The 175,361-nt window shown below is 40.8% G+C and carries 157 protein-coding genes, 1 tRNA gene and 1 riboswitch (1 of these 159 cut by a window edge); of the genes, 82 read left to right on the top strand and 76 right to left on the bottom strand.

Annotation, left to right across the window (positions count from 1 at the left end):
• From purH to rsmD, 9 genes are all read right to left on the bottom strand, one after another.
• Nucleotides 1-1,521: the 5' portion of a bifunctional phosphoribosylaminoimidazolecarboxamide formyltransferase/IMP cyclohydrolase gene (purH, locus tag N523_RS0100520; protein ID WP_028835592.1), read on the bottom strand. It extends 66 nt beyond the left edge of the window; the window shows 1,521 of its 1,587 coding nt (coding positions 1-1,521); it begins with the start codon at nucleotides 1,519-1,521; the stop codon falls past the left edge of the window.
• A gap of 332 nt (nucleotides 1,522-1,853) precedes the next feature.
• Nucleotides 1,854-2,144 carry a DNA-binding transcriptional regulator Fis gene (fis, locus tag N523_RS0100525; RefSeq protein WP_002957804.1) on the bottom strand — a complete coding sequence of 97 codons (291 nt, stop codon included), beginning with the start codon at nucleotides 2,142-2,144 and terminating at the stop codon, nucleotides 1,854-1,856.
• 19 nt (nucleotides 2,145-2,163) lie between these two features.
• On the bottom strand, nucleotides 2,164-3,135 hold the full coding sequence (gene dusB, locus N523_RS0100530) for a tRNA dihydrouridine synthase DusB (protein ID WP_028835593.1): 972 nt from the start codon (nucleotides 3,133-3,135) through the stop codon (nucleotides 2,164-2,166).
• A 282-nt stretch (nucleotides 3,136-3,417) separates the two neighbouring features.
• Complete coding sequence (prmA, locus tag N523_RS0100540; RefSeq protein ID WP_008114871.1) at nucleotides 3,418-4,299, bottom strand: 50S ribosomal protein L11 methyltransferase; 882 nt, start codon at nucleotides 4,297-4,299, stop codon at nucleotides 3,418-3,420.
• Between the two features lie 71 nt (nucleotides 4,300-4,370).
• A complete protein-coding gene (gene rpoD / locus N523_RS0100545; protein ID WP_028835594.1) occupies nucleotides 4,371-6,215 on the bottom strand; it encodes an RNA polymerase sigma factor RpoD in 1,845 nt (614 codons plus the stop codon).
• 124 nt (nucleotides 6,216-6,339) lie between these two features.
• Nucleotides 6,340-8,091 carry a DNA primase gene (dnaG, locus tag N523_RS0100550; protein ID WP_028835595.1) on the bottom strand — a complete coding sequence of 584 codons (1,752 nt, stop codon included), beginning with the start codon at nucleotides 8,089-8,091 and terminating at the stop codon, nucleotides 6,340-6,342.
• Nucleotides 8,092-8,257: 166 nt separating this feature from the next.
• Nucleotides 8,258-8,704 carry a GatB/YqeY domain-containing protein gene (locus N523_RS0100555; RefSeq protein ID WP_016899740.1) on the bottom strand — a complete coding sequence of 149 codons (447 nt, stop codon included), beginning with the start codon at nucleotides 8,702-8,704 and terminating at the stop codon, nucleotides 8,258-8,260.
• 19 nt (nucleotides 8,705-8,723) lie between these two features.
• Complete coding sequence (rpsU, locus tag N523_RS0100560; protein WP_002957797.1) at nucleotides 8,724-8,939, bottom strand: 30S ribosomal protein S21; 216 nt, start codon at nucleotides 8,937-8,939, stop codon at nucleotides 8,724-8,726.
• A 145-nt stretch (nucleotides 8,940-9,084) separates the two neighbouring features.
• Nucleotides 9,085-9,690: a 16S rRNA (guanine(966)-N(2))-methyltransferase RsmD gene (rsmD, locus tag N523_RS0100565; protein ID WP_013465959.1), complete on the bottom strand. Its 606-nt coding sequence runs from the start codon at nucleotides 9,688-9,690 to the stop codon at nucleotides 9,085-9,087.
• 204 nt (nucleotides 9,691-9,894) lie between these two features.
• Between rsmD and ftsY the strand changes: the two genes are divergently transcribed.
• The 5 genes from ftsY to N523_RS0100590 all read left to right on the top strand — a co-directional run bounded on the left by ftsY (nucleotide 9,895) and on the right by N523_RS0100590 (nucleotide 16,866).
• The gene (ftsY, locus tag N523_RS0100570; protein WP_028835956.1) at nucleotides 9,895-11,814 is read left to right on the top strand and encodes a signal recognition particle-docking protein FtsY; all 1,920 of its coding nucleotides are present in this window, start codon (nucleotides 9,895-9,897) and stop codon (nucleotides 11,812-11,814) included.
• A gap of 85 nt (nucleotides 11,815-11,899) precedes the next feature.
• Nucleotides 11,900-12,577, top strand: a complete 678-nt coding sequence (ftsE, locus tag N523_RS0100575; RefSeq protein ID WP_013465956.1) for a cell division ATP-binding protein FtsE — start codon at nucleotides 11,900-11,902, stop codon at nucleotides 12,575-12,577.
• Nucleotides 12,574-13,560 carry a permease-like cell division protein FtsX gene (gene ftsX, locus N523_RS0100580; protein WP_028835596.1) on the top strand — a complete coding sequence of 329 codons (987 nt, stop codon included), beginning with the start codon at nucleotides 12,574-12,576 and terminating at the stop codon, nucleotides 13,558-13,560. The genes ftsE and ftsX overlap by 4 nt, the downstream gene beginning before the upstream one ends.
• A 242-nt stretch (nucleotides 13,561-13,802) precedes the next feature.
• Nucleotides 13,803-14,666 (top strand): RNA polymerase sigma factor RpoH, encoded by an 864-nt coding sequence (gene rpoH, locus N523_RS0100585; protein ID WP_013465954.1) that lies wholly within the window; start codon nucleotides 13,803-13,805, stop codon nucleotides 14,664-14,666.
• A gap of 328 nt (nucleotides 14,667-14,994) precedes the next feature.
• Nucleotides 14,995-16,866 (top strand): methyl-accepting chemotaxis protein, encoded by a 1,872-nt coding sequence (locus N523_RS0100590; protein WP_028835597.1) that lies wholly within the window; start codon nucleotides 14,995-14,997, stop codon nucleotides 16,864-16,866.
• Between the two features lie 58 nt (nucleotides 16,867-16,924).
• Here the strand turns inward: N523_RS0100590 and N523_RS0100595 are convergent, their stop codons facing one another.
• The 4 genes from N523_RS0100595 to gpmM all read right to left on the bottom strand — a co-directional run bounded on the left by N523_RS0100595 (nucleotide 16,925) and on the right by gpmM (nucleotide 21,731).
• On the bottom strand, nucleotides 16,925-17,677 hold the full coding sequence (locus N523_RS0100595; RefSeq protein WP_013465952.1) for a divergent polysaccharide deacetylase family protein: 753 nt from the start codon (nucleotides 17,675-17,677) through the stop codon (nucleotides 16,925-16,927).
• 67 nt (nucleotides 17,678-17,744) lie between these two features.
• Nucleotides 17,745-19,010 carry a S41 family peptidase gene (locus N523_RS0100600; protein ID WP_028835599.1) on the bottom strand — a complete coding sequence of 422 codons (1,266 nt, stop codon included), beginning with the start codon at nucleotides 19,008-19,010 and terminating at the stop codon, nucleotides 17,745-17,747.
• 33 nt (nucleotides 19,011-19,043) lie between these two features.
• Nucleotides 19,044-20,183, bottom strand: a complete 1,140-nt coding sequence (locus N523_RS0100605; RefSeq protein ID WP_028835600.1) for a murein hydrolase activator EnvC family protein — start codon at nucleotides 20,181-20,183, stop codon at nucleotides 19,044-19,046.
• 3 nt (nucleotides 20,184-20,186) lie between these two features.
• Nucleotides 20,187-21,731, bottom strand: coding sequence for a 2,3-bisphosphoglycerate-independent phosphoglycerate mutase (gene gpmM / locus N523_RS0100610; protein WP_028835601.1), 1,545 nt, complete (start codon nucleotides 21,729-21,731; stop codon nucleotides 20,187-20,189).
• Nucleotides 21,732-22,178: 447 nt separating this feature from the next.
• On the opposite strand from gpmM, the gene N523_RS0100615 reads away from it, so the two are divergent.
• The 4 genes from N523_RS0100615 to gpsA are packed head-to-tail and all read left to right on the top strand — an operon-like array spanning nucleotide 22,179 to nucleotide 24,437.
• The gene (locus tag N523_RS0100615; protein WP_013465947.1) at nucleotides 22,179-22,610 is read left to right on the top strand and encodes a rhodanese-like domain-containing protein; all 432 of its coding nucleotides are present in this window, start codon (nucleotides 22,179-22,181) and stop codon (nucleotides 22,608-22,610) included.
• Between the two features lie 32 nt (nucleotides 22,611-22,642).
• Nucleotides 22,643-22,900, top strand: coding sequence for a glutaredoxin 3 (grxC, locus tag N523_RS0100620; RefSeq protein ID WP_016899746.1), 258 nt, complete (start codon nucleotides 22,643-22,645; stop codon nucleotides 22,898-22,900).
• Nucleotides 22,901-22,937: 37 nt separating this feature from the next.
• Entirely contained in the window at nucleotides 22,938-23,426 is a 489-nt protein-coding gene (gene secB / locus N523_RS0100625; protein ID WP_013465945.1) for a protein-export chaperone SecB, read from the top strand.
• Between the two features lie 3 nt (nucleotides 23,427-23,429).
• Nucleotides 23,430-24,437 carry an NAD(P)H-dependent glycerol-3-phosphate dehydrogenase gene (gene gpsA, locus N523_RS0100630; protein WP_013465944.1) on the top strand — a complete coding sequence of 336 codons (1,008 nt, stop codon included), beginning with the start codon at nucleotides 23,430-23,432 and terminating at the stop codon, nucleotides 24,435-24,437.
• Between the two features lie 65 nt (nucleotides 24,438-24,502).
• Here the strand turns inward: gpsA and trmL are convergent, their stop codons facing one another.
• Nucleotides 24,503-24,967, bottom strand: a complete 465-nt coding sequence (trmL, locus tag N523_RS0100635) for a tRNA (uridine(34)/cytosine(34)/5-carboxymethylaminomethyluridine(34)-2'-O)-methyltransferase TrmL (RefSeq protein ID WP_013465943.1) — start codon at nucleotides 24,965-24,967, stop codon at nucleotides 24,503-24,505.
• Between the two features lie 157 nt (nucleotides 24,968-25,124).
• Between trmL and N523_RS0100640 the strand changes: the two genes are divergently transcribed.
• A complete protein-coding gene (locus tag N523_RS0100640) occupies nucleotides 25,125-25,955 on the top strand; it encodes a cation diffusion facilitator family transporter (protein ID WP_076916062.1) in 831 nt (276 codons plus the stop codon).
• Here N523_RS0100640 and N523_RS0100645 read toward each other — a convergent pair.
• From N523_RS0100645 to N523_RS0100655, 3 genes are read right to left on the bottom strand one after another with little or no spacing between them, the layout of a single operon-like run.
• Nucleotides 25,952-26,896, bottom strand: a complete 945-nt coding sequence (locus tag N523_RS0100645; protein WP_028835602.1) for an alpha/beta fold hydrolase — start codon at nucleotides 26,894-26,896, stop codon at nucleotides 25,952-25,954. The genes N523_RS0100640 and N523_RS0100645 overlap by 4 nt on opposite strands.
• Entirely contained in the window at nucleotides 26,886-28,313 is a 1,428-nt protein-coding gene (locus N523_RS0100650) for an ATP-binding protein (protein ID WP_028835603.1), read from the bottom strand. The genes N523_RS0100645 and N523_RS0100650 overlap by 11 nt, the downstream gene beginning before the upstream one ends.
• Nucleotides 28,291-28,980, bottom strand: a complete 690-nt coding sequence (locus tag N523_RS0100655; RefSeq protein WP_016899750.1) for a response regulator transcription factor — start codon at nucleotides 28,978-28,980, stop codon at nucleotides 28,291-28,293. Before N523_RS0100655 ends, N523_RS0100650 begins: the two co-directional genes overlap by 23 nt.
• A gap of 167 nt (nucleotides 28,981-29,147) precedes the next feature.
• Here N523_RS0100655 and N523_RS0100660 point away from each other — a divergent pair, with 167 nt between their 5' ends.
• Nucleotides 29,148-29,636: a Spy/CpxP family protein refolding chaperone gene (locus N523_RS0100660; RefSeq protein ID WP_016899751.1), complete on the top strand. Its 489-nt coding sequence runs from the start codon at nucleotides 29,148-29,150 to the stop codon at nucleotides 29,634-29,636.
• A 59-nt stretch (nucleotides 29,637-29,695) separates the two neighbouring features.
• Here N523_RS0100660 and yacG read toward each other — a convergent pair whose 3' ends face one another.
• The 7 genes from yacG to nadC form a co-directional block, all read right to left on the bottom strand.
• Complete coding sequence (yacG, locus tag N523_RS0100665) at nucleotides 29,696-29,926, bottom strand: DNA gyrase inhibitor YacG (RefSeq protein ID WP_008114915.1); 231 nt, start codon at nucleotides 29,924-29,926, stop codon at nucleotides 29,696-29,698.
• A gap of 64 nt (nucleotides 29,927-29,990) precedes the next feature.
• Entirely contained in the window at nucleotides 29,991-31,667 is a 1,677-nt protein-coding gene (gene pilB / locus N523_RS0100670) for a type IV-A pilus assembly ATPase PilB (RefSeq protein WP_024601729.1), read from the bottom strand.
• A gap of 134 nt (nucleotides 31,668-31,801) precedes the next feature.
• A complete protein-coding gene (coaE, locus tag N523_RS0100675; protein ID WP_028835604.1) occupies nucleotides 31,802-32,431 on the bottom strand; it encodes a dephospho-CoA kinase in 630 nt (209 codons plus the stop codon).
• Between the two features lie 2 nt (nucleotides 32,432-32,433).
• Nucleotides 32,434-33,345 carry a prepilin peptidase gene (locus tag N523_RS0100680; protein WP_028835605.1) on the bottom strand — a complete coding sequence of 304 codons (912 nt, stop codon included), beginning with the start codon at nucleotides 33,343-33,345 and terminating at the stop codon, nucleotides 32,434-32,436.
• Between the two features lie 239 nt (nucleotides 33,346-33,584).
• A complete protein-coding gene (locus N523_RS0100685; RefSeq protein WP_028835606.1) occupies nucleotides 33,585-34,814 on the bottom strand; it encodes a type II secretion system F family protein in 1,230 nt (409 codons plus the stop codon).
• A gap of 107 nt (nucleotides 34,815-34,921) precedes the next feature.
• Nucleotides 34,922-35,371 (bottom strand): pilin, encoded by a 450-nt coding sequence (locus N523_RS0100690; RefSeq protein WP_010391865.1) that lies wholly within the window; start codon nucleotides 35,369-35,371, stop codon nucleotides 34,922-34,924.
• A 510-nt stretch (nucleotides 35,372-35,881) separates the two neighbouring features.
• Nucleotides 35,882-36,727: a carboxylating nicotinate-nucleotide diphosphorylase gene (gene nadC / locus N523_RS0100695; protein WP_028835607.1), complete on the bottom strand. Its 846-nt coding sequence runs from the start codon at nucleotides 36,725-36,727 to the stop codon at nucleotides 35,882-35,884.
• 191 nt (nucleotides 36,728-36,918) lie between these two features.
• Here nadC and ampD point away from each other — a divergent pair, with 191 nt between their 5' ends.
• From ampD to N523_RS0100760, 11 genes are all read left to right on the top strand, one after another.
• On the top strand, nucleotides 36,919-37,464 hold the full coding sequence (ampD, locus tag N523_RS0100700) for a 1,6-anhydro-N-acetylmuramyl-L-alanine amidase AmpD (RefSeq protein WP_028835608.1): 546 nt from the start codon (nucleotides 36,919-36,921) through the stop codon (nucleotides 37,462-37,464).
• Nucleotides 37,465-37,485: 21 nt separating this feature from the next.
• Nucleotides 37,486-38,337 (top strand): beta-lactamase regulator AmpE, encoded by an 852-nt coding sequence (ampE, locus tag N523_RS0100705; protein ID WP_028835609.1) that lies wholly within the window; start codon nucleotides 37,486-37,488, stop codon nucleotides 38,335-38,337.
• A 516-nt stretch (nucleotides 38,338-38,853) separates the two neighbouring features.
• Nucleotides 38,854-39,603, top strand: coding sequence for a pyruvate dehydrogenase complex transcriptional repressor PdhR (pdhR, locus tag N523_RS0100720; RefSeq protein WP_008114937.1), 750 nt, complete (start codon nucleotides 38,854-38,856; stop codon nucleotides 39,601-39,603).
• A gap of 84 nt (nucleotides 39,604-39,687) precedes the next feature.
• Nucleotides 39,688-42,354: a pyruvate dehydrogenase (acetyl-transferring), homodimeric type gene (aceE, locus tag N523_RS0100725; protein ID WP_013465930.1), complete on the top strand. Its 2,667-nt coding sequence runs from the start codon at nucleotides 39,688-39,690 to the stop codon at nucleotides 42,352-42,354.
• Between the two features lie 10 nt (nucleotides 42,355-42,364).
• Nucleotides 42,365-44,290, top strand: a complete 1,926-nt coding sequence (aceF, locus tag N523_RS0100730) for a pyruvate dehydrogenase complex dihydrolipoyllysine-residue acetyltransferase (RefSeq protein ID WP_028835610.1) — start codon at nucleotides 42,365-42,367, stop codon at nucleotides 44,288-44,290.
• A 163-nt stretch (nucleotides 44,291-44,453) separates the two neighbouring features.
• Nucleotides 44,454-45,881, top strand: coding sequence for a dihydrolipoyl dehydrogenase (gene lpdA / locus N523_RS0100735; RefSeq protein ID WP_013465928.1), 1,428 nt, complete (start codon nucleotides 44,454-44,456; stop codon nucleotides 45,879-45,881).
• 267 nt (nucleotides 45,882-46,148) lie between these two features.
• Entirely contained in the window at nucleotides 46,149-46,835 is a 687-nt protein-coding gene (locus N523_RS0100740) for a tRNA-uridine aminocarboxypropyltransferase (protein ID WP_028835611.1), read from the top strand.
• Between the two features lie 919 nt (nucleotides 46,836-47,754).
• Nucleotides 47,755-48,759, top strand: coding sequence for a Fe(3+) ABC transporter substrate-binding protein (locus tag N523_RS0100745; RefSeq protein WP_013465926.1), 1,005 nt, complete (start codon nucleotides 47,755-47,757; stop codon nucleotides 48,757-48,759).
• Complete coding sequence (locus tag N523_RS0100750; protein WP_028835612.1) at nucleotides 48,759-50,390, top strand: ABC transporter permease; 1,632 nt, start codon at nucleotides 48,759-48,761, stop codon at nucleotides 50,388-50,390. The genes N523_RS0100745 and N523_RS0100750 overlap by 1 nt, the downstream gene beginning before the upstream one ends.
• Nucleotides 50,391-51,443 (top strand): ABC transporter ATP-binding protein, encoded by a 1,053-nt coding sequence (locus N523_RS0100755; RefSeq protein ID WP_028835613.1) that lies wholly within the window; start codon nucleotides 50,391-50,393, stop codon nucleotides 51,441-51,443.
• 39 nt (nucleotides 51,444-51,482) lie between these two features.
• Entirely contained in the window at nucleotides 51,483-52,382 is a 900-nt protein-coding gene (locus tag N523_RS0100760) for a Dyp-type peroxidase (protein ID WP_013465923.1), read from the top strand.
• Nucleotides 52,383-52,439: 57 nt separating this feature from the next.
• Here N523_RS0100760 and argR read toward each other — a convergent pair whose 3' ends face one another.
• Nucleotides 52,440-52,907, bottom strand: a complete 468-nt coding sequence (gene argR, locus N523_RS0100765; protein WP_008114955.1) for a transcriptional regulator ArgR — start codon at nucleotides 52,905-52,907, stop codon at nucleotides 52,440-52,442.
• A 215-nt stretch (nucleotides 52,908-53,122) separates the two neighbouring features.
• On the opposite strand from argR, the gene mdh reads away from it, so the two are divergent.
• Nucleotides 53,123-54,055: a malate dehydrogenase gene (gene mdh, locus N523_RS0100770; protein WP_013465922.1), complete on the top strand. Its 933-nt coding sequence runs from the start codon at nucleotides 53,123-53,125 to the stop codon at nucleotides 54,053-54,055.
• A gap of 75 nt (nucleotides 54,056-54,130) precedes the next feature.
• Here the strand turns inward: mdh and ispB are convergent, their stop codons facing one another.
• On the bottom strand, nucleotides 54,131-55,102 hold the full coding sequence (gene ispB / locus N523_RS0100775) for an octaprenyl diphosphate synthase (RefSeq protein ID WP_028835614.1): 972 nt from the start codon (nucleotides 55,100-55,102) through the stop codon (nucleotides 54,131-54,133).
• A gap of 423 nt (nucleotides 55,103-55,525) precedes the next feature.
• On the opposite strand from ispB, the gene rplU reads away from it, so the two are divergent.
• From rplU to N523_RS0100810, 7 genes are all read left to right on the top strand, one after another.
• The gene (rplU, locus tag N523_RS0100780; protein ID WP_004587921.1) at nucleotides 55,526-55,837 is read left to right on the top strand and encodes a 50S ribosomal protein L21; all 312 of its coding nucleotides are present in this window, start codon (nucleotides 55,526-55,528) and stop codon (nucleotides 55,835-55,837) included.
• A 16-nt stretch (nucleotides 55,838-55,853) separates the two neighbouring features.
• A complete protein-coding gene (gene rpmA / locus N523_RS0100785; RefSeq protein ID WP_008114963.1) occupies nucleotides 55,854-56,111 on the top strand; it encodes a 50S ribosomal protein L27 in 258 nt (85 codons plus the stop codon).
• 154 nt (nucleotides 56,112-56,265) lie between these two features.
• Nucleotides 56,266-57,417: an Obg family GTPase CgtA gene (cgtA, locus tag N523_RS0100790; protein WP_013465920.1), complete on the top strand. Its 1,152-nt coding sequence runs from the start codon at nucleotides 56,266-56,268 to the stop codon at nucleotides 57,415-57,417.
• A 71-nt stretch (nucleotides 57,418-57,488) separates the two neighbouring features.
• Complete coding sequence (gene folA, locus N523_RS0100795) at nucleotides 57,489-57,980, top strand: type 3 dihydrofolate reductase (RefSeq protein ID WP_024601745.1); 492 nt, start codon at nucleotides 57,489-57,491, stop codon at nucleotides 57,978-57,980.
• 82 nt (nucleotides 57,981-58,062) lie between these two features.
• Complete coding sequence (locus tag N523_RS0100800) at nucleotides 58,063-58,437, top strand: DUF3718 domain-containing protein (protein WP_013465918.1); 375 nt, start codon at nucleotides 58,063-58,065, stop codon at nucleotides 58,435-58,437.
• Between the two features lie 183 nt (nucleotides 58,438-58,620).
• Nucleotides 58,621-60,561: a methyl-accepting chemotaxis protein gene (locus N523_RS0100805; RefSeq protein WP_028835615.1), complete on the top strand. Its 1,941-nt coding sequence runs from the start codon at nucleotides 58,621-58,623 to the stop codon at nucleotides 60,559-60,561.
• A gap of 74 nt (nucleotides 60,562-60,635) precedes the next feature.
• Entirely contained in the window at nucleotides 60,636-61,109 is a 474-nt protein-coding gene (locus N523_RS0100810) for a peroxiredoxin (RefSeq protein WP_028835616.1), read from the top strand.
• Between the two features lie 73 nt (nucleotides 61,110-61,182).
• On the opposite strand, the gene N523_RS0100815 is transcribed toward N523_RS0100810, so the two are convergent.
• On the bottom strand, nucleotides 61,183-63,312 hold the full coding sequence (locus tag N523_RS0100815) for a S8 family peptidase (RefSeq protein ID WP_028835617.1): 2,130 nt from the start codon (nucleotides 63,310-63,312) through the stop codon (nucleotides 61,183-61,185).
• 407 nt (nucleotides 63,313-63,719) lie between these two features.
• On the opposite strand from N523_RS0100815, the gene N523_RS0100820 reads away from it, so the two are divergent.
• A complete protein-coding gene (locus N523_RS0100820) occupies nucleotides 63,720-64,904 on the top strand; it encodes an NAD(P)/FAD-dependent oxidoreductase (RefSeq protein WP_028835618.1) in 1,185 nt (394 codons plus the stop codon).
• A gap of 102 nt (nucleotides 64,905-65,006) precedes the next feature.
• Here the strand turns inward: N523_RS0100820 and N523_RS0100825 are convergent, their stop codons facing one another.
• The 5 genes from N523_RS0100825 to coaBC all read right to left on the bottom strand — a co-directional run bounded on the left by N523_RS0100825 (nucleotide 65,007) and on the right by coaBC (nucleotide 72,578).
• Nucleotides 65,007-65,897 carry a Fic family protein gene (locus N523_RS0100825; RefSeq protein ID WP_028835619.1) on the bottom strand — a complete coding sequence of 297 codons (891 nt, stop codon included), beginning with the start codon at nucleotides 65,895-65,897 and terminating at the stop codon, nucleotides 65,007-65,009.
• Between the two features lie 196 nt (nucleotides 65,898-66,093).
• Complete coding sequence (locus N523_RS0100830) at nucleotides 66,094-67,182, bottom strand: GGDEF domain-containing protein (RefSeq protein ID WP_024601749.1); 1,089 nt, start codon at nucleotides 67,180-67,182, stop codon at nucleotides 66,094-66,096.
• A 284-nt stretch (nucleotides 67,183-67,466) separates the two neighbouring features.
• Nucleotides 67,467-70,214, bottom strand: coding sequence for a S9 family peptidase (locus tag N523_RS0100835; protein WP_028835620.1), 2,748 nt, complete (start codon nucleotides 70,212-70,214; stop codon nucleotides 67,467-67,469).
• Between the two features lie 358 nt (nucleotides 70,215-70,572).
• On the bottom strand, nucleotides 70,573-71,160 hold the full coding sequence (slmA, locus tag N523_RS0100840) for a nucleoid occlusion factor SlmA (protein ID WP_008113236.1): 588 nt from the start codon (nucleotides 71,158-71,160) through the stop codon (nucleotides 70,573-70,575).
• Between the two features lie 224 nt (nucleotides 71,161-71,384).
• A complete protein-coding gene (coaBC, locus tag N523_RS0100845) occupies nucleotides 71,385-72,578 on the bottom strand; it encodes a bifunctional phosphopantothenoylcysteine decarboxylase/phosphopantothenate--cysteine ligase CoaBC (protein WP_028835621.1) in 1,194 nt (397 codons plus the stop codon).
• 141 nt (nucleotides 72,579-72,719) lie between these two features.
• Here coaBC and radC point away from each other — a divergent pair, with 141 nt between their 5' ends.
• The 3 genes from radC to rpmG all read left to right on the top strand — a co-directional run bounded on the left by radC (nucleotide 72,720) and on the right by rpmG (nucleotide 74,070).
• Nucleotides 72,720-73,394 (top strand): RadC family protein, encoded by a 675-nt coding sequence (radC, locus tag N523_RS0100850; RefSeq protein ID WP_013465906.1) that lies wholly within the window; start codon nucleotides 72,720-72,722, stop codon nucleotides 73,392-73,394.
• 272 nt (nucleotides 73,395-73,666) lie between these two features.
• Nucleotides 73,667-73,903, top strand: coding sequence for a 50S ribosomal protein L28 (gene rpmB / locus N523_RS0100855; RefSeq protein ID WP_008464111.1), 237 nt, complete (start codon nucleotides 73,667-73,669; stop codon nucleotides 73,901-73,903).
• Between the two features lie 11 nt (nucleotides 73,904-73,914).
• Nucleotides 73,915-74,070, top strand: a complete 156-nt coding sequence (gene rpmG, locus N523_RS0100860; protein WP_004587947.1) for a 50S ribosomal protein L33 — start codon at nucleotides 73,915-73,917, stop codon at nucleotides 74,068-74,070.
• A gap of 356 nt (nucleotides 74,071-74,426) precedes the next feature.
• On the opposite strand, the gene N523_RS0100865 is transcribed toward rpmG, so the two are convergent.
• The 7 genes from N523_RS0100865 to lptD all read right to left on the bottom strand — a co-directional run bounded on the left by N523_RS0100865 (nucleotide 74,427) and on the right by lptD (nucleotide 83,390).
• A complete protein-coding gene (locus N523_RS0100865; RefSeq protein WP_013465904.1) occupies nucleotides 74,427-76,442 on the bottom strand; it encodes a methyl-accepting chemotaxis protein in 2,016 nt (671 codons plus the stop codon).
• 304 nt (nucleotides 76,443-76,746) lie between these two features.
• Nucleotides 76,747-77,565 carry a symmetrical bis(5'-nucleosyl)-tetraphosphatase gene (locus N523_RS0100870; RefSeq protein WP_028835622.1) on the bottom strand — a complete coding sequence of 273 codons (819 nt, stop codon included), beginning with the start codon at nucleotides 77,563-77,565 and terminating at the stop codon, nucleotides 76,747-76,749.
• A 15-nt stretch (nucleotides 77,566-77,580) separates the two neighbouring features.
• The gene (gene apaG, locus N523_RS0100875) at nucleotides 77,581-77,970 is read right to left on the bottom strand and encodes a Co2+/Mg2+ efflux protein ApaG (protein ID WP_028835623.1); all 390 of its coding nucleotides are present in this window, start codon (nucleotides 77,968-77,970) and stop codon (nucleotides 77,581-77,583) included.
• Entirely contained in the window at nucleotides 77,954-78,760 is an 807-nt protein-coding gene (gene rsmA, locus N523_RS0100880) for a 16S rRNA (adenine(1518)-N(6)/adenine(1519)-N(6))-dimethyltransferase RsmA (RefSeq protein WP_008113221.1), read from the bottom strand. The genes apaG and rsmA overlap by 17 nt, the downstream gene beginning before the upstream one ends.
• Nucleotides 78,757-79,749, bottom strand: a complete 993-nt coding sequence (gene pdxA, locus N523_RS0100885) for a 4-hydroxythreonine-4-phosphate dehydrogenase PdxA (RefSeq protein WP_028835624.1) — start codon at nucleotides 79,747-79,749, stop codon at nucleotides 78,757-78,759. The genes rsmA and pdxA overlap by 4 nt, the downstream gene beginning before the upstream one ends.
• A gap of 2 nt (nucleotides 79,750-79,751) precedes the next feature.
• Nucleotides 79,752-81,047: a peptidylprolyl isomerase SurA gene (gene surA / locus N523_RS0100890; protein WP_028835625.1), complete on the bottom strand. Its 1,296-nt coding sequence runs from the start codon at nucleotides 81,045-81,047 to the stop codon at nucleotides 79,752-79,754.
• A gap of 96 nt (nucleotides 81,048-81,143) precedes the next feature.
• Entirely contained in the window at nucleotides 81,144-83,390 is a 2,247-nt protein-coding gene (gene lptD / locus N523_RS0100895; RefSeq protein ID WP_008464121.1) for an LPS assembly protein LptD, read from the bottom strand.
• A gap of 94 nt (nucleotides 83,391-83,484) precedes the next feature.
• On the opposite strand from lptD, the gene N523_RS0100900 reads away from it, so the two are divergent.
• From N523_RS0100900 to djlA, 3 genes are read left to right on the top strand one after another with little or no spacing between them, the layout of a single operon-like run.
• The gene (locus N523_RS0100900) at nucleotides 83,485-84,486 is read left to right on the top strand and encodes an aminoglycoside phosphotransferase family protein (RefSeq protein WP_028835626.1); all 1,002 of its coding nucleotides are present in this window, start codon (nucleotides 83,485-83,487) and stop codon (nucleotides 84,484-84,486) included.
• The gene (gene murU, locus N523_RS0100905) at nucleotides 84,483-85,139 is read left to right on the top strand and encodes an N-acetylmuramate alpha-1-phosphate uridylyltransferase MurU (RefSeq protein WP_028835627.1); all 657 of its coding nucleotides are present in this window, start codon (nucleotides 84,483-84,485) and stop codon (nucleotides 85,137-85,139) included. The genes N523_RS0100900 and murU overlap by 4 nt, the downstream gene beginning before the upstream one ends.
• Nucleotides 85,140-85,172: 33 nt before the next feature.
• Nucleotides 85,173-86,030 (top strand): co-chaperone DjlA, encoded by an 858-nt coding sequence (djlA, locus tag N523_RS0100910; RefSeq protein ID WP_008113211.1) that lies wholly within the window; start codon nucleotides 85,173-85,175, stop codon nucleotides 86,028-86,030.
• Here the strand turns inward: djlA and N523_RS0100915 are convergent.
• From N523_RS0100915 to rapA, 3 genes are all read right to left on the bottom strand, one after another.
• Complete coding sequence (locus tag N523_RS0100915; RefSeq protein WP_028835628.1) at nucleotides 86,013-86,942, bottom strand: DUF3530 family protein; 930 nt, start codon at nucleotides 86,940-86,942, stop codon at nucleotides 86,013-86,015. The genes djlA and N523_RS0100915 overlap by 18 nt on opposite strands.
• Before the next feature lie 92 nt (nucleotides 86,943-87,034).
• Nucleotides 87,035-87,688, bottom strand: coding sequence for a bifunctional tRNA pseudouridine(32) synthase/23S rRNA pseudouridine(746) synthase RluA (rluA, locus tag N523_RS0100920; RefSeq protein ID WP_028835629.1), 654 nt, complete (start codon nucleotides 87,686-87,688; stop codon nucleotides 87,035-87,037).
• Nucleotides 87,689-87,829: 141 nt separating this feature from the next.
• On the bottom strand, nucleotides 87,830-90,724 hold the full coding sequence (gene rapA / locus N523_RS0100925) for an RNA polymerase-associated protein RapA (protein ID WP_028835630.1): 2,895 nt from the start codon (nucleotides 90,722-90,724) through the stop codon (nucleotides 87,830-87,832).
• 299 nt (nucleotides 90,725-91,023) lie between these two features.
• Between rapA and N523_RS0100930 the strand changes: the two genes are divergently transcribed.
• The 3 genes from N523_RS0100930 (at nucleotide 91,024) to N523_RS0100940 (ending at nucleotide 97,141) form a co-directional block, all read left to right on the top strand.
• Nucleotides 91,024-92,415, top strand: a complete 1,392-nt coding sequence (locus tag N523_RS0100930) for a PhoH family protein (protein ID WP_028835631.1) — start codon at nucleotides 91,024-91,026, stop codon at nucleotides 92,413-92,415.
• Between the two features lie 66 nt (nucleotides 92,416-92,481).
• Entirely contained in the window at nucleotides 92,482-96,252 is a 3,771-nt protein-coding gene (locus N523_RS0100935; RefSeq protein ID WP_028835632.1) for a PAS domain-containing hybrid sensor histidine kinase/response regulator, read from the top strand.
• Nucleotides 96,242-97,141: a diguanylate cyclase gene (locus tag N523_RS0100940; protein WP_016900589.1), complete on the top strand. Its 900-nt coding sequence runs from the start codon at nucleotides 96,242-96,244 to the stop codon at nucleotides 97,139-97,141. Before N523_RS0100935 ends, N523_RS0100940 begins: the two co-directional genes overlap by 11 nt.
• Nucleotides 97,142-97,154: 13 nt before the next feature.
• Here the strand turns inward: N523_RS0100940 and N523_RS0100945 are convergent, their stop codons facing one another.
• The gene (locus N523_RS0100945) at nucleotides 97,155-97,535 is read right to left on the bottom strand and encodes a DUF3192 domain-containing protein (RefSeq protein WP_013465869.1); all 381 of its coding nucleotides are present in this window, start codon (nucleotides 97,533-97,535) and stop codon (nucleotides 97,155-97,157) included.
• Nucleotides 97,536-97,709: 174 nt separating this feature from the next.
• Nucleotides 97,710-98,654: a D-2-hydroxyacid dehydrogenase gene (locus tag N523_RS0100950; RefSeq protein WP_013465868.1), complete on the bottom strand. Its 945-nt coding sequence runs from the start codon at nucleotides 98,652-98,654 to the stop codon at nucleotides 97,710-97,712.
• Nucleotides 98,655-99,094: 440 nt separating this feature from the next.
• Here N523_RS0100950 and N523_RS0100955 point away from each other — a divergent pair, with 440 nt between their 5' ends.
• Nucleotides 99,095-100,228 (top strand): 1-acyl-sn-glycerol-3-phosphate acyltransferase, encoded by a 1,134-nt coding sequence (locus tag N523_RS0100955; protein WP_028835633.1) that lies wholly within the window; start codon nucleotides 99,095-99,097, stop codon nucleotides 100,226-100,228.
• A 103-nt stretch (nucleotides 100,229-100,331) separates the two neighbouring features.
• The gene (locus N523_RS0100960; protein ID WP_013465866.1) at nucleotides 100,332-100,577 is read left to right on the top strand and encodes a DUF1289 domain-containing protein; all 246 of its coding nucleotides are present in this window, start codon (nucleotides 100,332-100,334) and stop codon (nucleotides 100,575-100,577) included.
• Here N523_RS0100960 and N523_RS0100965 read toward each other — a convergent pair.
• A complete protein-coding gene (locus N523_RS0100965; protein ID WP_051440298.1) occupies nucleotides 100,574-101,218 on the bottom strand; it encodes a transporter substrate-binding domain-containing protein in 645 nt (214 codons plus the stop codon). The two genes, N523_RS0100960 and N523_RS0100965, sit on opposite strands and share 4 nt — an antisense overlap.
• A gap of 424 nt (nucleotides 101,219-101,642) precedes the next feature.
• Here N523_RS0100965 and N523_RS0100970 point away from each other — a divergent pair, with 424 nt between their 5' ends.
• From N523_RS0100970 to N523_RS0100980, 3 genes are read left to right on the top strand one after another with little or no spacing between them, the layout of a single operon-like run.
• Nucleotides 101,643-101,846: a DUF3283 family protein gene (locus N523_RS0100970; protein WP_028835635.1), complete on the top strand. Its 204-nt coding sequence runs from the start codon at nucleotides 101,643-101,645 to the stop codon at nucleotides 101,844-101,846.
• A 12-nt stretch (nucleotides 101,847-101,858) separates the two neighbouring features.
• A complete protein-coding gene (locus N523_RS0100975; RefSeq protein WP_028835636.1) occupies nucleotides 101,859-102,260 on the top strand; it encodes a GNAT family N-acetyltransferase in 402 nt (133 codons plus the stop codon).
• 25 nt (nucleotides 102,261-102,285) lie between these two features.
• Nucleotides 102,286-106,791: an EAL domain-containing protein gene (locus tag N523_RS0100980; protein WP_028835637.1), complete on the top strand. Its 4,506-nt coding sequence runs from the start codon at nucleotides 102,286-102,288 to the stop codon at nucleotides 106,789-106,791.
• Nucleotides 106,792-106,815: 24 nt separating this feature from the next.
• Here N523_RS0100980 and N523_RS0100985 read toward each other — a convergent pair whose 3' ends face one another.
• Together N523_RS0100985 and N523_RS0100990 are read right to left on the bottom strand one after the other, a co-directional pair.
• Complete coding sequence (locus N523_RS0100985; protein WP_013465861.1) at nucleotides 106,816-107,760, bottom strand: ion transporter; 945 nt, start codon at nucleotides 107,758-107,760, stop codon at nucleotides 106,816-106,818.
• Nucleotides 107,761-107,768: 8 nt separating this feature from the next.
• On the bottom strand, nucleotides 107,769-110,435 hold the full coding sequence (locus N523_RS0100990; RefSeq protein WP_028835638.1) for a bifunctional acetate--CoA ligase family protein/GNAT family N-acetyltransferase: 2,667 nt from the start codon (nucleotides 110,433-110,435) through the stop codon (nucleotides 107,769-107,771).
• A 380-nt stretch (nucleotides 110,436-110,815) separates the two neighbouring features.
• On the opposite strand from N523_RS0100990, the gene N523_RS0100995 reads away from it, so the two are divergent.
• Entirely contained in the window at nucleotides 110,816-111,532 is a 717-nt protein-coding gene (locus tag N523_RS0100995; protein ID WP_008467710.1) for an SIMPL domain-containing protein, read from the top strand.
• Here the strand turns inward: N523_RS0100995 and N523_RS0101000 are convergent.
• The 8 genes from N523_RS0101000 to N523_RS0101035 all read right to left on the bottom strand — a co-directional run bounded on the left by N523_RS0101000 (nucleotide 111,524) and on the right by N523_RS0101035 (nucleotide 118,506).
• On the bottom strand, nucleotides 111,524-112,183 hold the full coding sequence (locus N523_RS0101000) for a hypothetical protein (RefSeq protein WP_013465858.1): 660 nt from the start codon (nucleotides 112,181-112,183) through the stop codon (nucleotides 111,524-111,526). The genes N523_RS0100995 and N523_RS0101000 overlap by 9 nt on opposite strands.
• A 104-nt stretch (nucleotides 112,184-112,287) precedes the next feature.
• Nucleotides 112,288-114,120: a DUF885 domain-containing protein gene (locus N523_RS0101005; protein ID WP_028835639.1), complete on the bottom strand. Its 1,833-nt coding sequence runs from the start codon at nucleotides 114,118-114,120 to the stop codon at nucleotides 112,288-112,290.
• A 37-nt stretch (nucleotides 114,121-114,157) separates the two neighbouring features.
• Nucleotides 114,158-115,294, bottom strand: a complete 1,137-nt coding sequence (gene hemW, locus N523_RS0101010; RefSeq protein ID WP_028835640.1) for a radical SAM family heme chaperone HemW — start codon at nucleotides 115,292-115,294, stop codon at nucleotides 114,158-114,160.
• Complete coding sequence (locus N523_RS0101015) at nucleotides 115,291-115,890, bottom strand: XTP/dITP diphosphatase (protein WP_024600825.1); 600 nt, start codon at nucleotides 115,888-115,890, stop codon at nucleotides 115,291-115,293. The genes hemW and N523_RS0101015 overlap by 4 nt, the downstream gene beginning before the upstream one ends.
• A gap of 2 nt (nucleotides 115,891-115,892) precedes the next feature.
• The gene (locus N523_RS0101020) at nucleotides 115,893-116,336 is read right to left on the bottom strand and encodes a DUF4426 domain-containing protein (RefSeq protein WP_013465854.1); all 444 of its coding nucleotides are present in this window, start codon (nucleotides 116,334-116,336) and stop codon (nucleotides 115,893-115,895) included.
• Between the two features lie 57 nt (nucleotides 116,337-116,393).
• Nucleotides 116,394-116,927 carry a YggT family protein gene (locus N523_RS0101025; RefSeq protein ID WP_028835641.1) on the bottom strand — a complete coding sequence of 178 codons (534 nt, stop codon included), beginning with the start codon at nucleotides 116,925-116,927 and terminating at the stop codon, nucleotides 116,394-116,396.
• Between the two features lie 26 nt (nucleotides 116,928-116,953).
• Nucleotides 116,954-117,775, bottom strand: coding sequence for a pyrroline-5-carboxylate reductase (proC, locus tag N523_RS0101030; RefSeq protein ID WP_024600822.1), 822 nt, complete (start codon nucleotides 117,773-117,775; stop codon nucleotides 116,954-116,956).
• A gap of 17 nt (nucleotides 117,776-117,792) precedes the next feature.
• Nucleotides 117,793-118,506 (bottom strand): YggS family pyridoxal phosphate-dependent enzyme, encoded by a 714-nt coding sequence (locus tag N523_RS0101035; RefSeq protein ID WP_028835642.1) that lies wholly within the window; start codon nucleotides 118,504-118,506, stop codon nucleotides 117,793-117,795.
• A gap of 2 nt (nucleotides 118,507-118,508) precedes the next feature.
• Between N523_RS0101035 and N523_RS0101040 the strand changes: the two genes are divergently transcribed.
• Nucleotides 118,509-119,549, top strand: a complete 1,041-nt coding sequence (locus tag N523_RS0101040) for a type IV pilus twitching motility protein PilT (RefSeq protein ID WP_013465851.1) — start codon at nucleotides 118,509-118,511, stop codon at nucleotides 119,547-119,549.
• 9 nt (nucleotides 119,550-119,558) lie between these two features.
• Nucleotides 119,559-120,695, top strand: a complete 1,137-nt coding sequence (locus N523_RS0101045) for a PilT/PilU family type 4a pilus ATPase (protein WP_013465850.1) — start codon at nucleotides 119,559-119,561, stop codon at nucleotides 120,693-120,695.
• A gap of 56 nt (nucleotides 120,696-120,751) precedes the next feature.
• Here the strand turns inward: N523_RS0101045 and ruvX are convergent, their stop codons facing one another.
• The 6 genes from ruvX to N523_RS0101075 form a co-directional block, all read right to left on the bottom strand.
• A complete protein-coding gene (gene ruvX, locus N523_RS0101050; RefSeq protein ID WP_028835643.1) occupies nucleotides 120,752-121,201 on the bottom strand; it encodes a Holliday junction resolvase RuvX in 450 nt (149 codons plus the stop codon).
• Between the two features lie 283 nt (nucleotides 121,202-121,484).
• Nucleotides 121,485-122,042: a YqgE/AlgH family protein gene (locus N523_RS0101055; RefSeq protein WP_013465848.1), complete on the bottom strand. Its 558-nt coding sequence runs from the start codon at nucleotides 122,040-122,042 to the stop codon at nucleotides 121,485-121,487.
• A 135-nt stretch (nucleotides 122,043-122,177) separates the two neighbouring features.
• Nucleotides 122,178-123,128, bottom strand: a complete 951-nt coding sequence (gshB, locus tag N523_RS0101060) for a glutathione synthase (RefSeq protein WP_028835644.1) — start codon at nucleotides 123,126-123,128, stop codon at nucleotides 122,178-122,180.
• Between the two features lie 66 nt (nucleotides 123,129-123,194).
• Entirely contained in the window at nucleotides 123,195-123,929 is a 735-nt protein-coding gene (gene rsmE, locus N523_RS0101065; protein ID WP_028835645.1) for a 16S rRNA (uracil(1498)-N(3))-methyltransferase, read from the bottom strand.
• Between the two features lie 70 nt (nucleotides 123,930-123,999).
• Nucleotides 124,000-124,473 (bottom strand): hypothetical protein, encoded by a 474-nt coding sequence (locus tag N523_RS0101070; protein ID WP_028835646.1) that lies wholly within the window; start codon nucleotides 124,471-124,473, stop codon nucleotides 124,000-124,002.
• Between the two features lie 77 nt (nucleotides 124,474-124,550).
• Entirely contained in the window at nucleotides 124,551-125,444 is an 894-nt protein-coding gene (locus tag N523_RS0101075) for a DUF350 domain-containing protein (protein WP_013465844.1), read from the bottom strand.
• Between the two features lie 78 nt (nucleotides 125,445-125,522).
• Between N523_RS0101075 and glnE the strand changes: the two genes are divergently transcribed.
• Complete coding sequence (glnE, locus tag N523_RS0101080) at nucleotides 125,523-128,318, top strand: bifunctional [glutamate--ammonia ligase]-adenylyl-L-tyrosine phosphorylase/[glutamate--ammonia-ligase] adenylyltransferase (protein WP_028835647.1); 2,796 nt, start codon at nucleotides 125,523-125,525, stop codon at nucleotides 128,316-128,318.
• Nucleotides 128,319-128,382: 64 nt separating this feature from the next.
• On the opposite strand, the gene N523_RS0101085 is transcribed toward glnE, so the two are convergent.
• The 3 genes from N523_RS0101085 to tolC all read right to left on the bottom strand — a co-directional run bounded on the left by N523_RS0101085 (nucleotide 128,383) and on the right by tolC (nucleotide 131,382).
• A complete protein-coding gene (locus N523_RS0101085; RefSeq protein WP_028835648.1) occupies nucleotides 128,383-128,955 on the bottom strand; it encodes a toxin co-regulated pilus biosynthesis Q family protein in 573 nt (190 codons plus the stop codon).
• A 37-nt stretch (nucleotides 128,956-128,992) separates the two neighbouring features.
• The gene (gene lpxL / locus N523_RS0101090; protein ID WP_028835649.1) at nucleotides 128,993-129,916 is read right to left on the bottom strand and encodes an LpxL/LpxP family Kdo(2)-lipid IV(A) lauroyl/palmitoleoyl acyltransferase; all 924 of its coding nucleotides are present in this window, start codon (nucleotides 129,914-129,916) and stop codon (nucleotides 128,993-128,995) included.
• Between the two features lie 107 nt (nucleotides 129,917-130,023).
• Nucleotides 130,024-131,382, bottom strand: a complete 1,359-nt coding sequence (gene tolC, locus N523_RS0101100; RefSeq protein WP_013465840.1) for an outer membrane channel protein TolC — start codon at nucleotides 131,380-131,382, stop codon at nucleotides 130,024-130,026.
• 158 nt (nucleotides 131,383-131,540) lie between these two features.
• On the opposite strand from tolC, the gene N523_RS0101105 reads away from it, so the two are divergent.
• From N523_RS0101105 to rraB, 9 genes are all read left to right on the top strand, one after another.
• Nucleotides 131,541-132,167, top strand: a complete 627-nt coding sequence (locus tag N523_RS0101105) for an NUDIX domain-containing protein (protein WP_013465839.1) — start codon at nucleotides 131,541-131,543, stop codon at nucleotides 132,165-132,167.
• Nucleotides 132,168-132,198: 31 nt separating this feature from the next.
• The gene (locus N523_RS0101110) at nucleotides 132,199-132,657 is read left to right on the top strand and encodes a DUF1249 domain-containing protein (protein WP_013465838.1); all 459 of its coding nucleotides are present in this window, start codon (nucleotides 132,199-132,201) and stop codon (nucleotides 132,655-132,657) included.
• The gene (locus N523_RS0101115; protein WP_013465837.1) at nucleotides 132,644-133,429 is read left to right on the top strand and encodes a metallophosphoesterase; all 786 of its coding nucleotides are present in this window, start codon (nucleotides 132,644-132,646) and stop codon (nucleotides 133,427-133,429) included. The genes N523_RS0101110 and N523_RS0101115 overlap by 14 nt, the downstream gene beginning before the upstream one ends.
• A complete protein-coding gene (locus tag N523_RS0101120) occupies nucleotides 133,414-133,977 on the top strand; it encodes a YqiA/YcfP family alpha/beta fold hydrolase (protein WP_008110593.1) in 564 nt (187 codons plus the stop codon). Before N523_RS0101115 ends, N523_RS0101120 begins: the two co-directional genes overlap by 16 nt.
• Before the next feature lie 20 nt (nucleotides 133,978-133,997).
• A complete protein-coding gene (parE, locus tag N523_RS0101125; RefSeq protein WP_013465836.1) occupies nucleotides 133,998-135,887 on the top strand; it encodes a DNA topoisomerase IV subunit B in 1,890 nt (629 codons plus the stop codon).
• A 27-nt stretch (nucleotides 135,888-135,914) separates the two neighbouring features.
• Nucleotides 135,915-137,009, top strand: coding sequence for a PQQ-dependent sugar dehydrogenase (locus tag N523_RS0101130; protein ID WP_028835650.1), 1,095 nt, complete (start codon nucleotides 135,915-135,917; stop codon nucleotides 137,007-137,009).
• Between the two features lie 10 nt (nucleotides 137,010-137,019).
• Nucleotides 137,020-139,317, top strand: a complete 2,298-nt coding sequence (gene parC / locus N523_RS0101135) for a DNA topoisomerase IV subunit A (protein ID WP_028835651.1) — start codon at nucleotides 137,020-137,022, stop codon at nucleotides 139,315-139,317.
• Between the two features lie 165 nt (nucleotides 139,318-139,482).
• A complete protein-coding gene (locus tag N523_RS0101140) occupies nucleotides 139,483-140,196 on the top strand; it encodes a 1-acylglycerol-3-phosphate O-acyltransferase (RefSeq protein WP_028835652.1) in 714 nt (237 codons plus the stop codon).
• Nucleotides 140,196-140,531: a ribonuclease E inhibitor RraB gene (gene rraB, locus N523_RS0101145; RefSeq protein WP_008110603.1), complete on the top strand. Its 336-nt coding sequence runs from the start codon at nucleotides 140,196-140,198 to the stop codon at nucleotides 140,529-140,531. The genes N523_RS0101140 and rraB overlap by 1 nt, the downstream gene beginning before the upstream one ends.
• 67 nt (nucleotides 140,532-140,598) lie before the next feature.
• Here rraB and zntB read toward each other — a convergent pair whose 3' ends face one another.
• Nucleotides 140,599-141,570 (bottom strand): zinc transporter ZntB, encoded by a 972-nt coding sequence (gene zntB / locus N523_RS0101150; RefSeq protein WP_013465832.1) that lies wholly within the window; start codon nucleotides 141,568-141,570, stop codon nucleotides 140,599-140,601.
• A 532-nt stretch (nucleotides 141,571-142,102) separates the two neighbouring features.
• Here zntB and N523_RS0101155 point away from each other — a divergent pair.
• The 3 genes from N523_RS0101155 to N523_RS0101165 all read left to right on the top strand — a co-directional run bounded on the left by N523_RS0101155 (nucleotide 142,103) and on the right by N523_RS0101165 (nucleotide 144,542).
• Nucleotides 142,103-142,525 carry an ATP-dependent zinc protease family protein gene (locus N523_RS0101155; RefSeq protein WP_008110607.1) on the top strand — a complete coding sequence of 141 codons (423 nt, stop codon included), beginning with the start codon at nucleotides 142,103-142,105 and terminating at the stop codon, nucleotides 142,523-142,525.
• A gap of 66 nt (nucleotides 142,526-142,591) precedes the next feature.
• Complete coding sequence (gene rimK, locus N523_RS0101160; protein ID WP_008110610.1) at nucleotides 142,592-143,497, top strand: 30S ribosomal protein S6--L-glutamate ligase; 906 nt, start codon at nucleotides 142,592-142,594, stop codon at nucleotides 143,495-143,497.
• Complete coding sequence (locus N523_RS0101165; RefSeq protein WP_008110612.1) at nucleotides 143,484-144,542, top strand: succinylglutamate desuccinylase/aspartoacylase family protein; 1,059 nt, start codon at nucleotides 143,484-143,486, stop codon at nucleotides 144,540-144,542. The genes rimK and N523_RS0101165 overlap by 14 nt, the downstream gene beginning before the upstream one ends.
• 99 nt (nucleotides 144,543-144,641) lie before the next feature.
• Here N523_RS0101165 and N523_RS0101170 read toward each other — a convergent pair whose 3' ends face one another.
• The 4 genes from N523_RS0101170 to recQ all read right to left on the bottom strand — a co-directional run bounded on the left by N523_RS0101170 (nucleotide 144,642) and on the right by recQ (nucleotide 149,245).
• Nucleotides 144,642-145,217, bottom strand: coding sequence for a mechanosensitive ion channel domain-containing protein (locus tag N523_RS0101170; protein WP_028835653.1), 576 nt, complete (start codon nucleotides 145,215-145,217; stop codon nucleotides 144,642-144,644).
• 65 nt (nucleotides 145,218-145,282) lie between these two features.
• Nucleotides 145,283-147,001 (bottom strand): hypothetical protein, encoded by a 1,719-nt coding sequence (locus N523_RS0101175; protein WP_028835654.1) that lies wholly within the window; start codon nucleotides 146,999-147,001, stop codon nucleotides 145,283-145,285.
• Between the two features lie 128 nt (nucleotides 147,002-147,129).
• Nucleotides 147,130-147,414 (bottom strand): DUF3630 family protein, encoded by a 285-nt coding sequence (locus N523_RS0101180; protein WP_013465829.1) that lies wholly within the window; start codon nucleotides 147,412-147,414, stop codon nucleotides 147,130-147,132.
• A gap of 7 nt (nucleotides 147,415-147,421) precedes the next feature.
• The gene (recQ, locus tag N523_RS0101185; RefSeq protein ID WP_028835655.1) at nucleotides 147,422-149,245 is read right to left on the bottom strand and encodes a DNA helicase RecQ; all 1,824 of its coding nucleotides are present in this window, start codon (nucleotides 149,243-149,245) and stop codon (nucleotides 147,422-147,424) included.
• 151 nt (nucleotides 149,246-149,396) lie between these two features.
• Between recQ and N523_RS0101190 the strand changes: the two genes are divergently transcribed.
• Nucleotides 149,397-149,852: a thioesterase family protein gene (locus N523_RS0101190; protein WP_028835656.1), complete on the top strand. Its 456-nt coding sequence runs from the start codon at nucleotides 149,397-149,399 to the stop codon at nucleotides 149,850-149,852.
• Nucleotides 149,853-149,903: 51 nt separating this feature from the next.
• Entirely contained in the window at nucleotides 149,904-150,824 is a 921-nt protein-coding gene (gene rarD / locus N523_RS0101195; protein WP_028835657.1) for an EamA family transporter RarD, read from the top strand.
• A 5-nt stretch (nucleotides 150,825-150,829) separates the two neighbouring features.
• Here rarD and N523_RS0101200 read toward each other — a convergent pair whose 3' ends face one another.
• Nucleotides 150,830-152,062, bottom strand: a complete 1,233-nt coding sequence (locus N523_RS0101200) for a response regulator (protein WP_028835658.1) — start codon at nucleotides 152,060-152,062, stop codon at nucleotides 150,830-150,832.
• 86 nt (nucleotides 152,063-152,148) lie between these two features.
• On the bottom strand, nucleotides 152,149-152,523 hold the full coding sequence (locus tag N523_RS0101205) for a DUF413 domain-containing protein (protein ID WP_008110628.1): 375 nt from the start codon (nucleotides 152,521-152,523) through the stop codon (nucleotides 152,149-152,151).
• A gap of 89 nt (nucleotides 152,524-152,612) precedes the next feature.
• Between N523_RS0101205 and N523_RS0101210 the strand changes: the two genes are divergently transcribed.
• From N523_RS0101210 to ung, 8 genes are all read left to right on the top strand, one after another.
• Nucleotides 152,613-153,482, top strand: a complete 870-nt coding sequence (locus tag N523_RS0101210; RefSeq protein WP_013465823.1) for a LysR family transcriptional regulator — start codon at nucleotides 152,613-152,615, stop codon at nucleotides 153,480-153,482.
• Nucleotides 153,483-153,645: 163 nt separating this feature from the next.
• On the top strand, nucleotides 153,646-154,575 hold the full coding sequence (locus N523_RS0101215; RefSeq protein ID WP_028835659.1) for a porin: 930 nt from the start codon (nucleotides 153,646-153,648) through the stop codon (nucleotides 154,573-154,575).
• A 49-nt stretch (nucleotides 154,576-154,624) separates the two neighbouring features.
• Nucleotides 154,625-154,762, top strand: a riboswitch (cobalamin riboswitch).
• Between the two features lie 76 nt (nucleotides 154,763-154,838).
• The gene (locus N523_RS0101220) at nucleotides 154,839-155,651 is read left to right on the top strand and encodes an ABC transporter ATP-binding protein (protein WP_028835660.1); all 813 of its coding nucleotides are present in this window, start codon (nucleotides 154,839-154,841) and stop codon (nucleotides 155,649-155,651) included.
• Nucleotide 155,652: 1 nt separating this feature from the next.
• Nucleotides 155,653-156,663, top strand: a complete 1,011-nt coding sequence (locus tag N523_RS0101225; protein WP_028835661.1) for a FecCD family ABC transporter permease — start codon at nucleotides 155,653-155,655, stop codon at nucleotides 156,661-156,663.
• Nucleotides 156,663-158,144, top strand: coding sequence for a cobyric acid synthase (locus tag N523_RS0101230; protein ID WP_028835662.1), 1,482 nt, complete (start codon nucleotides 156,663-156,665; stop codon nucleotides 158,142-158,144). The genes N523_RS0101225 and N523_RS0101230 overlap by 1 nt, the downstream gene beginning before the upstream one ends.
• Complete coding sequence (gene cobO / locus N523_RS0101235; RefSeq protein WP_028835663.1) at nucleotides 158,137-158,736, top strand: cob(I)yrinic acid a,c-diamide adenosyltransferase; 600 nt, start codon at nucleotides 158,137-158,139, stop codon at nucleotides 158,734-158,736. Before N523_RS0101230 ends, cobO begins: the two co-directional genes overlap by 8 nt.
• Nucleotides 158,736-159,584: a cobalamin-binding protein gene (locus tag N523_RS0101240; protein ID WP_028835664.1), complete on the top strand. Its 849-nt coding sequence runs from the start codon at nucleotides 158,736-158,738 to the stop codon at nucleotides 159,582-159,584. The genes cobO and N523_RS0101240 overlap by 1 nt, the downstream gene beginning before the upstream one ends.
• Entirely contained in the window at nucleotides 159,581-160,243 is a 663-nt protein-coding gene (gene ung / locus N523_RS0101245; protein WP_028835665.1) for a uracil-DNA glycosylase, read from the top strand. Before N523_RS0101240 ends, ung begins: the two co-directional genes overlap by 4 nt.
• Nucleotides 160,244-160,302: 59 nt before the next feature.
• On the opposite strand, the gene N523_RS0101250 is transcribed toward ung, so the two are convergent.
• Together N523_RS0101250 and tal are read right to left on the bottom strand one after the other, a co-directional pair.
• Entirely contained in the window at nucleotides 160,303-160,491 is a 189-nt protein-coding gene (locus tag N523_RS0101250; protein ID WP_008467780.1) for a DUF3545 family protein, read from the bottom strand.
• A 226-nt stretch (nucleotides 160,492-160,717) separates the two neighbouring features.
• A complete protein-coding gene (gene tal / locus N523_RS0101255) occupies nucleotides 160,718-161,668 on the bottom strand; it encodes a transaldolase (protein WP_028835666.1) in 951 nt (316 codons plus the stop codon).
• 218 nt (nucleotides 161,669-161,886) lie between these two features.
• On the opposite strand from tal, the gene yaaA reads away from it, so the two are divergent.
• Complete coding sequence (yaaA, locus tag N523_RS0101260) at nucleotides 161,887-162,666, top strand: peroxide stress protein YaaA (RefSeq protein WP_028835667.1); 780 nt, start codon at nucleotides 161,887-161,889, stop codon at nucleotides 162,664-162,666.
• Nucleotides 162,667-162,771: 105 nt separating this feature from the next.
• Nucleotides 162,772-163,728, top strand: a complete 957-nt coding sequence (locus N523_RS0101265; protein WP_028835668.1) for a mechanosensitive ion channel family protein — start codon at nucleotides 162,772-162,774, stop codon at nucleotides 163,726-163,728.
• A 746-nt stretch (nucleotides 163,729-164,474) separates the two neighbouring features.
• Here N523_RS0101265 and N523_RS0101270 read toward each other — a convergent pair.
• Together N523_RS0101270 and srmB are read right to left on the bottom strand one after the other, a co-directional pair.
• Nucleotides 164,475-164,795, bottom strand: coding sequence for a BON domain-containing protein (locus tag N523_RS0101270; protein WP_008110653.1), 321 nt, complete (start codon nucleotides 164,793-164,795; stop codon nucleotides 164,475-164,477).
• A gap of 239 nt (nucleotides 164,796-165,034) precedes the next feature.
• Nucleotides 165,035-166,261 (bottom strand): ATP-dependent RNA helicase SrmB, encoded by a 1,227-nt coding sequence (gene srmB, locus N523_RS0101275; RefSeq protein WP_013465810.1) that lies wholly within the window; start codon nucleotides 166,259-166,261, stop codon nucleotides 165,035-165,037.
• A gap of 76 nt (nucleotides 166,262-166,337) precedes the next feature.
• On the opposite strand from srmB, the gene N523_RS0101280 reads away from it, so the two are divergent.
• Nucleotides 166,338-167,036 carry a tRNA1(Val) (adenine(37)-N6)-methyltransferase gene (locus tag N523_RS0101280; RefSeq protein ID WP_028835669.1) on the top strand — a complete coding sequence of 233 codons (699 nt, stop codon included), beginning with the start codon at nucleotides 166,338-166,340 and terminating at the stop codon, nucleotides 167,034-167,036.
• A 94-nt stretch (nucleotides 167,037-167,130) separates the two neighbouring features.
• Nucleotides 167,131-167,589 (top strand): DUF2147 domain-containing protein, encoded by a 459-nt coding sequence (locus N523_RS0101285; protein ID WP_016900533.1) that lies wholly within the window; start codon nucleotides 167,131-167,133, stop codon nucleotides 167,587-167,589.
• Between the two features lie 47 nt (nucleotides 167,590-167,636).
• On the opposite strand, the gene fldB is transcribed toward N523_RS0101285, so the two are convergent.
• Nucleotides 167,637-168,158: a flavodoxin FldB gene (fldB, locus tag N523_RS0101290; protein ID WP_008467792.1), complete on the bottom strand. Its 522-nt coding sequence runs from the start codon at nucleotides 168,156-168,158 to the stop codon at nucleotides 167,637-167,639.
• Nucleotides 168,159-168,263: 105 nt separating this feature from the next.
• Here fldB and xerD point away from each other — a divergent pair, with 105 nt between their 5' ends.
• The 7 genes from xerD to N523_RS0101325 all read left to right on the top strand — a co-directional run bounded on the left by xerD (nucleotide 168,264) and on the right by N523_RS0101325 (nucleotide 175,360).
• Nucleotides 168,264-169,190, top strand: coding sequence for a site-specific tyrosine recombinase XerD (gene xerD, locus N523_RS0101295; protein WP_008110662.1), 927 nt, complete (start codon nucleotides 168,264-168,266; stop codon nucleotides 169,188-169,190).
• 72 nt (nucleotides 169,191-169,262) lie between these two features.
• On the top strand, nucleotides 169,263-169,991 hold the full coding sequence (gene dsbC, locus N523_RS0101300; RefSeq protein ID WP_008467797.1) for a bifunctional protein-disulfide isomerase/oxidoreductase DsbC: 729 nt from the start codon (nucleotides 169,263-169,265) through the stop codon (nucleotides 169,989-169,991).
• Nucleotides 169,992-170,074: 83 nt separating this feature from the next.
• Nucleotides 170,075-171,796 carry a single-stranded-DNA-specific exonuclease RecJ gene (gene recJ / locus N523_RS0101305; protein ID WP_028835670.1) on the top strand — a complete coding sequence of 574 codons (1,722 nt, stop codon included), beginning with the start codon at nucleotides 170,075-170,077 and terminating at the stop codon, nucleotides 171,794-171,796.
• A gap of 145 nt (nucleotides 171,797-171,941) precedes the next feature.
• Nucleotides 171,942-173,040, top strand: a protein-coding gene (gene prfB / locus N523_RS0101310; RefSeq protein ID WP_096038752.1) for a peptide chain release factor 2 whose coding sequence is annotated in 2 segments (ribosomal slippage) — nucleotides 171,942-172,016 and nucleotides 172,018-173,040 — 1,098 coding nt in all. Because the reading frame shifts where the segments join, the coding sequence is not laid out codon by codon here.
• 26 nt (nucleotides 173,041-173,066) lie between these two features.
• Complete coding sequence (gene lysS / locus N523_RS0101315; protein WP_008467803.1) at nucleotides 173,067-174,602, top strand: lysine--tRNA ligase; 1,536 nt, start codon at nucleotides 173,067-173,069, stop codon at nucleotides 174,600-174,602.
• 354 nt (nucleotides 174,603-174,956) lie between these two features.
• Entirely contained in the window at nucleotides 174,957-175,139 is a 183-nt protein-coding gene (locus tag N523_RS0101320) for a hypothetical protein (protein ID WP_013465804.1), read from the top strand.
• Nucleotides 175,140-175,267: 128 nt separating this feature from the next.
• A tRNA-Ser gene (locus N523_RS0101325) sits at nucleotides 175,268-175,360 on the top strand.
• Nucleotide 175,361 lies beyond the last annotated feature (1 nt).

Raw genomic sequence — 175,361 nt, forward strand, 5'->3', positions numbered from 1 at the left:
CACTTCTTCATCGCGCATTGAACCACCTGGTTGGATAACAGCAGTAATGCCAGCCTCTGCAGCTGCATCAATACCATCGCGGAATGGGAAGAATGCATCTGATGCCATCACTGAGCCTTTTACTTCAAGGCTTTCATCAGCGGCTTTAATACCGGCAATTTTAGCTGAGTAAACGCGACTCATTTGGCCCGCACCTACACCTATAGTCATACCGTCGCGGGCATAAACAATGGCGTTTGATTTAACAAATTTAGCCACTTTCCAGCAGAATAATAAATCTTTAAGCTCTTGCTCAGAAGGTTGGCGCTTAGAGACAACCGTTAAGTCGCCTTGCGTTACCATGCCTAAATCACGGTCTTGAATAAGTACACCGCCATTTACACGCTTAATGTCGTGACCTGTGCCTTTAGCTGAGAATTCACCACACTCTAATAAACGCACGTTTTGTTTAGCTGATACTATTTGAGCGGCTTCTGCACTTACGCTTGGTGCAATAATAACTTCAACAAATTGACGTTCAACAATCGCTTGTGCAGTCTTAGCATCAAGTTCTTGGTTAAAAGCAATAATGCCGCCAAATGCTGACGTTGGGTCTGTTTTAAAGGCGCGCTCGTACGCTTCTAAGATATTATCACCAATTGAAACACCACATGGGTTAGCGTGTTTTACAATTACGCACGCAGGTACATCAAATTCTTTTACACACTCAAGTGCAGCATCGGTGTCGGCAATATTGTTAAACGATAATGCTTTACCTTGCAGTTGAGTGGCTGTTGCCACTGACGCTTCAGTGATGTCGTTTTCAACATAAAACGCGGCATCTTGATGCGAATTTTCACCGTAGCGCATATCTTGCTTTTTAGTGAATTGCATATTGATAGTACGCGGGAACTTAGTATCGATAGCGGCTTCCTCTGTGTAATCAGGAACCATCTTACCGAAGTAGTTAGCAATCATGCCATCGTACTGCGCTGTATGCTCATACGCTGCAATAGCTAAGTCAAAGCGTGTTTTGTAGGTTGTTGAGCCGTTGTTATTTTGCATTTCGCTAATAACACGGTCGTAGTCGCTTGCGTTAACAACAATCGTCACATCTTTGTGATTTTTAGCTGCCGCACGTACCATGGTTGGGCCACCAATATCGATGTTTTCAATAGCATCTTCAAGGCTGCAGTTTTCTTGAGCGACAGTATTCGCAAAGGGGTATAAGTTAACTACAACGATGTCGATAGCAGAAATATTGTTATCTGCCATTACGTCTTCATCTTGGCCACGACGAGCAAGAATGCCGCCATGAATTTTTGGATGTAGGGTTTTTACGCGACCATCCATGATCTCAGGGTGACCGGTGTGATCTGATACTTCAGTTACTTTAATTGCATTGTCAGCAAGTAGTTTACACGTGCCGCCAGTTGAAAGTATTTCAACACCTTGTGCTTCTAGTGCACGGGCAAATTCAACAATACCGGTTTTGTCTGACACACTCAAAAGTGCGCGACGTATAGGACGATGTGTATCCATTGTAGTTTGATTTCCTCAGTTAATGAGCTAGCTTAGAAGCGCGTATTTTAACTGATTACGACTCAAAAAACGACTTATAACGACCCATAAAGCGTGAGCATTTTGCAATTTCGTTAATAAATTTTACAAATAAAAAAAGCACCCTAAGGTGCTTTTTACTCAAAATACTTTATACCAGCTGTATTGGATTAGTAAGCAATTATAACGACAGAGAAATAAGTCAATAACAAGGCAAAAATTTTGCTGTGTAGTTATTCTACATAAAAAATTTTTAACGCAGTTAGGGGCATATTTAGCTCGTTAGAATGATTACGGTTTCAATATAGCTGGTATTAGTTCATACCGTATTTTTTAAGCTTTTTACGTAAAGTACCACGGTTGATACCTAGTAAAATTGCCGCACGAGTTTGATTGCCACGTGTGTAAGTCATTACTTCTTCAAGCAATGGCGCTTCTAGCTCAGAAAGAACAAGGTCGTAAACGTCTTGCACATCTTGACCGTTAAGCTGCTTTAAGTAGTGGTGAACAGCTTTTTTCACTGCATCACGCAATGGCTGCGGTTTCTCGTGTGACTGAACATGAGGGTTAGTGATAAATGGAGAAGTCACGTTTTGTTCGAACATTATAAAGTCTCTTTCTTTCTTAGTTAGCTGCTAGTGTTTTAAAGTATTGCTCTAATGCGACGACCTGTGCCTCTGAATTGTCGAGCGCATTAAATACTCGCCTAAACTGACCGTCACTGTCATGGGTTTGCAAATACCAAGATACATGTTTGCGAGCGATTCGTGCTCCCATTGGCTCACCGTAAAACACATGGAGGTTGGTTAAATGCTCCATTAAAATACTGCGCACCTCTGCAATAGCAGGTGGCTGCATATGTTCACCAGTTCGCAAATAGTGGTCTATCTCCCTAAATATCCAAGGGCGACCTTGGGCGGCTCGACCAATCATAATGGCATCTGCACCCGTATAGTCCAAAACCTGCTTTGCTTTTTCAGGTGATGTAATATCACCATTAGCAACGACAGGTATCGACACTGAACGTTTTATATCCCTAATTGTGGCGTACTCAGCATCACCTTTATACATACATGCGCGCGTGCGCCCATGTACAGCCAGTGATGCAATGCCATAACGTTCAGCTATTCTTGCAATCTCTACACCATTACGGTTGTCCTGATCCCATCCGGTACGGATTTTAAGTGTCACAGGTATATCAACCGCGTTTACTACGGCATCAATAATCTCTTCCACGAGTTCTGGAAACTGTAATAAGGCTGAGCCTGCAAGTTTCTTGTTCACTTTTTTTGCTGGGCACCCCATATTGATATCTATGATCTGTGCACCGTTTGCAACATTGAATTGTGCGGCCTGTGCCATAAGCTCAGGGTCTGCTCCTGCAATTTGCACCGCACGTATACCCGACTCACCAGAATGATCCATTCGGTTCATCGACTTTTCGGTTTTCCAAACCTCCGGATTAGACGACAGCATTTCAGACACAGCAAGGCCAGCGCCTAAACGACGACATAGCTGTCTAAATGGTCTGTCCGTTATGCCCGCCATAGGCGCGACAATGACATTATTCTCAAGTTGGTATGAACCGATACGCACGATATTCAATAGGCCTCTTTTCAAGGGGCGCTAAGTTTACGGCTTTTTACGCAAAAATCAAAGGCTATAAATTGAACAAAAGTGACTTTTTTTTGCTCTTTTCGTATTGACATTTGATAACCGTATGACGAAGCGGTTTATTTGTGTGAATTTTGAACGGCTGTTACTTTTATAATAAAAAATCTTTATTTTTTATTATGTAAAAAAATAGTAAAGCCTGTTAAATACAGGCTTTAGATACGACTTTTGAGTTAATACTCTAAATTTTTTAATAACGCACTATTACGCTTTTTTAATGCCACTTACTCGGGTCCAATCGCCTTCAATGGCAATTTCATCGAGCTCAATAAAGGGCGCGTATATGTCAGCAACCGATTGTGCTTGTTCTTCTAAAATTCCCGACATCGCAATTTTACCGCCTGGCTTTAATAAGCCTAAAATAACACTATGAAGCTCACGCAGTGGTTGCGCTAAAATATTTGCCACTACAATGTCAGCAGTAAACTCAGGTTGATTTTCTGGCAGGTACACTTCAAGCTTGTCAGCAACACCATTGCGATTAGCGTTATCTAGGCTTGCTTCCAGCGCTTGTGGGTCAATGTCTATCCCTATCATGCGCTCAGCACCCAATTTTATTGCTGCAATGCCTAATATGCCTGAGCCACAGCCAAAATCGACCACGGTTTTACCAGTTAAGTCTTGGCTTTCTAACCATTTTAAACACAGTGCCGTGGTGGCGTGTGTGCCAGTACCAAAAGCAAGACCTGGATCAAGTAGTACATTGACTGCGTCTGGGTCTGGAATGTCGCGCCAGCTAGGACAAATCCAGAGTTTTTCGCCAAATTGAATAGGGTGAAAATTATCCATCCACTCACGTTCCCAGTCTTTATCTTCGAGTTGCTCAATTTTGTAAACTAAATTGTCTTTTAGCTCATCATGGCGTTTTAATAACGCAACCACTGCGTTCATATCGTGATTAGCTTCGAACAAGCCAATTACTGTGGTGTCAGCCCAAAATACAACAGTGCCAATTTTAGGCTCATAGATAGGCGTGTCTTTAGCATCAATAAAAGTAACAGAAGCACTGCCTGCTTCCATTAATAGGTCACTTACTGCATCAGCGGTTGCAGCATTGGCATTGATACGGATTTGGATCCAAGCCATGTTTATTTCCTTGAAATAGAAAAAAGGCCGCTACAGCGGCCTTTTAAATTAACTTATAATGTAACGCTAGATTATTTAGCGTCTAAAAAGCTTTTCAGTAAATCAGAGCGAGAAGGGTGACGTAATTTACGCAGTGCCTTCGCCTCAATTTGACGAATACGTTCACGTGTTACGTCAAACTGTTTACCTACTTCTTCTAACGTGTGGTCGGTATTCATATCAATACCAAAACGCATACGTAGTACTTTCGCTTCACGGGCTGTTAAGCCAGCAAGCACGTCGTTAGTTGCGCCACGAAGAGACTCCATTGTTGCCGAATCGATTGGCGAATCAATAGTGGTATCTTCGATGAAGTCGCCTAAGTGCGAATCTTCATCATCACCAATAGGTGTTTCCATTGAAATTGGCTCTTTTGCAATCTTAAGTACCTTACGGATTTTATCCTCAGGCATCATCATGCGTTCAGCTAATTCTTCTGGATTTGGCTCACGACCCATTTCTTGTAACATTTGACGTGAAATACGGTTCAATTTATTGATCGTTTCAATCATATGTACTGGAATACGGATTGTTCTTGCTTGGTCAGCAATAGAGCGCGTAATTGCTTGACGGATCCACCACGTAGCATAAGTTGAAAACTTATAACCACGACGGTATTCAAACTTATCAACCGCTTTCATCAGACCAATGTTACCTTCTTGGATTAAATCTAAGAACTGTAAACCACGGTTGGTGTATTTTTTAGCGATTGAAATTACAAGACGTAAGTTTGCTTCTACCATCTCTTTTTTAGCACGGCGCGCTTTCGCTTCACCAATACTCATGCGACGGTTTATATCTTTAATACGTTCAATGCTTAAGCCAGTGCTTTCTTCCATTGAAGTAAGTTTGCTAATACAACGAAGTATTTCAGGCTTCACTTCTTCAAGTTTAGCTGAATGCTTTTCGTTTGCTGCAATTTCAATATCAAGCCATGCTGTGTCAGTTTCGTTGTTTGCAAAATGCTTAACAAAGGTTTTCTTTGGCAGCTTTGAAACTTGAACTGCATGCTTCATGATAAGACGTTCTTGAACGCGAACTCTGTCCATCATTTCACGCATGTTATTAACCATGCGATCAAACTGTTTAGGTACGAGTTTAAAGGTTCTGAACAGCTCACCGATTTCTAAAATAGCGGCTTGAGACTCTGGATGAGAGCGACCTTTCTTATCGAATGTTTCACGTGCTTTGGTGTATAAATCACGTAAATTTTCGAAATGGATGCGCGCTTCTTCAGGATCTGGACCTGTATCTACTTCTTCTTCGTCTTCATCATCGCTGTCATCGTCATCATCGTCGCTATCATCAAGCTGTTTTTCACTTAATTCAGAACCAATGTTGGTGGCAGCAATAGGTGGTGCTTCTTCTGCATCAGGATCGAAAAAGCCAGAGATAATATCGCTAAGACGCATCTCTTCTGCTTCAAACTTATCCCACTGTTCAAGTAGGTAAGTGATCGCTTCAGGGTATTCAGCAACCGAAATTTGAACTTGGTTAATGCCTTCTTCAATACGCTTAGCGATAACAATTTCGCCTTCACGGGTAAGAAGTTCAACAGTACCCATTTCACGCATATACATGCGAACAGGGTCAGTTGTACGGCCAATTTCTTTTTCTACAGTAGCAAGGGCTGCAGCGGCAGCTTCCGCTGCGTCTTCGTCTGTCGTGGTTTCTTGCATCATTAATTCATCGGCATCAGGCGCGTTTTCGCTAACCTTGATACCCATGTCATTAATCATGCTAATGATATCTTCTACTTGATCTGAGTCGATAATATCTTGTGGAAGGTGATCATTAACTTCTGCAAAAGTTAAGTAACCTTGCTCTTTACCTTTTTGAATCAGAAGTTTTAATTGTGACTGAGGAGTTGGATCCATAGAGATTGTTTCTTCCACTCTGATAAGTTGATACAACAGGCGCCATCATGGAGTTTGCTCAAAGGCTAACCAGAATAATGTGACGCAGTGAATAGCACAGTATAACAGCCTAAATCAAATCTGACTAGCTGTTCGTTGCTTTTAACGCTGTCATTAGTAAATGACATTCTAGTCGTTCGTCGCTATTTAGGCCCTGTGTCTTGTCTTTTATTAATAGGGTCTCTAGTCGATAATTTAAACACTGATCTTCAATAAATTTGAAAGTATTTTGAAAAACAGTCTCTAAACGCTCTTCATTTATTTGATGTTGCCATGTCGCTAACTTAGTTAATGGCTCGTAGTCATCGGTGCCCCGAAATGATTCAAGAATTTGTGCGGTGGTAATGCCATCTTTTTGTAATGCTTGATGTTGTAGTCGCAATAATAAGCCAATACCCGCAATATTCATTTGAGCTAAATCGGGTAAATAGGGCACACTTTTAGCCAAGTTAGGGTGCTGAATTAAAATCCCTATTGCTTGGCGCATGGGTGTAATTTTAAATTTTCGTTCAATTGCTTGCTGCTGTTTTGGCGTTTTTAAGTGATTATTGAGTTGCTCACGGGTACGGCCAATCAATCGCCCAAGTTGCTCTAGAATATTTTCTTGGTAAAACTCACTTGGGATCTTTTCAATCAGGGGCAGTGCCGCACTGAGTAACTTAGCCTTACCGGAATCTAGTGTTAAATCAATCTCTTTACTTAGTTTATTAAACAGCACTTTAGTGAAGTCATCTGCGTTTTCAAGGCGTTGCTCAAAAGCTGCTTTACCTTCTTGTTGTACGAGTGAATCAGGGTCTTCACCATCGGGTAAAAATACAAAATGCAGTGCTTTGCCATCGTTTAAGTAAGGCAACGCATTTTCGAGTGCGCGCCACGCAGCATCTTTACCTGCACGGTCACCATCGTAACAACAAATAACTTTATCTGTGGTTCTAAATAAAGTGTGCATGTGCTCGCTGGTTGTCGCTGTACCAAGGGCTGCTACGGCATATTCAATACCTTGTTCTGCCAGCGCTACTACGTCCATGTAACCTTCAACAATCAGTACATGGTCAAGCTTCTTGTGTGCTTGTTTAGCTTCATAAAGGCCATAGAGTTCAAAGCCCTTATGAAATATGCGCGTCTCCGGAGAGTTTAAATATTTAGGCCCTTGATCGGCTTGCATTACTCGCCCACCAAAAGCAATAACGCGGCCGCGTTTATCACGAATTGGAAACATTAAGCGATCACGGAAAAAGTCGAACTGTTTGCCTGGGGTTTTCTCAGATGCGAGTTTAAGCTCAACTAATTGTTCTTTTTGTTCTTGGTTTCGCCCAAGTTGTTGGCAGAGCCCTTCCCATTCGCTGGGCGCATAACCTATCATAAACTTTTTAACGGTTGCACCGCTTAAGCCGCGACCTTTAACGTAATCGATTACCGCTTCAGAGTTACTGTGATGTTTTAACTGATGTTGATAAAAGCGTGCTGCATGCAGCATTAGATCATAGTCTGAACGTTTTTGTGCCGCTGTGCGCTCTGGTCCATTACTGCTCCCTTGTTCGCGAGGAACATCAAGGTTAAGTAAACTGGCTAGTTCTTCAATTGCATCAACAAACTCGAGTTTGTCATACTCCATTACAAAAGAAATAGCATTGCCGTTAGCGCCACAGCCAAAGCAATGATAAAACTGTTTATCTTGCGATACAGTAAATGAAGGCGACTTCTCATTATGAAAAGGACAGCAAGCTTGATAGTCTTTGCCCGCTTTTTTCAACCCTACCTTTGAGTCAATCAGGTCGACAATATCGGTTCGTGCCAATAAATCATCGATAAAGTTGCGTGGGATCTTTCCAGCCATTGTTTAAAGTACAGCCCTAAGATAAATAGAAAAGTGATGAAAACGAATTATAATACGCAAAGATTTGAACACAAATGCATAATTTTTTGAAGTACTAAATATCTAAACGAAGAAACCGAGCTCAAGGCTCGGTTTACTTCAATCATACTAAATGTATGTGGGGGTATTAGGCAGTTAATCGTTGCTTAATTAAACCTGAGATTTTGCCCATATCGGCACGACCTTCGGCTTTGCTTTTGATTATACCCATTACTTTACCCATGTCTTGCATACCTGCTGCGTTAGTATCAGCAATAGCCGCGTCAATGAGAGCAATAATTTCTTCTTCACTCAATTGTTGAGGTAAAAAAGCTTCAAGTGCTGTAATTTCATTGGCTTCAATATCAGCTAAATCATCACGCCCAGCATCTTTGTACTGAGTGTAAGAGTCGCGACGTTGTTTAACAAGCTTCACTATAACGGAGGTAATACCTGCGTCGTCTAGTGTTATTTGCTCGTCAATTTCACGTTGCTTGATTGCAGCAAGTACCATACGAATAGGGTTAAGACGTTGTTTGTCTTTGGCTCTCATCGCATCTTTTTGCGCATCTTTTAGCGTTATTAAAAGGCTCATTTATACAAGACCTAATATATTAGTATAATTTAACGCGACGAGCGTTATCACGAGAAAGTTTTTTCATGTGACGTTTAACAGCAGCTGCTTTTTTACGCTTACGCTCAGCTGTTGGTTTTTCATAGTGCTCGCGACGACGAACTTCTGAAAGGATACCTGCTTTTTCACATGAACGCTTGAAGCGACGAAGTGCTACGTCAAACGGTTCGTTCTCTCTTACTTTAATTACTGGCATTAAAAATTCACCTACCTAAATTATGAGCGTTGCTCAAGTTGATCAAACATTGATCAAGTGGTTCAAAAATGGTGCGGTATTGTAATCCGAAGCAACACCACATGTAAAGGATAATATTAACAGAAACACAGCAGCTAAAACAGTGTTAATTTATATGGCGTTGGTACAGCCTACAAAAAACCTGACCTGCCTTTTTCTCTTTAATTAACAACCAGTTATTTGGTGCTTTAAACGAGGTTAGCTCAGTTTCTACTTCAACATATATCAATGCTTCGGGGTCGAGCCATTGATTATTTTCCAATAAATCACAGCATGATTGAGCTAAATTTTTGCGAAATGGCGGGTCAATAAAAACCAAATTAAATGTGTCACTGGTGTTTTTTCTCTCTAAAAACGTCAGTGTATTGGTATTAACGACTTGCGCGTTTTGTGCATCAAGCGTCGCAATGTTTTGCTCTAATTGTTTTGCTGCTTGTGAATCAAGCTCTATGAATGTGGTGTGTTTTGCAAAGCGCGACAATGCTTCAAATCCCAATCCACCGGAACCGGCAAAGCAATCGAGAGTGTGCGCATCGCGGGTATCGTGCATCAACCAATTAAACACCGTTTCTTTAATTCGGTCGGTTGTAGGACGCAGACCTTGAACATCTTTTACTGGCAGTTTTCGACCGCGAAATTGGCCGCTAATGATTCTAATAACCCCATCAGCTGATTTATGAGTGGTGTTATTTTGTGTGGTTTTTTTTCTCATTTAACTCACTAAAAATTGGTATCTATGATCTAGCTCAGATAATATTGCAATCATATCACGGCGTGTCATTTTTCAACTGCGCTAAAAGTGTTACTATTATGCACCCTCGAGGATAACGTGTTGCTAAAAGCAATTATTTAGACTTAAAAGCACGCTATCATTATCGTTAGTTTATCAGATTTTTATAAGTGGTTATTAGCAAGTATGGCAAAAAAAAGTAAATTCATGTCGTGGCTCGGTTTTGGCAAGTCAGATAAAAAACAAGCAGAAGCTGATAAACAACAAGCATTCGCAAAAGAGCAGGCAGAAAAAGCCGAACAAGAGCGTTTAGCTGCAGAGCAAGCTGAGGCAGAGCGCTTACAAGCTGAAGCAGAAGCCGAGCGTATAGAACAAGCCCGAATTGCAGCTGAACAAGCTCGTTTAGCACAAGAGCAAGCAGAAAAAGCCGAGCAAGAACGTTTAGCTGCAGAGCAAGCTGCGGCAGAGCGTTTACAAGCTGAAGTAGAGGCCGAGCGTTTAGAGCAAGAGAAACAGGCGCAAGCACAGCGCGCAGCGGCAGAAGAAAAACAAGCGATTGAACACGCTAATGCAGAGCTATTAGCTAAACAGCAGGCAGATGCAGAGCAACAAAGACAAGAGCAAGCCAAACGTTTAGCAGAACAAGAAGCGCAAATGCAGTTAGAGCAAGAGCGCATTGCAGCAGAAAAAGCTGAGAACGAGCGTTTAGAACAACAGCGTATTGCAGCAGAGCAAGCTGAGAACGAGCGTTTAGAACAACAGCGCATTGCAGCAGAGCAAGCTGAGAACGAGCGTTTAGAACAACAGCGCATTGCAGCAGAACAAGCTGAGAACGAGCGTTTAGAACAACAGCGGATTGCAGCAGAGCAAGCTGAAAATGAGCGTTTAGAACAACATCGCATTGCAGCAGAGCAAGCTGAGAACGAGCGTTTAGAACAACAGCGCATTGCAGCAGAGCAAGCTGAAAATGAGCGTTTAGAACAACAGCGCATTGCAGCAGAACAAGCTGAGAACGAACGTTTAGAACAACAGCGTATTGCAGCAGAGCAAGCTGAGAACGAGCGTTTAGAACAAGAGCGTCTGGCTGCTGAAGAGGAGTCTGAACGCCTAGAGCAAGAGCGACTGACCGCAGAGCTTGCAAAGGAAGAAGCTATAAAAGCGGAAAAACCTAAAAAAGAAGGTTTTTTCTCTCGCCTCAAAAAAGGCTTACTGAAAACACGCGTTAATATTGGTTCTGGCTTTGCCTCAATTTTCAGCGGTAAAAAAATTGACGATGAGTTATTTGAAGAATTAGAGACTCAGTTACTCACTGCCGATCTTGGTGTTGATACCACCATGAAGCTAATCGATAGCCTGACCGACGCCGCTGATCGCAAGCAGCTTAAAGATGGTGATGCGCTTTATGAATTAATGAAGCAAGAAATGGCAACTATGCTGAAAACAGCAGAGCAGCCTTTAGAAATACCAGCAGACAAAAAACCTTTCGTTATCCTTATGGTAGGTGTGAACGGCGTAGGTAAAACCACCACCATTGGTAAAATGGCGAAACAATTTCAAAACCAAGGTAAATCGGTAATGCTTGCTGCCGGTGATACATTTAGAGCCGCAGCAGTAGAGCAGCTTCAAGTTTGGGGTGAGCGTAATAGTATTCCTGTTATAGCTCAGCACACTGGTGCTGATAGCGCCTCAGTGGTATTTGATGCCTTTCAAGCCGCTAAAGCGCGTAATGTTGATGTGTTAATTGCCGATACAGCAGGGCGCTTGCAAAATAAAGATAACTTAATGCAAGAGCTTGAAAAAATAGCCCGTGTGATGAAAAAAGTAGACCCAGATGCACCGCATGAAGTGATGCTGACAATTGATGCTGGCACAGGCCAAAATGCTATTAGCCAAGTAAACTTATTTAACCAATGTGTAGGTCTAACGGGTATCACACTATCAAAGCTTGATGGCACCGCTAAAGGCGGGGTTATTTTTGCCGTTGCTGATAAGTTTAATATTCCTATTCGTTATATTGGTGTAGGTGAGAGTATTGATGATTTACGCACCTTCAAGAGCGATGACTTTATTGACGCGCTATTTAGCCAAGATGAGGACGACGTTTAATTTACCAAAAGGGAGCCTGCTCCCTTTTTAATTGCAAGGAATACCAATTGCGTTAGGACGTTTAATGAGGTTGGCATAATAAAAAATGATAAATTTTCAGCAAGTAAGTAAAACCTATGCCGGTGGGCATCGCGCGCTTGAAAAAGTGAGTTTTCATATAAAACCAGGCGAACTGGCTTTTTTAACGGGCCACAGTGGTGCCGGTAAAAGTACACTTTTAAAGCTTATTAGCTTGATGGAACGCCCCTCTGCGGGCAATGTGTTTATCAATGGCGTGGATTTAAATAAGTTAAATTCACGACAAATTCCGTATGCACGCCGCGACATTGGTATTATTTTTCAAAATCATCGTCTATTAGAACGATACACGGTGTTCGATAACGTTGCTTTGCCCTTAATTATTGAAGGGACTCACCACAAGCAAATTGCCAAGCGTGTGCATGGCGCGCTCGATAAAGTGGGCTTGTTAGATAAAGTACGCTGTCATCCCTCCACACTCTCTGGCGGTGAGCAGCAACGTGTAGGGATTGCACGAGCCATTGTTAATTCTCCTCCTATACTATTAGCTGATGAACCTACCGGTAACCTTGATCCTGAGTTATCGATGGAAATATTACGCCTGTTCGAAGATTTTAATAAGCATGGCACCACGGTTTTAATTGCCACCCATGACTTGGGGTTAGTATCACGAATGAAGTATCGTAGCTTAACGCTTCATGATGGGCGGATGAGTCAAGATCCACTGGCTGAGGGTGTATTATGAGTTTACTGTTCAAAAGCCGTCAAAATAGTAATGATAAACAAAAAAAATCCGTATTCTCTGGCGGTTACTTTTTCATTATTAATATTTTTCGCCAAGGTGTGTACAGTCTTGGAGAAATGTGGCGCACGCCATTAGCCTCTATGATGACCATTGCTGTACTGGGTTTGAGTTTAACCTTGCCCGCAACGTTATACTTAGTGGTTAAAAATGTGCAGCAAGTGAGCAGTGGTTTTGAGCAAGCCAGCGAAATATCCTTGTTTGTAAAAGAGGATATGAGTGAGCAAGAAACGCAAACTTTAGTTAAACGCTTAGCGCTATATCCTGAAATACAAAGTGTGACTTTTATTTCTCGCACTGAGGCTTTGGATGAATTCAAAGAAATGTCTGGGTTTGGTCAGGCTTTAGAATACCTAGATAGTAACCCATTACCGAATGTGGTTTTAGTTACACCAACCCAGCGACATAGCCAACCTAATGCGGCTAAGCTATTGCTTAAAAAACTTGAAGGTGAACGCGAAGTTGATTTTGGTAAGCTTGATATTGCTTGGCTTGAACGTTTAAATGCATTACTCAGTTTGTTAAAAGAGAGTGTAATCACTATTGCGCTACTATTACTTACCTCAGTGACGCTTATTATAGGCAACACAATTCGTTTATCTATTATGGATAAAAAAGAAGAAATACAGGTAATGAAGCTCGTAGGGGCAACTAATACCTTTATTCATGCCCCCTTTTTATGGACTGGCATTTGGTATGGCGTGATTGGCGGATTGTTTGCTTTTATTTGCGTAGCATTAATGATGTGGTGGCTATCTGCTGCGGTAAGCAGTGTTGCAGGGGTATATCAAACCAGCTTTACGCTAATAGGGCTTAGCCTTAATGAATTTGGCGCGTTGGTATTGTTGGCCACTAGCTTAGGCTTTATTGGTTCTTACTTATCGGTTAACCGTTACATCTCAGAAATAGAACCCGATAAGGTTTAGGGCCCTAATATAATTCTTAAAACTGTCATGTTTTAAGTTTAAAATTATAAAAAAGCCAAAGCAAAAAGATTAATCTTTGCTTTGGCTAAACCAATTCATAGGTTATTCAGTCGCCTAGTGTAGACTGACTTAACACTAAAAAAACCACTTGATTTATGATTCAAAAAAGTTTTAAATTCAAGTTAGCACTCTTACTAAAAGAGTGCTAAGATGGTTTCAAATGTTTATCACCGAGGTGAAAAATGAGTAAAGATTTATACGCAATGGCACTTACAGTTGGGCAACAAAGCGCAAGTATGGATGGCTATCTTCAAGCTGTTAGTACTATTCCTATGCTTAAAGTTGAGCAAGAGCAGGAACTTGCAAAAAAACTTCAGGAAGAAGGCGATCTTAGTGCTGCAAAGCAACTCATTATGTCGCATTTGCGCTTTGTAGCGCACATAGCTAAAAGCTACTCGGGTTACGGGTTACCACAAGCTGATTTAATTCAAGAGGGTAACATTGGATTGATGAAGGCAGTAAAACGTTTTGACCCATCAGTGGGTGTACGTTTGGTTTCATTTGCGGTTCATTGGATCAAAGCCGAAATTCATGAGTTTGTGCTTAAAAACTGGCGTATCGTAAAAGTTGCGACAACCAAAGCGCAACGTAAACTGTTTTTTAATCTTCGTAAAAACAAAAAACGTTTAGGCTGGTTTAATCAAGCTGAAGTTAGCACAGTAGCGAGCGAGCTAGGTGTGAGTGAAAAAGAAGTGCGTGAAATGGAATCGCGTATGAGCGGCCAAGACATGGGCTTTGACTTAACAGGCGACGATAACGACGATGCGCCAACCAGTACTTACTCACCAGTGCAATACTTAACGGATGGTTCTGCTGACCTAGCTGACGACATTGAACAGCAACAATGGCAAGAGCAGTCGCATACGCGATTATTTAGCGCTTTGAAAACCCTCGATGAGCGTTCTCAAGATATCGTTAGCGCACGCTGGTTGTCAGATGATAAAGCAACACTGCAAGAGTTGGCTGAAAAATACAGCGTATCAGCAGAGCGTGTTCGCCAGCTGGAAAAAACAGCAATGAAAAAATTACAAAGTGCGATGAGTTAATCGCACTTAAAAAGTTATAAAGCCCTGCATGAAAATGCGGGGCTTTTTTTTAGTTAAAAAAAAGAGGTTAACAAAAAGTATCTTTTTTCTTATTTTGCTTACCTCTAGTCACATCTGTATATCTTTTAATTAAATATACCCTAGTTAAAGTTAATGAATAAGTTTGGTTTTAATTTAAATACATGATTTTAGTTTGTTTTTAATTTGGGTATATGAAAATATTCGCGCACCTGAGCGACTTGTCGTTCAAACCGTAGCCTAAATTAAATTATTAATTGCTGTGCTTATTGCCTTTCAATTTCATTTAACGCGAGTATTTACACTCAATATGAACTCATATTCACTAAAGAAAAAGATCTTGCTATCGGTGGTTCTTGCCCTAGCCGTTATTATTGTATTGCTATCGTGGAATAGCTACACCTCTCAAAAAGCGTTACTGTTAAAAAGCAGTATTGATAATGTAAGTCAGTCTGGTAAGCAACAAGCTGCGAGTATTGAAGATTGGCTAGCTAGTCGTCAGCAGATCATAGAGTCAGTTGCGAGTAAGGTTGAGGGCAATACGCTCAGCGCATTACAGCAAGCTCAAGTGTCTGGTGGTTTTCAATTAACTTACTTTGGAGATAGTATCGGGAAAATGACTGACTCTGATCCAAGTATTGATCGAACCGGCTACGACCCGCGCACTCGTCCATGGTATAAACAAGCACAGCTGAAAAATGGCACCGTAATTACCAAACCTTATTTAGATACTGCGTTTAATCAGTTGGTTGTTTCTATTGCTAAAACCACACAAAGTGGCGTGGTAGCGGGTGATTTATCGATTGAGTCTTTAGTTAATGATGTTAATACTATGTCTTTACCGGCAAATGGCTATGCCATCATGATGCATCAAGATGGCACTGTGATTGCCTATAAAGACACTAAAAAAGTAATGGCAGATATTACGCATATTGACTCGAAAATAAATCACCAATTCATTTTATCTAATAGTCAAAACGGTGAATTCACTCCCCTTTATTTTAAAGATGAAGGCCGAGAGAAGCTTGTTTGGGGTGAAAATATAAATAATACCGATTGGCAGTTGCTATTTGTATTGGATAAAGAAACCTTAGAGGCACCGCTAATTAGTTTATTAGTAACTCAACTCGTATTAGTCAGTGTGGCACTTTTGTTGAGCGTGTTGGCTATTTCATGGTTATTAAGTGTGTTGCTTGCGCCGTTAAGCCGAGTATCACAAGCATTATCAACAATTGCTGATGGTAACGGTGATTTGACCCAGCGTATTAGTGTTGATACACAAGATGAAGTTGGGGTACTGGCTGATAGTTTTAATCGCTTTGTAAGTAGCCAGCATGAGCTTATAAGCCATATTCGCCAGTTAGCTACTGATTTAGATTTTGATGCAGAGAAAAGCTTAATCACTAATCAAAACAGTGTCAGTGAGTTGCAGCGTCAGCAACAAGAAGTGGCGATGGTTGCCACTGCGGTCACAGAGATGGCAAGTGCAACCCATGAGATTGCTGCTAATGCCGAAAATACCGCGACGGCATCACAGCAGTCAGCGCAAAGTAGCCGTGAAGGTAAGCTGTTAGTTGATAAAACCAGAAATACGATTAATTCACTTGCGGGTGAAATAGACCAAACAACCACCGTCATTGGCGAACTAAGCTTACATGCTCAGGCTATATCGAGTATTTTGACTACCATTCAAGAAATTGCTGAGCAAACAAATCTCTTAGCACTCAATGCCGCAATAGAGGCTGCCCGTGCTGGTGAACAAGGGCGTGGCTTTGCAGTGGTTGCCGATGAGGTGCGTGTACTATCAAGAAGAACGCAAAACTCCACAGCAGAAATTTACACCACCATAGAAACCTTACAAAATACGACCAAAAAAGCAGTGAGCTTGATGGACAGCAGTAAGGGGTATGCTAACAATAGTGTGGATGATGTTAATGCAGCAGCTCATGCACTAGAGGAAATCACCTTAGCAGTGAATGAAATTTCTGATATGGCAGGTCAAATAGCGGTTGCAGCAGAAGAGCAAACGCAAGTGACTAATGAAATTACTAGAAATACGGTCGCCATTAAAGATGTAACCGATGAAATTACTACCTCAGCAACTGCGCATTTAAGCCAAGCTGAAGTATTAAAAGACAGAGCTACAGATTTAAATGCTAAAGTAGCAACATTTATTTTATAAATATAATGCGCTTAAGTGAGTTAGATTAACTGATGGGTTAGGGTGTTTACTTACCCCATCAGTTTAATGAAATAGCTTCTTGCTGAGCTATTTGTACATATTTACGTTCGACCAGTTGCGATACTGGCACCAGTTCAAATCCTTGCTCACTTAATTGCGGCAAAGCGTGGCGTAAAAAATCGATGGTTTCGGGATAGGGATGCGCTATTGCAATGGCAAATTGATACTTAGTTGCTTTTGATTTTAGCTCTTCTAATCTTAATTGTAGTTGCTCTGTGGTCGTTATATTGTCTAAAAATACATGTCGGCTAATGTTTTCCACTCCCAAAAAGTTGGCTGCATTCTGAGCTTGGCTTAATTCAGTTGTACGGCTATCAAGAAAATACAGCTGGCGTTTTTTGAGTACTTCCATGGTCCATTTCATTGCTTGGCTTTGTTGAGTCAGCGCAGAGCCCATATGGTTATTAACTCCTTTAACTTGCGGTAAACTGGCCAGCGCATTCCCGAGCGTTTGTTGAAGTTGTGCTTTATCCATATTTAAAGTGAGCGCACCAGGCCCGAGTTTTTTACCATTTAAAGCCTGCATAGGAACATGCAACAGGAGCTCTTTATTTGACTGACTAGCAAGGGTTGCAAATATTTGAGAATAGGGGGTGTGGGGCAATATTGAATAGGACAACTGCCCAGGTAAACTCAGGAATTCTAAATCACGTTGATGATAACCTATGTCATCGATCACTATGGCTATTTGCTTGGCTTTAACAGCACTCGATGTTGCAAATAAGGCTAAAAACAGCCCAGCTAACACCATTAAATTTATAGTTTTCACGTTTTATAATTTTTATTATCTTTGTCGTGTTTAAAATAATTTACCGAATTTAGTGCATGTTGAGTAGCTGTTTTGCCTTGGTTAACTGGATATCGGCTAAATCTTCAGTGCTAAAAACGGTGTTTTGTTCTAATTGTTCATTTTTTATTATAACGGCTTTATTTGTTTGTGGAAGCGTTGTTTGATTAATCGCCACATTCGGGGTCACGCCAATACCTTCAATCGATTCACCTGATGGCGTAAAGTAGCGTGCGGTAGTTAGTTTTAAGGCGGTATCACCATCGCCTAATGGAATGAGTGATTGTACCGACCCTTTGCCAAATGACTGACTCCCCACTATTTTTGCACGCATATTTTCTTTTAGTGCTGCAGCCAGTATTTCTGCTGCAGAGGCTGAGTTTTCGTTAATCAGTACAACAATAGGTGCGCCTTTTAAAATATCGCCGCGTTTAGCGTAAAACGACTGATTAGAATCATAAAAACGTCCTTTGGTTGTTACTATTAGACCATCTTGTAAAAAGAGATCTGCCACAGCAACCGCGCTTTTTAAAGTCCCGCCAGGGTTGTCTCGTAAATCAATAATTAAGCCTTTTAATGCGTGGCCGTAATGGTTTTGCATAGCGGCTATTTGTAAGGCAACTTCATGCAAGGTGTGGTTTGAAAAGGTATTTATAGCAATATAACCGCTACCAGCATCAAGTAGTTGCTTAGTTACACTGGCCAGTTTTATTTGTTTTCTGCTGAGGTTAAATATGAGCGGTTTTAGATTGTTATTTCGGATAATACTTAGTTGTACTTTATTGTTGGGGCTGTCTTTAATTTGCTGCGCGACTATATCAATAGGACTATTTTTAATCTGCTGATTATTAACTGCTGTAATAATATCGCCAGCTCGCAGGCCGACTTGTTTAGCAGGCGAATTATTAATTACTTTAACAATCGTGGTGCTCTGCTCAATATTTTTGACCTCAATGCCTAAGCCAGTATAGCGACCATTGGTATTATCAAATAACGCATTTAGCTCATTTTTATCTAAATATTTAGAGTAGGGATCGAGTTTAGAGTATAAGCGTTCAAATTGAGAGGTGTTGTATTCAATGTATTCACTGTTATGCAGTGCTAAATCATCAACGTAGTAGGTATGAATATTAAACAGTATTTCATTTATTTTTTGGCTTTCTAAATCTTTGACCGAACTGGCATGAGCATTATTTATAAAGCCAAAAAGTGCCAATAAAAAAAATACCTGCAAACAAAACCAAAATATTGGTTTTGTTTGCGATACTTTTTTTTGGCAAATGTGTGTGTTTATCATAACTGCCTCTACTAGGATGCAGTTATTTTAAGATTAAATACGTCTGCACCATTTTATGGGATTAACAGCACGCCCTTTGTGGCGTATTTCAAAGTATAGACCAGAATCGGCTTGTCCACCGCTTTGCCCAACTAAAGCAACGCTTTCACCCTCTCTGACCATATCACCCACATCTTTGAGTAAGGTTTGTGCATGCCCGTATAAGCTCATAAAGCCTTCACCGTGGTCCACAACAATCACCCAGCCGTAACCTTTTAACCAATCTGCAAATACCACCTGACCGTTATGAATGCTATTTACTGAAGTGCCCTCTGCAGCAGAAATTAACACGCCTTTCCAGTTAATTCCGCCGTGCTTACGTTGGCCAAACTTGTGCGTTAGTTTGCCTTTACTCGGCCAGCTTAATCTTCCTTTATTTTTATTTAGGCCCAATAGCTCAATTTTTGTGGTTTTTTCTTCTTCAAGTTCTTTAATAGTTGCGATCAGCGTTTGTTCGTTCTCTTCTAAGTAACTAATTGAATTTTTTGTTTTATTTAACTGCTGTTTTAGATTTTTTAGGCTGGCTTGGCGCTCATTTTTAGCGTCAAGAAGCGCTGCTTGTCGCCTTTTTTGTTCATCAAATAAAGCAACTAGCGTTTCTTTTGTTTTTTCAAGCTCAGCTTGGTTTTTCGCAATTTCTATTTGCAGCGCTTTAAGTTCATCAAGCTGCTTTATGCGGGCTTTATTTAAGTAGTTGTAATAGCTAAGCGTACGTTCAAATTTAGCGGTATCTTCTTGGTTAAGCAGCATTTTTGAATAGTCATCACTACCTGCCATATAAGCACTTTTTAACTGTGCTGCTAACACACGCTTAAATTGGGCTTGTTGTTTTTCAAGCTTTACCGCGCGTTGTTGTTGCTCTGTTTGCTGTTGTTGTGTTTTTTTAACGGATTGCTCAGCCATATTGAGTGCTTTAGCGTTTTTCGCTATAGCGAGTTCATGTGCTTTTAGCTTTTGCTGCTGTTTAGCTATTTCTTTTTGCTGTTGTTGATATTCAGCTTGGCTTTGCTCTAAAGCCACTTGAACTTGGGATAGGTCTTTTTTAGTACGATCTTCATTAGCCACGGCAACGCCAGTGACTAATGAATGAAGTACATAGATACACGCAATGACGCGGTATGCGCTTTTTTTCATAGGTTATTTCAACACCATAATTGGCGACCCTGTCATTTCTGGAGGTTGCTCTAACCCCATTAAATGCAGCATGGTTGGGGCAACATCGCTCAAGGCTTTGCCTGAATAAGCTTGTGCATCGCGACCTACATAAATAAACGGCACGGGCTCACTGGTATGTGCTGTGTGCGCTTGGCCTGTTTTAAGGTTTGCCATTTGCTCTGCATTGCCATGATCGGCGGTAATAAGTGCTTCGCCGCCATATTCTTTCAATGCATCCACTACACGGCCAATACAGTTATCTACTGCCTCACAGGCTTTAACTGCAGCCTCAAATACACCTGAATGACCGACCATGTCGCCATTAGGGTAGTTACAAATAATGGCATCGTATTTTCCACTTTTTATTGCTTCTACTAGCTTATCGGTAAGCATTTTTGAGTTCATTTCTGGCTGCAAATCATAAGTTGCAACCTGAGGTGATGGAATAAGTTCACGGGTTTCGCCGTCAAACTCATCTTCTCGTCCACCACTGAAGAAAAAGGTAACATGAGCATATTTTTCAGTTTCAGAAATACGCAGTTGAGTTTTACCTTGTTTTTCAAACCATTCGCCAAGTACGTTATTAAGCGGCGTGGGGCCAAAAGCAACAGGCGCATCTATATCGGCTGCGTATTCAGTCATCATCACAAAGCCGCTAAGCTCAGGCGATTTTTTCTTATTAAAGCCGTCAAAGTCAGGCTCTACAAAGGCGCGAGTGATTTCGCGTGCGCGGTCTGCTCTAAAGTTTGCAAATATAATGGTGTCGCCATCATTTACTTTTACAGATTCGCTGCCTTTAGGAGTGATCGTGCTGGCTGCTACAAATTCGTCATTTTCATCGCGCTCATAAGCGGCATTTAGTGCACTTACGCCTTCTTCATAATCAAAATCGCCTTCACCTAAGGTGATTAAATTATAGGCTTTTTCAACACGATTCCAGCGGTTGTCTCTGTCCATGGCATAGTAACGGCCAATTAGTGAGGCTAAACGGCCACATTTAAGTTCGCTAAATAAGGCTTCAATACGCTCAATAGACGCTTTAGCACTACGCGGTGGTGTATCGCGTCCATCTAAAAAGGCATGAAAGTACACCTCTTTAGCGCCGCGTTTTGCAGCCAGTTGTATACTGGCAACAATATGATCTTCGTGGCTATGCACGCCACCTGGACTTAACAGTCCCATAATGTGTACAGCTTTGTTGGCATGAACGGCTTTATCAATGTTTTCAACAAGTGCAGGGGTTGTATCAAATTCGCCATCATCAATGGCTTTGGTGATACGGGTAAAATCTTGATACACAATACGGCCTGCGCCTAAATTAACATGGCCCACCTCAGAATTACCCATTTGGCCATCAGGAAGACCGACATCTAAACCCGATGCTGAAATTAATGTATGAGGACGTGTGGCCCAAAGCTCATCTAATACAGGGGTGTTAGCAGCTAAAATAGCATTGCTTTGCTCATCTTCTCTGTATCCCCAGCCATCTAAAATCATTAATACCAGTGGTTTTTTATGCTCTGTCATAGTCACTCCTGAAAAATTAGCGTTGCTAAAATACACGCTAACATTAATGCCAACATGCCAAGTCTTAGCATACCGCGTTTTATAGCTAGGATCAGCAATGAAAAGAAGATATTAAAAATTTTCAATTAGGATTGGCTAAATTGAAAACTTTAAAGGGCTAGGTTATTTTTCAGTTAAAAAGAGCAGGGCATTGTGGCTTTCAAGCGTGCTTAAACTCGCATTTTTAGCTGATTTGGGTATACTTGCGCGGCTAATCTCTATTTTATTCAAGTATTGAATAGGGTTGTGGGGTAAGTTAAGCCTATCTTGTAGGTGAAAATTCAGAGTAGCCTAACAGCGCTCTATTGATTTGCTGATGAGTGACTGCTCATTGTGCAAGTGCAATTGGTAAGAATTTAAAATATCTAAAACATCCGTTTTAGTATGTAACTTTATAGTGGAAGTCGAATGGATCAATATATTGAATTTGTCTCAAACCATCCAATTCTAAGCCTAGCTTGGGTTGCGATTGCGTTTCTTATTATTAGTGGCGCAATAAAAAGTAAATTTTCAGCAATTCGTCAAATCAATCCTCAGCAGTTAACGTTACTTATTAACCGCGAAGACGGCCAGGTTGTTGATATGCGTGGGCAAAAAGAGTTTAAAACCGGCCATATTGCCGGTGCTGTGCACTTAAACCCAGAAAAAGCTAAAGAATCTGATTTCTCAACCCTTGAAAAGTATAAGAGCAAACCCATTATAGTGGTATGTGCTGCAGGCATGACTGCCTCAGGTGTTGCAACCGCAATGCATAAAGCAGGCTATGAACAAGTTTATGTTTTATCTGGCGGTATGGGTGCGTGGCAATCAGCAAGTCTGCCAACAACAAGCGGTCGCTAATATCTCTTAGCTAAACCGATTAAGGATTAATTATGAGTAACGTTGTTTTATACACCAAAGGATATTGTCCTTTTTGTCATCGCGCATTAGCGCTGTTAGACAGTAAAGGTGTAAAATACACAAATATTGATATTGGCGTTCAGCCAGAGCTTCGCGATGAAATGATCGCCAAAGCCGGTGGCGCAAGCACGGTTCCACAAATTTTTATCAACGATGAACACATCGGTGGCTGTGACGACATGATGGCACTAGAAGCGCAAGGTCACCTTGATGCTAAGCTCAGTGCTTAATTTAATTAATTATAATAAATAACAGGTTAGGAATAAAATGAACGAACAAAATCAAAACGCAGCAGCAGAAGCTGATGCAGGTGCACAGTTTACTATTCAACGTATTTACACTAAAGATGTATCGTTTGAAACGCCAAATTCGCCAGCTATTTTTCAAAAAGAGTGGGCTCCAGAAGTAAAATTAGATTTAGATACACGCTCTAACAAACTTGATGAAGGTGTTTACGAAGTAGTGCTTGCACTAACTGTAACGGCATCTATCGGTGAAGAAACTGCGTTTTTATGTGAAATTCAACAAGCAGGTATCTTTACTATTGCTGACGTTGAAGAAATGCAATTAGCGCACATGCTAGGTGCATTTTGCCCTAACGTGTTATTCCCGTATGCACGTGAAGCGGTATCTAACTTAGTAAATCGTGGTACGTTCCCACAACTTAATCTTGCGCCAGTTAACTTTGACGCATTATTTGCACAGTACATGCAGCAACGCACAGCGCAAGCTGAGCAGGCTACAGCAGACGCTTAATTTATGAATACAGCCACATCAGCTGTTACTGTTTTAGGGGCGGGGTCGTATGGCACCGCCCTTGCTATTTGTTTAGCCAGAAATGGTCACAAAGTGACTTTATGGGGACGCAATAGCCAAGACGTTGCGACGCTTGCAGCTGAGCGAAAAAATCAACGTTACTTACCTGATATTCCTTTTCCTGACACCTTAATCCTTGAAGCAGATTTACAGCGTGCAACGCAAAGTAGCGATATTGTTTTGGTTGTTGTGCCAAGCCACGCATTTGCTGACACATTAAAGCAAATCAAACCTGCTTTGCGCCCAAATGCAAAAATAGCATGGGCCACCAAAGGGCTAGAGCCAAATACTGGGCGTTTGTTACAAGAAGTAGCAGTGCAAGAGCTAGGTGAAGAGGTGCCACTAGCGGTGCTTTCTGGGCCAACCTTTGCCAAAGAAATGGCGATGGGATCACCAACTGCAATTTCGGTGTCATCAACATCATCGGCATTTGCTAAACAAATAGCCGATTTATTGCATTGCGGGCGCTCGTTTAGGGTGTATAACAATGATGATTTTATTGGTATACAGCTAGGTGGTGCGGTTAAAAACGTGATTGCCATTGGTGCGGGAATTTCTGATGGAGTGGGGTTTGGTGCAAATGCTCGTACCGCGCTTATTACTCGTGGTTTAGCAGAGTTGTCGCGTTTAGGGTGTGCACTGGGTGCAAAACCTGAAACCTTTATGGGTATGGCCGGGTTAGGTGATTTAATTCTGACCTGTACCGATAACCAATCGCGCAATCGCCGTTTTGGTTTAGCCTTAGGCAAAGGTGAGAGTGTTGATGATGCCATTGCATCAATCGGCCAAGTGGTTGAAGGCTTTAGAAATACCAAAGAAGTGTACTTACTAGCCCAACGCGCTGGTGTTGAAATGCCAATTACCGAGCAAATATACAAAGTACTCTATGAAAATAAAGACATGAAAGCAGCTGCTATGGCGCTATTAGGTCGTGAACAAAAGTCAGAATAAATGCTTCACTATTCTTTAAAAATAAAAAACCGACATAATGTCGGTTTTTTATTATTGGTAAATAATTACTGCGCGTTTACAAAGCCAAGCTGGCGCCAAGATTCATACACAAACACAGCTACTGCATTAGACAGATTCATACTGCGACTATCGGCTTGCATAGGTATACGCACGCGTTGCTCGTTTGGCAGTGCTTGAATCATGTCATCAGGTAAGCCTCGGGTTTCTGGTCCGAATACTAAGCAATCACCCGCTTCATACTGTGCTTGATGATGAAATTGGCTACCTTTAGTGGTGCAAGCATACACTTTTTTAGGTTGGCACTTTTCTAAGTAAGCATCAAATGAGGCATGGCGTTGTACATGGCTAAATTCGTGATAGTCAAGTCCAGCGCGTTTTACACGTTTGTCATCCCACTCAAACCCTAACGGTTCAATTAAATGCAATGAATAGCCAGTATTGGCACATAAACGAATGATATTCCCGGTGTTAGGCGGAATTTCAGGTTGGTATAAAACAATATCCAGCACAATAAGCCCTATAAAATCTTTAATTTGACTGGCTCAGTATACACGAACAATGAATAAAAAATGATATACTACAAACATTAAATACATCTTACACTTGGACAGATACGTGCATAATCGCAGTTATGAATTTTGGGTCAAAGCTTCAAGCATAGTGACCATGGTCATGGTGAGCCTAATGATTGCGACCAAAGCATGGGCTTGGCTGGCGTCGGGTTCGGCGTCGATGCTTGGCTCACTCACTGATTCATTAATGGATATTACCGCGACGCTAATGAGCTTTTTAGTTTTATCGTATGCACTGCGTCCTGCGGATGATGACCACCGGTTTGGTCACGGTAAAGCGGAGGCGCTTGCAGGGTTAGGCCAAGCTGCATTTATTGCGGGCTCGGGCTGTTTATTAATGTTTCACGGTATCGAGCGATTAATAAACCCAGTAGAGCTTTCGCACTCATTATTAGGTGTATGGGTGAGTATTTTTGCCATTGCTTGTACCTTGGTAATTGTATTTGTGCAAAATAAAGTCGTAAAGCACACTGAATCAATCGCCATCAAAGCCGACTCCGTTCACTACAAGGGCGATTTAATTTTAAATGCGGCGGTATTGCTTGCTATTTTACTCGCCTACTATGGCGTACTGTATGCCGACCCATTGTTTGCTATCGGTGTGGCAGGTTATTTGTTGTATAACAGTTGGGATATAGCAACCGAAAGTGCCTCGCATTTAATGGACAAAGAGCTACCCGATGAAGAAAAGCAAAGTATTTTTGAAATAGCGCGTAACCATAATGATGTTTATGGGGTGCACGGTATTCGCACTCGACAGGGCGGTAAAGTTAAGTTTATTCAACTGCATTTAGAGCTTGATGACAATTTACCGCTTATTCGTGCCCATAAAGTGGCAGATGAAGTGGAGCTGATGATCACTCAGCAATTTGAATCTGAAGTTGATATTTTGATTCACCTAGATCCGCTGTCGCTTAGTAGTTAACCTATTGAATCACAAAATTTATAAAGGCTTGTTAGCAATGGTTGGCGAATTTCGTCCCGCTCAAAAAACAGCTCGTGCTTAGCCCCTTTAAACTGCTTTATTAGGGTGTTTTTATGTCGGCTTGCAAGCTTATGCTGAGCTTGGTTATCAACCACTTCGTCATTTTCTGCGCTGGCTATAAATAACGGGGTTGTTATGGATAGTTTATCGAGCGCTTTAATAAATGAAAAAACAGTATGCAGCCAGCCATAGGTAACACCGCCTAATTGTAATAGTGGCGTTTGCTGATAAGTTGCCCTAAATTGATCATAGCGTATTTGGCTACTGGTTAAAGTGTTAAGCGCAAACTCTTCAGGTGTATAATCGCTTTGTCCTAACGCATAACACCCTGAGAACCCTAATAATGACGCACTGGCAGCGATAAACTGTGCTACGGGTTTTGGTATTCCTTTAGTATGAATATCAAACATGGGCGCAGATAAAAACGCCCCACTAAAGTCATGTGAGTAACGTGCTAAGTAATCAAACGCAATAGCGCCGCCCATTGAATGGCTAAGCAGTAGTTTTTTACCTTGCCAATGCTGCTTTACCACCTCAACATTGAATTGATTGAGATCGTGACTGTAATCTTCAAATTGTTTGACATAGCCTTTATGGGGGTTTTTTAATAACCGATAAGAGCGCCCTTGGCCTTGGTGATCAACACTAAAAACAGCAAAATTATTACAATAAAGCTCCCAAAGCAGCTCTTTGTATTTATCGAGTCCTTCAATGCGCCCAGAACTAATAACAATGGCAGTGTGAGCCTGTTTAGGCTTAGCGTAAGCATAAAATAATTTACCGGCAGCCGTGCTTAAATAGGCTTTTTTGAGTGTATTAGTATAAAACTCATTAATGGCAGGTAGGTTATTTTCAAGCTCGCTTTCATTGCTATAAAACATGGTCTCTCTTTTGTATTGGTAAGCTTATCTCAACGCATAACCCGCCAGCGTCCTTATTTGATAAAGCTAAATTTCCGCCGTGGGCAATCACCGCATTTTTTGCAATGGCTAAACCCAGCCCAGTGCCGCCGCTGACTCGGTCGCGGGCGTCTGATTGCCTAAAAAATGGCTCACATAGTTTATCAAGTTGCGCTGCGGGAACGCCAGGGCCGTCATCACATATTTGTATAGTAATGATATCACTGTGTTTTAAGGTGATGCTAATAGTATGTTGTGCGTATTTAATTGCATTACGTAAAATATTTTCTAGAGCACTGGCAATCAGCATTTCGTCGCACTCTATATTTACCTCAGCATCACCTTGAATATGCAGCGTTTTATTGTGCTGTTTTGCTTCAAACTGAGCATCGTTAATCACATGGTCAACAATAACTTGTAACGACTGCGCTTGCAGTGATAAAGGTTGGCTATTGGCTTCTAAGCGCGATACCTGCAATACATCGGCTATCATTTTATCAAGTTGATTTGCTTCTTTTTCAATACGCAATAAATACGATTGGCTGGCCTCACTCGCTTGCATTTGCGCCAGCCCTGTGGCCATTTTTAAGCGTGTTAGTGGGGAGCGCAATTCATGGGATATATCGGCAAGTAAACGCTTTTGAGCGCTAAGTAGTTGCTCTAATTGATCAGCCATACGGTTAAAATCGCGTCCTAAAACTCCAAGCTCATCTTTTCGCTGACTATTTATTGCCGCGCGCGCACTTAAATCGCCATTTGAGAGTCTAATTGCAGCTTGTTTTAAACTATTTATAGGGGCAATTAAGTTACGACTAAATAAAAAGCTTAATGTAAGTGAGGCGATAATGGCGATAGAAATTTTTAACCAAACCGGCAACAATCTTAAGCGAATAAAGAGCGGTCGCTGTTGATTTATATCGATTTCATATAACGCAAATTCGCCTTCAGGTACTCGAATGCGCACAGGGCCAAAAGCTTGGTAATATTCAGTAAAAATAATTTGAGGTGGCATGCCTTCACTAAAGTTCAGTAAGCTAAAATCAATATTATTCTCAACTTTTTTACTGATCAAAAACTCATCGCTACTTAGTGAATTTAAATAAAGTAACTTGCGTTTACTCACACGCGGGTGAGTAATAATGTCATGAATAGAGCGCTTGTGTTTATGTGCACTACGTTCGATACCTCGAGCCAAGTGTTCTAGATTTTTTTGCATCGGCCCTTTTAGGGGGTCATGGCTAATAGCATTGATCAGCGAAATATTACTTAAGAAAAATAGCGCAGTAAAAGTGCCAATGATCGTTAGCCAAAACCAAGCAAAGACTTTAAAAAACAAATAATGTCGAGGGTGTCTTAACCAGCTAAAACGCGTTACTTTACTCTCCTTGGATAAAGACATAACCCGTCCCTCGAATAGTTTTAATTTTTTCACCCGCGATATGCTCGGCTATTTTTTTTCTAATATTACTCACATGCATATCAATAGAGCGATCAAATGACGCTAAACGCCGTCCTAGTACCTCTTCGCTTATTTGCTCTTTGCTTATAACATCAGGAGCGTGTTTTACTAATAAAGCCAATATTTCGTATTCGGTACCCGTAAGCGTGAGTGTGGTGTTATTTACACTGGCTTCACGCGTGGCAAAGTTAATAGTAATACCGTTTAAAGAGAGCTTTTTATTATTGTTATTGCTTACACTATTAATGTGTTCAATACGGCGAGTAATGGCTTTAACGCGGGCAAGGAGTTCGCGGTGGTTAAACGGTTTTGGAATATAGTCATCAGCGCCGAGCTCTAAACCAAAAATACGGTCAAAGTCTTCACCTTTAGCGGTCAACATAATCACCGGCGTTAATTTACTTTGCCTCAGTTGTTTGAGTACTTCAAAGCCATCTATAGAGGGCAACATAACATCAAGTAATATAAGCGCGTAATCGTTTTGTAAAGCAAGCTCTAAGCCTTGTTGGCCATCATGTGCGGTTTGTATGCTAAAGCCTTGTGCGCTCAGATACTCGCTTAATAGCTCACATAAACCTGTGTCATCATCAATCATTAATAGTTTCATACATTAAGCCTTACGCGCTGTTTTATGGTTTTATTTTACGCGTTTAATGTACTAAAAGTTAGTCTTTACATAACCTTTACACTGCTTTGCGTTACTTTGCATTGAGCCGGTTATAGTGAACACACTGGCTAGCAGCCAACAACCAACTCAATATTAAGGTGATGATTATGACTAAGATAAACACGCTATCAAAATTAGTACTTATATGTGGCTTAACAGCAGCAACGCTCAGTGCGGGCAGCGCACTTGCAAAAGGTGATGGCCATAAACAAGGCCACTCTCAAGCACGCTTTTTACTCTCTGAGCGAGCAGCAGATAAACTGGCGCTTACTGAAGATCAACAAACACAACTAAAAGCGATTTTTGAAACACAAAAAACACAGCTCCAAGCACTAAGAGGGGCTAATAAAGAAGCCCGTAAAGCAATACGTGAAGCGTACAAAGAAAAAAAAGAGGTGTTATTATCAGCATCAACATTTGATGAAAACGCAGCCAAAGAGCTACTTGGCGAGCGCCAAGTAAAAGCTGAGCAAATGGGATTAATTAAACTTAAAACGCAACATCAAATTTGGCAGGTCTTAAATGCTGAGCAACGTGAACAGCTTGAAAAAATGCAACAACGTAAAGATAAAAAGCATCGCAAACAAAGAGCATAACGCTTTCAACTAAAGCAAAAAGCCAGCTTTTAGCTGGCTTTTGTTTTTAAGTCGTTTTATTACTTAAAAAAGTCATCTTCGTTTTTTGCCATCATTGCTTCAATATCTTCAATCATGTCTTGGCTGAACTCATCTGCAGATGTAATCGGCGCTGAAATTTTATTATTTTCAAACGACCATTCACCTAAATCAATAAGTTGGCAACGTTTTGAACAAAAAGGGCGATTCGGACTTTGTTCTGACCATTCTACTTTTGCTTTACAGGTTGGGCAGTTAACCACTGTTGGCATAATTTACTCTCACATTAATATAGGCTTTGCGACTCAATTTATAATAAACAGCTAAGCTTTCTATTTAAAAACTAGTGACACGATTAATCTCAGCAAGTGAGGTCACACCCTCTGCGGCTTTACGAATACCCGATAAACGCAAATTGTTATATCCTGCTTTAAGTGATACCTCAGCAATTTCTAATGAGTTACCGCCGCGCATTATAATTTGGGCAATTTCAGGCGTAATTTTCATTACTTCGTAAATACCAACACGGCCTTTGTAGCCATCGGTACAGTTTTCACAGCCTTTAGGTGCGTATAAAACCATGTCTTGAATTTGTTGTTCACTAAAGCCTTGGCGTATAAGCTCTTCGCGAGGTAACTGCTCTGGTGTTTTACATTTAGAGCATAATCTTCGGGCTAAACGCTGAGCTATAATTAAACTAATAGAACTGGCCACATTATACGCGGGTACACCCATATTTAACAAACGAGTAATCGTTTCTGGCGCTGAATTGGTATGCAGTGTTGACAGCACCAAGTGACCTGTTTGAGCCGCTTTAATTGATATTTCCGCAGTTTCTAAATCACGTATTTCACCCACCATCACCACATCGGGATCTTGACGTAAAAACGCCCGCAGTGCATTAGCAAAAGTCATATCTGCTTTAGTATTTATTTGTACTTGGTTAACCCCTTCGAGGTTAATTTCTACCGGATCTTCGGCGGTACTAATATTCCGTTCCGGCTGATTTAGTATATTTAAGCCCGTATACAAAGAAACCGTTTTACCTGAACCGGTTGGGCCGGTAACCAAAATCATTCCTTGCGGTTGCTCAAGTGCATCGAGGTATAGTTTTTTCTGCTCGGGTTCATAGCCTAATACATCAATACCTAGCATGGCACTGGATGAATCAAGAATACGCATTACAATTTTTTCGCCCCACAAAGTTGGCATGGTACTAACACGAAAATCAATGCTTTTACGCTCAGTGATTTTAAGCTTAATACGGCCATCTTGTGGTTTACGCTTTTCTGCAATATCCAGTCGCGACATTACTTTTATTCGCGCCGATAGCTTACTGGCCAATGTATTTGGCGGGCTGGCTACTTCGTGCAAAATACCATCAATGCGAAAGCGAATACGGTATTTGTGTTCATAAGGTTCAAAGTGTAAATCTGAGGCGCCTTTTTTTATTGCATCCATTAAAATTTTATTAATGTAGACAATTATTGGGGCGTCGTCTTTGTCATCGTCTTTAGGAGTGTGTTCTTTGTGCTGCTCAGAATCGAGTTCAGCGAACTCTTTAAATTCGTCTTCACTTAAATTTAAACTGCCAGTGGCATCGAGTAATTGCTCAATTTTGTTATCGAGCTGGACGTAGTCAACCACAACTACTTCGCACGATAAACCCGTGCTAAATTCAAAGTTTTCGAAGGCACCATAATCGGTAGGATCTGAGGCGGCAATATACACTTTTCTGCCTTTTTGTACCAAAGGCAAAATGTGGTGTTTGCGGATCAGTTTTTCTTTAACCAGCTCAGCTGATATTTGTGCAACATTAAAATCTTTTAAATCAAAAAAAGGCACTCTAAATAAATCAATGCATTGCTCAGCTAAATCTTTACTGTCTATTTTTCCACATTTAGAGATAAGCTCTGCAGTTGACGCAAAATCTTGCTGCCGTGTTTTTACGGTATCAGTATCAACCCGGCCGAGGGTAATAAATTTTCTTAATAACGGTGAGTTAATATTCATTGCGCACCTGATTTAATCCTTCTTTAGTCAGCAATTTATCAGAAAAAAGAAAGGAATACATTAATCGTACCAACGCAGCAGACAATTTACTGATAAAAATATCAGTTTATTGCGCTGCGATTGGGTTAATTTATTTATATTGTAGACTTAGCTTGCTGTAAATAATAATTATGCAGTTTAAGTAAGTCTTGTTTTACATCGCTTAGGTCGCGGTTATTATTTAAAATATCATCCGCTTTTTGTTGTTTATGCTCTCGAGACATTTGTGCGTCAATAATTTGCTCTGCTTGTTCAATGCTTATATTGTCGCGCTGTGTAGTACGTGCAATTTGCACCTCTTTGGGAACATCTATTAGCAAAGTACGATGACAGTAGCCATCAAGCCCATTTTCAAATAATAGTGGGGCAACTAACACCACGTAGTCGCTTTGCGCGTTTTTTAAATCAATAATAAGCTGAGTGCGTATTAATGGGTGCAGCAGGGCATTGAGCCATGTTTTTTGCTCAGGGTTACTAAAAATGCGCGCTCTTAGCGTGCTGCGATTTAAAGCACCATGTTCATCGATTATATCATTGCCAAAATGCGCAATAATCGCTTTTAGGCCATCAGTGTTGGGTTCAACCACTTGGCGAGCCACTATATCTGCATCCACAATAGTAATACCTAGTTCTGCCAACATATCGCTAACTGCGGTTTTACCACAGCCAATCCCGCCGGTTAGTCCCAATACCCAGTTATTTTTATGATGTTGTGTATTGCTCATAGTTAGTAGCCAATAAAATTAAAATAGCTGTTTTGCAGTTGCGTTCCCCATAGCATAGTGATCCAACCGGCTATTGCTAAGTAAGGACCAAAAGGAATGGGGGTTGCTTTGTCTTTACCTTGAATACTCAGTAGAGCAATGCCAATTACAGCGCCAACTACGCTTGAGAGCAAAATAATGGTCAATAACGATTGCCAACCCAGTATGGCTCCAAATACGGCAAGTAATTTAAAGTCGCCATAGCCCATGCCTTCTTTACCGGTTATTAATTTAAACAACCAAAACACACTCCATAAGCTTAAATAGCCACATGCTGCGCCAATAATGGCATCGCTAGGGGCAATGGTATGACCCATAACAGAGGCTATTAGTGCTAACCATAAAAGTGGCAAAGTAAGCTGGTCCGGCAGTAGCATGTGATCAATATCAATAAAAGTCAGTGCTACCAACGCCCAAGTAACTACAATGTACAATAAAGCCTGCTCTGTAGCGCCAAAGGTGTAGGCAACCACTAAACTTAAAATAGCGGTAATGGCCTCAACGCTTGGGTAACGAATTGAAATTGGGTTATCACAGGTTGCGCATTTACCTTTTAAAAATAACCAACTAATAATGGGGATATTTTGCCACGGTTTAATCGCCGCTTTGCACTTTGGGCAGCATGAATTGGGTTTAACTAAGTTAAACGTGTCAGTAGTGTATTCAGAGGTCTGTTTAGCCTTTGGGCAGGTTAGTTCATCGGCTAATAATAAGCGGCATTCAGTTTGCCATTCTTTTTGCATCATTAGCGGCAAGCGATAAATCACCACATTTAAAAAGCTACCAATACATAAACTCACCAGTCCAATCGTGGTTAAGTAAAACCATAAATGGCTTTGCATCGCAGCGGTGATATCAATAAAAAAAGTATGCATTTATCTTACCTAAAACTAAATTCTGTGTTGATAATACAGTGGTTTTACATAAGTGCAAAGTTAGGGTTTAGGATGTTAGGTTCGAGGTTCGAGGTTCGAGGTTCGAGCGACGAGTTGCGTGGAACCACTGCGCTTTAATTGTTCTGTAGGCGAGGCTTTATGCCGCGCACTTTAGTTGCGGGCAACGGGCTTCGGGTAACGGGCCTAGAAACTCGAAACTCGAAGCTCGAAGCTCGAAGCTAAATAACTGAACCTAGTTGGAATATAGGTAAGTACATGGCGACAATTAAGCCACCGACTAATACACCGAGCACTGCCATTATTAACGGCTCAAGTAAGCTAGATAGGCCATCTACGGCGTCATCTACTTCTTGCTCGTAGATAGTGGCAACTTTTGCCAGCATGCCATCAAGCGATCCTGACTCTTCACCAATGGCGACCATTTGTACCACCATATCGGGGAATATTTTTGAATTACGCATCGCCCAGTTCATTTGATTACCTGAGCTTACCTCGGCTTTTATTTCTAAAATAGCATAACGATAAACCGCATTACCTGAGGCACCGGCTGCAGAATCAAGCGCATCTACCAGCGGTACACCCGCAGCAAAGGTGGTCGATAAAGTACGCGCATAACGTGCCACGGCGGCTTTATTTAAAATCATACCTATAACAGGGAGCTTGAGTATGGCGCGGTCGGTGGCATCTCTGAGCGCTAAACTTCTGAGTGCGGCTTCTTTATATATGTAGCCAAATGCCATTACGGCAATCAATATCATCCACCAATACTCTTGCATAAACTCCGATATACCAATAACAAATAAAGTAAAAGCGGGCAGCTCTGCGCCAAAACCAGCAAATATTTCTTGAAACTGTGGTACTACAAATATCAGCAAGATAGAAGTTACAATACCTGCAACCACTAAAACCGATATAGGATAAAACATGGCTTTTTTAATTTTTGATTTTAGTGCTTCTGACTTTTCTTTATATAGCGCAACGCGGTCAAATATTTTATCCAGTGCACCAGATTGCTCACCAGAGGCCACTAAATCGCAATATAAATCATCAAAATAACGCGGGTATTTTCTAAGTGCGTTAGAAAGCGGCAACCCTGCTTTGACTTCATCGCCAATAGCACTCATCAGCTTACTCACGCTTTTATTGGTGGAGCCTGAAGCTATCATCTCAATGGACTGAATTAGTGGTACACCCGCCATTAGCATAGTGGCAATTTGTCGAGTAACTAAGGCAATATCTTTCGGGGTTACTTTTTGTACGCTTTTTATACCAAACAGCGGCTTGGCTTTACGTTTAACTTTTGAGGGAGTAATGCCTTGTTTGCGTAACTGCGCTTTGACTAGTGCAATGCTTGATCCAGTAAGCTCACCCTCAAGCTTCTTGCCGCGAGCGCTTACACCTACCCATTGAAAGGTATCTAGGCCTTTATTTTCTTGTTTATTTGCCATATGAAACTCACTTGAATTAAACGGGGGTTAAATTACGCAATTAGTAAAAATTTATATAAAAAAAGCGCCCTACAGAGCGCTTATTAAAAGTTAAATACCGATCATAATTATGATGATGGTGTTGCAGCAGCAGCTTGAGGGCAGCTCTTTGGAGCTAGGCTAGCATCACCAGTAATGCCGGCTGTGGCACACGTCCAAGCTCCAGTTGTATCATTACGTGTCCAAGTTAAGGTTGCGCCATTGACTTGAGAAGGTGCATTTTGAACAGTACATACAATGGTATTTGCTGTAGCTGTAATTGCACAGTTTTGCGTATCAGTATTGGTAACAGCTTTGATATCACCGATGGCAGAAACAGTTTCACCATTATTCTTCATTATTTCAAACTCAGTTTTAGCGCCTGTTATTTCAGCTAAACCAGCAGTTAGCTTAGATGAAGCTTGATAATTAGAATAAGCAGGCAGTGCTACTGCTGCTAAAATACCGATGATTGCTACTACAATCATTAATTCGATTAGGGTGAAACCCTTTTGGTTTTGTTGTGTCATTGTTTGCATGTTTCCTCTCCTAAAGGATAATGTTGTGGTAAGCCAAACGGGTATAAGTTTTTAAAATGTAACTTATGATGTTCACTTAACCTGTTACTACAAAAATAAAATCATTTTGCCAAATTTAGTGCTGTGTTTAAGCGGTAAAAATTTTCCGCGAAGACACGCACTTTATGGCGGTTATTCGTTACTCGTCCCTTATTTGAGTATAAACCTAACTATTAAAAGTTAGTTATAACCTGTGTAAGTTACAAGTTAATTATAAAAATAAACCCTGTCGCTTATTTTTGCTCTGTCGCTTATAAATGCTTTTCCACTCTTTTTAACTAATTAAAAATTTAAAACTAGTCAATATGAATGAGTCTAACACTGTTTATTGCGCTTTTGTATGTAAAAACACTATAAAAAACGCATTAATTTAATAACTTGTTACAAATAATCCTTTTGAATTATTTAATGCCCTTTTTTAAAGGCTGTCAATCAATTAGCGCAAGAATATATAAATAAACTTTACATTATTTACTCAAATCGCATCGATAAATCGATTGATTGTAAATTTTTTGTAAGCGCACCACTTGAGATAAAGTCGACCCCAGCTTGCGAGTAGGCTTTTAGTGTTTCTAGGGTCATATTGCCCGACACTTCAAGTTTAGCGCGCTTATTTGTAATGCTAACTGCTTGGCGTATTTGCTCAGGATTAAAATTATCTAACATAATAATGTCGGCGCCTGCGTTAATGGCTAGCTCTAGCTCATCAAACGATTCAACCTCAACCTCTATAGGTTTATCGGCATGATTTAGCTTAGCTTGAGTAACCGCGTTATTAATTCCTCCACAGGCTGCTATGTGGTTTTCTTTAATTAAAAACGCATCAAACAATCCAATTCGGTGGTTTGCACCGCCGCCACACTTCACTGCATATTTTTGAAATGCTCTTAGCCCCGGAATGGTTTTACGGGTATCGAGTAGTTGCGTGCTAGTGCCACTTAGCTCTTTAACATAATGCGCGGTGGTGGTGGCTGTGCCTGAAAGCGTTTGTACAAAGTTAAGTGCGGTGCGCTCGGCTGTTAAAATAGCGCGAGCAGAACCTGATGCGGTAAATAAAGTGCTATTGGCACTGACAAAGTCGCCGTCGTGCACGCATATATTTACAACCACGCTTGGGTCGACTTGTTTAAACACTTCAATGATTAGGTCTTTGCCACAAAAGATGCAGTCTTCACGGGTGATCACTTTCGCATAGGCTTGCTCTGCTTGAGGAATAAGCTGTGCGGTAATATCGCCTTGTTCAGCGCTTTGGTAATTTAGATCTTCATCCAGTGCTAAAGTAACAAGTTGACTAATTAGGGTATGCGAAATAGACATGAAAAAGCTCATAATAGATAATAAATTAACTAAATTTTACTCTGTTTAATTACTAAATAGAAGCAGCTAACAACTAAACTAATAAGCCAGCGCTTAATTTACACGTTGATCATATTTTATCGTTTAGTATTACGCTATCTTTATAGGGTTAAATCTATTAGCATCTTGATATACATCAATTTTGGTTAGTTATGAAAATAGATTCTTTAGGCGTTATAAATAATATTAGCCAGCGGGCGTGTAGCCATTTTGACGAGCGACCTGCTCAGTGCGATATTTCGCTGTTGGTTATTCATAATATTTCATTGCCCGCAGGGCAGTTTAACACTCCGTACGTTGATGATTTATTTATGGGGTGTATTGATTGTAATGCACATTCTAGCTTTAGTGACCTAGAGGGGCTTAAGGTGTCAGCGCATTGTTTTATTAAGCGCTGCGGCGAAGTTATACAGTATGTGCCTTTTGAAAAACGTGCATGGCATGCGGGGCGCTCCTGCTTTGCTGGGCAACAAAATTGTAATGATTTTAGTATAGGTATAGAGCTTGAAGGAACAGATACAATTAACTATACCGATGCGCAATATCAAAGTTTAGCTGCATTGGCGCAGGCTATTATGCAGCGCTATCCAAAAATAACAGCCAGTAATATAGTTGGGCATTGCGATATAGCCCCTGGGCGAAAAACCGACCCTGGAGCGAGTTTTAACTGGCGTAAGTTTTTTAACCTAATTGAATAACTAAGTTAAGCGAGTAACAACATGATTTTGGTTTCAATAATAATTGCACTGATACTTGAGCGTTTAGGTGCTCGCTCTGCGCATTGGCAAATGAGTTATTACGCTAATGGCTACTTAACTCGCTCTGTTAATTTATTGACCAATAAAGGTTTATTTGGCACTGCAATAGGGTTTTTAATTTGGTTATTACTGCCTGTGATTGCCGTAGGGTGTGTGTATTTTTTATCTGACTTTGCACTTTGGCAGCTTGTTTTTAATGTGGCGGTGTTACTCGTTTGTTTTGGTTGTGCTAAGCAACGCGCTTTATATAAATCGTATTTAAATGCACTGACCCGAGGGGATCAAACCGCTGCGTCTTTGTATGCTTTGCAATTAGGGCAAAAACGCACCCAAGAGGAACAAGGCGGCGAAACCTTAGGGCAAACGCTGGCTTGGGTTAACTTTCGATTTTATTGTGCGGTTATATTTTGGTTTGTGGTATTGGGCGTTGCTGGTGCTGTTTTTTATGCATTAGTACGTACCTTTGCCGACTTAGTGAGTGATAACCGTGATGAAGTCATTGCTAAGCATTTTAAACTCCTCCATCGTTTACTATTTTGGCTTGATTGGCTCCCTGCGCGTATTACCAGTTTTGGCTATCTAGTGATTGGTAACTTTAATAAAGGAACTAGCTGTTGGCTTCATTACGTGTTTGACTTTTCAAGCCCTAATCGCAAGGTGGTTACTTATACGGCGCTAGCGGCTGAACAAGTTGAAGAGCGCTACTATGGTTGCACCTTTGAAGCCACCTGTATGATCAAACTGGTTAAGCGAAATGTACTTTTTTACTTAGTGTTAATTGCTTTAATGACTTTATTTGGTGGTTTAAGTTAAAAAGCAGGGGTTAGGTTCTAGGTATTAGTTGGCGGGCTACGAGCAACGGGGAACGGGCTTAAAACCTTTGATTTTTAACCTAGACCCTAAATATGCGGGAGATAAACTCTCGATTACAATAAAATAAAGGTATGTTTGTATGAGGCGCTACGTTTTATCCTACTGCCGAACCCCGAACCCCGAACCCCGAACCCCGAACCCCGAACCCCGAACCCCGAACCCCGAACCCCGAACCCCGAACCCCGAATCCGAAAACCCAAATTAGCTGGTCTGACCATTTGTTTTTCATCTTATTAACCTTTCTTTATCCTCTGCATTCTGTGTATTATTTGAACTTTGTTTAAATTACGTTACGCTGGCCTTAGGGCTTTAAAACTGCTGTAAATTGACAGTAATTACGGTTTTTGATAACGTATGGCAAAATTTGGTATGACCAATTTACCTTTTGGTCAGGTCATTCAGTTAAAAGCCTTATTTAATGGGCTGCTAGCACTTATACAACGCGGACGTTGATTGATGTCTTTAAAAATTAAAGCGGCAAAATTATCTGATGTTATTTTACAACAACTTGAGAACATGATTCTTGAGGGGTCGTTAGCACCAGGAGAAAAGTTACCACCGGAGCGTGAACTCGCTAAGCAATTTGAAGTGTCGCGTCCGTCGTTGCGTGAAGCCATTCAAAAGCTTGAGGCAAAAGGGCTCGTAACCCGTCGTCAAGGTGGTGGAACGTATGTAAAAAATCAATTGGAAGAGGGACTGACTGATCCGTTGTTTGATTTGATCAGTAAACACCCCGAATCACAGTTTGATTTATTAGAATTTCGTCATGCGCTAGAGGGAATTGCGGCTTATTACGCAGCACTTCGCGGAACAAGTAACGATTTTGCAAAAGTAAAACAGAGCTTTGATCAGATTGCATTAGCTAAAGATGAATTAAAGCAAAAAGCCAAAGCGATTAATGACTTTCATTTTTGCATTGCTGAGGCGTCTCATAACGTAGTGTTACTGCATTTAGTAAGAGGGATGCAAAGCTTACTTGAGCAGAATGTTTTACAAAATTTAACGGTGTTACTTAAAAAGTCAGATATAAGCAGCCAATTAGCTGAGCATAGACGCTTATTAATGGATGCAGTGATTGACGGTAATCCTGAACAAGCTCGCTTAGCGAGTAATGCGCATTTAGCCTATATTGAAGAAGCATTGCTTGAAGCGGGTAAAGAGCACTCGCGAATTGAACGTAGTTTAAGACGCACCAAACAAAATTAAGCAAGTACATTCACTGTTAACTTGAGTTAACAGTGAAGTATTCAATACATAAAATTAGTATTTTAAACATAAGGAAACCTCCATATGTCTGAAGTCAATAAAATTGACGTAGACGCGCTAGAAACACAAGAGTGGTTACAAGCTCTTGAATCAGTTGTGCGCGAAGAAGGTGTTGAACGAGCTCAGTTTTTACTTGAGCAAGTGTTAGAGCAAGCCCGCTTAGACGGTGTTGATATGCCAACTGGCATTAACACAAACTACGTTAATACGATCCCGGTTGATCAAGAACCTGCCTACCCTGGTGATGTAAATCTTGAGCGCCGTATTCGTTCAATTATTCGTTGGAACGCGATTATGATTGTATTGCGTGCATCGAAAAAAGATCTCGACTTAGGCGGCCATATGGCGTCTTACCAATCCTCTGCTGCATTTTACGAAGTGTGTTTTAACCATTTCTTTAAAGCGCCAAATGATGTTGATGGTGGCGATTTAGTTTATTACCAAGGTCATATTTCTCCGGGTATTTATGCGCGTGCATTTGTTGAAGGGCGTTTAAGTGCCGAACAGCTTGATAATTTCCGTCAGGAAGTAGATGGTAAAGGCTTACCTTCTTACCCTCACCCTAAATTAATGCCAGAGTTTTGGCAGTTCCCAACGGTATCTATGGGCTTAGGTCCAATTTCTTCAATTTACCAAGCACGTTTCTTAAAATACTTAGATGGCCGTGGCTTAAAAGACACTAAAAACCAACGTGTATACGCGTTTTTAGGTGACGGTGAAATGGATGAGCCAGAATCACGTGGTGCTATCTCTTTCGCTGCACGTGAAAAGCTGGACAACTTATGTTACTTAGTTAACTGTAATTTACAGCGCCTAGACGGCCCAGTAATGGGTAACGGTAAAATCATTCAAGAGCTAGAAGGGCTATTTAAAGGCGCTGGCTGGAATGTTATTAAACTTGTTTGGGGCAGCGGTTGGGATATTCTCCTTGCTAAAGACACCACAGGTAAATTACTGCAACTAATGAACGAAACTGTTGATGGCGATTACCAAACATATAAAGCAAAAGATGGTGCGTACGTACGTGAGCATTTCTTTGGCCGTTACCCTGAAACTGCAGCATTAGTTGCTGATATGACCGATGACGAAATTTTTGCGCTTAAGCGTGGTGGTCACGAATCTTCAAAACTTTATGCCGCATTTAAAAAGGCAGAAGAGACGAAAGGTCGTCCAACAGTGATCCTAGCTAAAACTGTAAAAGGTTACGGCATGGGTGAAGCAGCTGAAGGTAAAAACATTGCGCACCAAGTTAAGAAAATGGATATGTCGCATGTGGCTCACTTACGCTCACGTTTAGGCTTAGATGATTTAGTATCGGAAGAGCAATTAAAAGAGCTACCTTACTTAGAGCTTGAAAAAGATTCTCCAGAGTACAAGTATCTACATGCTCGTCGTGATGCATTACAAGGTTACACACCAACACGTATTGCTAAGTTCTCTGAAAAGTTACAGTTGCCAGAAGTTGACGCATTCAAGCCATTACTTGAAGAACAAAAGCGTGATATTTCAACGACTATGGGCTTTGTACGTGCTCTTAATATTTTATTAAAAGATAAAGGCATTGGTAAAAATATTGTGCCTATTATTGCCGATGAAGCACGTACCTTTGGTATGGAAGGTTTATTCCGTCAAATCGGTATTTACAACCCACACGGCCAAAACTACACCCCTCAAGACCGTGATATCGTTTCTTACTACAAAGAAGCAACGTCAGGGCAAGTACTACAAGAAGGTATTAATGAGCTAGGTGCAATGTCGTCATGGGTTGCTGCTGCAACATCTTACAGCACCAACGACTTACCGATGATCCCATTCTACATTTACTACTCTATGTTTGGTTTCCAACGTGTTGGTGACATGGCGTGGATGGCAGGGGATCAACAAGCACGTGGCTTCTTATTAGGTGCTACAGCGGGTCGTACAACGCTAAATGGCGAAGGCTTACAGCACGAAGATGGCCACAGCCACATTCTTGCAAACACGGTACCTAACTGTATTTCTTACGATCCTACTTATGCATTTGAAGTAGCGGTTATTGTGCAAGACGGTATTCGTCGTATGTACGGTGAAGATCAAGAAAACATTTACTATTACCTAACGTTAATGAACGAGAACTACCATCAGCCAGCAATGCCTGAAGGTGCTGAAGAAGGTATTCGTAAAGGTATTTACAAGCTTGAAAGCTACGAAGGCAAAAAAGCCAACGTACAGCTATTAAGCTCAGGTACTATCATGACTGAAGTGCGTAAAGCGGCGGCAATTTTAAGCGAAGACTATGGTATTGCATCTGATGTTTACTCTGTAACTTCATTTAATGAACTTACGCGTGATGGACAAGATGTTGAGCGTTTCAACATGCTTAATCCAGAAAGTGAGCAAAAAACAGCTTACATTACAAGCGTATTAAACGATTCAGTCACTGTTGCTGCAACGGATTACATGAAAAACTACGCAGAGCAAGCACGTTCATTTATCCCAAGCAGTAACTACAAAGTATTGGGTACAGATGGTTACGGTCGTTCAGACAGCCGTGAAAACCTACGTCGTCACTTTGAAGTTAACGCAAGCTACGTGGTAGTTGCGACATTATCTGAACTTGCTAAACGTGGTGAAGTTGAAAAGTCAGTGGTTGTTGAAGCAATTAAAAAGTTCAACATCGACACGAACAAACTAAATCCACTGTACGCATAAGAGGTTTGCAATGAGTATTGAAATTAAAGTACCTGATATCGGTGGCGATGAAGTAGAAGTAACCGAAATACTAGTGAGCGTTGGCGATAAAGTTGAAGTTGACCAATCACTATTAAGTGTTGAAGGCGATAAAGCTGCGATGGAAGTACCTGCTGAACAAGCCGGTACGGTAAAAGAAATTAAAGTAAATGTGGGCGATACAGTAACCACAGGCAGTTTAGTGTTCATCTTTGAAGGTGAAGCGCAAAACCCTGCTGCTGACTCTAAAGAAGCTGAAAAAACCGAGGAAGCAGCACCGGCTGCGTCATCGGGCTCGTCAACCAAAGAAGTGACTGTGCCAGATATTGGCGATGATGAAGTTGAAGTGACTGAAGTGATGGTTGCGGTTGGCGATAGCGTAGAAGAAGAGCAATCTATCCTAAACGTTGAAGGCGATAAAGCCGCCATGGAAGTACCTGCACCCTTTGCTGGCACTGTAAAAGAAATTAAAGTAAATACTGGTGACAAAGTGAAAACGGGCTCATTAGTGTTTGTTTTTGAAGTCGCTGGTGGTGATAACAACACTGCAGCTGCAAGTGATTCAAAAACCCAAGAGAAGCCTGCTGAAAAAGCTGCTTCATCTAAAGCGTCAGAATCAAGCACAAAAGAAGTTAGCGTACCGGATATTGGTGATGACGAAGTTGAAGTAACAGAAGTCATGGTTGCGGTTGGCGATAGCGTTGAAGAAGAGCAATCTATCTTAAACGTTGAGGGCGATAAAGCTGCTATGGAAGTACCGGCGCCGTTTGCTGGTACTGTAAAAGAAATTAAAGTAGCGACTGGCGATAAAGTTAAAACGGGTTCCCTGATTTTTGTATTTGAAGTGGCGGGTAGTGCACCAAGTGACGCGCCTGCAAAACAAGACGAGCCAAAGGCTGAATCTAAGCCAGCGGCTCAAGCAGAGTCAAAACCAACTGCTGCGCCTGAAAAAGCAAGTGCCGAAAGCTTTGAAAACAACAGCGCTTATGCTCATGCATCGCCAGTTGTTCGTCGTTTAGCACGTGAGTTTGGTATTAACCTTGCGAACGTAAAAGGCACAGGTCGTAAAAACCGTGTTGTTAAAGAAGACGTGCAAAACTATGTTAAGCAACTGGTTAAGCAAGTTGAATCTGGTCAAGTACCTGCAGCTAAAGGCAATGCCGGTGGCGGTGAGCTTGGTTTAATTCCATGGCCAAAAGTTGATTTTGCTAAGTTTGGTGAAATTGAAGAGAAAAAACTCTCGCGTATTCAAAAGCTATCAGGTAAAAACTTACACCGTAACTGGGTACAAATCCCACATGTTACGCAGTTTGATGAAGCGGATATCACGAGCCTTGAGCAGTTCCGTAAAGAGCAAAACGCGCTTAACGAGAAGAAAAAGCTAGGTGTTAAAATTACGCCGTTGGTGTTTGTAATGAAAGCAGCAGCTAAAGCGCTTGCTGAGTTCCCGACATTTAACTCATCGCTTTCAGAGGATGGCGAAAGCTTAATTCTTAAAAAGTACATCAATATTGGTGTAGCGGTTGATACGCCTAATGGCTTGGTTGTGCCAGTATTTAAAGATGTTGATAAAAAAGGCATTATTGAACTCTCTCGTGAACTAATGGAAGTATCTGTTAAAGCGCGTGATGGCAAGTTAAGTTCATCAGATATGCAAGGTGGTTGTTTTACTATTTCAAGCCTAGGTGGTATTGGCGGTACGGCATTTACGCCGATTGTGAATGCACCTGAGGTGGCAATTTTAGGTGTGTCTAAATCTGAAATGAAGCCTAAGTGGAATGGTAAAGAGTTTGAGCCTAAGCTAATGGTTCCACTTTCAATGTCTTACGACCATAGAGTGATTGACGGTGCACTTGCTGCACGCTTTACTGTTACTCTTGCAAGTTACATGAGTGATATACGCCAGTTAGTGATGTGATCACTACAGAGTGAGTAAAATCAAATCCCAGCCAGTTGTTTTTAGCTGGGATTTTTATCATTTGCAATGATACAATATTTGCACAAATGCCCTTTTCTGCCTTGCAGAAACATGGCAGTTAAATTTTGGGGCTGTGTCCCGTTCAAACAATAAAGGTAATAGCATGAGCAACGAATTAAAAACTCAAGTTGTTGTACTAGGCGGTGGTCCTGGTGGTTACTCTGCGGCTTTTCGCGCTGCTGACTTGGGCTTAGAAGTTACATTAGTAGAATCTCGCGAGACATTAGGCGGTGTATGTCTTAATGTTGGTTGTATTCCTTCTAAAGCACTTTTACACGTAGCTAAAGTGATTGATGATGCTGCAGAAATGTCATCTCACGGCGTTACTTTTGGCGCACCAAAAATTGACTTAGATGAAGTTCGTTCTTGGAAAGAGTCTGTTGTTGGCCAGCTTACAGGTGGCTTAGACGGTATGGCTAAAATGCGTAAAGTAAAAGTTGTATCTGGTTACGGTAAATTTACTGGTAGCAACACTTTAGACGTTGAAGGCGCTGACGGTAAAACAACCATTACCTTTGATAACGCAATTATTGCTGCGGGTTCTAAACCTGTAAACTTACCTTTCATCCCAGAAGATGATCGCGTTATTGATTCAACGGGTGCGCTAGAGCTTAAAGATGTTCCTGAAAAACTACTTGTTTTAGGTGGTGGTATTATTGGTCTAGAAATGGGTACGGTTTACCGTGCACTAGGTTCTGCAATTGATGTTGTAGAATTTGCAGACCAACTTGTTCCTGCTGCTGATAAAGACATCATAAAAATTTACCAAAAGCATGTTAAAGACAAGTTTAACGTGATGCTTTCAACTAAAGTAACTGGCGTTGAAGCAAAAGACGACGGTTTATATGTTACGTTTGAAGGCAAAAATGCACCAGCAGAGCCAGTACGTTACGACAAAGTACTTGTTGCTGTAGGTCGTACACCAAACGGTAACATGTTAGACGCTGATAAAGCGGGTGTGAATGTTGATGAGCGTGGTTTTATTAACGTTGATAAGCAATTACGTACTAACGTAGAACATATTTTTGCAATTGGTGACTTAGTGGGTCAGCCTATGCTTGCGCATAAAGCGGTTCATGAAGGTCATGTTGCTGCTGAAGTTATCTCTGGTCAAAAACATTACTTTGATCCTAAGTGTATTCCTTCAATTGCTTACACTGACCCTGAAATTGCATGGGCGGGTGTAACTGAAAAAGAAGCCAAAGAGCAAGGTTTAAGCATTGAAACAGCAGTATTCCCTTGGGCTGCATCGGGTCGTGCAATTGCCTCTTCACGTACTGAAGGTTCTACTAAGCTTATTTTTGATAAAGAGAGCGGCCGTATTATCGGTGGTGCTATGATTGGTATTAACGCAGGCGAAATGCTGGGCGAAATCGGTCTAGGTATTGAAATGGGTGCAGATGGTGAAGACCTAGCGCTAACAATTCATGCTCACCCAACATTGAACGAATCAATCGGCCTTGCTGCTGAAATTTTTGAAGGTTCAATCACTGATTTACCAAACAAAAAAGCAGTTAAAAAGAAGAAGTAATTTAACTTTTTAATTTAGTTTTTAAAAACCCAGCTTTTGCTGGGTTTTTTTATAGCCGCCAATTCAAAAATAGATAAAGCAAAACTAGCTTTTGTTGGTATCGTTTTTTATTTTGAGCTGATAGCTGATAGCTGATAGCTGATAGCTGATAGCTGATAGCTGATAGCTGATAGCTGATAGCTGATAGCTGATAGCTGATAGCTGATATCTATTCCCTTTTATTTTAGCTACAATGCGCAGCCATCAATTTATAGGTAATAAACCACAGTGACTCAAGGTTTCAAAAATTCAGTTTTAGCGTTACGTGCCCAGCAAATAAGTGAATCTCGACGCGAGTTTAATGCCCGGGGCGGTAAGATGGACCGCTGTGAGCAATGCTTAATTGCCAAGCATTACTGTATTTGTGAGGGCGCTGAGTACGCAAGTTGCGACGCTGCGGTTTGTTTACTGATGTATCATAATGAAAGTTTTAAACCGTCTAATACAGGGCGTTTAATTGCTGAAATAGTCCCTGACAATTATGCGTTTCGCTGGGATAGAACCTCCCCAGATCCTGCTTTATTAGCATTATTGAATAATGATAAATATCAGCCTTTTGTGATTTTTCCTGCTGAAGATGTTGAAACAGATAGAGTAGTAACGCAAGTAGAGCCTGTTGCAGGTAAAACGCCTTTATTTATATTTTTAGATGGTACATGGCGTGAAGCTAAAAAAATGATCCGCAAAAGTCCTTATCTAGATAATTTGCCCGTGCTTTCTATTACCGCACAAAAGCTCTCAGATTACCGATTACGTGTAGCACCCCATGCTCACCAGTTAGGTACGGCAGAAGTGGCTATTATGGTATTGGCATTAGCGAATGAGGTTGATGCGAGTACTAAATTAGAACAGCATTTTATCAAATTTCGCGACGCCTATTTACTCGGTAAGCGCAACAAAGGCAGGCCGGAATAAACTGCAAGATGTTGATACGAAAAGGCTGGATTTAATGCTTGTTCATAGTTTGAATGTATATAATCTTGGCTGACCGCTGACCGCTGACCGCTGACCGCTGACCGCTGACCGCTGACCGCTGACCGCTGACCGCTGACCGCTGACCGCTGACCGCTGATTTTCAGGCAAAAGAAAAGCGCGAACCATCTCTAGTCGCGCTTGCGGAATCTTCTAACTTTGTTGCATCCTGCAATTGAACCTAATCAACTCCAATTTTTACGATCCGTGTTATTACAATATTACTTTCTAGTTCTATGTAATATAGGCTATCCGGGCCTGTCTCCATAAATCCCTAAAACATCCTGTAAGGTAAAATCTATTACCAATCCTTATTGCACATCCGAGTGCATTCCTTTTGCTACCATTCCGTTGTGTTGCCCTAAGGCCTGTCCGTTTTATTCCCTATCCTTTAGCAACAACTTTTCCGTGTTGTTATCCATTACGCATCATCCTGATGCTATCCCTTATGCAACATTCCATTGCGATACTCATCCTGAGCCTGTCCTTAAATCCCTGTTATCCTAAAAACCAAACCTTGGTATTCGAGTAGTTAGTCCGTTTCCATTTACTCGGTAAGCGTCGTTGCTTATTTATGGGTTAATTATAGAGAGTGATTTGCAATAAATGTAGGATAAAACCGCTTATGGTTTAGGTTCTTACAAATGAAATATTTTTAAATTATATAAAATACAATAACTTGCTATGTTTTTGGGGTGTTAAACAGAGTGTTTTTACTCATTAGCTGTCATAAGCGTAAGAGATGTCTTACAAGGGTTTTCTTTTTTGGGCGTATTTATCACGAAGTGATTATATAAAGTGTGCACTTTTTAGTTCATCGCGGTAAAATTAATGATAATAATTATTAGTTAGGTAAGACAATATGAAAAAAACACTCGCGCTTGTTGTTGGGTTAATTGCCTCAGCACCGGCTGTTGCAACCGATGTTGTGAATATTTACTCATTTCGACAACCTTTTTTAATTAAACCTATTTTAGACGATTTTACACAGCAAACGGGCATTAAAACCAATGTGGTGTTTGCTAAAAAAGGCTTAATAGAACGTGTTAAGCGTGAAGGTAAACACAGTAAAGCCGATTTAGTTTTAACCTCAAACTTTAGTGCTTTAATTCAATTAGAAGAGCTAAATCTTACGCAAACCATAGAAAGCGAGCTGGTTAATAATAATGTCCCGGCGGCATTTCGTGATGGCGATGGTCAGTGGGTAGCGCTCACTAAGCGCGTGCGTAATGTTTACTCTTCAAAAGAGCGTTTAGGCGCATTGCCTAACCTTACCTACGAAGCGCTTGCTGAGCCGCAATACAAAGGACAAATTTGTACTCGCTCTGGCAAACACCCATATAACTTAGGCCTTGTAGCTTCTATGATTGCTCATCATGGTGAAGCACAGACGAAAACATGGCTTGAGGGTGTAAAAGCTAATTTAGCGCGTAAACCTCAAGGTAACGATCGAGCGCAAGTTAAAGCGGTTAAAGAAGGTTTATGTAATTTAGCCTTAGGTAATAGTTATTACTTGGGAAAAATGCTGCAAGATGAAGCACAAAAACCATGGGCTGAAGCCGTTCATATTAACTTTCCAAATCAAACTGACCGAGGATCACATATAAATGTATCGGGTGCGGTTATTACTAAGTATGCTAAAAACCCTGAAAATGCCTTGAAACTCATAGAGTATATGACAGACAATAAGGCGCAAAATATGTATGCCTCGCTCAATATGGAGTATCCGGTTAAGCCAGGTGTGAAACTTTCTAGTTTGGTTGCATCATGGGGAAGCTTTAAGGAAGACAGCTTACCGCTTGATGAAATTAGCAAATATCGTCCGTTAGCCCTTAAGCTAATTGATGAGGTGAAGTTCGATCTTTAATGACTTATAAATTTCAGCTGTCAAAATGGCAGCTTATTGCGTGGTCGACGGGGTTATTGCTGTCGACCCCGTTGTTTTTCCTACTATTAGAATCTTTACAAGGCGACTCAGAGGTATTTACCCACCTGTGGAATACCGTACTGTGGGACTATATAAGCAATACCGTATTACTGGTTTTAGGTGTAGGGTTACTTAGCTGCTTTATTGCGTTACCACTGGGTTGGCTCACCGCTTATTGCCGTTTTCCTGGTAAAAAACAATTTGAATGGGCACTGATGCTGCCTCTTGCCATGCCTACTTATATTATTGCTTATGTGTACACCGATTTACTCGATTATGCGGGGCCGGTACAAATAACTCTAAGAGAGTGGTTTGGTTGGCAGTCGCCAAGTGATTACTGGTTTTTTGATATACGCACCTTACCAGGGGCTATTGTTATGATTGCGCTGGTACTCTACCCGTATTTATATTTAATTTTTAAAACTGCACTGCGAGAACAATCTTTTAAGTTAGTCCAAGCCAGTCAGTTAATGGGGCTAAATGCATGGAAAAGCTTTTTTAAAGTCAGCCTTGTATTATCCCGTGGTGCCATTGTAGCGGCACTTGCTTTGATCAGCATGGAAACCATGGCTGATTTTGCCACCGTAAGCTATTTTGCTGTCAGTACATTAACCACTGCCGTATACGATACCTGGTTTGGCTATTATTCATTAACTGCAGCAGCAAAAATTTCAGGGGTGATGTTGTTATTGCTGTTCTTAGCATTGATCACCGAGCGTTTTAGCCGTCGTAACCAAGCGGTATTTGAGCGTCAATCGAGCGTGAATAGCGAAGCGCTTTATATCCTCAAAGGCAAGTCTGCGTGGCTAGCAACGGGGTTTTGTAGCTTTATTTTAATTATTTCGTTTATTATTCCGATGGTTGTATTGCTCAAATATGCAGTTATGTATTTTGATCAAGCGTGGAATAGTGAGTTTTTTAGCTATGCATGGCAAAGTTTAAAAGTGGCGGCTGTAGTCAGTGTGGTGACTATTATACTGAGTGTTTTAGTGGTGTTTTATCAGCGCATTGCTAAACAAACAAATCCATTAATACCCGGGCGTTTGGCCAGTACGGGCTATGCGTTACCCGGCACAGTATTAGCGATAGCGGTATTGTTGCCACTAACCCTATTAGAAAATACTATCAACCGCACTTTAGCTCCTTATGATTTAGATATTGGTTTATTACTTACTGGCAGCTTACTCACTATTATTTTTGCTTATATAGTGCGGTTTTACGCCGTTGCACACGGAGCTATTGAGTCGAGCTTTTCACGCATTAGTCCCTCCCTTGATATGGCAAGCCAGTCAATGGGAAAAAGCCAAGGGCGCACATTACGCTTAGTGCACTTACCTTTATTACGCCGAGGCTTATTAACCGCCGGTTTATTGGTCTTTATCGAGTGTATGAAAGAGCTACCCGCAGCTTTGTTGTTAAGGCCTTTTGATTTTGAAAGCTTAGCAACTCATGTGTTTCAGTATGTAAGCGATGAACAATTAGAGCTGGCCTCTATATCGGCTTTGTTTATTGTGGTGGTGGGGTTTATTCCGTTATATTTTATTAACCGTTCAATGGAGCAACGTAGCTAAATGAGTAGTTTGATTTTACAAGGCGTGAGCTATGCATATAACGGGACTAAGGTGATAGATAATTTAGATTTAACCTTAGGTAAAGACGAAATAGTGTGTTTACTCGGAGCCAGTGGCTGCGGTAAAACCACCACACTAAAAGCCATTGCAGGATTAATTGAAGCCAAACAAGGGCAGGTATTTATTGATGGTAAGCTAGTCAGTGATGCTAATACGTTTGTTTCACCTGAGCATCGTAATATTGGCATGATGTTTCAAGACTATGCGTTATTTCCGCATTTAACGGTGGCTAATAATATTGCGTTTGGGCTAAGTGGCATGAGCAAAGCAGATAAACACGCACGCGTAAGTGAAATGCTAAAGCTGGTACACTTGGTAGGCTGCGCCGATAGATTCCCTCATCAACTCTCTGGTGGGCAACAGCAGCGAGTAGCGATTGCACGCGCATTAGCTTATAAACCTAGCTTACTGTTACTTGACGAGCCATTTTCTAATATTGATACCCAAGTACGATTTGAGTTAATTGCCGACATTAGGCGCATTATTAAGGCGCAGCAAGTATCGGCTGTGTTTGTTACTCACTCAAAAGAAGAGGCGTTTGCTTTTTCAGATACGCTAGCGGTTATGCACCAAGGTAAAATTGCGCAGCAAGGTACGCCAGAACAGCTTTTTGCTAAACCACGTTCAAAGGAGGTTGCAGAGTTTCTGGGTCAGGGCATATACTTAAGCGCAACCGCATTAACCGCCACTGAATATCAAACGCAGTTTGGGGTGGTTGAATCAATACAGCCACAGCAGCATGGCGTGGCCGATAAGGGCGTTATTTATGTGCGTCCGCATCAACTTGAACTTGTTAGTAATAACGATACGCAACAGCAATCTGAGCGGGTTAGTATATTAAGTAGTCGCTTTATTGGCTCCGCTTATGTATACACTGTGGTTATTGCTGAGCAAGAAATAGAAGTTGCAGCCCAGTATGGCCAGTCATTTGAAATTAATGAACAGGTTATAATAAAAATAAAACCGCACACGGTGAATTTTTTTGAATCGTAATTAATCGCTGTGTTTTGCTCTAAAAAGTAAGGAATGACAATGGCGCAAGCGCAATCAGGGATTTGTGCTGAAGCAAACTTACACGGTTTGCACTTATTTTTTAATGTACTTGATGGTCACGACGAATCACTTCGCGCTAAGCTTAAAAAAGTGAGCGATATTGAAGATGAGTTTAGTGATCAATTCTCTGAATCTATGCTTTCTTGTATGGTCGCCATTGGCGCGCAATATTGGCCACACATTCTGCCTGATTATATGCCAAGTGAGCTGCAAAGCTTTCCTAATATTACCCATAGCGATTTTGTGATGAGTGCAAGGCCTTGCGATTTATTTGTGCAAATCCGCTCAGACAGAGAAGATGTGAACCACCTGTTTGCATTGCAAATATTAAAACTTTTTAACCCTGATGTTGAGCTGGTTGAGCAAATTCGTAATTTTCGTTTTCTAGATGGCCGTGATTTTAATGGTTTTATTTATGCCGGTGATACACCGCATGGTCGTCAAAAACGGGTAACGGCCCTCGTTAATAAGCCTGATAGCTTTGAAGATCAAGGCAGCTATATTCATGTTCAGCGCTATAAGCATGACTTAACGTTATGGCAGCACTTGTCGTTGCAAGAACAAGAACAAATAATGGGGCGTACTCGTCTCGACAATACCCTAATAAGCCCCGCACTTGAAAGCAGCCATGCAACCCGAAGTGAATTAAAAGATGAACAGGGGCAAGCATTATTACTAAATCAAAGTATGCCTTATGGCGACGTGTATGAGCAGGGGATGTTAATGATTACGTGCTCGGCTAAAGGGGATGCGTTCGAGAAAGTACTCAATAGCCGATTAGGGCAGGGGGAGTATTACGACCATTGGCTTGATTTTACTCAAGCAGATATGGGCTCTGCGTTTTTTGCACCCTCAGTGCGATTTCTAAAGCAGCTATAAAACAAGCCAGTAACGGCTACGTATTAGTATAGCCGTAACAGTGATAACCAAACGAGTTTAAACCGTATCAAACAAAATACGCACACGCTCTAATGTGAGGTCTATTTCTGATACTTTCGCTGGCGCAATAAAAATAGTGTCATCGCCGGCAATTGTTCCTAATACGCCATCTGCTTTACCTAATGAGTCAAGTAAACGGGCAATTAGCTGAGCAGCCCCAGGACTGGTGCGAATAATAATCATCATTTCGTTATGCATAATGTCAATAACTAACTGGCGTAACGGGCTTTTAGCGGTTGGTACACCCATTTCGGCAGGTAAACAGTACACCATTTCTTGTTTTGCATTGCGGGTACGTACCGCGCCAAACTTACTTAACATCCGCGACACTTTACTTTGGCTAATATTATCAAAGCCTTGTTCTTTTAATGCGTCAACTATTTCGCCTTGTGAGCCAAAATTCTCTTCTTTTAAAAGTGCTTTAAAGGCTTTTACCAATGCTTCTTGTTTGTCTTGTGGTTGCATAGTGTCTAATTAGTTATGTTGTCGATACTGCAAATTCTACACAAAAATGCATATTTATGCAGCAGTTGTTTAGGTTTTGCTGCGTTTAAACAGCAAAGTTTACAACTATGGTCGAAAATATAGCTAAAATAGGCAGGATAAATTTGTTTTTAGTCGCTAATTTCTTTATCTTATAAACCACAAATATTTCCTTCCTCAAATCACGGAGAATTCCAATGAAAGTTGCTGTATTAGGTGCTGCAGGTGGTATCGGTCAAGCGTTGTCTTTATTATTAAAAACAGGCTTACCAGCTGGTTCAGAATTATCACTATATGATGTTGCGCCAGTAGTTCCTGGTGTTGCTGTTGACCTTTCTCATATCCCAACAGATGTAAAAGTTGAAGGTTTTGGTGCAGATGCACTAGATAAAGCATTAACAGGTTGTGATATTGTTTTAATCCCAGCGGGTATGCCACGTAAGCCAGGTATGGATCGTGCTGATTTATTTAATGTTAACGCTGGTATCATTAAAACATTAGCAGAAGGCATTGTTGCTAACTGTCCTAAAGCGCTTGTAGGTATTATCACTAATCCAGTTAATGGAACTGTACCTATTGTTGCTGAAGTATTCAAAAAAGCAGGTACTTACGATGCTAAGCGTGTATTTGGTATTACAACTTTAGATGTGATCCGTTCTGAAGCGTTTATTGCTGAACTTAAAGGCGTAGACGTAGCAAGTGTTAAAGTACCAGTGATTGGTGGCCACTCAGGCACAACCATTCTACCGTTACTTTCTCAAGTTGAAGGTGTTACTTTCACTGATGAAGAAGTGGCTACACTAACTCCTCGTATCCAAAATGCAGGTACTGAAGTAGTTAATGCTAAAGCGGGCGGTGGTTCTGCAACATTATCTATGGGTGCTGCAGCAGCACGTTTTTGTATGTCTTTAGTTAAAGGCTTACAAGGTGAAGACGTTGTAGATTATGCATACGTTGCTGTTGAAAATGGCGATGCAGAGTACTTTGCACACCCAGTACGTTTAGGCAAAAATGGCGTAGAAGAAATTCTTTCTTACGGCACTTTAAGCGCATTTGAAGAGCAAGCTAAAAATGACATGCTTGAAACGCTGAAAAAAGATATCAAAGAAGGTGTTGATTTTATGGCGTAATAGCCAAAATTAACCCATAAAAAAGCCTGCATTTGCAGGCTTTTTTATTGCTCGGAATTATCTACACAGTATTACTTAGTGGTCGCGGTCAACCGCTATTCTAGCTAAGCTCATTAGTGCTTGCTTGTAACTCGACTCAGCTAAGCAATCTAAACAGGCAATTGCTTTTTCTGCTTCTTGCTCGGCTTTTTCCATTGTGAACTCAAGGGCATTGGTATGTTTGAGCGCAGCCAGTATCTCGTCAAGGTGCTCCATACCATTACAGTGCTCAATAGCGTCTCTTATTAACTGTGTTTGATGCTCACTACCGTGTTGCATTGCATATATAAGAGGTAACGTCGGCTTACCTTCAGCTAAATCGTCGCCAATGTTTTTACCAAGTTGGTCGGCATCAGCGTTGTAATCTAAAACATCATCCACTAACTGAAAAGCAGTACCTAAATGCATGCCATACAAATTAAGTGCCTCTAGTACACTATCGTCTTGCTCAGTAATAATGGCCGCAAGACCCGTCGCTGCTTCAAATAGCTTGGCGGTTTTAGAATAAATAACCTGCATATAACTGGCTTCAGTGGTATCAGGGTCGTTGCAGTTCATTAATTGCAGCACTTCACCTTCAGCAATAATGTTGGTTGCATCAGCCAGTACTTGCATTATTTGCATTTTACCAAGACCCACCATTAGCTGAAACGAGCGGGTGTAAATAAAATCACCCACCAGTACGCTAGCAGCATTACCAAACTCAGCATTTGCTGTAGGTGTGCCACGGCGCAAATTAGATTCATCTACAACATCATCATGTAAAAGCGTTGCGGTATGAATAAATTCAATGATAGTTGCTAGCGTAATGTGATCTTTGCCTTGGTAACCTAGCGCTCTAGCCGCCAAAATAGCCAACATAGGGCGAACACGTTTGCCACCGCTGTTAACAATATACAAACCAAGTTGATTAACTAACGCCACATCTGAGCGCATTTGCGCATGTATTAGTTGATTGACGTCATTCATATCGCTTTCGATTAACGCCTGGATAGCTTTTATATCCATTGATCTCCGAGCCAATTTTAATGTGTGAACGGCGCAGATTGTACAACAAAAAATGCATTAGCTCGATATTTTGTGATGATTCCTTAAAAAAACACCCTTAAGTAGGTTAAATGACCTATTAACCTTGTGAATAATTGATTAAACACCCTGGTTTAATTTTGAATCACCCTTGGCGGTTAATTGAACTACATAGGCTCGCTTTGCTATTGCTAATTTATTTTCTGTAACCGTTAAAAAGCGCTTGGCAAAGGGGGATTTTAATATAAAATAGGGGAAATATTGAATTGCTCTCAATGCAGCTACTTTTTATTCATTTAATTACAAAAAGAGGCTTGCTAGTTTTTACGCATTAGCGTAAACTTCGCGCCCTATTGAAGAATATTTTAGTTGCGTCGATTTGAGGGCGCACAGACGGAGTTAATTATGTACGCGGTTTTCCAAAGTGGTGGTAAACAGCACCGTGTGACTGAAGGTCAAACAATTCGTCTTGAGAAATTAGACGTTGAAACTGGTGCAGCAGTTGAATTTGATTCAGTACTTTTAGTTGCTGATGGTGAGAAGATCGAGATTGGTGTACCGTTCGTAAACGGTGGTAAAGTAACAGCTGAGGTTGTTTCACACGGTCGCGGTGAGAAGATTAAGGTTGTTAAATTTAGACGCCGTAAGCATTCTCGTAAGCAAATGGGCCATCGTCAATGGTTCACAGAAGTTAAAATCACTGGCATTAGCGCTTAATTAGAGGTACTTAGAAATGGCACATAAAAAAGCAGCTGGTAGTACTCGTAACGGTCGCGATTCAGAAAGCAAACGCCTAGGTGTTAAGCGTTTTGGTGGCGAATCAGTTCTAGCGGGTAGCATCATTGTTCGTCAGCGTGGAACTCGTTTCCACCCAGGCGCAAACGTAGGTATCGGTAAAGACCACACTATCTTCGCAAAAGCAGATGGTAAAGTTCAGTTTGAACAAAAAGGTCCTTTAAACCGTAAATACGTAACTATCGTAGCTGAGTAATCAGTAAGGTAGTTAAAAAACCCCGCCTTTGCGGGGTTTTTTGTTTTAAGCATGTTTAAATATATACCCAAGTGTTTTTATGCTCAGTGTGCTCTATAGGCCACTTAGGTATATAATAGAGTTATTAACAAGCCAATCCCTAAAGTGAGTAATCATGAAGTTTGTAGATGAAGTAGAAATTCGCGCAGAAGCTGGTGACGGTGGCAGCGGCATCGTGTCTTTTCGTCGTGAGAAATATGTTCCAGATGGTGGACCTGATGGCGGTGACGGTGGAGACGGTGGTAGTGTTTATCTACAAGCTGATGAAAACTTAAATACCCTTATTGACTATCAATTTGAGCGTTTTCACAGAGCAGAACGCGGTACAAACGGTCAAAGCCGTAATTGTACGGGTAAAAAAGGTGAAGACCTGATCGTTAAAGTGCCTGTTGGTACACGTATTATTGATGTTGATACACAAGAATCATTAGGGGATTTAACCCAAGATGGTCAACGAATTGTGGTTGCAAAAGGCGGTTTCCATGGCTTGGGGAATGCGCGTTTTAAATCAAGTACTAATCGTGCTCCACGTCAAAAAACACTTGGCACACCGGGTGAAGTACGTAACCTTAAGTTAGAGTTAATGCTACTGGCTGATGTCGGCTTACTAGGCTTACCAAATGCAGGTAAATCAACCTTTATCCGCAGTGTGTCAGCTGCAAAACCTAAAGTAGCTGATTATCCATTTACTACGCTGATTCCTAACTTAGGGGTTGTTCGTCCTGAAGCAAACAAATCATTTGTAATTGCTGATATTCCAGGTTTGATTGAAGGCGCGTCAGAGGGTGCGGGATTAGGTATTCGCTTCTTAAAGCATTTAGAGCGTTGTCGTGTGCTTTTACACATTATAGATGTAATGCCAGTTGATGGCTCTAACCCTGTTGATAATGCATTTGCAATCATCAACGAGCTACACCAGTACAGCCCTAAGCTTGCTGAAAAGCCACGCTGGTTGGTATTTAATAAAATTGATTTATTGCCTGAAGATGAAGCCAAAGCCTTATGTGAGCAAATTGCAGAAGAGTTGGGTGAGTCTGAAAATATTTACAGTATTGCTGCAATTAATAAATTAAATACGCAGCCATTAATTCACGACATCATGACGCTACTTGATAACATGCCTAAAGAGAAGTTTGTTGAAGTGGCAGACGAAGAGGTTGAATTTAAGTGGGATACCTACCATCAAAAAGCCACTAAAGGCGATGATGATGACTGGGATGATTGGGATGAAGATGATTACGACGTAGAAGTTGTCTACGAGCGTTAATAATTGTTTATATTTAAAAGGAGCTAACGCTCCTTTTTCTTTGATTAATAATAAAGTATTGGGTATTTAGTGTGATAATTTCAATGATTGCAGCAATGGCAAATAACCGTGTCATTGGCTTAGATAATAAAATGCCATGGCATTTACCTGGTGACCTTCAGCACTTTAAAAAAGTAACCTCTGGTAAACCCGTTATTATGGGGCGCAAAACATTTGAATCAATAGGCCGACCGTTACCTGGGCGACGTAATATTATTATTACTCGTAATAAAGACTATCACGCATCAGGAATTGAAACAGTAACCACACCAGAAGCTGCACTTGAGCTTGTTAATGATGTTGCAGAGGTGATGATAATTGGTGGCGGAAACATCTACCAGCAGTTTTTAGCGCAGGCGCAGCGCTTGTATTTAACCTTTATAGACTTAGATGTTGAAGGGGATACACAATTTCCTGATTATAAAAGTGTTGCAAACTGGCAAATTGAAGATGAAATGTTGATGACGCCCGATGATAAAAATAAATATAGTTATAAGTTCGTAACTTTGAATAAAGTTTCTTAACATTATTGCGAAAATCTGAGCGTGTTGGTACAATATTAAACAGTCGAGTACGAAAAAAGTATTAATATAGGGTGTCCAATCAATGATTAAATTACCAAAGCTAGTTGTAATTGCTGCTATTGCAGCGGGTTCGTTCGCTTATACTGCGCCTGTAAGCGCTGATGATCAGTTAGCTGTTTCAGTTTGTGAATACATTGCCGCTGATGATAAAAATCGTCTGCGTAGCAAACTAAAAAGTTCACGTGTGAAAGTACGTAATATCTATGATGCAGTTTTCTGTAATGGTAACAACTTATTGCGTCACGCTGTTGCAAGTAATGCGGTTGATACGGGTGAGTACATTGTTAAAAACTTATCAAAAAGCTCACTTGAAGATGGCGCAGATATCGCTTGGGCTGAGGCAAATCATGCTGGTTCAGCTTTAATCCCTATTATTAAAGACCGCGCAGGCCTTTAATTAAAAGCTTAATTTAAAAAAACCGCGTTTATACGCGGTTTTTTATTAGTTACTTAAAACATCCTTCTATTGAGTCTTTATCTATCTCTCAATACACCTGACTATTACCCTAATTAAGTCTTTTACATAAAAATGTCATAAAAATTCAATACTCTGTATGAATGTCACTTTTGAGATATGTTTATGCGTGTATCATTTTTTACCCGTCTTTTAGCTATTTTATTAACGTTAGCCAGTGTGTTGCTCGCTGCTACCTTGTTATGGGCAAGTCATACATTACTAAAAATTCAACAACAAGATATTGCTTATAGCCAATTAAAAAATACCATAATGGTCGATCTTGCTGGCCTTTTAGAAGACTACTTGGCACGAGGCAATAGCCAATACCTGACGCAATCTTCAGCTTTAATTGAACAACTTAAAGCGCAGCAGCTAACGGTACTTCCCTCTGAGTTAGAAGTGCGCCTTTCAACACAGCTATTTTCACTAAATAAAGACATTAACGGTAAATACAGAGCACTAGGAAAGCTCTCAGGTAACGAAACTGCGCTTTTAGACAATGCTCTGAGACAAATGGCGGGCTCAGCGTCATCGCTTATAAATTATGTACAAAAAGCATCAACTCAAAGTAGCCATGCTCTAAGCTACAATAAGTTGGCGAGTGATTATTATAGTGAAGTGGTTAATTTATCTTTATCGACCTATCAACTGCTAAATGATTACCAGCCTGAAATTGAAAAAAGCCTGCAACAAAGCGTAAAAAATTTAAACTTACTCGCTGCAAAAATTGCACATTTGCCTAATTTAGGAGTGATGACTGAGGTTGATGAATTTGCTTTATTTGTAGATGAGGAGCCAGAGGATTTGGCTGCTGATATAAAAGCGGAGTTGGTTAGTTGGCCTAAGCGCTATTTACGTGATTTAAGCAGTACTTTATCGCAAGCAAAGCAGCGTAATTCTGGAACGAATGAGTTACGTGAACAAATTAGCGTGTTATCAAAAACAGTGATTGAGGCAGAGCAAACATTAAAAGCGCAGCAAGATACCGTTAAACAACAAGTATTTTGGGTGTTTGGAATTGCAATAGGTGGTTTAGTAATATTAGCTTTTGGTGTTTATTGGGTGCAACGTAAACAGGTTTTACAGCCTTTGCGGCAACTACGAGATGGGTTTGCATTTTTAATCGAAAGTAATGAGTTAAAAAATATTACAGTGAATAATCCTAAAACAGAGGTTGGTGAAATAGCGCAGTATTTTAACCTGTTAATTGAGCGCCAGCGTCTGGAGGCGCAAGAAAGAGCGAGTATGCTTGGTGTCGTTAGTGACTTCATGGAGCAAATGAGTGAGCATTTAGAAAAAATAGGTACAAAAAGCGCGACTAGCTACGAACAAGTTGTTAAAAATGAAAGTTTACTAGTAAATATTCAACACATAGGTGAGCAGGTTAATCATATTAACGCTCAAGCTGCTGAAAATGCTCAAAGTACTTATGAGGCAATGCAGCAAAGTGTTGGTTTTGCTAAAAATATGCTTAATGCGAGTTCTGATACACAGCAACGTATTGAACAAGGTATGCACAGTGTGCAAGAGTTACTGAGCGGCGTACAAGGAGTGAGTAATATAATAACGGTTATTCGCACCATAGCTGAACAAACCAATTTATTAGCACTGAACGCTGCAATAGAATCAGCAAGAGCCGGTGAGCAAGGCCGAGGTTTTGCGGTGGTTGCTGATGAAGTAAGGCAATTAGCCATGCAAACCCAAGGTTCTTTAAAAGAGATTAACGATCAGCTGGCGTTATTAAGTGAGAACTCTCAAATGGTCTATTCACAAATTAATGCGTTAACTGAGGATGCACAGCTACAAACCGAAAATGCCCAAGAGCTTCAAGCAAACTCTGAAGGGGTCGCAAATAATGCTCAGCAGGCAAACACAGTTGCAGTTGAAGCAATGGAGCTTGCAAAACAGCAAAGCAATTTCCTTAGTGACTTTACCCAATCAATGCATAATATGAAAAGCCAAGTAAATGAGTCGAGTGAGTTGGTGTCTGATATTCGCTCGCAGCTAGAGCTGCAAATGGCAACAATTAGAAAGGGATTGGGTTTAGACAGTGATGCAGTTTAATCGCGGTATAAACTCGAAACCGTAAATATTAACCTGTATGCTAAAAGTCTACGTAATTACCCAAAGGATTTAACATGATTGAACAAGGTCAAACAATACCCGCAGTTTGTCTATCTAAGCTAACCGATGACGGTATGCAAACACTGACAAGCAATGAATTATTTGCAGATAAAAAAGTCGTGTTATTTGCAGTGCCAGGCGCTTTTACACCAACGTGTTCGAATGCTCATTTACCTGGATATATTAGCTTGGCTGATAAAATTAAGACCAAGGGAATTGACGCTATTTATTGTGTATCGGTAAACGATGCATTTGTGATGAAAGCGTGGGGTGAGTCACAAAATGCAGAGCATATAGATATGCTTGCAGACGGTGATGCTAGTTTTACTCGTGCTTTAGGGCTTGAAAAAGATACCGCAGGCTTTGGTGGAATACGCTCAAAACGATACGCGATGGTTGTTGATAATGGTGTTGTTACTGGTCTATTTGTAGAACAAGACAAAGAGTTTGTAATAAGCAGTGCTGAAGCTGTTTTAGCAACGCTTTAACACTGACGACTTTAATCAGAGAATAAAAAGCCGATACAGTGTATCGGCTTTTTTTATCTAAAGAGAGGATGTTTTATGGCTGGTATTGACCGCTTAGCGTTAAACCAGAGAATGTTTGATACGCATTAACACTTAAGTGCCATGTTCCCGCTTGAGGATTACTAAAAGTACAAGTTTCGGCGTTACCATTTTTATATGGACGACAATCATAGCTTGAGCTTGTTGGCTGGCTACCAAATTTTACAAATAAGTCTGCATCACCGGTGCCGCCTGACGTTGTAACAGTAAAGTTTGCCATACCCGCCGGTACATCTAGCGTGTAATGTTTCCACTGACCTGCATTTGCTGTGATATCAGACACTGTGCCACCACCTGCTTGAGGTGTGCCTGAACCACCACCTGTTGAACCACCCGTAATGTTACCGACTAAACTCACGCCACTGTAGGCTGAATAACCACGCAGCATTACATGGTAAGTGCCGGCTGTTGGACTATCAATAGAACATTCTTCACTGTTTCCACCTTTATATGGACGACAATCATAAGTGGTTGAGGTTGGTTTACTACCTGCACGTACATACAAGTCAGCATCCCCTGTGCCACCACTCATAGTGAAAGTAACATTGGTTGCACCACTTGGTACTGTCATAGTGTAAAAGTCTTGTGCACTTGCCGCACCGCTTAAACCGGTTTTGACTTCTCCATCAACAAGTTCGTTATCACCCGTTGTTGGTGGTGTACCACCAGATGCTGCAGCAACCGCAGCGGCCGCATCAACAATACCTGTACCACAGCTGGTACACGTGGCAGAGAATGGACGAGTGGTTGTTTTTAAAATACTTTCTATTTCATCAGGAGTCGCGTTTGGTTTTGCTTGTTTGATCAGTGCAGCAACCCCCGCAACATGAGGAGCCGCCATTGAGGTGCCTTGCGAAAAGCCATAACTGTCGCTTGATGGTGTTGTTGAACCTGAATTGTAAGTTGATAAAACACCTTCAGAATCATTGGCAAAGCTTTGCGCGCCACCCGGTGCTGCCACATCAATATTACTTCCGTAATTTGAGTAATAAGCGCGGCCACCATTACGGCCAACTGATGCAACATTAACAACACCATTACAGTTACCTGGGTTGTAGTTTGCAGAATTATCGTTATCGTTACCTGCAGCAATAACAACAACTGTGCCGTTGTTACGAGCGGTATTAATGGCATTTTGCGTGGTTGAACTACATGCACCCGCACCACCTAAACTCATGTTAATTACATCAGCAGGATTAGCATTTGCTGATGTACCCGATACATTACCACCTGAGGCCCAAATGATACCGTCAGCAATATCTGAGGTTAAACCGCCACATTTACCCAATACACGCACTGGTACTACTTTGGCGTCATAAGCAACACCAGCAACGCCTTCACCGTTATTCGTTACTGCAGCGACAGTGCCTGCAACGTGAGTACCATGCCAACTAGAGCCTTGTGCACCGTTATTACCACATTCACCAGCTGCAACCGCATCCCCTGGATCGCGAGCATCGTTGTCACGGCCATTGCCATCATTGGCGACTGATAGATTAGAGATCATATCGTAGCCTGGTAAAATATTAGCGTTTAAATCAGCGTGAGGGCGGTAGCCCGTATCAAGCACAGCGACAACCACACCACTGCCTGTTGCCGTATCCCAAGCTGTTGGTAAGTTAAGTCCACCGGCTTGCTCATAGTAATGCCATTGATCATCAAAACGCGGGTCATTTGGTGTCGCAAATGGTTTTAACATTTGATCGACTTCAATATATTCAACATTACCCGAATTAACCATTTCTTGCATGAACTGCTGAGCTTCTTCGGCGTTGAGTTTTTTATCGGCACGCATTACGTGATGGTTATTGAGTGCCATTGCGCGGACATACTTGGCTTTAACTTTGCCTTTTTTTGAGGTAAAGTTTTTTACAAAGCTTTGCGCTTTTTTATTCATCATTGCTGGTGATACATCAGCGGTTGAGGTACTCATCATATCGTTGTTATTCTTATATTTAATGATGAATTGAGTCTCAAAACCACCTTGATTTTGTAACTTAGCTGAGGTTTCTGCCATTGAAGGTGCGATTGCTTGCGCTGGGTTTGCCATGCTTGAGCTGGCAGCAAAGAGTGTACTTATTGTTAGCGCAACAGCGCATTTTTTGAATGAATTATTAGAAGTCATAATTACCCTTAGTTTTATTATTATTTGTGAAAATCCACAAAGCGGGTACAAAGGTAAATGATCTGTTAACTATTTTGAAATATTAAATACGTATGTATCTATTTCATTTAGTTATAACCGCGTATTTAGTGCGCTTTCAGTTGTTTTGTATTTGTTTTATTGATATTAACGATCCTAATGTATTAGATTTTTTTGGTGTTTTTTATCATTAATTAACTTTTATTGATAAATTAAAAACAATACAAAAGGGGTGTTGACCTTTGCGGGTTAAAACAAGCCTTGTAGGCTAAGTAACAAATCGAGCAAAGCTACCGCGCCCTGTTTACGCTCAAGATAAACACGTTCTGGCTATCTGGTTATTATTGAAACTTTGTTATAATTCACAAAAGTTTTTAAGAGATAACTAAATGACTCACGTTGATGTGATAGTGATTGGTGCCGGAGCCGCTGGTTTAATGTGTGCTGCACAAGCAGGGTATCGCGGCCGAAGCGTCACAGTACTTGATATGGGTAAAAAGCCAGGACGTAAAATTTTAATTAGTGGCGGTGGGCGTTGTAATTTTACCAATGAAAATGCAAGCCCTAGCAACTATTTATGCGCAAACCCCCATTTTGTAAAATCGTGCTTAAGTCGTTATACGCAGCACGACTTTGTAGAGCTTGTAGACCGACATGGTTTGGCATATCACCATAAGACACTCGGGCAATTATTTTGTGACAATAGCGCACAAGACATTGTTGATATTTTACTAACCGAGTGTGAGTGGGCGGGCGTTACTATTAAACTGCGCAGCGAAGTGTTAAATGTCGCTAAAACAGCTACCGGCTATAGTGTGACCACTGAACAAGAAACACTTACTTGTGAGTCGCTTGTGGTTGCATCGGGTGGGTTAACCATGCCTAAACTGGGTGCTACGCCAATCGGCTATAAAATTGCAGAGCAATTTGGCTTAAAGATATTGCCGACTATGGCTGCTCTAGTTCCCTTTACCTTACATCAGCACGATAAAGACCGTTTTGAAGGGCTTTCGGGTATTAGTATTCCTTGTGAAGTTGCAAGCGAAGATGGCACCGTATTTAAAGAGAATATTTTATTTACTCATCGTGGGCTATCTGGGCCTGCTATATTGCAAATAAGCTCGTTTTGGCGAGCAGGTCAGGCGGTAACGATCAATTTACTGCCTGAACTAGATTTAAAGCAACAGCTAGCTGATTGGCGAGAAACACAAGCGCAAAAATCGTTGAAAAATAGCCTCGCGACTATCCTACCTAAACGCTTTGTAGAAATACTCCACGACAGTAACGCCATTCCCGATTGTAATATTAATCAACTAACGCATGGCCAAATAGACGCGCTTGCTGATTATATTCATGCGTGGCAAATTAAACCAAATGGTACCGAGGGTTACAGAACCGCAGAGGTTACTTTAGGCGGCGTAGATACCGACGAGTTGAGCTCAAAGACATTTGAGGCTAAAAAAGCCAAAGGCTTATACTTTATTGGCGAAGTAACCGATGTAACGGGTTGGCTAGGAGGCTATAATTTCCAATACGCGTGGAGCTGTGGATTTGCCGCCGGGCAGTACGCGTAGTCGTTTTTAATCAATTATAAAATTTCGCTGCAAACAGCGTATTAACACGCCACTTCATCTTTGAGGTGGCGTTTATTCCTACTCTGTTTATAACTTAAGTTTTTAACTCGTCTGGGTAAGTTTATACTGCTGCATTTTGCTATTTGGTTTTTCGGGAATAGTCATTTCTATAATTCCAGCCTCAATGGCTGGCTTTAAGTAACGCTCTCTAAAATGTTTACGGTCTTTTAATCCAAGTAAATTTTGTAGCTCTTGTCGGTTTAGTGGCTTTTCGCTTTGGATAAATATATTTATTAAAGCGATGACTTGGGGGGCTTGTAAGTCTAAATTTATAGTCTCTTTAACTTGAGGGGTTTGTTGGGGGTTTTTGGTTTTTGTTATTGATTTTAAATCACTTTCTAATGACTTTAGTGCCGCTAATAATGCTTCCAATATATACTCAATAAACACGGATGAGTCACCGGACTTGGTACTAAGATTAATGCTTTCAAAATAATGTCGGCGAGTTATCGCTATAACATTGTTAATATTTATTAGTGAAAATAGCGAATGCCACTGCGATAATTGCAGGGTTTGCCACGTACACGCTATTTCAGTATTACCCTGTGCAAAAGGTTGAATAAACTGTAATTCATAATGGCATACTGCACTACTGATTAAAGGATGTTGCGCGGTTGTTTTAAACCAAGCAAATAACTCCTCTACCATTTGTGGTACTCGCATTGCTTGTGGAGCCATTTGCAAACCACTTTTTAACGCTAAACTTTGCTGCCTATAACTGCCCGATTTTTCACTCAGATCTTTGATTAAGCTTCGATGCAAGGCTAATAAGCTATCTGGGGTTGATAGGTCAGATGATATTGATTGAATATCAAGGTTATTGATTTGCAGGGAGGCGGTTTTTTGTTGCTTATAGTGCTCAAGCATTGCTGGCGAATATAAGGCACTGATTTTACCTAAAACTTCACTAATATTTACCATACTGTGAGTCATGCTAGCTGAAATAGAGAAGGGGGGAGTGGCGTTGCTCATTTTGGTATAGGGGTTATTCAAATCAGGGGGTTAAGAATACGCGAACTGAGTTTAAAAGTCAGTTTTAATGGGTTTTTAGTCTGGTTTTTTGTGCTGTTATTGGTTCTTTATAATTAGTTTGGTGTGTGTCGATACATTAATTGGCTATCTTACTTAGTTATAAGAGGCTAGCTGAAGCGACTATCGTTAGTTTATTGTCGCTAAAATAAACTGAATTACGACCATTATTTTTAGCTTCGTATAGTGCGCTATCGGCACGTTCTAACACGCTAATAACTGAATCATCAGAACTGATGGTAGCTACCCCTATGCTTATGGTTAGCTGAATGTTGGCAACAGGGTGTGTCGAAATATAGTCTTTTAACGCGTTTGCTTGTGCTAATGCATTGGTCAGTGAGGTGTTTGGCAAAATAATAGTAAACTCTTCTCCCCCCCAACGCGCAATTAATGAATGATTGGGCATGCTACTTTTAATTAGTTTAGCAAACTCAGCTAACACTTTATCACCGACTAAATGACCATAGGCGTCGTTTATTTTCTTAAAGTGATCAATGTCACAAATGAATAAGCAGTTTGTGGTTTTTGTTTCTTTGCTGCTGGTAATGACTTGCGACAATGCATAGTCAAATTTTTGCCTATTATAAAGCCCTGTGAGTTTATCTGTTTCAGCGAGATGTTGAATCTCTATATTACGGGTTGTTAAATGCGCATATGCAGAAAAACGTGTTTTTTCATAAAATCTGAAAATTAAGATATGGGCAATGCTGACCTCAATGATATTAAATAAAGAGCCCAGCCCGATAGTGACGGTTAGCTGTTGTTGCTTATAAGTTAGGTAAGCACAAATACAAAAAGCAATGGCGCTAAAAATGCTTCCCCAATTTCTACCCACTAAAAAAAACGCAAAAGGGGGAATAAGTGTTGCCCAAAATAAAGAGTGAGCAAGGCCACCGACAGAGATAACAAATGTCATTATTAAACTAACAACCATAAATGTAACCGCCCATGCCGCAGCACTTACATTTGCAGTTTTACTAAACCAGCCATAAATAGCTAATGATATAACTAAGCCTAATGCATCAATGGCGGCAATATCGTAACTGTGAAAGTAGAACAGGTTGAGTAGGGTTAAAACTAAAAAGTAGCAGGTTGCCGTTAATAATGAATGAGCAATTAAGCGTGTGCGCCAAAAGTCTTTATGATCTTTTGGATACTGTGGTAGTCCTTTGTACCAAAAATCTAGCATGCTCTACTTCTCTTAGACTGTGTCTTTTTATTGACTGATTATTACTCATAACCCGCTCATATAAAAGTACCGAGTAAATAACTACAAAAAGAAAGGGTTATCTAGCTTGCGCTATTTTTGTATGCAAAATACAGTTCTGCATTGCAGTGATAGCGAGTAGATCTTCAGCTAGAGATATGGCGGGCACATTATTACTTTGGACACTCTCTTTAAAGTGGTGATAGTTACATAGTTAAAAACCCCGATATCACGCAGTGCTATCGGGGGTTTTTAACTTCTAGTGGTTACTCTTCGATAAACGCTTCACCTTCTTTCATCCACTTAGCGGCCGGTTTGCCTTTAAGATAATGATCAAAGTACTGCATCATACGCACTGAAAAATCGACCTGATTAGGAAACTTTTTCAAGTGGTGTGGTTCACCTTCGTATTGTAAAAAGGTTGCATCTTTACCTGCGCGGCGAAGCGCTAAGTAATATTGCACGCCTTCATGCCATGGCACCGCATCATCTTTGTCGCCAAACATAATCAAAATAGGCGTGTTTACTTTATCGGCAAAAAATACCGGTGAGTTTTCAATATAAAGCTCAGGTGCTTCAAATAAATTTTTACCAATACGGCTTTGCCCTGTTTCGTATTGAAATTGGCGTGCAAGTCCAGATTTTAAGCGAATGCCACTGTAAGCACTGGTCATGTTAGACACTGGCGCGCCCGATACCACTGCTTTAAACATATCAGTTTGGGTGATCATAAATGCACTTTGATAACCCGCCCAAGAGTGGCCTTGTAAACCTATTTTATCTGGGTCGGCAATGCCTAAATCAATCAGCTTTTGGGTGGCGTTGATCATGGTTTGAGTTGAGGATTTACCAGGGTGACCTATTTCAAAGCGAATGTCAGGTAAAAAAATGGCGTAGCCATTTGATGTAAACATCGGGAAATTAGGGCGATGATTTAATTCCATTTTTGGAAAGTCATACATGCGCTGGCTCATGTAGCGGTAAAAGTACACCACAACAGGCACTTTATCGCCTTTTTTGTAGCCGGCAGGCTTGATTAATACCCCTTTTAAATCTTCACCATCAAAGCCTTTATAGCTAATGAGTTCAGGTGCTTGTCCCCAAGCAAAGTTGCTTATCTGAGGGTTAAGGTTAGTTACGCGTTGTGGTTGTTTAAAGTTAGAGTCTGTTTGATAAATGTCTGGAAATTGCTGATAGGTTTGCTCAGTAAATAAGTATTTATCGGCATGTTTGGCCTTTTTAATTACATCAAAGCGCTTATTACCTGTAAGTAATTCAGTGACTTCAAGAGTTGCTAAATTAAGTTTTGCCACTTCACTTTGCTTGCTTTGTAAATTAATTGCAGAAAGCAGGAGCGTATCATTGTTGTTAAAGGCTACTTGGTTTTTATCAAGTTTGATCACTCTGTATTGCGTGTTACTTTTTTTACCATTAGTTAAGCGTTTAGCTTGCTTGGTATTGACGTTAAATGACCAAATATCGTATTTGCTGTAAACCAGTATTTCGCTGCTATCGTTAAGCCAGCCTGCAAAACCATAACCAGGCTGCTTGGATGGATAGTCGTGTTTGTCATCGGCAAACGTGGCGTTAATCGCCTTGCTGAGTACGCTCACTTTGTTATTACCTAAGTTTTTAAGCTGTACTTGGTTATTATCAAAGTAAGCAGCAAACTGCCCATTAGGCGCAAGGCTCGGCCTAAATGGATAGTCTTTAATGATAGGAGTTTGTTTACCCGTGTTTATATCAACAGCAAAGTAGTCAGCAAAAAAACCGCCGTACATTACTTTTTCAAGATGCGCTAAATTTGAGTAGCCTAACAATGAATTGGCACGCTCAGTATTAAGCGCCAGCTCAGGCATATTTGGGGTGCTTAACTGAACGACTTGCTGTGAGTTTACATGGTATACCGCAGTGTAATGACGATTTTTATTATTTTCATTCCATTGCTGTTCTTCGCGCGGTTTTATTTGTGCATCATTGTTGTGCCATACATTTAGCCCTTTATGGTCGCGAATTACCTCAAAGTCATACAGTGATGACTCATCTGTGTATTCTTTTTGTTTAACTTTTGCAGCGAGTTTTGGGCGGTTTTCAAAGTATAAACGTGTACCATCTTCGGCCCAAGTTAATGTCGCGGTTTTGCCCATTAACCATTCTGGGTTAGGTGATTGCACAGTGGTTAGCGTGTCGTTTTGCCACAGCGTTAATTCGTAATGACGACGACGCTTATCATCGTTTACATAGTTGCCTAAGGTAAACGCAACGGTTTTTTCGATTGGGTGCCACGCTATTTTGCTAGCAACCACACCAGGCTCATCAATTAATACGGTGCTGGTAAAATTATCGAGTGAAAATAAGGTAATTTGATTATTGCCGCCATCCACATAGCTTTGACTCACCAATAGCTGATCGCTGGTGGCACTAATGCCATAGGTAAAGGCACTTTCAAGAGTATGAGTGCGCTTATCACTTAAGTTAACGATAATCAGCGGATAGCTTTTATCTTTTTTGTCGGCAGTGATAGCGCTATCACTATTGGAAGTTTTATCATCGTCGTCAGTGGTTTCATTTTTACGATAGGCCAGCCACTGGCCGTTATTAGCTAGCACGTAATCTTTTACATCATTAAAGCTTTGCTGCTCACCGGTTTGGGTATTCACTAATACTAAGTTATTTTTTAAGTCACTTTTTTTCTTAGTGGTTTCTTTTTCAAGCAGAGTAGGCACCTGCGTAAATGCGACCCAGTTTGCCATTTTGCTAATGGTAGGACGGGTTCCTCGTTCCACCTCAGCAATAAGCTTATTGCTATTGAGTGAGTAGACTTGCCCTGTAGCATTCCCACGATAAGGGGTTGCACTTAAAGAGAGGATTTGACCATTTTCAGAAAGCTGCGTGCCTTTTGCAGATTTAAAATCAAATACATCTTTAAATTCTAGAGGCTTATTAGCTAAAGCACTGGCGCTCGTTAAGCTGGTAATAAGTGCACAGCCTACAAGAGTGAGTTGTGTTTTCATTATAGATTCTCGTTTTTTAACATTATTTTATTGTAACGAGTTTTAATAACAATTCGAGTAGATACGACAAGTGGTAGCAGGGCAGAGATGAGAGGTTAAAAATATAAGGTAAAAGGTAAAAGGTAAAAGGTAAAAGGTAAAACTTTCGGGCTACGGGATGCGAGGTGCTAAGTATCCGTAAAAAGTTAGGGAAGCGGAAGTTTAATTGTGGTTTTCAATTTTTTTACTTTCAGCTCTGTGTTCAAATTTATTTTTAAGTCTAATTTATAAAAAGAACACAGAGTTTATGTGGAATAGATTATAAGAAATGGCTAAATAGTTTAATTTAATAACCTTGCTAGCAAAATTAACTAAAACCTTATAACCAAATTTTTTGAAGCTCTGGCCATTGTTTTTCAAATTGCTCGCTAGGTCGTGCACTAAAATTACTGCGCACAAATTGGTTCATTTTACCCTCAACGTAGGCAAGTAAAAAGTTAGCTAGCGTCAGTTCATCACTTTGAAAGTTTTTACCTTCACGTAATTTACGCTCTCTAAGAATCTGTTTGAATTGGGTTTCTAGCTTTTCAAACAAGCCTTGTACACGCTCACGAAGTCGCTCTTGTTCACCCTGTAGAGCATCGCCTGTTAATATACGGGTTATGCCTGGGTTTTTTTCGGCAAACGTTAGCAGCAGTAATAGGGTGTTGTATACACGTGCTTTACTTTCTTTCTCGTTATCTAAAATAAGATTAATACGTGATAGCAGCGTGTCTTCAATAAATTCAATTAACCCTTCAAACATGCGCGCTTTACTAGGGAAGTGGCGATAAAGAGCGGCTTCAGATACGCCAACTTCTGCGGCAAGTTTGGCTGTTGTAATACGCTGGCCTGGGCTGGTTTCTAACATTTGTGCGAGTGCTTGCAGTATTTGCTCTTTGCGATTACTTTTTTTTGTCGCAGGCATGAACATTCCTTTTTAATAGTTATTTTTTTTCAACATAAATGTGCGATAACACAGCTTTTTGCCAAGTGTTACAGCGCGCAATACTCAATGGGGTGTTTTTGCACGTATTACAGCGATACATTAGTAATGCGCAAGCGTTAAGCTATTTTAGCGCAGTAAAATTACACTAAAAGGTCACAAGGCGTCATCATGTTAATGTTTTATTCAGTTTGTTTCCAGCCTTTTTATAATCGTTTGGCGAGCTGCTCGATCACTTTAACCGCTATTTCTATTTTACTGGTTTCAGGTAAGTCGAGTTGTTCATTTTGCCAATACAGGGTGAGTGCGTTGCGCTCAGAATTAAAGCCTACATCACTGTGCGATACATCGTTGGCACAAATCATATCGAGGTTTTTATTGGTTAGTTTCCCCTTTGCGTAATTAGCAACGTTCTGCGTTTCTGCGGCGAAGCCGACGGTGTAAGGGCGGTTTTGTGTGAGGTTTGCAACCGCGGCTATTACATCTGGGTTTTTAACTAAGCTAAGAGTGAGTTCATCGCCTTGTTTTTTCATTTTTTGCGTGGCGATACTTGCTGCACGATAATCGGCCACAGCGGCACAACCAATAAAGGCATCTGAGTGAGGCGCATATTTGAGTGACTCATGCAGTAACTGTTCAGCACTTTCTATATTAATTAAATTAACGCCTTGCGGTGCTGTAATAGTTACTGGGCCTGAAATTAAGTTCACGTGTGCGCCAAATAATAACGCAGCTTGCGCCAGTGCATAGCCCATTTTTCCAGAGCTGTGATTTGATATAAAACGAACAGGATCGAGAGGTTCACGGGTTGGGCCTGCGGTAATAGTAATGGTTTTACCTGCTAAGAGTTGTGGTTGCGCAGGTTCAGTGCATAAGCTCACTAATTCATGCGGTTCAAGCATTCGCCCAGCACCTACATCGCCACAGGCTTGCTCGCCTTTGCCTGGCCCCCATATAGCAACGTTACGTGCTTTTAAAGTGGCTAAATTAGCTTGCGTTGCAGGGTGAGCATACATTTGCTGATTCATAGCTGGTGCTATGGCAACTTTTGCGGGGGTTGCAAGTAATAAAGTCGTGAGCAAGTCGTCAGCAATCCCTGCGGCCATTTTCGCAATAATATTGCTAGTGGCAGGGGCAACTAAAATTAAATCAGCCCATTTTGCAAATTCAATGTGCCCCATAGCGGCTTCGGCTGAAGGGTCTAGTAATGAGTCAGATACCATTTCACCACTTACTGCTTGCATGGTTAGCGGGGTGATAAAATGTTTTGCTGATTCGGTCATTACTACTTTAACGTCACAACCATGGTCTTTTAAGCGTCTTACGAGTTCAGCACATTTATAGGCTGCAATTCCACCGCTAATACCCAGCACTATTTTTTTATTTGTTAAATTAATCATGGTTGTTCATCAATTTTATAAAATATGGTGGCTAAAATAACAAATCTTGAGCGTGACAGCTAAGATAAAATGCGTTTTATCGCGCTAATTTTTGATTTTGCATTACAGTTATACAGTACAGTAATCTTTCAAGGATGAATCATGCAATTAACTTCACTGCCTAATTCGCTCCGCCCGCGAGAAAAACTGCTAGAAAAGGGCGCAAAGGCACTCTCTGATGCTGAACTATTAGCTATATTTTTGCGCACGGGCCTACCCGGCATGAATGCCATAGAGTTGGCGCAGCATCTGATCAACGAAAATAAAACCCTGCATAATTTGTTTAATGCCAGTATGGATGAGTTTTGTGCGCAAAAAGGCTTGGGAATGGCTAAATATGTTCAGCTACAAGCAGTACTTGAACTAAGCCAGCGATACATGCAAGAGGGCTTTGTGCGCGACGCCGTTTTTAACTCCCCACAAGCCGTTTATGACTATTTAACGCTGCAAATGCGTGGATTGCAGCAAGAGGTATTTATGGTGTTGTACCTTGATAGTCAAAATCGTTTATTAAAAGATGAAATATTATTTTACGGCACAATTAATGCGGCCAGTGTATATCCGCGTGAAGTGGTAAAGGCGGCACTGAAAAATAATGCGGCGGCGGTTATTTTTTCACATAATCACCCCAGTGGTATTGCAGAACCGAGTCAGGCCGATAAGCTCATTACCAATAAGTTGTGCCAAGCACTGCAATTAGTCGACATAAATGTGTTGGATCATATTATTATTGGTGGTGAAAGCAGTGTTTCGTTTGCCGAACGGGGACTGATTTGAGTTTATCGCTTCAGATATGTGCTAAAAATGAGCGGTTTAGTGCGTTTTGGCAAATTAGTTTAATTTAAATGCAGTTTTTACTTTCCCTAAGGGCATTCGATCTTTATAATTAGCCGCTATCAAATTTACACATGAGCTGGTTGGATAAGATCAGTATTTGATCTTTGCCTGTAAAAGCTGTATAAAGAGCGCCCTTCGATTTATCTCTAGGGCACAAATACATGGCCTTAGGGAAAATTAAGCTCGAGCGAAGTTATTGGAGATATATAGACATGTCTAAAGTATGTCAAGTTACAGGTAAGCGTCCAGCGGTTGGTAACCACCGTTCACACGCGAGAAACGCGACTAAACGTCGTTTCCTACCTAACCTACAAACACACCGTTTTTGGGTTGAAAGTGAAAAACGTTTTGTAACATTACGCACTACTACTAAAGGTATGCGTATTATCGATAAAAAAGGCATTGACACGGTTCTTACTGAAATCCGTGCTCGTGGCGAAAAAGTTTAAGGAACTGAATTATGCGCGATAAGATCCGTTTAGTTTCAACTGCTGGTACTGGTTTTTTCTACACTACCGACAAGAACAAGCGTAACATGCCTGAAAAAATGGAAATCAAAAAATTCGATCCTAAGGCTCGTAAACATGTGATTTTCAAAGAAGCTAAAATCAAGTAATTTAGTTTTCTTTCAGAAATGTAAAAACCCAGCTTATGCTGGGTTTTTTGTTTTTAAAATCTGCTCTATCATCCACCGAAACCATATCACCGTAATGATACCCATTGAATTAAATCGCTAATTAGCTTTTGTTAAGCACCACGAATTATTCCGTAGATAATGGCATCAGTTGTTTATAACTAAAAAACATAAATAGTATGAGTGTTAAATGACTTTACGGGCTAAGTTGTTTGGTGTTGTTGATTTAGAGTGCGGATGAGCTGTTTAAGTATGCCTGAAGAGGAAGAAGGAGGCTTTACGCTGACTTACTAGGGTATGAGCTGTAAGTAGCTCTAAGGCTACTTACAGCGCGATATTTATACTTTAAAGTTCTCTACTGATATTCTTAGTTCTTCGGCTAATTTAGCCACTTCTGAACTTGAAATATTCGTTTGTACAGCGCCTTCTGCTGTTTGCTCGGCAATAGCAACAATAGATTCTAAGCGCTCACTGATCTCTTGTGATACTTGTTGTTGCTCTTGTGCTGCTGTTGATATCTCTTCACTGACATTATGCGCTTGTGATACTGCAAGGGTAATTGAATCCAGTGCACTGTTGGCTAAGTCACTTTGCTCAACACACGAAACCGCGCGTTCTTTACCTTTTTCCATAGCTTTAACCGCTTCTTCAGCGCCCGACTGTAGTGACTCAATCATAGATTGAATTTCTTGGGTCGACTCTTGTGTTTTACTTGCAAGTGATCTTACTTCATCAGCTACCACAGCAAAGCCTCTGCCGTACTCTCCGGCACGAGCGGCTTCAATCGCTGCATTAAGTGCGAGTAAGTTAGTTTGCTCGGCAATACCGCGAATAACATCTAAAATACTACCAATTGATGCGCTATCTTTGTGTAGTTTATTGATAACACTTGATGCTTCGTCTACCTCGTAGGCGAGTTGCTCAATGGTTGCTTTATTTTGATTTGAAATACCTTTAACGCGCTCCGCTTCTTTATCGGCATTTTTAATTTCGCTCAGTGCTTGTTGCGCACTATTACTCACTGTTTGTGATGTGCTGCTCATTTCAGTGGTTGCGGTTGCTGCTTGCTCTACTTGCGCTTGCTGATTACTGATTGCTTTGCTTGATTCACCGGTAATTGTTGAGGTTTGCTCAGAAGCGGCTGCAAGTTGTGTTGAACGTGAAATAATACCGGTGATTAAGCTACGTAAGCTATCAATTAAGGTATTACAACTTTTCGATAACTCACCAAATTCATCTTTTGCGCTGTCATCTAAGCGTTGAGTCATATCACCACTGGCAACAATATCTAGAATACGATTTACTTCCGCTAATGGCTTAGTAATACGGTTAACCGTAATGATGGCTACAAGCACAGCGATAATAGTCGCAATGATCATACCTATCCATGTCCATAAATTAGCTGAGTTTACGTCACTACGTACGCCTTCTTGTAATGTAAATGCAACGCCACTGGCTTGTAATACTAATTCGTCAATTTGGCTAAGCGCTGTTTTAGTCGCTTTTTCAGACTCTGCTAATTCACGCTCGGTTGTGCTTATTGCGTCAATAAGGCGTTTTTTATTCGCTGAAAGGCTATCGTTACCTAGAATATTGCTCTCTAGGGTATCTACATAACCCTTTAAGTCATTAAACAAGCTGCTGTGACTTTGCTCTATCGCCGGCTTTATTAATGAAACGGTACGAACGACTTCTTCAAAGTAATACACTTGCTCGTTTTTGATAATATCGAGCGTGTTAAGCGTTTTAACGGTTAGCATGTCGGTGCTGCTGGTAACCACGGACATAAAGTTATTTTCTAGATTATTAGCTGCTTGATAAGCGCGTGGATGATTATCCTCTAAACCATCAATATCAATAATATCAAGTACCATAGAGTTAGCATCTTCTGCCGCGAGCTCAACGGTTTCTAGTTGCGCTTTGAGCTTTTTGTTAAGCACTAGCTGGGTGTTTTTATCTTTAAGCAGGCTGTTTATGATATTTGAAAAGCTCTGGTAGGTTTTTTCAACTTCAAGGCTGCTTTTGTTTAGCTGTGGATCGTCTTTAACAACTTGTTGTAGTTCGCGGTGCAATTTATTAAATATTTGTTTTTGCTCTTCTATTTGCGCTTTTAACGTGGCGAGTTCTTGAGCCGATGTTATATGGAAACTAGCTTGAGCGGCTTTACTCATCAAAATAAATTCTGCTTGTAACTGAGCGCTCTTGTTTAATGCAGGAAGCGATAGCTGATTAACTTTTTGAGTTGAACGATCTATATTTGCTATTTTTATTAAAGAGTTACCGCCAATAATTAAAAGTAATAAAGTGATAAATATAAAACCACCCCAAATACGTTGACTCACTGTTAGATTCATATGGTTTTCCATTCAAAAATACGTCTATTAAAACTTATCGGCGCTTTCAACAATAAGTTAAGTAATTAAAAATAATTAATTTTTACTGTTAATAGTTAGTTGCTAAATTTACCGCAAAACTTAATTACAAACTAAGTCTTTTATTAAAGATAAAAAATAATTTAGGCAATAACACTCGTTTACTGTCTATGTTTAACTCAATTATAAGAGCATTGCTATTTTTTACACATTATTGTGAATGTTTTGTAATTATACAATTTAACATCCACTCTTAAACTTAACAGATGTATTAACTTTTTTCAGTTTATTTAGACAAAAGTTGTGATTTTTCTGAAAATTTTTGCTTACTTTGCAGTTCTATTAGTGTCATTGAGCCACCCCATACGCAACCCGTGTCTAGAGCATAAAGGTGGTTGTAGGGCGTTTTGCCTTCAAGTGCTGCCCAGTGTCCAAAAATTAGGTCATGTTGAGCGTTCATAATGGCAGGATGAGAAAACCAAGGAATTAGTGATGATGAATTTGTTGTTGCTTCTTTTGCATTAAAATCGAGCAAATTATCAGGCGTAATAAAGCGCATGCGAGTGAAATAATTAACGATGTAACGAAATTTAGCAGCATCATCAAGTTGCTCACTCCATTTTAGCGGGTGAGGCTGATACATGTTTTTTAAGAAGAACTTAGCGTTATCAGCACCATAGCATTGCTGCGCAAATTGAGCGTGCTTAATGGCTTGCTCGCACGACCAATCAGGGTTAAGGCCTGCATGAGAAATAAAACAATTATATTGTTCTAAATAAAGCGCTAAAGGCTGAGTTTGTAAAAACGCGATGTAGTGGGGCAGTTTACTACTGTTAAACAGTGCAGTGAGTTTGTCTTTGGGGTTAGGTGTAACGTTATTTAAATAACAGGCAATCATGTGTAAGTCATGATTGCCTAATGTGACGCTAACGCTGTCTTGATGTTGATAAATATAATCAAGGCACGCTTTAGAGTCTGGGCCGCGAGCGACAATATCACCCACTAAATATAAGTGATCTTTGCTAGGGTTAAAGTCGACTTGCTTTAACAATAAACTAAATTCGTCAAAGCAGCCTTGTAAATCACCTATTGCGTAGTCGGCCATTGTTACCTGTTTTTATCAGTGTAGGATATTAGGGCAGGCTAAGCGGAATACGTTTATGGGTGCTTTAAATTCAGCACCAAACTCGTTACGTAAAGTGTAATGTCCCTGCATGGTGCCTACCGGTGTATCTATTATTGCACCACTGGTGTATTTGTAGCTTTCACCTGGGGCTATATCTGGGGTATCACCCACCACACCTTCGCCTTGCACTTCTACTTCTTTGCCATTGGCATCAGTAATTAGCCAATAACGGCTAAGTAGCTTTGCACTGCATAAACTGTGGTTTTTTATAGTAACGGAGTAGGCGAACACAAACTTATCTAGTTCAGGTTGCGATTGCTCTTCTACATAAAACGTTTCAACAGATACCTTTACAGGTGATCCTATATTACTGCTTGTTGTCATAAATCCAGTTAGCTATATCAATAAATTGTTGTAACGACAGGCTCTCAGCTCGCAAAGTAATATCAATGCCAATGCTGGTTAATTCGTCAGCGGTTAGAAGGTTGCCAAGGCTGTTACGCAACGTTTTACGGCGCTGATTAAACGCTTCTAAACAAACGGTGTTTAATATTTTAACGCTTTTAGCGGTACGCTGCTGTGCCTTTTTAGGGATTAAGCGAATAACCGCAGAATCGACTTTAGGTGCCGGTTTAAAGCATTCAGGCGGTACCTCTACCACAGGCATCGCATGACAATAATACTGAGTCATCACACTCAAGCGACCAAAGGTTTTACTACCAGGGCCTGCTACCATGCGCTTTACCACTTCTTTTTGCAGCATAAAGTGCATGTGCTCAATATGATCGGCAAATTCAAACAGGTGAAACAACAAAGGCGTTGAAATGTTGTACGGCAGGTTGCCGAATACTTTTAGTTTTTTGTCATCTTTAACTAGGCTTGCAAAATCAAACTTCATTGCATCGCCTTGGTTTACGGTTAATTTTGGCCCTAAAAATGGGTGTTCAATTAAACGCTGGGCTAAATCTTTATCTAGCTCAACAACCGTTAAATGGCCACTTAAATCGGCAACAGGCTCGGTAATAGCGCCTAGACCTGGGCCAATTTCTACTAAATTATCTTGTGGTTTAGGATCGATAGCGGTGACGATTTTGTCGATGATTGACTCATCGAATAAAAAGTTTTGGCCAAAACGTTTACGGGCGCGGTGTCCTAAGTGTACTTTATCGGTCATTGATTCTGTGCTTTTTCATGGGCGAGCTTAATTGCTTCGCGGATCGCTAATTCAAAACTGCCAACATCAGCATCGCCTGTACCGGCTAAATCAAGCGCAGTACCGTGATCGACTGAGGTGCGAATAAATGGAAGGCCGAGAGTTATATTCACTGACTTACCAAATCCTTTGTATTTTAGCACAGGTAATCCCTGATCGTGATACATAGCCAGCACTGCATCGGCTTCATTTAGGTATTTATCTTGAAATAACGTATCTGCTGGTAAAGGTCCGATTAAGTTCATCCCCTCAGCTCTTAGTAGGTCGAGCGTAGGCGTAATCGTGTCGATTTCTTCGCGGCCTAAATGACCATCTTCACCGGCATGTGGGTTTAAGCCACAGACTAAAATACGTGGTTGCTCAATGCCAAATTTAGTTTTCAAGTCATGATTAAGAATATTAGCCACTTTAACTAGTCGCTCTTGCGTAATAGCACGAGAGACATAAGCAAGCGGAATATGTGTGGTTACTAGTGCAACACGCAAACCTTCAGTGGCTAATAACATAACCACATCGGCTGTACCTGATTGCTGAGCAAAGTACTCAGTATGGCCACTAAAAGAAATGCCGGCTTGGTTAATAATACCTTTATGAACAGGCCCCGTAACAACGGCATCAAATGTGCCATCCATATTCTTTTCGCTGGCAATACGTAATGTATCTAACACGTATTGCCCATTGGCGTCATTAAGCACGCCAAGCTCAACGGGCTCTGCTAAATCAATTTGCTTAATATATAAGCTGCCAGCCGCTGTTGGCATTGCTTTGGCTTGTTCATCAAATTCAATTAATTCAATGTTTAAACCCAAATGCTTAGCGCGTTGTTTTAGTAGCGATGCATCTGCAATCGCTACTAGTTGCGCATCCCAGCTGTGTTGTGCCAGTTTTAATAGCAAGTCTGGGCCAATGCCTGCAGGTTCTCCGGGGGTTACCGCAATTCTTAAGGTCATAATTATTCGTCTATTGGGAAAATTTCAACATGGGCTTGTTCGCGCATTTCTTGCTGCCAGTTAAAGCTTTCCTCTTTAAATTTACGATTAAACAACATGCCATGTGCACGATTACGTTTTGCTTGCTCGGTTTTATCGGCAACGCGTGTATCTAATAATTGTACAATGTGCCAGCCAAATTGTGTTCTAAATGGTTCGCTTATCTCGTTTTGATCAAGTGATAGTAACGTATCTCTAAACGCAGGCACATAGGTGGTTGGATCAGTCCAATCGTATTGACCGCCTTTAAGTGCTGAACCGGGGTCTTGTGAGTATTCTTTAGCAAGTTCTGCAAAGTCAGCATCGCCGGCGCGTAAATCTTTAACAAAGCCTGCTAGCATAGTGCGTGCTTTTTCTTCACTTAAAATGATTGAAGGCTTTATAAGAATATGGCGAGATTTAACTTCAGTGGTTTCTACTACTTGGCGGCCACGTACGTCTTGCACTTTAATGATGTGGAAACCTGCACCTGAACGAAGTGGACCAATAATCGCATCTTTCTTTTTACCTTTTACAGCTTCTGCAAATAACGATGGCATTTCGTTAATGCCCATCCAGCCTAATTGGCCGCCCTCAAGCGCTTTTGAGCCGCTTGATGATGAAATGGCAATACGCTTAAATTCTTGGCCGTCTTGCAGCAGTTCAATAACTTTGTCTGCGCGTGTTTTTGCTGAGCTAACGTCTTCTGCAGCAGCACCACTTGGAATATCGATAAGTATGTGACCAATATCGTATTCTTCGGCATTTTGGCCTTGGCTATCCATAATTTTTAGTAAGTTATCAATTTCTTGGTCGCTTACATATATACGGCGGTCTACGTTTGCACGTGTAACTTGTTGCGTGGTTATCTCTTTACGAATTTCTTCGCGGTAAGCTTGAAAACTCTCACCCGACGCTTCAATAGTACGACGCAAATCAGCAATTGTACCGCCTTGCTCTTTAGCCATGTTGGCAAGTGTTTGGTCAAGCTGGCTATCTGAAATTTCTAAGCCCATGCGCTCAGCCATCTGCATCATCAAGGTTTGATTTACTAAACGCTCAATCGCCTGAACACGAAGTGTTTCGTCTTTTGGCAGCTGTTGGTTTTGTTCTTCTGCTTGTTTTTTTACGCGATCAACAATGGTGTCTACTTCACTTTTTAAAATAACGCCTTGGTTTACAATACCAATTACTTTGTCTATTTCGACAGGGGCGGCAAATGCACTTTGGCATAAGCTGAACGTTAAAACTGCTGATGTTAATAATTTTTTTAAATTCATATTCTTTTTACTACTCTTACTAATAGTACTGTTGTAATGCTAAATACGGCTAAATTAATATAGTTATTTGTAAATTTTTACTATAAATAAAGCAGTTTAGTCATTAAGAAAATACGGCCTACGATAACCAAAAATACCTTGTTGTAATAATTTTTGAGCATCGTAACGGCTTTTACTACCAAGCCCTTTTAATACAAAATTCAAACGAATGCTCGAATCAAAAGTGGCTTGGGGTTGCCCAATTGACTGATTTAAATCAGTTTCAATTTGGCGATGGCCAGTAATTTGGAACGCCCAACAGCACGATTCATACTGTAATCCACTAAATACTTCAATACTGCGGTTATTATCAAGATCGCGATGGTAACTTGCAATAAATTGCCACTCGTCACTGATAGGGATGCTTGTAAATAAGCCCGCTTGCTCGATTGTATTTCCTGAGACATCATTTGCATAGCGATGGTTCAATTGAACCAGCTGATTATCGTCACCTTTATAGTCTAAGGTTAAATTTGACTGGATAATTTGCTTGCCATCCGTGTCGTACTGAATACCACCCGATAAATACCAGCGGCGGTGCCAATGTAACATGGTTTGCGCTGCAAACAAGGCATTGTAGTTACTATCGCTATTAAGCCCTTGCTCTGTAGGCTTGGCTGAATCACTTAAATAAAATATTTGGCCTGCGCTGAAGTTAAATACTTCTTCATTTTTCTTATCAAATAAACGCGTTGTAGCCCCTAGCGTAAATTGATTAGCTGCGGCAATTCGGTCAACACTTGAAAAACGCGCATCCCTGAATAAACCAAAAAAGTCATCTTGTAACTTAGTGGTATCGTATAAGCCAATGTCAGACTGATCTTTATTAGGCGTATATAAATACTGAATTTGTGGCTCTAGAGTTTGAATACCATCGTCGATAAAAATTGAGGTGTCGCGCTCAAAGTTAAGCTGAGAATATAAGCGCACTTTTGGCAAAGTACGCGAAACATTATCGCTATACTGTGTACCCTGTAAATCACCGTCCTGTTTATAGTTAGTTTGCAATAAGCTCACTTCAGATAAAAACGACCATGCATACTCTTTGTAATCAAAGCGTGCTTTAGGCTCTATATGCACACGAGTGGCTTGGTCAATTACCGCAGAGCTGTTAGTAAAATGGCTCAGCTCGCCTGAAACACTAAAATCGAAATAATCAATTTTCCACGGGGTGGTTTGGGTAAAGCTAATCTGTGGTAAGGCTGTATATGACTCTAAGTGGTCACCGAGTACTTCAAAGTTTTGCACTTTTATATCAGTACGCCACATTTCGCCCATATGAGTTAGCGAGCCGGTGCGATAAAGCTGCGTATCGGTTTTACTGGCATAAGCGGAGTTTAAATCAGTGAGGTAGTTGTCATCACTAACATTGGTAATATCAATACTGGCTCGCCAGTCTTCACCAATATAACTTTTTTGTTGCCAATGAAACAAAAAGCGCTCGTTAAGCTCAGGCTCTGAGTCATCTTTATTTAAATATTCTACAGCCACTAAACCTTGGTGCTCTGGGGTTAAATATCTAAATTCAGTTTGTAATTGTAGCCCCTTACGTGACATATAACGCGGGGTAATAGTGGCATCATAATTAGGGGCAATATTCCAATAATAAGGCGTAATCGTTTCTAACCCATAGCGATCTGAACTTGAAAAGCTGGGCGTTAATAAGCCTGACTTACGGCGCTCATCGAGTGGGAAAGTAAAATAAGGTAAATAGAGTACCGGCGTATCTAAAATACGTAGCACGGCATTGTAGGTTTCGCCCCAGCCTTCTTCACGTGATAAGTTTATTTCATCGGCTTCAATAGCCCACACAGGCGTATTACCTGGGCACGCAGTAAAGCTTGCATTCATCAGCATTAAGCCAGACTTATCGATGGTGAGCTTTTCCGCGCCGCCTTTGCCTTGTTGTTGTGTTAGGCTGTATTGTGCGCCTAATAAACTAAATGCTGAGTTATTTAAATCGGCATTTAAGCCCGAACTTTGTACGTGGCTTACATAATCGCGATAGGTAATTGGGCCAGTGGCATTAAGCAGGCCACGTTGTTTATCAATCAGTGCTGATTGTGCGGACAAACTCATGTTAACGGTGTTAATATCAACATTGCCAGTAAATTCAGCGCTTTGTGTGCCTAAAAGCTCAACGTCATCAGCGCTGATATCAACCGTTCCAAGCTCAAGGCCAGCAAGCGGTTGCCAAGCTCTGGTTTGCATTGAAGTGCCACAAAAATTGTGTGTCAGTTCAGTTTCGGCAAGCGATGGTGCGCTCAGTACGCTTAGCATCAAAATGCCCCAGGTTTTGCTCATTTATCGACCTTTATGCTCTGTGATTAGTTACAAGCTATACATAATAAAGGAAAACAATGGCAAAGTAATTAGTGAAAAATAGATAGCTTATAAAATGACACGCTTTGAGAGTTTACAACAGTTTATTAATACTCACTTTGGTGAGCAATCCTATGCGCTTAATGCAATAACTGCAGATGCCAGTTTTCGCCGTTATTATAGGTTAAACGCTGAAAATAAAAACTTTGTTGTGATGGACTCCGATCCAAAAAAAGTTAACAACGTCCCTTATATTGCATTAAACAAGGTGTTTTCTGAGCAGGGGTTTTTATTACCATCCATTATTCATAGTGACGAGCAGCAAGGTTTTTTTATTCTAAGTGATTTAGGTAGCACTCATTTAGCTGACTTGCTTGATGATGCGAATCGCAGCGAGTATTACCAGCAACTGATCAGTTTAAGTGCCAAGTGGGCAAAAACTCCAGCCGCGCCGTCAATGAATCCGTATGACCGTGATTTTATTGCACTTGAACTGGATATTTTTAAAAATTGGCTGGTTAATGATTTTATTAGCGCAGAGCTCAGCGCTGAGCAGCAACAGACTTGGCAAACAAGCACAGCGCTGCTAATAAATACACTGCTTGAGCAACCCACAGTCACAATGCACCGGGATTATCACAGTCGTAATATTATGCGCTGCGAGCAGCAATGGGCGATTATTGATTATCAAGACGCGGTACAAGGCCCATTATGTTACGACTTAGTCTCACTTTTAAGAGACTGCTACTTTAAATTGCCTAAAGACGAGCTGAATCATTTACTTGAGTTTGGTTACGACGAATTTAAACGCCAAGGTTTAATAACTAACGAGTCATTTGCAGAATTTAAATATTGGTTTGATTTAACGGGTTTACAACGCCATTTAAAAGCGGCGGGTATTTTTTGTCGTTTATATTTGCGTGATGGTAAACAAGGTTACTTAGCAAACATACTCCCTACACTTGAATACGTAATAGAGGTGGCGGCACAATACCCTGAGCTTAGCGACTTATCGGCTTTGATAAAAACTAGCGTGATGCAAAAGGTGCAACAGCGGTTAAAAGAGGAACAACCATGAAGGCGATGATATTAGCCGCTGGGCGCGGTAAACGTATGATGCCGCTCACCGCAGAGTTACCTAAGCCTATGTTATGTGTAGCGGGAAAACCACTGATTGAGCATCATATTATGCGCCTAAAGGCTGCAGGTATTACTCAAATAATAATTAACCTTGCGTGGCAAGGAGATAAAATAAAAACCTATTTTGCTGATGGGCGCGCGTGGGGCGTGACTATAACCTATAGCCAAGAAGTGACGGGCGGGCTTGAAACCGCAGGCGGTATTATTCAAGCACTTCCCTTATTAGGGGAGTCATTTATTGTGATTAATGGCGATGTTTACAGCGACTATGATGTCAGTGCATTAATGCAGCTACATTTACAGCCTAAAGAGGCGCACATTGTATTGGTTGAAAACCCTGCGCATAATCCTGATGGCGATTTTACACTGAGCCACTTACCGACAAGTAGCCAGCGGTATACCTTTTCAGGGATAGGGCGCTATCAAGCTGATTTTTTTGAGGGGCTAGCCCCAAGCATTCGGCCATTAGGCCCTTTGCTACGTGAAAAATTAAATGAACATTTAGTCTCCACTGAACTCTATATTGGCCAATGGGACGATGTAGGCACACCAGAGCGCTTATCGGCTCTTAACCAACAACTAGCGCCATAAGCTAAATATAAAACATTAGAGGTAAGTTTTAAAATGTGGGGAAAAATTCTCGGTTTCTGTTTTGGTTTTATGTTTGGCAAAATATTTGGTGCCATTTTAGGCTTATACCTAGGCCATATGTTTGATAAAAGCCTAAAAAAAGACTTTGATAAAGCTGGCGGCTTTTCTAACCTTTTTAAAGGCGATGATGTTAACGAACGCCAAGCGTTGTTTTTTTCGAGTTGCTTTGCGGTAATGGGACATATTGCCAAGTCGAATGGCCGTGTTAGCGAAACCCACATTAAAGCAGCGACGCTGTTTATGGATGAAATGGGCTTAAAAGGCGAGGAGCGCCGTGAAGCGCAGCAGGCGTTTCAATCGGGTAAAGACAGCGACTTTTCACTCAAAGATACGGTTTATGATTTTAAAGAACGTTTTGCTAAACGTTATGATTTACTGCAGTTATTTTTAGAAATTCAAATTCAAATGGCGTTTTCTGACGGGGTACTTGCTGCACAAGAAAAGCAATTACTGCAAGAAGTTAGTAAGCAGCTTGGTGTGTCTAAAGCACACTTTGCCTTTGTATTAAAACGTTATCAAGCAGAGTTTAACTTTAGGCAGCAACAACAGCGTTTTAAACAGCAGCAAAGTCAAAGTAGCAGCTACCGTGAAGGCTCAGGGCATCATGTACCACCAAGTAATGATATGAACCGTTCGCAAGCATTGGCCTTATTAGGGTTAAATAAAGACGCATCGCAACGTGATATTAAAGTAGCCTACCGTAAGCTCATGGCTCAGCACCATCCTGATAAGCTCGTATCGCAAGGTTTACCTAAGCATATGATGGAAGTCGCGGTTAAAAAAAGCCAAGATATTCAAGCGGCATACGAGTATTTAAAAAAGGCGGCGTAAAAACCCGTCTATTTCTTTGCTTAGCCGTGCATGTTGCTGCGGCGCATCGCGTAATCCAAACAACTGACGTTGGCGATAATCAAACTTTGCATTTCGATTAACCCAACGCTGACGGTTTTTAAGGTTCATTAAGATATCATTACTGTCTGTAGCAAAATAAATATCCAACAAAGCGGGGGTGACCAAGGATGTTATTTGGCTTAACTTTGCATTACGTTTTGTATTAGGAAGGTAGCTACTTAAACTAATGAAGGCGCTTATTTTTGAGTCTGAAAATTCAGCGTAGTGCTCCAACAATACCCCAGCACTGGTGCCTTGTGCAATAACAACAATATTCTCAGACTCCATCGCAGCTTGTTGGTATAAAGCGTCGTAGCGAGCGACTAGTTTTAATTTATAGTTATCTACCACTTCAGTATTTACTTGTTCAACATAGTCAGCATGATGGGGCTGTTTTTGTGTACTGGTGTCTGGCTTAGTATTTGCGTTGGCTGTTTCATTATTTTTGCCCACAGGATCATTAATCGTTTTTGCTGCATCATCTTGAGCTGCTTGCCAATCAATATCAGACACTGTCATCGCATAAGAGGTATACCCTTGATTATTCAGCTCTTTACGTAAAAAATTCATGCCTGCATTGTTTGTCGGCGTTGATTGCCAGTCAGGAATAAGTATTACAACACCTCTAAAGTCCGCACTCATATATTCACTGTATAAAGTTAAAAACTCAGTATCACCAGCTAAAATAGGCTTTACTTCATCACTTTGAGCTAGGCGAGAGATATCCGCATCAATATTTTTTGAAAAGGGAGGAGGAGCGATATACTCAGCACTCAGCGCTTGAAAACTGATTAACGTACAGCCAAGCACAAGAGTAGTAATAATGACTTTAAACATCTGCGTAATAAACATAATAAGCTTTTAATTTAAATCTTATTTATGTATCGGCGTAGTGCTCTTAAAGTTTAGCTATTTACTGTAAATAGCTAAAAGATTAAACCGTGTTAAAACTCGCTCTCAGCTTCAAAAGTAAGTACTTGCTCCGTTACAGGGTGTTTGAGTTGTAGCATTTGTGCATGTAATTGTAACCGAGGAGCAGCAGCAAGTGCGTCTTTATGGGCGTAGAGGCGATCGCCTAAAATAGGATGGCCTAAGCTTAACATGTGCACGCGCAGCTGATGTGAGCGCCCTGTAATAGGAGTAAGCTCTACACGGGTTGCCTGTGCTTCACGTTCAAGCACTTTAAAATGAGTGAGCGAAGGTTTGCCATTGTCATGATCAACCATCTGCTTAGGACGATTCGGCCAATCACAAATAAGCGGTAAATCAACAGAGCCTGTTTCAGTTTCAAGTTGCCCGTAAACACGTGCAATATAACGTTTTGCTGTTTCGCGCTCTTGAAATTGCATACTTAAATGCCGATGAGCGGCTTTGTTCATTGCTAAGCAAAGTATGCCAGAGGTAGCCATATCTAAACGGTGAACAATTTTAGCACTAGGAAAAACACGGTTGACGCGATTTATTAAGCTATCGGCATGTTTTGGGTCTTTACCTGGGACGGTGAGTAATTCGCTAGGCTTATTTACAATAAGTAAATCATCATCTTGAAACAGTATAGTTAAATACGGGCTCATAGGGGGATTGTAGTTAACTAACACGGCAGACCTCAGTGATTTTGAAGTGCGCTATTTTAGTGGAGTGAGGTCTTAGGCTCAAGTAAAAAGCGCGATATAAATATCGCGCTTTTTTTTATACACACACGTTAGTAATCTTTAACTAACGACTGACAGCTAGGTTCTCTAGTGCGAAACCACAATCAAACGAATCGCATCGAGTTTTAACTGCGCTTTTTCAATATGTGCGGTTAGCTCATTGCGTTGTTTATCGTAAAAGGTAATTTCCTCTTGGCGAATGTTTGGATTAATTTGTTTCAGTGCAACTAATCGCTGTTGCTCTTCGCTCAACGATGTTTGCATTTTTGCTAATGACTCGGCACGAATAACATCCAACTTTTGTTGCGCCATGTCTTTTGCGGTGTTGATCATTGGATGAACCGCACTTTGCAATGCACCGGCTAATTTACTTGCTGTTTGACGACCTACCGCAGATAGTTGCTGATTAAAGCCATCAAAACCAACATTTTCACCTAAGTTATTACTGCTCTTATCGAGTAAAATACGAATTGGCGTAGGGGGTAAAAAGCGACCCACTTGCAGGACTTTTGGTGCCATGGCTTCGGCAACAAATATTAGCTCAACAAAAAAGGTGCCTGGTGGTAACTTTTTGTTTTTAAGTAACGCCACCGATGAACTACCAAAATCATCATCACAAATCATATCCATAGTGCCTTGCACCATAGGGTGATCCCAACTAATAAAGTGCACATCTTCCTGAGAAAGCGCGGTATCGCGGTCAAAGGTTACTGTCATTCCATCGTCTTTTAGCGATGGGAACGAAGCGTTTAACATGTGCTCAGTGGGTTTTAAAATAATGGTGTTTTCACCTTTATCTTCTTGGCTTACACCAAAGGTGTCGAACACGTTGATCATGTAGCTTGGCAGTTCAAACTGGTTATCGAGCTTTTCAATGTCAGCCACAAGTGAATCAGCAGCACCCTGTCCCGATGAATGTAGCTCTAGCAAGCGATCTCGACCACTTTCCATTTGTTTGCGTAATACTGCATTTTTTTGTGCTACTTGCTCAAGGAGTGGATCTAGCTCATCTTCATCACAATTATGAGCTGCAATGTACTCAAGTAAATCTTCGCTAAACTCTTTATATAACAACTGCCCAGTGGTTGATGTGCTTTCAAACGCATCTAAGCCTTCGTTATACCAACGCAGTAGTACTTCTTGGGCCGTGTTTTCAAAATATGGCACGTGAATGTTCACATTTTGTGTTTGCCCTATACGGTCTAATCGACCAATACGTTGCTCAAGTAAATCGGGGTTGAGTGGTAAATCAAATAACACTAAGTGATGTGAGAACTGAAAGTTACGACCTTCTGAACCAATTTCTGAACACAGTAATATTTGTGCGTTATCGTATTCATCGGCAAAGAATGCCGCAGCGCGGTCACGTTCAATAATCGACATGCCCTCGTGGAAAACCGAGGCTTTAATTGCTTCGCGTTCACGTAATATTTGCTCAAGGCTGATTGCGGTTTCGGCTTTAGCACAAATGAGTAATACTTTTTCACGCTTGAGTGTTTTTAGCGTTTCAATTAACCAATCTACGCGAGGGTCAAATAATCCCCAACTTGCGCTTTCACCTTCAAATTCTTGAAATATTTTTTCAGGGAAAAGTGCACGTTGCGCACTGAGCTCGGCATTTTGAATGCCACTCATATTACCCAGCACGGTCATTGCTGTTTTGTATTGCTTAGGTAATGCCATTGGGTAGGCATGTAATTTACGGCTAGGGTAGCCATCAATGCCACTGCGGCTATTTCTAAATAATATGCGCCCAGTGCCATGGCGATCCAGTAACATATTGAGTATTTCTTTGCGTGCAGCAAGGTCGCCTTGTTGGGCTTTTTCAAGGATATCGGTGATATCTGTTTCTTTTAATAGCTCAATTAATGTGGCTTTTGCGCTGTCATCCAGTGCTTGTTCTTGTAATAACTGATTAGCAGCTTCGGCAACGTCTTTGTAGTTTGCTTCTTCTTCTTTAAACACGTCATAGTCGTAAAAACGATCTGGATCGAGCAGTTGTAAACGAGCAAAATGACTACGATGACCCAGTTGGTCTGGCGTAGCGGTAAGAAGAATTAGCCCTGGAATATCTTGGCTCAGCTCAGCCATACGTTGGTATTCGGCACTAGGTTTATTGTTGTTAATGCTTAAATGATGCGCTTCATCGATTACTAATAAATCCCAGTCGGCCAACGTAGCTTGTTCAAACCAGCGTTTTTTCTTGGTTAAAAACTCAAGGCTAGTAAGTACCAGTTGCTCGGTATCAAATACATTAGGTGAATCAGCAAACGCTTCGTCGCAGCGTTCTTCATCAAAAATTGAAAAACGTAAATTAAAACGGCGTAGCATTTCTACTAACCATTGGTGTTGTAAGTTCTCAGGCACAACAATAAGTACACGGCTGGCACGACCGGTGATAATTTGTTGATGTAAAATCATGCCCGCTTCGATGGTTTTACCTAAGCCTACTTCATCAGACAGTAATACCCGTGGTGCAAAACGTTTACCGACTTCTTGAGCAATATAAAGCTGATGCGGAATAAGATTAGCGCGTTGACCAATTAAGCCTTTAATAGGTGACTGCTGACGTTCAAACTGATGTAACCAGGTTTGATAGCGCAAAGTATACCGATCAAAACGGTCTACTTGGCCCGCAAATAAGCGGTCTTGCGGTTTATTGAACTTGATAAAGTGATCTAAAAAAGTTTCTTTTAATTGTACTTTTTCACCGGTATCAACACGCTCTCCGTGATAGCACAATAACTCACCCTGCACTTCAATAGACTCGACTTGTAATTCCCATTCTTCAACGCTTCGGATCACATCACCAGGATTAAATGCTACGCGGGTTACCGGTGCTTCTGCAGAAGAATAAACACGGTTTTCACCACTGGCAGGAAATAAAATACTGACCTGGCGGCCATCAATGGCAACAACGGTGCCCAATCCTAAATCTGACTCTGTGTCACTTATCCAACGCTGACCTAAGGAAAAATTCATGTATGTCTCGTCTATGAAGAAAAAGGCGGCTATGTTACCTGTTAGATAACACCACTGCAAGGCGCTATTTGCCTGACTTTTAATTAATTTTATAAGTATGAATTATTACCAACCCTAAGCGCTCATTAGTGCGTCGATTTTGTGGAAAATTCAAACTAAATGATATTTGTCATAAAACAGACTTTTATGACAAATAGACTAAACTCAAATTATACCTAAGTAATTAATCAAGTTTATTAGTAACCACTGATTAGTTTATTGGGTATAGCATAAAAATCATAAAACGTAAGGAAAGTACTATGGGAAAAGCTTCAAATTTTGATAGTAAAATGTATGTGCTAGATACCAATGTATTACTTCACGAACCCCTCGCGTATTTGTCATTCCAAGAGCACCAAGTTGTTATCCCAATGACCGTATTGGAAGAACTTGATCATATAAAAGATAGAAAACACGATGTGAGCCGCGATGCGCGAGTGGCTATTCGTGGCCTTGATGGGGTGTTGAGTCAGGCAACTCCCGAACAAATGTTACAAGGTGTGGCGCTGCCAAGGAATAAACAAGGCGGATCGACAGGCAGCTTAATTATTGTAAACGACCATTTATTTGCCGATTCTATTTCTGGTTTGCCGGGCAATGAAAACGACCACCGTATTATTAATTGTGCGGTGCATTTACAAAACCAGCACAGCGATAAAAAAGTCATATTAGTAACTAAAGATATTAACATGCGCTTAAAAGCCAAAGGGGCGGGGCTTAAATATGTTGAAGACTATCGTACTGATCAGTTAATTGACGATATTGATTTACTCACCAGTGGTTATAAAAAAATTGTGGGCGATTTTTGGCAGCATGTCGGTCAGTGTAATACTGAGCAACACGGACGTGAAACAGTTCATCATATCCCTAAAGATTTAATTCCTGATGTGTTTTGTAATGAATATTTACTTGATGATGGCGATCAGTTTGCCGCTAGAGTTAAATCGTATGATGGTGAGCATATTACCATTAAAGATATTGGTGCAGAGCGATTGATGCATCAAAGTGCATGGGGAATAAAGCCAAAAAATATTTACCAAGCAATGGCTCTTGATGCCTTGCTCGACACGTCTATTGAGCTTGTTATTTTAACCGGCCCAGCGGGATGTGGTAAAACTTTACTGGCACTTGCGTGTGCGCTAGAGATGGTGATTGAAAAAGGAATTTACGACAAAGTCATTGTAACCCGTAATACCCCTGAAATTGCAGAATCAATTGGCTTTTTGCCTGGTACCGAGGAAGAAAAAATGGCGCCTTGGTTGGCTGCCATAACCGATACCTTAGAAGTGCTGCATAAAGGTGATGAAAACCCAATTTCGAGCCGTAATTACATTATGGAAAAAGCCAATATTCAGTTTAAGTCGGTGAACTTTATGCGCGGACGTAGTATTCAAAATGCGGTGGTGATTTTAGATGAAAGCCAAAACTTAACGGCTTCTCAGCTAAAAACTATTATTACCCGTTGCGGGGAAGGAACAAAACTAATTTGTACTGGGAATTTAGCTCAAATAGACAGTAATTATTTAACGGCGGTTACTTCGGGGCTTACCTATATTGTAGAGCGGTTTAAGCACTTTGAAGGTGGTGCTACCGTAAATCTTAATGGGGTAGTACGCAGTCGACTGGCTTCGTTCGCCGAGGAAAATTTATAACTTGCGCTTAACATCTTGGCTCTATAGTCTACAGTTTGATTTTTGAGCTAATAATTAGGTAGGTCGTTGAATTTTTTACCGCTAAAACATTATCATCGCTCTGTTTTTGTGGCGTTAGCAATCCCTTTATTGGTGGCCTCTTTTTTGTGTTTGCATTTTTATGATATAAAAATGGACCGTGCAATAACAAAAAAGACCACCGATTTTAGTGCGTTATCGGCGCAGCTTGATCATGATATGCAAGCCATCGACGATTTACTTAATGCGATGTTTATTATGTATGACAAACACGCCCCACAACCAGCGAATCAGGCCTTCACAAAAAACATTAATCAATACGAGCATTATTATTATAGCCAGATAGCACATTTTAATGGCGAAATAGTAGGAAAAGGCCAATTCAGCTATTCCGAACAGGCATTATCACGCTGGCAAAAAGTCATGTCGCTGGCTCCGTCTTTCAATACTGCTTTAGCGCTGCTTTCGTCGCTGCATTCTGTAGCCTATGTTGATGAGCGCGGCTTTACTTATTTAGCTCGGCGTAACAATACACAAAGTTATATTTTAACGCAGGTACTTAATGGCGACTTTAAACCTTTATCTTCAGCGAACAAACTCACTTCAAGTGCCGTTATTAAAGTAGACAATAACGCATATTTTGCAGTTGGCCGACAGCGAGAGCTTAACTCCTCAGATTATATTGTTTTAATATATGACTTACAGGCTATCTCTAGTTGGTTGAAAATAATAACCTCAAAGCAAGGCGAGTATGTTTTTATCAACCAAGAGAATGAAATTATTGCCAGTTCACAGCAGCCAATTAATCAAGCCATAAAGTTATCGACCTATTGGCCTAATATTAATAGCCCCTCACAAAAGAGTAATGCGCGAGCAGACTCATTATTTTTAATTCAGCCTTCAAAAAAGAACCCTATTCATCTGGCGTTTCTTGCTGACAAGCACACTCTCTCAAGCGGTATTGTGTATGAAGTATTGATAGAGTTTATTTCGTTAGCCTTATTTTTATGTTTGATGTTTTACATCTTTTTTTGGTTAAGCAAACGTATATTTATCAAACCTATGACCGAGTTGATGCGTTATTTAGAGCATCATAACGATGACAATAGCGGGTATTTAAATTACCAAATACCGTTAAACTGGCAACCTTGGTTTGCTCGGGTAAAAGCTATTTTTGCGAAAAATGAGCATTTAGTTATTTCTTTGCAAAATGCTAATCAAAAGTTAGATGATCAAGTACGGCAACAATCGCAAAAGCTAAAACATAGCGACCAAGCAAAAGAGCGTCATTTAGCGTTATTAAACACAGTACTTAATAGCGTGCCTGATTTTATTTATTTTAAAAATACAGAAGGCATTTTTTTAGGCTGTAATAAAGCGTTTGAGTTGTTTGTAGGAAAAACTCAAGGTGAACTTCTTGGGCTGCAAATACACAACATAAGTAACGAGTATGAACAAATTAGTTTGCTGGAATATCAAGTATTACAGCATAAAATGCAAATTCAGCAGCGCATAGATGTTGCTGAGCGAACTTACCAGTTAACCATTGCTCCCTTTTACAATGAACAGCAGCAATTATTAGGAACTATGGGGGTTGGCCGTGATATTACAGAACAACAACATACTTTGTATGCATTAAAAGAGTCTGAATCTATATTTAGAAGCGCAATTGAATTTGCCGCAAATGGGGTGTTTTTACTCTCGCTTGAGTACGCTATTTTACAAGTAAACAAAGCCGCACGAAAATTATTTTCCAAGCATGATAAATTAACCGATACTCCTTTTTATGCGCTTTTTAATAATACACAATGGCAGGAGCTTGAAGCATTACTACAGCAATTATTAAATAATAAAAAAAGGGTGTTTCACTTAACCTTGGCTCATACCCAATTAAATGCCTGGTTACAGTTGAGTATGTCGTTAATTTGGAATGAAAATAGTCAGCCGCTTTATTATGTTATTCATATTCAAGATGTTACAGAACTTACCAAAGCCAAAGATGATGCAGAGCGTGCCACGTTGGCTAAAAGCCGTTTTATTGCTAATTTAAGCCACGAAATACGCACCCCCCTCAATGCCGTGTTGGGATTATTGGATATACTCGCAGAGCACGGATTAACACAGCGGCAAATTCAACAAACTAGCCAAGCAAAATATGCGGCCAATAATTTGTTGCAGATGCTAAATAGTATGCTTGATTTTGCCCGCGTTGAAAGTAAAGAAGCAACGCTGCAATTAGCGCCATTGTGCTTAGTTGATTTGATTGATACCTGCGAAAGTTTAATTTTACCTTTATGCCAAGCAAAACAGATACAGCTAAAAATCGACATAGACTCGCAAATTTCTCCATTTTTAGTCGGCGATACAATTCGTTTGCAACAAGTATTAGGTAACTTACTTACCAATGCCGTTAAGTTTACCAATAAAGGCAGTGTGACATTAAAAATGACATTACAGCCGAGCCAGAGCGATACAGAGCAGCGTATTTGTTTTCAGGTTATCGATACGGGAGTGGGGATTGCTCAAGCGGATCAACGCCGTTTATTTGATGCCTTTACACAAGGTGATGAATCATCTACTCGCTTGCATCAAGGGGTTGGCTTAGGGCTGGCAATTGTAAAGCATAGTGTGGCATTAATGGGAGGTGAAATTGCACTCAGTAGTGATAAAGGCCATGGCTGTCATTTTTACTTCACGCTTGATTTAGCGACAGATACCGAGAAATCAGCAAGCTTTACAGATAGGCTATTACTGATCACCAGCGCGAAGAGTCAGTTGCTTAATCAGGTTATTACCGCGCATCCTTTTTTCAATAATCAAGCTCTTGAAATAGTCGTAACTGATCCAGATTGTTTGCAACAAGCGCATAGCATTGTAATCGATGCTGATGACGTACCTGCCTTTCTCACGTCAGCAATAAAAGCAGTATTACATACTCGTACTATTTCACTCATCGTTATAGAGCACTCGCAACCGAATCAGCTTTCAATAAATGACTCTTTTATTAGCCAGTATTTACCGCGCAGTGCATTGGCGCAGCGGTTACTTAGTTTAACCCCTGAAAAGTTAAAGAAAGTAACTCAATATAAAGCGGATAAACCACAAGAAGAAATAGCGGGAACCTTAGTATTAGCCATAGATGATAACCCGCTCAATCTCGACATTATTAGCAGTATATTGTGTAAAGCCGAAGTGAATGTTGTGACTGCTAGTGATGCTAAACAGGGGGTTGAATGGGTGAATATATTGCGCCCCGATTTAGTTTTAATGGATATTCAAATGCCGGGTATTGATGGCTATCAAGCAACCCAAATAATACGCCAACAGTTTGACGCCCAGCAATTGCCTATTTTTGCATTAACTGCACATTGTGAGCCTGCCGATATTGCACGTTCATTGAATAGTGGTATGAATAAACATTTAACTAAGCCCGTGGTTGCGCCTATTTTATTTGCATCGATAGCTGATTTAGGCATATCTAAGCCTTGCTTTTTTGATAAAACCTTCGCTTTGACACAGTTCAATGATGATGAGAAGCTATTGCAAAGCATGCTTACTAAGTTAGCGGTGTTAAGTGAGTCATATTCAGCTGAGCTTCAAAAAGACATACCTACTATTGAAATGGTACGCTTAGTGCATAGTCTAAAAGGGATAGCAGGAAACTTAGGGTTTAACCGATTGTTATTATGTGCTCAACATACTGAGCAATTATTAAAAGTGGGCGACAAGAGCGCCAATGCTGCAATTAAAGAGCTGATAATACAGTTAAAACAAGTTCATATTTATATAAAAATTTTAGATGTAAGCAATGATAAATAAAGCAAAAATATTAATTGTAGATGACGATGCGCTTAACCGAATCATTTTAGAAAAAACCTTAAGCGATGAGCATGATGTTTACTTAGTGACAAGCGGCGAAGACGCCCTGGCGTTTGTTAAACACACACAAGTAGACTTAATCATTTTAGATATCATGATGCCTGGTATGAATGGTTATGAAGTACTCGTACAGCTAAAAGAGAACAGTATAAGTCAGGCTATTCCTATTATTTTTATCTCTGCAAACAACCGTCATGAAGATGAGGCAAAGGGGCTAGAGCTCGGCGCAATGGATTATATTGGTAAGCCATTTAGTGCCGCTATTGTGAAAGTTAGAGTGCGGAACCAGTTATTAATTAAGCAAAAAAATGATTTGCTAGAAATGCTTGCCTCTATTGATGGCTTAACAGAAATACCCAATAGACGTTATTTAGATGAGAACTTAGAAAGAGAGTGGCGTAGAAGTAAGCGTAACTACTCTCCTTTGTGCGTTTTACTCATAGATATTGATCATTTTAAACGTTATAACGACTACTATGGCCACCGAGCTGGAGACGAATGTTTAAAAACAGTGGCAAAAACGTTAGCCGCGCAATGTGAGCGTGGCAGTGATTTTGTTGCGCGTTACGGCGGTGAAGAATTTGTGGCCGTATTACCAGAAACCAATCAGCAAGGTGCAATCGCTTTTGCCAACAAGTTACGTAACGCCGTTAATGATTTGAATATTGAACATAATGCGTCTTTAAACGCTACACACGTCACCATTAGCATCGGTATTGCTTCTAGTGAGAGTAGCCAAGCTTACACTGAAAAAGCATTGTTAGAAGAAGCTGATTCCGGTTTGTATAATGCGAAAAAGTTAGGGCGCAATCAAATTAGCGCCCAATAAATGCTGTAGTTACTTAGTTTGTCAGCATTTGCAGTGCTGAGGCACCAATACCAACTAATTTATCATTTTTAAATACCAACGGTGTGCATTCATCTTTAGTCATTTTACCATCTGAATGGATGCTGTGCGTTGCATAAAATAAGACTTGGTAAACATCCTCTTCTTTTTTGAGTAATTCGGTGAAGTCAGGTGTTTTTAGGGTTTTTAATACCGACTGATAAGAGCTATCCATTGCCAAGCCTGAAATAATTTCACGATTATTCTTATGTGTTGCTTGCCAGCTAGAAGAACTATTACCAGCCCAATGACCTTCCGCTTCGCCATCGGATACAGCAATAACACAGCCAGTTAAAAAAGGAGCGGTGAGGGCGGCGATTAAAAGTGTTTTTTTCATTTTTTATTATCCTAGATGATTAATTACAGACTTTAGAGCAAAGACTAGGCCAGTTTTTTAATCATTAAAAATCAATTGCTTATTTTTAAAGTGATTTTTGAGTTAGTGGCTTTTTTAAGAAATAAAATTAAAAAGCCACTTTTTAGTTATTTTGACTAACTTAATTTAACGGCATTAAACCAAGCGATTACGCGACTCTTGTTGACTAAATGCAGCGATATTTAAACTCACTTCTTTAACCAAGCGCACAATAGATTCGGTACTGGCCCACGCTATATGTGGGGTTAGTAGTAAGTTATCTCCCGTGTAATTGGCCAGTGGATTGTTGTGCTCAGCAGGCTCTTTAGTTAGTACGTCAACACCTGCACCAGCAATCACATTGGTTTTTAAGGCTTGTGCTAAGTCGGCTTCGTTAATGATCCCCCCGCGCGCGGTGTTAATAATAAGCGCAGTTGGTTTCATCATTTTTAATTCATTAAGCGTAATTAAGTCACGCGTTTCATCATTAAGTGGGCAATGTACGCTGATAATATCCGCTGTTTTTATTGCGGTTTCAAAAGGCGTGCGTCCTTGGCGACACTCAGCACCTTTGCGCTCTGCAACAATGACATGAGCACCAAAGGCTTCAGCCACTTTAGATACAGCATTGCCCAGAGTTCCCCCACCAATAATGGCTAATGTTTTACCCTGAATGTCATTAAAGCTGTAATCAAGGCGACAAAACATTTCACTTTTTTGCCATGCGCCTTGTTGGCAGTCCGCTTGGTAGCGATGAGTATTGCCTAATAAGTTAGTAATTAACGAAAAGGTATGCTGCACAACCGAGGGGGTTGAATAACCAGCAACATTGGTTACCGCAATGCCTAAATCTTTCGCGGCATTTAAATCAACATTATTGGTGCCGGTGGCACTAACACAAATAAGTTTGAGTGATGTTAATTGTGCCATGGTGTCACGATTAATCACTACTTTATTGGTGATTAACACCTCTGCATTTTGGCTATGTGCTAGCACTTGCTCTGGGCTAGTTAGCTGATGCACGGTAAGCTTTCCCAGTGCTGAGATACAATCAAGTGAGGTGTTTGCCAGTGTAGCGTTATCAAGAATTGTTATGTTCACGGTGTGTCCTAATAGTGTATGTGTTAAGGGAATAATAACCCCTGTACGCGAAGTGCTTGTGATAAAAAGAGTATCATCTATTTGAATGTTATTGGGTTTATCATATTGCGTTTACATTAGCAGTTGTAGAGCCATATTTAAATGTGGTCTGCCCACTGACGGTTAACTTGCATGTTATTATGATCAACTGCCTTGCTAAGTTAACTTGAACAAAGTGCTGTTAGTAGGGTCTACCCATTTAAATTAATAATTAATAGCCATAGTTTATACGTATGCGTTGTTAGCAAGACAGCTTGACTCGGCGTTAAACTATAACGCTATGAAAACTCAGTAAATCGAACTTTAGTATTGCTAGTTTCGTATTTTTGATTGAGTTATAATCAAAATCAGACACAGCGGGGCGTTTTAACGCGCCGTTTTTAACTTTGTAGATGCAGTAAATGATTGAATTAGAAGATAAGTACGCAGATATAAGACCTTACAATGACGATGAAGTTGCCGCCTCATTAACGCGATTAATTAACGATAATGCGTTTATTGATGTAATTGCAAAATACAATTTGCCACGCTTTATATCCGCAGTTGGGTTTTTAGCACGCGCTATAATAAAGCATCAGTTGCGCAAAAAGTGGGGCAAAGTTAAAACGGTTGAAGATGTACAAAATGAAGTGGCACATTACTTAAATAAATTAATAAAACGTACCACCTCAAAAGTCACTTTTTCTGGCTTAGAAGACTTAGACCCTAATCAAGCCTATCTTTTTGTTTCAAACCACAGAGATATTGTACTTGACCCTGCACTGGTTAATTGGGGCTTATTCCAGCATAAAATGAAAACAGTGAGAATTGCGATTGGCGATAACTTGCTGCAAATTCCTTACATTACTGAGCTTATGCGCTTAAATAAAAGTTTTATTGTGAAACGCTCAGCAAAAGCCCCAAAAGAGATGTTAAAAGCGCTGACTCAGTTATCGGCTTATATTTATGATTCACTCAGTAGCGGGCACTCAATTTGGATTGCCCAAAAAGAAGGGCGCGCTAAAGATGGGGTTGATCAAACTGATCCTGCGCTTTTAAAAATGTTGCAACTTAATGGCCGTAAACAAAAGAAAGAATTTGGCGAATACATTAAAGAGCTCAAAGTGGTGCCGGTTGCAATCTCTTACCAATACGAACCATGTGCAATTGCCAAGGCAAAAGAGCTATATCATAAACAACATCATGGCAAGTATGTTAAATCGGCGGGTGAAGATATTGCCAGCATTGTTGAAGGGTTTAGTTCAGCCAAAGGGCATGTGCATTTATCGTTTGGTCAGCCCATTGAGTCAGGTTGTGACAGTGCCGATGAACTGGCAAAAACCATTGATAAGCAAATTATTGATTCGTTTTACTTACACCCAGGCAACTTTATTGCTGCTGGCTACACTGAGGCGGTGATCAATAAAAATGACGCAGCACAGTTTGAAGAACGTTTAGCCAAGGTGCCAGAAGAGTTAAGGGCTTTGGTTTTAGCTATGTATGCCAAGCCATTTCATCGAAAAACACAAGTAGATGAACAAAGCTGTGAGCAGTAATTAACAGTTTAAGCTAACAACAAAGCAGCAATTTATTTGCTGCTTTTTTTTTGCACAAAAATAGCGCTATACTCAGGCTATGCTTTTAATACCGGAGGGTAAAATGCAACAAATTGAAATATTTGATATTCCTAGCCCTTGTAAAGGTATTTGCTTAGTTAATAATCGCGGTTATTGCAAAGGCTGCTATCGCAGTCGCGATGAACGTTTTTCTTGGAATTCGTTAACGAATTCCCAAAAGAAAAAAGTATTGAGTTTATGCCAGCAGCGCTATAAACGTTACTTACAGCAAAAAAATAAAGTGGCACAATCATCACCGCAAGCAGATCAACAAGGTTTTGATTTTTAAAACTGTAGGTTGTATTTTGACCTGAGTTTTGCAACTGTGCCGTTATTGTGTAACTTATCCAGTGTTGCTTCTAGCTGGGGAACAATATCCGCATGACTGTTATGTAAATAATGATAAAGCGGGTAGGTTGCAACTACTTGTTTTTCATAGCAGCCCAAAGAGGGAGGAATGGTTTTATTTGCCATCGCAAAATCAATAAGTAACGCTCCTTGTACTTTTTGCTGGATCAGTAAGTTAAGCTGCGTATTATTATTTTTAACTTCAATTACCTTACCTTGAAAATCAATACTGTCTAAATATCGCTGTTGCACAGGGTAACTGGAAATAATAGCAACGCTATCTATGGTTTTAGTGGAGCTGGGCTCACAGCGTTTATAAAGTTCAAGGTTAAATTTAAAGAGTGGATAGTTAACTCGAATTAAATTTTTATAGGCACTTTCAATACTGATATCGCGAGCAAGCTGCCCATCTAACATGCCATTATCTGCTGCAAATAATGCATTTTGACGATTAAAATCGACAATATTTAGTTTAAAGCCCATATCTGCATAGGCCAATTGTAATAGCTCAATGGTATAGTTTGCTTGTTGAGTGTTTTGCGGGCGATTAAATGTGTAGCTATAACTGTGCGCAAAAGACATATTACTAAAAACTAAGCACAGTAATACCAGCAATCCGTTAAAGCGTTTAAGCACGTCAGTATTTCCAATTAATTGCGGCAAGATAATAAGCAGCCATAGTAACAAATTGTCTGTCTTTTGCACAGTTTGCATTAGTAATCTTGCAAAAGTTACCGCCAACAATTATTGATTACGTTGAATTATTTACAGTCGCTTATTTTATTAGTTATAGAGTTAGTTTTTTATAAGTTTAAACGTATAATCTACGTTTTATTGAGCGAGGGGCTGTTGACCTTTGCGGATGAAAATTTGTTCAAACTAGGGGCGCTCGGCGCGAGTTGTTTAACCTAGTGGGCTAGTTAAAGCCTCCGTGTGCTGCTCACGGCCCTTACCTGTATTCATGCAGGCAACAATAAGTTTATAGCCCCTAAAAATTGGAGTGAATATGAGTTTTAATCTGTGTGACTTGCCGCGAGAGCAAAAGTATCAAATTCAGTTAGATTACGAGGCCTCATTTTGGGCTTATCAAATTAAGCGCGGTAAAAAAACGCGTGAGCAAGTGTACGACACTCTGCATAGTCGTCCTGTTGCAGAGCAAGGTGTTTTAAAACAAAAATTTGAGCAGTATTTGGCAATTATGCTTAGCTAGGGTTTGCCTACTATGCTTGTAATTAAACAATTAGAATCAATTAAAACGCCCTTAGTTAATAAGTTTTATACGTTACATCACGTCCGCGGCCGTGCTAACAAACAGGATCAAGTCTGGGTCGCTTACGATAATAATACGATTATTGCCGCCTGCCGGTTACAGAATAAGCCCACTTTTTTATTTTTATCAACGGTGTTCGTGGCTCCTTCTTATCGTTCAAAGGGGGTGGCAACCCAGTTATTAGTTGCCCTTTTAAATGCGCAAACAGAATCTGTTTACACCTTTGCTTATCAACGCCTTACTGATTTTTATCAAGCACTTGGTTTTAACCAAGTGTTAACATATACTCCTGCATTATTAACGCTATTTGATGCTTATAAGCACCGAAATATTACCGCATTGAAATATCAATAAAACATAAATTAGTAATAGGACAAGCATGGGTATGAGTATTAATGGGTTTATCACAGCCATATTTGTGCTGTTTATGCTCATAAGCGTTGAAGTAACAGCGCAAGTAAAACGATTATCCCCAAGCGAAGGCTTATCTCAAAGTTACGTTAATACCATGCTTATCGATAACAATGGGTATTTATGGCTCTCTACTGAAGGAGGTCTTAACCGATACGATGGCTATCAAGTTATTCCAATCAATGGCCCAAATGGTGAGTTAGAAGAGGCGATCATCGATCGCATATATCAAGACCAACAAGGGCATATCTGGATTGCCTCCTTATTAGCAGGCTTGTTTAGATACGATCCGAAAACGGATACCTACCAACAATACATAGAAAAACCTGTCACAGAAGAGCAAATACTACAGCAGTCCGTTTTTACTATGTTAGCCACCGATGATAAAACCTTATGGATTGGACAAGGCCGAGAGTTTGCAAAACTCGATATAGACAACGGCTCTATTACCTCCTTATTTACACTTCCTGAGCAATTTGAAAATGCGTTTGTGCGTACTTTGTTTCATTATAACGGTTATATTTTTATCGGTAGCACAGACGGCGCGTATGTTTTTAACATCGCAACACAGCAGGTAAGGCCACTCGAGCACTTGAGCGAAACGGATGTACATATTTATCAAAATAATGTGAAATCATTTGCGCTAGGTAATAACAATCAGTTGCTTGTAGGTGCGGTTAAGGGCTTATACGCTGTTGATATTAGTAATTTAGAGGCAATGTTTAACAACCGCGAGCAATCATTTACAAGCCAAAAATTACTGGCCGATTTGAATGTTTGGGATATTGATAATCAGCAAGGAGTGCTCGATTTAGCAACAGATAAAGGCCTGCTTTGTTTTAATTTAACCACTAAAAAAGTGGTTAAAAATAAACGTATCCAACAGAGTAAGTACACTCTCGCCGATAACAGTATTATTGATATGGTGAAAGATAAGTCGGGCGGAATGTGGCTAGCCACTAAAACCGATGGTGCGTTTTATTTATCGGGCGACAATTACAAGTTTTATAATGTAGAGGGAAATGCACTGGTTGGGGATGGTTTATCACATCATTCGGTATGGTCAATTAAGGAGTTCCAAGAAAAGCTATGGTTAGGCACACACAATGGTTTAACTGCGGTTGATTTAAAAAGTAATCGCTCAAAGGTGTATTTAAAAGATTATAAAGTCGATTTACTGACCACAGAGTTTACTATTTTCAAAATTATGCCTTACAAAGATAAACTCTGGTTGCACTCAAACCGAGGATTATTCATTTTTGACCCGCAAACTCAGCAACTTACCCAACCAAAAACCAACAGTCCTACCAATCAGATTTTTTTAAATGATTGGATGCATGGCCTGACATTGCTACCAAACGGGGATTTGTATTTTGTACACCCAGATCATGGCATGTTTAAATATAATATTGATAGCCGACAATTAGTTCACTTAAAAGGCGAATTAGCACAATTTGACCCTTTTTTAGCGCATGGCTTTTTACCCCCATTACCGCACCAACCCGAGAAGCCATTATTTTTTAGTGGTGGCGTTTTATATCAATTTAACCCCAATGATTTAAGTTTAAACACCATTTATAAAGTGCCAAAACACCATGAAAATGTAGCCGTTAGTATTCTTTCCTACGTGGTAGATGGGCAAGGCATACTTTGGCTATCGTTATCTAATTTTGGGCTGATTGGTATAGATGCAACGACCTATGAGTTAGTGCACACAATTGATTTAGATAAAAATAAACTCGGTACCTTGTTGTACGATATGGTTCTTGATGAAGAGGGAATGATTTGGATGAGTAGCCATAAAGGTATATGGCGACTAAATCCTGAAACAATTCATTTTCAGCAATTTACAACATCAGATGGGGTGCTCTCTGCTGAGTTTAATAATGGCGCTATGGCTAAGTTAGCGGATGGTCGAATTGCCTTCGGTAGCCTCAAGGGTTTTACCTACTTTGATCCTAAAGACAATAAAAATAGCCAAGGTTTATTAGATCAGGTCAATATCACGCGCATCAACTTAATGTCTCGGGACTTGTCTATAAATTTACAGCAGCCATTAAAAAATATCACTTTAAATCATGATGATATCGGGCTTGAGATTGCATTTTCAGCGATGTCATTTAGCTTCCAAGAGCGCATTATTTATGAATATCAGCTCGATAAAGGTAAAAAAAGTTATACCCGAAATAATCGTGTGGTGTTTCCTAAATTAAACCCCGGCAGTTACCAGTTAAAAGTCTGGGCAAAAGACCCACTGACCGGCGACTATACTGCGCCAGCCACGTTAAATATTAAAGTGAGATATCCGCTATGGCGTGCTCCATACTTTTTAGCGCTTTATGCCATTTTATTGATCACCTTAGTGACTGCATGGGTAATGAGGCGCAACAAAATACAGCGTATCTTATTGGCAGCACACAAAGAAAGCCAAGACAGTGAGGCGCGTTTAAAGCTTGCACTAGAGGGAAGTGAGTCCGGGGTATGGGATTGGCAGGCGAGCCAGTTAAATATTTATCAGCCTAGATTAGTCAACGAATTAGGCTACGAGGATGACTCGGTGAGTTTAGATGACTACCTAGAAAAAATTCACCCTCAAGAGCGTGCTATTTTTAGGTTGGAGTGGTTAGAATTTTTATCAACAGATAAAGGGTATTTTAATTGTACCTACCGATTACGCCACGCCAAAGGTCATTGGCGTTGGTACAAAGATTTTGGCAAGGTAGTTGAGTGGGACAAAAAAACGCCGCAAAAAGTAGCCGGTACGTATACCAATATGACACGCGAAAGGGTGTTTGAAGAGCATGCTCGGTTATTTACTGCCGCGTTTGAACAAACCCGAGATTGGGTGTTTATCTTAGATAAAAACTTTAATATACGTGCCTCAAATAAATCGCTGCAAAGCGCTTTTGGCTTATCAGCAGAGCCTCGTTCAACCCGTGCGCTTAATTTGGGAATTCCCCGCAGTAGCTATTTTGATTATTTACGAATTATGCAAAAGCTTGAAGTGGGCGAACATTTTTCATGTGAAGATACTGTCGTTCTGGCAAACAAAGAGCAACGCCATGTACTGGTTAAAATAAGCGCCGTAGCTGATGAAAGCCAAAGGCTGAGTAGTTACGTGATTATTTTAACGGATATTCATGCACAAAAGTCAGCCGAGAGCGAACTGCATATACTGGCTAATTACGATTCACTTACAGGGCTGCCAAATAGAACCTTGTTTAACGACAGAGCTATACATGCCATCGATCAGGCGCGCCGCCATCAGTGTAAAGTGGCTTTGTTACACGTTAATATAAAACGGTTTAAGTATTTTAATGATTCATTTGGCACAGAAAACGCCGATGAGATAATAAAGCTGGTGGCGAACCGCTTGAAAACAGCATTACGTCCTTGTGATAGCGTCGCGCGTTTAGGCGGTGATGAATTTGTAATTCTAGTTGAAGATATTCAGCAAATAGAAGAAGTATTACTTATATGCACCAAACTAATGGATTGCGTGAGTAAAGACATCGTTATGAATCAGCAAAGCGTCAATGTGCACCTAAGTATTGGTGTGGCTATTTTCCCTGATGATGCCGCGCATTATAAAGCACTATTGAAAGCGTCAAATGTGGCGCTTTATTATGCTAAAGATGGCTTGGAAGGGTGTTATAAGTTTTACAAACAAGAAATGAATCAACGTGTTGAAAGAGCGATGCATTTAGAATCACAGTTGATCAAAGCTTATCATGAACATGAATTTTGTAATTATTATCAACCCATTATTAATGCGTCTACGCAAAAAACTGTGGGCTTTGAGGTGTTACTACGCTGGCCTGATAATCAGTTAGCGAGTACACAAGAGTTTGCAAACGTAGCTGAAAATATAGGTTTAATCACTAAAATAATGCTACAAACATTTAAGCGTGCTTTGGTGCAGTTAGCTCGTTGGCGTAAAGTGTGTCCTGATCTATACCTATCAATTAACCTCTCAGCACTGGATTTTGAATTTATCGGACTCGTCCCTGAAATTCGTCAAGCACTAAACAATGCAGCACTGCCGCCCGAGGCTATTGTATTTGAAATAACAGAGTCTATTTTAATGCGAGACTCAGAACATGCGCTTAAAAATATGGACTTATTAAAGCAACTAGGCTGTAAGTTGTACATGGATGATTTTGGAACAGGGTATGCCTCGTTAACTTATTTGAAGCGCTTTCCGATTGATGTATTAAAAATAGATCGCAGCTTTGTGCAAGATATTGGTATTGATTCTGATAACGAAGCGATTATTCAATCTACACTAACTTTAGCAAGCAGTTTAGGTAAAGAGTGTATTGCTGAAGGGGTTGAAAGCGCACATCAGTTGGCTTTTTTAAAAGCGCAAGGTTGTAGCTACTTTCAAGGTTACTTGTTTAGTAAAGCGGTGCCTAAAGAGCAGGTGCTTGAGCTTATTGAGCACGATTGGCATCCTGTATTCTCACAAGCTTAAAGCGCCGCTTAATACATTATTTTATTAAGGACGCTTACCACAGTGACGGCAAAATAAGTGTGAGCTGCGTTTATTTAGCTCTGCTTTTATCGCTTTATTGGCCTCTAGTTTACTTAGCCCTAGTTTGTAGCGTAACTCCTCAAGGTGATGCATCTGCTCATCAGTGAGCTTACCATCGGTTATTTTCTCGTGGGTGGCATCTTCAAATAGCTGGCGACGTTTGCGTATTTGCTCTGAGAAACTCGACGCTAATAAACCGGTTGGTATGGCAACCATCCCCATACTCACCAAAGTGATTACGCCACCAAATAGTTTACCAATAGGCGTTATAGGCACAACATCGCCATAACCAACCGTAGTTAGGGTTGCCATTGCCCACCACATGGCTGCAGGAATAGAGCCGAACTTGTCTGGTTGAATGTCGTGCTCTAATAAATAAATACCGCAAGAGGCTAAAATAAGTAACACAGACATAATAAAAAATGCCGCCAGTAATGAACTCGACTCATCAATAAACGCCTGCAATAACAATTGCATTGCTCGAGAATAACGAGTGAGCTTAAATACCCGCAACAACCGCAGTACCCGTAAAAAACGTAAATCGATAGCAAAGAAAAACATTAATAAACTAGGCAAAATGGCAATTAAATCGATAATTGCCAGAGGTGATAAAATATATCGAATCCGTTTTTGTGTGTTTGAGCAATTCATGGAGGCGTACTTTACGCGATCGACACAGGTCCAAGCACGTATTAGATATTCAGCACTAAATATAGCCACTGATACCAGCTCCAAGATTAAAAACTCGCTATAGTACTCGGTTGCGATGCTGTGCACCGACTCAAGCACAATCGCCACCACATTAATCATAATTATGCTGATCAGTATGACATCTAAAATGTGTCCCGCTCGCTGATACTTACCTGACGCTTCAAATACTTGGTTGATGGTTTGTCTTAGTTTACGCATAGTACCTATTACAATGTGAGCAGCATATTGATACTGCCTTCTTCAAAATCACGACTTATTTTAAACCCGAGTTTACGAGCCAACTCAATCATGCCGGTATTTTCTGGCAGGGTGATACCTTCAACCGTTTTCACGCCTTGGCGTCTGCAGTGAGAAATAGCCGCGTTCATTAAAATACGTCCTAACCCAAGTCCTTGGCAATCAGAACGTACCACAATGGCAAACTCTGCTTGTAAGTTATCGGGATCCATAATCACTCGTGAAACCCCTAATGTGTGCTGTTGCTCGTCTTGTGTTTGGGTAACAATAAATGCCATCTCGCGGTCGTAATCAATTTGCGTCATTTTAGCGAGTTGATCATGGTTAAATTGTGGCAATTCACCAAAAAAGCGCTTGTATCTATCTTCTTTGCTTAAGGAGCGGTCAAACTCTTGATGTGCCTGCTCATCTTCTGGTTTGATTGGTCTGAGCGTTGCTAAGGTCTTATTTTTTAGGGTCACCGTTTCAACCAGCTCAATAGGATAAGGGCGGATTGATAAACGTTTTCGGTGCGCCTGAACCTGATACTGATTTAGGTTCATGGTGGCATCAAGGACTAAAAACTGCCCATTACTGGCTAAAATAGGATTAAGCTCTAATGAGGTGATATCGGGTTGATCAACAACGAGTTGAGAAATTCGGGTCAGTAGCGCACATAAACGATATTTATCTACTTTTTCTGGCAGAATGCGATCTTTAAGGACTCCCTTATCATGGGCGGCGGCAATTAAATATTTAGCTAGGTTCATATTCAGTGGTGGCAAGGCCACCGCCGCTTGAGCGTACTCAAGCCCTGTGCCAGCTTCACCTAATAAAATAACTGGCCCAAAATTAGGCTCTGTTTTAATGGCTATGCGCAGCTCATTGGCGCCTGCTCTTGGCGCCATTTTTTGTAATGAAAAGCCATCAATAATAGCATCAGGGTAGGTGTTTTTTATTCTTAACAGCATGGCAAATGCCGTTTGCTCGACCTCTTGTGCATCATTGAGGTTGAGTACTACGCCACCGACTTCAGACTTAGAGGGAATGCTGGGGCTCATCAACTTTAATGCGACCGGAAAACCTAGCTCTATTGCTTGCTCTTTTGCCTCAGTAGGGGTGTAGGCTACTTCAGTTTGGATACAGTCTATACCGTAGCTACTTAAAATTTGACTCGCTTGATGGGTTGATAAGTAATGTTGCTCATCATTTAAAAACTCTTTAATAGCTGCTTTCGCTGCTACTTTATTAATAGTCGCATCATCGGTGTTTGATTCTGGCGTTTGGGTTAAATGTTTTTGGTTACGACGATAGCTTACTAAGTGCATAAAGGCACCTACTGCGCCTTCTGGGGTACGATAGGTCGGAATGGCGTTATTTGCGCAGATGCGTCTGGCTGCGAAGGCGGCATCTTCTCCCATGAAATTAGTGATCACATACGGGCGTGCCATTTTTGGTAATTTGTTCAGTGCCTCAACAATAACCTGAGCGTAATTTTCACTCGGGGCCAATGCCGATGGAGTATGAATGATCAGTAAGTTTTTAACTTCTTTAGCATTAAGCAGTATTTCTAATGCGTGTTTGTAACGCACTGGCGCAGAATCGCCAAATATATCGACAGGGTTGGATGTTGTGTCTGAATGTGGGATCACTTTATTGAGTGCTTCGCGCGTTTCATCACTAAGCTGAGCAAGTTTACCTGAGCTTTGAATAAGTTCATCAACGGCCATCACTCCAGGGCCGCCGCCATTAGTTAATATAGTTAGCTGCTCTACTTGCAGTAATTTGGGGTGCATTGCCAAGGTTTGAGTGGCGGCAAAGAGTTCACGCAAATCATTTACTCTCAACATCCCTGCACGTTGAAACATGGCATCATATACTGCATCTGAGCTTTGTTTTCCGCCGGTGTGTATTTCAGCAGCGAGAGCGCCAGCACTGGTTCTGCCCGTTTTAATGGCAATAACGGGTTTAGAAAATGCCGCCGCACGCGCGGCAGAAATGAAGCTGCGAATATCATTAATGTTATCTATGTAAAGTAGGATAGCTTTGGTTTTAGCGTCGCGGCCTAAAAAGTCGAGTATTTCGTCAAACTCAATATCTAAACAATCTCCCATAGATACAAAGTATGAAAAGCCAATTTCTTTATTTTTAGCCCAATCAAGAATCGTTGAACAAACAGCCGCTGATTGCGACACAAAAGCCAGTTTACCTGGCGTGGCAACAGTGTGCGAAAAACTCGCGTTTAAACCTATATGCGGAATAAGTAACCCTAAGCAATTTGAGCCAAGCAGCGTTACCTTATGCTTCGCAGCGTTATCTTTAAGTTCTTGTTTTTGAGTACTTGTTAGGCCATCAGCAATAATAATAGCGCTATGACACCCCAGCGTACCTAGCTGTTCAATAATTTTCATTAAGGTGTTTTTATTGGTACAGATAACGGCTAAATCAGGTACTTTGGGGAGAGCTTCAATACTTGGGTAAGCCAATACGCCATGCACTGCAGTATGATTGGGTGTAACGGGCATGATGGGCCCTTTAAACCCACCTTGTAATAAATTACGCATTACCACATTACCAGCCCGAGTAGGGGTGTTTGATGCCCCAATAACAGCGACTGAGCTTGGATTAAAAAACTGGCTAATACGTTTTAGACTCATTGCGTTTCCTTGGCTGATTAAGTTTTGCTATCTATACCTTCTCAATGTAACCTGTTTATAGTGTTTTTTCGAGCGTGAACGTGCTTATTATTGATATTAGGGTCTGTTGACCTTTCAAGGTTAAATTTGCAGCTGTCTGTTTGGTATTTAGGCAAGGCAGAGCCTATGTGGTGTGGTTATTCCCCATAAATAGGCGATAACGCAGCATCAATGCCAAACAGGCGCTGCCCGAAGGGTTCTGCCTAGGGGCGATTTACTCTTTGTTGCTCGGTTTTTACTTAGCCCACTAGGTTACAAACCTCGCGCCGCGATTAAACCGCCCCTAGTTTGAACAAATTTTAATCCGCAAAGGTCAACAGACCCTAATCAAGGAGAGTGAAGTGAATAAAATATCGAATGTAACCGTTGTTATGGCAGCAGCGTGTTTAAGCATTGGCCTAATTGCATTGGGTTTTATTATAAAAGGGGCTGCGCTTGATATTAAAGGGATGGAGCGCACGGTGCAGGTAAAAGGATTAGCTGAACGTGAAGTTGTGGCTGATACCGTTATTTGGCCTTTGCAGTTTAACGATGCCGACAACAATCTTGAAAAGCTTGTTGAGCGAGTTGAGCAAAAAAACGATGCGGTGATTGCCTTTTTAAAGTTACACGGCTTTGATGATCAAGAAATATCGACAGGCACTCAATCTATTATAGATAAGCAAGCCCGTGAATACGCGAATGATAATCAAAAGTTTAGGTATGTTATTAGCTCAAATATTATTGTTTACTCCAATGCTCCTGATAAAGTTAAAAACGCACTGAGCAAAGTGAGTCAGCTAGCTAAACAAAATATAGCTATTGTGCAAGACAACTATCAAACCCGTATTGAGTATATTTTTACTGGGCTTAACGATATAAAACCAGCCATGGTGCAAGAAGCCACAGAAAAAGCTCGTGAAGTGGCAGATAAGTTTGCTAAAGATTCAAATTCACGCTTAGGTAAAATTAAAACCGCTCGCCAAGGGCAGTTTAGCATTAGCGATCGGGATTCAAACACGCCGCAAATTAAAAACGTACGTGTTGTTACCAGCGTAGAATATTACTTATCAGATTAGAGCCGCCACTTGTTCAGTAGAGCGCTGTAAATAAGCGGCGCTCAGTAGCAAGGTTATCTCGCTTGGGGGATTATTTTTTAATGCCTCAAGTATTTGTAATTTTGCTGCAGGATTTTGTTTTTGCTCTATTTCCATTAATGCGAGCAAGGCCGAAAATTCATGTTTTACCGGAATGTTTGGCTTATGTGCATAGGCGATGTAACTGGCAACCGGAGTGAGCCCTTGCTTATTTGTATGTGCTAATGCATGTAGTAACTCTTCGTTAGATTCAAATAACATTAACGAGCGAACATAGTTAAAAGGCAGTTGTGTGGGCATTGCTTGCTTAAATACATTATGCAGGGCGTTATTGCCAGAGTCGTCTGTACTAATAAATCCCTTATTTAATTTAAGTGCAGGCGTAAAAAAACTCAGCGCGTCTAAACTGGTTAGTTTTTCAATAAACGGCGCTGGTGGCGTATTAGTGGTTAAAATACGCACGGCGATGTTTTGCATAAAATCGTATTTAATACTCATGCGTAGCGCACTTTCAAACAGGTAATTAAGCTGTATTACTTGCTGTGCCTCAGTGAGCTTTTTAAAATCGTTATCTAGCTCATCAAACTGCTGTTGTTTAATACGCGCATTGAGTAGCTGTATGCTTAGATCCATTCTGTTCTCCTTGAATTCCAACTTTATCCTAGCTTAATTTTTTGCTTTATAAAACAAAAGGCCGCAATTGCGACCTTTTATACCTTTAAGTAAATACTTAAAAATTAAGCTTGTTTGCTGGCAATCCACTCATTAACGAAGTTTTCTAGTACGTTTAATGGTACAGGGCCATTTTTAAGCACTACATCGTGGAACTGGCGGATATCAAACTTATCGCCAAGTTGCATTTTAGCATCTTCACGTAGTTCTAAAATTTTCAGCATACCTACTTTGTAAGCCGTTGCTTGAGATGGCATTACAATATGACGCTCAACCATTTTTACACCGTCAGAAGTGGCGTTAGGGGTGTTGTTAACGTAGTAATCAATACCTTCTTGACGAGTCCACTTCATTGCGTGAATACCGGTATCAACCACTAAACGACATGCACGCCATAATTCCATGGCTAAGCGACCAAAATCTGAATACGGGTCTTCGTAAAGGCCCATTTCTTTTGGTAGTAATTCTGAGTATAACCCCCAGCCTTCAATGTAGGCTGTGTAACCACCAAATTTACGGAACTTAGGTACACCTTCAAGTTCTTGTGAAATGGCAATTTGCATATGGTGACCCGGAATCCCCTCATGATAAGCCAAGGCTTCCATTTGGTATGTAGGCATTGCTTCCATGTCGTATAGGTTGGCGTAGTAAATACCTGGGCGAGAACCATCTGGCGCAGGTTGTTGATAAAACGCTTTACCTGCCGCTTTTTCACGGAATGCTTCAACACGTTTTACAATCATGTCGGCTTTTGGTTTTACAATAAACAGCTCATCTAAGCGTGTTTTCATGTTATCAATTAAGCCTTTAGCTTCACTTAAGTACTGTGCTTTACCAGCTTCAGTGTTAGCTAAATAAAATTGCTTGTCGGTTTTCATAAACTGCATAAAGGCGTTTAAGTCGCCCTCAAAACCGACTTTATCTTTAATGGCACGCATTTCATCATGAATACGTGATACTTCAGCAAGGCCAATGGCATGAATTTCTTTTGCTGTAAGGTCTGTCGTGGTGGTGCGTTTCAGTGCGTTATTGTAAAACGCTTCGCCATTAGGGAATTTCCAAGCACCGTCACGGTCATCAGCACGTTTTTCTAACTGTGCAATGTAGTTAATTAACTTAGAGTAAGCAGGTTTAACCGCTGTTTTTAATGCTTCAGTCGCTTTACTAATAAGTGCATCTTTTTCAGCTTGGTCTATTTCTAAGGCATTAACTTTGCGTTTAAAGTCAGCTAAAAGCGTAGAATCTTCACCTTGTTCAAACGGCGCACCTTTAATGATGTTTTTGCTTGAATCAATGACGTGTGGGAATACAAATTTAGGCGCGATGATGTTTTTATCGGCGCGAATTTCTAAGCCAGTAATAAGCTGATCAAATACACCCGGTACCCCATTTAAACGAGCAATGTAATCGTTGGCTTCTTTTACGTTGCTAATTTGATGCTGGTTGATTAAAAAAGCCGGCACCATAGAGTGTGTACCAAACATTTGGTTTACTGGATAGTTATGGTAACGCCATTTGAAATCAGCAATGCTGGCTTCTAAATCTTGTTTTTTTAAATCATAACTTACTTGGGTTGCTGTATCTAATTGCGCACGATTAATGCTGTTGAGTGTGACCAAATCGGCTTTAGCTTGTGCAAGGTCTTTAAGGGCTTTTTCTTCGCTGTTGTCATCCCATTTATCGTAATCTTTTTTGATGCCCATGTAGGTTTGATAAACCGGGCTGCTCATTACATCACGATTAAAAGTGTCTTCAAAAAAAGCATTCGCTTTGTCAATTTCACTTTGAACAGGTTGAGCTTGAACCGTAGGTGCAGGCGTTGATTGTTGTGTTGCTTGTTGGCAACCTGCAAGCAGTGCCACACTAATGGTGGCAGCAATTAGAGTAAGTTTACGCATTCGTTTCCCTTTTGTTGTTAGAAACCTATTATTGTCACTAAACAAATAACGCAAGTAGATCATTTAAAAAACGTTGCCCTTGGAGTGTAACGTGCCAGTGGCTGTCTGTTTTTGTTAGTAAACCGGCATTAATGGCTTTATCTAGTGCATGCTGTTGGCTTTGCAGTGGTTGCTGCGTCAGCGCATTAAAATCATTTATAGGGCATGGCTCTATTAAACGAAAGCGATTCATAAAAAATTCAAACGCTAAGTCGTCTTGCTCTACTTGCCAGCTTTTGTACAAGTAGGGTTTAATAATATCCATATAGCCCCGAGGGTGTTTTACCTTTTCAGTGCGTGTTATCACCCCCATTTTCGCATCAGTAACCTTACCATGAGCGCCGCAGCCAATGCCAAGATAATCGCCAAACCGCCAATAATTCAAGTTATGTTGGCATTGATAGCCAGGTTTTGCATACCCTGATATTTCATATTGCTGATAGCCAGCTTGTGCTAATAATGCTTGGCCTTGCTCTTGAATATCCCATAAGGTTTCATCTTGTGGCAAAGTCGGCGGTTTTGAAGCAAATTGCGTATTGGGCTCAATGGTGAGCTGATACCAAGAAATATGCGGTGGATTGAGCGCAATAATTTGTTTTAAATCACTCAGTGCATCATCAAGAGACTGCCCTGGTAAGCCATGCATTAAGTCAAGGTTAAAGCTATTTAACCCTGCTTCACTGGCTTGCTGTGCAGCATAACTGGCTTCATCGGCACCATGAATTCGACCTAGGGCTTTTAACTTATCGTCCTGCATGCTTTGCACGCCGATAGAGATACGGTTAATGCCTGCTTTTACATAATCTTTGAAACGGCCAGTTTCGACTGTGCCGGGATTTGCTTCAAGGGTTATTTCACAGTTATCGCTTAAGCCAATTAGGCTATCTACTTCCTTGAGTAAACGGGTGTATGCCGCGCCGGTTAATAGGCTTGGTGTGCCGCCACCTATAAAAATACTGTGAATTTTACGCCCTTGTACTAAGTGTAAATCAGCTTTTAAATCGTCGATTAAATGCTGTACATACTCAGCTTCAGGGATGTCACCTTTTTGTCCGTGGCTGTTAAAGTCGCAGTAAGGGCATTTTTGCACGCACCATGGCACATGCACATATAAACTTAGTGGAGGAAGGTTCACAGGCCGCCTTTGTGTTGTAGCTCTTGCAGTAACATTTTAAGTGCTTGCCCACGATGACTCAGTGCATTTTTTTGCGCTTTTGTCAGCTCTGCACTGGTGCAATTTTCTGATGGCACAAAAAAGATAGGATCGTAGCCAAAGCCACCTTCACCGTGTTGGCTAAGGGTAATTTCGCCCTCCCAGCTAGCACTGCAAATAAGTGGGGTAGGGTCGTCGGCGTGACGCATCAGTACTAACACACACCAAAAACGAGCACGGCGGTTAGGGTTATCGCCTAAATCAGCCAGTAATTTATCGATATTATCTTGATCACTTGCGCCTTTACCTGCAAAGCGGGCAGAGTAAACGCCGGGTGCGCCATTTAAGCTATCAACTTCTAATCCCGAATCATCAGCAATAGCCGGTAATCCAGTTATTTTAGCTGCATGACGCGCCTTAATTATCGCGTTTTCTACAAACGTGGTGCCTGTTTCGGCCACTTCGCTCACGTTAAAGTCGCTTTGTGGTACTACATTAATATTAAGCGAGCTGAGCATGTTAGCCAGCTCATTTACTTTGCCGGGATTGCCGGTTGCAAGTACTAAGGTGTTGGTCATATTTAATCTACGTAAAATTTTTGCTGAAATTTTAATGTTTGGAACTGGTTACCTTGTTGGATTTCAATTTCAAAACGTAAAATTTCTTCGTTGGTGTAATCTACTTGTGCTAGGTAATAAACAGAATCGCCTTCAACGACTTCTTTAAAGTTGAGGCTTTGTTTATTGCCTAATAAATTTCTAGCGGTGCCTTGTAATGTCGCTTTTTGCGCTGTTTTATCAGTATCATTTTTTAAGATGGAAATATTAACAATACCTTTGTAGCCACTGCGTTCCAAGCCATATGTTTTGGCTATTTGTGGCTGAATAAACGTTGATGGAAAGGCTATATAATGAACTTGCCAAGGGCCTAGTTCTTTATATTGAGCGCCTTGTTCTTGTGCGCTGTGCGCATTAAATGCTAAAGCGAGACAAGCAATAAAACAAAACTTTATTAAACGTTGCATAGTTAACTCCTGAGTATGTAAAAAGAGGCGCTAGGCCTCTTTTATATTACGTTATGCTTAAGCTAAAATGTCCATTAGCAGCATCTGTAAAAACTGAATGCCGATGATTAGTACCAGTACCGATAAATCTAACCCCCCTAATGGCGGTAAAACTTTACGGATAGGCTTTAACATTGGCTCAGTAAGCTGATGGAATACCGCTTCAATTGGGTTATAGCCTTGGCTTACCCAGCTTAAAATAGCGCGGATAATTAACACCCAAAAAACTAAGTTTAAGCCTTCTTTTAAAACAGTTATTAGCGCTTGTATAAGCACAGGTTGAATAGCCCAAGAGCTATAAATAAGCCACATTAGGGTACTTATTTTTGCCGCAGCCACTATAAATGCCAGCAACAAAGAGGCTAAATCAAGCCCGCCTAGCCCCGGAACGATTTTTCGCAGCGGGTTAACTGCAAACGAAGTGGCTTTCACCACAAATTGGCTCATCGGATTGTAAAAGTCGGCTTTTGCCCACTGTAGCCAAAAACGCAGTAGTACCACCATTAAAAATAGATCAAACAAGGTGCTAATTAAAAATTGCATGGCATTCATAGTATAACCTTCAATAAAAAATGGTTTTAAAGTTCTTGTTCCATTTGCACTGCACGCGCAATACACGCATCCATTGCATCGCCTACGGTTTTAGTTAAACCTTGTGCTTTTAAATGCTCAACAGCTGCATGCGTGGTACCGCCTTTTGATGTCACATTTGAACGTAATTGTGAAATGCTAATATCAGTTTGGCTAAGTGCCATTTCAGCTGCGCCAAGGGCGGTTTGCTGCACTAAGCGGCGTGCGTCTTCATCACTAAACCCAAGCGCTTTGGCTTTTTCTTCAATGGCTTCCATAAATAAGAAAAAGTAAGCCGGTGAAGAGCCGGTAACAGCAATCACGTCGTTTATTTGCGACTCTTTTTCAACCCATACAACGATGCCTGTACATTCAAATACTTGCTGTACAAACTCATGCTCGCTTTGAGTTTCGCCTGCACCATATAAGCCAGATACACCACGACCAAGTAATGATGGCGTATTTGGCATACAACGTACCATTTTTACATCTTGACCAAGCATTTCACGTAAGCGCTTAACGGTTAAGCCTGCCGCGACTGAGATAAATAATTTATCGCTAAAGTCGACACCTGAATCTTGAAATGATTGGCATAAATCGCCCATCATTTGTGGTTTAACAGACAAAACAATGACATCGGCATCGCGCATAGCTTCGTTATTGTCACTGGTGGTTTGCACTTTGAAATCGGCAGCTACCTTAGCTAGTTTTTCTTGGTTGCGGTTAGTCGCAATAATATTATTTGCGTTAAAGCCGTTTTTTACCATGCCACCAATGATGGCGTAGCTCATATTACCTGTGCCTATAAATGCGATTTTTTTATCTGACATATGTCTGTTATCACCTTTTAAGTTCGTGTTCCAAAAATATCTGTGCCGATCCTCACCATGGTTGAACCTGCCGCTATGGCAGCTTCTACATCGTTACTCATCCCCATCGACAACGTATCTATATGAGGATATTGGGTCTGTAGTTTATCAAAGCAAGTTTGTAATTGCTCAAAATATTGAATTTGCGTGTTTGCATCGTCACTTTTAGCGGGAATAGCCATCAGTCCGCGCAACTGTAAATGGGCACATTGGTCTATATATTGCGCCAGCTCAGCGATTTCATTGGGGTGACAACCAGACTTTGCTTCTTCTTCGCTAATATTCACTTGAATAAGTACATTCAGTGGCGGCATTGTCTCAGGGCGTTGACTGTTTAATCGCTTGGCTATTTTAAGTCTGTCTACACTTTGCACCCAAGCAAAATTGGCAGCGACTAAAGCACTTTTATTTGACTGAATAGGGCCAATGAAATGCCAAACAATATCGCTAAATGTGTCTAGTTGCGCTATTTTATCTACAGCCTCTTGAACATAAGATTCACCAAATTGACGTTGCCCTTGCTCATAAGCTGCCATAATATCAGTAGCGGGTTTGGTTTTAGATACTGCAAGTAACGTAATATCGTTACTATTACGTTGTGCTTTGTGCGCTGCCTCTGCAATTCTAGCGTAGGCGGATGTGAGTCGTTCTGCTATTGTAACCATATATTTATCAGTTAGTTGTGGAGTCATAAATGGATATCACCGAATTATTGGCATTTAGTGTGCAACATAAAGCATCAGATTTGCACTTATCATCAGGGGTATCACCTATGATACGTGTTGATGGCGATGTGCGACGTATTAATATACCAGCACTTGGAGATAAAGAAGTCAGCAGTCTGGTTTATGACATTATGAACGATAACCAGCGTAAGGACTATGAACAAAATCTCGAAGTGGATTTTTCTTTTGAAGTCCCTAATTTAGCACGTTTTCGTGTAAATGCCTTTAACTCTAATCGTGGCCCTGCTGCTGTGTTTCGTACTATCCCGAGTGACGTACTCACTCTTGAAGATTTAGGCGCACCTGAAATATTTAAACAAATTTCAGATAACCCACGAGGCCTAGTGTTAGTCACGGGCCCTACAGGTTCAGGTAAGTCGACCACGCTTGCGGCGATGGTCGATTACATTAATCAGACCAAGCATCATCATGTGCTGACCATCGAAGATCCTATCGAATTTGTTCACGATAATAAACTCAGCTTAATTAATCAGCGGGAAGTTCATCGTGATACACATAGCTTTTCTAACGCACTACGCAGCGCACTCCGTGAAGACCCAGATGTTATTTTAGTGGGTGAGTTACGAGATTTAGAAACTATTCGCCTTGCTATGACCGCTGCGGAAACCGGTCACTTGGTGTTTGGTACTTTGCATACGACCTCTGCACCTAAAACCATTGACCGTATTATTGATGTATTCCCTGGCGAAGAAAAAGATATGATCCGCTCTATGCTCTCTGAGTCATTACGTGCAGTTATTTCGCAAACACTGATAAAAAAAGTAGGGGGAGGGCGAGTGGCTGCACACGAAATTATGTTGGCAACGCCTGCTATTCGTAACTTAATCCGTGAAGATAAAATTGCACAAATGTATTCATCAATTCAAACAGGTGCGTCGCAAGGCATGCAAACCATGGATCAATGTTTAACAAGCTTAGTTAACCGTGGCATTATCACTCACTCAGCGGCGTATACAAAAGCGCAAGATAAGACGCAGTTTAGCGCTTAAGGAATTATTATGACTTTATCTTTAAATCACTTTTTACAAATAATGATCGACAAAAAAGGCTCTGATTTATTTGTATCGAGCCAACTTCCTATTAGCGCTAAAATTAACGGCGAGCTAACTCCTCTTAATGACGATAAATTAACAGATGAGCAAGCGCTAGAGTTAGTTGAATCAGCGATGAGTGAAAAACAAAAAGCAGAGTTTCATAACACTAAAGAATGTAACTTTGCGATTGCAACTAGCGAAGGGCGCTTTCGTATTTCGGCTTTTTGGCAACGCGACAGAGCGGGCATGGTTATTCGCCGAATCGTCACTAAGATTCCCGACGTTAAAGAGCTTGGATTACCTTCTGCATTGACCGATGTGATTATGTCAAAGCGCGGACTTGTGTTATTTGTAGGTGGTACGGGAACCGGTAAATCAACGTCTTTGGCGGCACTTATTGGTTATAGAAATCGCAATCAACGTGGGCATATTTTAACCATAGAAGATCCGATTGAATTTGTGCATGAACATCAAAAAAGTATTATTACTCAACGTGAAGTGGGTTTAGATACTGAAAGCTTTGAATCGGCACTTAAAAGCTCTTTGCGCCAAGCGCCTGATGTTATTTTAATTGGTGAAATTCGTTCGCAAGAAACCATGGAATATGCGTTGAGCTTTGCAGAAACGGGTCATTTATGTGTTGCCACCCTGCATGCTAACAATGCTAACCAAGCTATTGACCGCATTATGCACTTAGTACCAAAAGAAAAGCACGATAAGCTTAAATATGACTTAGCATTAAATTTACGCGCTATCATTGCTCAGCAACTTATTCCTACCTCTGATGGGGAAGGGCGTGTTGCTGCCATTGAGGTATTACTTAATACGCCAATGGTCAGTGAGCTAATTAAAAACGGTAATATTGGTGGCATTAAAGAAACCATGGCTAAATCAACAGAGATGGGCATGCAAACCTTTGACCAAGCGCTGTTTGAGCTTTACAGACAGCAACGTATTAATTATGCCGATGCGCTGCATCATGCGGATTCGCCAAATGACTTACGCTTGATGATTAAATTGCGTAATAACGAGCAACAAGGCGCAGGCTTCTTACAAGGTGTGACCATTGATGGCCTTGATGACAAAGGCAATATGACTTAGTCTTAACACACATAAAAAAAGCGCCTTAGGCGCTTTTTTTATGTGGGTTAAGTGCTTTATTCACCATAACTGGCTTCAAAAAAACTCTCTAGAATGATCACTGCAGACATATTATCTACGTTACCTTTACCTAAATTTTTATAGCCCCCACGTTCAAACAACCGTGCCTTTGCATCTGCAGTCGTTAAGCGCTCATCTTGAGTATGAACTGCAATGCCGTAATGGTTGTGTAAACGATTAGCAAATTTTTTAGCTTTAAAGGTAACCTCTTGCGAGGTGCCATCCATGTTTAGCGGTAACCCGACAACCATTAAATCGGGTTGCCATTCTTTTACTTGCACAGCAATGTCATCCCAATTAGGGATGCCATCTTGGGCTTTCACCGCCTTTAAGCTGGTGGCGCTGCCTGTGAGCTCTTGACCAATAGCAATACCAATGCTCTTAGTACCAAAATCAAATCCCATTATGGTGCGCTCACCTTGCGCTTTTACAATTTTTTTAGTCATGTTTGTCTTTTATGTTATTAGGGTCTGTTAACCTTTCAAGGTTGAATTTGCAGCAGTCTGTTTGGTATTTAGGCAAGGCAGAGCCTTTGTGGTGTGGTTATTCCCCATAAATAGGCAATAACGCAGCATCAATGCCAAACAGGCGCTGCCCGAAGGGTTCTGCCTAGGGGCGATTTACTCTTTGTTGCTCGGTTTTTACTTAGCCCACTAGGTTACAAACTTCGCGCCGCGATTAAACCGCCCCTAGTTTGAACAAATTTTAATCCGCAAAGGTCAACAGACCCTAAGCATGTCCAGCTTCGGGGCTTAATTGGCCAATATCAAAACCAAGCATAGAGACTGCCATTTCCCAGCGTTTTTCTACTGGAGTATCAAAAATTATTTTAGGATCGGCTTTAATGATCAGCCAGCTATTGTCTAATAGCTCTTGCTCTAATTGGCCTTGTTCCCAACCGGAGTAGCCTAAAGTAATAATAAATTGCTCGGGTGCTTGGGCTGTGGTTAACGTGGCTAACACATCTTTTGAGGTGGTGATCATAATATCACTGCTCAACTTTTGGCTTGCCGAGTACCCAGGTTTTGGTGAATGTAGTACAAAACCACGGTCTGTTTTTACCGGCCCGCCAGCAAACACAGTCACTTGCGCGGCATGTTGAGATTTATCGTTATCAATATCAATTTTGTCGAGTAACTCACCTACGGTGACATCAATCGGCTGATTGATCACCAATCCCATAGCGCCTTCTTCGTTGTGTTCACAAATATAAGTGACGGCACGTTTAAAAAAAGGGTCTTGCATTGATGGCATTGCGATTAAAAAGTGATTTTCTAATGACTGCATAAGTTTTACCCTTTTAGTTATTGAATCTTGAGTATGGCATAGTCCCATGTTTTAACACTAAAAATTTATTCGAGTTTTCAGCGATGACACGATAAGCGTCATCGCTTTATATCTTTGAACTGATTCAGTGATAATTTATTTATTAAGCTTTTTCTCTATGGCGTCAAATAAAATGCCGGTAATTGAAATATCGTAAGCGGCTTCAATTTCTTTTACGCAGGTTGGCGCTGTTACGTTAATCTCAGTTAACTTATCACCAATAATATCTAAACCTACAAATATTAAGCCTTTTTCTTTCAAAGTAGGGGCGACCGCCTTTGCAATCTTAAGATCTGATTCGCTAATTGGGCGGGCTTCACCACGACCGCCTGCGGCTAAATTACCGCGTGTTTCGCCATTTTGTGGAATACGCGCTAAGCAATAAGGAATCACTTCACCATCAACAACCAATACGCGCTTATCGCCTTGAGTGATCTCTTCAATGTAATTTTGCGCCATGGCAAAGCGGCTACCATGCTCGGTTAAGGTTTCGCATATTACGCCTATATTAGCATCATCGGCTTTTACTCTAAAAATAGAGGCGCCACCCATGCCATCAAGCGGTTTTAAAATAATATCTTTATGCTGGGCTAAAAACTCACGGATTTGTTTTTGGCTGCGTGTTACTAATGTATCTGGCGTGTGTTCACTAAACCAAGCTGTAAAGAGTTTTTCATTGGCGTCGCGCAAGCTTTGTGGTTTATTAATCACTAATGTGCCTGCTTGTTCTGCACGCTCTAAAATATACGTTGCGTAAATATATTCAGTATCAAAAGGCGGATCTTTACGCATTAAAATAACGTCTAAATCAGCCAGCGCTATGGTTTCTTTTTCTTCAAGTTTGTACCACTTTTGAGCGTTATCAAAAACTTGAGCTTTGGCTGCAGTGGCGTAGGCATTGCCTTGACGCAGCGATAAATCATCCATTTCCATGTAGTAAATTTCGTAGCCACGGGTTTGTGCTTGCATCATCATTGCAAAACCGGTGTCTTTTTTAATATTAAATCCACTAATAGGATCTGAGATAATACCTAACTTAATTGCCATGCGCTGTGCCTTAATTTATGTGTTTTTTACAACTGTAATCTTGATATGTGGGTGCTTTTAGTTATTTCAATTAGCTAAATCGCCAAATTGTAATTGCAGTGCACTTAAAACGGTTAACGCTGCTGTTTCTGTGCGAAGTACTCGCGGACCTAAGCGAATATCTACAAATTCTTGTTGTTTAGTTTGCGCCATTTCATCATCGGTAAATCCCCCTTCAGGGCCCACTAAAAATCGCACGCCACCATCAGGAACAGTAATGGTTTTAATGCTGTGCTCGGCGCGCGGGTGTAAGGTTAATTTAATTGCATCGGTTTGCTGTTCAAGCCAGTGTTTTAAATCTACGGGAGGATTAATGATTGGTACAAAGTTGCGCCCAGACTGCTCTGCAGCAGCAATGGCTATTTTTTGCCATTGCTGGTGTTTTTTTTCTAGGCGGTCGCCACTGAGTTTTACGCCGCATCGCTGGCTAAAAATAGGTGTTATTTCAGTGATCCCTAATTCAACCGACTTTTGAATGGTAAAATCCATTTTATCGCCACGGGATACACACTGGCCTAAATGAATCTTTAATGGCGATTCAACGTCATGAGGATTAAATTCAAGGGGCATAACAACCACGGTTTTTTTGCTCACTTCAATAATTTCACTGAGAAATTCACCCCCTTCACCATTAAAAATAGAAACCTGTTCGCTCACTTTCATACGTAGCACACGACCTACATGGCCTGCAGCGTCATCGTCAAGATTTAAAGGGGTGTTGAGAGCAATCGGTGATGATTGATAAATATGGGGCACTCGCATGGCAAATCACTTTTTTACATAGAAGTTATATCTCTCTATGGTAAGTAAGCAAAGGCTTGGGTGCAATTATTTATTTTTCATATTCGGGGGTTAAAAGCTCTGTTAACTCTTGTGCAGTTTGAGCTATGTCGGTATCACACGATAAATGGTTTGAATGGCATTCATCTTTTATGGGCTTAATTTCATACCCTTGATCTGTTTGAATAACCATATAGCGTTTTTCATGCAGTGAATTATAAATAAAGCGCTGTGTATCATCGGCGAGCAAGTAATCTGTTTGGTTAAACAGTACCCCCTGAATATTGTGGTGTTCGTGTAGGTAGCTGGCCAGCTCAGAAATGCTTATTTCGTTTTCAATATCGCAATAGCAATAATCTTTAACGAGTTCATCAAACATCATTTTAACCAGCTTTTGGGTATTAGCTCCGGCGATAACGATGTCTTTTTTAGCTGGATCATTTGAGTTTATATAGTGTTTAATAAATGAACGACTAAACTCGTTGTCTATATCAATTAAGAGATAGCTCGCTGTTTTTATTTCCATATGCCTAAAGTCCCTGTTAATTTACCAGACTATTAAATAGGGACGTTTAGTAACGGCTTAATTTAACCAGTTTGGTACTAAATTGAAAACATACTTATAAGTAAGTAACCAATAGCACAAAATACAGCAAATTCAATACACGCAATACCAATATTATCTTGATGATCGACTTCAAGTGCAGTGTCGATATTAGGCATTGAAATAATTTTTATAATATACGTTAAACAGTATAGTAACAGCCACATCACACCGCAATGCATTACCAAGGTAAATAAGTTTTCTACCATTTTACCATTTTGAAAGGCCGCACTAGATAAACCAGCATACGCCGCAAGTGCTAATCCAATTGACTTACCCGCATAGCGAATACCAATAGAGGTATTTTCTAAGCCAAAATTACTTTGCAATGAGGCGCCTTGATTTGCTTTAGCAAAGCGGTATTCACGTATTTTACTGTCCAAAGCAAACATGCCTTGCAACACAAAAAAGCTTACTGAGGCAATTAATAAATTACTAAACCCCTGAGTATGTGTCCATGTATATAAACCCAGCGCTAAAATACAATTGGCAATAAGCATCCCCGAGTCAACCAGCGCAGCACAGACGTTTTGCTTTAGTATTGCGGCTTCTTCATTAAAGCGGCGTAATATCCATTTACGATGGATTAAATGCCCCATTTTAATAAATGAAAATAGCAGCACAATTAACAAAATCACTTTTAATGGGTTTGATTGTGCGGTGCTAATACTAATTTCATCAAATAAAAACGCCATGGTGGCTATAACAACAGATATTTCAGAGGCAAAACTAATCCCCATTGCAAAGTTATCATGTTGCGCCAATTCTTCTTTAAGTGCTTGTTTTGCTTTTATTTGAGTAACAATTCTTAAACTGATGATGATGACACAAATAACCACAAAACTAATAGCAATCGCAACTAAACTAGTGTTAGATAATGACAAATATGACATGGTGTTCCTAAATAGATTTACCTTGATAGGTTTTTAACCATTCTAGTATGGTTATTGGTGAGATAAAAGAGGGTATTGATGAGTAACGACACGCAGCTTCCTATTGAATTACAAAAACTCGGTGAAACACGCTTTGCCGCGCTGTACCCAGAGCAACAAAACCAGCAGCAGATAATACGGCTATTGGCGTTAAGTGATTTTGCTTGGCGCAGCTTAAGCTCTCAACCTGCGCTACTGTCTTGGTTACTGTGTGAACACGAAATTAAAAATAGAGAAATTTTAGACCCTTTTACACAGCTAGATATAACTAAAATAGAAGAGAGTGAGTGCCATAAGTTACTGCGCCAATACCGAGAAAAATACTGGTTAAAGGTGGCTTTTTTAGATTTATGCTGCAAAAACCCGATTGAAAATAGTATTAAATATATTAGTGAACTTGCTAATAAACTGATCGACAGTGCTAATCAATGGGCCTATAAAAATGTCGCTAAAACCAATGGTGAGCCATTGGATGAGCACAACAACCCGTTACCGTTAATGGTATTAGGAATGGGTAAACTAGGTGGACAAGAACTCAATTATTCATCTGATATCGATCTTATTTTTGCATATCCTCGCAATGTTAAAACCCAAGGTGGGCGTCGCTCGCTTGAAGCATCTGTCTTTTATACTAAAGTTGCCCAAAAGCTAATTACAGCACTTAATCAATGTACGGTCGATGGCCAAGTTTTTCGCGTAGATATGCGTTTGCGACCATTTGGGGAAAGTGGTCCGTTGGTAATGAGCTTTAATGCCATTGAAGATTACTACCAAGAGCAAGGGCGTGATTGGGAGCGCTACGCGATGTTAAAAGGGCGCTTAATTGGCACGCCTAACATTTATTGGCAGGAGTTTAATACGTTATTAAAGCCTTTTGTGTATCGCCGTTATATTGATTTTTCGGTTATTGAGTCGCTAAGAAAAATGAAGCTTATGATTGCCCAAGAGGTGCGTCGTAAGCGCTTAACCAATAATATTAAGTTAGGTGGTGGTGGCATTCGCGAAGTGGAGTTTATTGTTCAGGCTTTGCAAATGGTGCGAGGCGGCAGAGAGGCAAACTTACAAACGCAATCTTTATTAATTGCATTAAAAGAGTTAACACTAAGCCAAGTTATTGATGAGCTTGAAGCTAAAGATTTAAAAAGCAATTACTTATACTTACGCAAAGTAGAGCAATACCTACAAATATTTGATGATCAACAAACACAAACACTGCCCGATGATGAGCTAAATCAACAGCGACTCAATGTGTTGCTCGCTCAGGCAGATTTTGCGGCAACGCTTGTGAAAATAGAACATGTGATGAGCCAAATACATAACGAATTTACACAGGTTATAGGCGAAGAAACTGAACCACTTGATACCTGTGAAGGGGCGTTTATTAGTGCTTGGGATCACGGCGATGTTAGCTTTTTAAATGAGCCCAGAGATGAATGGCAAACACCATTATACGACTTTAAACAACGACTTTCTAAAGCTAAAGTAGGCAATCGTGGGCGCGATATTCTTGATAAATTAATGCCGGCATTACTTAAACAGTTAAACGACTTTAATGCCAGTGCTAGCGCCTTTGCAACGGTATGCCAAATATTAAATAAAATTATTTCGCGCACCGCTTATCTAGAGTTGCTGTATGAAAATCCGGGAACGCTAAAACAATTGGTTTTACTTTGTTGTCACAGTAAATGGATTGGCGAGCATATTTCACTGTATCCAATTTTGCTCGATGAACTTATCGACCCTGCTGTGCTTTACAAGCCAACCCCATTAACTGCGTATAAAGATGAAATAAGACAGTATTTTTTACGCATTGAACATGATGATTTAGAGCAGCAAATGGAAGCGCTGCGTCAGTTTAAGCAAACCCATCAATTACGCATTGCCGCAGCTGATGCGACGGGCGTTATTGATGTAATGAAAGTAAGCGATCACTTAACAGCATTGGCTGAAGCGATAGTCGATCAGGCTGTAAATATTGCGTGGTACCACTGCGTAAAACGCTTTGGTATGCCACCTAACACCGATGATGAAAACAAGGGGTTTGCAGTTATTGCGTATGGTAAAACTGGCGGTTTTGAGGTGGGTTATGACTCTGATCTCGATTTAGTCTTTGTGCATAACCATGATGGTACAAGTTACACCAATGGTGATAAAGCGATTGACTCAAGGCAGTTTTATTTAAAACTCGCACAACGATTAATGCATTTATTTAATACCCGTACCGCCTCAGGTATTTTATATGAGTTAGATACTCGTCTGCGTCCAGAAGGTGCATCAGGGCTATTAGCTATTAACCTAGAAAGCTTTAATCATTATCAGCAAACGCAAGCATGGACATGGGAGCATCAAGCGCTGGTTAGAGCGAGGCTGATTTTAGGCCAAGCTGAATTAGTAACACGGTTTGCACAAATTCGCGCCGAGATATTGTGCCAACAACGTGATGAACAAACTTTAAAAGCAGACGTGATTAAAATGCGCGAAAAAATGCGTGGCCATTTGGCTAAAGGCAATGCGCAGCAATTTGACTTAAAACAAGATGTAGGTGCCATGACCGATATTGAGTTTATAACGCAATACTTGGTATTAAAACATGCCCATGAGTTTACCCACTTATGCGATAATTCTGACAATGTGAGAATTTTAACGGACGCGGCTAAAATTGGCTGTATCAGCGATATTCAAAAACAGCAGCTTATTCAAGCGTATATAGACTATCGCTCACGCTATCATGTATTGAGCTTAGACCAGCAAGGTCGCTGCGTTAAACGTGAAGAGTTTAGTGAAAATATCAATAATGTTAGCACGGTTTGGAAGGCAATATTTGGGCTAGATTGAGCAATTTAATGTTATGCGCTCAGCAATATTTGAGCGCATATCAACAAAATTAAACCGAATGTAGTTAATTGCTTAGCTTTAAACAGTTTGAGCGTACAAATTCAGACGGTAGCTCGGTAATCACCGCTGCACGTTGTTTAGGGCAGAAAAACGCATACACTTCATTTGAAAAGTCATCATTAATAGAGCGGCTAACGCGGTATAAAGCGGAGTTAAAACTGCTATCTATACGAAAGTGATCTTTTATTACGTAATCTTTGTCTAAGTACCACATTAAAGTAATACCTTCGTTATTAGCATATTGGGTCAGTACAGTACGCAAGGTTGAGTCACGTTGAAAGCGACGCGGGCCTACTTCTCCACTCCAATTTAAAGGCATAGGCTCTACTACAAAAGAGCGTTGGTTTAGCGCTCTGTCGAGGCTAAGATCGGGTTTTTCGAGTTCAATGACAAATTTGTCATTGTCTTTATTGACAGTAATTCTATCTCGAATTGATGCATAAAACCGCGATAACCCTTCAGCAGCAGCGTTGGTGGTTTGTTGATAATTAAGTGACGACGTACCATTTAGTAAAAAGTAAATGGCTGCACCAATTAACAATAAAGCTAAAAGTATATATCTAATCCAAAACCACATGGCTGTCACTCATCTTTGTTATTTTAATAACCCATCTTTAATAAAAAGAGGGGGCGTCTTTATCGGGTCGTGTTTTAAAACGTCTATGTAGCCACATATATTGTTCAGGGGCGGCATTTATTGATTGTTCCATGCGCTGATTAACACGTGTTACATCGGCTTTATTATCGCCGCTTGGGAAGTTTTCAAGCTCAGGCACGATTTCTAGGTGATATTTTCCGTTGTCATCCCGACGCGTAATTAGGCTCATGGTTTCGCAATTTTTACTGCCTGCAAACATCAGTGTTCCGGTGGTAGTTGCTGTATCAGGTACTGCGTAAAATGGCACAAACTCACAGCGGTTACGGCCATAATCTTGATCAGGTAAGTAATAACAAACTTTTTTATTTTTTAAAGCTTTTAATAGCCCTTTTACGTCTTTTTTACCAACCATGTATTCGTTAGAGCGAAGGCGTCCATTGGTGGTGAAATATTCCATCAGCGAGTTATTGTGTGGGCGATAAAAACCAATACCTTGGCACTTTAATCCCATCACTCGACTTGCCATTTCAAGATGAAGCACATGTGGAATTAACAATAAAACGCCTTTTCCTGATTGTTGTACGCGTTCAAAGTGCTCAAGTCCTTTTATTGATCCTAATACTTTTTCGACCCGCCATTGTGGCCACCACCAAGCCATGCCGGTTTCAACCATGGCAATGCCAGTATTTTCCATGTTTTTTAATACTAAGTGTTGCTGCTCGGCTTCGCTCATCGAAGGGAAACAGTGTTTAATATTAACTTCAGCAATGTGCCTTCTGCGCTTCATATATTTATGAACCAAGCGTCCAAGCTGTTTACCCATGGCTAATTGTAGTTTTTGTGGTAACCAAGAAATGAGATATAAAAACAAGACACCAATCCAAGTTAGCCAGTAACGAGGACCTAAAAAAGAGGCTTTAAAAGGGGATGAGTTGACCACAAAAATTTCTCTAAAAAATAAAAGGCTAGTTTAACGCTATGCGCTCAAAAATACAAAAAGCCAGCAAAAAGCTGGCTTTAGTAATTATTTATAATGAAGTCGTGTGTTTAGTTAACGGTATTTAACCCTTGGTTTATACCCACTAAGTCTTCGCGGCTTAATGTGCCTGTTGCTTGTTTTAGACGAAGCGTTGACACAACATAGCGATAACGCACATCAGCAAGATTACGCTTTGCGTTGTACAAGTTTTGCGTACTGACGAGCACATCAACAATGGTACGTGTACCCACTTCAAAACCCGCTTCAGTGGCTTTTAGTGCACTTTGTGCTGAAATAACCGCTTGTTCAAGCGCTTTATAGGTCGCAATATCAGATACCACTTGGTTATAAGAAGTAATAACAGAGCGAGTTACTGCGCGATAATCCGTTTCAAAATCTTGGCTCGCAGCAACGTAAAATGCACGTGCTTGATCTGTTGCAGCAACCGTTGCGCCACCTGAATAAAGTGGTACGCTAAAGTTAAGTCCAACAGATGTTGAATCTGAACGAGGCTGGTCGTCAAAACTAGCGCCATTTAACTCGCTATCTGTTAATGAGTCGCCGTAACTAGCATTTAAAGTTAGTTTTGGATAATGCCCTGCTTTAGCAAGTTCAATTTGCTCTTTAGCGATATCAACCGTAATTTTTGATACTTGCAGATTTAAGTTTTTGTCTTTCGCTATTTTAACTAAATCAGTTGCAGGCGTACTTGGCTTAACAGTAGAAAACGTTTCGGTGTTTAACATATCTAGCTTTGCATGGTATTTACCGGTGATCTCACGTAGTTGCTCACGGGCTGTTTCTACCGCATTATTAGCAATGATTTCTTGCGCTACTGAGTTATCAAATTGTGCTTGTGCTTCATGTACATCGGTAATAGCCGTTAAACCTACAGCGTAACGTTGTTTAGTTTGTTCAAGTTGGCGCTCAATGGCACGTTTTTCAGCTTGTACAAATTCAAGGTTATCAATAGCGCTTAATACGTTAAAATAGCCTTCAGCCACACGTACTATTAAATCTTGTTTAGCAAAATCGTACTGGCCACTAGCTTGCAGTGCTTGTTTGTCAGCAATGCCGAGTGAATTCCACGCGCCCAAATCAAATAGCGTTTGGCTTAAGCTAATACCACGTCTGAATTGGTCCGTTTCACTTTCGACTTTAACTTGGTTTGATAAATCGCCTACGCTTTGAAAAGAGGTCGAGTCACTTTTTTCATAACTCATGCTTAAACCAATTTGCGGTAATAGTGCGCTCATAGCGCGATCGCTTTGGTATGATTGTGCATCAGCTTGGGCTTTTGCTTTTAAAACGGTAGGATCGTTGGCTGTTGCGATTTCAAAAACTTGAAGTAAATCTTCTGCATTGGCTACGGTTGAGCCCAATGCGCATGATAAACTAACCAGTGCAGCAAGGATGTTCTTTTTCATGTGATGTTCGGTCCTTAGACAATTTTTGTACTAGTAGCATGTTAACCTGTTTTAACTAATAACTAAAAAAAAAATTAGTAAAACAGCGTTCTCAAGTGTAACAGAATATATACCTAAATGACGTTGATGTATTTGCACCCTCAAAAAGGAAAGAATAGATGGCGAATAAAAGTCGTATTAAATTTACCCATGACGATGTGAGATTAAAACCAATTGAAAATTTGTATGATGGTTTTTTTAAAATAAACCTTTATCAATTTAAGCATGCCTTATTTGCGGGTGGAGAGTCTGAGGTTATTCGTCGAGAAATTTTAGAGCGTGGCGATGCGGTCGCAGTGTTGCCTTATGACCCAGTGACTGAGCAAGTGCTGCTAATTGAACAAATTCGAATTGGCGCAATTAAAAGCAAACACACGCCTTGGCTGTTAGAATGTATAGCGGGCATGACCGATGGCAGTGAAGATTACGAGTCGGTTGTTAAAAAAGAAGCGTTTGAAGAAGCGGGACTTAATTTAACAGAACTTGAGTTTATGTTGTCTTACCTTTCAAGCCCCGGCGGTACTACAGAGCGTTTATATTTATATTTAGCTCACGCCGACTTAAGCCAAATTAATACCGGTATATATGGCTTAGACACCGAAGGTGAAGATATTAAAACGCATATTATGGATTTAGATGAAGCATTTGAGCGACTCAATCGTGGCGAGATAGATAATGCGGCTACGGTAATTTGCTTGCAATGGTTAGCACTAAATCGCGACAGAATACGTAAGAAGTGGGCATAGTTTTTAATTTTTTAATAGTAATGGCGGTATTTTGACAGCACTTTTAACGACTAATCGATACATTCAAAGCCTTCCAAAGTATTTAACACTTTGTGAGCATAATTACGTACGCCTTTTAAAATTACTACCTAGTGAACGAGCGATTGGCAGTGTTAGAGAAATCAAACTGGGCCACAGTGAATTTGCCATCAACATAGATGACAATGCCAAGTACACCCTTGATGTATCTATTAAACAGTTATCAGGAATGGTAAGTGGTATTTCGCCTTTGTATTTAACAGTGCGCTTATATAATGATGCTAAAGTAGCCGAAATTGTCCACCATGATTACCACCAACGAATCAAACCTTCCTATGGCTACCCTAATCCTAAGATGCATCAAAAAGATGAAAAGTATCAGTTGAATGCTTTTTTATATGATTGGTTGGTTGCCTGTGTAGAGCGAGGTCAATCAACACTTAATTGGGATGTAAATAATGGCTTGGTTTGATGATACGTATTATTTTGAGCAAGCCCAGCTTCGTATAGCCCATATAACGGATTGTCACCTTTTTAGCGATAAGCAGGGCGAGTATTTTGGGGTTAACACCGCAGAACATTTTACTAGGGCACTTACAGATATAGCAAAACAGCAACCTGATGCCTTGATATTTGGTGGCGATTTAACCCAAGATCACAGCTTTAATTCCTATTTATTATTTGCTGAACTGATTCATAATAGTGACCTTGATTGCCCCGTATTTTGGGTTCCCGGCAATCATGATGAAATTGATCAGCTCAATTTAATTAGTGGCGGGCAAATACAACGCGCTAAACATATTGTGGCGCAAGGGTTTGAACTGATATTAATTAATTCTAAAGGAAATACCCCTGCTGGGTGGGTGACGCCCTCGCATTTAGAGGAAATTATGGCGTGTTTAGTCGATTCAGATAATCGTCATATTGCATTTTGTCATCACAACCCACTGCCTATTAATGGCTACCTAGACAAACACATGCTAGAAAATGGGCCGCAGCTATTAAATTTATTAGTTAATAATGGCCGCGTTGATGCGCTGTTTCATGGGCATGTTCACAATGACTACCAACAGCAATTTAGAGAGCTTGATATTTACGCGACACCGGCCAGTTCCGTGCAGTTTACAAAGCACAGTGCTACTTGGCAGCAAGAAGATAAAGGGGCGGCTTATCGTATGCTGCACTTAAATGCTGAGCAACAAAAGGTGCATATACGCACGGACGTGGTATGGTTAAACGAGTAATCTATATTCACGGTTTTAATAGCTCTGAAAAATCATATAAAGCTGTGCGCTTTGGTGAGCTTATGGCACACTATGATGTTGATTATTGTGTGCCACGCTTAAATCATGAACCTATAGAGGCGATTATAGCGCTTGAACAACTATTAACACCGAATACCGTATTATTGGGCAGCTCGTTAGGTGGTTTTTTTGCCACGTATTTATCGCAGCGTTATCAAATTCCTGCGGTGGTAATTAATCCTGCCGTTGCCCCATATACATTATTAGAGCCTATACTTGGGCCTAATTATAATCCGTATCAAGATTATAATTACCAATTACAATCTCGTCATATAGATGCGTTAAAAGCATTAACGGTGACAGAGTTAAAACACCCTGAGCTGTTGTATTTATTACAGCAAACAGGGGATGAAGTGTTAAATTTTCAGCACGCAATAAAGTATTACTCACAATGTAAACAGTTAATTGAATTTGGCGGCGATCATAGCTTTAATGGCTTTGAGCGAGCTTTTTCAAGCATTGTCGATTTTCTTAAAATCAGATATTAGCGTATATAAAGATAAAAACTATGACTCAACAAAATTATAACGCCGAAGCCATTGAAGTACTTAATGGATTAGAGCCGGTAAAACGCCGCCCAGGCATGTATACAGACACATCGCGCCCCAATCACTTAGGTCAAGAGGTTATTGATAACAGTGTTGATGAAGCAATGGCCGGGCATGCGACGCGTATTGATGTCATTTTGCATGAAGATAACTCACTTGAAGTGAGCGATGATGGTCGGGGGATGCCGATAGATATTCACCCTGAAGAAGGTATTCCTGGGGTTGAACTAATATTCACCAAATTACACGCAGGTGGTAAGTTTTCAAATAAAAATTACCAGTTCTCTGGTGGTTTGCATGGGGTAGGTATCTCGGTCGTTAATGCGCTATCTACCCGTGTGGAAGTAACGGTTCGCCGTGACGCACAGCAATTTAGAATGGCTTTTGAGCATGGCGATAAAGTTGAAGATTTAAATGTTATTGGCTCAGTGGGTAAACGCAATACCGGTACTACCGTGCGCTTTTGGCCAGATACCAGCTATTTTGATTCTGCTAACTTTTCACTGACTAAGCTTAACCATTTATTAAAAGCCAAAGCGGTACTATGCCCAGGTTTGCGTATTAAGTTTGTAAATAAACAAACGAAAGAAACCCAAGAGTGGTTTTATGAAACCGGCTTAAAAGATTACTTAGTAGAAGCAGTTAAAGGCTATGAGATACTGCCTAAAGACCCATTTGTAGGTGAGTTTTCAAGTTCTATTGAAGGCGCTGATTGGGCCGTTGTATGGATGCCTGAAGGCGGTGAGTCAACTGCCGAAAGTTATGTAAACTTAATTCCTACCGCACAAGGTGGCACCCACGTAAATGGCCTGCGCCAAGGGCTTTTAGAGGCGATGCGTGAATTTTGTGAATTTAGAAACTTATTACCACGTGGTGTAAAGCTCACCCCAGATGATATTTGGGAACGTTGTAGTTATGTATTGTCGGTAAAAATGCAAGACCCACAATTTGCAGGGCAAACCAAAGAAAAACTCTCATCACGTTCATGTGCTGCGTTTGTATCGGGTGTCGTAAAAGATGCCTTTAGCTTATGGCTAAATGAGCACACTGACACTGCAGAGTTACTTTCTGAATTGTGTATTTCAAATGCACAGCGTCGCTTACGCGCGGCTAAAAAAGTAGTTCGTAAACGTGTTACTTCAGGCCCTGCATTACCAGGCAAACTGACCGATTGTAGTGCTGCTGATAATGACCGCACGGAATTGTTTTTAGTAGAGGGTGATTCTGCGGGTGGCTCAGCTAAACAAGCGCGAGATCGTGAGTTCCAAGCAATCATGCCACTAAGAGGTAAAATTTTAAATACTTGGGAAGTAGAATCAGGGCAAATTTTGGCCTCTCAAGAAGTGCATGATATTTCAGTGGCATTGGGTATTGACCCCGATTCAAGTGATTTATCAGGGCTGCGTTACAATAAAATATGTATATTAGCGGATGCTGACTCGGATGGACTGCACATTGCCACTTTATTGTGTGCCTTATTTGTGCGCCACTTCCCACAATTGGTAAAAACTGGGCATGTGTATGTTGCTATGCCACCGCTGTTTAGAATTGATATTGGTAAAGATGTTTATTACGCGCTTGATGAAGATGAAAAAACGGGCATTTTAGCGCGTATAGAAGCAGAGAAAAAACGCGGTAAGGTAAACGTGCAACGCTTTAAAGGCTTGGGTGAAATGAACCCGCTACAATTGCGTGAAACAACCATGGATCCAAATACCCGTCGTTTAGTGCAGCTAACACTTGATGAAGAAGAACAAACAATGGAAATGATGGATATGTTACTTGCTAAAAAGCGTTCATCAGATCGCCGCCAATGGCTTGAAGATCACGGTAACAAAGCACAAGTTTAATAAGCCTTTGGGCTACAGGAGAGGCAAATGAAAAGACTATTTAGCACACTGTTGTTAGTCGGCTTTATGTCATCGCCAGTGATGGCGAAAAATATTCTCGACAAGCTGACGGCTGCCCCAGGGTTTGAAATAAGCTTATTTGCTGATGATGTTGAAAATGCTCGGCAAATTGCAGTATCAAGCCGAGGTATAGTGTATGCAGGTTCGCGTAATGCGGGTAATGTGTATGCATTGATTGATCATAACAGCGACGGCGTTGCAGATAAAAAAATAGTGATTGCAGAGGGACTGAATATGCCCTCGGGTTTAGCGATTAAAGACGGTGACTTATATGTCGGTGAAGTGCACCGTATTATTCGTTTTAAAAATATCGATAAGCACCTCAAAAACCCTGAGTATGAAGTGTTTTATAGCGATTTACCGTCAGAGCGCCACCATGGCTGGAAGTTTTTACGCTTTGCGCCAAACGGCGAGCTGATTATTCCGGTGGGTGTTCCCTGTAATATTTGCGAAGAAGATCCTCGGTTTGGTCGTATTTTTTCGTTAAACACCGACACCAAAGAAATAACCACTTTAGCCAAAGGTGTGCGCAATACTGTAGGCTTTGACTTTCACCCTAGCACGCAAATGCTATGGTTTAGCGATAATGGCCGCGACATGATGGGGGATGATATTCCACCCGATGAGCTAAACCGCATCACTAAAGAAGAAGAACATTTTGGTTTTCCATACGTGCATGGCGGCGTTATTGTTGATCCGGAGTTTGGTGAAGGCAAAAACATTGCTGACTACACTCAACCTGCATTGGCATTAGATGCGCATGTTGCGCCATTAGGTATTCATTTTTATACCGGCAAGCAGTTCCCTGATAGCTATAAACAACAGTTATTTGTAGCTGAGCACGGTTCATGGAACCGCTCTAAAAAGGTCGGTTATAAAGTGGCAGTGGTAACTATAGAAAATGCCAAGGTAACAAAGTATACGCCACTGATCACCGGCTTTATGCAAGACGAAACGACATTTGGACGCCCTGTTGCATTTGCACAATTAAATGATGGCAGTCTATTGGTAAGCGATGATTACGCAAACGTAATTTACCGCGTAAGCTATAAGAAAAACTAGGTAAGCTTTAATGAGTGATACAGATACCTTGCTAATGCAAGGAATTGAACAACAAACAATGGGGCGTTTTACCGAAGACGCCTATTTAAATTATTCAATGTACGTGATCATGGATCGTGCCTTACCGCACGTTGGTGACGGCCTAAAACCAGTGCAACGTCGTATTATCTATGCGATGAGTGAGTTGGGATTATCGGCAAATGCAAAATACAAAAAATCAGCCCGTACCGTGGGTGACGTATTAGGTAAATACCATCCTCATGGTGATAGTGCCTGTTATGAAGCCATGGTGCTGATGGCGCAGCCGTTCTCTTATCGCTACCCCTTGGTGGATGGGCAAGGTAACTGGGGTGCAGCTGATGATCCTAAGTCATTTGCGGCAATGCGTTATACAGAAGCTCGTTTATCTAAATTCTCTGAGGTATTACTCAAAGAATTAGGCCAAGGGACCGTTGATTGGACGCCAAACTTCGATGGCACCATGGATGAGCCTTTAGTGTTGCCATCGCGCTTACCGCATATATTACTTAATGGGGTAACTGGTATTGCTGTGGGTATGGCAACCGATATACCACCGCATAATGTGCGTGAAGTGGCCAGTGCCTGTTGTTTATTACTTGATAAGCCAAAAACAGAGCTCGAAGAGTTACTGGATTTAGTGCATGCGCCAGATTACCCAACCGATGCTGAAATAATTACGCCTAAAGCTGATATTCACAAAATTTATAAAACCGGCCGTGGCTCAATTAAAATGCGTGCAGTGTATTGTGAAGAGCAGGGCGATATCGTCATTACCGCTTTGCCGCACCAATGTTCGGGTGCAAAAGTACTTGAGCAAATTGCAGCGCAAATGAACGCTAAAAAGTTACCAATGGTGGCTGACTTACGTGATGAGTCTGATCACGAAAATCCAACCCGTATTGTGATTGTGCCGCGTTCAAACCGAATTAAAGCTGAGCCATTAATGGCGCACTTATTTGCAACAACCGATCTTGAAAAAAATTACCGCGTAAACTTAAACATGCTGGGCTTAGATGGCCGTCCACAGGTTAAAGACTTACGTAGTATTTTAACTGAATGGTTAACCTTTAGACGTGAAACAGTGCGTCGTCGTTTGCAATATCGACTCGATAAAGTACTCGCAAGATTACATATTTTAGAAGGCTTGCTTGCTGCCTTTTTAAATATTGACGAAGTTATAGAAATTATCCGCTCTGAAGATAAGCCTAAACCATTATTAATGGAACGCTTTGAGTTGACTGATATTCAAGCGGAAGCCATTTTAGAATTAAAACTTCGCCATTTAGCAAAGCTTGAAGAGTTTAAAATTCGTGGTGAGCAAGACGAATTAGCCAAAGAGCGTGACAAATTAGAGCAAACATTAGGCTCAGACCGTCGCATGTCGACGTTGCTTAAAAAAGAAATTCAAGAAGCTGCAGAAATGTATGGCGACGATCGTCGCTCACCTGTTATTGAGCGTGTGGAAGCCAAAGCTCTGAGCGAAAAAGATTTAATCCCTTCAGAGTCTGTGACTGTTGTTTTATCTGATAAAGGCTGGGCACGTGTTGGTAAGGGTCATGACTTAGATGTAGAAGGGTTAAATTACCGTGCCGGTGATGGCTATAGAGCATCAGCGCGAGGTAAAAGTAATCAACCTGCGGTATTTTTAGATTCAGCTGGGCGTGCATTTGCGACCGATGCCCACAGCCTACCTTCTGCAAGAAGCCAAGGCGAGCCTATGACAGGGCGCTTTAACTTAACCTCAGGCGCAAGCTTTGAGCACGTAGTTATGGGTGAAGACGCTCAAGTATTGCTAATGGCTTCTGATGCCGGTTATGGCTTTATTACTGACTTTAAAGATTTAGTCAGTAAAAACAAAAACGGTAAAGCCTTAGTGAGTGTGCCAAAAGGTGGTGTGTTGTTATCGCCAATACGGGTTAATGACGTTGCCAGTGATTACTGTATGGCAATTTCTAACGAGGGGCGAATGTTGTTATTCCCACTGCGTGATTTACCTAAGCTAGGTAAAGGCAAGGGCAATAAGATTATTTCTATTCCGGGCGCTAAAGTACAAGCGCGCGAAGAGTTTGTAAAAGTATTAGCTGTTGTGCCGCAAGGGAGCAGTGTTACGCTGCATGCAGGTAAGCGTAAATTGACGCTTAAACCAAGCGACCTTGAGCATTACCATGGCGAGCGAGGCCGCAGAGGGAACAAGTTACCTCGTGGTTTACAGCGCGTTGATGAAGCCGTGGTAGAGTTAACACCTCAGCAAGCTGATGAGCCAAATTCAGATACTGAGCAAAGTTAAAACACTCGGAAAATTAGACTAAATTAGATAACGGCTTACTTAGGTAAGCCGTTTTTTATGACTGTTTTATTTCAGCGAACGCTTGTGCGCTATTTTCTCGTCTGCGCAACAAAATAGCGTTATAATAAAGCAATACATGATTGTGGTTATATTGGAGAGGCGCACTTGCTAGCTGTTATACGTATTTTAATAATGCTGTTGTTTATATTATTAAGTTGTTTTTTTGGTTTGTTGTTATCAATATTTAGACCATTTCATCCTAATAATGTGCACGTTATTGCAAGTTGGTTTGGCTCAATGGCTAAAATGCTTGGGGTTAAATTAGAACTAAAATATCATCCCGATGCGCTTAAGGTGGGGCCTGCTGTGTATGTAGCGAATCATCAAAATAGCTACGATTTATTTACTATTCCAGCCATGGTACCAAAAAATTGTGTGAGCGTTGGCAAAAAAAGTCTTAAATGGATCCCATTTTTTGGGCAGCTTTATTGGTTGTCGGGTAATATTTTAATCGACCGTTCAAATCGTTCAAAAGCTGCTGGCACAATCTCAAAAACAGCGGCTAAAATAAAACAAAAAGGCTTATCGGTGTGGATGTTCCCTGAGGGGACGCGTAGTTATGGTCGTGGTTTACTCCCCTTTAAAACCGGTGCATTTCATACCGCAATGAGTGCAGAGGTGCCTGTTGTGCCAGTATGTATGAACACAACCGATAAAACCATTAAACTAAATCGCTGGGATAATGGTACAATTTACATTGAAATGTTAGCCCCCATAGCACTTGATAACAGTATCAGTGCCCGTGAACATGCTAAAAGTGTGCACAGTATTATGGCTGCTAAAATAACAGAATTAGATGCTCAAGTGAGAGAGAAATAATGGAAAACTGGCGTGAAATAAGTGAAGACATCGTAACTTCACTACTTGAAGATGGTTCCGATCCAGAAATTCTTTATGAAGTAGAACACCACTTTGTATGTGAAGACTTTACTAAGTTAGAACAAGCGGCATTGGCTGCGTTTAAACTAGGTTACGATGTAGAAGAGCCAGCAGAACTTGAGCTTGAAGACGGTGAAAAAATTTGGAGTTTTGACATCGTTGTTGAAGCCGAATTAGATGTCGACGTGATAATGGAAGACGTTGACAAACTCGCGCAACTTGCTGTTGAATGCGATGTTGAATACGACGGTTGGGGCACTTACTTTCAAGAGTAAGGATTACCAATGCAAAAGGCGAACAATATGTTCGCCTTTTTTGTGTCTTATTGGATCTGTATTGTAATTACAGCCACTTTTTATTTTTAAAGTAAATACCAATCCCACCAGTTAAAACAATTAAAAACACCACAAATGCAGTGAATGCATAGGGGCTTTCTGTTCCAGGTATACCGCCGACATTGACCCCCAATAATCCCGTTAAAAAGCCCAGCGGTAAAAATAAAGCAGCCACCACCGACATTACATACATCCGCTGATTTAATTGCTCAGAGACCTGGTTTGTAATGGTTTGTTGGATAACAAGTGCGCGCTCTATTGAACTATCGAGCTCTTCTAAATAGCGAATAAGTAAATTGGTGGTTTCATTTAGCTTGGCTTTATCATCGTCAAAAAGCCATGGGTAATGATTATTAACCATGCTACTGAGTGCTTCTTTTTGTGGTTTTAAGTAACGTTTTAGCGCGATGGTTTGACGACGAAGTTGCGACAAGCCTTGGTTATCAAACTTTTTACTGGGCTCATCAATTTCCTCTTCAAAATCATCTAAGCTTTCATCTAGCTCATCAATTACTGTTTGCATACGTGAAGTGAGCTTGTGCGCTAATGTACACACCAATTCAGAAATACTGCATGGCCCCTCATTATTATTCAACGAGGCTAGAATATCTTGCACTGATAATAATCGGCGCTTACGCGTGGTGATCACCACATCGTTATTTATAAATAACCGAATAGATACCATGTCTTCAGGGCTTTGTGCTGGGTTTAAGTTGATCCCGCGTAAAAATAACATATGGCCATTAGTTGTTGGCGTTATTCGTGGACGCGTTTCATCAGCAGTGAGTGATTCCAGTTCATAGTCGTTTAACAGCCCGCAGTTTTTTAACCAATCTACCGCATCTGTTTGGCTGTAGTCCATATGCACCCACAGTTTTCCATCAGTAGGTTGCCATTGGTGTAATTGCTTGCTGTTTTCTATGGGGCGTGCACCGCCTTTTTCATCAAGAATAAGCGCATGAAGTAAGCCATTAATCATAATAATTTCTCATCGATAGTATATTTTTAATACAGTTAACTGTAATGTATTTAGGATCTGTTTATCTTTCAAGGTTAAATTTACAGCAGTCTATTTGGTATTTAGGCAAGGCAGAGTGTGGTTATTCCCCATAAATAGGCGATAACACAGCATCAATGCCAAATAGGCGCTGCCCGAAGGGTTCTGCCTAGGGGCAGTTAACTCTTTGTTGCTCGATTTTTACTTAGCCCACTAGGTTACAAACCTCGCGCCGCGATTAAATTGCCCCTAGTTTGAACAAATATTAATTTGTAAAGGTCAACAGACCCTAGTTAAATAAATAAAATTTAGCTTTACTTTGTATATGTTAAACTGAGTTTAGCAACAAAAACTTATGTTTTAGCCTATGGTTAAATGCATACGTAAGAGCTGCATTGTTAAACGAGTTAACTTAAAAGGTCAATCAAATCGGCTTATCGAGTAGATTAATTTATTTTGTTGGTGTTTTATTTGCTGTAGCGTATAAAACACTTTTTTTACTAAGGGCACATTTATGACGACAAAAATAACAGTTGGTTGGCGTGAGTGGTTGAGTTTACCCGAGCTGGGCATCGAGCAAATTAAAGCAAAAATAGATACCGGTGCACGTACTTCCTGTATTCATGCAATTAATATTGAAGAATATGAAGTGGAAGGCGAAAAATGGGTTAAATTTATAGCCCAACCATTGCAAGAAGACGAGCAAACGCAAATTACCTGCAATGCCAAAGTTAAAAAAATGAAGTACGTTACCAGCTCTAGTGGCCAAAAAGAACTGCGTTACTTTATTGAAACTACATTACATGCCGGCGAATTTAGTTGGCCAATAGAAATTACATTAACAAGTCGTGCGTCAATGAAGTTTAGAATGTTGTTAGGACGCACAGCTATGGAAAATCGTATAGTCGTTGATCCGGCTTTATCACATTTATTATAAGAATTCGTTGAGTAGCAAACATACTTATATGTGCTTGCTCAACATAATTTAGTTAAGGTTTTAACTATGAAAATTGGTATTTTATCTCGCAACAAAAATTTATATTCAACGCGTCGTTTAATTGAAGCGGCTGAGCAACGTGGTCATGAAGTAAAAGTGATTAACGCGCTACGTTGTTATATGAATATAAACTCAGATCAACCTGAAATCCATTACCGCGGCGAAAACCTAAAAGATTTTGATGCCATTGTTCCGCGTATTGGCGCATCAGTTACTTTTTATGGCTGTTCTGTATTACGCCAGTTTGAAATGATGGGTGTTTATCCGGTTAATGAATCTGTGGCTATTTCTCGTTCGCGCGATAAATTACGTTCTCTACAATTATTATCACGCAAAGGCGTAGGCATGCCAGTAACAGGCTTTGCTAGCAAGCCAGATGACGTAAAAGACTTACTCGAAATGGTAGGTGGCGCACCGGTTGTTATTAAGCTACTTGAGGGCACTCAAGGTATTGGTGTGGTACTTGCTGAAACACGTAAAGCGGCAGAAAGTGTTATTGAAGCGTTTATGGGTTTAAAAGCCAATATCATGGTACAAGAATATATTAAAGAAGCGGGTGGTGCGGATATTCGTTGCTTTGTACTCGGAGATAAAGTGATTGCTGCAATGAAACGCCAAGCACAGGAAGGCGAGTTCCGCTCAAACCTTCACCGTGGTGGTAGCGCTACACTGGTGCGTATTACGCCAGAAGAGCGTAAAACAGCGGTTGCAGCGGCAAAAGCAATGGGCTTAAACGTTGCTGGCGTTGACTTACTTCGCTCATCTCGTGGTCCTTTGGTTATGGAAGTAAATTCATCGCCAGGTCTTGAAGGGATTGAAGTGGCAACAGGTAAAGACATTGCGGGCATGGTGATTGATTTCATCGAGAAAAATGCTGCAAGTAAAGGAACGGCAACTCGTGGCAAAGGTTAAAATTAACCGACCTTTCACCCTATTAGGTGAAAGTATTGGTGTAGGTGAACGTAAAACACTCGCGCTAGAAGCTGCAAAGCTTTACACCCATTCACCGCTTAATATTCCTATTGAAGTGGTTAACGGTGTAATGGAAGGCCCTGTATTGATGGTGTGTGCGGCTATACACGGCGACGAACTAAATGGGGTTGAGGTTGTGCGCCAGTTACTGGCTAAAATCGACCCTAATCAGCTTCGTGGTACATTAATTGCGGTCCCGATTGTGAATGTATTTGGTTTTATTCATAAATCGCGTTATCTGCCCGATCGCCGTGATATGAACCGAAGTTTTCCGGGGTCTGAGCGTGGTTCATTAGCAGGTCGCATGGCGTATATGTTTTTTAACCAAGTAGCTGTGCATTGTACGCATATTATTGATTTGCATACGGGGGCGATTCACCGTACTAACTTACCGCAAATTCGCGCTAATTTAGCCGATGAAGCAACAGCGCAAATGGCTAAAGCCTTTGGTACGCCTGCGGTTATAGATGCGTCATTACGTAATGGCTCGCTGCGTAGTGAAGCCGCTAATTTAGGTATACCTGTTATTACTTATGAGGCGGGTGAAGCACTACGCTTTGACCCTATTGCGATTGCTGCAGGCGTGCAAGGGGTTGATTATGTTATGCGACATTTAAAAATGATACGCGGTAAACGCCCTAAAAAACTGCCTGATCCTGTGATTGCAAGTTCAACTAGTTGGGTGCGTGCTGAAGTAGACGGCATAGTAAGAGCGCAAGTATCGTTAGGTGAGCGAGTAATGAAAGGCCAAGTGCTTGCTTATATTAGCAGTCCGCTTGGCGATTCAGAACTTGAACTCCTTGCTCCTCGAAGCGGTATTATTATTGGCCAGCAGACCATGCCACTGGTAAATGAAGGCGATGCCGTATTCCATATTGCTTATTTTGCACATGCAAATAGCTTGGTAGAGCAGCAGTTAGAAACGTTTATTGATGAGATAAATGATTTAGATGATGAGCTGAAAACGGCTGAACTAAATAATTAATACCAATTTGCTCAATTAAGTGAATTGGTATGACTCTATCTGTAGATATAAAAAAACCGCCTTAGTTTTAAGCTAACGCGGTTTTTTAATAGGTGTTGTTTAGCTACGAGGTTTAGGGCCAATAATGCGTTTAATTTTAGGCGCTTTTGTTGGTTTAGGCTCCGTATTAAGCACTAACACCGGGCGGGTAACAAATAAGTTATTAGGGTAAATCACTCTGTGGCCATCAACGTGTTCGAGTAAGACATTCATCAGCCCCATTTCAATAATACGCCCTTCAATGGCGTTGGCTCCATCCACAATTCTTACCCAATAGCCTACACGGCAGTCATTTTGAATAAACATCAGTAAAAACGCGGTTAAGTTACTCAGCAATGACCACGCCGCAAAGAGTGCAACGCCTAGCATGGCAAATAAAGAAGAGCCTAATACCAGTAAACCACGCAGTTCTATTCCCCAAAAAACTAATACTAAACACAGCATCACAAAGGCGAGTATTATTTTTAGTAGTAGCTCTGCACGGTACTTTCGGTGTAAATCGATTTTACCTCTGATAGCTTTTTCGAGTAATCTTTTAGTTACTTTTAATAGTAGCGGAAAGCTCAAAAGGGCAATCACGGTCACGATAAGTTTATATTGTGTGCCCAAAAGCTCTAAAAGGGTGATTAATTCCAAAATGTATTCTCACAATAATGATAGGCGCAAAGTGTAACGTTTAACGTAGGCGCGCAGTAGTGATTTTAAAAAGAATTTTTGACGCTGAGCAGCCATTGTACCGAGTCAACATCATCATATTTATTTAGCGGCGCGGCTATATCAAGGTGGATCATGGTACCTGCATTGGCACGACTTGGCGCAAGGCGCAAACCTAAGCCCACATTTTTTAGCACTGGGGTGTTCTCAACTTGATACTGAGTGTTCGAGTCGTTGTTATACCAAGCTCGACCAATATCTAAAAAGGCCGCCCCTCCCACTTTAAACAGCTGTAGTAAGTCATATTCCCAGTAATAGCGCTTTTCTAAACTGACTAAAAAACTCCGATCCCCATGTTGAAATTCCATAGGATAGCCACGAAGTCCAGTTTCGCCCCCTAGGGTGAGCTGTTTATCATTGGTGAGGTTTTTTGCGTATTGCAGCCTTGCTTTTACATACCAAGATTGATCAATACTGGTATTTAAATAATATTGAATTTGGCTAGTAGTGAGCAAGTTTTCGAGCTGTTTTTTCTCGTTATTCCAATAGCCTTGAATATCTGCATGAAAACGCCAAAGGGTATGGTTAGTGCTAAAATGGGCTTTGTTAAAATTAAACGAGTACACAGCGCGGCTATCGTCGTTACTCATTGATTCATCGGAGTAGCCCAGGGTGGCTTTGATATTCCAGCCTAAATTTAAATCCTCAGTACGATAAATACTGTCAAAGTTACGTACTTTTATAAAGTTATCTTCAAACCAATGGCCGCTGATGTAGGGGTAACTTAAGCTTCTGTTTTCAGCCACTGCTGTAGTGGTAGAATCAATCGCTTTGAAAGTGTGTTGCTCATCAATATAACCAAGGCTCAAGCGCTGGGTCCAGTTATGACTAAGGGCTTTAGAATGGCCAAAAAATACCTGGTTTAGGTCGGTTTTTTGTTCAAACTCACTAAACTTTTCACCTCTGATGTATAAGGCTTCTTCTCGTTGGGTTGAGTAACTCAGGGCGCCATAACTATAGGGCGTATCGATGGCATAAAACGGGTAGGTTAGTTCAACTAAATGACTTTTGCCGTCGCTGTTGTCGGCATACTCTAAACGCCCTCGGTAGCGAGTTGATAAGATATTAGGATCATCGTAAACAAATAAATAACCATTTCGGTCACTGTCTGTTTTACGTGCAAACGATAACCGTTTGCCCCAACCAAATAAGTTAGATTCGCGAAAACCAATACTTGATTTATTTTCACCACCACTACGGCTAAAACTAAGTTCGGGCAGTAAAGTCCATAGGTCCCGAGTAATTACTGTTACATCAATATTTCCATCACAATTTTCGTCAGCAATAATTTGTGCATCATATAAATAACTTTGTTTTCTTAGTAACCGCTCAGATTCGGCCAGCGCTTTTGGATTAAAGTTATCGCCTGACTTAAACAGTAAAATACTCTTAATTACCTCAGGCTCGGTTTGTATGTGTGCTCGATTGGCAAAACGAAATAATGCATTGTTCTCAGCCTCTAGTTCAGTATTAAATACATTAAGCTGTTGCAAAGTAATGGAGGCAATTTTAGTGTTACTTTGTGCTATGAGTGTTGGAGTTTGAGATGTAATTTGACGACGCAAATTAATTTCATGAGTTTGCGATGAGTCGTCACTAGGGCAGCTTTGGGCTAGTGGCGTTTCTTGCGCGCAAACGCTGAGCATAAACATACTCGAAATAGAAAGGCTAAAACAACTACGTGCAATCCATTTTCTATTTAACATTGACCCTCTTTAGCGCTATTTTGCAAAATAAAACACTTACTCTTAGCTTACATCATTGTTATTGATATGTAAGTAAAAGACAGATTTAGTTTTATTTTTATAGCGATTATAAGGTATTAGCTATGCATTTAAGTTAAATAAAATGTTAACGCTGCCAATAGGTTGTCGGCATCTTGTCCTTCACCATTAATCCACACACTTTGGCTGTAATGCTCAAAATTTAAATTAAATGTGTGGTTAGCATAGTTAAAACGCAGTTGATGACGATCTGCCCCAGCGGCATACTCATTAATGCTAATTTCATCGCTGTGCAAAAATAACGTTCCCCACAATTCAAAGTCTTCATCGTGCGGCAGCTCTGTCGGTTTAACAATAATACATTGATGTGTGTGATCGTATTCAAGTTCGGTCATAAGGGGCTTATTGCGTTGCTAGGTAGTGTCGAATTGCGGTTAAAAACTCACCGCCATACTTGTTTAATTTAGTAAAACCAACCCCCGACACTTTTAAAAATTCACTGTCGTTAGTGGGCATAAGCTGCGCCATTTCGGCTAGCGTTTTATCGTTAAAGACCACATAAGGCGGCACATCATCGGCATCGGCTAATTCTTTACGTAATGCACGCAGGCGAGCGAATAGTTTTTTATCGTAATTAAACTGCGCTAATTTATCCTGATAAACGTGCTTAGCTTGTAGGCGAGGCTCGGCCAATTGCAGCGCATATTCACCTTTTAAAATAGCGCGTGCAGCTTCAGTTAAACGCAATGAAGCGCCTTGAGTTATATCTTGGCTTAATAGCCCTTGATGAATAAGTTGGCGTAAAATACTAAGCCAAAATTCACTGCTTTTATCTTTACCTATGCCATAAGTACTAAGTTCATGGTGATTGTTATCACGAATGCGGCTAGTATTCGCGCCGCGTAATAACTCTACAATGTAACCCAATCCAAATCGTTGTTGCGCGCGATACACACACGAAAGCGCTTGCTGTGCGACTAATGTGCCATCAAAACTTTTAGGTGGATTTAAGCAAATGTCACAGTTCCCACAGGGCTCGCGTTGGTACTCACTAAAGTAGTTCAATAATATTTGACGACGACACGTTTGTGCTTCGGCAAAGCTGGCCATGGCATTAAAGCGCTGCTCTTCTACGCGGCGGCGTTGTTCATCGTCAATATCTTCAAAAAAGCGTCTAACTCGGCCTATATCGGCAGGGTCAAAATACATGATGGCCTCTGCAGCCAGTCCATCTCGTCCAGCACGGCCTGTTTCTTGGTAATAAGCTTCAATACTTTTTGGAATGTCGTAATGCAGAACAAAGCGTACATTAGGCTTGTTAATTCCCATACCAAAGGCAACGGTGGCAACCACAATTTGAATATCGTCACGGGCAAATCCGGTTTGCACAAACTGACGTTGCTCGTTACTCATTCCCGCATGGTAAGCGGCAGCATTAAGGCCTGCATCAGCAAGCTTTTCAGCTATATCATCAACACGTTTACGACTGGTGCAATAAATAATACCACTTTGATTTTTTTGCTCTTTTAAATAACGCAGTAATTGCACCATAGGTTTAAATTTTTCTTCTATGGTGTAACGAATATTAGGGCGATCAAAACTGCCGGTATGAATGTAGGGCTGTTGTAGCTTGAGTTGCTCAACAATATCAAAGCGAGTCGCTTTATCGGCAGTGGCAGTGAGTGCCATCATAGGCACATGTGCAAAGCGTTGTTTAAGCTCATTTAAACGAAAATAATGCGGTCTAAAATCGTGACCCCAATGAGAAACACAGTGTGCTTCATCAATAGCAAACAAGCTCACATTCAAATGAGAGAGCCGTTCTAAAAAATCGCGTTGTAGCACTTTTTCAGGAGCTACATAAAGTAGCTTTATCAGCCCTTGATGCAGTTGCTGATACACTAATTGTTGTTCTTCGCGAGCTAGGCTGTTATTGACATAAGCGGCCTTAACTCCCAGTGCTTGTAACTGGGTGACTTGATCTTGCATTAAAGAGATCAGCGGAGAAATAACAATGGTGACTCCCTCTAATACCAACGCGGGTATTTGGTAACACACCGATTTACCACCACCGGTGGGCAGTAATACTAATGAATCTTGGCCATTAATGGCGGCATCAATTACTGCACTTTGACCGTCGCGAAATTCACTGTAACCAAACACTTGTTTGAGTACAGTTTCGGGTTTACGCACAAGCGTATTAGGAGAAGGAGTTAGTGTATTCATCGGCGCTATTTTAGTGGTTTTTTATCAGGATGTCTTTAGCTTTCATTACTTGGTACACACATCTGTAGTGATAAACTAAAATCTGCAGGGGGTTACAATAGCCTCAAGCTGTGCTTTACTCATCGTACCACTAAAAACATAGAGAATAATAATGAATAAAGAAATGTTGATCGATCAAGTAGGGGCGCTGTTTGTTAATAACATGCCCTTTAACCAGTTTTTAAAAATAGCAGTAGAGTCACTTAGTACTGAACAAGCTAAAATATCATTTCCTTGGCAAGACGTATTAATTGGTAATCCGGCGCAAAAGATTCTTCACGGTGGAGTGATTTCTGCGGTGCTCGACAATGTAGGCGGAATGCTTGCTGCAGCAAGTGTAATAGGAAAACTAGACGATGCCGACTTACCCAGTGTGCATAAAAAGTTAGCAACACTGGGCACCATAGATTTACGTACTGATTATTTACGCCCAGGTAAAGGGGAGGTATTTATTGCCAGCGCCACACTTATTCGCTCAGGAAATAAAGTGTGCGTGTGCCGGATGGAGTTACATAACGAGCAGTCGGTACAAATAGCGTTTGGAACGGGCACGTATTTAGTTGGCTAAAAAGTGAGAGGGGGTTAAACTTACGGCCTTTTAAATCATCAAGTGGTTACTATGTCGATTGATACCGAGCAGCGAAAGGGCGCCATTTTTGCCTGCCTCGCCTTTTTTATGTGGGGCCTAGCACCCATTTATTTTAAGATGATCCAACATGTATCAGCATTTGAAATTTTAATGCATCGTGTTATTTGGTCAGTGATGTTTCTTATTTTGGTGGTAAGTGTGCTCAACTACTGGGATAAAATTAAACGCATTTTAATCCAACCTAAATTAATTCTGATGCTAGTTGTTACCTCGACCTTATTGGGGTTTAACTGGGGGTTGTTTATATGGGCTATTAATAACAACCACATGCTAGATGCCAGCTTAGGCTACTATATCAATCCTTTGTTAAATGTATTACTTGGTATGGTGTTTTTAAACGAGCGGTTACGTAAGTTGCAAGGAGCTGCTGTTGCCTTGGCTTTTACAGGTGTTTTATTACAGTTAATTAGTTTTGGTTCATTTCCGATTGTGGCATTTTCGTTAGCGACTTCTTTTGCGTTATATGGCCTATTACGTAAAAAACTACAGGTTGATGCCCTGCCTGGGATTTTAATTGAGGCATTAATATTATTACCGGTGGCACTGACCTATTGGTGGTTAATGGTGCCGACTGAAACGTCTAATTTACCAGCGAATGATTGGCTAACTAATGCGCTATTAGTAAGTGCAGGTATAGTGACTACGCTACCATTGCTGTGTTTTACCGGCGCGGCTAAGCGATTGCAATACACAACGCTTGGGTTTTTTCAGTACATAGGGCCTAGCTTAATGTTTATTTTAGCAGTGGTGTTTTATGGTGAAGTGTTTGATGCTGAGCGTGTAATTACCTTTGCGTGTATTTGGAGTGCACTGGCTATTTTTAGTTGGGATTCATACCATCAGTCGCGTAAACGCAGAAAAGCAGCCATTGTCGCCTCAGGTGTGGTTTAGTTAAACTAAACCACTTTATTACGCCCCGACTCTTTGGCTTTGTAGAGCTTTAAGTCGGCTTGTTTTAATAGTTCGTCAATTTGATAGGTTTCACTGTGGCTGAAGCCTATCGACAGCGTAAACTTGATTTGTGCTTGGCTAAACTCATGGCTATTAAGCTCAATAAATAATCGAAAACTTTCTAGTCGTTTTAGTGCTTCTTGCTCGGTCAGTTCAGTAAAAAATACCGCAAATTCTTCTCCGCCTAAACGGGCAACCAATTGGTTTTCAAAATATTTATTAAAGCATACAGCCAGCCCTTTAAGCACTTCATCTCCGGCATCATGGCCATAGGTATCATTAATAGCTTTAAAATGGTCAATATCAAGCATAGCTAACATGGCTGGTGCTTTTGCTTTTTTAAACTGCTTTAATGACTTGTTAGCCTCTTCAAAAAAGTAACGACGATTAGGGAGTTTAGTTAAGTAATCTGTATTGGCTTGTCGTTTTATAGTTTCGATATGCTCTAGCATATCGACGTTTTGACTTAACCGGCAGTAAAATTCTTCACTGTTAAATGGTTTGTATAAATAGTCATTTGCTCCATTTTTTAAAAATAAGGCAGATAAATTAGACGAAGTAGCGCCTGAAATACCAATAATGGCTTTTTCGTTATTACTATAAATGCGTCTAATTTCATTACACAGCTCAATACCGCCCATATTAGGCATTTCTTTGTCGGTAATAATCACAGAAATATCGGGGGTGCTTTCAAGCTCTTTAAGCGCCTCTAGGCCATCGGCTGCTTGTAATATTTGATATTTGTGACGTGTTAATAAACTACATATGTATTGGCGTGTTGACGCAGAGTCATCAACAACCAATACTTTTACATGCTTATTACGGGGCAGGCGGTAAAGCTGCTTTTCTAAATACTCGTAGGCTTGTTTATTGCCTTTAATGATGTAATCAATAATGGGGTATTTTTCAACGGTGTCACGGGTATGCTTATCGATATTGCCTGTCATCACTATGGTAGGAATATCTGCTGCAATGGTGCATGGAACAGCTTCACCTTGTGGCGCGTCAGGTAATATAAAGTCGACCACTGCGCAAAAATAATGGTGCTTACTTATAAGCTCTTTAGTCTCAGCCAAGGATTGAGCAATATCAACCTCGTAGCCGACTTTTTGCGCGATATGCTTTTGCACTCGCGCAATAGTAGGAGTGTCTTCAACAATAAGTATTCTGTGCGTCACGTAACAGCCTTGTTTAAATTTTGCAAAATTGTTTGCTTATACAAGTTGTAACTGCTAAAACGCCAAAAAGCAACTATTGTAGTGACTTATAGATTGTCTGCCTCAGAATAATAATCTTGGCTTATTGGTGTTGGCCCTGAAATTTTTGAGCGTCCAAATAATGTATGGAATTTTGTTTTGCAGGTTGTTAACTTTAAATATTTAACCCATGCTCGCTCAATTGGGTTACTTGGCTCTATTATGCCACTGACAGCATTTACAAATTGTTGCTGATGTTCGTTTTGTGGCTCAACTGTTTTGTTATACAGGCTTTTTAAAACAACACCGTGCTGTTCTAAAATACTTGCCTCTAACAGGGTAAAGTGTCCGCTGCGGCTAAATCCGCGTGGAAAGTTTTGGTCATCATAAAATTGACGTTGACTTACGAATGCTTGACGAAGTAGTGAAATATCATTGCTCATAGCTGTACCCTCATACCAATTATTAGCTGGAGTATGGGACATAATCGCTATTTTTTTAAACAAAAAATTTTTATCGTGAGGATAAAAAATTGGACATAGATTTATTAAAAACATTTGTTGAAGTGGTGCGTACTCGCCATTTTGGTAAAGCGGCAGAAAACCTATATATAACGCAGTCTGCGGTGAGTTTTAGAATTCGCCAATTAGAGCAGGGCTTAGGCGTAAATTTATTTATTCGTCAGCGTAATAATATACAACTCACTGCACCGGGTGAGCGTTTGTTACCGCATGCGCAAATGATTATTACTGGGATGCAAAGAGCCAAAGTGGATGTTGCACTTGCAGATAATATGCATAAGCAAATTAGCTTAGCAGGTACGCCTAATATTTGGGATGCATTTTTACAGTTTGGTATTACAAATATTGTATCGGCGATGCCTGGTGTATCGCTGGTGGCAGAAGTGAAAGCGCAACAAGAAAGCACTCGCTTATTGTTGGAGCGCACCCTTGATTTAGCTATTTTATTTGATCCTCCTAAAGTTGATGAACTTGTGGTTGAACGTATTTGTGAACTGCCCATTATTCCGGTGAGTGGTTACGATACGGCAACCAGTGATAACTTTTTTGATAATCAATATGTGTATGTTGATTGGGGAACCACGTTTTCTCTTTGGCATGCGCGTCAGTTTACCGGTAAAACACCGCCTTATTTTAGAACCAGTACAGGGCGTATAGCGCTTGATTTAATACTGCAATGTGGCGGTAGTGCGTTTATTCCACAGGTATTAGTTAAAGATCATTTAGAAAAAGGCGAACTTTTTCATGTAAAAGGGGTAGAAAATACCTCAAGAGATGTATTTGTTGCCTATCATAGAGATAACGAACAGAAAGAGTTGATAGAAACCTTGGTTAATTTGTTGTCGCAAATGACACCGAGTTTATTGAAACAAAGTAAGTAGTCGGTAGGCAGTTTATTTTACATGTTATTTTGATTTCAGATTTAATGCAGTTTTATTAACTTAAAAAGACAAAAATGTGTCCTTTGTAATATTTTTGTCATTTAGTGGTGACACACTGCTGCTGTTTTAAAAATTAGTCTATTGTGATTATCGAGGAAATAACATGAAATTTGCAAAATCGAGCTTATGCTTAGCCCTACTTAGTGGTTTATCTTTTAATGCACTTGCAGAGGTAGACATTTACGGTAAAGCAAATGTAACCGTTCAATCATCTGACGATGGTGAAGGGTCGTTTACTGAAATTAAAAGTAATGCATCTCGTTTCGGACTTAAAGGGTCTGAAAAAATTTCAGACGGTTTAGAAGCGGTTTATAAGTTTGAATTTCAGGTTGATGTGTCTGATGCCGATTCTAAAGGTGATGACGACAATATTTCAGCGCGTAATCAATATGTGGGCTTTAAAGGCGGATTCGGTCAGGTTGTGATAGGCCGCAACGACACCGCGCTTAAGCAAGCGCAGGGGAAACTAGATCTTTTCAACGATCTTGAAGGTGATATAAAAAATACCTTTAAAGGTGAAAATCGTTTAGGTAACTCAGTATCTTATGCTTCAAACTCATATGAAGGTTTTAAAGTATTAGCGTCATTTATTGCAGAAGACGACGTAGATGCCAAAAATGGCTACTCAGTGGCGTTAACTTACGGTGATGCAGGCCTTAAAAAGAGCGCAGTATATGCTGCCATTGCTGCTGATAGCGAAGTCAATGGTTACGATGTAGTGCGTGCAACAGTTCAAGGTAAAATTGAAGATTTTAGACTTGGCGCAATGTACCAAACACAAGAAAAAGTAGATGGCAGCGCTGAGGCTGACGGTTACTTAGTGAATGCAGCTTACCTTATGGGTAGCAACACTTTCAAAGTGCAATACCAAACAATGGATTTTGATGACAGCGATGATAAAAGCGCGATATCGGTAGGTGTTGACCATAAACTAAACAAAAACCTTAAAGTATTTGGTTTTTACTCAAGCTTTGATATGGACAACAATGTTGACCAAGATTACCTAGGTTTAGGTATGGAATATAAGTTTTAACTAAACCTTAGTTAAAACACTCCCTTTTAACCGCACTCAGTTGAGTGCGGTTTTTTTTGCTTTAAATTATTTACTTATCTGCGCATAATAGCCAAGCATTTGGAATGAGGTGTAACTCCTCAACTATTCCCGTAACTGTGATCAGTTTTACTGTAAGTCAGATACAAATGCCTTAAAACTTCATATAACGAGCGGGTTAACTCATTTTCTTTTTGGTACGTATTAGTACTGAGTGTGGGTGTTTCCCTGCCTAGGATAATTTTTTGCACACTCACACCTCTTTAAACTTACCGCTTTTAACCGTTAACAACGTTTCTTGGCGAGTGGACAATACGTTAATTCTTAAGCACATTAATGTGAGCATTGAGCGTGGTAAATTTATTGGTTTAATTGGCCCTAATGGGGCAGGAAAGTCGAGTTTACTGCGGTGCTTATATCGATTTAATCAGCCATCAGCAGGCGACATTAAATTTAACGATACCGATATTTGGCAGCTAAAAAGTGAAGACTATGCCAAGCAAGTTGCGGTAGTGCTACAAGAAACACCGTCGCAATTTAATCTCTCGTTATTCGATGTTGTAGCTCTAGGGCTTACCCCGCATAAAACGCTATTTAGCTCGACCACCCAAGCAGATAAACAAAAAATAGCGCAGGCTATTAGTCGTGTTGGGCTTGAATCTCATAGCAATCAGTCATTTGACTCACTATCTGGCGGTGAAAAGCAACGAGCGCTTATTGCCAGAGCGATTGTGCAGCAACCACAGCTACTCATTATGGATGAACCCACAAGCCACCTGGATGTTAAATATCAAATTCAATTAATGGAGCTGGCTAAATCTTTGGGCATTACTGTGTTTGCTTCATTTCATGATTTAAATTTAGCGGCAGCCATGTGCGATGAGTTAGTGGTTATTAAAAACGGAGAAATCGCTAGCGCGGGAAAGCCTAATAAGGTGATCACCGAGCAAATGCTTGATGAGGTTTTTGGTGTTTGCACGCAAGTTAATACTCACCCTCAAACGGCGTCCAATGGCGAGTCTATTCCCCATATTACCTATTATTATGGATACCAATAACATGGCGATTATGTCTAACCATGGTGTGGCGTTAATTATTGCACTGTTATGCGCTGTATTTAGTTTATTTGTGGCATTGAGCTTTGGTGCTGCCCCTACCTCGCTCGCAGATGTATACCATAGCTTAACTTTTTCAAGCGAGGCCTCATTTACCAGCCGCATTATTATTGAATTAAGAATGCCACGTACGTTACTGGCTTTTTTGGCCGGCAGCGGCTTAGCGATTGCTGGATTGATATTACAAACAGTTACTCGTAATCCATTGGCTGACCCTTATTTGTTTGGTATTTCGTCGGGAGCATCATTAGGAGTCGTAGTATTAATGGCTTTTGTTGGAATAGGCGCAGGCATTGCGCTATCAGCAGCAGCCTTAATTGGCAGTTTAGTAGCAATGGGGTTATTAATTTTAATTGCTGGCAGTCAACGCAACGCCCAAGTTGAGTCGATGTTATTGGCTGGGGTGGCCTTATCATTTTTATTTAGCGCCTTTACCAGTTTGTTACTTTATTGGAGCGATCCGCAGGCCGTCGCGGCTATTTTATTTTGGACTTTGGGAAGTTTTGCTAGGGCGCAATGGCCGTCACTGTTATTACCTGCCTTGGTCATCATTACATGTACAGTCATTATGTTAGGTTTTAGACGCCAACTTAATGCCATGTTGTTAGGTGATGAAAGCGCAACAACGCTTGGTGTACGGGTGCATCGCTTTCGAATTTTAATGCTTATTTTAAGCTCATTGATCACAGCCGTATTGGTTGCTATGTGTGGCGGAATTGGCTTTGTTGGCTTAATGGTGCCGCACATAGTGCGCTTTTTTATCTCTCAAGGCAGCAGCGTTGGATTATTAATGACCGGATTAGTCGGGGGCATATTTATGGTATGGGTCGATGTACTGGCACGTTCATTACTCGCTAACCAAGAGCTGCCAATAGGGGTGATCACGGCGGCTATTGGTAGTCTATTCTTTTTAAGTATCTTGTATTTTCGTAAGCGCCAGCTGGTGGGTAAATAATGAAAACATTAATGGTACAAGGTACCACCTCCGATGCGGGTAAAAGCACCTTAGTGGCAGCACTTTGCAGAGTGTTTGCTAACCAAGGGGTTAATGTTGCACCGTTTAAACCACAAAATATGGCGCTCAATAGTGCCGTAACGCACGATGGTGGCGAAATTGGCAGAGCCCAAGCATTACAAGCCATAGCCGCAAAAGTTGAACCTGAAATCGACTTTAACCCTATATTACTCAAACCCAATAGTGATACCGGCGCACAAGTTATTATTCATGGTAGAGCTATCAGCAATATGGAAGCCGATGCTTACCATGACTACAAAAAAGTGGCTATGGATGCAGTATTAACCTCGCATAAGCGTTTAGCTAAACGCTTTGATTTATTACTGGTAGAAGGGGCTGGCAGCCCAGCCGAAATTAATTTACGCGCAAACGATATTGCAAATATGGGTTACGCCGAGCAAGTGGATTGCCCTGTTATTATTATTGCCGATATTGATAAAGGAGGAGTATTTGCGCACTTAGTCGGGACTTTGGCGTTATTAAGCGAGTCTGAGCAAGCACGAGTAAAAGGCTTTGTGATTAACCGTTTTCGTGGTGATATTAGTTTATTACAAGGTGGGCTAGATTGGCTCGAGGAGTACACCGGTAAACCTGTATTAGGGGTATTACCTTACTTGCACGATTTAGCACTTGATGCAGAAGATGCTGTGGCCATAGATAATAATGTGACCGATGCCAGTATAAATATTGCTGTACTGTTATTACCACATATTAGTAACCATACCGATTTTGATGCTCTGCGATTACACCCGAATATAAATATAACCTACGTGCGCCATACACAAGCAATTCCTGCTGTTGATTTAATTATTGTACCTGGCAGTAAAAATGTACTCAGCGATCTCGCGTTTCTAAAAAATGAAGGCTGGGATCAGCAAATTAAGCGCCATCTACGTTATGGTGGCAAAGTATTGGGTATTTGCGGTGGTATGCAAATGCTGGGTAACACTATCAGTGATCCAAATGGGGTGGAGTCATCGTTGGGGCAAGTGACGGGTTTAGCGCTTAGCGATTTTGATACGCTATTGGGTGAGCAAAAAGTGTTAAGCCGAGTGAGCGCAGTGCTTAATTTAAATGAGCAACAGGTTGCATGTGATGGCTACGAAATACATGCAGGTATTAGTCAAGGAAAGGCGCTCTACAAGCCACTCATTCGCTTTAATAAACACCCCAATGACTTTAAAACCGATGGTTTTGTGAGTGACGATAATGCCATTGCTGGTACCTATTTACATGGCTTGTTTGATAGCCCTGCAGCCACAGAGCAGCTGTTAAAGTGGGTGAAACCAGAAAGTGCAATTAGTGCGATTAGTATAAATGAGCATCGTGAACGCCAATTAGAACGCCTAGCTGATATGTGTAAAGCGCATTTAAATATTGAACAAATTATTAAAATTTATCAAGGACATAACAATGACTGAATCAACTAACGACAAGCACCAACAGCGCCAACAAAAAGTAAAAGAACAGGTTGACGCGCGAGTAGCCGCAGCGCAACGAGAAAAAGGCATTTTTCAGGTTATTACTGGTAACGGTAAAGGCAAATCGACTTCTGGCTTTGGTGTGGTTGCACGCTGTGTTGGGCACGGCAAAAAAGCTGCGGTATGTCAGTTTATTAAAGGCACATGGGAGTGTGGTGAGCGTAATTTACTGCAAGGTGCTGGGGTTGAATTTGCTGTTATGAACACCGGGTTTACGTGGGATACGCAAAATAAAGAGGCCGATACCGCGGCAGCGCAAGCAACATGGCAAGAGTCAAAGCGGATGCTAAGCGACAGCAGTATCGATGTGGTATTACTCGATGAACTCACCTATATGGTGACCTATGGTTATATCGACCTTGAAGAAGTGGTTGTTGCTGTAAATAATAGACCGCCTATGCAATCGGTAATTATTACTGGTCGTGCTGCGCATCGCACCTTAATAGAGCTTGCCGATACGGTAAGTGAAGTACGTAATGTAAAACATGCGTTTGAGTCGGGCGTAAAAGCATTGAAAGGCTTTGATTACTAATGTTAAAGCGTATTGTTTTTGGGCTGTTATTGTTTGCTGTTAATGTACCTCAAGCCCTAGCTGACAAGCCGCTTCGTATAGTGGCTTTAGCACCACACATAGTTGAAAATTTATATGCTATTGGGGCGGGTGATTTAATAGTGGGCACGCTGGATTACGCAGATTACCCGCAAGAGGCGACTAAAATTGAGCGTATTGGTGGCTACAATGGCATTTCTATTGAAAAGTTACTCATGCTAAAACCTGACATGGTGATTGCGTGGAAAAGTGGTAATCAGGCTGAAGATTTAGCACAAATAAAGCGTTTAGGAATTGAATTATATTTAAGTGACCCAAGTTCTATTGAAGGGGTTGCCTCGGAAATACTAAAGCTAGGTCAAATAACGGGTCATATTGAGCAAAGTAAAAAAGTAGCCGAGACATTTACGGCCAAACTCAACGCAATTAAAGTTACACAGAAAGATAAAACCACGCTTACTGGGTTTTATCAGTTGTGGCCTGAGCCTATGATGACTGTATCAAAAAATACATGGATCAATCAGTTAATCGAAACTTGCCAAGTAACCAATGTATTTGCAAACAGCGACACAGATTACCCACAAATTAGCATCGAAAACGTGATAGTTACTAAGCCACAAGTTATTATTATTCCTGATGAAAAATCAAAAAGGGTAATGCCTACGGTAAATTGGCAGCAATGGCCTGAAATCCCTGCGGTAAAGTATGAGCAGTTTATTAGCGTCAATGCTGATTTATTACATCGGTTTACCCCCAGAATGTTGGATGGATTAGCGCAGATGTGTGACAAAGTAGATATATCTAGAGAATTTATTAAGAGTCAATTATGAGCAACTGGTCATCTTTTTTAAACCATGAACTTAGCCAAACATATATGCAGCAAACCCTTGAATATATTGCGAATAAACGAGCCGAAGGCACTGCTGTATATCCGCCAAAATCACAGGTGTTTAGCGCATTTGATGCAACTCCACTTAGCGACATTAAAGTGGTTATATTAGGTCAAGACCCTTACCATGGAGAAGGACAAGCGCATGGTTTGTGTTTTTCAGTATTGCCTGAGGTTAAAAAGCTCCCGCCTTCGCTTAAAAACATTTATAAAGAGTTAGTAACTGATATTAATGGCTTTACCACGCCAGAACACGGCTATTTACAAGGCTGGGCAGAGCAAGGTGTATTTTTACTCAATACTGTATTAACTGTAGAGCAAGGGCAAGCCCATTCCCATAAACACTTAGGTTGGGAGCAATTTACCGATAACGTGATTGCTCATATAAATGAGCACTGCCAAGGTGTGGTGTTTATTTTATGGGGCGCACATGCACAAAAAAAAGGTAAAAGTATTGATCGCCAGCGCCACCATGTATTGGCAGGGCCTCATCCTTCGCCGCTTTCAGCGCATCGCGGCTTTTTTGGTTGCCAGCACTTTTCCAAAACCAATGAACTGTTAGTAGCGCAAGGGGCGCAGCCCATTAATTGGCAGGTATAGGGTAATAGGCATTAAAAAAGGCTTTCATTTATGAAAGCCTTTTTAGTTGCTTATGTTGGTTAAAACTCTAACTCATCAATAGCAACACTATCTGCAAAATAGTCAAGCTCCTGTAGTTCTTTGCGCAAACGTTGCTTATCTTTTATTGCTTCTATTTCGCGCCATTTTCTTTTTTTATTTTTTTGAGAGGTTTTTTTCGATGTATCAGAACCTTCTAATATCTCTATTATTTCGTTTAGGCTATCCATTGATTATCTCCTATTGACCACTTTTTGAACCTCGGCAGTATCTATACCACAGCTATTAATAAAATAGAATATAAATGTGACGAAACTGTTACTAACGGGTGGTATTTTGATGAAGATCAATGAGAACAGCACTTAAATGGGGACAAGGCGAGTATTTAAAATAAAATTGCAGGTATAAAAAACGCCGCAATAAGCGACGTTTTTAAACTCTTAAAACAGCGGTTAGTTACATCGCTTTAAAGCGTGCTTCTAATTGTTCCTGTGCATCTGCAAATGAGCGAATACCTTCAGCGAGTTTTTCAGTCGCCATGGCATCTTGGTTATGTAACCAACGGAACTGTGTTTCGCTAAGTGGCTCAGGTTTTGGCTCTTTATTAATATCACTTGCTAGCAAGTATTCTTCAGCACCTTCTAAATTACCCAAATCTTCTAAAAGATTAGGGCTAATTGTTAGCTTATCGCATCCTGTAAGGGCAATAATTTCACCGGTATTACGAAAGCTTGCGCCCATAACTACGGTTTTGTAGTCGTGACGTTTGTAAAACTCAAAAATGCTACGTACAGATTGCACACCCGGATCTTGAAGCGGATCGGTTGGTTTTTCCATACCGTTTGCCACGTGCCAATCTAAAATACGGCCAACAAATGGAGAGATTAAAAATACGTTTGCATCAGCACAGGCACGCGCTTGGGCATCGCTGAATAATAAAGTAAGGTTACACTTAGTGCCTTCTTTTTCTAATTGCTCAGCCGCTTTAATACCTTCCCACGTTGACGCTATTTTAATTAAAATTTTGTCTTTGCTTACGCCTTCTTTTTCGTAAAGGCTCAATAGCGTGTGTGCTTTATTAATTGTTGCTTGGGTATCAAATGATAAACGTGCATCAACTTCGGTAGAAATATAACCCGGTACAATTTCACTAATTTCTTTACCAAGTAATACTGCAAAATAATCACAAGCCAACTCTAGCTGTTTTGCAGGCTGCTGCTCTGTTTCTTTTGCATACTGCCATGCTTTATCTAGATAAGGTTTGTAAGCTTCAATCTCGCTCGCTTTTAAAAGTAGCGATGGATTGGTAGTCGCATCTTCAGGTTGATGTTTTTTTATGGCTTCTATATCGCCCGTGTCGGCCACGATAGAAGAATGTTGTTTAAGCCTTTGTAGAGCGCTAGTCATTTGCTTTTCCTCATTCCAAGCAAGTTAAAAGAAAATCTAAACTACCTTAATATAGCTATACTGCAACAGTGTGACAATGCTTGATAGGTCTTATGTCCTTATCAATAAAAAAACGGTAACGGTTGAGTTTTAGGTAGGATAATTTTAAACAAAACGTGCTTTTCGTTTCATTTAATGTTGAAATTGACATTAAATAATTTACAAGTCAATAGCTAACTATGATCACTGTTATTTCACCAGCAAAGAATCTTGATTACGACACGCCACCCGCAACAGATAAGTTCACTCAACCTGAATTACTTGAGCACAGCGAAGCGCTCATGAAAGTATGCCGTGAACTAACTCCTGCGCAAATTGGCAGTTTAATGAAAATTAGCGATAAACTCGCAGGCCTCAACGCAGCGCGTTTTAGTGAGTGGGCACAACCATTCACTACCGATAATGCTAAACAGGCCGTGCTTGCCTTTAACGGCGATGTATACGGGGGGTTAGATGCTAATACCCTCACTACTAAGCAGCTTGATTACGCTCAAGACCATTTACGTATACTTTCGGGATTATACGGAGTATTAAAGCCGCTTGATTTAATGCAGGCTTATCGCTTAGAAATGGGTACAAAACTTGAAAATAGCCGAGGTAAAAACTTATATGAGTTTTGGGGCAGTGTTATTGCTAATAAACTTAACGACGTATTAGCGGCACAAGATGCACAATACTTAGTAAATCTAGCCTCTAACGAATACTTTAAAGCAGTAGATAAAAAAACGCTTAACGCACACATTATTACACCACACTTTAAAGACTGTAAAAACGGCCAATATAAAGTGATTAGCTTTTACGCTAAAAAAGCGCGCGGCATGATGGCACGCTACATCATTGAAAATCAAGTGACTCAATTAAGCCAACTCAAAGAGTTTACTGTGGCCGGCTATTACTTTAGCCCAGAGGCAACCACCAAAGAACTTGAACCGGTATTTTTACGCGAAGAGCAAAACTAACACATCGTTTAAAGTATTTAATAAGCCATGCATTGCATGGCTTTTTTATACTGGCGTTATTTTTGCAAACCTTAGATTACTAACCCTAACTAAGGTATAAAATAAATGCTCTCAATTCCCTCAATTACAGAAGCCGAAAAGTTGATAGAAGAAAAGCTCGGCGGTTGGTTTGATGTAGTTATAAGTCATATCCCAAACTTTATCGTTGCAGTAATTATTGCCATTCTATTTTCATTTATTGCCCGTTTGGCAGGCAAAGGAATGAAAAATGTTTTACGTCGCTCGCTCGACTCTACGCAAATTGCCGATTTAATGGCCTCAATATTTAAAGTTATTGTACTGAGTGTGGGGGTATTTATTGCCCTTGATTTTATGGGCTTAAAAAGTACCGTCACTTCTCTGCTTGCTGGTGCAGGTATTGTTGGTCTTGCCATTGGTTTTGCTTTTCAAGATATGACCGAAAACCTGATAGCGGGTATTGCCATGGGAATTCGTAAACCGTTTAAAGCGGGTGATGTCATAGAAACCGATAATGTGTTTGGTTCGGTACACTCAATAAACTTGCGCAACACACTAATAGAGAGCTTTCACGGGCAATTGATACTGGTACCTAATAAAATACTATTTAGAAATGTACTGCGTAACTACAGCACCTTAGGAGTAAGACGAATAGAAGTGCCGGTGGGTATTTCTTACGCTGACGACATAGAAAAAGCCAGTGAGGTCATCGTCGACAAAATTAACCAATTTGACTTTGTGATCCGCAAAAATGAAACCGCTGTTTATGCCGAAGGCTTTGGTGATAGCAGTATAAACTTGTTAGTGTGGTTTTGGATCAAATACCCCGGTGAGCCTGATTTTATGACGGTGCGTCACAAAGGAGTTGTGGCAGTTAAGCAAGCACTCGATGCCGCTGATATAAGTATTCCGTTTCCTATTCGTACCCTTGATTTTGGTATTAAAGGCGGTGAAAAACTCGATGCCATGATAAGCGATAAAATAAATCAGCAGTCAGCAAATAAAGAGGGTGACAATAACACTGATGCAAGCCAAGGTGAGTAAATAATTTAAAACCCCGAAGGTAAAAGCATTGGGAAATAGTTACTGACTATCAGCGCGTTTTTACAAAGTAAAACGCGCTTTTTATAATAAATAATATAAGGGTCTGTTGACCTTTGCGGATTAAAATTAGTTCAAACTAAGAGCTATTTAATCGCGACGCGAGGTTTGTTGCCTAGTGGGCTCGATAACTGCTCCTGCGTTATTCTACTGGCTTACATCCATGTAATAATAAGTAAAAACCGAGCAAAGCTTCCGCGTCCAGCTCACGCTCCTTACCACCATCCATGTAGCCAACAAAGAGTAAATGTCCCTGGGCAGAACCCTTGGCTAAATACCAAACAGACTACTGCAAATTCAACCTTGAAAGAACAACAGACCTAATTGATAATCTGAAGTAATTAAAGCCTTGCGCTAACTGCCTTAAAAACGCCTCAATTATAAAACTATATCGATAAGGTTTCTCATCTCAAAATAGATTATTTAATCAACCGAACTAGAGCCCAAGCTTGATGTAAGCGCTTTATAATAAGTGTCTATAAACAAAGGTTTCAAAAGTATAAGCAGCTGCAATGAGCGTCGCGATTGGTGCGTAAACTAAAAGGCATTTAATTAAGTATTTAAACTGGCTTGGGAATATGCTTTGCAGTGAATTATATTGTGCAAACCATAAAAAAAGCGCCGCTTGTGTTGGAGAAACAAGCAGCGCTGAGGGATAAGTTAAGTGTATTAGTTAAGAAAAAGTTGTATTAAATGACACTAATTTTGTTATGAATGATTTTAACCCCATCCATATTTTCTAAAAACTTTTGTGCAAGAGCGCGTTCAAAACCGTTATTGGCTTCACCTTTAAGTTCAACGTCACCGTCATTAACGTGTACGTTTAGTTTTTCTAACTTTAAATTTGGGTTAGTGCGCAATTCATGAGTAATAGATTGTTGTAAATTAGGTTGTGTAGCCACACTGCTAACTACAGCTAAATGCGTTGCTGCACTGACTTTAAAAGCAGAGACTAATAAAAATAAACAACAAAACGAAATAAAACCGATAGTAAATTTAATGCGACTCATAACTATATCCTTAGTGTGTTACTAAAAAACAACGCCATTACTCGGCGTTTTAATACTCGTATATTCGATAGGGTTACAAGTTTCATTCCAAGATTAACTATTTGAAATAAATTACTATTTTATTAATTAGTTATTCAGCTAAGTATTTTTTACATATTACTATGAATAGCTTACTCACTGTTTTTAAGTCACAAAAAAGCCGACAAACGTCGGCTCAATTAAATGTGTTAAAGCTAAAGCTATTTTTTCTTTTTAGCTTTGGCTTTTTTCTTCGCTTTCATTTTTACTGGATCTTTACGCTTTTTAACCGGTGGCTTGGCTTCTTTATGCTTTGGCTCTAATCCTTTAAATACACGGCGTTTTAGCTTTTGCTCTATGTAACGTTCTACTTTGTAAAGTATGCCAATGTCGTGCGCTTCAATGAGTGAAATTGCAATACCTTTTTTACCCGCGCGACCCGTACGGCCAATACGGTGTACGTATACATCTGCAGTACGTGGCATATCAAAATTAATTACGTGGCTTATATCAGCTACATCAATACCGCGGGCCGCCACATCGGTAGCGACTAAAATACGGGTTTTGCCACTGTGGAAGTTTTCCATGGCTTTCATGCGTTTGTCTTGTGGCATTTCACCACGTAGCCACGCAGCTTTTACGCCGTTATTAGTAAGCTCACCAATTAGGGTTTCAAGGCGCTCACGGGTTTTTACAAACACAATCGCTTTACTAACATCAGGGCCATTTAAAGTGTTAACTAATAGCTCTAGTTTATGGCGGTAGTCGTCGGCTAAATGAACCCATTGATGAATTTTAGCTTTTTCTTTACGTGATGATTCGGCTTCAAGTAGCGCGGGGTCGTTTAAAATACGCTCAGCAAATAATTCTACGCTATCGCCCTCAAGGGTTGCTGAGAATAAAAAGCACTGACGGCGGTTCTTAGCTTCATCACAAATGCGCAGCATTTCTTTACGAAAACCCATGTCGAGCATGCGGTCGGCTTCATCAAGAATGAGCATTTCTACGTTTTCTGCATGGAAGTTTTCGGTTTCTAAATATTCCATTAAACGCCCAGGTGTGGCGATTAAAATGTCGTTATTATTTTCAAAAATTTCTTTGTGTGTACCGTAGTTAATACCACCGGTAACTACCCCAATTTTTAACTGGGTTTGTTTTGCAAGTAACTCACATTGTTCATGAATTTGATAAGCAAGCTCGCGCGTTGGGGTCATAATTAATACCCGTGCAAAGCCCGGATCACGACGTGGGAAATCCATTAAATATTGAATTGCCGGAATTAAAAATGCCGCCGTTTTACCTGTACCTGTTGGTGCCGACGCTAAAATATCGCGTCCTTGCAACGCCTCAGGAATGGCTTGTTGTTGAATGCTAGTGGGGGTTTCATAGCCCATTTTATTAATAGCATTGAGTAGCTTATCATCAAGATCAAATTCAGAAAATTGCATAGAGTGTCAAAAATAGGGGACAATTGCCGTTAATTATACGCACTTAAACCTGCTTGGTGAATGAAAAGGTGAAAAAATGTCTGGTTTTGCATTTAAACAATTTAAGGTTGAGCACGACCAGTGCGCCATGAAGGTCTCTACCGATGGTATTTTACTGGGCGCATGGGCTGATTTAAGCCACGCAAATACGTTACTTGATATAGGAACAGGTACAGGGTTACTGGCTCTAATGTGTAAGCAACGAGCGCCACATTTAAAGGTGAGCGCGGTTGAAGTTGATGAAGCAGCCTATCAGCAGGCTTTACAAAATTGCCAGCAAAGTCCTTGGCGAGATATTAGTATTTACCATCAGCCTATTCAGCAGTTTGAGGCTGTGGGTTTATTTGATTGTGTTATAGCTAATCCGCCTTATTTTAATCACAGTTTAAAAGGTGATAATGCAGCGCGAAATACCGCTCGCCATACCGATGGTTTAAGTTTTGCAGAACTGCTTGGTGCGTTTAGGCATCTAAGTCATCAACATTCGCGTTTTAATCTTATTTTACCCACCACTGAGGCGCAGTTATTTATAACATTAGCACAGCAGCAAGAGCTGTATTTAAATCGTCACTGCCAAGTACAAGCTATGCCAAATAAGCCCTTTAGCCGCAGTTTGATGACTTTTAGTTATGATGATGGCGAAGTAAGTAAAAGCACCCTATGCATAAGGGAGTTAAGTAATGCTTACAGTCAAGACTACATTGCACTGTGCAAGGCGTTTTATTTAAATATGTAATACCACGCTGTATGCCTAAAGCATTTTTACGTAGAGTGTTTTATAAAGGATTGTTAGTATGGCGCCATTATTGACTCATGTTTAAAGTAATCTGATGAATTTATTAACTAAAAAAACAAAAAAAATACTATTACTAGCCCTTTTAGCGGGCAGCTTATTTAACACCTCTGAGGTTTTTGCTAACCCCACACCGGTTGGGCTTTGGAAAACTATTAACGAAGAGACTAACGAGGCTAAGTCGTACGTGCGCATTACTGAGCAAGATGGCGTGCTGACTGGAAAAATTGAAAAAATACTCAATAAAGCCAAGCAAGATGCACTTTGCACCGAGTGTGATGGTGATAAAAAGAATCAGCCTATGTTGGGGATGACCATTATTGAAGATGTGACCTATGCGGGTGACGGTAGTTGGGAAGACGGTGAAATACTCGACCCCAATAATGGTAAAACCTACAGCGTGCGTTTAACACCGCAGCAAAATGGCGAAAAACTAGAAGTGCGCGGTTATGTGGGCTTTTTTTACCGTAACCAATACTGGTTAAAAGTAGAATAGTTAAGAATTAAAAAGCGCTGCATGGCAGCGCTCTTTGCAATAGTAAGTTATAGGGTTTCAGCGTACTCTGTCATCACTTGTTCTACCCACGTGGCAATACGCTCGTCGCTTAGCTCGTACTGACTGTCTTCGTCTAATGCTAAACCTACAAACTGTTTACCGTCTTCGGTAAGTGCTTTTGATGCTTCAAATTCGTAATTACTGTCGTTCGGCCAAAAGCCTAATTGAGTAATGGCTTGGGCATTTATTTCGTCGTGAAGCATGCCTAATGCGTCTTGAAACCACTGACCATACCCTTGCTGATCGCCCATGCCAAATAAGGCTATAGTTTTACCATTTAGGTCAACGTCTTTTATGTCGTCCCACTTTGATTCCCAATCTTCTTGAATTTCGCCAAAGTCCCACGTAGAAATACCAAAAATGATAAAGTCATATTGCTCAGCGTTTTTAAGCGGCTCGTCTTTAATATTATGTAAGCTGACGATATCGGCGCCAATAATATCGCGTATTTTTTCTGCCGCCATTTCGGTATAGCAGGTAGTAGAACCAAAAAATAAACCAATCTGCATCGTATTTATCACTGTGTAATTGCCTGTTATGATAGGCCCAAGTTTACCGTAAGGTATTTTTAATTGATACCTTCTCCCGTGGTATTACCAACATGAGATCACAACGTGACAACGCTATCTGACGATTTACCTGAACAAAATACTGAGCTAAGCAGCAATAGCGACTTTTTAGAAACCTTTTTAGATAGCCTCTATTTAGAGCAAGGCGTAAGTGAAAACACACTGAGCGCTTATCGCAGTGACTTAGATAAGTTTTGCCAGTTTTTAAAAGGCGAAAACTTAATGACGGTAACCAGCTTAGATGTTGAAAGTTACCTAGCACACCGCGTTGATTTAGGGCTAAAACCACGCAGCACTGCGCGAAGTATTAGTGCATTAAAACGTTTTTATCAGTACTTTGTACGTGAAAAAATAATTAGCGACTCACCTATGGTCAATATTGCTCAGCCAAAGGCAGGGCAGTCGTTACCAAAAACGCTATCTGAGGCCGAAGTAGAAGCGCTATTAAGTGCGCCCAACATTGAAGAGCCAATGGGGCTGCGTGATAAAGCCATGCTGGAGTTACTGTATGCAACAGGCCTGCGGGTAACCGAGCTGGTGGGGCTTAGAATGGAGCAAATAAATTTGCGCCAAGCTGTGGTGTTTGTAAAAGGTAAAGGTAACAAAGAGCGATTAGTGCCTTTAGGTGAAGAGGCCATGTACTGGCTTGAGCAATTTTTAAAGCTCGGGCGCGCGCAAATGATAAAACATGCTACCGATTTTGTGTTTCCCTCAAAGCGAGGAGTGGGTATGACACGACAAACTTTTTGGCATCGGATTAAACACTATGCTATTTTGGCATCCGTTGAGTCGCCGTTATCACCCCATACCTTGCGACATGCATTTGCAACGCATTTATTAAATCATGGGGCTGACTTGCGTGTGGTGCAGATGATGCTTGGCCACAGCGACCTATCAACTACCCAAATTTATACGCATGTAGCGAATGAGCGATTAAAATCGGTGCATGCTGAGCATCACCCTCGTGCTTAAGCGAATTTTTTTGTCACTAAGCCGGTCATATAGACACGATAAGATAAGTATTTTTAGGATAGAGAACCCGTTATGAAAAAATTAATGTTAGCAGGTGCCATGTTGTGCACTAGTTTGAGCGCTTTTGCTAATAGCGTTGCAGTCACTCCGGATGCTACAGATCCTATCGTGACGAAATTTGCCGCGCTAGGGGTGACCGTTAAACAAATTAATCCAAGCCCAGTTGCAGGCTTAAAAGAATTGATCACCAATAAAGGTGTGCTGTATGCAAGTCCTGACGGTCAATTTTTAATGCAAGGTACGCTAATCGATTTAAACAACCGTAGTAACTTAACCGAGCAAGCACTTAATGGTGTTCGCCAATCAGGGTTAAAAGAATACGAAGACTCAATGATTGTTTACAAAGCGCCTGAAGAAAAACACAGCATTACTGTATTTACCGATATTAGCTGTGGTTACTGTCGTAAATTACACCGTGAACTAGATGACTTACTTGATGCGGGTATTACCGTTAAGTATTTAGCATTTCCACGCGGCGGTCTGCAAGGTTCTGGTTATGCTGATTTAATGAATGTATGGTGTGCGAAAGATCAGCAAGAAGCATTAACTGAAGCTAAATCAGGTGCAGATACCCAAATTGTTAAAGGCTGTAGCGCACCTGTTGCTGAGCATTACCAATTAGGCCAGAGTTTTGGTATTAGTGGTACACCGGCTATTATTTTAGAAGATGGCACGATGATCCCAGGTTATCAGCCTGCTGCGGCATTAAGCGCAGCGCTTGAGGCTAACAAAGCGGGCTAAGCAATACCGCGAGTATGTGTTTAAAAAGGCCTTAATGGCCTTTTTTTGTCTTATATCATGAACATCATAAGTTAAAAACTAGCATGAAAAAAATGATCATTGCGCGAGAACCCGTTGACGACTCTCATCTGCCGAGCCATCTTCACCCTGTTATTAAGCAAATTTATGCCACGCGAAATGTGTCCCATGCCGATGAGCTAAACAATAGCGCAGCTACACTCCACGACTTCAAACTTTTTAAAGATATAGACAAAGCCAGCCAACTGTTAATTGAAGCCCTACACGCACAAAGCAAAATACTTATTGTGGGCGACTTTGACGCCGATGGCGCAACCAGCACCGCCACCTTAATGCAAGGGCTGGCCATGTTTGGCTTTACCCACTTAGATTACTTAGTACCAGACCGCTTTAGTTTAGGATACGGCTTAAGCCCAGCATTGGCTGAGCAAATAGTGACGATGCAGCCCGATTTAGTGATCACCGTCGATAATGGCATATCGTGTATCGCAGGCATTGATATTGTTAAAGCCGCAGGCATTAAAGTGCTGGTAACAGATCACCACTTGCAGGGTGAACAACTGCCTAACGCCGATGCTATTGTTAACCCTAACCGTCACGATTGTGATTTTCCCTCTAAGTCGATAGCCGGTGTTGGGGTGGCATTTTATTTACTCATTGCCCTGAGAAGCGCATTGCGTGAACAAGGTTATTTTGAGCAGCATCCCATGCCAAATATTGCTGATTTGCTGGATATTGTAGCGCTAGGTACGGTGGCCGATGTGGTGGCACTTGATGCGAACAACCGCACCTTAGTGCACCAAGGCTTGGCACGTATTCGCAGTGGTAAAACTCGCCCGGGTATTACCGCACTGATTGAAGTGGCTAATCGCAATGCCGCGCGCTTGAGCGCCAGTGACTTTGGTTTTTCGCTTGCACCACGCTTAAATGCAGCAGGGCGCTTAGACGACATGAGTCTAGGCATAGCGTGTTTACTTAGCAACGACATAAATCAAGCAAGGCGCATAGCCGGTGAGCTTGATAGCTTAAACTTTGCCAGACGTGAAATAGAGCAAGGCATGCAAGTAGAAGCGCAAGCGGTGCTCGATAGGCTCGCCTTTAAAGAAGACAGTGTGCCCGATGCCATTTGTTTGTACCAAGACGATTGGCACCAAGGGGTAATTGGTATTTTAGCGGGGCGCTTAAAAGAAAAATACCATCGCCCAACCGTGATATTTGCGGGTGGCGAAAATGGTGAAATTAAAGGCTCATGTCGCTCTATTGAAGGCTTGCATATGCGCGACCTACTAGAGGGATTAAACACCGCGCAACCCGGTTTAATTAATAAATTTGGCGGCCACGCAATGGCAGCAGGTTTAAGTATTAACGAGCAGCAATTTACTGAGTTTAAACGCGCGTTTGATAGTGCGGTTAGCGAGCAACTCAGTGAAGAAAGTAAACGCTGTATTGTGTTTACCGATGGTGAGCTACCTAACGACTGCTTTAGCATGGATTTTGCCCAGCTTTTAAAACAATCAGGCCCGTGGGGGCAGCAATTTCCTGAGCCGATATTTGAACACACCTTTGAAGTGATACAGCAGCGCATTGTGGGTGAAAAACACCTAAAGTTAGTCCTTAAACACCAATCTGCACGTTTAGTTGACGCCATAGCTTTTGGCATTGATGTAAAAGCGTGGCCAGATACCGAGGCGCAGTTTGTTAAAGTAGCGTACCAGCTCGATATAAATGAATTTAGAGGTAAATTTAGCTTACAACTGATTGTAAGAGAGCTTGAAAAAGTGGGCTAAAAAATATCTTCAAACCATGCATAAAAGGCTAATAAAACGCGCGGTTTTTTGTTAAAATCGGGCGTTTTTATTATTTGATGATTTTTAATTGCGCTCGGTCTCTTTTTTAAGTGCGCAATAACCTAGCCATTTTGGAGTAATGTACATGTTTGAAGTGAATCCTGTGATTAATCAAATCAAGGAAATTCGCGAACGTACTGAACTGCTTCGGGGGTACCTTTGACTACGCTCTTAAACAAGAACGTTTAGAAGAAGTTAACGCCGAACTTGAAGATTCAGCCGTATGGAATGAACCTGAGCGCGCACAAGCCCTTGGTCGTGAAAAGTCAGCACTAGAAGCTGTTGTTGAAACCATTGACACCTTAGTGGCGGGTACTGACGACGTTGAAGGGTTAGTAGAGCTTGCTGTTGAAGCCGAAGATCAAGACACTTTTGATGAAGCGCAAAGCGAACTGGCTGATTTAAATCAGCAGCTTGAAGGCTTAGAGTTTCGCCGTATGTTTTCAGGTTCTCACGATTCAAACGATGCTTACCTTGATTTACAGTCAGGTTCTGGCGGTACTGAAGCGCAAGACTGGTGTAATATTTTACTTCGCATGTATTTACGCTGGGGTGAAGCAAAAGGCTTTAAAGTAGAGCTTGTTGAAGCGACCGATGGTGATGTTGCCGGTATTAAAGGCGCAACGGTGCGTTTTTCTGGCGAATACGCTTATGGTTGGTTACGCACTGAAACAGGTGTACACCGCCTCGTTCGTAAAAGCCCATTTGATTCAAGTGGTCGTCGTCATACCTCGTTTGCTTCTGCGTTTGTTTACCCAGAAGTTGATGACAATATTGAAATTGACATTAATCCGTCTGACTTACGTATAGACGTTTACCGTGCATCAGGCGCGGGTGGTCAGCACGTAAATACCACTGAATCGGCGGTACGTATTACTCACGTGCCAACTAATACTGTGGTGCAGTGTCAAAACGAGCGCTCGCAGCATAAAAATAAAGCCCAAGCAATGAAGCAGTTAAAAGCGAAATTATTTGAGCTTGAGCTACAACAGCAAAATGCAGAAAAGCAAAGCCAAGAAGACAACAAGTCTGATATTGGCTGGGGAAGTCAAATTCGTTCTTACGTACTTGATGACTCGCGTATTAAAGATTTACGTACCGGCGTTGAAAACCGTAATACTCAAGCGGTACTCGATGGCGACTTAGACAAATTTATTGAAGCCAGCTTAAAATCTGGTTTATAACCACCAAGCTAAAAAAGAGCTAAAAAATGACTGATCAAATCCAAGACGAAAATAAGTTAATCGCTGAGCGTCGCGGCAAATTAGACGCTATTCGCGCAAATTGCCCAGCCAACGGTCATCCAAACCAATTCCGTCGTGAGCATTACACGGCAGATTTGCAGGCTGAGTTTGGTGATAAGAGTAAAGAAGAATTAATCGAATTACAGCACGTAGTATCGATTGCAGGTCGTATTCTTGCTAAGCGTGGTCCGTTTATGTCTATTCAAGATATGAAAGGCCGTGTACAAGTTTATGCATCAAAAGACGTACAAAAAGATTTAAAAGCAAAATATGGCCAGCTTGATATTGGCGATATTATTGGTGTTAAAGGGCCGCTTAATAAATCGGGTAAAGGCGATTTATACGTAGACATGGCTGAATACGAACTACTGACTAAGTCACTTCGTCCACTTCCTGAAAAATTCCATGGCCTATCGGATCAAGAAACGAAATACCGTCAGCGTTATGTTGATTTAATTACTAACGAAGCAACGCGTGAAACATTCCGTATTCGCTCACAAGTGGTTGAAGGTATTCGTCGCTTTTTAGCAGACCGCGATTTTATGGAAGTAGAAACGCCAATGCTACAGGTTATTCCTGGTGGTGCATCTGCGCGCCCATTCGTAACTCATCATAATGCGCTTGATATCGACATGTACTTACGTATTGCGCCTGAGCTTTACTTAAAGCGTTTAGTAGTAGGTGGTTTTGACCGTGTATTCGAAATTAACCGTAACTTCCGTAACGAAGGGTTATCAACGCGTCACAATCCAGAATTCACCATGATTGAGTTCTACCAAGCATACGCTGACTACATTGATTTAATGAACATCACCGAAGACATGTTACGTACAGTTGCAACTAACGTACTGGGCAGCCCAATCGTTGTTAATACGACTAAAGATGAAAACGGTGAAGTGATTGATTCAGTAGAGTATGACTTTGGTCAACCGTTCACACGTTTAAGCATGAGCGACGCAATCTTAAAATATAACCCTGAGTTTGATGCTGCGGTATTTAACGACCCAGAAAACCACTTTGAAGAATTAAAAGCGTACGCTAAACAAGTACACGTTAAAATTCCTGAAAACTGCGTATGGGGCCCAGGTAAGTTCTTATGTGAAATATTTGAAGAGACGGCTGAGCATATGCTTATCCAACCTACATTTATCACAGGGTATCCGTGGGAAGTATCGCCACTTGCACGCCGTAACGACGAAAACCCATTTGTAACTGACCGCTTTGAATTCTTTGTTGGTGGCCGTGAGCTTGCAAATGGTTTCTCTGAGCTTAATGATGCACAAGATCAAGCTGAGCGTTTTTCTCGCCAAGTTGAAGAAAAAGACGCAGGTGATGATGAAGCAATGCACTACGACGAAGACTACATTCGCGCGCTAGAGTATGGTTTACCACCAACAGCGGGTGAAGGGATTGGTATTGACCGTTTAGTCATGTTGTTTACTGACTCATCAACTATCAAAGATGTTATTTTATTCCCGCATATGCGCCCACAAGCAGACTAAGCTTGAAGGAATAAACTAAAAAATTATCAACGCCGCTAACTAGCGGCGTTTTTTTTGCCCTATTGTTTGTGAGACATTGCCTAAACTTCACATTAGGGCTTTTAATTAATAAGTACTACACTGATAATTAAGTGTAAGTATACAAGTAAATTAATCTTTAATTCAGCTTCATTATCATAAAGTTGCTTGACTGCTTAGCAACATTACAGCAGTGCTATAACTTTTTGGTATGATTGTTTTTTAAACATTATGTTGTATTTATGTGAATTTTTTAGCTAAAATGTGGCCGAAATTTATACACGGTCATTCTTAGTCGTAAAAAATAAAAATTTCTAAAGGACTTAGATAAATAATATGAAAGCTAAACGAGTAGAATCTTTACCTGATGAGAACACTACAGAGCAACAGCGAGAAGCGTATTATCGCGCGTGTATTGCCGAGTTTCAGAAGTTAGGCTATCAAGAGCAATACCTTGCTGAACTTACGGACGAACTAGTGCCAGTGATGGGTGTAAATTCAAGCACCCCAAACACCTAACCTGATTATTTTTCAAACTAATTACACTTTAAAACCAGGCATGTGTGCAATCTATAGCCATATAGTCACTTTTGTCAGAAAAGTGTTTGACATATTTTCTGAAATCTTTATTATACGCCCCACAAGACGGAGAGGTGTCCGAGTGGCCGAAGGAGCTCCCCTGCTAAGGGAGTATAGAGTTTGTAGCTCTATCGAGGGTTCGAATCCCTCCCTCTCCACCAT

The organism is Pseudoalteromonas sp. 23_GOM-1509m (assembly GCF_000518425.1).
GTDB classification, from domain to species: domain Bacteria; phylum Pseudomonadota; class Gammaproteobacteria; order Enterobacterales; family Alteromonadaceae; genus Pseudoalteromonas; species Pseudoalteromonas tetraodonis.

Excerpts from the sequence above, each read along its gene's own strand:
- N523_RS0100690 (WP_010391865.1), bottom strand. The coding sequence starts at position 35,371 with ATGCAAACAATGACACAACAAAACCAAAAGGGTTTCACCCTAATCGAA.
- fis (WP_002957804.1), bottom strand. The coding sequence starts at position 2,144 with ATGTTCGAACAAAACGTGACTTCTCCATTTATCACTAACCCTCATGTT.
- N523_RS0100870 (WP_028835622.1), bottom strand. The coding sequence starts at position 77,565 with ATGGCCGACTACGCAATAGGTGATTTACAAGGCTGCTTTGACGAATTT.
- N523_RS0100600 (WP_028835599.1), bottom strand. The coding sequence starts at position 19,010 with ATGATAAACACACACATTTGCCAAAAAAAAGTATCGCAAACAAAACCA.
- N523_RS0100965 (WP_051440298.1), bottom strand. The coding sequence starts at position 101,218 with ATGTCTTTTGCGCACAGTTATAGCTACACATTTAATCGCCCGCAAAAC.
- N523_RS0100800 (WP_013465918.1), top strand. The coding sequence starts at position 58,063 with ATGATTAAATTACCAAAGCTAGTTGTAATTGCTGCTATTGCAGCGGGT.
- N523_RS0100930 (WP_028835631.1), top strand. The coding sequence starts at position 91,024 with ATGGGAAAAGCTTCAAATTTTGATAGTAAAATGTATGTGCTAGATACC.
- rpmG (WP_004587947.1), top strand. The coding sequence starts at position 73,915 with ATGCGCGATAAGATCCGTTTAGTTTCAACTGCTGGTACTGGTTTTTTC.
- N523_RS0100830 (WP_024601749.1), bottom strand. The coding sequence starts at position 67,182 with ATGCTAGATTTTTGGTACAAAGGACTACCACAGTATCCAAAAGATCAT.
- recJ (WP_028835670.1), top strand. The coding sequence starts at position 170,075 with ATGAAAAAAATGATCATTGCGCGAGAACCCGTTGACGACTCTCATCTG.
- N523_RS0100590 (WP_028835597.1), top strand. The coding sequence starts at position 14,995 with ATGAACTCATATTCACTAAAGAAAAAGATCTTGCTATCGGTGGTTCTT.
- N523_RS0100680 (WP_028835605.1), bottom strand. The coding sequence starts at position 33,345 with ATGCATACTTTTTTTATTGATATCACCGCTGCGATGCAAAGCCATTTA.
- slmA (WP_008113236.1), bottom strand. The coding sequence starts at position 71,160 with ATGCCTGCGACAAAAAAAAGTAATCGCAAAGAGCAAATACTGCAAGCA.
- ampD (WP_028835608.1), top strand. The coding sequence starts at position 36,919 with ATGAAAATAGATTCTTTAGGCGTTATAAATAATATTAGCCAGCGGGCG.
- N523_RS0100805 (WP_028835615.1), top strand. The coding sequence starts at position 58,621 with ATGCGTGTATCATTTTTTACCCGTCTTTTAGCTATTTTATTAACGTTA.
- surA (WP_028835625.1), bottom strand. The coding sequence starts at position 81,047 with ATGAATTTAAAAAAATTATTAACATCAGCAGTTTTAACGTTCAGCTTA.
- proC (WP_024600822.1), bottom strand. The coding sequence starts at position 117,775 with ATGTCAGATAAAAAAATCGCATTTATAGGCACAGGTAATATGAGCTAC.
- lpdA (WP_013465928.1), top strand. The coding sequence starts at position 44,454 with ATGAGCAACGAATTAAAAACTCAAGTTGTTGTACTAGGCGGTGGTCCT.
- N523_RS0100915 (WP_028835628.1), bottom strand. The coding sequence starts at position 86,942 with ATGTTTATTACGCAGATGTTTAAAGTCATTATTACTACTCTTGTGCTT.
- dnaG (WP_028835595.1), bottom strand. The coding sequence starts at position 8,091 with ATGGCTGGAAAGATCCCACGCAACTTTATCGATGATTTATTGGCACGA.
- radC (WP_013465906.1), top strand. The coding sequence starts at position 72,720 with ATGCAATTAACTTCACTGCCTAATTCGCTCCGCCCGCGAGAAAAACTG.
- N523_RS0100750 (WP_028835612.1), top strand. The coding sequence starts at position 48,759 with ATGACTTATAAATTTCAGCTGTCAAAATGGCAGCTTATTGCGTGGTCG.
- N523_RS0100955 (WP_028835633.1), top strand. The coding sequence starts at position 99,095 with ATGATTGAATTAGAAGATAAGTACGCAGATATAAGACCTTACAATGAC.
- lysS (WP_008467803.1), top strand. The coding sequence starts at position 173,067 with ATGACTGATCAAATCCAAGACGAAAATAAGTTAATCGCTGAGCGTCGC.
- N523_RS0100960 (WP_013465866.1), top strand. The coding sequence starts at position 100,332 with ATGCAACAAATTGAAATATTTGATATTCCTAGCCCTTGTAAAGGTATT.
- cobO (WP_028835663.1), top strand. The coding sequence starts at position 158,137 with ATGACTGAATCAACTAACGACAAGCACCAACAGCGCCAACAAAAAGTA.
- ftsE (WP_013465956.1), top strand. The coding sequence starts at position 11,900 with ATGATAAATTTTCAGCAAGTAAGTAAAACCTATGCCGGTGGGCATCGC.
- N523_RS0101270 (WP_008110653.1), bottom strand. The coding sequence starts at position 164,795 with ATGAGTCGCATTAAATTTACTATCGGTTTTATTTCGTTTTGTTGTTTA.
- N523_RS0101265 (WP_028835668.1), top strand. The coding sequence starts at position 162,772 with ATGCTCTCAATTCCCTCAATTACAGAAGCCGAAAAGTTGATAGAAGAA.
- ftsY (WP_028835956.1), top strand. The coding sequence starts at position 9,895 with ATGGCAAAAAAAAGTAAATTCATGTCGTGGCTCGGTTTTGGCAAGTCA.
- N523_RS0101205 (WP_008110628.1), bottom strand. The coding sequence starts at position 152,523 with ATGAGCAATGATATTTCACTACTTCGTCAAGCATTCGTAAGTCAACGT.
- rpoH (WP_013465954.1), top strand. The coding sequence starts at position 13,803 with ATGAGTAAAGATTTATACGCAATGGCACTTACAGTTGGGCAACAAAGC.
- N523_RS0101005 (WP_028835639.1), bottom strand. The coding sequence starts at position 114,120 with ATGCGTAAACTTACTCTAATTGCTGCCACCATTAGTGTGGCACTGCTT.
- N523_RS0100975 (WP_028835636.1), top strand. The coding sequence starts at position 101,859 with ATGCTTGTAATTAAACAATTAGAATCAATTAAAACGCCCTTAGTTAAT.
- rsmD (WP_013465959.1), bottom strand. The coding sequence starts at position 9,690 with ATGAGAAAAAAAACCACACAAAATAACACCACTCATAAATCAGCTGAT.
- N523_RS0101015 (WP_024600825.1), bottom strand. The coding sequence starts at position 115,890 with ATGACCAACACCTTAGTACTTGCAACCGGCAATCCCGGCAAAGTAAAT.
- ftsX (WP_028835596.1), top strand. The coding sequence starts at position 12,574 with ATGAGTTTACTGTTCAAAAGCCGTCAAAATAGTAATGATAAACAAAAA.
- srmB (WP_013465810.1), bottom strand. The coding sequence starts at position 166,261 with ATGCAATTTTCTGAATTTGATCTTGATGATAAGCTACTCAATGCTATT.
- aceE (WP_013465930.1), top strand. The coding sequence starts at position 39,688 with ATGTCTGAAGTCAATAAAATTGACGTAGACGCGCTAGAAACACAAGAG.
- rpmB (WP_008464111.1), top strand. The coding sequence starts at position 73,667 with ATGTCTAAAGTATGTCAAGTTACAGGTAAGCGTCCAGCGGTTGGTAAC.
- N523_RS0100865 (WP_013465904.1), bottom strand. The coding sequence starts at position 76,442 with ATGAATCTAACAGTGAGTCAACGTATTTGGGGTGGTTTTATATTTATC.
- N523_RS0101215 (WP_028835659.1), top strand. The coding sequence starts at position 153,646 with ATGAAATTTGCAAAATCGAGCTTATGCTTAGCCCTACTTAGTGGTTTA.
- rpmA (WP_008114963.1), top strand. The coding sequence starts at position 55,854 with ATGGCACATAAAAAAGCAGCTGGTAGTACTCGTAACGGTCGCGATTCA.
- gpsA (WP_013465944.1), top strand. The coding sequence starts at position 23,430 with ATGAATACAGCCACATCAGCTGTTACTGTTTTAGGGGCGGGGTCGTAT.
- rpoD (WP_028835594.1), bottom strand. The coding sequence starts at position 6,215 with ATGGATCCAACTCCTCAGTCACAATTAAAACTTCTGATTCAAAAAGGT.
- recQ (WP_028835655.1), bottom strand. The coding sequence starts at position 149,245 with ATGAATACACTAACTCCTTCTCCTAATACGCTTGTGCGTAAACCCGAA.
- pdhR (WP_008114937.1), top strand. The coding sequence starts at position 38,854 with ATGTCTTTAAAAATTAAAGCGGCAAAATTATCTGATGTTATTTTACAA.
- N523_RS0101035 (WP_028835642.1), bottom strand. The coding sequence starts at position 118,506 with ATGACTCCACAACTAACTGATAAATATATGGTTACAATAGCAGAACGA.
- gshB (WP_028835644.1), bottom strand. The coding sequence starts at position 123,128 with ATGGCAATTAAGTTAGGTATTATCTCAGATCCTATTAGTGGATTTAAT.
- N523_RS0101040 (WP_013465851.1), top strand. The coding sequence starts at position 118,509 with ATGGATATCACCGAATTATTGGCATTTAGTGTGCAACATAAAGCATCA.
- nadC (WP_028835607.1), bottom strand. The coding sequence starts at position 36,727 with ATGTCTATTTCGCATACCCTAATTAGTCAACTTGTTACTTTAGCACTG.
- pdxA (WP_028835624.1), bottom strand. The coding sequence starts at position 79,749 with ATGACCTTAAGAATTGCGGTAACCCCCGGAGAACCTGCAGGCATTGGC.
- prmA (WP_008114871.1), bottom strand. The coding sequence starts at position 4,299 with ATGGCTTGGATCCAAATCCGTATCAATGCCAATGCTGCAACCGCTGAT.
- N523_RS0101000 (WP_013465858.1), bottom strand. The coding sequence starts at position 112,183 with ATGGATCTAAGCATACAGCTACTCAATGCGCGTATTAAACAACAGCAG.
- N523_RS0100825 (WP_028835619.1), bottom strand. The coding sequence starts at position 65,897 with ATGACTCACAGTATGGTAAATATTAGTGAAGTTTTAGGTAAAATCAGT.
- rimK (WP_008110610.1), top strand. The coding sequence starts at position 142,592 with ATGAAAATTGGTATTTTATCTCGCAACAAAAATTTATATTCAACGCGT.
- grxC (WP_016899746.1), top strand. The coding sequence starts at position 22,643 with ATGAGTAACGTTGTTTTATACACCAAAGGATATTGTCCTTTTTGTCAT.
- zntB (WP_013465832.1), bottom strand. The coding sequence starts at position 141,570 with ATGATTAATGGCTTACTTCATGCGCTTATTCTTGATGAAAAAGGCGGT.
- rplU (WP_004587921.1), top strand. The coding sequence starts at position 55,526 with ATGTACGCGGTTTTCCAAAGTGGTGGTAAACAGCACCGTGTGACTGAA.
- N523_RS0101190 (WP_028835656.1), top strand. The coding sequence starts at position 149,397 with ATGAATAAAGAAATGTTGATCGATCAAGTAGGGGCGCTGTTTGTTAAT.
- parE (WP_013465836.1), top strand. The coding sequence starts at position 133,998 with ATGACTCAACAAAATTATAACGCCGAAGCCATTGAAGTACTTAATGGA.
- N523_RS0100660 (WP_016899751.1), top strand. The coding sequence starts at position 29,148 with ATGACTAAGATAAACACGCTATCAAAATTAGTACTTATATGTGGCTTA.
- N523_RS0100605 (WP_028835600.1), bottom strand. The coding sequence starts at position 20,183 with ATGAAAAAAAGCGCATACCGCGTCATTGCGTGTATCTATGTACTTCAT.
- N523_RS0100900 (WP_028835626.1), top strand. The coding sequence starts at position 83,485 with ATGACACGCTTTGAGAGTTTACAACAGTTTATTAATACTCACTTTGGT.
- N523_RS0100945 (WP_013465869.1), bottom strand. The coding sequence starts at position 97,535 with ATGAAAAAAACACTTTTAATCGCCGCCCTCACCGCTCCTTTTTTAACT.
- N523_RS0101230 (WP_028835662.1), top strand. The coding sequence starts at position 156,663 with ATGAAAACATTAATGGTACAAGGTACCACCTCCGATGCGGGTAAAAGC.
- rsmA (WP_008113221.1), bottom strand. The coding sequence starts at position 78,760 with ATGACCGATAAAGTACACTTAGGACACCGCGCCCGTAAACGTTTTGGC.
- N523_RS0100645 (WP_028835602.1), bottom strand. The coding sequence starts at position 26,896 with ATGTTTTATAGCAATGAAAGCGAGCTTGAAAATAACCTACCTGCCATT.
- N523_RS0100655 (WP_016899750.1), bottom strand. The coding sequence starts at position 28,980 with ATGAAACTATTAATGATTGATGATGACACAGGTTTATGTGAGCTATTA.
- gpmM (WP_028835601.1), bottom strand. The coding sequence starts at position 21,731 with ATGACAGAGCATAAAAAACCACTGGTATTAATGATTTTAGATGGCTGG.
- N523_RS0100650 (WP_028835603.1), bottom strand. The coding sequence starts at position 28,313 with ATGTCTTTATCCAAGGAGAGTAAAGTAACGCGTTTTAGCTGGTTAAGA.
- dsbC (WP_008467797.1), top strand. The coding sequence starts at position 169,263 with ATGAAAAAATTAATGTTAGCAGGTGCCATGTTGTGCACTAGTTTGAGC.
- N523_RS0101045 (WP_013465850.1), top strand. The coding sequence starts at position 119,559 with ATGACTTTATCTTTAAATCACTTTTTACAAATAATGATCGACAAAAAA.
- N523_RS0101250 (WP_008467780.1), bottom strand. The coding sequence starts at position 160,491 with ATGGATAGCCTAAACGAAATAATAGAGATATTAGAAGGTTCTGATACA.
- N523_RS0101175 (WP_028835654.1), bottom strand. The coding sequence starts at position 147,001 with ATGTTAAATAGAAAATGGATTGCACGTAGTTGTTTTAGCCTTTCTATT.
- N523_RS0100615 (WP_013465947.1), top strand. The coding sequence starts at position 22,179 with ATGGATCAATATATTGAATTTGTCTCAAACCATCCAATTCTAAGCCTA.
- N523_RS0101105 (WP_013465839.1), top strand. The coding sequence starts at position 131,541 with ATGGCGAATAAAAGTCGTATTAAATTTACCCATGACGATGTGAGATTA.
- N523_RS0100985 (WP_013465861.1), bottom strand. The coding sequence starts at position 107,760 with ATGCGTAAACTAAGACAAACCATCAACCAAGTATTTGAAGCGTCAGGT.
- N523_RS0101320 (WP_013465804.1), top strand. The coding sequence starts at position 174,957 with ATGAAAGCTAAACGAGTAGAATCTTTACCTGATGAGAACACTACAGAG.
- N523_RS0100940 (WP_016900589.1), top strand. The coding sequence starts at position 96,242 with ATGATAAATAAAGCAAAAATATTAATTGTAGATGACGATGCGCTTAAC.
- rraB (WP_008110603.1), top strand. The coding sequence starts at position 140,196 with ATGGAAAACTGGCGTGAAATAAGTGAAGACATCGTAACTTCACTACTT.
- aceF (WP_028835610.1), top strand. The coding sequence starts at position 42,365 with ATGAGTATTGAAATTAAAGTACCTGATATCGGTGGCGATGAAGTAGAA.
- rpsU (WP_002957797.1), bottom strand. The coding sequence starts at position 8,939 with ATGCCAGTAATTAAAGTAAGAGAGAACGAACCGTTTGACGTAGCACTT.
- N523_RS0100810 (WP_028835616.1), top strand. The coding sequence starts at position 60,636 with ATGATTGAACAAGGTCAAACAATACCCGCAGTTTGTCTATCTAAGCTA.
- N523_RS0100555 (WP_016899740.1), bottom strand. The coding sequence starts at position 8,704 with ATGAGCCTTTTAATAACGCTAAAAGATGCGCAAAAAGATGCGATGAGA.
- tal (WP_028835666.1), bottom strand. The coding sequence starts at position 161,668 with ATGACTAGCGCTCTACAAAGGCTTAAACAACATTCTTCTATCGTGGCC.
- N523_RS0101180 (WP_013465829.1), bottom strand. The coding sequence starts at position 147,414 with ATGACCGAACTTGAATACGATCACACACATCAATGTATTATTGTTAAA.
- rapA (WP_028835630.1), bottom strand. The coding sequence starts at position 90,724 with ATGAATTTTTCCTTAGGTCAGCGTTGGATAAGTGACACAGAGTCAGAT.
- N523_RS0101025 (WP_028835641.1), bottom strand. The coding sequence starts at position 116,927 with ATGAATGCCATGCAATTTTTAATTAGCACCTTGTTTGATCTATTTTTA.
- cgtA (WP_013465920.1), top strand. The coding sequence starts at position 56,266 with ATGAAGTTTGTAGATGAAGTAGAAATTCGCGCAGAAGCTGGTGACGGT.
- tolC (WP_013465840.1), bottom strand. The coding sequence starts at position 131,382 with ATGAAAAAGAACATCCTTGCTGCACTGGTTAGTTTATCATGCGCATTG.
- ispB (WP_028835614.1), bottom strand. The coding sequence starts at position 55,102 with ATGGATATAAAAGCTATCCAGGCGTTAATCGAAAGCGATATGAATGAC.
- secB (WP_013465945.1), top strand. The coding sequence starts at position 22,938 with ATGAACGAACAAAATCAAAACGCAGCAGCAGAAGCTGATGCAGGTGCA.
- N523_RS0100980 (WP_028835637.1), top strand. The coding sequence starts at position 102,286 with ATGGGTATGAGTATTAATGGGTTTATCACAGCCATATTTGTGCTGTTT.
- N523_RS0100820 (WP_028835618.1), top strand. The coding sequence starts at position 63,720 with ATGACTCACGTTGATGTGATAGTGATTGGTGCCGGAGCCGCTGGTTTA.
- N523_RS0100835 (WP_028835620.1), bottom strand. The coding sequence starts at position 70,214 with ATGAAAACACAACTCACTCTTGTAGGCTGTGCACTTATTACCAGCTTA.
- fldB (WP_008467792.1), bottom strand. The coding sequence starts at position 168,158 with ATGCAGATTGGTTTATTTTTTGGTTCTACTACCTGCTATACCGAAATG.
- N523_RS0100990 (WP_028835638.1), bottom strand. The coding sequence starts at position 110,435 with ATGAGTCTAAAACGTATTAGCCAGTTTTTTAATCCAAGCTCAGTCGCT.
- N523_RS0101070 (WP_028835646.1), bottom strand. The coding sequence starts at position 124,473 with ATGGAAATAAAAACAGCGAGCTATCTCTTAATTGATATAGACAACGAG.
- N523_RS0101240 (WP_028835664.1), top strand. The coding sequence starts at position 158,736 with ATGTTAAAGCGTATTGTTTTTGGGCTGTTATTGTTTGCTGTTAATGTA.
- N523_RS0101225 (WP_028835661.1), top strand. The coding sequence starts at position 155,653 with ATGGCGATTATGTCTAACCATGGTGTGGCGTTAATTATTGCACTGTTA.
- N523_RS0100760 (WP_013465923.1), top strand. The coding sequence starts at position 51,483 with ATGGCGCAAGCGCAATCAGGGATTTGTGCTGAAGCAAACTTACACGGT.
- N523_RS0101055 (WP_013465848.1), bottom strand. The coding sequence starts at position 122,042 with ATGCAGTCATTAGAAAATCACTTTTTAATCGCAATGCCATCAATGCAA.
- N523_RS0101020 (WP_013465854.1), bottom strand. The coding sequence starts at position 116,336 with ATGCAACGTTTAATAAAGTTTTGTTTTATTGCTTGTCTCGCTTTAGCA.
- N523_RS0101130 (WP_028835650.1), top strand. The coding sequence starts at position 135,915 with ATGAAAAGACTATTTAGCACACTGTTGTTAGTCGGCTTTATGTCATCG.
- rsmE (WP_028835645.1), bottom strand. The coding sequence starts at position 123,929 with ATGCGAGTGCCCCATATTTATCAATCATCACCGATTGCTCTCAACACC.
- djlA (WP_008113211.1), top strand. The coding sequence starts at position 85,173 with ATGTGGGGAAAAATTCTCGGTTTCTGTTTTGGTTTTATGTTTGGCAAA.
- ung (WP_028835665.1), top strand. The coding sequence starts at position 159,581 with ATGAGCAACTGGTCATCTTTTTTAAACCATGAACTTAGCCAAACATAT.
- apaG (WP_028835623.1), bottom strand. The coding sequence starts at position 77,970 with ATGACAACAAGCAGTAATATAGGATCACCTGTAAAGGTATCTGTTGAA.
- N523_RS0100595 (WP_013465952.1), bottom strand. The coding sequence starts at position 17,677 with ATGGTGTTAGCTGGGCTGTTTTTAGCCTTATTTGCAACATCGAGTGCT.
- N523_RS0101115 (WP_013465837.1), top strand. The coding sequence starts at position 132,644 with ATGGCTTGGTTTGATGATACGTATTATTTTGAGCAAGCCCAGCTTCGT.
- N523_RS0100970 (WP_028835635.1), top strand. The coding sequence starts at position 101,643 with ATGAGTTTTAATCTGTGTGACTTGCCGCGAGAGCAAAAGTATCAAATT.
- N523_RS0101085 (WP_028835648.1), bottom strand. The coding sequence starts at position 128,955 with ATGTGGTTTTGGATTAGATATATACTTTTAGCTTTATTGTTAATTGGT.
- parC (WP_028835651.1), top strand. The coding sequence starts at position 137,020 with ATGAGTGATACAGATACCTTGCTAATGCAAGGAATTGAACAACAAACA.
- N523_RS0100685 (WP_028835606.1), bottom strand. The coding sequence starts at position 34,814 with ATGGCAAATAAACAAGAAAATAAAGGCCTAGATACCTTTCAATGGGTA.
- argR (WP_008114955.1), bottom strand. The coding sequence starts at position 52,907 with ATGCAACCACAAGACAAACAAGAAGCATTGGTAAAAGCCTTTAAAGCA.
- ruvX (WP_028835643.1), bottom strand. The coding sequence starts at position 121,201 with ATGACTAAAAAAATTGTAAAAGCGCAAGGTGAGCGCACCATAATGGGA.
- N523_RS0100815 (WP_028835617.1), bottom strand. The coding sequence starts at position 63,312 with ATGACTTCTAATAATTCATTCAAAAAATGCGCTGTTGCGCTAACAATA.
- glnE (WP_028835647.1), top strand. The coding sequence starts at position 125,523 with ATGAGTAACGACACGCAGCTTCCTATTGAATTACAAAAACTCGGTGAA.
- N523_RS0100755 (WP_028835613.1), top strand. The coding sequence starts at position 50,391 with ATGAGTAGTTTGATTTTACAAGGCGTGAGCTATGCATATAACGGGACT.
- ampE (WP_028835609.1), top strand. The coding sequence starts at position 37,486 with ATGATTTTGGTTTCAATAATAATTGCACTGATACTTGAGCGTTTAGGT.
- N523_RS0101285 (WP_016900533.1), top strand. The coding sequence starts at position 167,131 with ATGAATTTATTAACTAAAAAAACAAAAAAAATACTATTACTAGCCCTT.
- coaE (WP_028835604.1), bottom strand. The coding sequence starts at position 32,431 with ATGAGCAATACACAACATCATAAAAATAACTGGGTATTGGGACTAACC.
- N523_RS0101155 (WP_008110607.1), top strand. The coding sequence starts at position 142,103 with ATGACGACAAAAATAACAGTTGGTTGGCGTGAGTGGTTGAGTTTACCC.
- N523_RS0100640 (WP_076916062.1), top strand. The coding sequence starts at position 25,125 with ATGGTCATGGTGAGCCTAATGATTGCGACCAAAGCATGGGCTTGGCTG.
- pilB (WP_024601729.1), bottom strand. The coding sequence starts at position 31,667 with ATGAATATTAACTCACCGTTATTAAGAAAATTTATTACCCTCGGCCGG.
- murU (WP_028835627.1), top strand. The coding sequence starts at position 84,483 with ATGAAGGCGATGATATTAGCCGCTGGGCGCGGTAAACGTATGATGCCG.
- mdh (WP_013465922.1), top strand. The coding sequence starts at position 53,123 with ATGAAAGTTGCTGTATTAGGTGCTGCAGGTGGTATCGGTCAAGCGTTG.
- N523_RS0101120 (WP_008110593.1), top strand. The coding sequence starts at position 133,414 with ATGGTTAAACGAGTAATCTATATTCACGGTTTTAATAGCTCTGAAAAA.
- N523_RS0100745 (WP_013465926.1), top strand. The coding sequence starts at position 47,755 with ATGAAAAAAACACTCGCGCTTGTTGTTGGGTTAATTGCCTCAGCACCG.
- rarD (WP_028835657.1), top strand. The coding sequence starts at position 149,904 with ATGTCGATTGATACCGAGCAGCGAAAGGGCGCCATTTTTGCCTGCCTC.
- lptD (WP_008464121.1), bottom strand. The coding sequence starts at position 83,390 with ATGAGCAAAACCTGGGGCATTTTGATGCTAAGCGTACTGAGCGCACCA.
- yacG (WP_008114915.1), bottom strand. The coding sequence starts at position 29,926 with ATGCCAACAGTGGTTAACTGCCCAACCTGTAAAGCAAAAGTAGAATGG.
- coaBC (WP_028835621.1), bottom strand. The coding sequence starts at position 72,578 with ATGATTAATTTAACAAATAAAAAAATAGTGCTGGGTATTAGCGGTGGA.
- N523_RS0101075 (WP_013465844.1), bottom strand. The coding sequence starts at position 125,444 with ATGTCATATTTGTCATTATCTAACACTAGTTTAGTTGCGATTGCTATT.
- N523_RS0101280 (WP_028835669.1), top strand. The coding sequence starts at position 166,338 with ATGTCTGGTTTTGCATTTAAACAATTTAAGGTTGAGCACGACCAGTGC.
- yaaA (WP_028835667.1), top strand. The coding sequence starts at position 161,887 with ATGATCACTGTTATTTCACCAGCAAAGAATCTTGATTACGACACGCCA.